The following is a 210,135-nucleotide window of genomic DNA, read 5'->3' as shown; positions in this document are numbered from 1 at the left end:
ACCAGCACATAAAACATACTGGCATCATAAAAACAAACAAACACGCTATTGAGTTCTCAAAGAACAGACACACAAACCCATCCCACCACACACGCACGCGCAGCGCTCAAGGAGAAGTGCTCCCACCCGAACCGGCCCACACCCGCCCTGACCAGGGAAAACCCCGTCTCAGCCGGTGCGTCCGCATCAGGCGAACGAGAAACTACTCTAAACCCTCACCGTCCTGGAAAGCAAACCCGAACCCGGGTGATACCCGCCACACCCACTCGCAAGCCGGTCATGGCACCAGAAACTATTCACACTCTCAAAAGAAAGAAAGGAATGGAGTGAAACCCCAGAGCAATCCCCACGCCACCCGCCAGGCGAACCCGCCCGGGCAACAGCACTGAACTCTACACACACCCACCCCACCACGCAAACCACAGACCCGACCCACCGCCGGGAGGCGGCAGCGAAGCCCACGTTCCGGACGTCCGCCCTCCCGTACACGCGGGAGGGCGGACGCGCCACCCGGTCACTGCGCAGTCAGGGCCGAGGCGGTCTCGAGGATCGCCGGAACACGGGTCTTCAGCTTGGGAGCGAACTCGTCGCCGGGCCTCTCACCCGCCTGCCAGCGGGTGTACATGTCCTCGAGGAAGACGGAGGCCTTCCACAGCGCGAGCACCTGGTACCAGTTCAGCCGGCTGACATCGAGTCCTGAGCGCTGTGCGTACCGCTCGACGAGCTCGTCCTTCGTGAAGTAGCCCTCGGCCTGCGTCGCGGGGCTGAGGTCCATGCCGGACGAGTCCGCGGAGCCTCGTTCCGAGTACATCACCGTCATGTAGCCCAGGTCCGCCAATGGGTCGCCCAGTGTGGCCATCTCCCAGTCGAGCACGGCGGAGATGCGGGGAGGCGCCTCGGGCGCGAACATGACATTGCCGAAGCGGTAATCACCGTGGACCAGGCCCGCACGCTGCGGAGTGGGCACGTTGTCTCCCAGCCATCGCGCGATCTCGGCCACCTGCGGCAGGTCGCGCTTCGTCACGAGCGGTGCGAGGCGGGAGAACGTCGCGATCTGACGCTCCAGATACCCCTCCGGCCGTCCGAACTCCGTGAGCCCCGCCCCGTCGAGATCGACGCCGTGGAGATCCGTCAGGGTGTCGACGAGCGCCTCCGAGGCGGCCCTGCGGCCTGCCGCTGTGTCGAAGACGGCAGGCGTCTCACGCACCACGATCTCACCCTCGAGGTAGTCCATGACGTAGAAGGGCACACCCAGCACGCTCTCGTCCTCGCAGACGGCGAGGATCTCCGGGACCGGCAGCCCGACCCGCGCAACGCCGCGCTGCACCCGGGCCTCACGGACCATGTCGTGCGTGGACTTGGCGATGGGAGGGCGAGGACCGCGCCTGAGGACGAAGCGGCGGCCGCCGCGTTCCATGAGGTAGGTGATGTTGGACTGCCCGTCACCGATCCGCGCCCAGGCCAGCTCACCACCTCCGAGGCCGATCCCGTCGAGGAACTCCGCCACGGGTTCCAGCACGAGGAGGGGCGGCATCGTGAGCTCCGCGGCTTCGGCCCGCGTCCTCACGACCTCCGTACCGTCAGGTTCCGTGCGCAGTGCGTCCACGCCGCTCCTCCTCCGCTCAGCAGACGAATGACCGAACGATCGCTCGGCACTGGGGACCAGTCTCCCCAGCCGCAGTGCGACAATCAAGTCCCGGCCGGGCCTGCCAGACCCTCCGGCGCCTCGACGACGACGATGACATTGCCCCCGGGGTCCCGCACATGGATCGACCGTGCTCCCTGCGCGCCTTCCGGCCCCCGGTCCGGCAGTGTGCCCGCCGCACGGAGCCTCTCCGCGTCCGCGTCCAGATCGTCGCTGAACAGCACGAGGAGCGGCTCTCCCGCACTCTGGTCCGCATGGGCTCGTGGGGGATCGGCATCCGCGGCCCGCCCGCTCGCCCCGCCGCCCGAGGCAGCCTCGCCACCCGGCGCCTCCCCGCCGGAGGGCACATCCCCGGGGGACAGCGCGGTTCCACCCGGCATCAGCCACACCCCGGCCTCGGCGACGCTTCCGGGCCCCACATGCACGGCCCGGAAGCCGGGGAAGATCTCCTCGTCGAACAGCACGCCGAATCCGAGCCCGCGCCCGTACCAGCCGATCGCAGCATCCTGGTCCGGCACCGTCACGACGGCCCTGCCCACCCTCACAGCGGTCTCCTCCGAACGAAGGCGTCTTCTGGCGCCCAGCGTATCCGGCGTGCCTGCGGAGGAGAAGGGGGGCGGCGCGCTCAGTCCGGCCGGCGGAGCGCGCGCTCCAGATCGTCCACGAGGTCCTCGACATCCTCGATCCCCACGGACAGGCGGACCAGATCGCGCGGCGGGGCCTCGGGAGCGCCCGCGACGGAGCCGTGGGTCATGGTCGCGGGGTGGCAGATGAGCGACTCCACACCGCCCAGGCTCACGGACAGGCCGAAGAGGTCCGTGCCCTCCGCAACGCTCCGCGCCGCGGCCTCACCTGCAGCGAGACCACCGCTCACCGGCCCCGGCCGCACTGCCGCGCCTGCTCCGGCAGCACCCCGCACCGGGCCGGACCCGCCCTTCACCCGGAAGGACACGATCCCGCCGAATCCGGACATCTGCCTCTTCGCGACCTCGTGTCCGGGGTGTCCCTCCAGCCCCGGGTAGAACACCTGCTCCACCTCCGGCCTGTGCTGGAGCCATTCCGCGATGACGGCGGCGTTCTCGCAGTGCTGTCGCAGGCGGATGCCCAGCGTCTTGAGCCCGCGCGCGGCGAGGAAGGAGTCCTGCGGGCCCGCGACCGCACCGCCGGCGAACTGCTGGAAGCCGACCGCCTCGGCCAGCGGCTGCCCCTCCCACTCCGCTTCGCCCACCACCACGGCACCGCCCAGCACATCCGAGTGGCCGCCGATGTACTTGGTCGTCGAGTGCACGACGGCATCGGCACCCAGCGTCAGCGGCGTCTGCAGCGCCGGTGAGGCGAAGGTGCTGTCCACGACGACGAGCGCACCGTGCGCATGCGCCGCCTCCGCCCAGGCGGCGATGTCGACCACCGTGAGGAGCGGATTGGTGGGCGTCTCGATCCACACCGCGCGCGCCTGCGGTGCCGCGATCGCGGCTTCGAACCCCGGCAGGTCGTCCGGGGCGACGAACTGCGTGGTCACTCCCCAGCGTGCATAGAGCTGCGTGAGCAGGCGGTGGGTGCCGCCATAGGTCTGTGCCACCGCCACGACCGTGTCCCCCGGCCGCAGGACGGACCGCAGCAGCGCGTCCTCCGCCGCGATCCCGGAGGCGAAGGCGAAGGCGCGGCTTCCGCGCTCCAGAGCCGCGAGCTGCGTCTCGAAGCCGCTGCGCGTGGGATTGCCGCCGCGCGAGTACTCGTATCCGGCCCGGAGCGTGTCCACGGTGGGCTGCGTGAACGTCGAGGTCTGGTAGATGGGAGGGATGACCGCGCCCGTGAGCGGGTCCGGGGCCTGCCCGGCGTGCACCGCCGAGGTCGCGAAGCCCCTTCGCAGCAGGCGGGGCCGGGTCTCCGCAGGGCCTCCGCGCGCCAGGGACGGCACCGCCCCCGAGGCCGTCAGGGCTGCCGCGGAGGGCAGGGGCTCTGCGCCCGAGGCCGTCCACTCGTCTGCAGACGTCTGTGCCTCTGTGATTGACCGGCTAGGGGAGAGTGCCGCGTACGTCCATGTCGCCTCGTGCGTGCTCATGCCGTCACCGCCTCGGCTTCGCGGACCGGCGCTTCCGGAGCGTACCCCCGCCCCGCACGCGCGGGGGAGGCCGGCACATCGGCGACTCCGGCCTCGGGCGCGGTCTGCGGTTCCCCCAGCCCTGCGGCGGCATGCCCCGCCTCTGCCAGCCCTGCGGCGGCGAACGCCTGGGCGAGGTCCGCCCAGAGATCCTCCGGATCCTCCCGCCCCACGGAGAGTCGGAGGGTGCTCTCCGTGATGCCGCCCGCGTCCCGCAGCTCCGGACAGAGCCGGCAGTGGGTCATCGAGGCCGGGTGGGAGATCATCGAGCGGGCATCGCCGATGTTGGCCGCCAGGCGGAACACCCGCAGCGCATCCACGAAGCGCTCCACCACGGACAGATCGCCGTCCAGCTCGAAGGACAGCACGGCCCCGGCGCCCCGCGGGAAGTCGCGGCGGGCGAGCGCGGCATCCGGTGAGCCGGGCACACTGGGATGGCGGACGACTCGCACACCGGGGTGGGCGTGGAGGCGCGCGGCGAGCGCCTCGGCCGTACGGCAGTGCCGCTCCACGCGGATGTCGAGGGTCTCGATCCCGTCGAGAGCCTGCTGCGCGCTCCACGGCGAGAGGCAGGGGCCTAGGTCGTGGAGGAACTTGGCGCGGATGAGGTGGAGGAGCGCGCCGTGCTCGCCGTACCGCTCCACGAGCGAGGCGTTCCCGAACCGCACGGTGGGTGCCGTGAGCTGCGGCCACTTCTCCGGTTCCGCACTGGGACTGAAGCGCCCGGTGTCCACGACGACTCCGGCGAGCGCGGTGCCGTTGCCCGTGAGGTACTTGGTGACGGAGTGGACGACGAGGTCCGCACCCAGCGCCCCCGGCCGCAGCAGATGGGGTGTGGCCAGGGTGTTGTCGACGATCAGCGGCACGCCGTGGAGGTGGGCGATCTCCGCGAGCGCGGGAATGTCGGGCAGGTCCGCATGCGGATTCCCGATCGACTCGACGAGGAACGCCCGGGTCCGCGAGTTCGCTGCCGCCGCCCACTGCGCGGGCTGGCGCGGGTCCACCCAGCTCACCCGGATCCCGGCCTCGGCGAGGGTGTCGTTCAGAAGGTCCGCGGTCCCGCCGTAGATGCGCGCGGAGGCGACCACTTGGCCGCCGGGAGCATCCGGCTCCGGGCGCGCCTGCGGGTGCTGCCCTGCGCGGCCGGCGAGGGCCAGGAGCGTGAGGGCGAGGGCGGCCTGGCCCGAGGCGGTGGCCACCGCGCCCACCCCCTCCTCCAGCGCGGCCAGGCGCCGCTCCAGCAGCGCCACCGTGGGACTGCCCGTGCGCGCATAGGTGAAGGCGGGCTCTCGCTGGGCGAAGGCCTCGCGCGCATCGCGCAGGGAGTCGAACTCATAGGCGGCCGAGAGGTGCAGCGGCGGCTGCACGGGCCGGGCGGGCACGGGAACTGCGGTGCCGGCGTGGATCTGCGCTGTGGCGATCGCCTGTGCTGGGCGGATGTGAGCAGTCATGTCTCCCCCTGGACGGGGCGCGGGCGGAGGACCGCCGGTGCGCCGAGCTTGCAGGCGGCGGTCCGTCCGTCTGCCGGATCGTCATCTGGGGCACCCATCGCTGGCGTTGGGGTTGCCGGCCGGTCAGCCAGAGCTGTGCGACCGGCTCTCGTGATCCTGATTGCAAACGTACGCGAGCGCCGCAGCGGGCTCAGCCGCGCGGACACAGTGGGACACAGGACGACGCTCAGCGTCATGGAGGTCGAGGACGCGAAGGGCGCGCGAGCGGATCCGGTCCCGAGCGGCTGCGCGCGAGGCCGGCCGGCTCCCGCCGCCCGGCAGGGTCCCCGGGTGTCAGACCCCCGACGGTTCTGCCGCTGCCGCCTTGAGCAGGGTGCGCAGGCCCTGGGCCCGGGCGTCGAACGCGGAGAGGCCGCCCTCAGCCGGCGTGAAGCGCACCGAGTACAGCACCGCCCAGAGCAGGCTGAGCAGCCATGCGGGCTCGACCTTCGGGTCGATGCTCCCGTCCTCCGCGCCCCGGTGCAGGGCCGCGACGATCTCGGCGTCCTCCGGCACGAGAGCGGCCTGCGCCGCCTCCGGGGCGTGCACGGCCTCGGGGTTCCCCTCGGCGCTGGCAGGCCGCCGAGGCGCGCTGAGCTGACGCACGCCGGCCGGCTCCCCCGCGCCCTGCGCCTCCCCCGTCGCGGACGTCTCTCCAGCCGCCCGCACAGCGGAGGCCGAGGCCGCCTCGGGAACGGCATCGCCCTGCGGCTCCCACAGCTCCGGGGTGACCATCCACCAGGCGAGGACGTCGAGCCGGTCGAGCGCCTCCGCGGACAGCCTGCGGAACGCGGCCAGCCCGGTGCCTTCGCCCATGCGCGCGGCCCGCACCGCCTCGCGCCACTGGGAGACGGTGAGCTCGTCCAGCGCGAGCCGCAGCGTCGCCCGGTCCGCGAAGTACCGGTGCAGCGTGCTCCGGGAGACCCCGGCGGCCTCGGCGATGTCCTTCATGGGCGCTTCGGGATGAGCCGCCAGCAGGTCGATGGCCGCGGTCATGATCGCAGTGCGCGTGCGCCGCGCGGTGGGGCTGAGGGCGGACTGCGGGGCCTGCGCCGGGTCCGCGGACGAAGGAGAGTCGGACATGCCCACACAGTATTGGACTCTTCCGCACTCATTCAAGACAGGCGTTGACAAATATGGGACATATATGTCCCAATAGTGGCTATGGCCGTCTCAGATGCAGTGCGCGATCCCGATCAGCCGCGCCTCAGCGCCGGTTCCCGTGACGGCAATGCCGCAAAAACGGACGCGGACGCCGCCTCGACGCGTGAGAGGCTCACGATCCTGTGGTCCTTCACCCGCCCGCAGGCTCCCCGGCTGCTGCTGGGCCTGCTGCTCGCGCTGGCCGTCTCCGCCATGGGCCTCGCCTCGCCGATGGTCACCAAATGGGTTCTCGACACACTGGACGCCGGCGGCTCCCTCCGCGCTCCCGTCCTGCTGCTCACCGTGCTCCTCGTGGTGGGCGCCGTCGTGGGCTGGTACCAGTGGACGCTCATGGGGCGCGTGGCCGAGGACATCGTCCGGGACGCGCGCCGCCGCATGATCATGCGCTACCTCGGCGCGCGCGTCTTCGCGCTCCTCTCGCGCGGGCCGGGCGAACTCGTCACCCGGGTCACCTCGGACACGGTGCTGCTGAATCAGGCGGCTTCCTCCGCGGTGATCGGACTCATCAACGGCTCGATCATGCTCGCGGGCTCACTCGTCCTCATGGCGGCGCTGGACCTCGTCCTCCTGGGCGCCACCCTGCTGGTGGTGGCGGTGATCTTCCTGCTCTTCGTGGTCCTCATGCCGCGCATCGCCGCCGTCGAGGAGAAGTCGCAGGCCGCGCTCTCCTCACTCGGCACCGAGCTCGAGGGCACCGTCCGGGCGATCAAGACCGTGAAGTCCTCCGGCGCGGAGACCCGACGCCTGCGCGCCCTCATGCACCACGTGGACGAGTCCCGGCACCAGGCGCTGCGGTCGGTGCGCATCCAGGCAGGGGCGTGGACGATCGCCGGCACCGGCCTCGACGCCGCAGTGATCCTGGTCCTGGCCTTCGGGGCGTTCCGGGTGAGTACGGGCGAGATCACCGTCTCGACCCTCGTGGCGTTCCTCCTGTACGTGTGGGGCCTCAGCGGACCCCTCATGGAGCTCACGCAGAACCTCAGCACGCTGCAGTCGGGGCTCGCCGCCGCAGGGCGCATCCGGCAGATCGAACAGATGCCGCAGGAGGCGCGGGTCACGTGGGAGGTCCGCCGCGGAGGCGGGGAGGACAGCGCCGCGCGAGGCCCCACCGGATCCGGGGGCGGCCTCGGCGACGGCGCTCCGGGCGCGGCCCCCGCCCTGGAGTTCTCGGAGATCACCGCCGGCTACGAGGGAGCCGCGGAGCCCGCAGTGCGGGACCTCGACCTGAGCATCCCTCGCAGCGGGCACATCGCGCTGGTGGGCGCCTCGGGAGCGGGGAAGACCACGGTCTTCAACCTCATGATGCGCTTCCTCGAGCCGGAGCACGGCAGCATCCGCCTGTTCGGGGAGGAGTACCGGGAGCTCAGCCCCACGCGGACGCGGGCGGCTTTCGCCTATGTGGAGCAGGAGACGCCGGTGGTGCCGGGCACCATCGGGGAGAACCTGCTGTTCACCAACCCCGAGGCGGACCGCGAGCGGGTGCGGGCGGTGACCGAGCAGCTGGGCCTGAGCGCGTTCATCGACGGCCTCCCGAACGGACTGGACACGCCGCTGACGGAGACCAGCACCTCGGGCGGGCAGCGGCAGCGCATAAGCCTGGCCAGGGCGCTCCTGGCCGATGCCCGGATCCTGCTGCTCGACGAGGCGACGGCCCAGGTGGACGGGCTCACCGAGGCCGCGGTGCAGGCGGCAATCGCCGGCGCCGCCGAGGAGCGTGCGGTGGTGACGATCGCGCACCGGCTCTCCACCGTGGCGGATGCGGACGAGATCCTCGTCATGGACGCCGGGAGGATCACCGCGCGCGGCACGCACACGCAGCTCCTGCGGGAGAGCGCGTACTACCGGAGCCTCGTGGCGGCGCTGCGGATGAGCACGGAGACTCCGGCGGGCTGAAGCGGCGGGCCGGTCCGAAGAGCACCTGGTGCGCCGCCTCGCTCGGCATGAGAATGGAGGCATGACCGCACATTCCGCGCAGCCCTCCTCCGAGCAGCCCGACGGCCGCTCCGCGAAGAAGCCGGCGAAGCAGCCCGCCACGGCCCCCACCGAGGCGGACCCCCTGGAGTACATCCGCTCGCTCGAGGCTCCCCGCCGCCGGGTCCACGGCGAGCTCCTGCTCGAGATCTACGGCCGCGCCACCGGCGAGCGCCCGGTCATGTGGGGCGAGTCGATGGTGGGCTACGGCAGCTACGACTACACGTACGCGAGCGGCTGGTCGGGCACGGCGTTCCGGTCGGGGTTCAGCCCGCGCAAGGCGAAGCTCTCGCTCTACGGACTGCCTCCCCACGAGGCGGCCCCGGAGCTGTGGGAGCGGCTGGGCAAGCACACCCGCGGGGCCGCCTGCACCTACGTGAACAAGCCCGAGGACATCGACCTCGATGTCCTCGAGCAGCTCATCCGCCTGGGCTGGGAGAGGGGCGGGCAGGGCTGCTGAACCTGCCGCCTCGCAGTCACCCCACCGCAGCCGGGACCTGCGGTGCCGTCCGGCCCGAGGCGAACCGCCCCAGCGCCCAGGCAAGCACGAGCGCCACCACGATGCCGTTGAGCGGGGCGATGCCGACGGCGTGCTCGTTCGAGAACCACGCCACCGCCGCACCGAGCGCGTACGGCACGAGCGCCTGCCAGCGCACCTTCTCCGTGAGCGTCTCCAGCGGGGGCTGCCCGTGCCGCCACCGCGCGATCCAGTCGCCCACGAGCACACCGCCCAGCGGCGGGACGAAGACGCCCAGCAGGCTGAGATAGCCGACGATGTGGCCCTCCACGCCGGTGAGCGCGAGGATCGTGCCGATCACCACGCCCCCGATGATGTAGGGCCCCTTGCGCCTGTCGCTCGCGATCTCGGCCCCGGCCACACCGAAGGCGTACGCGGCATCCGCGTTGGACTTCCACAGGTTGCCGAACAGGAAGAACAGCCCCCATCCGATCATCCCCATGCTGATGAGCAGCGTCGTGAAATCGCCCTCACCGAAGGCGAGCGCGGCCACCGCGCCGAAGAACACCATGAGCCCGTTGCCCACCACGAAGCCGATGCCGCAGGCCGCCACCGCATGCCGGCCGCTGCGGGCGAACCGCGTCCAGTTGGCCGCCTGCGTACCGGCTGAGGCGAAGGTCCCCACGATCGTCGTCACCGCGAGCGCCCAGCTCATCGAGGTCGCCGGCTCCATCGCGAAGATGCCGGAGAGGCCGCCCACCTCCGCAAACCCGCGGAACGTCAGCCAGAACGCGAGGATGAGGATGAGTGGAGTGGAGACGAGGGAGACCCAGTACATGCCCTCGTACCCGAACAGCGCGGTGAGCATCATGAGCCCGGACACCACGATCATGACGATCGCCGGAGCCCACCAGCCGGACCAGCCGAAGGCGAGCGCCGTCATCTGCCCGATGGTGCCCACCGCCACGCCGTACCAGCCCACCTGCGTGCCGCCCAGGAGCAGGGAGGCGAGCTTGGAGCCCACCGTGCCGAAGCTGTAGCGGGACATGACGACGGTGGTCAGCCCCGTGCGCGCGCCCAGGAACCCGATCGCCGCGACATAGACCCCCAGCACGAGCGACCCCACGAGGAGGACCACGAGGAACTCCGCGAAGTGGAACGCGGCGCCGACGGAAGCCCCTGCCATGAGCGTGGGCGCGAAGATCGTGAAGCCCACGAGCACCACGGTGATGGAGAAGGCCGAGCGCCGCGCAGACCTCGGGACCGGGGTGATGGGGTAGTCGGGATCGACAGGCGCCGCCGGACGCGCCTCTCCGCTCACCTGCGCGGAGAGCCCGGGTTCGCTCCCCTCCCCGCGCTTCACCGCGCGGCCTTCGCGGTCTCCCCGGCCTCCACGCCGATGTCCTCGCTCCACAGGTCCGGGCGCTCGGCGAGCATGCGGTCCATGAGTTCGATGCAGGCGGGGTCGTCGAGCACGTCGACCCGGACGCCGCGTTCGGCCAGCAGCGCCTCGGACATCTCGAAGCTCCTGTTCTCACCCACGACGATGCGCGGGATCTCGTACAGCAGCGCGGTGCCGGCGCACATGATGCAGGGGGAGAGCGTCGTGTAGAGGACGCTGCTCCGGTAGACGCCGGCGGGCAGGCGCCCGGCCTTCTCGATGGCGTCCGTCTCGCCGTGGAGGATCGCGCTGTCCTGCTGGAAGCGCTGGTTGTGGCCGGCGGCGAGCACATCTCCCTCGTGGACGAGCACGGCGCCGATCGGCACACCGCCCTCGTCCCAGCTCTTCCGGGCCTGCTCGATGGCGAGTGCCATGAAGCGGCGGTCGTCCTCGGGGGTGGGCGTCCAGGGCATCGCGGTGTTCCTTCCGTTCGGTTCCGCGTGGATGAGGCGGGCCGCGGCGAAGCGTGCGGCGAGGATGGGAGCTGCACCTCCCGTGTGGCCGCTGCGAGGAATCCGCATACGCAGCGCGCAGCTGGGCACGGACAAGAGTAGCGCCCTCTGCTGCGACGGCAGCGATTCGCCTCAGCCGTGCGCACGCGTATGCAGTTCCTGCAGCTCCGAGCGCTCCAGCGCGCAGTTACTGCATACCTGATCGGGGAAGCTGCGTGCATGTATGTGGTGACTGCGCGCCGAAGACGTCTGCGGCGAAGATACTGCATACGTTCAGAGCTGTGGACATCTGCACTGAGAACGTCGGGCGGCCAGCATGAGGGGCTGCCCGCGTGCAGCGCCGCGAGCTGCACGAGGCGAGCTCAGCAGCGCCTCTCACAGCGTCCCGTCCCGCAGCCAGCGCAGCCGTTCGCGCCTCACCTCCGTGAGCATGGCGAGGAAGGAGCCCATGTCCGTGCGGGCGTTCACCCTGTAGTACTGCCATCCGGCTTCCTGGAAGAGCTGCGCGCGGCTGATGTCATGGTCCCACTGCCAGGCATCCGTCCGGTGATGGTCGCCCTCGTAGTCGATCGCGATCCTGATGTCGCGGTAGGCCAGGTCCGGGTGCAGAGTGCGACCGCGCAGCGGAACCGCAGGGGAGACCTCCGGTTCGGGCAGGCCGAAGTCCACAATGCGTAGACGCGCCCGCGTCTCCTGCGGCGATCCCGTTCCGGCCCGTGCACGCGCTGCGGCTCGCAGCAGCTTCCCCTTCCCCCTGAACCTCACCCAGCCCACCGCCGAGGCCGCGATCCCGGCAGGATCGTCGAGTGCCCTTCCGTGCCAGGGACCGCAGACGGCGTCGATCACCTCCAGCAGCTCGTCCTCCGAGAGCCACCGCGCGATCTGCCGCAGACACTCCATCGGCTCGACCACGCGCGCCCCGTACTTCTCCACGACGGCGACCTCGCGTGGACGTCGGCTGAGGAAGCCCTCGGGGAGCCTGTACTGGCTGCGCGCATGGATCATGTGGATCTGCCCCTGACGCGCGGACCTGCCCCGCAGCAGCTGCGCACCGCCCACCGAAGAGGGCAGGGGCCAGCCGTGGAAGCGCGCCGCCGAGACATCGGAGAGCACCAGCTCCGGAGAACGGTGCTGCAGCGCCACCGCCTTGTTGCGCAGGTCGAACCAGTCCTCGTCGGCCCAGCGCGGACCGAACCCCAGCTCCGTGCGCCCCGGATGGACGTAGACGCCGCGCACGAACGGCCGGTTCCGCGCCGAGGCCCGCGTCGCGCTCGGCCGGAGCCCATCCGCACGTGACCCGGGCATGATGAAGGCGGGATACTCGACGACCCGGTCATCCGCTTCCACGCGTTCCATGCGCTCACCGTAGGAAGCTCAGGCAGCCTGCGACAGGGTCCGCCCGGACCTGTGGACGGCGGATCGCTCATCCCCAGGCCGGTGCGCGCACCTCGCGCCTACTGTGACGCCCCCGTGTGACCGCAAGTCGCACGCCCATCCGCCGCGCCCTCACGACCACCGCTCAGCACGTCGCAGGGCACCCTCCTGCCCCGCGTGCCGCGGTCTCCCCTGCACACGTCATCCGCACACACCACCCGCGTATGCAGTTCCCGCGTCCGCAACGGCCTCGTCATGCAGCCACCACATACGTGAGCGAAGAGGCTCAGCCCACGTATGTGGTGGCTGCACGTTTTACGCGTCTGAGACGACGAAACCACATACGTAAAGGGACCCACAGCGCAGAACAGAGCTCGCCTCAGCCTGAGGCGCGCAGTGCGCGTGCGACCTCCCGGCGCGTCGCCTGCTCCACCGGATCCGGGACGGGCAGGGAGGCGATGAGCCGCTTCGTGTAGTCGTGCTGCGGACTGCGCAGCACCTCCGCTCCCGGCCCCTGCTCCAGCAACTTCCCCTGGAACAGCACGCCCACCCGGTCGGAGAGCATGTCCACCACCGCGAGGTCGTGCGAGATGAACAGCGCGGCGAACCGGAACCTCTCCTGCAGCTCGCGGAACAGCTCCAGGACCGCAGCCTGCACGGAGACGTCGAGCGCCGAGGTGGGCTCATCCGCGATCAGCAGCTCCGGGTCCAGCGCGATGCCGCGGGCCAGCGAGCACCGCTGCCGCTGCCCGCCGGAGAGCTCATGCGGATAGCGCTGCGCGTATGCGGCCGGCAGCTGCACCGCGTCCAGCAGCTCCGCGACCCGCCTCCGCCGCTCCGCCTCGCCCATCTCCGGCCGGTGCACCGTGAACGGCTCGCCCACGCACTCCTCGATCGTGAGGTGCGGGTTGAACGAGGCCGCGGGGTCCTGGAACACGAAGCCGATCCGCTTCCGCAGCGGCCGGAACGCCTTCTCCCGGTACCCCACCATCTCGTGGCCGAACACCGTGAGCGAGCCCCCGGAGGCGCGATTGAGCCCCGCGATCGCCCGCCCGATCGTCGTCTTCCCCGAACCGGACTCCCCGACGAGGCCGAACACCTCTCCCGGCGCGATCTCGAAGTCCACCCCGCGGACCGCGTGGAAATCGGGCTTGCCGATCCCACCCGGGAACACGATCTGCAGTCCGCTCGCCCGCACGACGGGCGCGGATGCACCAGGCGAGCGTGGGCCCGGCACCGCCGCATCCGGCCCGGCACCGGCCTCGGGCGCATCCTCCGCCGAGGCCCGGGCCGCCGACCCCCGGGACTCCCCCGCCTCGCGTGCCCGTTCCGGAGCGGACCCGCGCGCACGGGCGGTCCTGGTGCGGACCTCGCCCGGCTCAGATGCACCGGCGCCGCCGTCCCCGCCCGGCCTCGACTCCTCCGCGAGCTCCGCGACCTCCGTCACCGAGAGTCGCGGGACGGCGGCGAGCAGCTCCTTCGTGTACTCCTCCCGCGGAGCGGCGAAGAGAGTCCTCACGTCCGCCGTCTCCACGAGGTCGCCCCGGTACATGACGGCGACCCGGTCCGCCAGGTCCGCGACGACGCCCATGTTGTGCGTGATGAGGACGATCGCGGTGTCCGTCTCGTCCCGCAGGTCGCGCAGGAGGTCGAGGATCTCCGCCTGCACCGTGACGTCGAGGGCCGTGGTGGGCTCATCGGCCACGATGACCTTCGCGCCCAGGGCGAGCGCCATCGCGATGACGACGCGCTGCTTCTGCCCGCCCGAGAACTGGTGCGGATAGTAGTCGTGCCGCCGCTCGGCATCAGGGATCCCCACCTGCTCCATCGCCGCGACCGCCTGGGCCCGCAGCTCGCGCCGCGAGGCCCGGGGGTGGTGGGCCCGCAGCCCCTCGGCGATCTGCCAGCCCACCGTGAAGACGGGATTGAGCGCGGTGGAGGGCTCCTGGAAGACCATCGAGGCCCGTGCGCCCCGCATCGCGCGCAGCTCCGCTGCCGAGGCCGTGAGCACGTCCGCGCCGTCCAGCACCACCGCACCGCCCACCGTCGCGGTCTCCGGGATCAGCCCCAGCACCGTCCGGGCGGTCACCGTCTTGCCGGATCCCGACTCCCCCACGATCGCGAGCACCTCACCGGGCCTCACCTGCAGGGAGAGGTCCCGCACCGCGTGCACATCGCCGCCGTCGGTGGCGAAGGAGACGTCGAGGCCGGAGATGTCCAGCACGGCGTCCCGACCGTCCTGCCCGTGCGTGCGCGCCTGCTCAGCCATGCGAGGCCTCCTTGCTCTTGCCGGCCCGGCGCCTGCGCCGCAGCCGCGGATCGGCCAGGTCGTTCATCGACTCGCCCACGAGCGTGATGCCCAGCACCGTGAGCACGATCGCCAGGCCCGGGAACATCGCCGTCCACCAGATGCCGCTCGTGACGTCGGCGAGCGCCTTGTTGAGGTCGAAGCCCCATTCCGCGGCCGAGGTGGGCTCGATGCCGAAGCCCAGGAACCCCAGTGCCGCGAGGGTGAGGATGGCCTCGGAGGCATTGAGCGTGAACACGAGCGGGATGTTGCGGGTGGCGTTGCGGTACACATGGCGAGCGATGATCTTCAGCGCCGGCTCGCCGAGCACCTGGGCGGCCTCCACGAACGGCTCGGACTTGAGCCGGACGGCCTCGGAGCGCACCACCCGGAAGTACTGCGGCACGAAGACCACCGTGATCGAGATGGCCGCGGCGAACACGCCGCCCACCACGTCCGACTGCCCGCCGGAGATGACGATCGTCATGACGATGGCCAGCAGCAGCGAGGGGAAGGCGTAGATCGCGTCCGCCGCGACCACGAGCACCCGGTCGAGCCAGCCGCCGAAGTACCCGGAGACCAGGCCCAGCGCCACTCCGATGAAGAGGCTCATGAGCACGGCGACCACGATCACCATGACCGCCGTCTGCGTCCCCCAGATCACACGGGAGAAGACGTCGAAGCCGCCCACCGTCGTCCCCCAGACGTGCGCGGCGCTGGGCGGCTGCTGGGCGCCGAAGCTCCCGCTCTCGTCTGCGAGCTGATTGTACCCGTAGGGGGCGATGAGCGGGGCGAGTGCCGCACAGAGCACCACCGCGCCCACGATCACGACGCCGGTCAGCAGCATCCCCCGCTGCAGGCCCACGGAGCGGCGGATGTCCCGCACCACGGGCAGGCGGGCGAAGAGGGAGCCGCGCCGCACCTCGGCCTCGGGCGCTGCGCTGCCGCCGGCCGCCGCACCGGCTCCGCCTGCACCCGTGCCGCCGGGACTGTTCGTCTGCGTGTCGGCCATGTCAGTACCTCACTCGCGGGTCGATGAGCACGGCGATGATGTCCACGACGAAATTGGTGACGGCCACGATGACGGCGAGCAGCACCACGATCCCCTGGACGGCCACGAAGTCGCGGGCCTTGAGGTACTCGGAGAGCTGATAGCCCAGCCCGTTCCACTCGAACGTCGTCTCCGTGAGGATCGCGCCCGCGAGCAGCATCGCCACCTGCATCCCCATGACGGTGATGATGGGGATGAGGGCCGGGCGCAGCGCATGCCGGGTGACGAGGCGGAACTCGCTCACGCCTCGGGAGCGGCCGGATTCGACGTACTGGGACTCGAGCGTGCCGATGAGGTTGGTGCGCACCAGCCGCAGGAACGTGCCGCCCGTCAGCAGGCCGAGGGCGATCGCAGGCAGCACCGCGTGGGCGATGACGTCGGAGAACACCGGCATGTTCCCGATCCGCAGCGCATCGACGGCGTAGATCCCGGTGGGGGCCACGACGCCGGACATCACGAGCTCCGTGGTCGAGGACCCCCGCCCGGACACGGGGAGCACGGGCCAGAACGCGCCGAAGATCAGTTTGAGGACGAGGCCGGCGAAGAACACGGGGGTGGCATAGCCGAGGATCGCGAGGATGCGCAGGACCGCGTCCGGCCACCGGTCGCGGAGCCGGGCCGCGAGCATGCCCAGCGGCACGCCGATGAGCAGCGCCACGAGGACCGCGTAGAACGCGAGCTCCAGCGTCGCGGCGCCGTGCTGCAGGAGGATGCGTGAGACGGGCCGTCCGTCGGAGATCGCGGTGCCGAAGTCGCCGCGCAGCAGTCCGCCCATGTACTCGAAGTACTGGACGAGGAGCGGCCTGTCGTAGCCGGCGGCCTCGATGCGCTCGGCGAGCTGGGCCTGTGTGAGGCGCCCGCCCAGGGCGGCCGTGATGGGATCGCCCGTGATGCGCATGAGGAAGAAGACGAGTGTGGTGAGGATCCACACGGTGGGGATGATGAGGAGGAACCGGATGCCGATGTAGCGCAGCAGTCCGGACCCGGGCGACCGCCGTGGGCCGGGAGCGCTCTCAGCGGCACCACCCGAGGCCTCGGGCAGAGCGACGGTGGCAGACATGGGGGCTTCTTTCGTGGGAGCGGCGCGCGGGCACGGGTCGCCGGCACCACGCCCGAGGCGGTGGCCGCCTCCCGGTCCGGGGGAACGGGGCCACCGCCTCGGGCGGGTGCGGGCGCGTCATCTGCCCGCTGCGGACGTCACTTGCTCAGCAGCGCCAGGCGGAACTGGAAGGACGGGTCGAGGGTCTCGTCGACCCCCTGCACATCCGTGCCCGTCACCGCGATCTGCTCGCCCTGGAGCAGGGGCACGGTGGGCAGGGACTGCGCGAGGTCGTTCTGGATCTCCTCGATGAGCGCGGCGCGCTCGGCCGGATCCTCGACGGAGACCTGTGCGGCGAGCTTCTCGTTGAGTTCCTCGTCGCGGAAGTGGTTGCCGAGGAAGCTCGCGGAGTCGTCCGTGTCATAGAAGAACGGCACGAGGTAGTTGTCCGCGTCCGAATAGTCCGGGAACCATCCCAGCTGGTAGGCCGGGTACACGTCCGCCACCCGGTCCTCGGAGTACTGGACCCACTCGGTGGACTGGAGGTCGACCGTGAAGAGGCCGGTGTCCTCGAGCTGCTGCTTGACGAGCGCGTACTCGTCGCCGGAGGACGGCCCGTAGTGGTCGGGGCTGTACTGCAGCTTGAGCTCCACCGGCGTCTCGACCTCCGCGTCCTCGAGGCGCTGGGCGGCGGCCTCGACATCGGGACCGCCCTCGGCCGTGAGGTACTCCTCGCCCACCGCCTGGTTGGCGCCGTCGAGCCCCTCGGGCACATGGGAGAGCAGCGGGGTGAACGTGCCCTTGTAGACCTGGTCCGCGAGCGCCTGGCGGTCGACGATGCCCGCGACGGCCTGCCGGACCGCGAGCGCCTTCTCCTCGTCCGCCTCGTCCGTGGCCGCCCCGTAGGGCATGGTGTCGAAGTTGAAGACGATGTAGCGGATCTCACCGCCGGGCCCGTGGTGGACCTCGACCGCGTCGTTGCCCTCGAGGTCCTCGATGTCCGTGGCCGAGAGCGAGCGGTAGGCCACGTCGATCTCGCCCTGCTCCACTGCGAGCTTCATGTTGTTCGCATCGGAGTAGTACGTCATGTTGACGGTGTCCGAGGCGGCCTGCCCGAGGCTGCCCTGGTAGCCCTCGAAGGCCTGGTAGGAGATGAGGTTGTTGAAGTCGTAGCTGTCGATCCGGAAGGGTCCGGCGAAGGCGTCGGCCTCGACGATGTCGGTGTCGTCGGTGAGAGCATCGGCGGCGAAGACGTCCTCGTCCACGATGGGGCCGGCCGGGCCGGCGAGCACCTGCGGGAAGGTCTGGTCCGTGGGCCGGTTGAGGTGGAAGACGACCGTGGTCTCGTCCGGGGTCTCGACCGAGTCGAGCGAGCCCAGCAGGGACGCCGGACCGTTGGGATCGGCGATGGCCTTCTGGCGGTCGAAGCTGAACTTCACATCCGAGGAGGTCAGCGGGTTGCCGTTGGCGAAGGTGAGGCCCTCCTTGAGCGTGACCTCGTAGGTGGTGTCCGAGGTGTACTCGGCCGATTCCGCGATGGAGGGCTCCACGTCAGCGGTGCCGGGGGTGTAGGACATGAGGAACGGGAACACCTGGGTCATGACGAAGAAGGAGCCGTTGTCATAGGCGCCGGCGGGGTCGATCTTCGTGACCTTGTCCGTGGTGCCCACGGTGAGGGCGCCTGCGCCGCCGCCCTCGCCGGTGTCTCCGGTCGTCGAGGTGGAGCATGCGGTCAGGGTGAGCGCGCCCGCCAGAGCGGCGGCCGCGAGTGTCTTTCGCTTCATGGGTCCTTCTCTGGAAGCGTGCCCCAGAGCGCTCCGCACAACGGTGTTCGGCGCGCGCACCTGCGGCACTGGGTGTCGGGATGTGAGACAGACCATACCTGATGTGGCCCTTGAAGGATCCTTCGAGAATCCTGAGAGCGGAGGTGCGCCCCGCCTTCCGCGCCCCTGCCCCGGGCGGGACGGGGCGCGGAAGGCGTTCGGGACCGGGAGGGCCTCAGCGCCCCCTCCGAGCCTCCTGCGCCTTCCGGAACTCGCGGCGGATCCTGCGCTGGTGGTCCTTGAGCGCCTCCAGCCTCGCCTTCTCCTCACGCATCTGCACCTTCGTGGGCTCGTGGTCGCGCATGCCCACCTGCAGCTCCTCCGGGATCTCCTCCAGCGTCCCGGCGCGGGCGCGCGTCCGATAGCGGAGGATCTCAAGCCGCACGATCCGGGAGAGGAAGTAGATGCCGATGAGGTTGGGCACGGCCATGAGGAAGAGCATGGCGTCGGAGAAGGCGATGACGGAGCTCAGCGAAGCCGAGGCGCCCAGCACGATCGCGAGCACCCAGGCGATCTGGAAGATCCGGTCCGCGCGCCGGCTCTCGCCCGTGAGGTAGCCGACGGCCCGCTGGCCGTAGTAGGCGTAGGCGAGGATGGTGGAGAAGCCGAAGAGGATGACGCAGACGGTCAGCAGGGTGCCGAACACAGGCGTGACGGAGGCGAACGCACTGGTGGCGAGCTGGACGCCGGCGGCATCGGAACCGTCGGTCTCCACCGTGTAGAGGCCGGAGGTGATGATCGCGAGCGCCGTGAGCATGCAGATGATCATGGAGTCCACGAGCGGCTCCCACAGCGCCGTATAGCCCTCGGTCGCAGGATCGGAGGTCTTCGACGCCGAATGCGCCATCCCCGCCGTGCCCACGCCGGCCACATTGGAGAACAGCGCGCGCTGGATGCCCACGATCGCCACGCCGACGATGCCTCCGGCCACGCCCTCGCCCGTGAAGACGCCCTGGAACATGAGCGCGAATGCGTGGGGCAGCTCAGTGATGTGCACGAGGATGACGGCGACGGCGCCTGCGAAGTAGAGCACGGCCATGAGCGGCGTGATCGCCGACGTCCAGTCCGCGATCTTCCTGATCCCGCCGAGCACCACGAATCCCGTGAGAACGGCGATGACGAGCCCCACCAGCCACAGCTTGTCCGCGAGCCAGCTGGACTCCCCGCCCGTCGCGCCGACGATCGCGGCGGTGACCTGATTGGCCTGGAACAGGTTGCCCGCACCGAACACGCCGATGAGCGTGGCCACCGCGTAGAACACGGCCAGGAACCTCCCCAGTCGCGGCCGGCCGATCTCCTTCAGCCCGTCCCGCAGGTAGTACATGGGGCCGCCCGCCACCCTGCCGTCGGCCTCGACCCTGCGGTACTTCACGCCCAGAGTCGCCTCGGCCATCTTCATGCTCATGCCGAAGAAGCCGAACGCGAAGATCCACAGCGCGGCACCCGGACCGCCGATGGTGATCGCAACCGCGACGCCGGCGATGTTGCCGAGGCCCACAGTGCCCGACAGCTCCGTGGCCAGCGCCTGGAAGGAGGACACCTCGCCGGGGTCGGTCTTGCGGGTCGCCCGGCCCCGGATGATGCGGAGGGAGTGCCTGATCCCCGTGATGGGCTGGAAGCGCAGGTAGACGGTGACGAAGACCGCCGCGGCCATGAGCCAGAGGACGATGAGGGGAAGTCCCGTGCCGCCGGGCAGCGGGAGCTCGTAGAAGACGAGGGCGGAAAGCCCGTCGGCGACGGGGCCGAAGTACGTGTCGATCGTCGCGTCCACGCCGCCGGCAAGGAGCTGATCGGCCGCTGGCGCGGCGAGGGGAGGGGAAGGAATCGGAGCGCTGTCCATGTTCGCTGTCCGTGTCTCCGGCGCGGGGGTGGGGATACCGCCGGAGGGTCGGTCCGGCATCGGCGCCTGCCTGGAACAGTAGCAATGCGCATTGCCCGGGACGGCCGTCCTGCAGGACATCGCGGCCCGATCCGGAGCGCTGACGCAGGGCATCCGGCAGACGACGAAGGGCCCGGTCAGCCGACCGGGCCCTTCGAGTTTCGTGTGCGCGAGGGGGGACTTGAACCCCCACGACCTTGCGATCACTGGCACCTGAAGCCAGCGCGTCTACCAATTCCGCCACTCGCGCGAACAACGAGACTGAACATTACCAGCGCCCGGAACGGAGCGCCAACCCGAAGGCAGTGACCTCCCGCACATGTGCGCCCGCAGCAGCCGCCTCCTCCGCACCCGGGTCCGGGAGGTTTCTACGGTGCGGGCACCCTGCAGGGTGCCGGGACCGTAGAAACCTCCCATATGCACCGGCCTTACGCGGCACATTCCGCACACCCACCCGGCGCTCAGCCGGTCCACCGGATCCTCCAGAGCGCTCCCATAATGGGGTCCTAGGCTCATCCGCGTTAGCATGGGGTGCTGACGTGTCGCTCTTCCCGCGGTAGTGCGCCCGACATCGGCCGGGGTCCGCTGGGCCCGGCCCGGATCCGCCACAGGCGCAGACGGGCAGGTCGCTGGTCGGAAGGACCCGCGAGGGGAGCGATCGGACCCTGCAGGGCGCTGAGGAGGCGTCTGCGCGAGCACCGGCGACCGCCGGCCTCGCGCAGCCTCCTCGTGCGCTGCGGCGTCCGAGCCGCCACATGGTCCGGATCGACGTACAGGAGAGCGACCGGCCCGGCCTCGGAGGCACTGTACTCAAGGGCGCCCGACGCGGGCCGTCCGCAAGGTGAAGGAAGGAGGCCGCGTGGGAGTCTTCGACCGCTTCGAGAAGGGCATCGACCGCGTCGTGAACGGCGCGTTCGCCAAGGCCTTCCGGTCACAGGTCGAGCCCGTCGAACTCGCCTCGGCCATCCGGCGCGAGGCCGACAACCGCGCAGCCGTGGTCTCGCGGGGCCGTACGCTCACGGCGAACGCCTATGCCGTGGAGCTGTCGAACGCGGACTTCGAGCGCCTCGATCCGGTCTCCGCCGAGCTCAGGCAGGACCTGCGCCAGGTGGTGGGCGAGCACGCGGTGGAGCAGGGCTACAGCTTCGTGGGCCCGGTCTCCGTGACCTTCGAGATCGCCGACGACCTCGACACGGGCATGTACCGCGTCCGCGCAGCCACCCGCCGCCCCGACGGCTCCCCCGCAGCCCAGCCCGCCAGCCGCGGCGGCTACGATCCCCCCTCGCGCTCCCATCCCGTGGTGCTCGAGGAGTATGCCGCCCACTCCGGCCCGCACACCGTCTCCAGCGGCTCCCAGTCGATCCAGCAGCCGCCGGCCGCGCCCCCCGTGCGTCCCAGCGCCCCGTCCCGCCCCGCGCCCGCTCCGAGCGTGTGGGTGGACGGCCGGGAGCACCGGCTGCAGCAGGGCACCACGGTCTTCGGCCGCTCCGCCAACAGCGCCGACGTCGTCATCGACGATCCGGGCATGTCCCGCCGGCACTTCGAGATCACGGTCTCCGGCTCACGGGCGACCGCGACCGACCTCGGCTCCACCAACGGCACCCTCGTGGACGGCCGACCCATCTCCTCGATCGCCCTGTCCGACGGCATGGTGCTGACCGCGGGAGACACCCCTGTCACCTACTCCGAGGCGGTCACCTTCAGTGAGTGAGTTCACCGTCACCGTGCTGCGGTTCGCCCTGTTCGGACTGCTCTGGCTCTTCGTCTTCCTCATCGCGGGAGTGCTGCGCCAGGACCTGTTCGGGCCCCGCGTCCCGCGGAACCGCAGCGCACGCCGGAAGGGCAGGGCCGCCGCCGAGGCGCCCGTCGCCGCGGCCGTGTCCGCAGGCTCCCAGCAGCCGCCGGGCGGGTACGCAGCCCCGTCCGGCGGTCACCGGCCGGCTCCCACGCTCGTGCTCACCTCCGGCGCACAGGCCGGGATGTCCCTCATGCTGGGCACAGGCCAGCTCACGATCGGCAGAGCCGAGGACTGCGGGCTCATCATCGACGACGACTACGCCTCCTCCCGCCACGCCCGGGTCTACCCGCAGGCCGGATCCTGGGTGCTCGAGGACACGAACTCGACCAACGGCACCTATGTGCACGGGTCCCGCATCACCGGCCCCGTCCGCCTCGACCCGGGCAGCCGATTCACGATCGGCAGCACGACAATGGAGCTGCGCGCGTGACCGCCCCGCAGCCCGCCTCCCGCACCGGCCCCAAGGCGCCCGCGTTCCGCTTCGCCGCGCGCTCGGACACGGGCCTGGTCCGCAAGAACAACCAGGATTCGGGCTATGCGGGCGCGCACTTCCTGCTGATCGCCGACGGCATGGGCGGCCACGCCGGCGGTGACGTCGCAAGCGCCATCACCGTCTCCCGGCTCACCTTCCTGGACGAACCGGACTTCACGGGCGACGACCTCGAGACCCTCCGCGATGCGGTGCTCGCCGCGAATGCCCAGATCATCCGCGCCGTGCAGGAGCGGCCCGAGCTCGCAGGCATGGGCACCACCGTCTCCGCGCTCCTCCAGACCGGGGACCGGCTCGCGCTCGCGCACATCGGCGACTCGCGCGCCTTCGTCATGCACAAGGGCGAACTCAAGCAGGTCACGCACGACCACACCTTCGTGCAGATGCTCGTGGACGAGGGCCGCATCACCCCCGAGGAGGCCGAGACCCACCCCCAGCGGAGCGTCGTCATGCGGGTGCTCGGCGATGTGGGCGCGGCCCCCGAGCTCGACATGTCCTTCCACGAGGCGATCCCCGGCGATCGCTGGATGCTCTGCTCCGACGGCCTCACCGGCTTCGCGAGCCTCGAGGACATCCACGAGGCGCTGGCCTCCATCGAGGACCCCGGCGAATGCTGCGAGAAGCTCATCGAGCTGGCCCTGGCAGGCGGCGGCGCGGACAACGTGACGGTGGTCGTGGGCGATGTCCTCGACCCCGAGGACGATGTGGACATCGACGACTTCGGCGAGGCCGTGGGCAGCATCCGCCTCAACCCCGCGTACGCGCTCATCGGGGGCGCCTCCGCTCACGAATCCGATGTCGACACCGGCCAGTACGACGTCATCCTCGACGAGAGCCACGACCTCCCCACGGCCGAGGTGCCGGTCGAGGACATCAGCACCCAGCCGCTCGAGGCGCACCAGGTCGCAGCGGGCACCACGGCAGGAGCCGCCGCACCCGCCGACGGCGAGCAGCGCACGCTCGAGCTCGACCCCTCCGCCCGGGCGGACGTCTACGCCGCCGAGGCCGCAGCCGGACAGCCCGCGGAGGCGGCGCCGGCGCGGGAGGACGCCGGTCCGGCGGCCTCCGAGGATCCGGCGGATGCGATCGGCCGCGATGCCGATGCCTCGGGCACTGCACCCGCCGCACAGTCCCGGGCGGAGCGCCGCGCCGCACGCCGGCGGCGCAGGAGCGCCGAGGACCTCGACGACGACCTCGCCGACTGGGGCGAGGAGACCGAGCGCCCCCGCCGGCGCATCGCAGGCCTCGTCATCGCGCTCGTCGTGGTGCTGGGCCTGATCGCGGCCGGCTTCCTCGGCTGGCGCTATGTCCAGTCGCAGTACTACGTCACCGAGTCCGAGGGCACCGTGGCCGTCTACCAGGGCCTGCCCCAGACGCTCGGGCCCATCGAGCTCTCGAGCCTCACCGAGGAGACGGAGGTCTCCGTCACGGAGCTGTCCACATTCTCCCAGCAGCGCCTCGAGGCGACGATCCCCGCCGATTCGCGCGAGGCCGCACTCGCGGTCGTGGAGACCCTCCGCGCGGAGGCGGAGCGGAACGCCCAGTCGATGGAGGGCCAGACCTCCGGCGAGGACGCCCAGGATCCCGCCCCCTCCCCCTCGCCCGCACAGGGCGGTGCGGTGCAGGGAGGCGTCACGGACGAGTCCTCGGCCGATTCCTCCCTCTCGCCGCTGGAAGACGGGGGTGCCACCCGATGACCCTGGCGCCTGAGCACGCATCGCAGACCGCACCCACCACCGCCCGCCGGCGCACCCGGGACCGGTTCACGGAGCTGTTCCTCATCCTCCTGGCCGTCGCGATCTCCGCCGGCGCCTATGTCCTCACCGGCATGGGCGCGGAGGGCGAGGTGCCCGCCAACGCCTACTCCTACGCCGCCTGGCTCGCCGCGCTGGGCCTCGCCCTCCACGCCGTCGTGTGGTGGCGGGCCTCCTATGCCGACCCCGTCCTCGTCCCCATCGCGGTGCTGCTCAACGGCGTGGGACTGGCGATGATCTACCGCATCGACCTCGCCAAGGACAACACCGCCGCGAACTCCCAGCTCATCTGGATGACGCTGGGCACGATCCTCGCCGGCCTCGTCCTCGTGCTCCTCCGCGACCACCGGCTGCTGCGCCGCTACACCTACACATGCGGGCTCGCTGCGATCGTCTTCCTGCTCCTGCCCCTCATCCCGGGCCTCGGCGCGGAGATCAACGGCGCCCGCATCTGGATCCGCCTGGGCGGCATGTCGTTCCAGCCCGGCGAGATCGCGAAGATCCTGCTCGCGCTCTTCTTCGCCGGCTACCTCGTGAGCTTCCGCGACCAGCTGGTGCTCGCGGGGCCGAAGATCCTCGGCATCCGCTTCCCGCGCCTGCGCGACATGGGCCCCATCTTCATCGCCTGGGTGGCGAGCGTGGGCATCCTCGTCTTCGAGCGCGATCTGGGCACCTCGCTGCTGTTCTTCGGCATGTTCGTCGCGATGCTCTACGTCGCCACCGCGAAGAAGACCTGGATCTTCCTGGGCCTGGGCCTGTTCGCGGTGGGCGCCTTCATCGCCTCTCAGATCTTCTCCCATGTGGGTCAGCGCGTCGACGGCTGGCTCAACGCGCTCACCCCTGAGGAGTACAACCGCACTCCGGGCGGGTCCTACCAGCTGGTCCAGGGTCTGTTCGGCATGGCCGACGGGGGCCTGCTGGGCAAGGGCCTCGGACAGGGCCGCCCGCAGGTGGTCCCCTATGCGGAATCGGACTTCATCATCGCCTCCCTCGGCGAGGAGCTGGGCCTGATCGGCGTCTTCGCCCTCCTCATGCTCTACGTGCTGCTCTTCGCCCGCGGCATGAAGATCGCCGAGCGCACGCGCGACGGCTTCGGCACGCTGTTCGCCGCGGGCATCACCTTCACGATCGGGCTCCAGTGCTTCATCGTGATCGGCGGCGTCACCCGCCTCATCCCGCTCACCGGCCTCACGACCCCGTTCATGGCCCACGGCGGCAGCTCGCTCGTCGCGAACTGGATCATCATCGGGCTCCTCCTGCGCATCTCCGATTCCGCCCGCCGGCCGCAGGAGGAGTTCCGCACGGGAGTGCTCAGCCTCGTGTCCGACGACCTCGACCGCGAAGAGGCCCCCGCGTCAGCCGGCGGTGATCACGGCTCCGCGGCCGGCGTCCCGGCGCGGCCCGCCCCCGTGGCCGGCGACGATGCGCCCACCGAGGCCCGCCCGCGCATCGGCGGGACCGATGCTGTGGGAACCGGCGCCGCGGGAACCGGCACCGGACACGCCGATGACGCACCCACGCAGGTCCGCCCCGCGCTGAGGGACATGCGGGACGACCACGACGACAGACGGAACGGAGGCACGCGATGAGGAAACCCCTTCGCCATGTGGCGCTCGTGGGCCTCGTGATGTTCGCCCTGCTGTTCGGCTCCACGAGCTATGTGCAGTTCTTCGCCGCGCCCTCGCTCAACGAGAACCCGCTCAACTCGCGCTCGTTCTACGCCGAGCTCACCCGCGAGCGCGGCCCCATCCTCGTCGACGGCACGCCCATCGCGTACTCGGTGCCCTCCGACGACAGCTACAGGTTCCAGCGCACGTACGGCGCCGAGGGGATGCCGGCGGAGCAGTACGCCGCGCTCACCGGCTACTTCTCGATCACCTCCGGCAGCAGCGGCCTCGAGCGCGCGCAGAACGGCATGCTCTCCGGCACGGACGACGCGCTCTTCTACGACCGCATCCGCTCGGCCCTCACCGGCGAGGAGCCCGTGGGCGCGGCCGTGGAGCTCACGATCGATCCCGAGGCGCAGCGGGCCGCATGGGAGGGCCTGGGCGGCCAGCACGGTGCCGTCGCCGCGGTCAACCCGCAGACCGGCGAGATCCTCGCGATGGTCTCGACCCCCGGCTGGGACCCCAACGCGCTGGCCTCGCATGATTCGGAGCAGGCGCAGACCGCCTATGACGATCTCATCGGGAACGAGGCGAACCCCGGGTTCAACCGCGCGATCGGCGGCAACCTCTATCCGCCCGGCTCCACCTTCAAGGTCATCACGGCCGCCGCGGCGCTCGAGTCCGGCGACTACACGAAGGACTCGGAGCTGAGCGCCCCGGACGAGCTCGATCTGCCGCAGACCAGCGCGACGATCCGCAACGCGGGCGGAGCCTCGTGCGGCAACGGGCAGACGGCCACGCTCGAGCACTCCCTCGTCGTCTCGTGCAACACCTCCTTCGCCCAGCTCGGCATGGACCTGGGCGCGGACGCCCTGGACGAGCAGGCGCGGAAGTTCGGCTTCGGCCAGGACCTCGACATCCCGCTGCGGGTCACGCCGTCCTCCTTCCCCGCCGAGGCCGATGCCCCGCAGACCGCCCAGTCCGCCCTCGGGCAGTTCGAGGTGCGGGCCACCCCGCTGCAGATGGCGATGGTCGCCTCGGGGGTCGCCAACGACGGCGTCGTCATGCAGCCGCAGCTCATCGACAACGTGCGCAACTCCCGCACGCTGGACACCATCCACGAGTCGAGCCCGCGCGAGTTCTCCCGCGCGCTCAGCTCCGAGAACGCGCAGCAGCTGCAGGAGATGATGGTCGAACAGGTCCGGAGCGGCACCGGCACGGTCGCGCAGATCCCCGGTGTGGACGTGGGTGCCAAGACCGGCACCGCCCAGCACGCCGAGGGCGCTGCCCCGCACGCGTGGTTCACGGCATTCGCCCCGGCCGACGACCCGCAGGTCGCCGTCGCCGTCGTGGTGGAGAACGGCGGCAACGCCGGCAGCGAAGCGTCAGGAGCCCGCGTCGCCGGGCCCATTGCGAAATCGGTCATGGAAGCGGTGATCAGCGAATGAGGCCCCAGCCCGGCACGGTCTTAGGCAACAGGTACGAGCTCACCTCACGCATCGCCGTGGGGGGCATGGGCGAGGTGTGGCGCGGCCGCGACAGCGTCATCGACCGCGAGGTGGCTGCCAAGATCCTCAAGGAGGAGTACCTCACGGATCAGGGCTTCCTCGCCCGCTTCCGCGCCGAGGCGCGCAGCATGGGCGCCGTCTCGGATCCCGGCATCGCCGCGGTGTACGACTACGGCGAGGAGACGGGCTCGCCGTACCTCGTCATGGAGTACGTGCCCGGCGAGCCGCTCTCCGCGCTCATCGACCGCAACCGCATGCTGCCGGAGCACGACGTTCTCGAACTCGCCGCGCAGACGGCGCAGGCCCTCGACGCCGCCCACCGCGCCGGCGTGGTCCACCGCGACATCAAGCCCGGCAACATCCTCATCACCCCGGACTTCCGAGCGAAGATCACGGACTTCGGGATCGCGCGCGTGGCCGACCAGGCGCCGCTGACCAAGACCGGCCAGGTCATGGGCACGGCGCAGTACCTCGCACCGGAGCAGGCCACCGGCAAGGGCTCCACGCCCAAGTCCGACCTCTACTCGCTCGGCATCATCATGTACGAGGCGCTGGCCGGTCAGCGCCCCTTCACGGGGGACTCGCAGGTCGCGATCGCGATCGCCCAGGTGAACAAGCCCGCGCCCGAGCTGCCGGAGACGGTCTCCGAGCCGGTGCGCAGGCTCGTGGACTCGCTGCTGCGGAAGAAGCCGGACGAGCGTCCGCCCTCCGGGGCTGCGCTCGCACAGGCCGCACGCTGCCTCATCGCAGGTGACATCGCCGGTGCGGAGACCGCGGTCCCGCAGATGACAGGACAGGCGGCCTCGGCCTCCGAGGCCGTGACCCGCGTCTTCAGCCAGCCGGAGACGGCGGCCACGCGCGTCATGGCGCCTCACCAGGCACAGGCCGCGCCCGAACCGTCCGGGGACACCCGGGCCCTGCCCGTCCAGCAGCAGGCCGGCGAGGAGCTCGCCGAGGACGAGAAGGACGCCGGCGCCATGAGCACCGGCATGAAGTGGACCATCGGCATCCTCATCGTGCTCGTGCTGGCAGGCCTGGCCTGGGTGCTCTTTATCTTCCTCGGAGGGGGCGGCGCCGAGGCGGAGCCGGAGGAGACCGGCACGCCCACCGCCCAGACCACGGAGGAGCCGCAGACGATCACGATCAGCCCCTCCGACTACATCGGGCTGTCCGAGGCCAGCGCCACGAGCAACCTGGAGCAGCTGGGCCTCGAGGTGCGCACCGTCAGCGTCGAGTCCGAGCGGACCGAGGGCACCGTGGCCGATGTGCGCGAGGGCAACAACGGGTACGAGTTCGCCGAGGGTGAGACCGTCACCCTGGAGATCTCGTCCGGTTCGGGCTCCGGAAGCGGCTCTGACGGCGGTTCCGGCAGCGGCTCAGGCGAGGGCTCCGGTTCCGGCAGCGGCGAGGGCTCGGGCAGCGGTTCGGGCTCCGGGAACAACGGCGGCGGTTCCGGCTCGGGTGGCAATAACGGAGGCGGCTCGGGCAATAACGGAGGCGGTCCCGGCAACAACGGCGGCGGTGGCTCCGGCGGCGGGAACGACGGTGAGGACTCCGGTTCCGGCGAAGAACCCGGCGGCGAGCAGGGCGAGGGCGGCGATTCGGGCGAAGGCTCCGGCACCGAGGGCCAGGGCGGCACCGGCTTCGGAGGCGGCGAATGACCGCACCCGTCCGGCGAGTGCCTCGGCGGGACCTCGTCCCGGACCGGCATGCATCTGAGCGCAGGCGCGCATCTGCCCGCCCCGACAGGGGCCGCCCCGCACCCGAGCGCACGACCGCTTCCGCCCCGCCCGCATCCAGGCGACAGCCCGCGCCCGCGAGCACCATCCCGCCGCCGCACACCGATTTCCACACGCACTCTGCACCGATGAGCGGTTCCGCCGCTCTGGGAGGTCCCCGATGAGCGACATCCGTCTGCTGTCCAACCGCTATGAGGTCAGGCGCCTCATCGGCCGGGGCGGGATGGCCGAGGTCCACGAGGGCGTCGACACGCGCCTGGGCCGTCGCGTCGCGATCAAGCTGCTCCGCTCGGACCTGGCGCGCGACCCCAGCTTCCACACCCGGCTGGAGCGCGAGGCGAAGTCCGCGGCGTCCCTCAACCACCCCGGCATCGTCGCCGTCTACGACTCCGGCGAGGAGCGGTACACGGAGACCGGCGGCAGCGAGATCACGGTGCCCTTCATCGTCATGGAGTACGTCGAGGGGCAGACGCTGCGCCAGGTGCTGTCCGAGCACGGACCGCTGAGCGTGACCGAAGCGCTCGACGTCGCCGCGGGCGTGCTCGCACCGCTCGAGTACAGCCACCGCCACGGGATCGTGCACCGCGACATCAAGCCCGCCAATGTGATGCTCACACCCGAGGGCGACATCAAGGTGATGGACTTCGGGATCGCCCGCGCGCTCGAGGACACGGGCTCGCTCACGCAGACGCAGTCGGTCGTGGGCACCGCCCAGTACCTGTCCCCCGAGCAGGCGCGCGGCGAGGTCGTCGATGCGCGCTCGGACCTCTACTCGACGGGCTGCCTGCTCTACGAGCTGCTCACGGGCCGTCCCCCGTTCGTGGGCGAATCGCAGCTCGCGGTCGCCTACCAGCATGTGGGCGAGCAGCCCGCGCCTCCGTCCTCGCTGGTGCCGAGCATCCCGCGCGATGTGGACCGCCTCGTGCTCCACGCGCTCACGAAGGACCGCGGCGAGCGGTACCAGGACGCGCACACCTTCCGCGAGGACTCGCTCGCCGCTCGCGACGGCCGGCCGCTGAGCCTCGACGGCGATGCCGATGCCACCCAGCTCATGGGCGCAGCGGCCGCCGCACCGTGGGGCGCCGAGCCCACCCAGGCCTTCGCCGCCGCTCCGCCGCCCACCGGCTCGCAGCCTGTCGTGGGGCCGCACACGGAGATGCTCGGCCAGATCGAGGACGAGCAGGAGGAGAAGAAGAAGTCCAAGACCTGGATCTGGGTGGGCGCCTCCCTCCTCGCGATCGTCCTCGCAGGCTTGGGCCTGTGGATCTACAACATGAACCGGGAGCCGGAGGTCGTCACCTTCGCCCTCGAGGACATGCGCGATGTGGAGGCCAACGAGGCCGAGGCGTATCTCGAGGACCTGGGGCTCGTGGTGGGCCGCGATGAGGCCCCCGATGACGAGATCGACGAGGGCAATGTGGTGAGCACGGACCCCGAGGCCGGCGCCCAGGTCTCCGAGGGCGACAGGATCACGATGCTCGTCTCCACCGGCCCGGACTCCGTCGAGGTGCCCGATGTCGAAGGGGACACGGAGTCCCTCGCCCGGCAGACGATCGGGGACGCGGGGCTCACGGCCGGGTCCAACATCGAAGAGGACTCGCCCGACGTCCCTGCGGGGCAGGTCATGGAGACGCGGCCCGCAGCCGGGACGAGCGTGGCTCGGGACTCGAATGTGGACCTCGTGATCTCCTCCGGCCGGATCGCCGTCCCTGACGTCACGGGAATGAGCGAGACCGAGGCATGCGAGACCCTCGAGAGCGACGACTACAAGCTCTCCTGCACCGTGCAGGACGTCGAGACCAACGACCAGCCGGCGGACCAGGTCTTCGAGCAGAACGCCAGCGCGGGCACCAGGGTGGACCAGCACTCCACCGTCACCATCCGCGTCGCGAGGGCCGCGCCCACGCAGGAGCCCACCGAGGGGCCCACGGACGACTTCACGGGCGGCCCGCTGCCCATCCCGAACCCCGGCGATGACGAGGACGCGGACAACCAGGACTGGGAACGCGACCGGGGCTGGGGAGGCGGCCTGCGCGACAGCTCCGTGGACGGGGAGGCCGCACACCGCCCGGCGGGCGGTGCCGCAGCGAGCAGCGCCCCACAGAGCTCGACCACGGCGAGCAGCGCCTCGGTGAGCAGTGCCGCGGCGGGTGCAGACGCGGGTCCGGCCGGAGACGCCTCTGCGAGGGATCGCAGCGCCTCGGCGGGGATCCTCGGAGACCTCCGCAGCTTCGCCGCCCGGCTCTGGGATGCCTCGGCCGGCGCCCTGCGCTGAGGCTGAGCCGGCTCACGCTGAGGCGGAGCTGCCCGCGGGCGGAGCTCGCCTGCACGTATGTGCCCGCTGCACGATCCGCACGTTCGACGCGTACGCCCCACATACATGGACAGCAGACATCTGCTGACGTATGTGGGGCGCGCGCGTTCTCTGCGCTCCGGGCGCGCTCTCCACATACGTGAGGGCGGCGACCCCGGGAGGCGGCAATTCCGGGAGGCGGGTCCGCTCAGTCGAGCGCGCCCTCGCCGGGGAAGCGGGGCATCCACTCCGGGTAAGAAGAGGGGACGGTGAGCCCGAACTCGGGAGCGCGCTTCTCGAGGAAGGACGTCACGCCCTCGGCGGCGTCGGCACCGCGGCCCAGTTCGTAGATCGCCCGCGAGTCGACCCTGTGCGCCTCCCAGGGACTGGCGGCGGTGAGCATGGACCACAGCATCTGGCGGCTCACGCCCAGCGACACCGCCGAGGTGCTGCTGACGATCTCCTGCGCCATGTCCAGCGCCGTCTGCCGCAGCTCCTCCGGCGGCACCACCTTGGAGACGAGCCCGCCGGCGAGCGCCTCCTGGGCGGAGAAGACCCTGCCGGTGTAGATCCATTCGAGGGCCTGCGAGATGCCCACGATGCGTGGGAGGAACCAGCTGGAGGCGGCCTCGGGGGCGATCCCCCGCCGGGCGAAGACGAAGCCGAACTTCGCCTCGGAGGACGCGATCCTGATGTCGGTGGGCAGGGACATCGTCGCGCCCACCCCCACGGCCGAGCCGTTGAACGCCGTGATGACGGGCTTGCGCATCCCGGCGAAGGTGAGGGCCACGCGGCCGCCGCGGTCGCGGTGGATCCCGTCGATCATCTCCCCGTCGGCCGATTCCCCGGCACGGACCGGGACCTCGTCAGCGGCGGCCCCGTCTCCGGCCGACTCATCGTCAGCGGCCTCGGCGTCGGCGGCCTTGCGCGCGTCGATGTCGAAGGTCGACTCGCCTCCGGAGAGATCGGCTCCGGGGCAGAAGAACCGTCCGGTGCCCGTGAGCACGACGGCGCGGACCTCGTCGTCCCCGTCTGCGGCACGGGCGGCGGCGATGAGCTCCTCGCACATCCGCGGGGTGAAGCCGTTGTTGTTCGCGGGGCTGTCGAGGGTGATGACCGCGACGCGGTCGGCGACCTCATAGCGCAGGGTCTGCAGATCCGCAGGCAGGTTCGGCATGGGGTGGTCCCTTTCGTCGGTGCTTCGAGCTTCTGTGGGTCTCACGTGTGCGTCCGGCCCTCTAGAGCAGGCCGGAGCCGTCCGCCGAGGCGTATCCCGGGTTCGAGGCGGCGAGCCGCAGGCGCGCCGCGGCCTTGAGCACGCCCACGATCTCCCGGACCTCCGTATGCGCGGGCCCGGTGTCGGGCAGTGCGCGGATGCGCTCGGCCAGTTCCGCCTCGTCCGCCGCACCCAGGTGCGCGAGTGCGCGGCCGTGCCACCGGTCCGCCTCCTCGCGCAGCGCGTCCTCGCGCTCGAGCAGACCGACGACGTTCCTCGCCACCCGCGCGGTGAAGCGGTCGGGCTCGCCCTCGCCCCGCACCAGATCCCGCTCCAGATAGCCGCCGAGGCCGGCCAGCAGCTGTGCGGCTGTGGGAGAGGTGAAGAGCGGGACGGGAGGGGCTGGGGCATTCTCGGCGGCGAGGTGTCGCGCGGGCGGACGAAGACCGGCGGACGAACCATCGCGGACGGCGGTCCCAGCACCGGGATGCGGCGCGGGCGGGACCCCGGGGTAGAGGAGCTCGAGCAGATCGTGCTCCTGTTCGGCTGTGCGGCGGCCGATGGCCAGCAGCTCCAGCTCGCGAGCATGGCCCGGCGCCGAGCGCTGCATCTGCCGCAGGCAGCCCACGCCCCACCACGCCGTCGCTACGGCCTCCCACCACAGCAGCTGCGCCTCGGTGGGCCGGAATCCGGTGACGGTCTCGTAGGCGTCGAGGAGCTCGTCCGCCTCGCCCACCCCGGCCACGCGCCCAGCCCCTCCGAACCTCCACGCGCGCATGCAGACGTAGCCGAGGTCCTCGAAGGGATCGCCCCGATGCACCAGCTCCCAGTCGAGCACGGAGGCGAGACCCTGCTCGTCGATCATGAGGTTGCCCAGGCGGAAGTCCCCGTGGACGAGTGTGCGGCGGGGCGCCGGCTCCGGTCTGCGGCGCGCCAGCTCCCGCAGTCCCAGGAGCAGCGCCGGTCGCGGAGTCCCCACGGCGGCGTAGGACTCCAGCAGCGCGGCGACGGGATCGGCGGTGTCGTCAAGCTCCAGGCCCTCCGTGTCCACCTGCGCGATCCGCCCCAGGACCGTGCCCAGCTGAGCTGCGAGGGCGGACCGGGCGGCGGCGTACCGCTCGTCCCGCAGGACCCGTCGTGCGATCGTCTCCCCCTCCGCGAAGGTGAGGAGGAGATAGGGCGCACCCAGGACGTCCGGATCACCGGAGGCGTCCAGCAGCCGCGGGCAGGGCACTCCTGCGGCATGCGCCGCGCGCAGGGCAGCGGCCTCTTGCTCGTTGCCCTCCGGATCCTGGCTGCTCGGGTGGTCCATGCGGAGGACGAACCGCGCCCACTCGCCCGGGGCGTCCGTGCGCACCTCCCACAGTCTGCGGCTGGCGCCGCCGGTGAGCGCCCGCATCTCCGTCACCTCGGCGGAGGGTGCCCCGAGGTCGCCCAGCCGCGTGCGGAGACGGGACCGGAGGGCCTCGCTCACCGGCCCTCCTGCGTCGCGTAGCGCTCGGAGCTCACGCCCTTGGGCGAGCGCTGCGACATGAAGCCGAACATGTAGCCGGCGATGCGGCGCATCTGGATCTCGTCCGAGCCCTCCGTGATGCGATAGCGGCGGTGGTGGCGGTAGATGTGCTCGAACGGCTTCCGGCGGGAGTAGCCCATGCCGCCGTGCACCTGCATCGCCTGGTCCGCGGCATCGCAGGCGAGGCGGTTGCCCTGGTAGTTGGCGATGGAGATGCGGTCGGAGACGGTGAAGGCCCCGTCCTGGTCCATGAGCCAGGCGGTCTCGCGGATGAAGGAGCGCAGCATGGACGCCCGCGCCTGCAGCTCCACGAGCGGGAACTGGATGCCCTGATTGACCGCGAGCGGCTTGCCGAAGGGCCTGCGCTCCCTGGCGTACGCGACGGATTCGTCGATGCAGAACTGGGCGGCGCCCAGGCTGGCGGCAGCCTGGCGGATCCGGTTCTCGTTGAAGAAGTGCTGGACGATCTGCAGCCCGCGGCCGTGCTCGCCGAACAGCTGGGACTCCGCGACCTCCACGTCGGTGAAGCGCACATGGGCGTGATCGGTGGGCATGTTGAAGGTCCATACGTATTCGAGGACCTCCACGCCCGGAGCGTCGAGGGGGACGAGGAAGGCCGTGATGCCCTCGGCATCGCCGGGTTCGCCGTGGGTGCGAGCGAAGACGATGTCCCGGTCCGCATGGTGCACGCCGGAGTTCCACATCTTCTCGCCGTTCAGCACCCAGCCCGTGTCCGTGCGCACGGCCGTCGTCTCCATATGGGTGGCGTCCGAGCCGTGGTCCGGTTCCGTGATGCCGAAGGCGAAGTGCGCCTCCCCCGCGCCGATCCGTTCCTTCCACTCCGCGATCTGCTCCTGGGAGCCGTAGTTCATCAGCAGCATGAGGCCCACGTTGTTGCCGACGATGCTGTGCTCGTTCTGCAGATCGCAGTGGAGCCCGAGGCCCTGGGAGGCGAAGTGGTCGCGGATGACGGCCATGTCCAGATTGCCCAGCCCCCTCCCGCCGAGGTGCGCGGGCAGCTGCGCGCGGTACCAGCCGGCGCGGTCCGCCCGCCGCCGGGCCTCCGCGAGGAGGGCCTCCCAGTCCGCGGATGGGATCCCGCCCCGCTCCCAGTCCGTGCGGGAGTGCTCGCGGCGGTGGTCGAAGAAGCGGATGTTGTCGTCCTGCTCCTCGAGCGGCCTGATCTCCCGGGCGATGAAGTCGTCGAGCTCCGCGAGCATGTCCTGGAGTGCGGCGGGTATGCGGAAGTCCATCATCGGCCTCTCTGTCGACGTCCCCCGCCGTATCCCCGGACCCCTCATGCCCGTCAGCGCCGACGGCAGAGAATGATCGATCGATCAGCGGTGGTGACTGCGACGTTACCCGCTCGCCCACAGGGCCGCAAGGGAATGCGGGGGCGCCGCCGGGCCTCCTCAGCCGCCCGCGGAGACGAGCGGCGTGCGGCCCCTGGCGGCCTCGGCTGCCTGCGGCATCCCCGCCCGGGCGAGGAAGTTGCCGACCATGAGGTAGCCGTCCTCCGTGAGCACGGACTCGGGGTGGAACTGGACGCCGGCGAGCGGAGCCGTGCGGTGCTGGATGCCCATCACGATGCCCTCGGCCGTCTGCGCCGTGATCTCGAAGACGTCCGTGTCGATGGTGTCGTCCACGATCGCGAGCGAGTGGTAGCGGGTGGCCGTGAGCGGATTGCGGCAGCCGGCGAACACGCTGGTGCCCCGGTGCTCCACGAGGGAGGTCTTGCCGTGCATGAGCTGCGGTGAGTGCCCCACTGTCGCCCCGAACACCTCACCGAGTGCCTGATGTCCCAGGCACACGCCGAACAGCGGCGTCGCGGTCCGTGCGGCCTCGCGGATGAGCGCCGGGCAGACACCCGATTCCGCGGGCGCGCCCGGTCCCGGGGACAGCAGCACGCCATCGAAGTCCGCGAGCATCGCGCACGCCGCCTCGGGCACGAGAGCGTCATTGCGGATCACGGTAGCCTCCGCCCCCAGCTCGCGCAGGTATCCCACGAGCGTGTAGACGAAGCTGTCGTAGTTGTCGATGACGAGGATCCGCGCGACCGCCTCCGCGTCTGCTGCCTGAGCCATCATCCGCCTTCCTCGACCGTCGCATCATTGAACGGCATGTACGGTGCGATCTCCGGGAACACGTACTCCATGAGGAGGTACACGGCCGCCGCGATCAGTATGAGCGCGAGGATGAGCTTGACGATCCACGGCCCGGGCAGCAGCCGCCAGATGAGTCCGTACATCACGCATCGCCTCCGACCCTGTCGTACGCGGGGAAGTCCTTGATCGAGTCCGGAGCCCCTTCGGCCGCGGGCTGCCAGTCGCTGAGCTCCGCATACGCGATGTAGCGCTCGCGCGCGGAGAACATCGGGTTGCAGGCCGTCAGCGTCATGATCCGGTCCTTGCCCTTGTACTCGGGCATGGTCGGGACCGCGGAGAGCACATCCGTGGCGTCCGGCAGCACGATCTCGAAGTTGCGGAACGTGTACGTGTAGAAGCCCTCGGCCGTCTGCACCACGATCTCGTCACCCGGCCGCAGCTGGTGGATCTGGTTGAGGGGCTTGCCGTAGGTGACGCGGTGGCCGGCCATCGAGAAGTTGCCGACCTCACCGGGCATCGCCGAAGTGGGATAGCGGCCCAGACCCATGCGGTTGAGCACCGGCTCCATGGAGACGCCCTCCGCGATGGTCCGGTAGTAGTCCTCGCCGAACCGCGGCACGTACATGATCCCGAACGCGGTGTTCTCCGCCACCGGCTCACCCACCACGGGAGTGTCCGGATCGTCCGGGAGCTCATTGGCGGGGTTGTCGCGCCATTCCGTGACGAGCTGGTCCGCGAGCACCTCGTTGTCCCTGTTCGCGGCGATGTCCGTCCACCACAGCTGCCACACGACGAACAGGATGAGCACGAGGCCGGCGGTGATGCACAGCTCGCCGAAGGTGCGGACGGTCGCGCGGACCGGCCCCAGCGGCTCGCGCTCCGGCTTCCCCCGTTCGCGTCGGGTGCGACGAGCCCCGCCTGCTGCCGCCGAGGCATGCTCGTGCTGTGCGGCTGTCTGCTGTGCGGGCGCAGCGTGCGGGGGCCACTGCTGTGCGGCCCCCGGCTGCACCTGCATCTGCTGCGTGGGCAGTCCCGCGGTGGGCGGCTGCCCCTGTGGCGGGAAGCCCTGCGCCCCCCGGCCGTGCACTCCGGGACCGGAGCCGTGCGCCTCGGGGGCGGTGCGCGGGTAGCCCGGCACCGCTGGTTCGGTCCGCGCCGCCCGCCGGATCATGGGCCTGCCGGAGGCGCCTCCGGCAGGCGCGCCGGGAGGGGCAGCGGAAGGTCCGCCTGCGGCCGGAGCGCCGCTGCCTGCCGAGCCCGCCGAGGCGATTCCCGGCTCGCTCGGGCCGGCGGGAGAGGAATCGGCGGCCGGGGGGTGCGCGCCGGGAGGATGCGCCTCGCCGCGCGCAGCGGCCTCGGCGCGCTCGCGCTCCCTGCGCTCACGCCGGGACATCGGCTGGTCCACTCATCCACCTCCGGTGCACGCCTGGCGGCGACCTGTCTCCTGCGACCGGCGTCACGGTCATCGCACCGGCTGATTCGGGTCCATGATAATCGCACGCCCTCCCGCACACTCCCGCGCCGGACCTGGACAGTCCCTGAGCGCATCCTGCCGGTGCACTCTCCTGCCCCGCCGCCGTGGCCGATGCGTGACCCACCGCCCGTTAGACTGAGGTCGATCATCAGCTTCAGCCCATCAGTGCGGCAGGCCCCGGCCGGCCGCCCAAGGAGAGACGTGGCCAAGTCGAACCGCACCAACCGGGTCCGCCGGACACAGCGCAGCGCCGCAGCACCGTCGTCCGCCCCTCGCGAGGACGAGGCCGTCCTCGACACCGCCGCCGAGGCCGGAGACAGCTCCGCGGAGACGGGCGCCGACTCCGCAGAAGCGCCGGCAGGCGCCGAGGACGCGACCGGCGCGCAGGCCTCGGACGCGGGCTCCTCCGGCAAGGACGCCGCAGGCGAGGACTCCGCGGACCGGGATGCCGCGGATGCCGCAGGTGAGACCGCCTCGAGCTCGGCCGGCGAGAAGAAGGGGTCCGCCGGGACCGCGAAGGCGGAGAAGTCCGCCTCCGGCTCCGCCGAGGGCGCGGAGCGCGCGGGCGACAGCGCGAAGAAGGCCGATTCCAAGAAGGCCGCGAAGTCCGGCAACCCCGCCAAGCGCTCGACCGCCCGGTCCTCGCGCCGCAAGACCTCGGCGTACACCTCGGCGCCGGGCGCGCAGACGGTCAAGCCCAACGGGCGCTGGTTCCTGCCCACGCTCATCGGGCTCCTCCTCCTCGGCCTCGCCTGGCTGGTCGTCTTCTACGTCTCCAACGGCACCTACCCCGTCGAGGCCTGGGGATACTGGAACCTGGGCGTGGGCTTCGCCTTCCTCGTGGCGGGTCTCATGATGTCCACACGATGGCGCTGACGGCGCGTCGCTGACGATGGCCGCCTCCTCCAACTTCCGCCTGCTGGCCGGCCATCCGCTCTGGATCCGCCTCCTCTCCCTGTACGGCGGCCTGGCGCTGTTCGGCTTCTCCGGCGGCCTCGTCATCGAGTCGCGGCTGGGCAACTTCCCCTGGGACGTCCTCCACGAGGGCGTGTCGCTGCAGCTCAACGCCGTCGGCGTACCGGTCTCCATCGGCGCCGTGGCGATCGCGGTCTCATTCCTCCTGCTGCTCGTGTGGATCCCGCTGCGGCAGATGCCGGGGCTGGGCACGGTGTCCAATGCGGTGCTCGTGGGCATCTTCATGGACCTCACGATGGCCGTCGTCCCGGACCTCGAGGCGATGTGGCTGCGCATCCTGGCACTCGTGCTGGGCATCGGACTCAACGGTGCGGCGACGGTGCTGTACATCATCCCCAACTTCGGGCCCGGCCCGCGCGACGGGCTCATGACCGGGCTCGTCCAGCTCACCGGCCGGCCGGTCTGGATCGTGCGCCTCGGCATCGAGATCGTCGTGCTCGCGGTGGGCTGGCTGCTGGGCGGCACCTTCGGCCTGGGCACCGTGGCCTATGCGGTGGGGATCGGCTACGTGACCCAGCTCTTCCTCGGCCTGGCGGAGAAGCGCCTGGGCCGCCCGGACGCGCTCACGGGCTCCGCGGACTGAGGCCGGCTGCCTGCCGCCGGGAGGCCGGCTGCCTGCCGCCGGGAGGCCGGCCGCCGGAGTCGAGGACGCCTTCGCCCCGCCGCCACTGTCATGTCCTGGATGCTGCCGCCTCGCCTGCGGTCCCGGCGGCAGAAGCCGGGACGCGAAGGAGAGATCCGGACCTTCACGTCCTCACCGACCCCGGAGCTCCCCTAGCGTCTCTGCGCACCGCTGAGCTCACCTCGCTGCGTCCTCCCTGTTCATGACCACCATCCGGGCCGTGGAAACCCGCTCCCCCACAGTCCACAGTGCCCCGTGGAAACGGTGTGAGAGCACCCACTTCGAAGACGGCAACAACGTCGTCACCTGCATAAACACAGGCCTGTAGTCTTATCCACCGTTGTGGACAGCCCTGTGGAGAAAGATCTGTGGACAACCTTCCGCGCAGCCGGGCGTGTCGGCTGAAACCGGTTCGGGCGGACAGTCTCAGCCGAGCATCGCGGCGGCGCGCAGGTGCGGCCAGGACGCCGCGAGCAGCATGACCGCCACGATCCCGGAAGCCGGCCAGAACCACATGCTGGCCGCACCCGCACGGACCCGCGGCAGGAGTGCGGCGCACCCGAGCGCGAAGCCCACGAGCAGGCCGCCCAGGTGGGACTCCCAGGACACTCCCGGCGTGACGAAGGAGAACACGAGGTTGAGGACGAGGAACGCGACGGCCCCGCCGAGGTTCCGGTCCAGCCGCCGGGTGGGTGCGAGCACGACGCCCAGCAGGCCGAAGAGGGCTCCCGAGGCCCCCACATGAAGAGTGATCCACGAGGGGTCGAAGGGCGAGGACAGCAGCAGGACCGCCGCGGAGCCGCCCAGCGCAGAGAGCGCATAGACGACGAGGAACCGCAGGGAGCCCAGAGCGCGCTCCAGGAAGCCTCCGAAGAAGAAGACCCCCACCATGTTGAACATCAGGTGGAAGGGCGAGGGGCTGTCATGCACGAGCACGACGGTGAGCGCCCGCCACGGCTCCGAGGCGGACACGGCCGGGGCGAAGCCCAGCCATGAGGCGAGGTGCACTCCGGGAACGAGCCCCACAAGCCAGCAGGCCGCCGTCACGACGACGATGGCGCATGCGGCCGGGGCACCCGCCCAGCGGCCGGGGCGACGCGCGGCGCGGCGGGGGTCGGAGCCTCCGCCCGGAGCAGCCGGAGGAGTGACGTGCGCACCGTCCCGAGGACCACCCGGCAGGCCTGCAGACGGCTCCGCCGGTGGAACGGGTGGGTCCGCTTCCTGGGAACCATCGGAGGAGAAGCGCTCAGAACCGGCAGGGTCCCCGGGATCATGGTGATCCCGGGGACCCTGAGGGTTCTGCGGAGGCAGACTCACGCCTCGACGATCTCCACGGACTCCATGACGACGGGCTCGGACGGACGGTCCATGGGACCGGTCTTCACGGACTCGATCTCGTCGACGACCTTGCGGGAGGCCTCGTCCACGACCTCGCCGAAGATGGTGTGCTTGCCGTTGAGCCAGCTGGTGGGGACGGTGGAGATGAAGAACTGCGAACCGTTGGTGCCGTGGCCGCCGCGCTTGCCGGCGTTCGCCATCGCGAGCAGGTAGGGGCGGTCGAACTGGAGCTCCGGGTGGATCTCGTCGTCGAAGGCATAGCCGGGCCCGCCGGTGCCGGTGCCCTGCGGGCAGCCGCCCTGGATCATGAAGTCCTTGATGATGCGGTGGAAGCCCACACCGTCGTAGAAGGGCTCGGTGATGGTGACGGTCTCGCCGGAGACGTTGTCCGTCGCAGTGTGGTCGCCCTTTGCGAGCCCCACGAAATTGGCGACGGTCTTGGGTGCGTGGTGTCCGAAGAGCTCCACGACGATATCGCCCTTGTTGGTGTGCAGGATGGCCTTGCCAGTTGAAACGGTCATGCGCACATTCTTCCATGCGGGACGGACATGCGCTCGTCGGCGGACGGTTCCCGCCCGCAGCCGGCGCGGTTCCTCCGCGCCGAGCGCGGCCGGTGCCGCCCCCCCAGCCGCGACCGGGACTGTGACTCCGCTGTGCGGAGCGGGTGCATGCTCTCGGATCGGAGAACTCGGTGACACCACTCACGCCGCGAACCCATAGGATGGGACGGACGGCAGCCGCCGCGCATGCCACGGACGCACACAACCGACGCTTTCGGAGGGTGAGATGTTCAAGAAGAAGTCCAAGCCCCAGACCGCCTTCATCGACGAGGTCGGTGAGAAGCTGCACCTCGTGGGCGATGCGGTGCGCGAAGGCTCCGCCCAGGCGATCGAGGCTTCGGGACCGTACCTCGAACGCGCCAACGAATGGCTGAATGAGGCCTCCGAGGCCGCCGCCCCCCGCCTCCGCGAGGCGAGCGCGCGCCTCCACGAGGTCGCGGAGTCCGTCCGCCCCCATGTCGAAGGCGCCGTGGACGATGTCCGCTCCCGGCTCAGCGAGGGCCGGAGCAGGCTCGAGGAGGGGTACCGCTCCGAGGTCGCGCCCAAGCTCGAGTCCGGCGCGGCCGAGGCCCGCGCACGCGCCCACTCCGTCGCGGAGAGGGCGGGCGAGTCCGTCTCGAAGGCCGCGGGTGTGCTGGCCGCGGCGGAGACCTCCAAGGGCTTCGACGATACGGTCGCCAGGCTCACCGGGGACAAGAAGGCAGTGAAGAAGGCGCGCAAGGCGCTGAAGAAGGCAGGCAAGGACGTGAAGGCGAAGACCTCCTCGAACGGAAAGTCGTCCGGCAAGTGGTTCTGGATCATCCTGGGCCTCGCGGGCCTCGGCGGGATCGTGTTCTACGCGGTCCGCCGCCTCGCTCCCGTCGAGGACCCCTGGTCGACCCCGCTGCCGGCCAACCGCCCGGCCGATGCCCGTCCCGTGGGCTCGACCCCGCGCTCCGAGCAGGCCGACGGCCCCGTGGCATCCGTGTCCTCCGAGGTTCCCGCTCCCGAGGATGCCGCAGTCGAGGACGAGGGCGACACCGAGGGCACCGAGGGCGCCGGCACCGACAGGTGACCGTCCGCCGCCGAGGCGGCTCTGCGGGAGGGGGGCTCCGCTCACGTGAGCGGAGCCCCCCTCCCGTCCGTCTCAGGGCGGCACCTCGCGGGCGTGTCATCGTCGTCATGCCGGGTCAGCTCCTCTCCTCGGGGTGGGCCGCCGCCGGTTCGGAGAGATCTCCCGACGGAAGCAGGCGCCGCCGCACTCACGTGGATATGACGGCGATCACGAGGTAGCTTCGGTGCAACGGCGGTGGGCATCGGCAGACTCCCACGCGACGGCGCCAGGAAGGACACAGCATGGCACCCGCGATCGCACACCTTGAGACCTATCGGAGCGTCGACTACCACACGGGCGGGGAGCCCTTCCGCATCGTCACGGAACTGCCGGTCACGGTCGAGGGCGCCGATGTGCCCGCCAAACGGGTCTTCGCGATGCAGTCCCCGGAGATCGAGCGCATCCGGCAGATCCTGTGCCACGAACCGCGCGGGCACGCGGACATGTACGGCGGCTTCGTGGTCGAGCCGGACGACGAGGGCGCACACCTGGGCGTGCTCTTCTGGCACAAGGACGGCTTCTCCACCGCATGCGGCCACGGCACCATCGCCCTGGGCACCTGGGCGATCGAGAGCGGACTCGTCGCCGCAGACCCCAGCGGCGTGACGGACGTCGTCATCGACGTGCCTTCCGGCCGGGTGACCGCGCGGGTGCACACGGATGCGCAGGAGCAGGTCACCGGCGTCGATTTCATCAATGTGCCCAGCTATGTGCTCGCCTCCGATGTGCCGGTGGAGACCTCGCGCGGCGAGCTGCGCGTGGACGTGACGTTCGGCGGGGCGATCTATGCGCAGCTCGATGCCGCGAGCGCGGGGCTCAGCGTGGAGCCGGGAGCCGTGGACGAGATCATCGCCCTGGGCCGCGAGATCAAATGGCTGCTCAACGACACCGAATACGCGAAGCACCCTCTCGATGACCGCCTCAGCGGCATCTACGGCACCATCGTCTTCGAACGGCTGTCCGATGCTCCTGCGGGCGCGGCACAGGACACCGAGGCCGGAGAAGCGAGCCGTGAGGCGGTTCCGGCGGGCGGAACTCACCCAGCCGCGCTGCGCCCGCACCAGCGCAATGCCGCCGTCTTCGCCGACGGCGAGCTGGACCGGTCCCCGTGCGGGTCCGGCACCTCGGCGCGGGTCGCGACGCTGACGGCCGCAGGCGTCCTGGGCGAGGGACAGGAGCTGCTGCACAGCTCGATCGTGGGCTCGCAGTTCACAGCCGTGGTCCTCGAACGCACCACTGTCGCCGGCAGGGACGCGGTGATCCCCCGGGTGACCGGGACAGCGCACCGGACGGGGGAGCATGTCTTCACCGTCGATCCGTGCGATGAGCTGGTGCCCGGCTTCGTCCTCCGCTGAGCCGAGCGGGTTCTGCACCCCGGCCCATGCTCCGCCGAGGTCGAAGAGGGCGCGGCCCACTCCTTCAGGTGTGCGGAACTGCCGCTGGGACTGACTGTCGGCATCGCATCACATCGACAGCTCGCTCGCCCAGACTGTGCAGGAGCTGACCACCGTCATGCCGACGAGCCCGTGTCAGCCGCGCCGTCAGACCCGTTCCCGCCCAGCCCCTCCGTCTGCAGCCAGATGAGCGCGGCGTGGAGGGAGGTCCGCGATTCCGCGTCCTCGAGCGAGACGCCCAGCCGCTCCTCCAGTCTGCGGACCCTGGCGTAGACCGCCGGCCGGCTCAGGTGCAGGGCACGGGCGACCGCGGTCTTGCTTCCGCCCTCCCGCAGCAGGACTTCGAGGAATCTCAGGGCCTCGGGATCTCCCGCGGCGCCGCCGCCGGAGCCTCCTGCCGCCGAGGCGCCGCCCTCGCCGGGAGCGCCACCACCCGCTCGGACCCGACCGGCCTGCGACTGCCCGGCCTGGCTCCGTCCGGACCGCGCACCGCGCATCGCCTCCCCTCCCCGTACGGAGCGGTCGGACAGCAGCGGGCCCAGCTCCGCCTCGGCGAAGGCCCGCAGCACCGGCGCCTCCCGCAGGCGTGCGAGCACACCGCGCAGCCGCACGTCCGCGAACCGGTGGAACGGGCGCCTGTGCACCTGCATCGTCGCGACGATCCCCGCCACCTGGATCGCACTCTCGAGCTCCGCCCCCGCCTCCGTGATCCGCGCCGAGGACCTCCCCACGCCCACATCGAGCAGCCGCCCCTCCGCGCCACGGCCGGCTGAAGCCCCCGCAGCTCGGAGCACGGCCGAGGCGCCTCCTGCATGCGCCTCGACCCTCGCCTCGGGACGCACCTGCGCCTCACCCAGCTGCCCGAACGAGGCGTTCACCCTGGTGAGAACCGCCGTGAGCACGGCATCGCAGTCCTGGTCCGAGGCCAGTCCCAGCACCGCCGCGAACACGCCGGACCGCAGTCCGCCGGACAGCAGCGGCACACCTGCCTGCCGTGCGGCGGCACCGAACTCCTCCCTGAGCGCACGCTCCCGCAGCTGCGCATCGCGCGGCTCGGCACCGCTGGGTTCGCCGAGGCGGATCGCGACGGGGACGTAGACCTCGCTCGGGCGCATCCCCAGCGACGCGGCGCGCGCAAGCGCCTGCTGCTCGCCCATGCCCGACCGGCCCATGAGCTCGTGCAGGAACTCCACCGTGGCCTGCTGCAGGAGGTCCCGCTCGCCCTGACTGGCCATGCGCGCCAGGGTGAGCGCCTGTCCCGCGCGCTCGAGCACCTGCGCCGCATCGGCATCCGCGGACGAGGCGAAGGGAGCCACGAGCCGCCCCCACCGCCTGCCCGGCACTCCGACCGGCACCTGCACACCCGCCGCGGCCCGCGCACCGGTTACGCCCTGCGCACCGCGCTCAGCATGCGACACCGGCGGCATCTGCCCCTCCGAGTCCGCCGAAGCTCCGACACGCGCGCTCGCACCCGCCTGCGCCGGGATGCGCGGCCAGTCGGCCAGCAGCGCATCGGCCGGCACCTCCCCGCTCTCGTAGGCGAGCACCCGGTGGACGGCGTCCTCGAGCACGACGGGGGTGTCCGCGAGCTCTGCGGTCACGGCGACGATGCGCTGTTCGTCCGCACCCTCGAGGCTCAGCTCGGTGAAGACCTCGTGCACGCGGCGGGCGAACTCGACCCGCGCCAGCTGCGCGCCGATGAGCATCCGGTGCGCAGCCTGCGTGATCCGCACGAACCGCACCCGTGCGGAGAGCACGACCACGGGCAGATCGATGCCGGAGGCGGCCTCGGCGACGATCCGTCGCGCCCGCGGATCGGGGTGACCGGAGACGTCGACGACCTCGATCACGAAGGCCGCGGCACCGGCCGCCTGCAGCCGCCGGAGGAAGGCGCGGGTGCGCTCGGGCGAAGAGCGGAACATCGCGCTGCTCGAGAGGATGACCTCGCCGCCCTCCAGGAGCGAGGCGACCTCCTCCGTCTCCGCGATGTGGACCCAGCTCACCGGCCGGTCCAGGAGCTCGGTGCCCGTGAGCACATCCGGCAGACCTCGGCGCAGTTCGTCGACGTCCAGCACCGAGCGCACCGTCACCGTGGAATCCACCATGCCTGAAGGTTACACACCGTCAAACACGCGCGGTGAACGCATACGGATCGTCACTTCCCCTGAGCCCCTGAGACGGTCATGCTGGTCCCGGTGGACAGTGCCGTGCACCCGGCTCGGACAGGGAAGTGACATTCTGCGGGCGCCCGGCACTGTCCGGCCCCGCCTCGACCGTGCGCAGGGGCACGGCAGCCCACCCACCCAGCGCGACGGCGCGACAGCACACCGCACCGGAGCCCGCAGGAACCCCACACCCCAGCCAGCCTTCCACGAAGGGAGCCCCGCATGACCACGCTCAGCCACTGGATCGACGGACAGGCGTTCGCCGCACCCGCCGGTTCGCGCACCGCGGACATCGTCAACCCCGCCACCGGCGTCGTCTCCGGCCAGGTGCCGCTGGCGAGCGCGGACCTCACCCGCGAGGCCGTCGCCTCGGCCGCGGCCGCCTTCCCCGGCTGGCGCGACACCTCGCTGTCCAGGCGCACCCAGATCGTCTTCCGCTTCCGCGAGCTGCTCAACGAGCGCAAGGAGGAACTGGCCGCGATCCTCACGGCCGAGCACGGCAAGGTCCTTCCCGACGCCCTCGGCGAGATCAGCCGCGGCCAGGAGGTCGTCGAGTTCGCCTGCGGCATGCCCCACCTCCTCAAGGGCGGTCACACGGAGAACGCCTCCACCGGCGTGGACGTGCACTCCGTCCGCCAGCCGCTGGGCGTCTCCGCGATCATCTCGCCCTTCAACTTCCCCGCGATGGTGCCCATGTGGTTCTTCCCCGTCGCGATCGCCGCGGGCAACACGGTGGTGCTCAAGCCCAGCGAGAAGGATCCCTCCGCGGCCAACTGGATGGCCGAGCTGTGGCGTGAGGCGGGCCTGCCCGAGGGCGTCTTCACGGTCGTCCACGGGGACAAGGAGGCCGTGGACGTGCTGCTGACGGACCCGCAGGTGGCCTCCGTCTCGTTCGTGGGCTCCACCCCCATCGCGAAGTACGTGTACGAGACGGCTGCGGCGCACGGCAAGCGCGTCCAGGCGCTCGGCGGGGCGAAGAACCACATGCTGGTGCTGCCGGACTCGGACCTCGACCTCGCGGCGGACTCCGCGGTCAACGCCGGCTACGGCGCCGCGGGCGAGCGCTGCATGGCGATCTCCGTGGTCGTCGCGGTGGACTCCATCGCGGACGAGCTCGTCGCGAAGATCGCCGAGCGCACGCGCACCCTCAAGGTCGGCGACGGCACCCGCGGCACGGACATGGGTCCGCTCATCACCGCCGCGCATCGGGACAAGGTGGCCGGCTACATCGACGCGGGCGTCGAGGCCGGCGCGGAGCTCGTGCTCGACGGCCGCGAGGTGAGCGTGGACGCGGACAGCGAGCGCGCCTTCCTCAACCCGACGCTGTTCGACCGCGTCACTCCCGACATGTCTGTCTATACGGACGAGGTCTTCGGCCCGGTGCTCTCCGTGGTGCGTGTGAGCAGCTACGACGAGGGCCTCGAGCTCATCAACGCCAACCCCTACGGCAACGGCACCGCGATCTTCACCAATGACGGAGGTGCGGCCCGCCGCTTCGAGAACGAGGTGCAGGTGGGCATGGTGGGAGTCAACGTCCCGATCCCCGTGCCGATGGCCTACTACAGCTTCGGCGGCTGGAAGAACTCGCTGTTCGGCGACACCCACGCCCACGGCACGGAGGGCGTGCACTTCTTCACCCGCGGCAAGGTCGTCACCAAGCGCTGGCTCGACCCGAGCCACGGCGGCCTCAACCTCGGCTTCCCCACAAACGCCTGAGCTCATCGCACCTCAGTCCGCCCGGCCGCGCCCGCTCAGCGGCGCCGGCCCCCGTCCACGCCCGAGGAGGCGCACAGTGACCGTCACACAGAACGAGACCCTGCCCGAGGCGGGATCTGCGGATCCGCAGGCCGCCGGCACCGCAGCTCCTGTCGCCGAGGCCTCTGCCGCCTCGGGCACGGCTCCCGGCTCCGCACAGGCCGGCTCCCAGCACGACCCGGTGAGCGAGGAGGCACTCACCAGGGGCCGCCGCGCCCATGAGCTCGACCGGAAGCACGTGTTCCACTCCTGGCAGGCGCAGGGGCCCTTCGACCCCATGACGATCACCCGGACGGCCGGCTCCCGGGTGTGGGACGGCGAGGGCCGCGAGCTGCTCGACTTCTCCAGCCAGCTCGTGAACACGAACATCGGCCACCAGCACCCCGCAGTCGTCCAGGCGATCCAGGAGCAGGCGGCGGACATCTGCACCATCGCGCCGCAGCACGTCAACGGCGCCCGCTCCGAGGCCGCCCGCCTCATCGCGGATCTCGCGCCGGAGGGCCTGGACCGGGTGTTCTTCACCAACGGCGGGGCCGATGCCAATGAGCACGCGATCCGCATGGCCCGCCTGCACACGGGCCGGCAGAAGGTGCTCTCCGCCTATCGCAGCTACCACGGCGGCACGCAGCTGGCGGTCAACGTCACGGGCGATCCGCGGCGCTTCCCCAACGACTCCTCCGGCGAGGGCGTCGTGCACTTCATGCCCGCCTATACGTACCGCTCGCACTTCGGCTCGGAGACCCCGGAGCAGGAGACCGAGCGGGCGCTGCGCCACCTCGAGGACATGATCACGCTGGAGGGCGCGGCGAACATCGCCGCCCTCGTGCTGGAGACGGTCCCGGGCACGGCGGGCATCTACGCGCCGCCCCCGGGCTACCTCGCAGGCGTCCGGGAGCTCACTCGGAAGCACGGGATCGTGTTCATCGCGGACGAGGTGATGGCCGGCTTCGGACGCACCGGGGCCTGGTTCGCGGTCGACAACTGGGACATCGCCCCGGACCTCATCACCTTCGCCAAGGGCGTGAACTCCGGATACGTCCCACTGGGCGGCGTCATCATCGCCGAGCCGATCTACGGGACCTTCGTCGACCGGCAGTACCCCGGCGGGCTCACCTACTCCGGCCATCCGCTGGCGTGTGCGGCGGCGGTCGCGACGATCACCGCGATGCGCGAGGAGGGCATGATCGAGAACGCCGCGCGCCTGGGCCGCGAGGTGATCGGCCCGCGCCTGGAAAAGATGAAGGAGCGCCACCCCTCGGTGGGCGATGTGCGCGGCCTCGGCTGCTTCTGGGCGATCGAACTGGTGCGGAACCGGGAGACGCGCGAGCCGCTGGCCCCCTACGGCGGCAGCTCGGAGGCGATGAACGCGGTGCTGGGCGCGATCAGGGCGGGCGGCGTGCTGCCCTTCGCCAATTTCAACCGCATCCACGTGGTCCCGCCGCTCAACATCGCCGATGCGGACCTGCGCGCCGGCCTCGACGTCATCGATGAGGCGCTGAGCCTCGCGGACGCGCACGTGGGGTGAGGGGCGCGGGTTGAGCGGCCCTGCCCATAGGGGCGGGGCCGCTCAGACGACGCTCAATGGAGTGATCGCGGCGATCTGCTCTCCCGCTAGGTCCTCCGCCTGATCCAACTCGTAGTGGCTCTGCAGATTGATCCAGAACTCCGCCGACGTCCCGAAGTACTTCGCAAGCCGCAGCGCAGTATCCGCGCTGATTCCCCGCTTGCCGTGCACGATCTCGTTGATCCGCCGCGGTGGCACTCCGATCGACACAGCGAGCTTGTTCTGAGTGATCCCGAAGCCCTCGATGAAGTCCTCCATGAGGACCTCTCCCGGGTGGATCGGGGCGATCTTGTCAGTGGTAGTCAACTATCTCCACCTCCTCCGGTCCGGCGTCCATCCATACAAAACAGATCCGCCGCTGGTCGTTGATCCTGATGCTGTGCTGACCGGCCCGATCGCCCTTCAGCGCCTCGAGGCGGTTACCGGGCGGGATACGGAGGTCGTCAAGGCTCTCCGCGGCCCCGACCTGACGAAGCTTGCGCAGTGCGACCCGATGGATCCTCGGATCGATCGACCGCACGCGATCACGACGCCACAGCCGCTCGGTGTCCTTGCTTCCGAACGATCTGATCACGAGACCAGCATATAACGGGCATCGTCATTAACACTAGACGTTAAATCGAGACTCAATGGAGTTCCGGCGCAGAACAACCTGTGCGGTGCTGAGGTGACCGATCCCCGTGTGCCGACAGCGGTAGCGTGGGAGGAGGTCGACCACGAGGAAGGGGTCCCCATGATGAACAGGAGACGACAGCCGGGCATGGGCGGCACTCGACGCGGAGGGTGGAGCTGGCGAGCTTTCACCGTCGGCGTCCTCACGGCCAACAGCGTGCCCCATCTGGCCACGGCAGCCCGAGGCCAACATATGCTCACCCCGCTCGGCGGGCAGGATTCCGGGCCCGGAAGGAACCTCGTCTGGGGTTCGATCAACCTCGCAGCTGGGGCATTCTCCGCGACGGCGGCGCTGCGCGGCACAAGTACGGCGAAGGAATCGATCGTCCCGTTCGCCGCCGGTGCCGCCGTATTCGCCGCCTGGGTCGCGGTCTACGAGAAGTGCCTCGCAGGCGAGAGCCCTCAGGCCTGAGGCGTGTCAGCCGTCATCGCGGCAGGCCCGCGTCAGCCCCGTCAGGCCACCTGAACCCGCTGATCGCCAGCCACGTACTCCAGCGCGAGGCCCCCACCAACAGCCTCGAGGCAGCGACGGACAGTGCCGACCTTCGCATTCTCGAGGTCGCCGGACTCGATCTTGGAGACCTGTCGCTGACCTACACCGATGCGCTCGGCAAGCTGAGCCTGAGTCAGCCCTGCCTGCTCACGCAGCTCACGCAGCCGGTACGCCCGAACCTCGGCGAGCATCCGTGCTTTGTGCGCGTCGATCTGCGCGCGCATCTCGGTGTCCATGGGATGATTGGCGAGGTATTCCTCAGATGTCAGTGCCATTGCCGTCACGCCTCCCTCAGCTCTTCGATCGTCGTCATCCAGCCCCGACTAGATGCGGCCCCGCTCATCCACCGGGCGATGACGGCAGTCACGCCAAGCCTCGGCCAGCTCCTCGCGCGAGCCGTCCGGATGCGCCTCGTGCCAGGCACGCGTGAATCGGTTGTACTCGAACTGCGGATCGATGTCCTTCGCCCCTCCCCCGCGCGTCGCGTGATAGTGGTCGAGCGCATCCTGCAGCGTCTGCTTGCCGTCCGTGTCCGCGAGGAAGGCGCGCATCTCGCCGTCGAACCGGAACGGGGAGCTCAACGCGAGCCAGAGGAGGCGCTCGTCCCACTCCCGGCACCCACCCCTTGATTTACCGAGTAGAACGGTCTAGAAAATAGACATGACACCGTCGCTCCCCGCGCCCGCGGAGGAGAGCCCTCCCGCCCTCCGGAGGCGCGGCCGCCCCCGCAAGGACCAGAGCGCTCCCGATGCCCCGCGGCAGAAGCTGCTGCGCGCGGGAGTCGCGATCCTCACCGAGAAGGGCCTGAGCGCCGTCGGGATCGACGAGGTGCTCACCGCCGCAGGCGTGCCGAAGGGCTCCTTCTACCACTACTTCCCCAGCAAGGAGGCCTTCGGCCTCGCCGCCGTGGACTCCTACGCCGAGTACTTCGCCGCCAAACTGGACCGCTGGTTCACCGATGCCTCCCTCAGCCCGCTCCAGCAGCTGCGCGCATTCATCGCGGACGCCACCGCAGGCATGGCGAAGCACGACTACCGGCGCGGCTGCCTCGTGGGCAATCTCGGGCAGGAGATGGGGGCGCTGCCCGGCTCCTTCCGCGCACGCATCGTCTCCGCACTCGAGGACTGGGAGGAGCGGACCGCAGGATGCCTGCGAGCCGCCGAGGCCGCAGGCCAGATCCGCGCGGGCGCAGACTGTCGGCAGCTCGCCCGCGTCTTCTGGATCGGCTGGGAGGGCGCGGTGCTGCGGGCCAAGCTCGACGGCGGCCCCGGAGCCCTCCTCGCCTTCGAGGACGGCTTCCTCACCATGATCGGCGCCGAGGCGCCGGAACCCGCACAGAACCCACCGGGATCATCGGGCCCATCGCAGACCACACAGAGCGCCACACCGGCGCTCCACAGCGGCGCTGACGCCGCAGAGAAGGAGGACAGAGCATGACCGAGAGCTTCAGGGCCCTGCTGATCAGCGAGGACGAGGGAGGACAGCGGGTCGAGGTCGCGGACGTCCCCGCTGACCGGCTGCCCGCCGGTGACGTGACGGTGCGCGTGGACTGCTCAACGCTCAACTACAAGGACGCCCTCGCCCTCACCGGCAGCGGCAAGGTCGTCCGCAGCTTCCCGATGGTCCCCGGCATCGACTTCGCCGGCACCGTGACGGAGTCCTCGAGCCCGGACTGGGCGCCGGGCGACCAGGTGGTTCTCAACGGCTGGGGCGTGGGCGAGCGCCACTGGGGCGGACTCGCCGGGCGCGCCCGCGTCGACGCGGGCTGGCTCGTGCCCCTGGAATCCGCCTTCACCCCGCAGCAGGCCATGAGCATCGGCACCGCCGGGTACACGGCGATGCTGTGCGTCATGGCCCTCGAACGCCACGGGGTCACGCCGGAGCAGGGCGAGGTCCTCGTCACCGGTGCCTCGGGAGGCGTGGGCAGCATCGCCGTCGCAGTGCTCTCGAAGCTCGGATACACGGTCGTCGCGGTCACGGGCCGGCCGGAGGAAGAGGAGTACCTCATCGGTCTCGGCGCTGCGCGGATCCTCCCCCGCTCCGATTTCGAGGGGCCCGGCAGGCCGCTGGCCAAGGAGCAGTGGGCCGGTGCCGTCGATGTGGCCGGCGGCCATGTGCTCGCCAACGTCTGCGCCTCCACCAAGTACCGGGGCACCGTGGCCGCCTGCGGTCTGGCCGCCGGGATGGACCTGCCCGCCACCGTCGCGCCCTTCATCCTCCACGGTGTCACGCTCGCCGGCATCGACAGCGTCATGTGCCCGCAGGAGGACCGCCGGGAGGCGTGGCGCCGGCTCGCCCGGGACCTCGACCCCGCCGTGCTCGAGCCGATGACCGAAGCCGTCTCCCTCGAGGACTGCCTGCCCACGGCGGAGAGGCTGCTCGCCGGGCAGGTGCGCGGTCGGGTGATCGTCCCGCTCATCGAGGCCTGAGGACACTCCTCCCGCCCGCGGCACGGCGCACCAGTCGGCCGCACACCGCACACTCCCGCCCCTCCGATCCCGCAGAGCGGACAGGCTCGCCTCGCACACCCCCACCCCCCTCAGATGGAGAAGACCCATGACCGAGCAGACCGCAGCCGCAGGAACCCCCGAGCCCCCGATCAGCCGCTTCCCCGTTCCCTCCCTCGACGAGCTCCCCGGGGACATCCGTGAGCGGATCCTCGCGGTGCAGGAGAAGTCCGGCTTCGTCCCCAATGTCTTCCTCGCCCTGGCCCACCGGCCGGACGAGTTCCGCGCGTTCTTCGCCTACCACGATGCGCTCATGGAGAAGGAGAGCGGCCTGACGAAGGCCGAGCGCGAGATGATCGTCGTCGCGACCTCGAGCGCGAACGAGTGCCAGTACTGCGTGGTGGCCCACGGGGCGATCCTGCGCATCCGGGCGAAGAACCCGCTCATCAGCGACCAGGTCGCGGCGAACTATCGCAAGGCCGACATCAGCGCCCGGCAGCGGGCGATGCTCGACTTCGCCATGCGGGTCTCCCAGTCCGCCCAGACCGTGGACGAGGCGGACTTCGAGGCCCTGCACGCCCACGGCTTCACGGACGAGGACATCTGGGACATCGCGGGAGTCGCCTCCTTCTTCGGGCTCTCCAACCGCATGGCGAACGTCATGGCGATGCGGCCCAACGCCGAGTTCTACGGCATGGGTCGCGGCTGAGCCCGCGCACACCGGACCGCCCCTCAGCCCCGAGGCGGGATTCCGCGCCTCGGGGCAGCCGGTGCGCGGCTCATATCGACCTCATCGAGTTCAGGGGCGCGGGCACGTACGGCAATCCGAACTACGCCGAAGGCAAGGCCGCCTACCTCGAGAAGCGGGACGCGGAGTTCGCGGACACCGGCACGGAGATGCTGCAGTGGTGAGCCATGCGCCCGCCCTGTCCGCCGGAAGACCGCTCCGGCAGCTCAGCCGCACATGGTCGAGTCCGCCGACCGCATCTCCCGTTCGGGCACCGGGGCGGAGTCGGCCTCGGCGGGCTGGGCCGAATCCCCGGTCCCGGCAGATTCTGCCGGGTCCCCGGCCGCATCGCCTGTCTCGGAGCCGGAAACCGGTTCGTCCGCGCCCAAGCGCGCAAACACCTCGCCGGCGGCCTCCGAGGGAACCACCCGATTGGGGTCGCGTGCGTCCTCCTGCCACGGCATCACCATGAATGTGATCTCACCGCTCTCCACACCGGCGGCCGAGCGGGCGAGTGAGGCCAGCGCCGTGAGGGACTCGAGCTCGGGATCCACGGTGAGCGACGACGTGACGGCGTCGAGGAAGCCGTACAGCCGGTCGGGCCGGGTGAGCACCTCCGCGCTCTTGGCCCGCTGCACGATGGCCGACATCACCTTCTGCTGATGGCCCATGCGTGCGATGTCGCTGCCATCGCCCACCGCATGCCGCGTCCGCGCGAGGGCGAGCGCGTCCTCACCGCTGACAGTCTGCTCACCTGCAGGAAGATCGAGATTGGCCTTGGGGTCCTGCAGCGCCTCGGGCAGGCAAACCGGAAGACCGCCCATCGCCTCGACCATCGCCTCGAAACCGTCGAAGTTCATCTCCACGAAGTGGTCGATATGCACGCCCGAGAGCGCTTCCACCACCGCCACGGAGCAGCTGGGGCCGTTGTTGAGGGCGGAATTCACGGCACCGTAGTGCGCGGGCGACTCCCCCGAGCCCGTATCGGGACAGGCGGGCATCTCCATCACCGTGTCGCGCGGGATCTGAATCGCGTCGATGCGGGACTCGTCCGCGGACAGGTGCGCGAGCACCATGGCATCGCTGCGGGCGCCCCCTGCGTCGCCGTAGGCGTCGCTGTCGAGATCACGCGTGTCGGAGCCAAGGATCAGCAGGTTCATGCCCGACTCCCCGCCCAGCGCGGGCGCTGCGTCCTCTGCCCGGATCGGTGCGGAGGACAGATTGCCCTGCAGCTTCCCGACCGCTGCGATCCCGGTCACCGTGAGCCCCACCGCGAGCACCGCGGCGGCTCCCACAGTCAGGCGGCGGCGCCGGTACTTCGCCTCCATGAGGCGCCGGTACCGTCGAGGGCGCAAGCGCTGGGCGCTGCTGCTGCCGTCGTCTCCGTGAAGACAGTCGGGCACTGCGCTCACCTCTCTCCGTCGCTTGCACAGGCACTGCGGCCGTCCATCCTACTCCTTCGGCTCAGCACCGCATCGGCACAGGGCCCGGGACGAACTCGCAGCGGACTTCCGGCGGAATGCGTGTCGCACCCCTTCCCTGAATCGCTTTTGTATGACAACGTGGACCCCGGGCGGTCTGCACAGGAGGTCTGCCGATCCGCGGAGCCCTCCCGGGAAGCGAAGGAGACACAGCATGAAGGTCCTCGTCATCGGCGCGAACGGCAATGTGGGCGGCGTCGCCGCAGCGGCCCTCGAGGAGCGCGGACACGAGGTGGTCCGCGCCTCCCGCTCCACGGAGCCGGGCGTGGACATCACGGACCCGGCCTCGACCAGCGCCCTGTTCGAGGCGGTGGGCGCGGTGGACGCCGTCCTCGTCGCCTCGGGGGCGGTGCCCTTCAGACCGGTCACGGAGCTCACGCACGAGGACTACCTCTCCGGCTTCCTGTCGAAGGCCCTGAGTCAGATCGACGTGGCCCGGGCGGCCCTCGACCATGTGGCCGACGGCGGGTCGATCACACTGACCACCGGGGTCCTCAGCCGTGAGCCCATCGCCACGGGTGCGGCGGCGGCCGCCGCGAACGGGGCCGTGGACGCCTATGTCATGGTCGCTGCGGCAGAGGCCCCGCGCGGCATCCGCGTCAACGCCGTCTCCCCCGACGTCCTCGCGAACTCCCCGCACTACCACCCCGCGTTCCCCGGCCACCGCCCGGTCACGGACGAGGAGGTCGGCACCGCCTATGTGCTCGCCGTCGAGGGCCTCGTCAACGGCCGGGTCCTCCCCGTCTGAGGCGGCCCCCGGCCCGCACGGGCACCGGCCGCTCGCGGCTCCGCGGCACTGCCGCCGGGTCGCCGCCGCCGAAGCAGGAGGGGCCGAGCCGTCCCATCGCCGGAGATCCGGCTCCGGCGCCCCACGGCCGGGGAGCTAGCATGAGCGCTGAGCGAGGCCTCGCTCAGCGCTCATGCGCTTCCCGCCTCCCGGCAGGGCCTCCGCCCCACGATGCAAGGAGACCGTCATCAGCGAGACGCAGGCAGCGAGCCCCCGCGCCGCGGCGGCGAACGGCGCCCCCACGGGGAACACGGAGCGCCGCCAGCGGGTCGTCGACGAGATCAAGCGGCGCATCGTCACCGGCGAGCTGCGCCCCGGGCAGCGCATCGTCGAGGCCGAGCTGACCTCGGCGCTGGGCGTGAGCCGGCCGACCGCCCGGGAGGCGCTCAACCAGCTCTCCCGCGACGGCTACCTCGTCCAGGAGGCGTATCGCGGCCACCGGATGGCCCACCTCGAGGCCGAGAGCCTGCTCGAGATCGCCCGCGTGCGCGTCGCACTCGACACCGAGGCGATCACCGAGATCGTCCGCGATCCGAGCGGCGAGGGGATGCGCCTCCTCGAACGCTCCTGGGAGGAGTTCGAGGAGGCCTCCCGCAGCGAGGACCCGCTCCTCGTCCACGAGGCGCACCTCCGCTTCCACCGCGGCATCTGGGAGGCGGCGGGCAACTACCTGCTCATGCGCATCTGGCCCGTCGTCGAGGCCCAGATGACCATCGTGCTCGCCTACGACCAGTTCGCCCGTCGCGATTCGGTCCGCGCCCATGCGGTCCACCAGGGGCTCATGCGCGCCATCCGCAGCGGCGAGGACGCGCAGATCCGCGAGGCCCTCGAGATCCACACGATCGACAGCGCCCGCGGCCTCGCCTTCCTCCTCGGCGCCGAGACGGGCCCCGGCGCGCACTGACCGCGTCGCCGCGCGCCCCCTCACACCTGCGTCCGCACCCGCACCCAGCTTCCCCCGCAGACGCCCGCCTTCCGCGAACGCCCCGTCATGGCGCCCACTTCTCTCGCAGACGCCCAGCTGTGGGCCTGAAGAAGTGGGCGTCTGCGTGGGAAGTGGGCGTCCTCGCGTCATCAGCAGATTCCCCTCGCGGCCCGTTGACCCCGCACCGGGCGGACACGTAGGCTCATCCTGACACTGGATTGTCATACAAACTATGGCATGTGCATGTGCGGACACGTGGATGCACGCGGACTGCCGGGATCCGACAGCCGCGACTGCCATGCACACTCGACGGAGAGGGACAGGGATGAGGACGGTCATCGTCGGCGGAGGGGTCGTGGGTCTCACGACCGCGTACGAGATCGCGCGCGCCGGCGGACAGCCCCTCGTGCTCGAGGCCGCACGCGCCGGTCAGGCGGCCTCCCACGGCAATGCGGCCAAGATCGCCCTCGCGGAATCGGCACCGGTGCCCGCGCCCGGCGTGCTCCTCCAGGGGATCCGCTGGATGCTGCGCCCCGACAGCCCGCTCGCGATCCACCCGCGCCTCGCACCGGACTATGTGAAGTTCCTCCTCGCGATGGCCCGCCACTGCAATGCCCGCGACTTCGAGGCGGGCCTCGACGTGCACCTGCGCATGGGCGCGGATGCGAACGACCTCCTCGACGACTACCGGGCGGACGGCATCGACTTCGAGATGCACGCCAACGGCGTCCTCCTCGCCTTCGAGACCCGCGAGCGCTTCGAGGAGCACTGCGCCTCACTGCCGCAGTTCGAGAGCTTCGGGCACGTGCCGGAGCGCCTGTACGGACACGGAGCGGTGCAGGAGCGCGAGCCCGCGCTGAAGGACTCGATCGGCTACGGCCTGTTCTTCCCCTCCGACCGCCAGCTGGAGCCGGACTCGCTGACCCGCGGGCTCGTCGCCCGCATCACCGAACTGGGCGGGGAGGTCCGCGAGGACACCGCGGTCTCCGGCTTCGTCCGCCGCGGCGACCGCGTGACCGCCGTGCTCACGGACTCCGGAGAGCGCATCGAGGCCGATGCCGTCGTCATCACCGCGGGCGCGGACGCGGGCAGGCTCACGGCACAGCTGGGTGTTCCCCTGCCCATCGTGACCGGCAAGGGCTACAGCATCGACTACACCCCGGCTCCCGTGCAGCTGCGCACCTCGCTGACCCTCGAGGACGCGCGGGTCGCCGTCACTCCCCTGGACGGCCGACTGCGCCTGGCCGGGACGATGGAGTTCGGCGCCCGCAACAACGAGGTCAACGACGTCCGCGTCTCCGCGATCCGCAGAGCCGCCGCTCAGGCCTTCTCCGGCTGGGAGTCCGCCGACCTCACGGGCGAGCAGGCTCCCTGGGCAGGCGTACGGCCCATGACTCCGGACGGCCTGCCCGTCATCGGGCTCCTGGGCGAGCTCTCGAACACCGTCGTCTCCTCCGGCCACTCGATGCTCGGACTCACCCTGGCACCGGCCTCGGCCCGGATCGCCTCCGACCTCGTCTTCGGCCACCGGCCGGAGCTGCCCGCCGATCTCCTGAACCGAATCAGCCCGCACCGCTACCCAGCAGGCCCCCGCCACCGGGCGCTCTGAGCAGCGCCGAGCCCCCACCGGTCAGGGCCCCGCGCCCGCCCGGCCACACCACCCTCCGCCCTCGCCGACGAGGGCGGGCCGCCCGGGACCCGCACCCGGCACACACGCACAGACCCGAAAGGAACATCCCATGACCGCACAGCTGAACGGCATCCTCGCCGCCGTCGTCACCCCCTTCACCCCCGAGGGCGAGGTGGACCGCGCCGGCATCGCAGCCCAGGTCGAGCACATCCTCGGCGGCGGCATCCACGGCCTGGTCCCCGGCGGCAGCACGGGGGAGTTCACCACGCTCACCCTCGATGAGCGCAAGGCCGCCAACCGGGCCTATGTCGAGGCCGCCGCTGGCCGCGCACCCGTCTACGCGGGTACGGGAGCACTCAGCACGACCGAGACGGTCGAGCTCAGCCGGGACGCCGAGGCCGCGGGCGCCGACGGCGTCATGATCGTCCCGCCCTTCTACGACGCCCCTGGCTTCGAGGAGCTCATCGCGCACTACGGCGCGGTCTCCGAGGCGATCGGCATCCCGATCATGTACTACAACATCCCGGATGCCACGGGCGTCGAGCTCACCGCCGAGCAGCTCGGCGAGCTCGGCCGCCGCACGGGGGTCACGTGCTACAAGGACACCGGCGGCGACAACGTGAAGTTCAACAAGGTCCTCGTCGAGCAGGCCGAGCACATCCAGGCGCTCAACGGCTGGGACACCCTCACCTTCCAGTCCATGGCCCTCGGCGCGACCGCCGGCGTCTGGGGTGCGGCCAGCATCCTCCCCCGCCAGTGCGCGGACCTGTACGAAGCGGTGGGGGTGCAGGGCGACCTCGCCCGAGGCCGCGAGCTGTGGAAGACCCTCGCCCCGGTCTGCGAGTTCCTCGAGTCCCACACCTACGCCGCGGCCATCAAGGCCGGCCTCCGGCTGGTGGGCGTGAACCCCGGCTCCATGCGCGGACCCTTCCGGGACCTCGGCGAGGAGCACCTCGACGAGTTCCGCACGCTGCTCGCCGCCGCCGGCGCCGAGGTCACGGCCTGAGCGGGAGCCTTCACAGAGAGAGGAGATCGTCCGTGGGACGACAGGTCATCCAGGCCGTCGACGTCCACGCCGCCGGTGAGCCCGGCCGCGTGCTGATCGGCAGCGCCATGAAGATCAAGGGCGCCACGATGGCCGACCGGCTGCGCTACTGCGTGGAGCATCTGGACGCGTTCCGCACCCTGGTCCTCCAGGAGCCGCGCGGCTATCCGGGCCTCTGCGCGCCCATCGTAGTGCCGCCCACGGAGTTCGACAGCGACTTCGGCATGATCGTCATGGAGCAGGGCGGCTTCCGCCCCATGTCCGGCTCCAATCTCATCTGCGCCGTCACCGCGATGATCGAGACGGGCTCCGTCGACGTCGTCGAACCCGTCACCCACCTGCGCGTGGACACCGCCGCCGGCACCGTGGCCGTCCGGGCCGAGGTGGTCGACGGTCGGGCGGTGAGCGTCGAGTTCGACAACGTGCCCGCATTCGCCCTCGCCCTCGACCACCCGCTCGAGGTGCCCGGCTACGGGACGGTCCCGGTGGACGTGGTGTTCGGCGGCCAGTTCTACGTGCAGACCCGCTGCGAGAACCTGGGGCTGGAGCTCAGGCCCCGGAACGCCAAGGACATCATCCGGGCGGCCTCGGCGATGACACGGGCCGCGCAGCTCTCCATCCCGGTCTCGCACCCCGTCATCCCGGACCTCGGGCTCATCTCGCTGCCGATGATCCACGGACCCGCGCAGACGGAGGGCACCCACGGCCGCAACGCCGTCGTCCTGCCCAACGGCGAGGTGGACCTGGCCGACCCGCGCACGTGGACGGGCACCCTCGACCGCTCGCCCTGCGGCACCGGCACGAGCGCGCGGGTCGCGGCCAAGGTCGCCCGCGGCGAACTCGATGTGGGCGACGAGTTCGTCCACGAGTCCATGCTCGGCACCACCTTCACCGCCACCGTGAAGGAGCGGACCACGGTGGGCGGACTGGATGCCGTGGTGCCCTCCATCCGGGGCCGAGGCTGGATCACCGGTTTCCACCAGCTCATCCTCGAATCCGACGACCCGTTCCCGGTCGGCTACACGATCGGCGACATCTGGGGCCGCGGCGTGGGCCTCTCGGAGGCGGTCGAGCGCCCGGAGGGCGAGGGCGCGCAGCACGACCGCCCCGGGGACTTCCCGGAGGGCGAGATCGGGATACCGCTCGACAGCACGGCCCGCGCCCACGACGCCCTCGATGCCAGCACCACGATCCCCCCATTCAAGGAGTTCTCATGACAGTCGCACTGCAGCACATCGGCGGCGAGCGCCGCGAGGGGCGCGGCGAGGAGGTCCACGTCATCCTCGACCCCTCGACCGGCGAGGAGGTCGCGCGCGGGACCGGCGCCTCGGCGGCGGATGTGGACGAGGCGGTGGCTGCGGCGCGGACCGCCTTCGGCGACTGGTCCCGCAGGACCCCGGGCGAGCGCTCCGAGGCCATGCACGCCTGGGCTCGCATCCTCGGCTCGCGCGCCGAGGAGCTCTCCGCCCTCGAATCCCGGCAGGGCGGCAAACCCATCCGCCTGGCGCGCGGCTTCGACATCCCCGGCGTCGTGGACAACGTGGCGTTCTTCGCGGGAGCCGCGCGGAACCTGGAGGGGAAGGCCAGCGCGGAGTACTCCGGCGACCACACCTCCTCGATCCGGCGCGAGCCCATCGGTGTGGTCGGCTCGATCGCACCGTGGAACTACCCGCTGCAGATGGCCGCCTGGAAGGTGCTGCCGGCGGTGGCGGCCGGGAACACGATCGTGCTCAAGCCCTCCGAACTCACGCCGCTGACCTCGCTCATCTTCGCGGAGACGGCCGAGGAGGCGGGCATCCCCGCGGGCGTGATCAACGTCGTCACCGGCTCGGGGCTCGCGGTGGGCGATCCGCTCATCAGCCACCCTGACGTGGACATGGTCTCCTTCACCGGTTCCACCGCGGTGGGCCGCCAGATCGGGGCGAAGGCCGCCGGCCAGGTGAAGAAGGTCCATCTGGAGCTGGGCGGGAAGGCGCCCTTCGTGGTGTTCGCGGACGCGGACGTCGAGGCCGCCGCCCGCGGCGCCGTCGCGGGTGCACTCATCAACACCGGCCAGGACTGCACGGCCGCGACCCGCGTCTACGCGCATGCGGACATCTTCGAGGTGCTCACCGCGCGGATCGCGGAGCTCATGGGACAGGTGACCATCGGCGCGGCCGCAGACGAGGCGACGGAGCTGGGCGCGCTCATCTCCCTCGCGCAGCGGGACCGCGTCGCGGGCATGGTGGACCGCGCGAGGGAGACCGGTGCGCAGGTGCTGTGCGGCGGCAGGGTCCCCGCCGAGGCCCCTGAGGGCACCGCCTTCTACGAGCCCACTCTGGTCATCGGTGCCGCACAGGACTCGGAGATCGTGCAGGACGAGGTGTTCGGGCCCGTGCTCGTGGCGCTGCCCTTCGAAACCGACGACGAGGCGATCCGGCTGGCCAATGACACGCCCTTCGGACTCGCAGCCTCGGCGTGGACCGGGTCCGTGTTCCGGGCGCAGCGGGCCTCCCGAGAGATCCAGGCCGGCTGCGTGTGGATCAACGACCACATCCCCATCATCTCGGAGATGCCGCACGGCGGGTACAAGGCCTCGGGCTTCGGCAAGGACATGTCGCAGTACTCGCTCGACGAGTACACCCAGGTGAAGCACGTGATCTCGGACATCACGGGCGCCGATCACAAGGAGTGGCACGACCTCATCTTCACAGCGGAGAGCTGAGGCTCCGCGCCTCGGGGCCAGTGTCTCCCCTGAGGTCCTCAGCGCCGTCGAGCGCCCCGATCATCATGATCGGGGCGCTCTTGTGCGTATGACAATCATACTTTTCACGCTCACGCATATCCGCGAGTTCTCGCCGTTGACACGGTGGATTGTATGACAGATCATGGTTCACGTGATCTTCGCCACTGCGCGGGATCGGATGGCGCCCGGAAGCGCTGCCCACCAAGCCCTTCGCTCATGACCTGATCACGAAGACGTGAGAGGACACAGACCATGAATCCACAGCATCACAGGCCCCGCAGACGGGCGACAGGCTCTCCGCGGCGGGAGGTGCTGCGATGAGCGGCGCGGACGGGGCCCGGCGGCCGGTGATGGAATCGCTCCTGGTGGGCGTCGACCACAGCGAGAGCGCGCGGCGCGCGGCGCGGTTCGCCCTCGAACGGGCCCACGCCCTCCGCGCGCGCCTCCGGATCGCCCACGTCATCAACTGGTCGCGCTACCACATCCAGTCCCTCGAGGAGACCTTCGAGCGGCCGGTGAGGCGCCGGGAGGAGATCGCCCGCGCCCAGGCCGAGGTGCTCGATCCGCTGCTCGCCTGGGCCGAGGAGGAGGGCCTGCTCGAGGGCGTCGAGGTGACGACCTCGGTCGAGCATGGGCGGCCCTCCGAGGTGCTCGCGGACATGGCAGCGAAGGAGGGCAGCGATCTCATCTTCGTGGGCCGCACGGGTGAGGCGAACCTGCGCACCGCGATCTTCGGCAGCACCGCGAGCCGGCTCGCCCAGCACGCTCCCGTCGCGGTGGTGGTCGTGCCATGAGCGCCTTCACGCATACGATCCCCGCAACCGGGGCCGTCCTCGCCGTCGGAGCGGAGGGGAGCCTCGACTCGTTCCTCGAGAACAGCTTCGGCCCCGTCGCCCGCGGGCTGGAATCGGTGGTCTTCTACTCCGTGCCCCTCTTCGGCACGCAGTTCCCGCTCATCGTCCTGTGGCTCGTGCTGCTGGGCCTCTTCTTCACCGTCTGGCTCAAGCTCCTCAGCGTCAGGGGCATGGCCCATGCGATCCAGCTGGTCCGCGGCCGGTACACGGACAAGGATGCTGCCGGTGAGATCTCGCATTTCCAGGCGCTCGCGACCGCCCTGGCCTCGACCGTGGGGCTGGGCAACATCGCCGGCGTCGCGGTCGCGATCTCGCTGGGCGGTCCGGGCGCGGCATTCTGGATGATCGTCGCGGGCTTCTTCGCGATGTCGACGAAGATGGCCGAGTGCATGCTGGCGGTGAAGTACCGGCACGTCCGCGAGGACGGGACCGTCTCGGGCGGCCCCATGTACTACCTGCGCCGCGGACTCGCCGACATCGGGCTGAAGAAGACCGGTCTGGTCCTGGCCGCGCTGTGGGCGTTCTTCATGATGATCGCGGCGATCGGCACCAACGCCTTCCAGTCGAACCAGGCGGTCGCGCAGATCGTCGAGGTGGCCGGGGGCGGCTCCGTCGGCGCGTGGCTCGACGACAACCGGTGGGTGCTCGGCCTCGCACTCGCACTCGCGACGGGGGCGGCGATCCTCGGCGGCGTCAAGGGGATCGCGAAGGTGACGGAGGTACTCGTGCCGTTCATGGCCGTCCTCTACGTCGCGAGCGCGCTCATCATCCTCGCTGTCAACCTCACCGCGATCCCCGCGGCCCTCGCGGAGATCGTCACGAGCGCATTCAACCCGCAGGGTGTGGCCGGAGGCGCGGTCGGCGCCCTCATCGTGGGCTTCCAGCGGGCAGCGTTCTCGAACTCCGCAGGCGTGGGCGACGCACCCATCGCCCATTCGGCCGTGAAGACCCGCAGACCCGCGACCGAGGGGTTCGTCGCCGCGCTCGAGCCCTTCGTGGACACCATCATCGTCTGCACCATGACTGCACTCGTCATCGTGACGACAGGGGTGTTCCGCGACGCGGACCCGGACGCGGTGGACGGCGTGACGCTGACCTCCCGCTCCTTCGCGACGGTGGCCGAGTGGTTCCCCTATCTGCTCGCGATCGCCGTGGTGCTCTTCGCCGTCTCCACGGTGCTGAGCAACTCCTACTACGGGATGAAGGCCTTCGGCTACCTGTTCGGCGACAACCGCATCGCGGAGAACGTCTACAAGGTCGTGTTCCTGTCCTTCACCGTGATCGGCGGGGCGGTCTCGCTGGGCCCCGTCATCGTGTTCACGGATTCCGTGTTCTTCCTGCCCGCCGTCTGCAACGGGATCGGCCTCTATCTGCTCGCCCGCGTCATCAGGCGCGAGTTCCGCGGCTACTGGCACAGCCTCCGCGCAGGCGAGTTCGAGACGGTGGAGGAGATGCATGCCGCACGCAACACCGCGAGGAGGACGACCGATGGTTCCTGAACCCGCACATCAGCGCGAGCACCCGAGGGCATCCCTCACCGGTGCCACCCTCGACGTCACGGGCGCCGATTAGGTCCGCTGACGCACGGCGCAGGCGGGTTCGGCGCCTCCGTCCAGCCTCGCCGGCCGCGTCCGCCCGGCCTCGCTCCTCCCCGCGCACACACGCGGGGTCCGCGGCGCGAGGCCCGGCCGGCCGAGCGCGCGCGAGCCGAGGCATCCCGCCGAGCGGACGGCTCGACCGGATGCCTCGGACGCACGCGCACCCTCAGCCGGGGAGCCGCGCGTCCTGGAGGTTCGGGACGACCATGACAGGGCCTGCCGCCTTGTACAGGACGCCCCGGGAGGTGGAGCCCAGCAGAGCGCTCATGAACGCCCCCCTGCCGCGCGTGCCCACGACGGTGAGCTGGGAGTCGCCCGTGGCCTGATTGAGGATGACCGAGGGCTCGCCCACCTCGACCGCCGCGCTCATCTCCACATCGGGGAAGTGCTGCTTCAGCCAGGTGATGTCCTCCTCGAGGGTATTCTGCAGCATCTCGCTCCGCTGCTTCGTGACCTTCGCGACGTCCGCGGAGAGCTCCGGATACCAGGCCATGTTGGTGCCCAGGGGCGGCAGGGCCATGAGGAGGCGGAGCGTCACCCCGCGCTGCGAGGCGGCCTGAGCCGCATGGAGGGCGGCCACCCGGCTGAGCTGGGAATCGTCCATGCCGACGGTGACGGGGGCCTGCAGACGCACGGGTGAGAAATCCGCGTGCTGCAGCGGCTCGTGGTGCCAGTAGTCCGTGGGCACCACGACCGTGGGGCAGAACGTGTGCGCCGGCAGGGCGGACGCCACCGATCCCAGGATCCGGCCCACGAAGCCGCCGCGGCCGCGTGCGCCGAGCACCGCCAGCTGCGCCTCCTTCGTGAGCTCGGCCAGCGCACCCACGGAATCGCCCTCGACCGCCCGGAACTGCACCTCGCCCGGATAGTCCTTGAGGAACTCCGCAGCCACGGTGAGGAGCTGCTCCGCCTCGTCCTTCTTGGCCTTGTCCTCCGGAGCGGTGGGCACGGCCGCGTAGGTCGAGTAGATGGCGGGCGGCACGCGATACACCGTGACGACGTTGAGGACCGTGCCGTGGCGCTGCGCCGCACGCGCCGCGTAGTGGAGCGCACGGGTGGCGTTCTCGGAACCGTCGTAGCCGACGACGACCCCCAGCTCGCGGGCGGCCGGATCGTAGGGGATCGTGTGCGCGTCTGTGTGAACGTCGGTGTTCATGATCCGTCCTCTCACGGGGACTCCCAGTTGAGACGACGATGGCGCCCCGTCCGAGTCCATCCTCGTCACCCCTGATTCTACCCCTCCCCTTCTACCCACAGTAGAAGAAGCGGAGGTCGGCCTCCCCGGGGCCCGCCGGTGCGGCCGGCAGGCTCACCTGTCCTCTCCGCGCATCTCCGAGGCCTGCGCCCAGACCCCGGTCCACGATGTCGAAGGCGTGCAGGAGACCTGAAGCGTGAGCGCAGAGGTCACCGTCCTCACAGGTGCAGATGCTGCCGCTGAGCTCGTACTCGAGGCCGTCCTCACGCGGGGAGGGCAGGAACTGGACGAGCGCCCGGAACTCGCGCCCGCCCTCCTCCCGCACCGTCCCGGTGAGCGTCGCCGTGCCCGCATCCCAGGTGAGGGCGCGGACATCGCCGCGCACGGCGTGCACGGCCCCGCGTTCGAGCGCGGAAGTCGCGAAGCGCTCCTCCATGGGGAACAGCACGAGGTCTGGCAGTGAGCCGGTGGGTGAGCGAACCACGATCTCTTCCATGCCCCGAGTCTTGCAGGAGGCACGGACACAATTCGCGATCACAGGGCACGGAGCGCACTCCTTCCGGCATGATCTGCCATTCAGGATTCGAATGCATCCCGGAGCGCCGACCGCGATGCCTCTTCTAGGCGAACAGCGCACGCATCTCCTCCGCCGAGAGCGCTCGGGAGAAGTCCGCGAGGGACTCGCGCGCACTCGCGCCGGCCTCGGGCGCACTCGCCGATGAGGCCTGCGCACCCGCCTCCGCACCGTCCTGCCGTGCAGCCGGCGCACCGTCTTCCGCATCGTCCTCTGCGCCCTCGCTCGAGCGAGGCTCCGCACCGCCGCCCAGCAGCGATTCCGCGAGCCGGGCCTTCCTGCGCTGCAGCTCCAGCACCTTCTCCTCGATCGTCCCGCGCGCCACCATCCGGTACACCACGACGGGACTCGTCTGCCCGATCCGGTGCGCACGGTCGACGGCCTGCGCCTCGGCGGCCGGGTTCCACCAGGGGTCCATGAGGTAGACGTAGTCCGCCTCCGTGAGCGTGAGCCCGAACCCGCCGGCCTTGAGGCTCAGCAGGAAGACACCGGCATCGCCGTTGCGGAAGCCCGCGACCACCTCGCCCCGGCGCCGCGTGGAGCCGTCCAGCCGCACATGGTCGATGCCGCGCTCCGTCAGCGCCTCGCCCACCCGGTCCAGGAAGGAGGTGAACTGGCTGAACACGAGCACTCTGTGCCTGTCCTCCAACACCTGCTCGAGTTCCTCGAGCAGCGTGTGCAGCTTCGAGGACTGCACCCCACCATGCTGCTCCCCGTCCACGATCGAGGGGTCCAGAGCGAGCATGCGCAGGAGCGTGAGCGAGCGGAACACGATGAAGCGCGTGCGCTCCATCCCCTGCCGCTCCAGGTCCTCCAGCATGCCGAGCACCTTCTTCCTCTCCCGCTGCAGCACGGCGTCGTAGAGCCGCCGGTGCTCCGGCAGGAGCTCCACCTCGCGGACCTGCTCCTGCCTGGCCGGCAGCTCCGCGGCCACGGACTCCTTGGTGCGGCGCAGCACGAACGGCCGGATCCGCTTCCGCACCCGCTCGAGGCGGTGCAGCGCCCCGCCCTTCTCCACGGGCAGCGTGTACTGCTGCCGGAAGGCGACGGGCGAGGGGAAGATGCCCGGCGCCGTCAGCGAGAGCAGCGCCCACAGATCGTCGAGGGAGTTCTCCACGGGCGTGCCCGTGAGTGCGAGCCTGAAAGGGGCCCTGATGTCCGCGAGCGCCCCGTACAGCTGCGTGCGGCGGTTCTTCGCGAACTGCGCCTCGTCGATGACGAGCCCGCACCACTCCTCCGCCGCGTACTCGGCCGCCCCCAGACGCAGCAGCGCGAAGGAGGTGACGACGACATCCGCACCCCGCACCCGATCCGCGAGGCGGCCCCGGTCGCCTCGCGCGCGAATGCGCCCCGAGGCGGCGGCACCGCCTCCCGCAGCGGCCGGCCGGGAGCTCCCGAGGGCGCGCACATCCAGATCAGGGGCGAACCTCGCCGCCTCCTGCGCCCAGACGTCCACCACGGAGGACGGTGCCACGACGAGGAACGGCGGTGCGGTGCCGCTTTCGGCAGCCGCCGCGCGCGCGGATCCCCCGCTGCCGCCGTGCGCCTCATCCCCGCTCGCGGATGCGCCTCGCTCCCGGGCGCGCACGATCATCGCCAGCGTCTGCAGGGTCTTGCCCAGGCCCATGTCATCGGCGAGGATGCCGCCCAGCCCATGATCGAAGAGCAGGCTCAGCCAGGCATAGCCCTCCTCCTGGTAACCGCGCAGCTCAGCCCGGAGGCCCGCCGGCGGCGCAGGTCGCGGCACGTCGTCCAGCCGCCCCAGCGCACCCACCGACCGCCGCCACGCGAGCGCCGCCTCGGAGCTGTCCGCGGCATCGGCGAACTCCTCCCACAGGTCCACCTGGTACCGCGAGATCCGGGGCGCCTCCGGGTCCCACTCCCCCAGCGCCCGGGCCTCGTCGAGGAGCCGTCTGAGCCCGTCGAACGCAGGATGGTCCAGGCTCAGGTACGACTTGTCCGGCAGGAGCAGGGTCTTCGCCCCCTGCGCCAGCGCCCGGAACAGCGAGGCGAAGGGGACGGTCCTCCCCGCGACGGTCACCTGGAAGGCCAGGTCGAACCAGTCCCGGGTCCCCGTCTCCTCGCTCGTCACCGCGACCCGGGGCGGCTCCGTGAGCTCCCGGTAGTCCTGCCGCCTGCCGCTCGTGCGCACGCGGAGGCAGTCCAGCCGCTCGAGCTCCGGCAGCACGCGCACCGTGAAGACCGCCGTGTCCGTCCCGCCGAGGTCCTGGCGATCGATCTCCCCGGCCCCGGGCCAGAGGTCGGAGACACGTGCGGCGACCGCGGCCTCGGCGACGGGGTCCCGGCTGGGGTCCGGCCCGGCCGTCACCGCGTACTCCCGCTCCGGCCCGCGGTACAGCCACGACCAGTGCAGGGCGACCTCGTCCTCCTCCCCGTAGACGGCGAGGAGGGAGAGCAGGGGCGGGGCCTCCTCGGGCAGGTCCACCGAACCGTCCTCGCTGGTGACGGTCACGGCGGACCGCAGGACGGGGAAGAACTCGCGCTCGAACTCCGCCCGCTCACCGGCCGCCACGACCAATGGCGCGCGCCGGGCCAGCAGCGCCCTCGCACCGGGCGCGGCCGCCCTCACCGCGGGTGCGAGCACGAGGCCGAGGGCTCCGCCGGACCTCGGGAGATCGCCCTCCAGCCCCGCGAAGCCGTGGTCGCCCACAGTGCCCGAGGCGGCCATCTCCTCCTCGTCGATCCGCAGCCGGGGCTCGAGGTGGAGGCGGCCGTGCGCGTCCCCGTGCAGGTCGATCCGCTTCTCCGCCGTGCCGCCCACCCGCACCGAGGTGAGCAGTCCGGTGCCGGTCAGCGCGACGCCCGCGGCCTGCAGCCGTTCGAGCAGGGGCCACAGCAGGGGCGAGGGATAGCGGTCCAGGCGGAGCATCCCGGCCTCGCCGGGGCTGAGGTTCCGCTCATCGCGGGACAGGCGGTGCAGCTGGTCGAGGAGTGCCCGGACGTGCCGCTGCGGTCCCGTTCCCGGGTGCGCGAAGGAGCGCCAGGTGAGCCCTCCCCGCCTCCAGGTGCCCGGCCGCGCACCGGCCTCGACGGGTCTCATCCCCACGAACCAGTCCGCGCCCTCGACCAGCTGCGTCCGCTCCAGGGGCACGGGTGCGGATTCGTAGAACCAGCCGCGCGAGTCCTCCGCGCAGAGCTCGAACGCGATCCCGAGCGGGGCCGGCTCCGAGCCCGCCGAAGGCTGCTGCGCCTGCGTCGTGCGCGCCCGCGCGACGGGAGCCAGGAGGCGCTTCCACTCAGGGTCGCGCGCGCTCTGTGCCATGTCCCCTCCCCCCTCCCTCCGCAGATCGTTCGCCGCGAACCGCACAGCCGTTCAGCACCGCACTCGTTCCCGCGCAGCGCACTCGCCGCCGCACGTCCCCTCCCACCCCGACGCTATACGAGGGCGCGGACACGACCCCTCGCCGCTCGCCCCCGGCAGGGCTAGCATGGCCGCATGAGCAACACGGAGGCGCGGCCGGCAGCGCAGGTGTGCGCGGACGGCGGCCTGCCCGGATCGCAGGCCGAGTGCGCCGGAGGCGCACCGGTCGAGCTCATCACGGCGCGCGAGGTGCCGCTGGGCGGGCCGCGTGCCATGACGGTGCACAGGACCCTTCCGCAGCGGCAGCGCTCGCTCATCGGCGCATGGTGCTTCGTCGACCACTACGGCCCCGACGATGTGAGCGCCACCGGCGGCATGGACGTCGCCCCGCACCCGCACACCGGTCTGCAGACCCTCAGCTGGCTCTTCGAGGGCGCCATCGCCCACATCGACTCGGGCGGCCACGCCGCACCGGTGCGGCCGGGCGAGCTCAACCTCATGACCGCGGGCGCGGGCATCTGCCACTCCGAGACCTCCACGACGGACACGCACGTCCTGCACGGCGTCCAGCTCTGGATCGCGCTGCCCGAGGAGGTCCGGCACCTCCCGGAGCGCAGGTTCGAGCACTTCGCGCCGGAACCGGTCCCCTTCGCCGGGGGCTCCGCGCTCGTCTTCGCGGGCTCCCTGCTGGGCGTCTCCTCGCCCGTGCAGATGCATTCGCCGCTCGTGGGCGCGGAGATCCGGCTGGAGCCCGGCGCCGTCCTCGATGCTCCCGTGGACCCCGCATTCGAGCACGGCCTGCTGGTGGACGCGGGCGAGGCGGTGACGCTGGAGGGCGTGCGCGTGCCGAGGCGCGCGGTGGGCTACACGGGCATCGGCGCGGCCGGTCTGCGGATCGCCAATAGCGGCGGCGATGCGGCCCGCCTCGTTCTGCTGGGCGGGGAGCCCTTCGGCGAGGAGATCGTCATGTGGTGGAACTTCGTGGGGCGCTCCACGGAGGAGATCGCCCGCTATCGCAGCGAGTGGGAGGGCGGCGGTGAGCGGTTCGGCCGGGTCGAGGGCTATGCGGGTCATGGCGGACCGGGCCGGAACAGCGAGGGGATGGGCCGCCTGCCCGCGCCCGCGCTGCCGCAGGTGACGATGAGGCCGCGCCGGAATCCTCCGCCGCACGCCCGGGCCGCCGAGGCCCAGGCATCCGCGGGCGGAGCCGCACGACCGCGTCAGCACGGCGGCTCTGCGGAGACGGACCGTCCCGCACCTGTGCACGACGGCACCGCAGGCAGCCCCGAACGGAACCGAGGAGAGGATCGGCCATGAGCACACGGACGACGGACAGAACCGGGGCCGAGGTGGTGGTCGGGCTCGACGAATCGACGGTGCCGCAGTCCTATTCCGCGGTTCTCGCCGATGGCTCGCCGGCAGGCAATGCGTTCTTCGTCGACGCCCCCGACGGCGCCCGCATCTTCCACCACACCGTGGTCCCCGAGGAGCTCGGCGGACGCGGGCTGGGCGGAATCCTCGTGACGGAGGCCCTTGCGGACAGCATCCGGAGGGACACCGCGGTGGTCCCCCTGTGCCCGTTCTTCGCCCGCCACCTGGAGAAGCACGGTGACGAATTCATCGCCGGCGGCGGGCGCTTCCGCGCAGCCGAGGAGGCCGACATCGCAGCGGTGCGGGCGGCGGAGGAGAGCTGAGGACAGGCGAACCGGAAGCCGCCCGCCGGCAGCGCGCAGCGGCGGAGCGCCTCCGCTGAGGCCGGAGGCGAGTGCCCGCCGAGGCACACCCCCGCGCCGGTCCGAGCCTCCGGACATCCGAACCTTCGGACATCCGCGCCGACGCTCGCCTTGCAGATCCGCCGCGCACATGCCCGCTCGTCTCACGAATTGACACGGCGAGGCGTGTCCTGCTTCACTTCCCCTCGGTACGTGAGCGCCGCCACAGTGGTGGCGCTCCTCATTTTCCTTGGAGCAGAAGTGACAGCATTCATCGATTGGCTCAACGGGGTCGTGTGGGCTCCCCCGCTCGTCTACCTGTGCCTGGGCGCGGGCGTGTTCTTCACGATCCGCACCCGGCTCATCCAGATCCGGCAGATCCCCGCGATCTTCAAGCAGATGTTCACCGGTCAGCGCTCCGAGGACGGCGTCTCGTCCTTCCAGGCGCTCACGATGTCCCTGGCCGGCCGTGTGGGCACGGGCAACATCGCCGGCACCGTCACGGCGATCGCCTTCGGCGGCCCCGGCGCCGTCATGTGGATGTGGATCTCCGCGCTCCTGGGCGCCTCGACGAGCTTCGTCGAGTCCACCCTCGGCCAGATCTACAAGGAGAAGGACAAGGACACCGGCGAGTACCGCGGCGGCCCGGCCTACTACATCGAGCGCGTCTACCGCCACACGAAGGCGAAGGGCCTGTTCAAGGTCTATGCGATGGCCTTCGCACTCGTCACGATCCTCTCGATGAGCTTCCTGCTGCCGGGCGTGCAGGCGCAGTCCATCGCGAGTGCGGCGCAGAACGCCTGGAACGTCCCGAGCTGGGCCACCGCGATCGCCGTGGTCATCGCGCTGGGCTTCATCGTGATCGGCGGCGTCAAGCGCATCGCGAACTTCGCGAGCGTCGTCGTGCCCTTCATGGCGGTCCTCTACATCCTGGGCGCGATCGTCATCGCCTTCGTCAACATCGATCAGATCTTCGACGTCGTCGGTCTGGTCGTCTCCTCCGCATTCACCACGCAGTCCGCCGTGGGCGCGATGGTCGGCGCAGCGGTCGAATGGGGCGTGAAGCGCGGCATCTACTCGAACGAGGCAGGCCAGGGAACCGGTCCCCACGCGGCGGCCGCGGCAGAGGTCTCCCACCCTGTGAAGCAGGGACTCGTGCAGGCCGGCTCGATCTACATCGACACCCTCTTCGTCTGCTCCGCGACCGCGTTCATGGTCCTGTCCACCGGCATGTACCGCGTGTTCCCCACCGGCGCGCAGTTCGATGCGGACGGCAACCCCACGGAGACGCTCGAGCGCGTGGGCGGCGGCGTGAGCGCTCAGCTCGAGGTGGGGGTGCCCTATGCGCAGGCCGGCTTCGATGCGGTGTTCCCCGGCTTCGGGGCGAGCTTCGTCGCGGTCTCGCTGGCATTCTTCGCCTTCACGACCATCGTCGCCTACTACTACATGGCCGAGACCAACCTCAAGTACGTGCTCCGCAACGTATCGAACCGCCGGGTCAGCGCTGTGTGCGTCCGCTTCCTCCAGCTGTTCGTCCTCGTCGCCGTGGCCTACGGCTCCGTGTCCACCGCGGGTGCGGCCTGGGCGCTGGGCGACATCGGCGTGGGCCTCATGGCATGGCTGAACATCGTCGCGATCCTCATCATCCAGCAGCCGGTGTTCAAAGCCCTGCGCGATTTCGAGCGGCAGAAGAAGGAAGGGCTCGATCCGCAGTTCGTGCCCGCGAGGACGGGCATCGTCGGTGCGCACTTCTGGGATCAGCGCGCCGAGGAGAAGGGACTGATCGCGGAGAAGTCCCCGGTCCGGTGACCGCGGCGCGCAGTCGGTGAAGCGCGCAGTCGGCACAGCGCAGAGGCGCGGCAGCTCCCACCGGAGCGCCGCGCCTCCGCACTTCCGCGCAGCACCTCTGCGCATCCTGCTCCGCGTATGTGCGAACTTCGCTCTCAGCGATTTGAAGACGCCATCTGCACATACGTGCGGCAAAGGCGCCTGCGTTCAGCGCACGGAGGCGACTTCTCGCAGTGCCTCCAGCTCCTCCGAAGTCCCCGCCGCCGAGGCCGCCTCATCCCAGCCCTGCTCGGCCCACGTCATGGTCGAGACGACCGAGCGCTGCCGCGAGGGGTTGTCCACCGAGGTCGCCGCCCCCACATACGGCTCGATGGTCTGCAGGAGCTTCTGCGGGGTGGCGAGCACCAGGTGGAAGCCGAACTCCACGAAGACGTCCAGGGCCATGCGCGTGTACCGCGTGTCCGCCTTGTCGAAGGCCTCGTCGAGCACGATGGTGCCGTAGCGGGAGACCGTCTCCTCCGGCTCCGCCAGCTGATAGCGCAGGGCCGCCGCGAGACAGAACACCACGAGCTTCTGCTGCTGGCCGCCGGAGAGCGCGGCGCCGGAGTCGTAGGCGGTGTGCGCGCGCCCGTTCTCGTCCACCTCCTCGGCCAGGAACGTCACGTGCAGGCGCGTGTCCAGGCACTGGTTCCGCCACACGCGGTCCACGTTCTCGTTCGAGGCGAACCGGCGCATGAGCTCGGCGAGGATCTCGAATGCCGTCTCCGCAGCCTCGAGATCGGCCGCGTCCTTCCCGCCGCCAGTGCTCGGGGAGGCCCCGTCCGCATCCCGACCACCCGCACTGGAGTCCCTGCCGTCCGCGCCATCCGCACCGGCGGCACCCCGGTCCCAGGTGCCCTCGGCGATGGTCCGCAGATCGGAGATGAACCGGTTGACGGTCTCGCTGCGCCGCACCCGCGGCCGGATCCGCAGGTACCGCCCCTCGTCGAACTTGGACCGGCCGAGCGAGTCGTTGACGCGGTCCACCCGGTCCTCGATCTCGCGCGGAGCGCCCAGGACATCGCTGAGCAGCTCGCCGATGAGGTCCCGCGAGCGCTCCTGCAGGATCCTCAGGAAGCGCGCCTCGTGATCGGGCAGGCCGTGGGTCTCGATGGATTCGAGGATCGCGATGTAGCCGGCCCGGTCCGCCGCATCGGCGGTGAGGTCGGCCGAGGCGCCGGGCCAGCGCTCCTTGAACTGCACCGCCAGCCGGGTCACGGTGCTCTCTGCCCGCGCGGCCGCGGCCTGCGCCCTGTCCTGCTCCTCCCGCAGGCGCGCCGCGACGGTCTGGCCGGCCTCGGCGAGCGCCGGCGTCTCCTCCTGGGCCGAGGCGAACCGCCTGGCCAGGACCGCTGCGACGTCCTCGGGCACCTCCGGGATGCGGCCCGCCGCGACACCGGCCTCCAGACGCTCGAGCTCGCCCGCGAGATCGTCCCGGCGATCCTGCTCCATCCGCATCAGGTGGCGGGCGTCCTCGGCCTCCCGGCGCGTGACATCGCGCAGGTGCCGGGCGTCCTCGACGGCCTCGACCGCGGCCTGGAGATCGCCGTCGTCGCCGGTGAGCTCGGCGAGCCTGCGCTCGTGCTCGGCGACGATCCGCTCGGCGGCCTCGTGGTCGACGGACGCCCAGGAGAGCTCGCGCAGGCCGGAGAGCAGTCCCGACCGCCGCTGGACGGCGTCCCGCTCGCGCGCCAGGCCGTCCACGACCTCGCGCGCGGCCTCGAGCTCCGCGGACACCTGCCGGCGCCGTTCGAGATAGGCCTCCAGCTTGGCCTCCCGGTCGCCGAGGACCCAGCTGCTGCGGTCGTCGATGGCCCGCCGGTCGTCCTTCTCGTACCGGGTGCGCGAGGCCTTGAGCTGACCGCCGCGGGTGACGGCGCGGGAGTGTCCGGCGAGCTCGTCCGGGCTCTCGACGCAAGCCACGTCGAAGCGCTCGGCGAGAGCGGCCCTCACCCAGCGGCCGAAGCGGTCGTCCTTCACCGCCACCCGGTGCACGAGCGAGAGCTCGCTGCGCGGCTGCCGCACGGCATGCGGCTGGCTGGAGACCTCCTCGAACACCAGCCGGGCGCGGATGCGCTGGGAGTCGACCCAGCGACGCACCGCGGGCAGATGTTCGGTGCGGACGAGCACGGTGAGCGCGAGCGGCCGCAGCACGCGCTCGATCGCTCCGGTCCACTCACGGTGCTCGGGCAGGACCTCGATGAGCTCCGCGGCGAAGGGCAGGGCGCTCTCGGGCAGATCGACGCCCGCGCAGATCTGCCGGCGCACCTCGAGCAGGGGTGCGGGCACGGTGGAGCCGCTGCGGCGCAGCTCCGCGATGTCCGCGTCGATCCCGGCGAGCTCCTTCCTCGCGGCGAAGAAGCGCTCGTGCTGCTCGTGCTGCTCGTGCGAGGGACCGCCCGAGGCGTCCGCCGCCTCCAGGGCCCGCGCGATCTCGGCCTGGAGCTGCGAGAACTCCGCCGCCGAGGCGGGGGCCTGTTCGATGCCGGCCTGTGCCAGCTGGCGCCGGAGCGAGTCCCACCGGTCGCGGGTGGCGAGCGCGGCCTCCTGCGCATCGCGGATGCGCAGCTGCAGCGCCTCGGCATCGGCGCCGCCCGCGGCCATGCTGCGGCGCTGGGCAGCCTCGAAGTCCTCCTCCGCGGTCCGGGCGGCCTCGGCGGCCTCCTCCGCGTCCGCGGCGAGCCCGGCGATCCGCTCGAGGGCCAGCGCGTGCTCGGCGCGCGTGAGCTCGAGCCTCCGCCGCTGGATGTAGGGCTGGACGGCCGCGGCGAGCACACGCGCCTTCTCCGCCGTCTCCTGCGCCTGCTCGAACTCCCGCGCGCCGGCGCGAAGCCCGGCCAGGTGGTCGCGCTGCATGCGCAGCTGGGAGACGTGGGCGTGGGCGTCGCTGAGCTCCCCGAACTGCTCCACCGCGGTCTGGGCCAGTTCGAAGGTGCCCGGTCGTTCGAGCATGTGCTCGCGGAACAGCTGGTCGAGGCTGTCGAGGCTCTTGGCGGACTGCGTCTTGTGCAGCAGCTGCAGCGCACTCTCGTGGCCGATGCCGAAGACGCTGCGCAGGCGAGCGTAGAACTTGCCGTGCGCACCGGCGGTCGTGACGACCGCGTCCGGATAGGCGGCCTTGATCCGGCGCGCCTCGATGCCCGAGCGCACGTAGTCCTGCAGGTCTGCGAGGTCGACGGCGGAGCGGTCGAGCAAGCAGAGGTCGGAGACGTCCGAGTTCGCGGTGCCCGTGCCGCGGAGGAAGAAGAGGCGGACGAGCGAGACCGGCTTGTGGCCGGGGTTCTCGTACCGCAGCACGATGCCTGACCAGGTGGCGCCTGGGCGCAGATAGCGGCTGACGACGCGATCCTCGGCGGCGTCCGCGGTCCGCGACCACGCACCGCGCACATAGGAGACGATGCTGCGCTGGTCCGCCCGCGCTCCTGCCGACTGCGCGGCGACATTGAACCGCAGCCACTTGTCCGGGGTGAGGACTGCGGCGATCGCATCCAGCAGCGAGGACTTGCCCGAGCCCGAGGGCCCCGTGATGAGGTGGCCGCGCCGCGCGATCGGCAGGCGGTGGATCTCCTTGTCGAAGGTGCCCCAGTTGGCCAGCTGCACCTCCGCCAGGCGCCACTGGTCGCCGGGGGCCGCCTCGGAGTACGCGGGGTTCTCCGGTGTGAGGTCAAACAGGGTCGCGGTGCTCACTTAGGCGTTCTCCTCTGTGTGCGCGGCTGGCTCGGGGACCGGGGCGGCGGCCGAGGCGGCCTCGGCAACCGTATCGGCTGCGGCCGTGCGGGGGACTGTCTCCCCGCCCGCACCGGCCTCGGCGGCGGTCTCCTCGGCGCGAGCGGCGGTGCGCTCCTCGGCGATCCGGCGGTAGACTTCGGTGAGCTCCCGCACGCGGTCCTCGTCCACGAGGAAGCGGATCATGGGCGAGATCTGGGCGCGGTCGTCGTCGACAGTGTGGAGGATGCGGAGCTTGTTGATCATGCGCGACCAAGAGCCGTTGAGGTTGCGCTTGAACGTCGCCTCGTCGCCGTCGCGGTAGACGCCGAGCAGATCGTAGACCTCGTCCTGCCCCACGATCACGCGGCTCTCCCCCGGGGCCGCGAGCATCAGCTGGCGCAGCACCAGGAGCATGGCGGTGTCGAGGAAGGTCAGCCGCTCGGAGCGCAGCGCGCTGGGAGCCTGGATCTCGTGGGTGTCGACCTTGCGGGTGAAGGCGAACTCGTCGACGGGATCGAGCACGAGGTCGAGGAACAGGTCATGGAGACGCGAGCGGATCTGGGTCTCATCGGCTGCCAGGGCGGCCCACAGACCGGGGCTCTGGGTTCCGGAGACGTAGGGGCCCTTGAGGAGCTCGAGCAGCACTCGGCGGGAGGCCTCGGACAGGGTCCCGGTGTCGCCGCGCCACAGGCCCATCGTCGCCTCCGCGGGCAGGGGCGTGCTCTGCGTGCGGTGCCCGTCCGCGGCGGCCCGGGTGTCGTTGATGCTCATACATCCACTTCCTTCGTGAAGACGTGCCGCTGGACGACCGCGCGCCGTGCGATGCCGTCCGTGCCGTGCCAGAAGAGCTCCTCCGCCTCGTCCAGGTCGATCTCACCCTGCGTGGCGGCGAGCGAGACGAGCCCGATGACGCTCGCCACGCCCTGGGTGGCGGGATGGCGGGCGAGGATCTCGCCGACGGTGGCCGGGGCGCCGCGGGCCTCGGCCAGGACCGCGTTGACGTTTTCGGAGAGCTCGTCGAAGTCGATCTCGCTCTCCCGGGCGACGGCCGCGAGCGCCGTGAAGTCCACCGTGACGGTCTCGGCCTCTCCCAGTGCCTGCCCGGTGTCGAAATCCGCGGGGTCGTGGAGGATCATCGCCCCCACGCTGCCCATGCGCACGGCGGAGAGCTCCATCTCCTCGCCCACGGGCGTGAAGGGCCTCACGTGCAGGCGCGCGGGGACCGCCTGGGCGAGCGCCTCCTGGAGGAGGCTCCGCATCGCCCGGTCCGTGACGTACTCGTGCGAGTGCACGTAGCGGCGCAGCCCCCGGGCGAACTCCGTGAGGACGCCCTGGACCACCCGGCTGCCGTCCTTCATGTCGCGCATGAGGCTGCGCAGCGCCTGCCGGGAGCGCAGGGGCAGATCGCCGGCGAAATCGCGGCTGAGGATCGCGGAGATGTCCTCCTCGAAGGCGGCCGACTGCTCGGGATCGCGGACGAAGGCGGAGAACGCGGAGAACGTGCGGCCCTCCTCGGAGTCCTCGATGAGGTCCATACCGCGGAACACCTCGTCGAGCGCGCTGCCGTGCGCGCCGTCGGACTCGAGGAGGCTGGTCCGCAGGCTGTGGTTGAGCTCCTCGAAGCGGGCGCGCACGCGGGCGAAGTCCGCCGGCATGCCCTGGGCTTGGTTGAGGACGTCCGTGACCCGCTCCTTCGCACGCTTCCGGTCGAGGACCCGGGCGCGGGGATCGCCCTTGCGGATGCGCGCGATCTCCGCATCGATGCGGCGCCGCTCGCTCTCGAGCGCGCGGAGACGGCGGCCGGCATCCGGGTCCGTGTCGATCGCGAGCTGGTGGAGGGAGGAGGCGATCGCCATGAGCCGGGACTCCGTGACGGTGGCCTGCGGGGTCTCGAGCTGCTCGAGGATGCGGAGGGCGTCGAAGCCGGCGGCGGAGAGCTCGTAGGTCTCGCCGCGCGCGTCGGTGGCCGGACGGCGGACGAGGATCCCGGCGTTCCGCCAGTCGTCGCAGTAGGCCTTGGCCGAGCGTCCGGACATGTCGAAGTGGTCGCGCAGCTCGAAGAGGTCCTCGTCGACGAGCTCGTGGAGGTCGACGGTGTCCAGCCGCGTGCCGGGCGCCCCGAGGTGCTCGCTCAGGATGGCCGCCATCACCGCGACGTGGTCTGCGCGCAGCATCCTCAGCGTCGCACTGGACTCGACGAGGCGCCGGAACGAGAGGGCGGAGGCGAGAGCGGACATGCGGACCATTGTGCCGCGAACCGGGGCCGGCGGTCGCACTGGGCGCCGGGGGCGTGCGGGAGGTCACGCCTCCCCTTCGTCTGGGAGTTTTCGACCGTGGGGGCACCCTGCACCCTGCCGCCGGCGTCAGAACCTCCCCGACCCCGCTACTCTCGACAGGTATGACCCTCTTCACCGGCCTCAGCGCCTTCCCGCTCACGCCCCTGCACGAGGACACCGTGGACGCACGCGCCTTCGCGGGGCTGGTCGGCAGGCTCGCCGCGGCCGGCGTCGACTCGATCACCGCGCTCGGCTCCACCGGCTCCTATGCCTACCTCACGCGGGAGGAGCGGGCGCAGACGGTCCGGCTCGCGGTGGAGCACGCCGGGGACACGCCGGTGTTCGCGGGGGTCGGGGCGCTGCGGACCTCCCAGGTGCTCAGGCACGTGGACGACGCCGAGGCCGCCGGCGCACAGGCGGTGCTGCTCGCCCCCATGACGTACCAGCCGCTCACGCACGGCGACGTCTTCGAGCTCTTCCGCACGGTCACGGAGCACACGGCGCTGCCGGTCATCGTCTACGACAATCCCGGGACCACGCACTTCACGTTCACTCCGGACCTCTACGGCCGGATCGCGCAGCTGCCGGGGATCGCCTCGGTGAAGATCCCCGGCGTGCCCGCGGACCCGGCGGAGGCCCGGGACCACGTGGCCGCGCTCCGGGCAGTGATGCCCGCGCACGTGACGATCGGCGTCTCCGGCGATGCCTTCGGCGCTGCGGGGCTCAGCGCCGGCTGCGATGCCTGGTACTCGGTGATCGGCGGGACCCTGCCGGAGCCGGTGCTCGCGCTCACCCGGGCCGCACAGCGCGGGGATGCCGCCGAGGCCGCAGCCGGCTCCCGGCGTCTGGCCCCGCTGTGGGAGCTCTTCGCCGAGCTGGGCGGCAGCCTGCGGGTCACCGCCGCGATCGCCGAACACCTGGGGCTGACGCCGCAGAAGTGCCTGCCGCTGCCGATCCAAGGGCTCACGGAGGAGCAGCGCGAGCGGGTCGCCGCGGTGGTGGAGGAGCTGGGCCTGGGCGGCGGTTCAGGTGGTGGCCCCGGTTCAGGCGGCGGTCCCGGCTGCGGCCTCGGTGGCTGAGCGGGCCGGCCTCTCCCTCTCCCATCCATCCGGGAGTGGCCTCTCCCCCTCATCCGGGAGGTTCTGACCGTGCAGGCACCCTGCACCCTGCCCGCACCGTCAGAACCTCCCCCAGCACCCAGCACCCAGCACCCAGCACCCAGCACCCAGCACCCAGCACCCAGCACCCAGCACCCAGCACCCAGCACCCAGCACCCAGACAGGAGGATCCCATGGCCGCACGCACGTCCCGGCCGCGCACTGCTAAGAAGGGAGGGGAGGGCTCCGCGCCGCGGATCGCACAGCTGGTCCTTCCCCCGCTGGACGAGGGCGATGCCGCGGAGCTCCGGGCCGGAGGCGCCTACGAGCTCCAGCGCTATGTCGGCGCGGACCTCGAGGAGAGAGACCTCACGGGGGCCTCGTTCACGGAGTGCGAGTTCGAGGAGGCCCAGGCCCATGAGGCGCAGCTGCGCGGCTCGCGCCTGCTCCAGGTCCGGGCGGAGCGGCTGAATGCGCCGGTCCTCGGTCTGAGCCGCACCACGCTCCGAGACGTGCACCTGAAGGATTCCCGCCTGGGTGCGGTGGAGATGTTCGATGCGTCCGTGCAGTCGGTCGAGGTCACCGGCAGCAAGCTGTCTTGGCTGAACCTGCGGGGTGCGCGGCTGAGCGATGTCCTGTTCGCCGACTGCGTCATCGAGGAGCTCGACCTCACTCAGGCCCAGGCACAGCGCGTGGCCTTCCGCGACTGCACTGTCGGCGCGCTCGTCCTCGACGGCGCCCGGCTGAGCGGGGTGGACCTGCGCGGTGCGGAGCTGGGCACCCTCTCCGGGATCGACAGCCTGCGCGGCACCCTCGTCTCCGCCGCGCAGGCCGCGCAGCTCACTCCGCTGCTCGCCGCGCACATGGGCATCACGATCATGGAGTGAGCGGGCCGGCCTCTCCCGCCTCCGGGAGGTTTCGACCGCGCAGGCACCCTGCAGCCTGCCCGCACCGTCAGAACCTCCCAGCTCTCACGCCCGCACCCGCACCGCGAGGAGCGCACACCCAATGACGGCTACGCCGCCGAGGAGGGTCGTCCACGTCAGCTGCTCGTGCAGAAGGAGAGCGGCCCAGCAGATGCTCATGACGGGCTGGGCGAGCTGGACCTGGCTCACCTGCGACATGGGTCCGACGGCGAGACCGCGGTACCAGGCGAAGAAGCCCAGGAACATGCTCACGAGACAGAGATAGGCGAAGGCACCCCATTCGAGCGCCGTGCCGCGCGGTGGGTGCAGCGCAATCGCAGCGGCGGTGAGTATGAGCGTGAGCGGTGAAGCGAGCACGAGGGCCCAGGAGATGGTCTGCCAGGAGCCCAGGCTGCGTGCGAGGACGCCGCCCTCGGCGTAGCCGATCGCACAGGCGAGGACGGCGGCGAACAGGAGCAGATCCGAGCGATGGAAGCCGCCGAGGCCGCCTCCCTGGACCGCTGCGAATGCCGCTGCGGCGAGAGCACCACACGAGGCAGCGATCCAGAAGGCCGCTCGCGGGCGCTCCCGCGTCCGGAGTGCGGCGATGACTGCCGTCGCCGCAGGCAGGAGCGCGATCACCACCGCTCCATGACCGGCCGGTGCGGTGGTGAGCGCATAGGAGGTGAGGAGGGGGAACCCCACGACGGCGCCGCCGGAGACCACCGCGACCTGACCCCACTGCCGGCCGCGCGGAAACGGCTGGCGGGTGAGCGCAAGGACGAGAGCCGCGAGGACCGCCGCGATGACGGCTCGGCCGGCGCCCGTGAACAGCGGCGACATGTGCCCTCCCTCGACCGCGAGGCGGGTGAGGGGAACCGTGAAGGAGAAGCCGGTCACGCCCAGGAGGCCCCACAGGAGGCCGCTGTGCGGGCGAACCCCAGGACCGACCACTCCGAGAGTGGAGGAAAGCGGTCTCGCCATTGATTGAGTAGCGCTATCATGTATCTTCATGAATCATGGTAGCAGTGACCGGATCGCGAACGAGCTTCGCCGGTGGATCGAAGAAGCCCCGCCGGGTACCCGACTGCCTTCGACGCGCTCGCTCGTCGCCCAGCACGGGGCGAGCCCCGTCACCGTCCAGAAGGCACTGCGTTCGCTCGCCGCGCAGGGGCTCGTGGAGTCACGTCCGGGGGCGGGGACCTTCGTCCGTCCGGTGCGGAGGGCGCGACCGCACGACTACGGCTGGCAGACCACGGCGCTGGGAGCAGCCGCGTCCGGCATTGCCGCGCAGAGGCCTCCGGAACAGGCCGATTCGGCTCCCCACGCCTCGGCGGCGTCGTCCGCATTGCGCAGCGCACCCGCCGAGGCGGTCGCACTGCACGCCGGCTATCCGGACAGGGAACTGCTGCCGGAGCGGCTGGTGCGCGCGGCTCTGGTGCGTGCCTCGCGCGGTGAAGCGGCAGTATCGCGGCCGCCGTCAGCGGGACTGCCCGAGCTGCGCGCATGGTTCGCCTCGGAGCTCGGGACAGCTGTGCCCTCGGGCCTCACGCCCCCGGCAGCGAGCGATGCCGTGGTTCTGCCGGGCAGTCAGAGCGGTCTCAGCGCGGTGTTCCGTGCACTGGCTGGTACGGGCGGACCCGTCCTCATCGAGTCGCCCACCTATTGGGGTGCGATCTTGGCGGCACAGCAGACCGGGGTGCGACTCATCCCCATCGCGGGAGGGCCGCACGGACCCGATCCGGAAGAGCTCGACCGCGCCCTCGCCCGGACCGGCGCGCGCGTCCTGTATGCCCAGCCGTCGTTCGCGAATCCCACCGGCGCACTGTGGTCGACCGACCTCGCCGAGAGGGTGCTGAAGATCGTGCGCAGACATCGGGCGTTCCTCGTCGAGGACGACTGGGCGCGCGATTTCGCCGTATCCGCCGAGACTTCGCCGCTGGCCGCTCGCGATGACGCCGGACATGTCGTATACCTGCGATCGCTGACGAAGAGCGTCTCCCCGGCAGTGAGGGTGGCGGGGCTGATCGCGCGTGGGCCGGCACGGGAGCGGATCGCCGCCGAGGCGGAGGCGCAGTCGATGTATGTGAGCGGGGTCCTGCAGGCCGCGGCGCTGGATGTCGTGACGCAGCCGGGGTGGCGCACGCACCTCGGCGGAGTGAGGCGCCAACTGGCGGAGAGGCGCGATCTGCTGGTGGGCGCGCTGCGCGAGCATGTTCCGTCCGCGCACCTCGCGCTCGTGCCGCACGGCGGGCTCAACCTCTGGCTGCAGCTGCCCGAGGCGGTGGATCTGCACCGGCTCATCCGCGACTGCGAGGAGCGCGGCGTGCTCCTGGCCGGGGGCGATGCATGGTTCCCACAGGAACCGGCCGGGCGCTTCCTACGGCTCAACTACGCGGGCCCGAACCCCGGAGCGTTCCCCGAGGCCGCCCGCGTCCTCGGCCGGGCGCTGGAGGACCAGCTGGGTTGAGCCGAAGCCGGCTTCTGCGCCCGCGAACCACAGGCCTTGCGTGGGCCCCATGAGACGGCTCAGCCCAGCGTCTGCATTTCACAGCACGTCCACCGGCCATCTTCACGGGACGATGTCGACCGTGGGATCGACCTTCACCACGACGACCAGCGGACGAGTGAGATTCACCAGCCGGTCTGATAGCGCGTCGATCTCTGCAATGCTTCGCACGTCCACGGCGTCAGCTCCCAGGCCGCGCGCGACGCCTGCGAGGTCCGGCCAGGCGATGAGCGAGTGGGCGGGGTCCGAACCGAAGTTCTTGAGCTTGTGCCACTCGAACCCGTAACCCGCATCGTCATAGAGCACCACGACGAGCGGCATCCGCTCGCGCACGGCGGTTGCCAGTTCCGTCGGGTTCATCATGAAGCCCCCGTCCCCGATCACACAGACTGTAGGGACCTCGGGACGTGCCACAGCCATGCCCAGCGCTCCAGCCAGTCCGAGTCCCACCGACCCGAACGCCCCCATCGTGATGAAGCTGCGGGGGTCCGAAGCTGCGATATGCGGCCATGCCGCGTGGACATAGCGGCCGATGTCACTGACCACATTGCGATCACGCGGGAGAACCTCATTCAGGCGGATGCTGGCTGTCCGGACATCGATGTGCTCCTCAGTGGACGCGTCCTTGAACTCTGCGGCGGCGTCCCGAGCGGCCAATCGCTTCTCCACCGTCCCGATCCAACCCTGCTGCGGCACGTGCTCCGCCTCATCCAGCAGAGCAAGGAGCGCGCGAGCCACACCGTCGGCATCGCCGGTCACCGCAGCATCAACCGGAATGTACGCGCCGAACGCCGCAGGATCGGCATCGATCTGCACGACTCTCCTCCCATCCGTGATCTCGCCGTGGAAGGTCGTATAGGCATTGAGCGAGGCGCCGAATGCGATGATGCAGTCGGCTTCACCGATCGTCTCCCCTCCGGCGGAATGGCTGAGGTTTCCGAAGATCCCGACATTGTGAGGGTGCCCCGCGAACAGATCTTTTGCAAGCACCGTCGTGGCAAGCGGCGCTCCGAGCCGTTCTGCGAGCGTTTCGAGCACTGTGCGTGCATTCGCTGCCACGGCCCCTCGTCCTGCGAGGATGAGCGGTTTGCGCACTCCGAGGATGAGGGCAAGGGCTTCTTCCACGGCATCCCCTCGTGCTTCTGCATCTGCAGGAGCAATGGGCACCGCTGTGGCCTGTTGCTCCCCGGCCTCCAACATCATCATGTGCTGGGGCAGGTTCATGACGATGGGCCGACGCTCCGCGACCACCCGCTGGAGTGCTCGGTTGAGCGTGCGGATCGTCTGCCCGGGCTCCAGCACTTCGACGTACCCGGCACCTGCAGCATTCACCATCGTCGGGATGTCGAGCTGCTGGAAGTGGGTGGGTTCCAACGGTGCGTCACCGGTGAGGACGAGCACCCGACTGCGATTCTTGACGGCTTCGACGAGCGAGGTGAATGTGTTGGCGATCCCGGGCCCGCATGTGACGGTCGCGACTCCGATTTCGCCCGTCGCCTGCGACCAGGCGTTTGCCATGCCCACCGCACTCGCCTCATGGGCCGCACCGACGAACCGGCCACCGCGTTCCAGATAGTCGCCGACGTAGACCATGTTCGTATCGCCCATCAAGCCGAAGAGAGGGTTCACTCCATGCTCGAGGAGGGCGTTGGCGAACGACTCGAAGATTCTCATATCCATCCTTTTCACGTGATGATTGAACGTGGTGAGGAGACGTCACGTCAGTCGCACTCTGCACCGACGGATCGCTTGCGTGAAGCGAGCAGTCGACGGAGCATTCTCAACAGCATCGGCGCGAACAGCAGAAGAAGCGTTGCGATCACCAGCGCTGCGCTGATCGGCCGGGTGAAGAACTGGAAAAGATCCCATTCCGTCTTGATGACGCTCTGCATGAAATTGCGTTCGACGATCGGGCCGAGCACCAGACCCAGCACCACAGGAGCCAGCGGTGCGCCCCATCTCTCCAGCGCAAAGCCCACCACACCGAAGCCCAGGATCAGCAGCACCTCGAAGTTGCTGCTGTTCACCGCATAAGAGCCCACGATGCACACGGCGATGATCACAGACGTCAAGATCTCGCGTGGTATCCGCAGCACGTTGTGGCTCAGTCGAATCAGCAGATAGCCCAGCGGCAGCAGCACGAGGATGGAGATGAGGAATACGAAGTAGATCGAGTACAGCGTCGAAACGTCGCCGGTGAACAGCTGAGGACCAGGGATGATCCCTTTGACGAGAAGCACGCCCAGCAGGATCGCCGTGATCGTGTCACCGGGTATTCCGAAGGCGAGGGTGGGAATGAACGCGGAACTCAACCCCGCATTGTTCGCACTGCTCGCACCGACGATCGGCCGGGTCAGATCATCGAGCTCCGCCGCATCGCCGACCGTGTTCGCACGCACTCTCCTTCGACCGCGCTTGGTGAAGGCATAGGCGATCCAGGCGGCGATGTCCGCCCCTGCACCAGGAAGCGCCCCCACGAACGAACCCACCGCACTCCCGGTTCCGAGCGCTCTCTTGTGCCGCCACAGCGCTGACACGGTCTCCCGTGCGAATCCCTTCCCCTGAAAGCCCGGGATCCGGTGCGTCCCGGTACCGCCGACGATTCCGCGGAGTATCTCCGCGACCCCGAACAGACCGATCATCGCGGGGATGAAGTTGATGCCCCTGAGAAGCTCGTCCTCACCGAACGTGAACCGGGGGACTCCCATGGAGATGTCAAGACCCACTGTGGAGAGGAGAAGTCCGAGCATCAGTGCGACAGCCCCTTTTACCTGGCTGCCGGAGGAGACGATGACCGACGCAGTCAGGCCCAGCACCGCCACCCAGAAGTACTCGTACGACGTGAAGTTCATCGCGAGCTTGCCGAGGAGCGGCGCCAGGACGATGAGCGCAAAGATTCCGGCGATGCCGCCAATCACTGACGACGTCAAGGACAGGCCCAACGCCAGTGGGCCCTTCCCTCTCTGCGTGAGTGCATAGGCGTCGTTCGTGTATGCGGCGCTGGAAGGGGTCCCCGGTATGCGCAGCAGCGCTCCGGGAACGTCTCCGGCGAAGATCGCCATGGCCGACATCGAGATGATGGAAGCAATCGCCGGAATCGGCTCGAGGAAGAAGGCGAAGGGCACCATGAGCGCCGTCGCCAGGGTCGCAGTGAGTCCCGGCAGCGAGCCGACGACGAGACCGAATGCTCCGGCGACGACGACCACCATAAGAGTGGCAGGATCCAGTACGGTCTGGACGGCGATGGAAAGATTCTCGATCACCAGCTGAACACCCCTTGGGGAAGCCGCACGAGAAGCATGTGGACAAAGAACAGCCACAAGCCACCTGCAGTCACGACTCCGGTGACCGCCGACCGCACCCACGAGCCACCGAACACCTTGGTGATCGCGAAGACGATGGCGGACATCGTGAGCAGGAAGCCGAAGAGCTCCACCGTCAGGGCGTAGATCGCGATCGCTCCGAGAACGAGCCCGATCCGCAACCACGCCGAGGACGTGATCGTATGCACTTCACCCTCGCCCAGCGCACTCTCCGGCGAAACGACGCCTTCGCCATCGGCTGCTGATCGCAGGCGGAAGCCCCTGAGGAGGAGCACCATTCCCGCCACCGCCATCACTGCGCCGGCGATTCCGGGGAACAGCCCCGGTCCCGGGGCGCCGTCGCCCAGCGTAGGCAGACCGATCGAATACATCAGGACCGCAATTCCGATGATCACCGCGCAGGCCCCCAGCCATCGGTCACCGTGGCGGTCACTGTTCGCCGAGTCCCCAGCACTCTGGGCACCGGAGCCCTCAACGCCTGGAGACCGAGAATCCGCGGTCTCACTCATGATGTGAGCCCCGCCTCTTCCAGGATCGTGCCCTTTGCCTCATCGTCCTCCCGCAGGAATGTGCTGAAGTCCTCGGTGGATCGGTAGTTGATCAGCAGCCCCGAACTGTCCATGAACTCGATGAAGTCATCACTTTCAACCACCTGGGCCACTGTGCAGTCCAGCTCCTGGACGACTTCCTCAGCCATGCCCTCGGGGCCCAGGAGTCCCCGCCACACCGTCATCTCGTAGTCGATTCCCACCGCTTCCTCTACGGTGGGCACATCCGGGAAGTTCGGGTCCCGCTCATCGGCCATGACGGCGAGTGCCCTGACATCCCCCGAGTCGTGCAGGGTGCGCCCCTCGGCGAGGCTCGCCGTCACGACGTCCACGCCTCCTGCGACCACCTCCTGCAGTGCCGGAGCGGCTCCGTCCGAGGGCACCCACCGGATCGCATCTGCCGGCAGATCTGCGCTCATGAGGAAACCGAGCAGCGCAGCATGCCAGATCCCTCCCTGGCCCACCCCGGACGCCACCAGGCCACCGGGATCGGACTCAACATCGTCGAGGAGGTCCTGCAGCGTGTCCCACTCCGCGTCCGCTGCGACGGTGATCCCTGCGGGGTCGGCATTCACTTGGGCGACCGGGCTGAGATCATCGGGAGTGATGTCGCTCAGTCCCAGCCAGTGGAGCATACCGAGGTCGGAGACCGCCATGACGAGAGTCTGTCCGTCCGGTGCTTGGCTCGCGACTCTCTGGTAGCCGATGGCTCCGCCTCCACCAGGTTGATTCAGGACGTTCACCTGCGTGCCGAGTCGCTCCGCCATACCCTCGGCGAGAATGCGCGACACGGAGTCCGTGCCACCGCCCGCGGCATAGGGGACGACCAGCTCGATCGGACCGATGGGAAAATCCGGTGCCACATCGCAGTCCCCCGCGGCACTCGTCCCGCTCTCGTCACTACCGGCGACAGCGCTGCATCCTGACATGCTGAGCACTCCGGCCACGGCAGCGGCAGCCGCGAGAGCCAATCGTGGCTGCCGTGCGACCCCTCGGGATCGACGGGTATTCATCGGCATTTCGATCGAGTGGAAAGTCATGGCTCTCTGCCCTTCAGAAGGAGCGGTCGTCCTTGACCGCTGATATCGGATTCGCTGACTTCGGCGCGGGAGGAGTCGCACCGGCATCACGATCATTCGAGCGAGACATCTGCCTGGTCATGCACATCGGTCGACAGAGTCGGGAGGATGATCGGCTTGATCTCTTCGAAGCGCTGCATCCTCTCCATCGCTTCGTTGGCCTGGTCGAGGTGGTAGCGGCCCGTGATCATGGCACCGAAATCGAAGCGTTCGCGGTGGATCCGCATGAATTCCAAAGCCCGCCAGTACTGTGCGGCCTCACCTGACCATGAGCCCAGTATCGTGAGGTGCCTTCGCGTGATCGTCACCGGTGTGATCGTCACCTCCTGCGGGCCCATCTGTCCGGTGACCACATAGCGGCCGCCGTCGCGGATGAGATCGAGGCCCTCTGCGAAGGCCGTGCGTGCACCGGAGAACTCCATGACGATGTCCGCACCCGCGCCCCCCGTGAGGTCTTGCACGATCTGCGCCCGCTCTTCTGCAGTCGGGTGCTCCCCGACGGAGATCGTCGATGTCGCGCCCCACCGGCGGGCCAGCGCCAGACGGGACTCCGGGTCTCCGATGACGATGATCTGATTCGCACCGGCCACACTCGCCATCGCAGTCGCGAACAGTCCGAGCGGCCCCGAACCCTGGATGACGACGTTCTCCCACGGCTCGATCGTCCCGAGCCGCTGAAACGAGGTGACGACAGATCGCAGCGCGCAGCTGGCCGCTGTCGCCCACTCCGTGTCCACCTCATCGGGTACGCGGATCCGCCCGGATGTGGGGAATACGTAGCAGTACTCGGCGAATCCGCCCGTGAGGTACGGTTCCCTCGCGCAGCTCGTGAACGCGTACATGATGCGTTCCCTGCACAGCCCCGGCTGCTTCGTGACGGTGCAGTGGAAGCAGCGACCGCATGCGGAGTGGGTGAAGACGATGCGGTCGCCCAGCGCGAGCTCCTGCCCCGCAGAATCCCGCTCAGCGTCCTCGCCGAAGCGCACGATGCGCCCCACCATCTCGTGTCCCGGGATGATCGGCAGCTCGATCGGCTGGCTCGCGGCTGCGGACCCGTCGGCCACATGGACGTCCGTCCCGCAGATGCCGGCAGCCTCGATCTTCACGATGAGAGCACCGGCAGGCGGTTCGGGTATGGGGACCTCCCGGATCTCCAGGGGCTTGCCGAACTCCGTCACCACTGCGGCGCGGCTGGTCGTCGGAATGTCCGGAGTCGCTGTCATGTCGTTCTCCTTATCGAGTACGTGTCTTGCGTGCGGTGGCGACTCAGCCCATGACGAAGGGGTCACGCGATTCCCCGGAGAGGTTGATCCACACACCCTTCGTCTCCGTGTACTCGCGGATCGCCTCCAGTCCGTTCTCCCGTCCCGTGCCGCTCATGCCGTAGCCCCCGAACGGCATGTTGTAGGTGAGCATGCGGTAGCAGTTGACCCAGACGCTTCCCGCTCTGATCGCATGAGCCACCCGGTGGGCGCGCTTGACGTCCGAGGTCCACACACCGGCCCCCAGCCCGAATCGGGTGTCATTCGCGATCGCGACTGCCTCCTCCTCCGTGTCGAAGGGGATGACGGTGAGGACGGGCCCGAAGATCTCTTCCCGGGCGATCTCGTGATCGCTGCTCGCGCCCGTGACGATCGTGGGTTCGTAGAAGTAGCCCCGAGCCAGGGCGGCGTCTTCCGGTCGCCGCCCTCCGCTCAGCACTGTCAGCCCATCAGCGCGCGCACGATCGACGAAGCCCTCCACCTTCGCCAGCTGCTCAGCGGTGGCGCACGGGCCCATCTCCGTCTCCGGCGCCGCCGGGTCTCCCAGCACGATGGTGCGAGCACGGGCGACGACCTTCTCCAGCAGAGCCTCGTGCACCGACCTGTGGACCAGCAGCCGGCTGCCGGCGATGCAAGTCTGTCCCGTGGCTGCGAAGATGCCCGCCAGCACACCGCTGGTCGCCGCTTCCAGATCTGCATCGCCGAAGACGATGTTGGGCGATTTGCCGCCCAGCTCGAGAGTCACCCTGGCGACGTGGTCCGCGGCGGATCTCATGACCTGCACGCCGGCTTCCGTCGACCCGGTGAACGCCACCTTCGCGACATCCGGGTGCGATGCGATACGCGCACCCACTTCTCGCCCGCCGGTCACCACGTTGAAGACGCCGGGAGGGAAACCCGCCTCCTCGAAGAGCCGGGCGAACTCGAGGGTGGAGACCGGGGTCTGCTCCGACGGCTTGACGACGACGGTGCATCCGGCAGCGAGCGCAGGGGCGACCTTGAAGCTCATGAGGAGGAGGGGACTATTCCACGGCAGGATCGCTCCCACCACTCCCACAGGCTCATGGCGGGTATAGGTGAAGAGATCCGGCTTGGTCGCCGGCGGCGTGGCACCTTCGAGCTTGTCCGCAAGGCCGCCGAAATAGTCATACCAGTCGGGCAGAGAGTCGAGCTGCCCAGACGTCTCACGCAGCAGCTTGCCATTGTCCCTCGACTCGATCCTCGCCAGCTCTGGGCCTCGCTCGCGGAGAAGGTCTGCGAGCCGACGCATGAGTCCTCCGCGCCGGGTCGCCGTCAGGGAACCCCACTGACCCGTCAACGCCGCCGAGGCCGCGGCAACGGCCGCATCGACGTCACCGGGGCGGCCGTCGGGAACCATCGCCCAGGCCTCTCCCGTGTACGGGTTGACGGTGGTGAGCCGCGCTCCGGTTTCGGTATCGCACCAGTCGCCGCCGATCAGCATCTGGTGGGATGGGAGTCCCCGGTCGGCTGGCATATCGGGTGACTGGTCGTCCGCCATGGCTTCTCCGTGATCGTGTGGGCGGGCCCGGATGGGCCTGTGTGCGCAACGTTAGGAATTTCACACTTGAGGGGCATTGGAAGAACCTCCAACATCACACTCACAACGTCGTACGTTCGTCCCATCTCGGAAGCACGGGGGGCCGATGAAGTGACGCACCCGATGATGCGGCTCTTCGGACTCATGGTGGGAGTGACAGGCGCCACAGGCCCGAAGGGCCGCACCATCTGCCGCGCTTGGCCTGGAGCTGCTCAGAATGAGCTTTGAATATCCCTCATATTTCGAATAATCATGCCCCTGGCAACATTCACCATTGCCGAAACACCGAAAGTGAGCGGGTTCCACTGGCGCGTCACCGGCGAGGATGAGCACCCACCCACTGGTGCATCTTCTCAGACACACCTCGAGGCTCAGCTGACGCTCGTGAGAATCGCGCGACCGGTGATGGATCCCGCAGCGAGCGCGCTGTACACCGATTCTGCTTCGGTCAGCGGTCTCCTCAGACTGATGTTGGAGTCGAGGTCGAACTGTTCGGACGCCGCCATATCGAGCAGAAGGGGCATGTCGGTCCGCGGACGGCCGCCATAGGAACCGATGATCCGCACCTGATGCCGGAGCAGATGGGTCAGTGGTATGGAGGCGGCAGCGTCTCCTGACCCGACACCGACCAGTACGGTTGTACCGCCGTCGGCGGTCATCATGAATGCCTGCTCGAGAGTGCGCGGCGTCCCGAGGGCCTCGAAAGCCACATCGACGCCCTTGCCCGAGGTGAGTTCGCGAACCCGCCCCACCGGGTCGCGGTCAGAGACGTCGATGACCTCCGAGGCGTCGAGGCGGCTGGCTGTTTCGAGTTTGTCAGGTCCGATGTCGATGGCAATGATTCGGCTTGCACCGAAGATCTTCGCAAGTTGAATGATGCCCAGGCCCACCCCTCCCGCTGCAACGACGGCAACGGTCTGGCCTGCTCTCAGATCGGCCGCGTGTCGCGCAGCACCATAGGCGGTGAGAAGAGAGCACCCGAGGATGCTGGCAGACTCCAGCGGCACGCTGTCCGGGACCCTGAAGACCGAGGTTGCAGGAATGACCGAGTATTCGGCGAGTCCTGCCGCTGAGAACATGGCAAGTTCCTCGCCGCCCGAACGACGCAGCCGTGTCGTTCCGTCGTAGAGCACCCCCCGTGCACGATTGAGGCCGAAGAATCGTTCGCACAGATTGTCGTCCCCCCTGGCGCACGGACCACACATTCCACACGGCATCACGAAGCTCGCGACCACTCGATCATCCACAGCGAGGTGGTCAACACCCTCGCCCAGCTCCACTACCTGCCCGGCGACCTCATGGCCGAGGACGCACGGATAGGGGAAGGCGTATTCGCCTCTCATCACATGCAGATCGGTATGGCAGGCCCCGCACGCAGCCACTCGAATCAGAACCTCGCCCCGGAGAGGCCTCGGAACGGGAATGCGCTCGACGCTCATCGTCTGGTCGGGGCCATCGACGACGATTGCAGTCATGGTGGAACACATCGTTCTCATCCCCCTCCGCCGCGCCCCGTGTCCGGCGATGTCAGCGCAGCTTCCGACCGCGGACCTGTGTTGTCTCTACGCACCTGGTCATTCGGTATAGCCGTTGTAGCGGTTGCTCAGATCGAGCCAGTCGGCGACCACCTCCTTCGACACGTTGACATCAGCGATGAACAGGCCTTCGGCCCCGTCCTCGAGCCACTCCCGTACCCGTTTGAGGTCATCCATTGTGCGAACCTTCACGCCGTCTCCGCCCACCGCTCTTGCGATGGCGGCGAAGTTCATCTCCGGGAATCGCATGGCCGTCATGTCCAACCCTGCTCCTCGGTCACCGTACTGGTGAACCTCCATCCCGTAGGCGTCGTCATTGATGACGACGACCAGACAGGACCGAGTCTCGCGAACCAGAGTGTCCAGCTCGTTGAGCTCCATCGCGAGACCCCCATCGCCCGTCACAAGGACAGGAAGACGATCTGGATTTCCCGCCGCGACGCCGATCACCGATCCGACGCCCAGACCGATGACCTGCAGCGCCACCCCGGGCAGGATCTTCCCCCGCGTGTCCGGACCGTCGAGATGCCTCGTCGCCCAGGTCATGAAATGGCCGGTGTCCTGGGTGATGGCGCGCTCTCGAGGCAGCATCTCGTTGAGGGCCATCATCACGGCACGGGGGTCGAGCCTGCCATCGGGACCGAAATCGGCTCCGCTGTAGTCATCGTCGCCGGTCAAAGGCCGGTCGATCACTGCCCGCCACCCCGGAAGACTCCCCTCTCCCAGTCCTTCGAGAATCGCGTACGCCGCATCGGCGGCATCTGCGCGGCAGAATCGTGTGACCTGTGGATTGGTCGGCCCCGACACAGTGTCCACCTGGATGATCGTGTGTGCTCCGCTTAGCAGCTGGTTGTATCGCATCTGGTAGAGGTTGAGACTGGCACCCGCCACGAGTACGACATCCGCCTCGCGGGCGAAGTCAGCCGCACGGGGTGAAGCGAAGCCTCCTACGATTCCCAGATCCCACTCCGAGTCGAACAGTCCGCTCGCCGCAACCGAGGTGGCGAACAATGCACCGATCCGATCACCGATCTCTCGCAGACTCGAGCCGGCCTCGGCAACGACTGCGCCCTGCCCGGCCAGGATGAGAGGACGCTGCGCGCTCCTCAGCGCGGCGACGATATCCTGTGCCTGTTCCGCGGTCACCTTCTGCGGGTCTTCAATCTCATGGTCCCGCAGCACTTCCTCCTGAGGAGGCAAGGGCAGACCGATATCATCGCCGGCGCCGGGTTCGACCACAGGACTGTCGACGAGATCGTATGGCAGAGCGACGATGACCGGAACCCTGTCCCGACGCGCAATGGCATATGCCCTGCGAGTGACTGCGCCGGCGTCTGAACGTGAGACCAGCAGCGTCGGGACGTGGAAACCGGCGGCAACAGTGTCCTGATCGAAGTCGATCGCCCTCGGCCCAGTGGTCGGAGCGGCTCCGACGACGATCACCATCGGGATTCGAGCGAAACGCGCCTCGGCGAGTGACGTCAGCATATTCGCGAAGCCCGCGCCGTATGTCGTGGACGCAGTGGGAATCCGGCCCGTCGACAGCTGATAGCCTTCGGCCGCCATCACGGTCGCCGCCTCATGACGGACGTTGACGACTCGGTGACCGTTTGCAGTGAGGGCGGCGACGAGATGGGCGTTGCCATTGCCCATCAGGCTGAAGACCACATCACTGTGGGCGGCGACCACAGCTGCAACTGCCTCCGAGACCGTCGCGGATTGCCTCATACCGTCTCGCTCCCCCTGTGCAGCGGCTTCTCCGCGCTTCTCCGTGATCCTGCGGGCGGGCCCGGACGGGCCTGTTTGCGCAACGTTAGGAATTTCACACTTGAGGGGCATTGGAAGAACCTCCAACATCACACTCACAACGTCGTGCATTCGCCCCTCCCACCCCGCACCCACGGGGACAGATGAAGGGATGCGCCTGAAGTCCAGATGCGGCATTCAGCTCTTGAGGAGCTTCATCGTCTGGTGCGAGTCGACCCGGAAGACCGCCGGCAGCGCGGTGAGCTTCTGCATCTGGAACTGCTCGTACTCTTCCACATCGCGCACCACGATCCGCAGGAAGTAGTCCGGATTCCCGAAGACCTTCCTCGCCTCGACCACCTCGTCGAAGGCCACGACAGCCCGCTCGAACTCCTCGATCGTCTGCGTGTCGGTGCTCCTGACCTCGACGGCCGCGGTGACCTCCAGACGACGCCCCAGCTTCTCGTGATCGATGACAGCACGGTAACCCGCGATCACGCCATCGGCCTCGAGCCGCCGCACCCGGCGCAGGCATGGCGCGGGAGTCAGGCCCACGCTCCGGGCCAGGTCGAGATTGCTCATGCGACCGTCGACCTGCAGCTGACCGATGATTGCGTGATCAAGCGTATCCGGTTCTCTCATATTGCAGATCATGCACTCCCTCAACGCAGATCGGCAACCATCGTTCGCAAGGCGCTTCCTATGATTGTGTTGTGCAAGAATCCATCATCAGCCCTGCCGCGCCAGTTGCCTCGAGCCGCACCCGGGAAGCCCTCGCGGGCGTCCGCATCGCATTGCCTGCCGGCATCGCGATGGCACCCCTGGGCATGGCGCTGGGCGTACTCATCTCACAGTCGGGCCTGCCGTGGTGGACGGCCCCGCTGTTCACCGCCGTGATCTTCGCCGGATCGCTGGAGTTCCTGCTGGTGGGCATGATCGTCGCGGCCGCACCGCTGGCCTCGGTGGCGATGACGACGCTGCTGGTGAACTTCCGCCACGTCTTCTACGCACTCTCGTTCCCGCTCCGGCAGATCCGCTCCCGCGGCCTCCGCATCCTGAGCACATACATCCTGTGCGACGAGGCCTGGGCACTGACCGCGCACCCCCAGGCCCGCACATGGACAGGCGCACGCATCCTCGGCATCCAATCGGTGTTCTATGTGAACTGGGTCGTCAGCGCGACCATCGGTGTGCTCGCCGGTTCCCTCATCCCGCCCAGCGTCATGGGGCTGGACTTCGCGATCACCGCGTTCTTCCTCGTCCTCGGCATCGATGCCTACCGCGTCCGCCGCTCCGTACCGATCCCACTGCTCGCCCTGACCTGTGCGCTGTTCTTCGCCGTATTCGCCGGCGATGCCATGATCCTCCCCGCGATGGGCGTCTTCGTGGCCGTGCTGCTCATCTCGTACGCATGGAAGGGATGGAGGGCCCGCCGTGGATGACGTCCAGTACCTCCTCGCCGTCACCCTGCTCGCCGCCGCGGTGACCTGGGGGCTGCGCGCCCTGCCGTTCGCGCTCCTCGCTCCGCTGCGCAGCAGCAGACTTCTGCCCTACCTCGCAGAGCGCATCCCGGTCGGAGTGATGGTGATCCTCACCGTCTACACCCTCCGGCACGTCGACCTCATCGACGCAAGCAGCGTCACCCCGGCCTTCATCGGAGTGCTCGTCACCATCGCCCTGCACCTCTGGAAGGCGAACATGCTCCTGAGCATCGCCGGTGGCACCGCCGGCTACGCACTCCTCGTCTCCACTCTGTTCAGCGCGCACTGATCCGGGTGCCGCGCCCATCTCCTGCACCAGTCCCGCTCCCGCGGAACGTGCAGAATGAGATGACCACATCCACCGCTGACCCAGGAGGCTTCCTGTGAAGGAAATCGTCTGTCACACAGAAGACGGCTTCCAGCTGGCCGCACAGACCTCGGGACCTGCTGACGGGAAGCCGCTGCTCCTGCTGCAGGGGCAGGCCAACTCACATGTGTGGTGGGATCCGGTGCGCGCGCACTTCGACCGACAGTTCCGCGTGGTCACCTTCGACTACCGGGGAACCGGCCGCAGCCGAGGCCCCATCGGGAAGTGGACGACTGCGGGCTTCGCTGACGACGCACGCAGCGTCCTCGACTGCCTCGGCATCCCCCGCACAGCGGTCTACGGCACCTCCATGGGCGGCAGGATCGCCCAGGTCCTCGCAGCGACCGCCGGCGAGCGCGTCACCGCCCTGGTGCTGGCCTGCACCACTCCAGGAGGACCGCATTCCGTCCCCCAGGCGCCCGAGGTCCAGCAGGAGCTCCGGGCGGCGGGGCCTGAGCAGCGTCACGAGATCCTCCGCGAGCTCTTCTTCTCCCCCTCCCATGTGCGCGGTCCCGAGGACAGCCTCGTCCTTGGCGACGACACCATGAGCGCGAGAGAGCAGGCAGCCCATCGCCGCACGAGTGCCGGCCACGACGCCTGGGACCTCCTACCTCAGACAACCGCACCCACACTGGTCCTCCATGGCGATGACGACAGGATGAATCCCACAGAGAACGCGACCCTCCTGGCCGAGCGGATCCCCGGAGCCCGTCTGGAGATCACCGCAGGCGGAAGACACGGCTTCTTCATCGAGTTCGCCGAGGCGGTGAACCCCCTCGTGAGCGCCCATATATCGGCGCACTCGCATATCGACTGAACAGTTCGCCCACCGCAGAGGCCTGCCTTCCCCGCCAGGGACGGAGAAGGCGTGCCTGCAGTACGACCCGCCGCGGCGTCAGCTTGGCGGCTGCCTCGTTCAGCCGGCGGTGATCGAGGGGAACCAGGTGGCGATCTCGGGGACGAACACCATGAGCACCACGAGCCCGGCCTCGATCCCCAGGTACGGCAGCGCACCGCGGATGATCGCACCGATGTCGAGTTCGGGCACGACGGACTTCATCGCGTAGAGGTTCAGCCCCACCGGTGGGGTGATGACCGCGGTCTCCAGGGCCACGACGAGAATCACCCCCACCCACAGCGGGTCATAGCCCATCGCCTCGAAGATCGGCAGCAGGATCGGCGTGACCACCAGCAGCAGGGAAGCGGCATCGATGAGACAGCCCAGCGCCATCACGAGGATGAGCAGACCGAAGACAACGAGCGGGTCAGGCACCGCGAGCCCACTGATGAACCCGGTGATCGCCTCGGCGGCGCGGACGACCACGAGCATCTGGGAGAACACGAAGGCAGCTCCCACGATGATGAGGAGTCCGGCGGAGATCTTGGTCGTGCCCACAAGGATCCACCTGATGTTCTCCCACGTGAGCGCCCGGTCGAAGACAGCCACGATGAAGATGGCACCCAGCGCACCGAGTGCCGCCGCCTCGGTCGCGGTTGCCAGTCCGGTGTAGATCGAGCCGAGCACGATGACGATGAGAAGGAGGGCAGGAGCGACATCGCGGACGGTCTTCCACCGTTCCGGCCAGGTGATGGCCTCGTCTGTTCGTGGAGCAACCTCAGGTTTGACGACTGCGAGGGTGACGACGAAAAGCGCCATGAGGACGGCCAGGAGCAGGCCGGGGACGAGCCCGCCGGCGAAGAGCGCGCCGATGCTCACTCCGGAGATCGCGGAGTAGAGGATGAACATGAGGCTGGGCGGGATGAGCATCGCCAGCGCCCCGGAGGCGACGACGGCGCCGGTCGCGAAGCTGGGCCGGTAGCCGCGAGCGAGCATCTCCGGCACCGCCATCCGCCCCACCACGGTCACGGCCGAGAGACTGAGTCCGGAGAGTGCGCCGAACACGGTCGAGGAGCCGACCGCGGTCACGCCGAGGCCGCCGGGGAGCTTGCCGAGCCAGGCGTGGGCGAAGCGGAAGATGGCCCGGCCCAGACCGCCCACGGCGAGGATCTCGCCCATGAGGATGTACATGGGGGCAGCGACGAGGGAGTAGCTCTCGAGCTGGGAGACGAAGGCGATGGGGACCTGCTCGAGCCCGCGCCAGCCCTCGAGCAGGAGCAGGCCGAGAAGGCCGGAGGTGCCCAGGGCGATGAAGACGGGCGTGCGCAGGTAGATGAGTGCGAAGAGGACCAGGACGGCCGTGATCACAGCGAGTGCGTCGAGCATGCTCAGGCCTCCCGGTTCTGCTCTGCAGTGGCGGCGGTGCCCGCTGTACCGCTGATTCCCGCCTCGCCCCTGCCCCTCGCCCGTTGGGTCATGAAGCGCAGGAGGGTGGTCAGCGCGGTCAGCAGCAGACCAAGGGTGAGAAGGGCGTAGCCCACCCAGATGGGGATGTTGAAGGTGCCGGCCGTGAGCAGGTTCGCCTGAGCGAAGTGGAGGGTCGTGCGTGCGGCGGCGATGCCGGCGACGAGGCAGAAGCCGAAGGTCGCTGTGAATGTGACCCAGTCGGCGATCGCCTTCCTGCGGGGGGAGAAGCTCCGGTAGAAGAGGTCCATGCCGATGTGCTCGTCACGGGCCTCGAGATCCGGGACGGCGAGGATGACGATGGCGATGAGGCCGACCATCGAGAGGGTGATGGACCATTCCAGGGGCCGGGCGAGGGCGTAGCGCATGACGACGTCGAAGCCCGTGATGAGCATGAGGACGATGACGACGCAGGCTGCGACCCAGCGGCAGGCGGAGGTCACACGGGTCAGCGCGGTGAAGGACCGCGAGACGGCGGATGCGCTCTCTGCGGAAGGCGTGGCAGGTGCGGGACCGGAAGGGGAGGTGGGCTCGGACGCGGTGATCATCATGCCTCCTTCACATAGGTGAGGGCGCGGTCGGCGAGCTCGTCATCGCCGACGGTGGACCTCCACCAGTCCACGACGGAGGCGGTGGCATCGCGGAACCGGTCGGTCTGCGCCTCATCGAGCCGGAGAATCTCGATGCGCGACTCCTCGATGATCGGGATCGATTCCTCTTCCTCGACCCTGAGCATCAGATCGATCCCGTTGGGGACATATTCGGCGGCCGCCTCATGGAGGGCTTCTCTGACCGGTCCGCTCGTGCCCTCGAGCCAGCGGACATTCGCGTAGGCATCCATGCTGTAGCCCCCGAAGTGCCCAGGCACTGCATACCCCAGGACGTCCTCGAGGCCGCGAGAGATCACGGTCCCCGGGTACGCGACCATACCGTCGATCGTGCCGCGTTCCAGCGCCTCATAGAGCTCGCCGGAGGACATCGAGACCGGGGCGGCCCCGAGGGCTTTCACCGTTGCGCCTTCGACATGGCCCGCGGCGCGGATGCGCAGACCCCGCAGATCCTCTGGCCGCTCCACCGGGCGGTCCACCGTGTACAGCCACTGCAGCGTGAACGGCACTGATCCGAGATTGACTATCCCCTTCGGTCTGAGCTGCGTGTTCACGAGCCGTGAGAACTCAGATTCCGGGGCAAGAGCTCGGCTCAGCTGCTCGAAGCCGTCATTGACGAAGGGCAGCTCCGCCGCACCCAGGATGGGGAAGCTCGTAGAGACATAGCTGGAGGTCTGAAAACCCACATCGGTGACCCCGCGCAGCATCCCCGGCACCAGCTGCTCAGCGTTGAGGAGCGCTCCGGAGCCGAAGAAGTCCACCGTCCTGTCGCCGATACCGGCGTCCACCACCGAGTTGAACAGCTCAAGATTGGGAAACACGTCGACGTAGCCCGGTGTGATGTATGTGGCGACGCGCAGCGATCCGTCAGGACGCAGCCCTTCTCTGTCGGCCCCTGGTGCACAGCCGCCGGCGAGCAGGAGCGGGACAGCGGACGCGAGCCCCAGGACCGTGCGCCGTGAGACTGCCGGGTGAGAGACCCGGCTCGATTGTGACAGCTCCGCACACCGAGGTCGGGAAATGTCTGGTGGATGCGTCATGTGATCGTCCTTGAACACAGCGGAGGGGGCCGGAGCCTTCGGATGCATGCCTCTCCGCACGAGGTCGGTTGATTCGCTCCGGTCCTGTCCGAGTCAATCGGAGACCCCATCCATCGACCACAGTGATTTCTCCAATGTGAGCCGATCGTCGTCGTGTGATCGTCCGATCCGGATAGCGCTTGGGCAAAGCTCCGAATGAGCATCGACCGCTTTGGAGGAATCTCCGACGCAACGGAGCTGGACTCAGCACAGACTGACGGCACGGTCAGGCACGGTTGCGAACAGGAGCGGGAATTGCAGCAGGACACGGAACAGACGACGGACGCACATCTGCGCACGCCAGCTGGAGGCCCTCTGGCAGGCGTGCGCGTCGTCGAGGTGGGCCAGGCTGTCTGCGCGCCCCTCTGCGCACGCCACCTCGCAGATCTGGGTGCGGATGTGATCAAGGTCGAAGCACACGACGGCGATCTCGCCCGCTCCTACGATTCAGTGGTGAACGGCGAATCCGCCTATTTCGCATGGGCGAACTACGGCAAACGCAGCATCGTCCTCGATCTTCGCGCCGAGGACGGCAGGGAAGCGCTGTCGAAGCTTCTCGTTCGCTCGGATGTCTTCATCCACAATCTCGGCCCCGGCTCAATGGAGCGCCTGGGGTTCGGCCGCGAGGCGGTCAAGGCCCTCAATCCGTCGATAGTCGACTGCTCGATCTCAGGCTTCGGATCGACGGGCCCCATGGCCGACCGCAAAGCGTTCGACCTCCTCGTCCAGGGAGAGGCCGGGCTGATGTCCGTCACCGGCGCTCAGGACGAGCCGGCCAAAGTGGGGATCTCGATCGTGGACATGTGCACTGCGGTCTACGCGCTGTCTGCCATCCAGGCGGCACTGTGGGAGCGGATCACGACCGGCCGCGGGCAGCATATCGAGATGTCACTCCTGGACTCCATCGCGGAGTGGATGATGGCGCCGGCGCTCCACCAGATGCACACGGGGAAGCCCCCGAGGAGGGAAGGAGCCCGGCACAACATGATGGTTCCGTACGGACGGTACCGCACCGGCGCAGAGACGAGCGTGAACTTCGCGATCCAGACCCAGCGCCACTGGCAGCTCCTCTGTGAGGAGGTTCTGCTTGCCCCGGAGCTCACAGCACACGCGGACTTTGCCACCAATGCGAACCGAGTCGCCAACCGCAGAGACCTGGAACCGATGATCGAAGAGCGCCTCACCGCACGTGGGCACGTCTCCGTGGTGGAAGATCTGCTCCGCACCGGGATCCCCTGCGGAGAGGTGAACGATCTGGCGGCGTTCGTCGATCATCCGCAGCTCGCGGAACGCTCACGCTGGAGATCCATCAGGGCAGGTGAGGGCACCACTCGCACGATCGTTCCACCATTCAGCCTCGGCGACCGCGCTCAGGACGAGAGAGCCGAACAGCTCGCCGTCCCGGCGCTGGGCGAGCACACGCAGAGTATCCTGGCCGCACTCGGGGTGCCCGGGTGAGGGCGGGCGGAGATGACCGTCCGGAACATCCGCGCAGAAGCACACGTGCTGTCCAGTGCTGATGCGGCACCCCTCGAAATGACTCGCGGAGGTCGGATCAGTGCTGCTGTCAGAACTCATCCAGACAGTGGGCCAAGGCCCAGTCGCCGTCAGACACCACGGCGCGGTCGACCCCGATCTGGACGAGGTGCTGCTGGATGACGGGGTCTCTTCACTCGGGCCGGGGAAGATCGTCCTGGCGGTTCTGCCGGGCCAGGAGCAAAGCCTCCTGGAGAGCGCGAAGGCACACGGCTGCCAGGCCGTGGTGGTCTCGGCCTCCGCCGCCGTCGACGATCCCGCAGACATCACGGTGCTCGAGACGAGCCTCGGCTGGACCCAGCTGTTCGTCCTGCTGCGCACCATGCTCCTGTCCTCCCATGACGAGGCCAGCAATGACGCGGGGCCCGGATCGGTCCACGGTCTCGCCGATGCCGTCGCGATCATGGTCGGGGGTTCTGTCGTCCTCTACGACCGCGCACACAGGGTCATCGCCTACTCGGTGCAGGGCCATGAGATCGACTCCGTCCGCCGGGACACGATCCTCGGGCGGCGGACCCCGGATCAGTGGATCAGGCGATTCACAGTCGACCGAACGGCCTATGAGACATACGCGAAACCAGGGTCCGTCGTCCGCATGGCGGACTATGCCGACCTTCACACCCGCCTGCGCATCGCCGTCCATGCCGGTGGTGAGACGATAGGAGAGATCTCCGTCGCAGAGGGGAGCGAACCGTTCGCCGCGCATGCGGAGGGAGCACTGCAGCGCGCAGCCGAATTGGCCGTACCGGTGATGCTCCGACACCACCGGTCTCAGAACGTGGAGCGGATCGCCCGCGAAAGCACCGTCAGAGCACTCCTCAGCGGCAGCCCGCTCCCCGCACAGAGAAGCCACGAGGTCCCCTTCGATTCGGGCAGCGGGATCGTCCCGGTGGGCTTCGCGCTCACCGTCCGAGATGCACATAGGATCGGTGCGGTCGAGGACGTCACGGGCGAACGATTCGTCCATTTCCTCACTCTCCATATGAGAAGTGCGGAACCCACGAGTCTCGTTGCAAAGATCGATGACACCTACTGGGCGCTGGTCCCCGGTGAGAGCACCTCCTCGGAGCATCTGCGGTCGATCACCCACACGGCGCTGGCACAGCTGTCACGTATGGGCGTGAGGGCACATGCCGCCATCGGAACTCTGAGCGATTCCAGAGAGGAACTGCCGTTCACCAGCAGGGTCGTCCTGGATCTGCTGGACCTCGGCGCTGACTCACATGGCCAGGTTCTGATGCCGGAGACCAACTGGGCCCAGCTGGTTCTTGCGGCAGCACAGCGAGGGATCCGAGAGAGCGGTGCCCTGCCGGACGGCCCGCTCACCACGATCAGGGACCACGATCGGAAGCACGAGACCGCCTTCATGGAAACGCTGACGGTCTTCCTCGAGGAGTTCGGTTCCGTCTCTGCTGCCGCGACGCGCCTGTACCTCCACCCCAACACACTGCGTCACCGCATGCAGCGGATCCGCGAGATATCCGGGCTGGACCTCAGCGATTCCGATCAGCGGCTGGCCGTGTCCCTCCACCTCGATGCTGCGGCGAAGCACCGACGACGCTGCGCCTCGGGCGAGAGCTGAGCTCCCTCCAGCTCACCGCCTGAACACAGCCGTCACGGTGGCGCACAGACGCTCGCCCTGAGACAGATCAACCGTTGCGAAGAGCACTCTCCGACCTGATCTGCGCACACGCACCTCGGCTTTCAGCTCCTCATCGGTGCCGGCCGCGGAGATGAAGTCGATGGTTCCGGAGACGAGTTCGCAGGCGGAGAAGTCGGCAGCCGTCGCCGCTGCCTGGACGGCGATGGCGAACAGCACACCTCCCTGCACGTTCCCCATGCGGTTGGCCACGGGGGCCGTCGGCCGATACACCAGGCCCGTCTCCGTCTTCTCCGCGCTCTGTTCCAGCAGTGTGCTCCCCCAGGCCTGTTCGGGCGCACCCGCAGCATGACCGCAGACGGCAGCGGCCACACTCTCCGCTTCCGAATCAAGCACCGCGGGTCCATGTGCCTCCTCCGCCGAGGACCCTCGCACGGTTGCAGCATCATCGTCCCAGGGCATGGGCTGATGCGGTCCGTCATACGGCAGCGCCGGGAAGGCGAAGACCCCGAGCGCATCCCCGAGCACCTCCCCGGTTCCGGAGATCAGACGACTGCGGGACACAGCTGTGCGGTCGACATGAGCTGAGGCATCTCCCGTCGCCGCCCGCACCTCGGCAGACGAACCGGGCATCAGCTGAATCGTCATCGAGATCGTGGGCATGGGCAGGCCGGGCCCCAGCTCTCTGCGAAGCGCTCCGCCGAGCGCGAGATCCGCGAGCATGGCCACTTCGAGCACACCAGGACCGCCGGCCATCATGGGCCGGTCCATGTCGAGGGCGAGTGCGAACGTCCCATGTTCTGTCTCATACGGATGGAGACCGGCGAGGTGTCCGAGCGGAGGTGCGCCGCTCACACGACTTGCACGGAGGTCCGCACGCACGGAACTGCAGGAATCGGCAGGTGTTCTGAGGATGCTCATACCCGAATGGTCTCAGCACGGAGATTCTCAGCCTTTGGAGGACCGCACGAAGCGGGGAGGCGCACAGTGAGGATTATGCCAATGCTCACGGACGACGGTGCTCCTAGTCTGAGAGCGCAGCAACGCAGATCCACCGATTCCCAGGAGAGCCAATGAGCGCGGACGACATCAGAGACGTCAAGGCCGTCATGTTCGACTTCTACGGCACCGTCGTAGACATGCAGGGCAGTCTGACCAAGGCCATCACCCCCTACCTCGAGAAGAAGGGCTACACGGAGAACCCGGCGGGCCGGGTCGTCACGTGGTGGCGGCGGACCCACTTCGAGAACTCGATGATCGACGCTCTCCTGCACCGCGATCACACGCCGTACAAGCAGATCGGCTTCGAAGCAGTCGACTACACGCTGGAACGCGCGGGCATCGAGCACACGGATGACGAGGTCCGTGCCCTCGTCCAGGAGATCACGCGGCTCGATCCGTTCCCGGAGGTGGTCGAGGCTCTGCGCAGCATGAAGGACCAGGGTCTCAAGCTGTACATCCTCTCCAACGGGGATCCGGACATGCTCGCCGCCGGGGTGCCGTTCTCCGGCACCGGCGACCTCTGGGACCGGGTGATGTCCGTGTCCGAGGCCGACTCCTTCAAGCCTCATCGCGACACCTATCAGACCGCCGTCTCACTGGTGGGCCTGGGCCGACAGGATGTGCTCTTCGTCGCCAACCACGCCTTCGACTGCATCGGAGCCAAGGCCGCCGGTCTCCGCTCCGCCTTCATCGACCGCCGCAAGCGGCCCTTCGGCAACAGCCGCTACGAGGCGGATGTGACCGTCTCGCACATGGGTGAGCTCGCGGATCTGCTGGCACGATCGGCACCCGCGACAGAATGACGCCGATGCTGCAGCCGGTGTGCAGAGACCGGCGCAGCGGCCAGTGCTCTCCGGGCGGGGAATCCGTCTCACGTCCGGAGAGCGTCTGTGCCCCTCCTGCGCTCACTCCGGCTTCCGGCTGTTCCGCGCTCGGCTCCTCGCCGTACCCTGGTAGGGCGGGGAATCCGGGGCACGACCCCGTGCTTCGGAGGGCGCTCAACCGTCGTCCACCTATGAGGAAGCCTCAGCCGTGACACAGACCGCGCAAGCAGAAGAGCCGCTCTCCGGTTCCTCTGGGCCGGCTTCGATCGAAGCTCGGTTCCGCACCGACCGGGCCGCGCTCGGCGCCTACGTCTCCGATGCGGGCATCTTCCGACGAGTCCCTGCTGCCGTCTTCGAGCCGGACTCCATACAGGACATCACGGACGCGCTGGCCTGTGCACGCAGCAGAGGCTGGCCGGTCACGGTTCGCGGAGGCGGCACCTCGGTGGCGGGCAATGCCATAGGCGAAGGCCTCATCATCGATGTCTCCCGTTCATTCGACAGAATCCTCGAGATCGATCCGGCAGCACGCACCGCCCGGATTCAGCCCGGCGTGATCTGCGATGATCTGCGGCGCGCAGCCCGTCCGCACGGGCTCACCTACGGCCCGGACCCGTCCACTCACAGCCGGTGCACCGTGGGCGGCATGATCGCCAACAACGCCTGCGGTTCACATTCCCTGGCCTGGGGAACTGCCGCGGAGAACACTGTCGAGCTCACGATCCTGCGCGCCGACGGCTCCCTTGTGACGCTTCGCCGCGGCGACACATCCGATCCGGACCTCACCGCGCAGCTCCGGCAGCTGCGGGACGGGTGGATACGGGAACTCCGGCTGGAGCTGGGGCAGTTCCCCCGCCAGGTCTCCGGCTACGGCCTCCACCACCTGCTGGAGGAGAACGGCTTCGACACAGCCAAGGCGTTCGCCGGCAGCGAGGGAACGCTCGGGATCATCGTCGAGGCCGTGGTCCGGCTTGTCCCCGCACCTGCCCATACGGCGCTTGCCGTGCTCGCCTTCGAAGACGTCTTCGCCGCAGCGGCAGCCGCGCCGCTCACTCGCCGGCCGCACGTGTCCACCAGCGAGGGAATGGGCGGCGATCTTCTCGCTGCTCTCCGCATGTCTCAGGGAGCCGAGGCCGGAGCACTTCTTCCGGGCACCGCACACTCAGTGCAGGGCGAGGCCGGACCGGCTGGAGGCTGGCTCTACTGCGAGACGACGGGAGACACGGCAGCACAGGCGCAGGAGCGGGCGTCCGAGCTGCTCGCCGAGTTCTCCGCCCGCACCGAGCATCCCGCAGTCGCAGGGGTCGTGGTCGACGGTCCGGAGGAGATGCGGGCACTGTGGAAGATCCGCGAATCGGCCGCCGGTCTCGTCACACGTCTGCCCGGAGGTGACGAGGCCTGGCCCAGCTGGGAGGACTCGGCGGTTCCCCCGGAGCACCTCGCCGACTACCTCCGCGATCTCTACGCCCTGCTGGATTCGCACGGTCTCAAGGGCATTCCCTTCGGACACTTCGGTGAGGGCTGCGTCCATATCCGCATCTCCTTCGATCTGAGTTCGGAGGAAGGCCTGGCAGTCTTCCGCGCCTTCATGGACGATGCAGCTGCAGCAGTCGCCCGCCATGGCGGCTCGCTCTCCGGGGAGCACGGCGACGGACGTGCGCGGTCCGCCCTGCTGCCGCACATGTACAGTCGGCGCGCCCTGGCCGCGTTCGCACGGGTGAAGGAGATCTTCGACCCCGAGTCGGTCCTCAACCCCGGTGTCCTCGTCGATCCCGAGCCTCTCGATCAGGGGGTGCGGCCGGGACCGGGACAGAGGAGGTTCGAGTTCCTGCCCATCCACGATCTCGCTCGGGACCGCGGATCGCTGGTGAACGCCGTCAACCGCTGCGTGGGCGTGGGGCTCTGCCGATCCGATGACGACGCGATGTGCCCCTCCTTCCAGGTCACCGGCGATGAGGTCCACTCCACCCGAGGCCGTGCGCGAGTGCTCTCGGAGATGTTCCGCGGCGAGCTCTACCCGGAGGGCACCGATTCCCAGGATGTCAGAGACGCTCTCGATCTGTGCCTGTCCTGCCATGCGTGCGCTTCGGAATGCCCAGTGAATGTGGACATGTCCACGTACAAAGCCGAATTCCTGCAGCAGCACTATTCGGGCAGGCGGCGCCCCATGTCGCACTTCTCCATGGGCTGGCTGCCGCTCACCAGCCATCTGCTGCACGCGGTGCCCGGAGCAGCGGCAGTGGTCAACGCCGCGCTCTCGTTCACACCGCTGGAGAAGCTCGCCATGCGGCTGGGCGGCGTGGACACCTCGCGGTCCATGATCACGTTCTCACCCGTCAGCTTCCAGAGGCTGATCAGGAGACGACGGTTCAGGCGCTCTCAGCAGGAGCACGCCTCACGGCATTCGGCGACTGAACAGGTGAGCCGAGCGCTGCGCATACAGCGAGCACGACACCTTCAGACCACTCGTGCGAACACCGCAGCGACCGTGATCCTCTGGCCCGATTCCTTCACCAACCATATGGACACTGCTGTTGCCACGGACGCGCACACTGTGCTCACGGCAATGGGCTGCGACGTGGTGGTGCCTTCCGGCTTCGTGTGCTGCGGACTGACATGGCACTCCACCGGCCAGCTCACGACTGCACAGAAGGTGCTCCGGCATTCACTGGACAGACTGGGCCCGTGGCTAGACGGTTCGACTCCGGTGGTGGTGCTCGAACCGTCCTGCGCCTCGATGCTCGCCGAGGAGGCCTCGCGTCTGCTCAGCGATGATCCACGGGCAGCAGCACTGTCCGGACAGATCCGCACACTGGGCGAGTTCGTGGACTCACATGCGCAGACGGTCGAAGAGCAGGCTGGCCGGGCACCTGACGAGCAGACTGCCGCCTGGCCGTTCGAGAGGATCAGCGGAGAAGCTCTGTCTCAGGTCCACTGCCACGAACGGTCCCGGCGTGCGCACGGAGGGACGGAATCCGTGCTCGCGCGGCTGGGTGTGGACGAATCCACCATTGAGACCGGATGCTGCGGCCTTGCCGGCAACTGGGGCTTCGAACCCGGGCATGCCGCGATGTCACGAGAACTGGGAGAGCGCGAACTCCTCCCCCGGATCCGCGGCCTCGACAAGGAGATCCCCGTCCTGGCAGACGGCTTCTCCTGCCGCACTCAGATCAGAGACGAGCTCACCCCCGCCGAACGTGGGGACAGAGAAGGGATGCACCTGGCACAGCTTCTCCGGCGTGCTCTTCCTTCTCACCCTCGATGACGCAGGCCTCACCCGTCAGCGGAATGCGCTCAGTCGCTCCCGCATCCGGCGGCTCGCCTCGTTGAGCCCCACGATCTCGACGGTCTTGCCGTGCTGTGCGTACTTCTCCGTCACGGAGTCCAGCGCGCCCACCGTCGAGTAGTCCCACACATGGGAGCGGTCCATGTCGATGACCACGCGCTCCGGGTCGCCCGCATAGTCGAACATCGTGTAGAGGTCGTTGGAGGAGGCGAAGAACAGCTCGCCGGTGACGGTGTACCGGGCAACCACCCCGGCCGCTCCCGCCTCGGCGGCATCCGCAGCCCCGACAGCCCCTCCCCCGGCGTCCGCAGCGCTGTCACCCGCAGCACCGGCCGGCAGCAGTTCGCGCTCGACCTGCACGAAATGGGCCACGCGGTTGGCGAACGCGACCATCGCCACGAGCACCCCCAGCACCACGCCCACTGCGAGGTTGTGGGTCCACACGGTGCCCACGACCGTCACGGTCATGACGGTGAGCTCGGACTTGGGCATCCTCCTCAGCGTCGCCGGGCTGATCGAATGCCAGTCGAAGGTCGCCCAGGACACGAAGATCATCACCGCCACGAGGGCGGCCATCGGGATGAGCGCGACGATGTCGCCCAGCACCACCACCAGGATCAGCAGGAACACGCCGGCGAGGAAGGTCGAGAGCCGCGTGCGCGCACCCGAGGCCCGGACGTTGATCATCGTCTGCCCGATCATGGCGCAGCCGCCCATCCCACCGAAGAATCCCGTGACCACGTTCGCCACGCCCTGTCCCCACGCCTCGCGGGTCTTGTTCGAGCGCGTATCCGTGATGTCGTCCACGAGCTTGGCCGTCATGAGCGATTCGAGCAGTCCCACGAGCGCCATGCCGAGCGCGTACGGGGCGATGACCTGGAACGTCTCGAAGGTCAGGGGCACATCGGGCAGGAACAGGACCGGCAGGGAGTCCGGCAGCTCGCCCTTGTCCCCCACCGTGGGCACCTGCCAGCCCGCCGCCGCGACGACCGCGGTGAGCACCACGATCGCCACGAGCGGAGCCGGCACCGCCGAAGTCAGCCTCGGCAGCAGGAACACGATGAGGAGGCCTGCCGCGGTGAGCGGGTAGACGAGCCACGGCACGCCGAGGAGCTCGGGCACCTGCGAGGAGAAGATGAGGATCGCGAGCGCGTTGACGAAGCCCACCATCACCTGGCGCGGGATGAAGCGCATGAGGCGGGCCGCCCCCAGCAGCGCGAGCACCACCTGGAAGATCCCGGCGAGGATGACGGCGGCGATGAGGTGCTGGAGCCCGTGCGAGGCCATGAGCGGAGCGATGACGAGCGCCACGGCACCCGTGGCCGCGGAGATCATCGCGGGCCGCCCGCCCAGCACGGCCGTCGTCACGGCCATCGTGAAGGAGGCGAAGAGGCCCACCCGCGGGTCCACCCCGGCGATGACGGAGAACGCGATCGCCTCGGGGATGAGGGCGAGCGCGACCACGAGACCGCCGAGCACCTCGGTCCTGAGCCAGCCGGGCCGTCGCAGGGTCGCGCGCACGCTCTGCCGCTCCTCGGGCGAGAACTGGTCGGGGGAGGTCTCGGACACGGCTGCTCCTGGGTCTCGGTGCGGGGAGTCTCTTGCGGGGAGGTCTTGGTGCGGGGAGGCGACCGCGCTCCAACATTGACGCGGCGTGAAGGTTCAGCGGCAACCTTATCCTCACGTTAAGGTTGGGGCCAAACGAGGAGCGCCGCACCGAAGGGCGCGACGCGCAGGACAGCGGCCGGAGAGCCGCAGCACACCACCGCGGGGGGATCCGGTCCATGCACATCGGAGAGATGGCCGAGCGCTCGGGCCTGTCGTCACGCACGCTGCGCCATTACGAGAGCATCGGCCTCATTCCGCCCACCGGCCGCACCGAGGGCGGCTACCGCCTGTACACGGAGGAGGACCTGCGCCGCCTCATGACGATCCGCCGGATGAAGGCACTCAGCTTCTCCACGGCGGAGATGGGCGAGCTGCTGGCGCTGCTCGACGTCATCGAGGCGGAGACGGGCGCGGACACCGGGGCCGAGACGGGCCCTGAGGCGAGGGCTGACGCTGAGGCAGCGGTAATTGCCGATGCGACCGCAGAGACCGGAACAGGTGTCAGGACCCACACCTCCCTCACCGAGGAGCAGGCGCGCGCACGGCTCCTGGCGATGCAGTCCGAGGCACGCGCCCGGCGCGAGAAGCTCGCCCGGCAGGTGGAGCGCGCCGATGAGTTCCTCGGCATCCTCCGCGATCGCCTCGCATGAGGCGCCCGCGACGCCGCTCGCCGTGGGCCCGCGGCACCTCGGAGCGCGGCGCCTCGGACCACAGGGATCGCCGCCACAGCGCTCCCCACCACAGCGCATCCTTCCTGTCCCGCGACTCCCTCGAACGGCACCAGGTGTGGTGGTATCTCATCGCGGTGCCGACCGGCGCGGCCCTCGGGCTCATGCTCCCGGGACCTGCTTCCCGCCTCGGCGATGCCGTCTGGCCGGTGCTCGCGGTGCTGCTGTTCGCCACGTTCGCCCAGGTCAGCGTCCGGGACATCCCGCGGGCCCTGCGCGACCGCCGGTTCCTCACCGCCGCGCTCCTCGCGAACTTCGCCCTCGTCCCGCTGCTCGTCGCGGGCCTCGTGCGAGTGGTGCCGCAGGACGAGCCGCTGGTGCTCGGACTCCTGCTCGTGCTCCTCGTGCCCTGCACGGACTGGTTCCTCACCTTCACCCACCTGGGCGGCGGTGATGCGGCGCGCGCCTCGGCCCTCACTCCCCTCACGCTGGGCCTGCAGCTCCTGCTACTGCCGGTATACCTCAGCCTGTTCACCGGCTTCGACATGAGCGGCGTCTTCGGCCCCGCCGCGCTGGCGCCGGCGCTGTGGGTGCTGGGGCTGCCGCTCGCAGCCGCCCTCGCCGCCGAGGCCGCCTCGCCGCGCCTGCCCTCCCTCGGCCGGCTGCGGGAGGGTTCGGGCGTCCTGCCGGTTCCCCTGCTGGCGCTCGTGCTGCTGATCGTCGCGGCCTCGCACATCACGCAGGTGTCGCGGAGCCTCGCGGTGCTGCCCTGGGTGCTCCTGGTGTCGCTGCTCTACCTCGCAGGGGCACTCGCGATCGCCGTGCTCGTCGCCCGTGCGATGCGCCTGCCCACGGCTCAGGGGAGGACGCTCGCCTTCTCCCTCTCCACGCGGAACTCCTTCATCGTCCTGCCGTTCGCACTCTCGCTGCCCGCGGGCTGGGAGGTGACGGCCGCCGTCATCGTCACGCAGTCGCTCCTCGAGCTGTGCGCCATGATTGCGTGCGTGAGGATCGTGCCACGCACGCTGTTCCGGGAGCTGAGCGTATGAATGGGCCTCCGACGTCTGGCACCTTCTGACGCCGGAGGCACCCAGCCACCTGCCTCGGGCGTCAGGAAGTCCCAGACGGCCCGGACCCCTCACGCCCTCATTCGAAGTACCGCCGGATGTTGTGCACCAGCATCGTCTCGATCTGCTCGTCCGTGACGCCCCTCTGCCGGAGCGCAGGCAGCACGTCCTCACTGATGTGGCGGAAGTTCCACTGCGGGGAGACCTGCTCCTTCGCCTCCGGGTCGAACCAGTCGATGAAGCAGGAGGCGTCGTGGGCGAGGACCATGGACTCCGCATAGCCGGCCTCGGCGAGCTTCGCGACCGTGTCCACGCGCTCCTCGAACGGCAGGAGCACATTGAGGCCGAACCTGTCCATCCCCAGCAGGGAGCCCGCATCCGCGAGCTCCTTGAGGTAGTCGAGGTCCGTGGAGTCGCCGGAATGGCCGATCACCACCTTCGTGAGGTCCGCGCCCTCCTCCCGCAGCACCTGCTGCGCCACGAGGCCCGAGCGTGTATGGGGGTTCGTGTGGACGGTGATGGGCGCCCCGGTGCGCACGTGTGCCTGGGCCACGGCCCGCATGACGCGTTCCACCCCGGGGGTGAGGCCCTGCTGCTCGATGGCGCACTTGAGGAAGGCCGCGCGGACGCCGGTGTCGGCGATCCCCTCCGTGAGATCGCGGACGAAGAGCTCCGTGAGCGGCTCGGGCTGGTCGAAGAGGAGTCCGGGGCCCGAGTAGTGGAACTGGAAGGGGACCTCGTTGTAGGTGTAGAGGCCCGTCGCCGCGACGATCGTGAGGTCCACCTGCTCGGCGATCCGCTGGATGCGGGGGATGTATCTGCCCAGGCCGATGACGGTGGGGTCGAGGATCGTGTCGATGCCGAGCGCCTGCAGCTCGCCGAGGTCTTCGACCGCCTTGGCGACCATCGCGTCCTCGTCCCAGTCGTCCTGGTAGTTGATCCGGTATTCCTCACCGAGGACGAAGACGTGCTCGTGCGCGAGCGTCCTCCCCAGTTCCGCACTGTCCACCGGACCCGTGACCGTCTGCACCTCTGCCATCGCGATACCTCCTGCCGTGCAGCCACATCGTCGTGACCTCCCGCGGCGCTGCGGGTGTCCTCACCGTAGCGCAGCGGCGGCGGCGGAGGCGGCCGGCGGCACCTCGGCGGCTGCCTGCGAGTGTGTAGGAGCGGCACTTCCGCCTCGCAGAATCCGCCTCCACCGTGACGAATCGTGACACCGGCGATGTGCTCGCGAGGCGTCAGGTCCCAGGATCGTGCACTGTAGGAGTGCCATCCAGAGCGACTGAGAGATCTGGCTCGTCGACGTCGCAGCAACCGCCGCAGGAGCATGCGCAGCGCATGCACCCACCGGAACCGGTGCTAACGCCAGAGCCGATGGAGTGATGTGATGATTTCCCTTCGCCGTGTCTCGACCCGCTTTCCCACCCGGGGCGGGAGCACAGTGCTCGCCGTGGACGATGTGAGCCTGGAGGTGCCGCGCGGCAGCATCCAGGGGATCATCGGCTTCTCCGGAGCCGGGAAATCCACCCTGCTGCGCAACATCAATCTTCTGGAGCGCCCCACCTCCGGCGAGGTCTGGGTGGGCGGCACCGAACTGACCTCGCTCAGCGAGGAGGAGCTGCGGAAGGCCCGCCACCAGATCGGCATGATCTTCCAGGGCTTCAACCTCGTCAACAATCTCACGGTGAGCCAGAACGTCGAGCTCTCGCTCAAGTTCGCAGGCGTCCGCGACCGGGCCGAACGCCGCCGGCGTGCCGCGGAGTCCCTCACCATCGTGGACCTCGACGAGAAGGCCGGTTCCCATCCCGCGCAGCTCTCCGGCGGCCAGAAGCAGCGCGTCGCGATCGCCCGCGCTCTCGCCACACGACCCGATGTCCTGCTGTGCGATGAGCCCACCTCCGCACTCGACCCGTTCACCACCGCGAACGTGCTCCAGTACCTCGCCGACATCAACCGCGAACTCGGCATCACGGTGGTCGTCGTCACGCACGAGATGGAGGTCGTCAAGGCCCTCGCGGACCACGTGGCGGTGATGGAGGACGGGCGGGTGGTCGAGTCCTTCTCCGCCGCAGAACTCCGCCACGAGTCCTTCACCCCCACCACCGCGATCGGCCGCTACCTGGTCAGCGACGGCATCCGGATCGACCGAGGGAACAGGACGGAGACCGCCGAGGCCGCAGCCGCCTCCCCGGCAGTCGCCGCGGTCCCAGCGCCGGCGGCGGATCCCGAGCCCGCCTCGGCGAGCGCGCGCTCCGAGGCCCCGGCACCGGCCGAGGTCCCCTCCCCCGGGCCCCGCGCCCACGAGTCCCGCACCCAGGAGCCGGCAGTCACAGGGGGAGCGCTCTGATGGACCGCATCCTCGAACTCCGCGGCGAGCTGCTCCTGGCCCTCGGCGAGACCTTCCTCATGATCGGCGTGGCGATCCCGCTCGCCGTCCTGCTGGGCACTCCCCTGGGCATCTGGCTGTTCACGCACGCGCCCGGCGGCATCTCCCCCTCGCCCAGGGCACATGCGGTGGTGAGCGGCCTCGTGAACATGCTCCGCTCCTTCCCCTTCCTCATCCTGCTCATCGCGATCATCCCGATCACCCGCTTCATCGTGGGCACCACGGTGGGCACGGCCGCCGCGATCGTGCCGCTCACGATCAACGCCATCCCGTACTTCGCACGCCTCGTGGAGCAGAACATCTCGCAGCTGGGGACCGGTGCCGTGGAGGCCTCACGGGCGATGGGCGCCACGCAGGGCCAGATCATCCGCAACGTCCTGCTCGTGGACGCGCGTCCGGGCATCATCGGCTCGATCACCATCACGACCGTCAGCTTCATCTCGTACTCGGCGATGGTGGGCCTCGTGGGCGGGGGCGGGATCGGGGACTTCGCGATCCGCTACGGCTACTACCGCTATGAGACCGCCGTCATGCTCGCCGCCGTGGTCCTCATGGTCCTGCTCGTCACGCTCGTCCAGTGGGGCGGGAACCGGCTGGTCAGGCTCACGGACAAGCGGCTCTGAGCCGGCCTCGGCCCCACCCCTCGCACAGCATTCCCGTCCCGATCCCAGGAGAGACCTCATGTCCCATTCCCGCCCCGCCCCGCCCGCGCTCCCCCGGCGCGGCGGCCTGCTCGCCGCCGTCGCCGTCCTGAGCACCCTGTCGCTCACCGGCTGCGGGCTGGTCCAGGCCGCCGGGAACGACGACACCATCAGCCTCATCGTCACGGAGTCCGCGCCCTACCAGGAGCCCACGGAGATCGCGAAGGAGCTGCTCGCCGAGGAGGGCTGGACGCTCGAGACGACCTATGTCACGGACATCGTCCAGCCCAATCAGGTGGTGAGCCAGGGCGAGTACGACGCCAACTTCTTCCAGCACCAGGCCTACCTGCACCAGTTCAACCAGGACAACGGCACGGACGTGGTGCCCGCGTTCTCCGTCTACTACGCGCCCAGCGGCATCTTCTCCCTGCGCCATGACAGCATCGAGGACCTGCCCGACGGTGCGACCATCTCGCTGCCCGTGGACACCGCCAACAACGGCCGCGGGCTCAAGCTGCTGGCCGAGGCCGGAGCCCTGGAGATCGACGAATCCGTGCCCGTCACCGAGCTCTCGCAGGCGGACATCACGGACAATCCGCGCGATTTCCAGTTCGTCGAGATCGACCAGCAGTCCACCGCGCAGACCCTGCCCGATGTCGACGCCGGTCTCGCCTTCTCGCGCCTGGTCGCGGAAGCCGGGCACAGCGTGGAGGAGACCGCGCTCATCCTCGAGGAGGACGAGGAGACCCGCGTGCCCTACACCAACGTCCTCGCAGTCACGCCGGAGAACCTCGATTCGGAGAAGACCCGCGCGCTGCAGGAGGCCTACCAGTCCCCCGAGGTCGAGCAGTGGTACGCGGACTACCTCGACGGCGCGCTGGACTACGTGGACGCGATCACCGTGGACACCGCGCAGCAGGAATGGGAGGAGTACACCTCATGACCGCACGCCCCCTCATCCTCTCGGCCTTCCTCATGAACACGACCAGCCACATCATCGGCGGTGCCTGGCGCAGGGAGGAGGCCCAGCAGCACCGGTTCAACGAGCTGCGGCTGTGGACCGATCTCGTGCAGGACCTCGAGGCGGCCGGGTTCGACCTCGCGTTCTTCGCGGATGTGGTGGGCGTCTATGGCGACCACGAGGGCGGCTGGGCCTCGCACCTGCGCCGCGGCCTGCAGATCCCCTCGAACGACCCCCTCGTGCTCCTCTCCGCGCTGGCGGCGGTGACGGATCGGATCGGCCTGGCCCTGACCTCGGCGGTCATCCAGGCGCACCCCTTCACGTTCGCCCGGCAGCTGTCCACCCTCGACCACCTCTCCGGCGGCCGCGTGGGCTGGAACGTCGTCACCTCCGCCCTCGACAACGCCCACCGCAACTACGGCGGGGCGGGCCTGGCCGCGCACGGCGACCGCTACGACCTGGCCGAGGAGTACCTCGACCTCTCCTACAAGCTGTGGGAGGGCTCCTGGGAGGACGGGGCTCTGCTCGCGGACAAGACGGCGGAGCACTCCAGGGGTGTGGGTCTGCACGCAGACCCGGAGAAGGTCGCGAAGATCCACCACACCTCCGCGAACTACTCGGTGGAGGGCCCGCACCTCTCCTCCCCCTCGCCGCAGCGCACGCCGTTCCTGTTCCAGGCCGGGTCCTCCCCGCGGGGCCGCGATGTCGCGGCCAGGCACGCCGAGGCGACGTTCTCCATGGCCCCGCGCCGGGACATCGCCGCCGAGCACGCCGCGGACATCCGCCGCCGTGCCGTGGAGCACGGACGCGCGCCGGAGGACGTGAAGTTCATCCAGGGCCTCTCCTTCGTCATCGGCTCCACGGAGGCCGAGGCGCTGGCACTGGCCGCGGACCTCGACGCCTCGATCGACGACGATGCGCTCATCGCGCACACCGGCGGCAGCATGGGCGTGGACCTGGGCTACCTGCCGCTGGACACGCCCATCGGGGAGCTCAGCACGGAGGGCGCTCAGGGACACCTGGCCGAGCTGCGCAAGATGGCCCCGAACGGGAACACGACGCTGCGGGACATGGCCCGCTTCCGCGCCCGCGCCACACGGGTGGTGGGCACGCCGGAGCAGATCGCGGACGAACTCGCAGCCTGGCAGGAGGCCGGCATCGACGGGATCAACGTCATGAACTCGACGCTGCCGGGCAGCTACCGCGAGTTCATCGAGCACGTGCTGCCGGAGCTGCGCAGGCGCGGGCTGGCCCGGACCCCGGAGGAGAAGGACTCCGCCGCCGAGGCGCCGGCCACCCTCCGCGGTGCGCTCACCGGGCAGGACCGCCTGCCGGACACCCACCCGGCCGCCGCCTACCGCGGCGCCTTCCGCGAGTTCAGCGCCGCCGCGACGGAGATCCCGCGCGAGCAGCTGCGGGGCTGAGCGCCCCTGCCCCACCACCCCGTGCCCACCACCCCCTCCCCATCGGGTGAGCGGTTTCTGTCGGATTCAGGTTCTCGATCCGACCGAAACCGCTCACTCAGCGCCGGATGGCGGGGGATGGCGGGGGCAGGGTGGCGGTCACCGCACTGCCGTCTCCACGGGGACGTCGAAGCGGTAGAGGAGCGGCACGCCGTTCGTCAGACCCACGAAGACCGGCCGCCCCACGGGGGTGCGGCCCCGCCTCCAGGCCTCCGCCTCGGCTTCCTCGTCGAGCTTCACGAGACGCTCCCCGCGCTGGTAGAGCGCCTGCACGCGCTTCGCCTCGATCCGATCGGCGGCTTCGATCTCGATCCTCAGCATCGGCATGCCGTCACAGTAGGACGGAGCACCCTGGGAGTTCCCGGCGGCTCATTCTGTGCGTTCCCTGTGAGCCGCGCCCCGTGCTTGTCCTCGCTTCGCACACCCCTCCCCCACGGCCGTTCGCATTCCGGTCACAGTTTGACATCACTCAAATATGCGAACATGCTTGCACTATGCATGCCGAGTCGCCGGCGAACTGGGCCGAACAGGTGAGAGAGGTGGGTCTGCGGGCCACCCCTGGCCGCATCGCGGCCCTGCAGTTCCTGCAGGATCACCCCCACAGCACCGCCGCCGAGGTGCACTCCGGCATCTGCGACGACCTCCCCTCGGTCTCCATGCAGTCGGTGCACAACGTCGTGAACGACCTCAGCGCCCGCGGCGTCCTCCGCCGCATCGACCTGCCCGGTTCCGGCGGCGCGCGCTACGAGACGCGCACCGCGGACAACCACCACCACATGCAGTGCGTGGTGTGCGGGCGGATCGAGGACGTCGAATGCGCCGTCGGGCACGCGCCCTGCCTCACGCCCGCCGAGCCCCACGGCATGCACACGGTGCTCTCCGCGGACGTCGTGTTCCGCGCCGTCTGCCATGCCTGCGCGGACGCGGAGCACGTCAGCGATCCCAGTCCGGAGGGTCGGGCGAACCACAGCGACTCACGCCGCGCCGAGCCCGCTCTGTCCTGAGCTGCGCCTTGGCCCCGGCCTGCTCCGCAGGCCCCATGATTCCCCCTCAGCAGACCAAACCCCTAAAGGAGGAACCCATGTCCGACCAGAGCTCCGGCTGCCCCGTCGTCCACACGGGCGGACAGGCACCCCAGCACGGCCAGGCCCCGCAGGCCGCCCAGGCCGAGCAGAGCGGTGCAGAAGGCCGCCGTCTCGTCCGCCCCACGGAGGGCACCGCCAACCAGCAGTGGTGGCCCAAGCGGCTCAACCTGCGCGTCCTCGCCCACAACCCGCAGGAGATCCGCCCCACGGATGCGGACTTCGACTACGCGCAGGCCTTCGACAGCCTCGACCTCGTGCAGGTGAAGAAGGACATCGAGGAGGTGCTCACCACCTCGCAGGACTGGTGGCCCGCCGACTTCGGCAACTACGGTCCCCTCATCATCCGCATGGCCTGGCACTCGGCCGGCACCTACCGCGCCATGGACGGCCGCGGCGGCGGCGGCACCGGTCAGCAGCGGTTCGCCCCGCTCAACAGCTGGCCGGACAATGCGAATCTCGACAAGGCCCGCCGCGTGCTCTGGCCCGTCAAGAAGAAGTACGGCCAGAGCCTCTCCTGGGCCGACCTCATGATCCTCGCCGGCAACGTCGCGCTCGAGTCGATGGGCTTCGAGACCCTCGGCTTCGGCGGCGGACGCGAGGACGTCTGGGAGCCCGAGGAGGTCTTCTGGGGCGCGGAGGCCGACTGGCTGGGCACGGACGCCCGCTACAGCGGGACCAACCAGACCACGCGCGAGCTGCAGAAGCCCTTCGGTGCGACCACGATGGGCCTCATCTACGTCAACCCGGAGGGGCCCGAGGGCAACCCCGATCCGGCCGCTGCCGCCCACGACATCCGCGAGACCTTCGCCCGCATGAGCATGGACGACGAGGAGACCCTCGCGCTCATCGCCGGCGGTCACACCTTCGGCAAGACCCACGGCGCGGCTCCCGACAACGAGGAGAACGTGGGGCTCGAGCCCGAGGGCGCTCCCATCGAGCAGCAGGGCCTGGGCTGGAAGAACCACAACGGCTCCGGCAAGGGCGACGATCAGATCACCTCGGGCATCGAGGTCACCTGGACCTACCACCCCACCCGCTGGGACAACGAGTTCTTCCACATCCTCTTCGCCTACGAGTGGGAGCCGGTCAAGGGCGAGGGCGGCCACTGGCACTGGCGGCCCAAGGACAACGGCGGCGCGGACATGGTGCCGATGGCGCACTCGGCCGGACGCCGCGAGCCCCGCATGCTCACGACGGACATCTCGCTGCGCGTGGATCCGGCGTACGAGAAGATCGCCCGCCGCTTCAAGGACGACCACAAGGCATTCAGCGATGCCTTCGCCCGCGCCTGGTTCAAGCTCACCCACCGCGACCTCGGCCCCAAGGCCCGCTATGTGGGCCCCGAGGTTCCGGCACAGGACTTCTCCTGGCAGGATCCGCTGCCGGCGCGCGAGGGCGAGCTCATCGGCACTGCCGATGTAGCCGCGCTCAAGCAGGCCGTCCTCGACTCCGGTCTCACGGTCTCGCAGCTGGTGAAGACGGCATGGGCCTCGGCCTCGAGCTTCCGCGGCACCGATAAGCGCGGTGGCGCCAACGGCGCCCGCATCCGCCTCGAGCCCCAGCGCAGCTGGGAGGTCAACGAGCCCTCGCAGCTGGCGGTCGTCCTCGACAGGCTCGAGGCGATCCAGGCCGAGTTCAACGAGCAGAACGCCCCCACTCACGTGTCGCTGGCCGATCTCATCGTGCTCGCGGGCAACGCCGCGGTGGAGCAGGCCGCCGCCGAGGCCGGCATCCGGGTGGAGGTCCCCTTCACCCCGGGCCGCGTGGACGCCTCGCAGGAGCAGACGGACGTCCACTCGATGGGCTTCCTGGAGCCCGAGGCCGACGGCTTCCGCAGCTACCAGCGCGCAGGCCTGGACGTGCCCGCCGAACACCTCCTCGTGGACCGGGCGGAGCTGCTGGAGCTCACCGCGCCGCAGATGACCGCGCTCGTCGGCGGTCTGCGGGTGCTGGGCGCGAACTACCAGGACGCCGCGCACGGTGTGCTCACGGACCGTCCCGGCGTCCTCAGCAACGACTTCTTCGTCAACCTGCTGGAGCTGGGCAACGACTGGGTCCCCGCCAACGAGGACTCGACGCTGTTCCAGTGCCGCGACGCCTCCACCGGCGAGGAGAAGTGGACCGGCACCCGTGCCGACCTCGTGTTCGCCTCGAACTCGGAGCTGCGCGCACTGGCCGAGGTCTACGCCTCCGATGACGCTCGCGAGAAGTTCGTGCGCGATTTCGTCGCCGCCTGGGCGCAGGTGAGCGAGGCCGACCGCTTCGACCTGCACCACTGAGCGGTCCGCGGACGCCGGTGAGGGCTGAGGCCGGGATCACCGCGATCCCGGTCGATGCCCTCAGGTCCGCGGAGCCCGTGCCGCGGGGGACGTGCTGACAGACACCTGCCAGCACTCCCCCCGGCACGGGCTCCGTGCTTTCTGCGTCACACCTGTGCCCTCCCCGGTTTCCTGCGCAGACGGGGCGCAGGCAGAAAATCGAGTTCGCCCTCAACTCTGGTCTCGCTGACGATCTGTCAGTAGTCTGCTGAGTATGCACAGCGACGTGCATCGCGTTCCCCGAGCGGCATCCGCGGGGGAGCGGTCGCTCAGCCCTCACAGAGGAGGACGAATGACACACACGCGAGGATTCGCCCGGACCGGTCCGGTGCTCGCCATGACCGCCGCCGTGGTTCTCACGGCGAGCGCCTGCGCAGGCTCCGCAGGCGAGAGCGACGGCGGGGGAGGGGAGGGCTTCGAGTACGGCGCCTCCCAGGAGGAGGTCGACGCGGTGCTCGCGGACCTCGAGCCGGCGACGATCACCTACCAGGCCGGGGCACAGTCCCCCGAATCCGTGTCCGCCCAGTCGGCCAACGCCTTCAAGGAGTACATCGAGGAGCGCTCCGGCGGGAAGCTCACGGTGGACGTGGTCTGGGGCCAGGCGATCGCCGGCTATGCGGAGATCGACGACGCGCTGGCGGACGGCCGCGTGGACGTCTCCTATTCGCTGCCCATCTACAAACCCGCCGAATACCCCGCATTCGACGCCCTGGCGACGGCCAACGGCGGCATGCCGAACTCGCTGCTGCTGGGCGAGCTGATCGGCAATGCGGCGGTGGTGGACCTGGCCTGGGGCTCCGAGGAGCTGCTCGCGGAGTACGAGGAGAAGGGCCTCTCCCCACTCATGCCCATGATCAGCACGGGCACCTACCACTCGATCTGCACGGACTCCGGCACGGCGCCGGACGACTGGCAGGGCCGCCAGATCCGAGTGGCGAGTGTGGCGCACCAGACCCAGGTCCAGAACCTGGGCGGATCCCCCGTCTCCATGGAGTACGTGGAGGTCTTCGAAGCGCTGCAGCGCGGCACCGTCGACTGCACGTTCGCCCAGCTGCTGCCCTCCGAGGAGTCCGGCCTGTTCGAGGTGGCGCAGAACGTCACTCACACCACCGGTGAGAACAGTCTGTCCGGCCGCTCGGCCGGCGCCAATGTCGCAGGCCGCGGCTATCAGGAGCTGCCGCTGGCGTACCAGCAGATCATCTTCGACTCCTCGGCGAGCGGTTTCGCCACGAGCACCAAGGTGATCGTGGACGGCAATGCGGCGGGCGTGGCGATGCTCAACGAGAACGGGGGAGAGCTCACGGAGATGGACCCGGGCTCGGATGCGCGGATCGGTGAGACCAATGCCGAGCTCATCGCCGGGGTCGAGGAGTCCGGAGTCATCGGCACCGGGGTGCAGGACCGCGTGCAGACGGCCGTGGACAAGTGGACGGGGATCGCCGAGGAGCTGGGCTACGAGGACGGCGGCGGATTCGCCGACATCGACGAGTGGTACACCCCTGGCGACGTCGATTTCCAGCCGATCGCGGACCGGCTGTTCGACGAGGCCATGCTCGACCACCGTCCCAGCTGAGCCCGACGCCGATCCCGGCCCACCAGGAGGAGAAGAAGGCCCCTCACCGCGTTCCCGCAGGTGAGGGGCCTTCTTCACGAGTTGCTGTCTCAAAACACTCGAGTGGAGGTAAGGGGACTCGAACCCCTAACCCTCTGCTTGCAAAGCAGATGCGCTACCAATTGCGCCATACCCCCGGAAGTGACATCCATGCTACACCGGGTCGGTGAGCCGTGACCACTGCTTCTGCCTCTCCCGATTCCTGCTCCGTGCAACACCGAGAACCCCCAGTGCAACCGTCGCAGCTCCCAGCAGAGCCATCCACTTCTTCACGGCACTCCCATCGGCAGGATGCGTGGGCCTAAGAGGACTTGAACCTCTGACCTCTTCGTTATCAGCGAAGCGCTCTAACCGCCTGAGCTATAGGCCCCTTGGTTCATGCCGAACCGAGAGACAACTATACCGACGTCCTCTGCCGTTGCCAAACCGCGCGAACGTAATGTGCGGCACACTCAGCCGAGACGGCCCGCGGACTGCGATCCCCCTCCCGAAGCGGCCGCCGGACGGCGCTGAGCCCCCGCCGGCGGCAGCGGGGGCTCAGCGTAAGCGCACAGCGGCGAGGCGCCGGTGCGGTCCTATTCGTCCGTGAGGGTGAGGTGGAAGCCGCCCACGATCGAGGCGCCGATGTTGTAGAGGAACGCGAACAGCGTCGAGAGCGCGGTCATGAGGACGATGTTCACGAGGGCCAGCACGAACGCCGTCGCCATGACGCGGCCCAGACTGATGAGGCCCACGAGGGATTCGGCGCTCTCGGCCCCGGCGATCTCCTCCATCGTCGTCTCGACCGTGCCGATCACGCCGGTGGCCTGGAGCACCAGCCACAGCACGAGCGTCGCCACCAGCATCGCGATGGCGATCGCCAGCGAGAGCAGGAAGGACATCTTCATGACCGACCACGGATCGATGTTCGCCGCGGTCAGGCGGACCGTCCGCGGGCCCTTCTTCGAGGACCTGCCCTTCATCTTCACGCCGCCGGAGGAGGCCTTCACCCCGCCGGGCAGCATCCTCTCGGAAGCGGCCGCCTGCTGACCGCCGCCGGAGCCCGTCTTCGGCGCAGCAGGCGCCGCGGGACCCGAACCGAACTGCGAGGAGTCCACGGCCGGCTGCACCTGCGTCTCACCGCCCGAGGCCGTGAGCCGCATGCCCTTGGACGCGGAGCTGACCTTGGTCGCGGGGCCGGAGCCGGAGACGCCCTGACCGGAGGAGCCCGCACCGGGCACCTCGGGAGCGCTCGCAGGTCCGGAACCGACAGGACCGGACCCGCCCGCGGCAGGCCCCTCACCGGCACCGGAGCTCGGACCGGCCGGGCTCGCACCCGCAGAGCCCTGACCCGCAGCACCCTGGCCCGGCCCCGCCTGTGGGGGAGCGGCCTCGGGCACGGCGGGGACCGCCTGCTCGGCGGCGGGAGCCTCGGGAGCGCCGGCCTCCGGAGCGCCCGGCTCCTCGGCATCGGAGCCCCCGCTCGCGGTGAGACGGGTGCGCCCGCTGGACGTTCTCAGGATCTTCCCGGGCTTCTGCTCGTTTTCACTCACTGCTGCTCTTCACCTTCGGTCTCGACATCCGGCTCCGCCACCGGCGCTTCCGCCTCCGCCGCCGCCCGCGACTCTGCGGCCTCGACCTCCGCCTCGGTCGCCGGTGCATCCTCAGCCTCGGCTTCCACAGCTTCCTCCGGACCCCGCGTCACAGCGATGATGCGGTCCTTCTTGCCGGGCTTCGCGAAGACTACGCCCATGGTGTTGCGCCCCTTGGCGGGGACTTCGTCAATGCTCGACCGGACCACCTTACCGCGCTCCATGACCACCAACACCTCCTCGCCGTCCGAGACGATGAGGCCGCCCACGAGGTCCCCGCGCTCCTCCGTGACCTTCGCGACCTTGATGCCCATGCCGCCGCGGCCCTGCAGGCGATACTCCTCGATGGGCGTGCGCTTGGCGTAGCCGCCCTCCGTCATCACGAACACGTAGGTGCCTGGGGTGACGGTGTCCATCGTGAGCAGCTCGTCGTCCTCGCGGAACCGCATGCCGGTCACGCCGCTCGTGGCGCGCCCGGTGGCCCTGATCTCCTCGTCCGCGGCGGAGAAGCGGATCGACATGCCCTTGCGGGAGATGAGGAGCAGGTGGTCGTCGGAGTTCACCAGCCGCGCGGAGACGAGCTCGTCCACCCGGCCCTCGCCGTTCTCCCGCAGGTTGACCGCGATGACGCCGCCGGTGCGGTTGGAGTCGTACTCGGCCAGACGCGTCTTCTTCACGATGCCGGAGGTGGTGGCGAGCGCGAGGTACTCGGCATCGTCGTAGTCGCGGATCGAGAGCACCTGGGCGATCGTCTCGTCCGGCTGCAGCGCCAGGAGGTTCGCGACGTGCTGTCCCTTCGAGTCGCGCGAACCCTCCGGCAGCTCATAGGCCTTCGCCCGGTAGACCCGCCCTGTGTTCGTGAAGAACAGCAGCCAGTTGTGGGTGGAGGTGACGAAGAACTGCTCGACGACGTCGTCCCCGCGCAGCTGGGCCCCCTTGATGCCCTTCCCGCCGCGGTGCTGTGCACGGTAGAGCGCGGACTGCGTGCGCTTGACGTAGCCCCCGCGGGTGATCGTCACGACGACCTCCTCCTCGGGGATGAGGTCCTCCATGCTCACATCGCCGTCGAACCCGGCGAGGATCCGCGTGCGGCGGTCGTCGCCGTAGCGGTCGACGACCTCGTCCAGCTCCGTGGAGACGATCTCGCGCTGCCGCTCGGGCCGGTCGAGGATGTCCTTGTAGTCCTTGATCTGCTCCTCGATCCGAGCAGCCTCCTCCTCGATCTTGAGGCGTTCGAGCGCCGCGAGCCTGCGCAGCTGCAGGTCGAGGATCGCATTCGCCTGGACCTCGTCCACGTCGAGCAGCTCCATGAGGCCCGTGCGGGCCTCGTCCGAGTTGGGGGAGCGGCGGATGAGCGCGATGACGGCGTCGAGCGCGCTCAGCGCCTTGAGGTAGCCGCGCAGGATGTGCGCCCGCTCCTCGGCCTTGCGCAGGCGGAAGCGGGTGCGCCGCACGATCACGTCGATCTGGTGCTTGACCCACAGGCGCAGGAACGCGTCGATGGACAGGGTGCGCGGCACGTTGTCCACGAGCGCGAGCATGTTCGCGGAGAAGTTCTCCTGCAGCTGGGTGTGCTTGTAGAGGTTGTTGAGCACCACCTTCGCCACCGCATCGCGCTTGAGCACGATCACGAGGCGCTGACCCGTGCGGCCTGAGGACTCGTCGCGGAGGTCGGCGATGCCCGCGACCTTGCCGTCGCGCACATAGCTCGCGATCTTCGCCGCGAGCGTGTCCGGGTTGACCATGTACGGCAGCTCGGTGACGACGAGGCAGGTCCGGCCGTGGATCTCCTCGACCTCCACGACGGCCCGCTGGGTGATGGAGCCGCGCCCGGTCCGGTACGCCTCCTCGATGCCCTTGCGGCCCAGCACGGTGGCGCCGCCGGGGAAGTCGGGCCCCTTGACGAGGCCGAGGATCGCCTCGAGCGCCTCCTCGTGGGTGGCCTCGGGGTGGGAGAGCAGCCACTGCGCGCCGGCGGCGACCTCGCGCAGGTTGTGCGGCGGGATGTTCGTCGCCATGCCGACCGCGATGCCCGAGGAGCCGTTGACCAGCAGGTTCGGGAAGCGCGCCGGGAGGGTCACCGGCTCCTGATTGCGGCCGTCGTAGTTGTCCTGGAAGTCGACGGTCTCCTCTTCGATGTCCCGGACCATCTCCAGGGCCATCGGCGCCATCTTGCACTCGGTGTAGCGGGGAGCGGCCGCACCGTCGTCGCCGGGCGAGCCGAAATTGCCCTGGCCGGCCACGAGCGGATACCGCATGACCCACTGCTGCACGAGCCGGACGAGGGCGTCGTAGATCGCGGAGTCGCCGTGCGGGTGGTAATGGCCCATGACATCGCCCACCACGCGCGCGCACTTGGAGAAGCTGCGATCGGGGCGGTAGCCGCCGTCGTACATCGCGTACAGGATCCGGCGGTGCACGGGCTTGAGGCCGTCGCGCACGTCCGGCAGCGCGCGGCCCACGATCACGCTCATCGCGTAGTCGAGGTAGGAGCGCTGCATCTCCTGGTTGAGGTCGACCTGGTCGATGCGGTCGGTCGTGATCACCGCGTCCGCGGTGATCTCCGCGTCCGCGGGTTCCTGCTCCGGTACGGGGTTCTGCTCGTCTGCCACGTGGAAGTGCTCTCTCTGCTCGAGGTGGGTCGTGAGGAGGGGCCGCTCCCGAGGCCGGCTCCGGCGCGTGCCGGAGCCGGGCCGGGGGTCCGCTCACCTCACTGCTGAAGCCTGTCTGCGGGACCTGTCCGGGGACGCCGCTCAGATGTCCAGGAAGCGGACGTCCTTCGCGTTCTCCTGGATGAACCTGCGCCGCGAGTCCACGTCATCGCCCATGAGGACGGTGAAGATCTCGTCCGCCTGCGCCGCATCGTCCAGGCTCACCTGCTTGAGCAGGCGCTGATCCGGATCCATCGTGGTCTCCCACAGCTCCTGGTAGTTCATCTCGCCGAGGCCCTTGTAGCGCTGGATCGCGAGCTCCTTGGGCAGGCGGCGGCCGGCCGCCCGGCCGGTCTCCAGGAGACCGTCCCGCTCACGGTCGGTGTAGGCGAACTCGTGCGGTGCATTGGACCATTTGATGCGGTACAGCGGGGGAGTGGCGAGGAAGACGTGCCCGCGCTCCACGAGCGGCTTCATGTAGCGGAAGATGAAGGTCAGCAGCAGCGTCGTGATGTGCTGGCCGTCGACGTCCGCATCCGCCATGAGCACGATCTTGTGGTAGCGGAGCTTGTCGATGTCGAATTCCTCGCCGATCCCCGTGCCGAAGGCCGTGATCATCGACTGCACCTCGGCATTGCCGAGGGCGCGGTCGAGGCGGGCCTTCTCCACGTTGAGGATCTTGCCGCGCAGCGGGAGGATCGCCTGGTGGATGGCATCGCGGCCCTGCACGGCGGAGCCGCCGGCGGAATCGCCCTCGACGAGGAACACCTCGGAGCGCACGGGGTCCTTGGACTGGCAGTCCTTGAGCTTGCCGGGCATCCCGGAGGACTCGAGCAGTCCCTTGCGGCGCGTCGCCTCACGCGCCTTGCGGGCGGCCATCCGGGCCTGCGAAGCCTGGATGGACTTGCGGATGATCTCCTTGGCCTGCACGGGGTTGGACTCCAGCCAGTGGCCGAACTCATCGCGCACCACGCGCTGGACGAAGGTCTTGGCCTCGGAGTTGCCCAGCTTGGTCTTGGTCTGGCCCTCGAACTGCGGCTCGCCCAGCTTCACGGAGATGACGGCCGTGAGGCCCTCGCGGACGTCGTCGCCGGTGAGATTCACGTCCTTCTCGCGCAGCAGCTTCTGCTCGCGCGCGTACGCGTTGATGAGCGAGGTCAGCGCGGTGCGGAAGCCCTCCTCGTGGGTGCCGCCCTCGTGCGTGGAGATGGTGTTCGCGAAGGTGTGCACGGACTCGGAGTACGAGGTGGTCCACTGCATCGCGACCTCGAGCGCGATCTGCTGCTGCGCGTCCTCCGTCTCGAAGGCGATGATCTGATCGTTGACCAGATCGGCCTTCTTCATGCTGTTGAGGTGGGCCACGTAGTCGAGCAGGCCGTGCTCGTAGCAGTAGGAGACGGACTTGACCTTGGCTTCGGCGACGTTCTCCTCGCCGTCGAGGACGTCCTCGTCGATCTGCACCTCGTCCGGGTCGATCTCGACCCTCCGCCGGTCCTCCAGCGAGATGCGCAGCCCCTTGTTCAGGAACGCCATCTGCTGGAACCGGCTGCGCAGCACCTCGAAGGAGAACTCCGTGGTCTCGAAGATGTCGGGATCCGGCCAGAAGGTGATGACGGTGCCGGTGTGATCGGTGGCCTCGCCCTTCACGACCTCGCCCGTGGGCACGCCGATCCGGTAGTCCTGGCGCCACACGAAGCCGTCGCGGTGCACCTCCGCGTCCAGCCGCGAGGACAGCGCGTTGACGACGGAGGAGCCCACACCGTGCAGACCGCCGGACACGGCATAGCCGCCGCCGCCGAACTTGCCGCCGGCGTGCAGGATCGTGAGCACCACCTGCAGCGTCGGGATGCCCTCGGTGGGGTGCATCGCGACGGGGATGCCGCGGCCGTTGTCCGTGACCCGCACCCCGCCGTCCTCGAGGATCGCGACCTCGATGTGGTCGCAGTAGCCGGCCATCGCCTCGTCGACGGAGTTGTCGACGATCTCCTGCACCAGGTGGTGGAGGCCCCGCTCCGAGGTCGACCCGATGTACATGCCGGGCCTCTTCCTCACCGCCTCGAGACCCTCCAGGACTGTGATGTCACCGGCATCGTAGTGCGGTGTCTCCTCGGCTGCCATTGATCTCCTCTGGACGCGCGTGTGTGCACACGCTCATGCATGCGGACGGTTTGCACACAATCCTACCGCGAATCGGCCTCCCGGTGACGGAGACGCGCACCTCAGATGCCTGCGGAGCGGCACGTGGAGGCCTCGAATCCCCTTTTCCGGAGCAGCGGCCGAGGGTGGGCTCGTCTCCGGGGGTCCTGAAGCCGCAGAGGCGATTGTGTGAGTTCGCGTCCGAGCGGGACGGGCGGGTGGGACCGCCGGCTCACGTCCCGCGCAGCAGCCGCCGCTGGATCTTGCCGGTCGTCGTCATCGGCAGGACGTCGTGGAACTCGATCCGCCGGGGATACTGGTAGTAGGCGAGAGAGCTCTTCACGTGCGCGGCGAGCTCCCGGCGGAGGGCGTCCGTGGGCCGCACGCCCTCCCTCAGCACCACATGGGCCACGACCGCCTGCCCGCGCAGCTCGTCCGGCTCGCCCACGACTGCGGCGAGCGCCACATCCGGATGGCCCAGCAGGCTCTCCTCGACCTCGCCCGGCCCGATCCGGTAGCCCGCCGACGAGATGACGTCGTCCGCGCGCCCCTGGAAGGTGAGATCGCCGACGGCATCCACCGTCCCGAGGTCACCTGTCAGAAGCCAGTCGCCCGCGTACTTCTCCGCGGTCCTCTCCGGCTGTCCCCAGTAGCCCAGGAACTCACCGGGATTGGGGGTGAGCACCGCGATCTCGCCCACCTCGCCGGCGGCGGCCGGCTGCCCGTCCGGTCCGAGGACCGTGACGGTGAAGCCGGGAACGGCCCGCCCCATCGATCCCGGGGCCGGATGCCGTCTCTGCCGGTGCTGCCCGACCGTCATATTCATCTCGGTCTGCCCGTAGAACTCGTTGACCTCCACCCCGAAGACCTCGCGCGCCCACTGCTGCACGTGCTCGCCCAGCGGCTCACCGCCCGAGGCGAGCGTCCGGACCCGGGACGCGGCGGGAACCGTGCCCTGCGCCCTCATCTGCTTGAGGGCGGTGGGAGGCATGAAGCTGTTGCGCACCCCCACCTCGTCGAACATGCGGACCGCGAGCTCCGGACTGACGCGGGCATCGCTGCCCACGACGGGGACGCCGCACGCGAGGCTGGGGAAGAGCACGTCCAGCAGCCCCCCGATCCACGCCCATTCGGCGGGGGTCCAGATGAGATCGCCGGGCTGGGGGAAGCCGTCGTGCGTCATCCGCACCCCGGGCATGTGCCCCACGAGCACGCGGTGGGCGTGCAGAGCGCCCTTGGGACTGCCGGTCGTGCCCGAGGTGTAGATGAGGAGGGCGGGATCGTCAGCGGCGGTGTCGCCGAGGATGTGGTCCCCGGTCTCCTCCGCGAGGACGGCCGACAGCGTGGTGGTCGACTGCGCGCACGCCTCCTCCGTGCTCACCACGTGCTCGAGCGAGTCGAGGCCGGCCTCGCTGCGCGCGAGGTCCGCCGGTCGTCCGAACAGCGCGCGTGCGCCCGAGTCCTCGACGCGGAAGCGCACGGCCTCGGGCCCGAACTTGGTGGTGAGCGGCACCGCGACGAGTCCCGCATAGTAGATCGCGCTGTGGACGGCGGCGAGCTCCCAGCACTGCGGCAGCAGCACCGCCACACGGTCTCCGCGCTCGAGCCCGTTCTCCAGCAGCCAGCGGGCGATCCGCCTCGCCCGCTGCCGCAGCTCGCCGAAGGTCACATCGAGCTCCCGGCTGCCTCCCCGTTCGAGGATCGCGAGCGCCTCGGCCGGGTGCGCATCCAGCGAGTCCGCGGCGATGTTGAACCGTTCCGGCACCTGCCATGCGAAGTCCTCCGCGTCGAGGTCCTGCCACCATCCGGGCCGCGTGCTCATCCCGTCTCCTCTCCTCTTCCCGATCACGTGTCGCCCACCTGGTCCGCGCCCGGACGGTCCGCACCCCGCCTCGTCCGGCCCCGCCTCGTCCGGCCGGACCGCGCCCGCGTGTCCCCTCGCCCTCACCCGCTCGAGCACCCGGCCGACATCGGCCTCCGGGATCCCCTCGGACCGCCGCTCCGGATCGAGCTCATCGCGCATGTCCGGCTCGCCCACCCTCCGGGCGAAGACGCCGGAGCGGACGAGGGCCGCGAGCAGCTCTCTGTCCTCGCCGGCCCCGCAGGCGTCCGCAGCGGCCGCCACGGCGTCCAGCTCCTCATCCGTGAAACCGACGCCGAGGCGGGCTCGGATGTGCTCGTCGGTCACCATGACTCCTCCGCGAGGAAGTGCGCGCTCGACCGCAGCGCCATCGCCGCCTGCGTCGCGGCAGGATTGAATCCGCTGGAGGTGGGCCAGGCCGAGGAGTCGAAGACGTGCAGGTTCGGGACGTCATGGCTGCGGCCCCAGGGATCGACGACCGAAGTGTCCGGGTCCTCGCCCATCCGGGCGGTCCCCATGAGATGCCAGCCGCTCGCCCGCACGAGCGGATCGGCCAGCACGGTGCGCACGCCCGCGGCGCGCAGCGCCTCCGCGGCCCGCTCGATGTGGAAGGCGAGGAGACGCTTCGAGTTCCCGTCCTGCCGGTACTCGACGCGCACGCCCGGTGTCCCCGCACGATCGCGCCGGCGGGGATCGAGGACCACGCGGTTCGCCGGATCGGGCAGGTCCTCGGACACTATCGACCACATCGCGGACCGCCCCAGCCGCTCCCTCATCGTCGTGGAGAAGTCCCGCCCCCATCTGCGGGGGTCAGCGGTCCACGGATAGGAGAAGAGATGGGATTCGGGGCCGCCGGCCGGCTGCAGGCCCCATTTGGCGCCCCTGACGAATCCTCTCCGCCGGTCCGTCTCGTAGAAGTGGGTGCTCTGCAGCTGCGTCCCCAGCGGCGACACGGCACCGTCGACCTCCTCGTCGAACACTCCCGCCACCGCCGCCAGCGGATGGAGCATGAGGTTCCGTCCGACGAGGCCGCTCGAGTTCGCCGCCCCTGCGTCCCGCCCTGCACCCGCATCCGAGGCGAGGAGGAGGCGAGATGTGCCGATCCCGTTCGCGCACAGGATCACGTGCTCGGCGCGCATCGTCCGCAGCCGGCCGTCCGCAGCGCAGTACTCGACCCCTGCGACGCGCCCGCCCTCGAACAGCAGGCGCCGCACCTGCGCACCTGTCGTCAGCCCGACTCCGGCGCGCAGCGCTCCCGGCCAGTGGGTCACATCCGTCGAGGCCTTCACCGTCCGCCGCAGACCTGTGTTCGTCGCTCCCAGCGCCTCGCCCGCCGCCGGGGCGGAGTGCGGCAGGCGGGCAGCGTTCTCCCGGGGGAAGACCGCCGAGGCGCCCGGCCACCAGTCCCAGCCCAGCGAGTCGAGGCCGTGGGCGACCCTCCTGCCGAAATCGCGCAGGGGCAGCGGAGGATGCGGAGGCGGATCGGCCGGCGGGTATGCAGGGTCCCCTGCGAGCCCGCTCACCCCCAGCTGCCTCTCGGCCTCGGCGTAGTGCGGTGCCAGCTCCTCGTATCCGAAGGGCCAGTCCTCGCCGACGCCGTCGAGCGAGCGCACGCGGAAGTCACTCGGCAGCATCCGGTGCCACTTCGCGAGGTAGAGGACGGTGCTGCCTCCCACCCCGTTCCACATGAGCGGCTCGACAGGGGAGGCCGAGGCGTCGATCGGGTAGTCACCGGCCGATCCCCGTTCGCCGGGCACGCGGGTCCAGCGGCGATGCGTCTCCGGATCGAACTCGAGCGGGTGCACCGGCTTCCCGTAGTCCGGCCAGCTGCCCTGTTCGAGGCAGTGCACGTCGAAGCCGTGGCCGGCGAGCGCCGTCGCAGTCATCGCCCCGGACAGCCCGGCCCCGATGATGAGCACATCGGTCCGGCTCATCGGAGCGATTCCGCCCTCGGCGCCTCCGCCGGCGCGGACCGCAGGGTGAGGGAGTGCACCCAGGCGTAGAGCAGCCCCGCGGTCACGGTGGTGAAGGGCCAGATCACGTAGAGGAGGATGCCGGTGGCCACGGGCATCCCGCCGAAGACCGCCTCCGAGTGCCTGGTGGCGGCCATCGCGGTCATGAGGACGAACAGCACTCCGGTGTAGGCGAGGAGGGGGACGCGCACGGCGCGGAGGACGCCGGGGTCGCCCGCGCATCCGAGCAGCATGATGACGCCCACCAGCACGGGTGTCGGATAGATGATCAGGGCCGGCAGATCGGCGAGCATCCCCACCAGCATGACGGCGCAGATGAGGGAGAGGGCACCCACCAGGCGGCCCACCGTCCTCCCTGCGGCTGCGATGCCTCCTGCGCTCTGCGAGACAGTGCTCGGCGGGACGGCGGCAGGCGGAACAGCGGCGGACCCGCCATCCGAGGAGCCTCCCAGGTCCCCGCTCTCGAACTCACGGAAGAGCTGTGCCGACCTTTCCCCGGGCGTCAGCAGGGAGACTCCGACGAACACCAGCACGGAGAGCATGAGGGAGATCCCTCCGACGTGCATGTGCGGTGCCACCGTGAGGACTCCGCCGGCTTCGAGCACGACGACCAGCAGGTTGGAGCCGAGCGCGACGATCACGGCGGATGCGGCCGCGGTCCCCGTCGCCCTGCGCCAGTGGACCCCGATCCCGATGGGCCCGAGGATCGCGGCGGCGAACGCCGCCCAGCCGATCGCGCCCAGGATGAAGATCGCCTGGGACAGGTAGAAGACCAGGAGGACGGCGAGGACGGTGATGACCGCCGACATGATCCGGCTCCACAGCAGCTCCCGGCGCACGGGGAAGCCCAGGGAGGAGGACAGATCCCGCACGACCGCCGCAGCCCCGATCGTGATGAAGCTCGAGGCGCTCGACATGACAGCTGCGAGCAGGGCCGTGAGCGCGAGGCCCGCGACGACGGGGCTCGTGAACTGGGAGAGGAAGTCCGTCGTGGTGTTGTCGATGGTCTCCGGAGCCGCGGCGTCCCCGCTGATGACCATGGCCTTGAGCGAGAGTCCGATCCCGAGGCTGAAGAGTGTGGTGACCCCGTATGCGACGCCCGAGACCGCAGCTCCCCAGCGCAGCTCCCTCCTGTCCTTCAGCATGAGGAACTTGGTGATGAGCTGCGGCTGTCCCGCCGCTCCGAAGACCAGCAGGACCATATAGCCGAAGATGAACGCCTCCGGCTGCGGCCCGGTGAGCGAGAGGTACGCGGGGTCCGCCGCGGAGGTGGTCAGCAGGACGGCGGACCACCCGCCGGCGGCGAAGAGCGCGAAGAAGAAGATCGCCACCGACATCACGATCATGAGGAGGCCCTGGATCAGATCCGTCCAGACCGCGGCCAGCATGCCGCCGGCCACCGTGTAGACGGCGACGACGCCGGCCCCGATCCACGCGCCGGTCTGCACGGATGTGCCGAGGAGCAGCGAGGCGATGATCCCCATCGCGGAGATCTGCGAGGTCATGTACGCGACGGCGCCGACGGCCATCGCCGCTGACATGGCGATGTGGGCGGGCCGGCTCCGGTACCGGGCCCTGACCAGATCGGGGACGGAGTACGCGCTGTGCCTGCCCGCGGCGCGATGCAGCCGGCTGCCGAGGAGGAACCAGGCGAGGGCGAACCCGAGCGGCACCAGGAAGGCGGCGCCGAGGAGCGCGGAGGTGCCGATGTCGTAGACGGCGCCGGTGTTGCCGACCATGCCCCAGCCGCTCTGGATGGAGGAGAAGCTCGCGATCGCCATGACGAAGAATCCCAGGGACTGTCCCGCGACCAGGAACTCCTTGGACGACTTCATCCGCCTGTTCGCCCAGAAGCCGATGGCGAACATGAGCAGGAAGTAGACGGCGATGATGACGATGACGGATACGGACTCCATTGTCCTGCCTTCTCACGATAGGGCCGTGCGATCAGACCAGCAGGCTATCGACGCCGGCAGCACCGGACAATGTGAGATCACACGTTTGCACGGCTGCACCGATGTGACTCCTCCCATGGCCGCTTCTGCGGGTCGCCGGGGCTCAGTCGTCTCCGTCCACCAGATCGCGGAGGCGGAGGGCGAGATGGACCTGCAGCGATGCCTCGCCCACTCGCCAGTCACTGCCGAGCAGTTGGTCGATGCGCGCCAGACGCTGGTACAGGGTGTTGACGTGGATCATGAGCGCCTCGGCGAGAGCGCCCGTCTGCCCGCCCGTGTCGAAGTGCGCGCGCACCGTGTCGAGCAGTCTGCTCCCGCGGACGGCGTCGTACTCCATGAGCGGACCGAGCGTCTCGGCGACGAAATCGTCGATCTGCGCCCGACCGACCTCGCTGAACAGGAGCGCGTACAGGCCGATGTCCTCCGGCGCGGCTCCGTGGGACCACCGGCCGGTCATCGCGAGGACCTTCGCGCAGGTGCGGGAGCGGGAGATCGCGCGCGCCGCCTCGTGCAGGGACGCGTGCGGGCCGTCCCCGCCCACCGCCGCGGACACCCGGAACCTCTGATCCAGTGCGCGGGCGATCCCGTCCGCAGTCTCCGAAGCGCTCTCGCCGCTGACGAGGAGGACGGTCTCGCCCGCCTGCACCCGGGCCAGGCCCCCGCGCTCGTTCGCGAGCTGAACCGCGGCATCCAGCCGGTCCGCCGCACCCGGACGACTCCCCTCCACCGCGACCACGGCGACGTACGGGGGCGGGGAGAGCACGATCCCGGCGGATTCCGCCCGGCTCCGCACCCAGTCCGCATCGGCGCGCGCGGAGATGAGCTCCGAGATGAGTTCGCCCATGACCCGCTTCCGCGCCTCCTCGTCCGCACGCGTGTGGAGGATCATGAGCGCCGTCACCATGGCGGCGCGCTCGAATGAGCGGACATCGGTCGGTGCGAGCTCCGGCCCCTGGTACAGCACGTATCCCAGCCTGCGGGAACCTGCTCGGACCGCCGCGAGGCGGCGCACCTCGGCTTCGCCCTCATCCGCCGGCAGCTGGGCGGAACCGCGCTCGTCGAGATCCGCACACACCTCCAGCTCGTCCTGCCCGGGGAGGCGGACCCCCTCCCCGGCAGGGGTCAGCAGGCCGCCCTCGCCGGAGAGAACGACGACGACGCCTCCCAGGAAGTCGCCCGCGGCTGCCGCGAGCTCGCCGAGCGGCACGCCGGCCGCCATCAGACCCATCAGCCGCTCGTGGAACTCGGAGGCGCGCTCGAGCGCCCTGTTCTGCTCGGCGAACTCCTCGCTCGCCGTCCTCCACCGGGCGAGCACCTGCTGGGTCTGCTCGTGCATCTCGGCATTGTCGAGCGCGATGGCGGCGTGGTCGGCCAGCGAGGCCAGGAGCGCCACCTCCCGGTGGGAGTACGCACGGCTCTCCCGATCCGCTGCGAACAGCACCCCGATGACGCGTCTGCCGACGGTGAGGGGCACGCCCAGGAGCGACCGCAGGCTCTCCGCGCGAACGATCTCGCCGATCTTCGGTGCGAACCGCTCATCGGAGCGGTAGTCCTCGGTCCACTGCGGCATGCCCGTGCTCGCCACGAGCCCGGCGAGGCCCTCGCCGTAGTCCACGCGGATGCCGAGGAACCCCTGGGTCTGGATGCCTGAGGACACGCGCATGTGTGCCGTCCGGCGCTCGTCGTCCAGCAGCATCAGATATGCGACGTCGCTGAAGAGCAGCTGGCGGGCGCGCTGCACGATCGCGCCGAGCACATCGTCCACGTGATGGAGGGACGACAGCTCGCCTGCGGTCTCGAGGAGCGCCTCGAGCTCGCTCGTGCGCTGCTGGGAGCCGCTGTCGGCCGAGCTCATGGCCGCATCCGTGCGCCGCCCGCCGGAGTCCGGACCGCCGAGCTCACACCCGCCTGAGCGCCTGGGCGAGGTCTGCGAGCAGGTCCTCGGCGGTCTCGATGCCCACCGACAGGCGCACGACCTCCTCGGGCACCGCGAGCTCCGTCCCGCGCACGGAGGCGTGCGTCATGGCGTCCGGGTAGTTCACCAGCGACTCGACTCCGCCCAGCGACTCCGCGAGCGTGAAGAGCTCCAGGCTCTCCGCGAAGCGCCGCGCCTGCTCACCCGTGGGCAGTGCGAGCGACACCATGCCGCCGAAGCCGCGCATCTGCCTCGCGGCGACCGCATGGCCGGGGTGGCTCTCGAGGCCCGGGTAGTAGACGGCGGCGACCCCGTCCTGCTCGCCCAGGAACCCCGCGACGAGCCCCGCGTTCCGGCTGTGCCGCTCCATGCGGATGCCGAGCGTCTTGAGCCCGCGGCTCGTGAGCCAGGCGTCGTGCGGACCGCTGACGGCGCCGGCGGCGAACTGCTGGAACTTCACCTGCTCGTGCAGCTCCTCGTCGTTCAGCACGACGGCCCCGCCCACCACATCGGAGTGTCCGCCCAGGTACTTCGTCGTCGAGTGGACCACCACATCCGCACCGAGGGCCAGCGGCTGCTGCAGCGCGGGGGAGGCGAAGGTGTTGTCCACCACGACCGTGGACCCCGCGGCATGGCCGATCTCCGCGAGCGCGGCGATGTCGCTGATGCGCATGAGCGGGTTGGAGGGCGTCTCGATCCACAGCATCGCGGCCGGCTCCGCTGCGAGCGCCGCGCGCACGGCCTCGGTGTCCGTGATGTCCACGATCCGCAGCTTCACGCCCCAGGGAGCGAGCACGCGCGAGACCAGCCGGTAGGTGCCGCCGTAGACGTCATCGCCCATGAGGACGGTGTCGCCGGGGCGGAGGGCGGCCCGCAGGAGGGCGTCCTCGGCGGCGAGGCCCGAGGCGAAGGACAGCCCGAACCTCCCGCCCTCCAGGGCGGCGAGCTGCTCCTGCAGGGCATCCCGGGTGGGATTGCCGCTGCGACCGTACTCATAGCCGTTCCGCAGGCCGCCGATCCCGTCCTGGGCATACGTCGAGGACAGGTGCAGGGGAGGGATGACCGCGCCCGTCGTGGGGTCGTGGTCCTGCCCCGCGCGGATCGCGAGGGTGTCGAAGCCCGTGGGGTTCTCGTTCACTGTGCGTCTCCTCCGTGTGCGTCGGTGCCTTCGTCCCCAGCGAGGTGTCCGCGCTCATGCATCCACGCATCGTCGAAGACCTTCCCCAGATAGCCGCGGCCCGTGTCCGGCAGCAGGACCACGACGACGGCCTCGGCGGGCAGCGCGCGAGCGGTCCTCAGCGCGCCGACGACGGCCATCCCGCTCGATCCGCCCACCAGCAGTCCTTCCTCGCGGGCGAGCCTGCGGGTCATGGCGAATGCCTCGGCGTCCGAGACCGTCTCGAACGCGTCCGGGATGTCCCGGTCGTACGCGTCCGGATAGAAGTCCATGCCTACGCCCTCGATGTCGTAGGCGCCGTGCTCGCCGTCCTCACCCGCCGAGTAGAGGGAGCCCTCCGGATCCGCGACCACCACCTGCACCGCTCCGCCCGAGACCTCCTTGAGATACCGGCCGGCACCGCTCATGGTCCCGCCCGTGCCCGCACCCGCGACGAAGTGCGTGACGCGGCCGTCCGTGTCCCGCCAGATCTCCGGGCCCGTCGTCTCGTAGTGGCTGCGCGGGCCGTGCGGGTTCGAGAACTGATCCGGCACGAACGCCCCGGGGATCTCAGCCGCCAGGCGGGCGGCCACGGAGAAGTAGGAATCCGGGTGGTCGGCGGGCACGGCTGCCGGGGTGACGACCACCTCGGCCCCGTAGGCCCGCAGCACCGCCTGCCGGTCCGCGGCGACCTTGTCCGAGCACACGAAGATGCACCGGTACCCGCGCTGCTGTGCCGCGAGCGCCAGGCCGATCCCCGTGTTGCCGCTGGTGGGCTCCACGATGATGCCGCCCGGACGCAGCTGGCCGGCGGCCTCGGCGGCATCCAGGATGTTCACGGCGATCCGGTCCTTGACGGAGCCGCCGGGATTGAAGAACTCGACCTTGGCGAGCACCGTCGCGGCGATCCCCTCCGTCACCCGGTTCAGCCGGACGAGCGGGGTGTTGCCGATCAGGTCGGTCACACTGTTCGCAAAGCGCATGTGTCTCCTCGTTGGGGTGCGCATCCGAGTCTATGCCGGATCATGCCCGCAGGGCCCACACGAGGAGGCCCACAGGAGCGAGGGAGAGCAGCCAGAACACCGCGAGCCAGACGAAGGCGGGGATCGGCGTCCGCTGTGCGAGCGCCTGCGCGTCCGAACCGTGGCCCCTGCCTGTGGCGTGCAGGCGCGAGACATTGGCGATCGCACGCACGCCGCCGGCCCACAGGAACATGCCCGTCGCCAGCACCGCACCCGTGACGAGGACGTCCGTGCCGCGCATCAGCAGGAGCACTCCCGCGGCCAGCGTCGCCAGTGTGACCGCCCAGGTCAGCACGCCCCGCATGAACAGCAGTGCGGCGAGCATCGCCGCGAGCATGACGCCGAGCGCGGCGCCCGCCCAGCCGGCGGCAGCTGCACAGGCTACGGCCGCCCCCACCAGCGAGGGTGTCGGATAGCCCCAGAAGCTGGTCCACGCGACGGTGTCCGCATGGCCGGTGGAGGTCGTGAGCCCCGAGTGGTCGCGGTTCACCCGGATGCGCATGCCCGTGCGCCCGCGGACCATGCCCGCGAAGGCGTGCCCCAGCTCGTGCACCACCGTCACCCACACCCCCGCGATCCGCCACACCGGATGGGGGATCACGAGGGCTGCGGCGAGGACCGCTGCGACGATGAGGGTCCGCGCGTCCGGATGCGGAGCGGCCTGGGACACCGCCGACCAGAGCGTGGGGAGGAGAGCATCGGGCATCGTCCCAGTGTGCCCGGCTCAGCTGAGACGCGCCTTCGCGTCTCCTCGCCGCACCGCAGAACTCGCGACACAGCCCGTGCCTCGCCTATCGGTGACTTCACCCCTCGCCGCACCGGTGCCCTACAGCTGCCAGCCCGCGCCTCACCCAGCCGTAACGCTACCCCTCGCCGCACCGCAGAACTCGCCGCACGGCCCGCGCCTCGCCTATCGGCGACTTCACCCCCAGGTATCCCGGGGGCCCCGGCCTTTGACGCTTCGGCGGCCGCGGGTGAATCGGCGCTGCTCCGGACCCCGGATCTCGATGTCCTCGACCACGCGTCTGCCCATCTCGCGCTCGAGCTTGTCCAGCAGGCCCTCGCGGAGGATCTTCAGCTGTGTGGCCCACGTGGTCGAGCTCGTCCGCACCACGAGCACCGGCGGCTCGAACTTCTCCACGGTGCAGTGGGCGGCGACGTCCCCGCCCACCAGCTCCTCCCACCGCTCCGTCAGCTGGGCGACGTCCAGGCTCGACGTCCACCCGCGCTTCTGCACGAGTCGCGAGAACATGCCGGCCAGCGGCCGCGGGTCCCGGGGATCGGCACCCGCGGCCGTGTACGCGACCTCGCCCAGGCCTCGGGCGCGAGCGGCGCCGAGGCCTGGGCCCGCGTCCTCCCGTCTGGGCCCCGCCCACCGGCTGCCCGGCCGAGGTTCGTGATCGGCCATCCGCCTGACGCGATCGAGTGCCTCCAGCGCCGCCGAGGACAGGGGCGCGCGCGTCCTGTCGGCCGCACCCATCTCTCCCGAAACCTCTGTGCTGCCGGGATCACTCACAGCGGCCTCGCGATCCCGGTGAGATCGACGACCGCACCGGTGAGCTCCTCGGGCACCTCAGATCCCACCGCAGCCGTGATGAGCACCTGCTCCGCCTGAGCGACCGTCTGGGCCAACCGTGCGCGCCTGCCCGAGTCCAGCTCGGCGAACACATCGTCGAGGACGAGGATCGGCTGGTCGTCCGGGTCTCCTGAGTCCTCACGCAGCAGATCCCAGCCGGCGAGCTGCAGCGCGAGCGCGAGCGACCAGCTCTCCCCGTGGGAGGCATAGCCCTTCGCGGGCGCACCCCCGATCCCCAGCAGCACGTCGTCGCGCTGCGGGCCCACGAGGGTGAGCCCACGGTCGATCTCCTTCCGGCGCCGCGAGGCCAGTGCCTCCAGGACCACCTCGGTGGTGCGTTCCCGCGCGTCCTCGCCTGAGAAGTCCACGGAGCCGTAGTCGATGCGCGAGGAGTACTCGGCTGCGGCGGAGCGCCTCGACTCCCGCGCATCGGCGGCGAGCTGGGAGAAATGGCCGGCGATGTGCTTCTCGAGGTCCCCCAGCAGACGGCGGCGGCCCGTGACCAGAGCTGCGGCGGCCTCGGCGAAGGCCCTGTCCCAGATGTCGAGGGTGCCCTCCAGCCCGGGATCGGGCCTCTGCCTGAGGTTCTTGAGCAGTGCGTTGCGCTGACGCAGCGCCCGGTCCGCATCCGCGAGCACCCCGGCATAGCGCGGGCTGCGGGCCACGAGGAGGGAGTCGAGCCAGTCCCGGCGCTCACCGGGATCGCCCTTGACGAGCCCGAGATCCTCAGGAGCGAAGACGACGCAGGGAACGAGGCCCAGGATCTCCCGCACCCGCACACCGGTCCGGTTGATCCGGGCGCGGTTGGCCCCCTTCGCCCGGATCGTCACCTCCGCGGTCACATGCCTCCGGCCGCGGTGGGCCCGCGCGGAGACCACCGCCTCCTCGCAGCCCGCACGGACGAGCGGCAGATCCTGGGAGACCCTGTGGGAGCGCAGCCGCGAGAGGTACCCGATGCTCTCGACCAGGTTCGTCTTGCCCCATCCGTTGGGGGCGACGAAGGCGGTGACGCCCGGTTCGAGGTCGAGGTCCAGGGCGTCGTAGGAGCGGAAGTCGCGCAGCGCGAGTCTGCTCACCCACACGTGGCTCGGCCCTCCTCCCGTTCGACGGCCGGCCGAGGCGGCCGGGTCAGCACGACATCAGAAGCGGATGATGGGCATGAGCAGGTAGCGGTACGAGTCGTCGTGCTCGCCCGTGGGCTCCTCCTGGCCGGTGATGACGACGGACTTCTTGGGTTCGGTCATCGAGAAGCGCACGTACTGGTGGCCCATCTGCGCCAGCCCCTCCGAGATGAAGACGGGGTTGAAGCCCGTCGTGATGTCGCCGCCCGTGATCTCAGCGGGCAGGGACTCGGAGGCCTGGGCGTCGTCGCCGGCACCGGCCCGGAGGGTGAGCGCACCCTCGGCGAACTCGAAGCGGATGGGGGTGTTGCGCTCGGCCACGAGCGCCACGCGGCGCACCGCCTCGCGCAGCGCGGCCGTCTCGATCACGGCGGTGATGGGCGCATCCTTGGGGAACAGCGAGCGGACCTTCGGGTAATCGCCCTCGACGAGCAGCGAGGTCGTCTCCCTGCCGTTGGAGCTGAACGCGAGCATCTCCTTGCCGCCGGTCTCCGAGAGCGAGATGCGGATGTCCCCGCCCATCGACTTCGCCGCGTCCGCGAGGGTCCTGCCGCGGATGAGGGCGGCGCGGGAGATGTCGGGGCTCGCAGGGTTCCAGGTGAATTCGCGGACGGCCAGCCGGTAGCGGTCCGTCGCGAGCAGGGACACCTTGTCGCCCTCGATCTCGACGCGGACGGAGGTGAGGATCGGAACGGTGTCGTCCTTGCTCGTCGCGATCGCCACCTGGCCCACGGCGTGCTGGAACGCGGAGGAGGCGAGCGTGCCGGTGGGCTCGGGCACCACGGGCAGCGCGGGGTACTCGTCCACCGGCATCGTCATGAGGGAGAACCGGGAGGAGCCGCAGGAGAGGTCCACCTTGCCCCCGTTCAGCTCGAGGGTGACGGGCTGATTGGGCAGAGCCTTGGCGATGTCGGCGAGCAGACGGCCGGAGACCAGGAACGTGCCGGGCGCCTCGACCTCGGCGGCGATCTCGGTGCGGGAGGAGACCTCGTAGTCGAAGACGGAGAGCCTCACCGTGCCATCGGACTCCGCGGCGATGAGCACACCGGTGAGCACGGGAACGGAGGGACGCTGCGGGAGAGCCTTCGTGGTCCAGGTGACCGCTTCGGCGAGGACATCGCGCTCGACTCGGAACTTCACTTGTTCGGCTGCTGCGTTCACGACTCTCCTGGGCGTAGTGGGCCGATGGGCAGGAAAGAACTCTACCGCACGGAAGGAACCCGATGCATGGTCTGCGGACCCCTTATCGGCGTGTTCCGTTGACTTGGTCTGCCATTCGTGCCAGACCGACGATCGGCCGTCCGGACCTCCTCGCGCAGCGCTGCGCGAGGAGGTCTCTCGGAAAGTCCCACTCGCTCCCACCCCGTGTCCTGGCGTTCGAATACGCGGACATGCCGATGTGCATGGATGCACAGCCGGATTATTGCGCTTCTCGCACCTCGTGCATCAATCCGTCGCAGTGCGCGGTCACTCTTTCGCGGGCGCCTTCGTATTCATAGTTCATAGAAGTAGCCACTGTGGAAGCTGTGGACAGAGGCCTGCTTCCCAGCATTCCCTAGGCATGCGCAGTCCGCGACCCCGTGCACGAAGTGTGCATCCGCATGCTGCCGCCGGTGGACGCCTGTGCATGCGGGGGAGCTATGCCCACAGGCGTGCACAGGCCGATGCGGTTCCGTCCCCCATTCCATCCACCTCCTCTCCCGGGTTGCCCACAGGTTTGTCCACAGCTGTGAATTGTTCAGTTCAGAGTCGATGCTGCTGTTTGATGCGGTTCGTGAGTTCGGTGACCTGGGTGTAGAGCGTCCGCCGCTCGGCCATCTGCGTTCGAATCTTCTTGTTCGCGTGCATGACGGTGGTGTGGTCGCGTCCGCCGAACTCCTGGCCGATCTTGGGCAGCGACAGCTCCGTGAGCTCGCGGCAGAGGTACATCGCGATCTGCCGGGCGGTGGTCAGCGTCCGCGAGCGGCTCGTGCCCTGGAGATCCTCGAGCGACAGGTCGAAGTACGCCGCGGTCTGCCCCATGATGTCGGCGGCCGTGATCTCCGGGGTGTCGTCCTGCGTGATGAAGTCCTTGAGCACGGTCTCGGCCAGGCCCACGTCGATGACCTGGTCGTTGAGGTTCGCGAAGGCCGTCACGCGGATGAGAGCGCCCTCGAGCTCGCGGATGTTCGAGGAGACGCGGCTCGCGATGTACTCGAGGACTTCATTGGGGACGTCGAGCTTCTCGGAGAACGCCTTGTTCCGCAGGATCGCGAAGCGCGTCTCGAGGTCCGGCGGCTGGACGTCCGTGAGGAGGCCCCACTCGAACCGGGAGCGCAGGCGCTCTTCGAAGCCCTTGAGCATCTTGGGCGGCTGGTCGGACGTGATGACGACCTGCTTGTCCTCGTTGTGCAGCGCGTTGAACGTGTGGAAGAACTCCTCGACCGTCGCGTCCTTGCCCTGGAGGAACTGGATGTCGTCGATCATGAGGATGTCGACCTCGCGGTACCTCCGCTGGAACGCGGGCCGCAGGGTGTTCGACGTCGTCTGCGAGCCCACCGTGTTGATGAAGTCGTTGACGAATTCCTCGCTGGAGACGTAGCGGACGCTGATCTTGGGGTAGAGCTGCTGGGAGTAGTGCCCGATCGCGTGGAGCAGGTGCGTCTTGCCCAGTCCCGAGTCTCCGTAGATGAAGAGCGGGTTGTAGGCCTTGGCCGGGGACTCCGCGACTGCGAAGGCGGCCGCGTGCGCGAAGCGGTTCGACGCACCGACGACGAACGCATCGAACGTGTACTTGGGATTGAGCAGGCTCGTGGACGACTCCCCGTCGGGGCCGTGCGGTGCGGGCGTCCCGGTGTGGGAGAAGGCCGGAGCCGGCCGGCCGGAACGGGACCTGTCGGCGTCCTGTCCTCGCATCCCCGGGGCGTCCCCGGTCGGAGGTGCAGCAGGCCCTCCCCGTCCCGCGGCGGCCTGCTGCGCCGCGGCCTGCAGGGCAGTGGTGTCCGCAGGGGTGAAGCGTCCGGCTGCGGCACCGCGGTCGTGCTCGAGCGCGGTGCTGTGCTCTGCGCTGCGGTGGACGCCCTCGGCTGCCTCCTCGTATGTGTGAGCGGGGCTGCTGCCGCGTCCGACCTGTGCTGCGAGGTCCGCATAGGTGCTGTCCTGCCGGCCGCCGGCCTGCTGAGGACCGTCCTCGGGAGCATGGTCCTCCGGACCTGCGATGTGGGTCCGACTCATCCCGGTGGAGTCCTCGTGGACGTCCGAGGCCGGCGCATGCGCGGCGGCGCTGTGCTGAGCCCCGGAGGGGACGGTCTCGGCCTCCGGCTGGATGTGGGCGGTCCCCACTGCGATCGCGAAGCTGACGCTGTGACCCACGATCCTCGTGATCTCGCGGGTGAGGGGCTCGCGCAGATTGTTCTCGAGGTTGCGTCGGTGGAGTTCGGACGGCACCGCGAGCACCACGATGGAGTCCCCGATCATCCCCTTGGGCACGGCTCCGGCGAGGAAGCCCTTGTGATGCGCGGAGATGTCCGGGTCGTTGAGCAGGTTCGTGAGGACCGTCGTCCAGATCTGCCCTAGGTCGTCGTGCGCGGTGTCCACCGTGGTCTGTCCTCCCGAAGCCTGTCCGTCCACACCACCTGTGCGTGCGCGCCGCCCACAGGTGTGGACAGCGCAGTGGATGGCGTCCACACAGTTTTCCACAGAATGTGCAGACTGACGAAGCCGTCCCCGGATTCATCCACATCTGTGGGCAACCGTGTGGAAATCACATGTGTGTTCTTTGTGGACGGACTTGTTCACGCCATGTGTGCATAACCTTCCGGATGCGCTGTGGACGCCTGTGGGCCAGCTCCGCCAGGCCGCGGTCCGCAGGCTCATCGGACCGCCCGTGACGGCGCGGTTCCACCGCCGCCGGTCCGCTGTCCGCGGAGGAGTCCGCTGCTGTGCGCGGCGCCTCGTGCGGGCGGGTGGGGCCTCCGGTTTGACCGGTGACAGTGCCCGCCCCTACGATTGAGTGTCCTGTGTTGTGGGCCAGTACTCCGGTGTGTGCGAACTTCCCCGTGTTTCCCTCGACGCAGGCATGGAGTGCCGAGGCCGTCTCGGCGTCGCTCCCACCTGAACAGCGGAACCGCGCCCGCTGGCGCTCCGCGCCCGCGAAGACCGTAGGAGTAAGAAGTGAGCAAGCACACCTTCCAGCCGAACAACCGCAAGCGCGCCAAGACGCACGGCTTCCGCCTGCGCATGCGCACCCGCGCCGGCCGCGCGATCCTCGCATCGCGCCGCCGCAAGGGCCGTCGCGCCCTCTCCGCCTGAGCGGCGGACCACAGAGGCCTGAGTCCTCGTGCTGCCTCGTGAGAACCGTCTGCGCGATCCCCATGAGTTCCGGACCGCATTCCGGACCGGAGCGAAGGGGACCAGCGGACATGTGATCGCTCACCTGGCGCACACCCGCGAATCCCACGCCCCGCGCGTGGGATTCGTCGTATCCAAGGCGGTCGGCAATGCGGTGACCCGGAACCGGGTCAAGCGGCGGGGACGGGCCTGGGCCGCAGGCCGGCTGGCCGACCTGGAGCCCGGGCAGCTGCTCGTGCTCCGTGCGCTGCCGGCTGCTGCCGAGGCCGACTGGCCTCAGCTGACGCGTTCTCTCGAGAAGGCGCTGCGGCAGGCGCGCAGGCGGCAGGAGGCACGTGCGCAGGGATGAGGACACCGAGTCCTCCCTGCCCGCGTGGCCGGAAGGACGCTGGCCGAAGGTCCTGCACGGGGTGCGGATCCTTCCCCGGATGCCGTTCGTCTGGTTCATGCGGGCCTACCGGATGCTCATCTCGCCTCTGTACGGCGATGTGTGCCGGTACTATCCGAGCTGCTCCAAGTACGCTCTCGACTCGTTCGAGGTGAGGGGCGCGGTCATCGGCTCAGCGATGACCGTGTGGCGCCTGCTGCGCTGCAACCCTCTGTCCTCCGGCGGAGTCGATCATGTGAGAGGTTCCGTCCTGGAGGCCAGGAGCCGGACCATCTGGGCCGCTGCCGGGCCCACGGCGCCCTCCGCGAAAGCGGGCGGTGCGCCGGACAATGGCAGAATGGACAAGCGGTAGCGACAAGAGATGGTCCTGCGGGCGAGGGGCTCCCAGGCCGAGGAGAGTGAATGGGCTTCTTCGACACGATTCTGTACCCCATCCAGTGGGTGGTGGCCTGGATCCTTGCTCTGTTCCATCACCTGTTCACCATGCTGGGCATGTCCGCCGACGGCGGATGGACGTGGGTGCTCTCGATCGTGGGCCTCACCGTGGTGGTGCGCGCAGCCGTCATCCCGCTCTTCGTGCGTCAGATCAAATCGCAGCGCAAGATGCAGATGATCCAGCCCGAGATCCAGCGCCTGCAGAAGAAGTACAAGGGGAAGAAGGACCAGTTCTCCCGCCAGGCGATGGTCGAGGAGCAGCAGGCGCTGTTCAAGAAGCACGGCACCAGCCCCTTCGCCTCGTGCCTGCCCCTGCTCGTGCAGATGCCGATCTTCCTCAGCCTGTTCCGCGTGATCATGAACGTCCCGCAGGTGGCCGAGGGCCACATGGACGCGGTGGGCGGCATGACCCGCGATCTCGCGGTGTCGATGGACCATGCAGTGGTCCTCGGCATCCCGCTCTCGGCCTCGTTCCTCGATCCCGGCGAGGGCGTCAACGTGCTGTGGGTGCGGATCCTCACCGCCATCCTCATCGTCATCATGGCCGGGATGATGTTCCTCACCCAGCGCCACATGATGACGAAGAACATGTCGGAAGCTGCGATGAACAACCCGTTCATGCAGCAGCAGAAGATGATGCTCTACCTCATGCCCGTGGTCTTCGGCATCGGCGGCGTCTACTTCCCGCTCGGCGTGCTCATCTACTGGCTCATCTCGAACGGCTGGACGATGGGGCAGCAGACCGTGATCATCCGCAATATGCCCACACCGGGCTCGCAGGCGGAGAGGGAGCTCATGGAGCGCCGTGCGCGCAAGGGCAAGAGCCCCCTGCCGGGTTCCGATCCCATCGAGATGAAGTCGCAGGGTTCGGAGGACACGAGCACCGAGGGCGGCACGCAGGGCGGTCAGCGCTCTCAGCCGGTCAGCGCCAAGCGCCAGAAGCAGAAGCGCAAGAAGCGCAGGAAGTGACCTCGGCTGTGCAGGCTGCAGCCACCGCCACGAAGGGACGATCATGAGCGACGCCACCACGACACCGGAGTCTCCGGACCTCACCTCTGCTCCGGTGGAGAGCCACACCCAGGCCGCGACCGATGGGCAGGAGTCCGAGGCGAGGGGCAGCGCGGCAGGTGAGGCCAAGCGCAGCCGCACCGAGCTGCTCGAAGAGGAGGGGGACATCGCCGCGGACTATCTCGAGGAGCTGCTCGACATCGCCGATCTCGACGGTGACATCGACATCGACGTGGTCGACGGACGCGCGCAGGTCGCGATTGTCAACGAGGACGGCGGAGAGAACCTGCGCAGGCTCGTGGGACAGGACGGACAGGTCCTCACTGCCCTGCAGGAGCTCACACGCCTCACGGTGCAGGCCCAGACCGGTCAGCGGTCGTGGCTCATGCTCGATGTGGACGGGTACCGGGACCGCCGGAAGGACGATCTCAGGGCCAGGGCGAAGCAGGCGGTCGACACCGTTCTGGAGACGGGGGAGTCCGTGGCGCTGAGTCCCATGAACAGCTTCGAGCGCAAGGTCGTCCACGATGTCGTCGCGAACGCCGGACTGCGTTCGGAGTCCGATGGTGAGGGCGACCGCCGCCACGTCGTCGTCTCTCCGGCATGAGCGGCGCCGAGAGGATGGGCGCAGGCGCTGAGGAGCACCCCGTGGGCTCCGTGAGCGAGGCTGCGGCCAGTGGAGGGCCAGTGTCGCCGGGTGCGCTCGAGGAGGTCCCGGAGTTCGCTCGCAGCCTGTACGGCGACCGCCTGCCGCTCGCGGAGCGGTACGCCCATCACCTGGCGACGACGGGCGTCGAATGGGGTCTGATCGGGCCCCGCGAGGTGCCGCGCATCTGGACCCGCCACATCCTCAACTGCGCGGTCCTCGCCGAACTCCTCGATGAGGGCGATGAGGTGGGCGACATCGGCTCCGGCGCCGGTCTGCCCGGTCTCGCTCTGGCACTCGCGCGACCGGATGTGAGGTTCGTGCTCGTCGAGATCATGGAGCGGCGTGTGGAGTGGCTGCGCATGGTCGTGGCGGATCTGGGCCTTGAGAACGTCCGCATCGTCCGTGCACGCGTCGAGGAGCTCGTCGACGAGGAGATGTTCACCGTCGTCACCGCGCGGGCCGTCAAGAGCCTGTCGACGCTCATCGAATGGACCCGGCCGGTGATCGGTCCCGGTGGTCGCATCCTTGCGATCAAGGGAGCGAAAGGGGCGGAGGAAGCGGAGAAGGCCGCGAAGCTGATCAGGAAGCGGAAGCTCGCAGGTCCCGTCTTCCACACCCTCGGCGGCGATCATCTCGAGGTTCCCACGACGGTCGTGGAGCTTCGCCGATCGTGACAACGATGTGGCATCCGTTCATAAGGGCCACATACATTCGATTACAGTTCCGTTGCCTGGGTGCTGGCGTCCTCCGTTTCACGTGAAACGGAGGACGCCAGCACCCAGGCAACGGTGCGTGCGGACGCGAGTAGAATGAGCGGGTACCCCACATCGAACGAACGCGGAGTGATCCACATGCCAGTGATGGACGAGTCGACTCCGCTCGGCGCGCAGATCGCACGAGACAATCGGCGAGCTGAGCGGCTTGCGTCGACCACCTTCCCGAAACCGTCCGAAACCAGAATTCTGACGGTTGCCAATCAGAAGGGCGGTGTCGGGAAGACCACCACCACAGTGAACGTGGCAGCCTCGCTGGCCTATCACGGGCTCGAGGTTCTGGTGGTGGACATCGACCCTCAGGGGAACGCGAGCACCGCGCTGAGCGTGGAGCATTCCACGGGAGTGGAGGGCATCTACGAGGTCCTCATCGACGACTACGACATCTCGCAGGTTGTCGTGGACGCGCCTGAGTACGAGACGATGAAGTGCGTGCCCGCGACGATCGACCTCGCGGGGGCGGAGATCGAGCTGGTGTCCAAGGTGGCGCGGGAGATGCGACTGCAGCGTGCGCTTGACAAGTACCTGCGTGAGCGCGAGGAGGCAGGGGAGAGGGTCGACTATGTGCTGATCGACTGCCCTCCCAGCCTCGGTCTGCTCACGGTCAATGCCTTCGTCGCCGCACGGGAAGTGCTCATTCCGATCCAGTGCGAGTACTACGCGCTGGAGGGGGTGAGTCAGCTCCTGAAGAACATCCAGCTGATCCAGCAGCACCTGAACCCGGAGCTGTGGATCTCGACGGTGCTTCTCACGATGTATGACGCTCGGACCAGGCTGAGTGCCCAGGTGGCGGAGGAAGTGCGCGCGCATTTCGACCAGCAGGTGCTCAAAACCGTGATTCCCCGCTCGGTGCGCATCTCCGAGGCGCCGAGCTACGGCAAGACGGTCATCACGTATGAGCCGAATTCCTCCGGTGCGCTCTCGTACCGCGAGGCTGCGGAGGAGATCTCAGAAAGAGGAGCGGTCAATGGCTGAGAAGCGGAGGGGGCTGGGACGCGGCCTCGGTTCCCTGATCCCCAATCCGGAGAGCGGGCGGCCCTCCGATGTGTTCTTCTCCCGAGGTGAGCGTGGTGAGGAGGCTGAGAGTGCAGGCAGCCCTCAGACACGGTCCGCCGATCCCGCTGAGGCGATGAGGCGCGCACAGGCGAGCCGCAAGACGACGGGGACGCGCCGGGCACAGGCCTCCAAGCAGGATTCGGCGTCCGCACACGGAGAGGGATCTCAGTCCGCCGGTCTGCGAAATGCAGAGCGCGATGCCTCGGACGACGGGGCTGCGCCGGCTGCGGAAGCGGCTGGCACGGCAAGCGGCAGGAAGACCGAAGTCACCTCCAGCCGGAGCACGCGGAACACCAAGAAGAGCACCGGAAAGGCAACAGGCTCAGCTCGCAGTGCGGACGGAGCAGCGGGCAAAGGCGGGAGGGCCTCTTCTGGCCGCTCCACTGCCGCGAAGGCCGACGGCGGTGGGGAAAGCGCTGCGGAGGTGGGTGCGAACGAGACCACTGCAGGTTCCGCGCCGGCGCGAAGCGGTGCCGCGAGTGCAGCGGTGCTCGCAGCGGCTGACAGCGCCTCGACAGCTTCTCGTGCAGCCGCCGATCCCGCTGACGGAAGAACGGTGGAAGAGAACTCCGAGAGTGATCGTGTTTCACGTGAAACCGATTCGGCGGAGGAGCTCGTCCCTGTCCCCGGCACTACGTTCGGCGAGCTGCCCATCGAGCTGATCCGTCCCAATCCTCGTCAGCCGCGTGAGGTGTTCGATGAGGATGCACTTGAGGAGCTGGTCACCAGCATCCGTGAGATCGGGGTGCTGCAGCCGGTCGTGGTGCGGCGCCGGGGCGACGACCCATCGAAGTATGAGCTCATCATGGGTGAGCGTCGGTTCCGTGCGTCGCAGGAGGCTGGACGGACGACGATCCCCGCAATCGTGCGCGCGACGACGGACGATGATCTGCTGCGGGATGCTCTGCTGGAGAACCTTCACCGTGTCGATCTCAACCCACTTGAGGAGGCTGCCGCCTACGCTCAGCTGCTCGAGGACTTCGCATGCACGCAGGAGGAGCTGTCCGCGCGCATCGGTCGTTCGCGACCTCAGATCTCCAACACGATCAGGCTGCTCCGACTGCCGCCCATGGTTCAGCGTCGGGTGGCCGCCGGCGTGCTGTCGAGCGGTCACGCCCGCGCGATTCTGGGTCTCAGCGATCCCGCGAACATGGAGGTTCTCGCCCAGCGGGTCGTCGCGGAAGGGCTTTCTGTCCGTGCGACTGAGGAAGCCGTCGTCCTCCTCAACAGGGGAGAGAAGCCGGCTGCGTCTCGCGCGGTGAAGGAGAAGGATCCTGCCCTGGATGAACTTGCCCGGAACATCGGCGATCGACTGGAGACCCGAGTGAATGTGACCATGGGCAAGCGGAAGGGAAAGCTGTCCGTCGAGTTCGCGAACCAGGAAGACCTGCAGCGGATTCTCGCTCTGCTGGGTATTTCTCAGTAGGACTCTCGGGGGCCCGTCGCCGGGGAGCAGCCGGCGGGGGCGCTCTCGGATGCGGGCCGGTGCGTGATGATGAATCACGTGCCAGCCCGTTGCTGTGTCGCGCCCGGCTCGAAGGCGGTGCGGAATCTCCGTGTGAAGGCCTTCTTTGTTCCTTGTGCGCGCTTCTGTTTCACGTGAAACAGGAGAGAGCACGGGACTCCGCTGTGTGTGTGGCGTCTCAGTGACGACTTCGCGCAGTGGAGGCCAGCGTCGAAAAGTCCACCATTGGCGCGGTTGAGCAGCGGCTCGACAAGTTCTCAAGCGTTGGGATACACAGAGCGGGGGAGTGCCGTGCAGTCGCAACGACCGCGGTCCACCCCGGCAGACGGAGCAGCTCCCACCGGTAGCGGCGGTGCGTTCGGGGACGTGCGTACGCGGAGCGTCGTGCGGACTGCGGTGGGTACGGTCTGTGCGCGGGGTGGAAAGGTTCCCGACTCGGGTCGCAGAGTGCCGTGGCATGCGGGGACGGACCTCAGATCCGAGAGGGAGGGGCTGCGCGCAATGAGCTGAGAGTGAGGAGGTGAGGTCTGTGGAGGAGTGCTGGATGCTGGATATGTCTGAATGACCGCTGCCGGATATGGGTGAGCTGAAGCCAGAGGCCTGCTCCTGATGGAGGGTGTCGCGCATTCCGGTCGGCTGCTGTGGTGAGAGAAGAGGAACAGACGCACAGTGCCCGCGGCTCTCAATGGAACCGCGCCCTCCACGGCCGCGTCCGTTTCCGGCTCCCGTCTGCCTGATCTGGATGAACGGGGTCGGTGCAGTGTGCACCGGCTCGGGGAGGGTGACGAAGGACAGATACGGTGTGAGTGCACATGATGAGAGCGGATCGCAGTCAGTCGTGATTCGCCCGAGACGGATCAGCCGAGGACGGGTTCCCGGAGAGCGCTCCGCGTACGGGCTCCCGAAGTGCGCTGGAAACGTGTGGCGTCGCAGTGACTGAGGGCATGCTCGTTTCACGTGAAACGTGCCCAGTGAGTGGCAGCAGAGCATCAGGGCCGTGATCGGCGCCCGCTGTCCTGCTCAGCCCACCAGTTCGCCGGCCCGCTTCAGGGCTGAGCCCACTCAGCAGATGACCTATCGTCTTCACGCGCGAAGGCGATCCGCCCATCGTGGGGGCCTCACGCGCCTCGACGAGGATGCGGGTGATCACTGTGGTCCCGAGTGCGAAGGAGACCCTGCCCAGCGGCAATGCAAGGGACCAGACTGCACCCGGGTGTACGGCAGACAGAGTGAACAGGCCCATCCCATGACCAGGGCGGGGCCGCTCATACTGATGAGTCTCGTCCAGTGAGCATCGGCATACCTGCCGGCGAGGATGACTCCGCAGAATGCTGCGGCTCCGAACACTGCCAGCAGGAGAGGCACATGAGCCTCGGCGAGGCCGGCAGGTCCGGTCGCGATGACGGCGAGGTAGGTGAAGGAGCAGGAGGTGGCTGCATTGACGAGAACCGCCGTCGCCATCGCCGGTTGCAGGGGCCTGCGGCGCAGAGCGCGCAGTTCCCGCTTCAATGACCGGTCGAGGGATGTCTGGGACCCGTCGCCGGGCCTCGTCGGCATGGCGATGAGGACGGCGAACAGGGTAGGCAGACAGACAGCAGCGATGATCGCCAGCGTGGCTCTCCAGCTGAGCGCACCACCGATGAATGCACCTGCAGGGACCCCGGCGATCAGTGCCATCGTCGTTCCCGCGAGGATGATGGACAGAGCACGGGCATGACGGTGGGGAGCGACGATGCGGGTGACCGTGGAGAGTGTGACGGCGAGGAAATCGGCGTGGGCCAGCGCCGCGAGCACATGGCTCGCGAGGAGCACGCCGAGATCATCGGTGAGCGCGCCGACGATGTGCACTGCAGTGAACACCGCGAGGAAGTCCGTGAGCGTTCATCGAGGTGAGAGGATGCGGCTGATCACCGCCATAGTGGTCGCGCCGATGATCATGCTGGCAACAAACGCGGGTGTGAGCAGGCTGACGTGCCCGAGTGGGACGCCCAGGTCGTGGGAGATACCGGGGAGCAGGCAGGCCAGAACGAATTCGGACGTTCCCTGAGCGAACATCGCCAGGGCGAGAAGGCGCAGCAGAGCGGGCTTGAGCGGCTTTCCGAAGGGCAGGAGAGAATGGACGGCGAAGGCCGACACCGCCGGGGTGCCTCAGATGCGCGAGGGCTCAGCATGAACTGCTCTCGACAGGAGTGCGAGACTGCGACTGCGAGAGCGCTGATGGCTGTGGGGCTACGAGGTGCAGGCAGCCCCACTGTGTCCGATTCGGAGGAAATCACGCTGCCAGGGCAGCAGAGTCCGTCGACTCCGCAGAAGAGGGCGCCGCCGCCGGGAGGGCGAGAAGGTGCACGCGTGTTTCACATGAAACGGGGCCCACGAGAGCATTGTCAGCGCGGGCGGCCGCCGCGGTCGATGAGATCGCGCAGTGCTGTGAGATCGACAGTCCCTGTCTCCGGGTCGTTGACCTCTGTGAGGTAGAGCCGTTGCAGAGCGACAGAGACGGACTCGGCGAGGGCGTCCCTCACAACAGCCGAATGCAGACGTGCGCGGTCCTCAGCGTTCGTGATGTAGCCGGCGACCACGTGTGCGGTGGGGGTCCGGTATCTCTGCAGAGAGCGCCATGTGCGCGGATGGGTTCCGCAGTCCAGGAACTCGGTGCGGGAGGCGATCTCGCGACTGATGAGCTGGGAGAGCCGTGCGCCGATGGGCGACTGCTCCCCGCTGACCGAGCCGAAGTGGAAGGTCGCGACGCCGCTGGCGGCGGGATTCGGATGGAGATCCTGCGAGATGGTGATGAGGGCCGATCCCTGCGCATCGATGAGATGCTCCGCCTCACGGCTCTGCGCATCGAGCACGAAGGGGGACGCGCCCACAGCCGCAAGGCGTCCTGCGATCCTCCGCGCGATGTCCGCGGAGTACGCGAGCATGGAGTCGCGGTGAGCGGACTGGAGCGCAGGCTCATCGGGCATGGGGAGCTGGGGAGCCGCATCGATGATGAATGTGCGGCCTGAGAGCGATGGCCCCGTCGAGTGGAGGCGGGCGGTCTCGCGGAGTGCGAAGAGGTCGCCGTTGGTCTGTCCGCGCGTCACCGCATCGAGTCCGCGCAGGGTGCGCGGGCCGGCGACGCCGTCGACCTCGAGTCCGAGGTTCTTCTGCAGCTCTCTGACGGCCGCCTCGGTGGTCTCCGCGAAGACCCAGTCGACCCGCCACAGATACAGCCCGAGACGGCCGAGGCGGCGCTGGAGCTCCGCGACGTCGTCACCCGCGAAGGGACGGACCGGATCGAAGCGCAGCACACGGTCGCCGAGACGATGCCGTGCGAGCTCGACCTGCTCCCAGGTCTGCTCCCCGAGCACGCCGTCGGCATAGAGCCCGCGGTCCTGCTGGAAGGAGCGCAGTGCGTACTCGAACCGATGGTCGAACACGGGGCTGTCAGCATCGCCGACCGCATAGCCCAGCCGTCCCAGCTGTGCTTTGACCGCAGGGAGCACGGGATCCTCATCGCCGAGGCGGTAGGTGGCGATATGGCTTGTCATCTGTCTCGTCTCTTCGGGAATGGATACATCGGGAGAAGCTGCGCAGGTGCTGAGCCGAAGCCTTCTCCCGCGCGAGCTCACAGCGGGCCCTCCATGCACCTCAGGCGCCCGTTGATGCTACAACGGGCGCCTGAGAATTGCCGAAGTCCTGCAGGGGACTCTGCGGGTCGGGACGACCCCACCGAGTCGGCCGTGGCCGCATGCACGAGCCGAGACCGACCGGAGGCGGGCGCCTCAGAGGGCGGGTTCGATCTCCTGGAGCAGCGCCGGCTTGGGACGCGCGCCGATGATCTGCTTGACGACCTCGCCGTTCTTGAAGAGGTACATCGCAGGGATCGAGGTGATGCCGTAGGAGCCGGCGGTCTGCATGTTCTCGTCGGTGTTGACCTTGACGACCTTGAGGCGATCGCTGAGCTCCTCGCCGATCTCGTCGACGATGGGCGAGACCATGCGGCAGGGACCGCACCACGGTGCCCAGAAGTCGACCAGGACCGGCTTATCGGATTCGAGGACCTCGGCGGAGAAGGTCGCGTCCGTGACTTCGAGTGACATTGTGCTCTCCTAGCTGTGCTGACGCCGCGGCCGCCCGGGTGGGAGCTGCGGAACTGGATGGTGGGGAACGGTGCTCAGACGGCTGCGCCCGCGGCCACGGTCTCCGCGGCCTGCGCGGACGCGGAGCCGGCCTTCGGCGCCTCGGCGGCTGCCTGGTCGCGGTCTGCGAGATAGTGCTCCGCATCGAGGGCTGCGGAGCAGCCGGAGCCGGCCGATGTGATCGCCTGACGGTAGACGGGATCGATGACATCCCCGGCCGCGAAGACGCCCTCGAAGCTCGTGCGCGAGCTGCGGCCCTCCACGGACAGGTAGCCGTCCTCGCGCAGCTCCAGGGTCTCGGCGAAGAGGGAGGTGCGGGGATCCGAGCCGATCGCCACGAACATGCCCGTCACCGGCAGCTCGCTCCGCTCGCCCGTGGCGGTGTTCCGCAGGGTCAGGCCGGTGAGCGAGCTCTCGCCGTGGATCTCGTCGACCGCGGAGTCGAAGAGGAACTCGATCTTGGGGTCGGCCTTCGCGCGGTCCTGCATGGCCTGGGAGGCGCGCAGCTCCTGCCGGCGGTGCACGACGGTGACCTTGGAGGCGAACCGGCTGAGGAAGGTGGCCTCCTCCAATGCGGAGTCGCCGCCGCCGATCACTGCGATCTCCTGCCCCTTGAAGAAGAAGCCGTCGCAGGTGGCGCACCAGCTGATGCCGTGCCCGGAGAGCTTCTTCTCATTGGGCAGACCCAGCTCGCGGTAGGCGGAGCCGGTGGCGAGGATGAGGGCCTCGGCGGTGTACCGCGCACCCATCGCGGTGACGAGCGTGTGGCCGCCGGCTGCGAAGTCGATCGAGGCGACATCGTCGTACACGACGGAGGCGCCGAAGCGCTCTGCCTGCTTCCGCATGCTGTCCATGAGCTCGGGGCCCTGGACGCCGTCCGGGAAGCCGGGAAAGTTCTCCACGTCCGTGGTGTTCATGAGCTCGCCGCCGGCGGTCACGGAGCCCGCGATCACGACGGGTTCGAGGTTCGCTCGAGCTGCGTAGATGGCCGCGGTGTAGCCCGCCGGGCCGGAGCCGACGATCACGAGGCGGTGGTTGGTCATTTCCCTCCTAGGTCTCAGCAGGCCAACACGGCGCTGAAGGCGAATATTCCTCTGCGGGGGCACGCGGCGCGTGCCCGGGCCGGTGCGGACCCGATGGCCGGCCTGCCCGGCGGCCGCTCGCCGCGGTGGGCCGCTGCGACGGGCAGGATCGGGTCCGGCGGTCATCAGGCGATCTTGACCTGGACGAGCTGTCCGCGGTAGCCCTCACCCGCGGGTGCGAGTTCCGTGTACCAGACGAACACGTACTGCGCGGTCTCCGGCTCCTCGAGCTCGACCGTGGCCGTCCCGCCGTCCAGGGAGGTCTCCGCGACGGTGCGGGCCTCCTCCGGATCGTCCGAATCGCCCACCCGGATCTCGACCTGCGAACCCTGGTCCGGGGAGTCGAGGGTGACGGAGGACACGAGGGACTCCTCCTCGAGCTCGAAGGCGAGTCCCAGTCCGGATTTGAGGCCGCCGAACTCCGCGCTGTTGTAGCGGTCGGTCTGCCACTGGCTGTCATCGTCGCTGAGGACGTTGTCCGTCATATCGGGGTTCTCCGAACCGTCGCCCTCGGGATCGAGGTCCGAGACGGAGGAGACGACCGGTGCGGGCCCTTCGGCCTCGGGCTCCTGGGTCTCCTCGTCAGGGGCCGGGCTCGGTTCCGCGGTGGGGGCGGGGACGGGTGCCGGGCTCTTGTCCCGGTTCATCCCCTGGAATGCGATGAAGCCGAAGACCAGCGCCGCGACGAGCAGGAGGATCCCGATGATCGTCCAGATCGCCGCCGTCCGCCTGCGGCGTCCGTTCCCGCTCGCTCCGGTGCCGCCCGCTGCGCTGATCGCCGATGCGCTGCCTGCCGCAGCTGCGCTGTTCGCCGATGCCGCGCCGCCTGCGGCGGCTGTCGACGCCCCGCGCGTCGGGGCGCCGTCCGCCGAAGACCCGCTCGCCGCCCTCGCGGAAGCTGTGCTCTTCGCTCCTGAGCCCTTCGCTCCTGCGGGCCGCGTGTCTGCGGGCCGCGTGTCCGTCGAGGACCGCGCCGCGATGCTGGTCGCCTTCGTCCGGGAAGCCTCCTTCGCCGGCGCCGGATCCTGCGGCTGCGTGCGGACGGAGCCGGTCCCGCCCTGCGCCGGCTGCTGCGGTCGCGGCCGGCCGGCCGCTCCGCTGCCGCCCGATGTTCCTGCGCCTTCCGCTCCTGCAGAAGGGGCCTCGGAACCTGTCGCTCCGGAGGCGGAGGAATCGGAGGAGGAGACAGCCGCCTCTGCGGGGCCCTGCGGGGCCACCGCGGCGGCAGTGGCCTTCCGGTGGCGCTCCCTGCGCTGTTCGGCCTCGAGCGCCCGCCGCCGCGCCTCCTCGTTCAGCCGGCGCTCGCGCTCGCGCTCGCGTTCGAAGGCCTCGTGCTGCTGCGCGAGCTCCTCCTCGCGGGTGGTGAACATGCCGCCGAGGAACCATGAGCCGTCCGCGTACTCCTCACCCGCGCCGTCGCCCGGTACGCCGTCCGCACCCGCCTCACCGTCGAGGTCCGCCTCCGTCACGACGGGCATCTGCTGGGTCTCGAGGTTCTCGGTGAAGAGCTCCTCGCGGTTCATGATGGGCGCGGTGACGTTGCGGTCCTGTTCCTGAACGGCGAGGTTCGAGTACTCCGCGATGGTGTCCTCGGGCCGCCACTCGTCCGAGTCCGAGGCCGTGATCTGCTCTCCCGAGAGGGGGAAGACGCTGGCCTCCCGCATCTGCATCTGCTCGTCGAGCTTGGTCCGCACGCCGTCCGCGCGTCCTGCCGAATATCCCGAGGTTCCCGGTCGCGACATGCCGATGCGTGCGAACGCGGCCTGGATCTGATCCGGCGAGGCGCGCCGCTTGGGCGGTGCGGCGGGCGGCTCCGGACGCGCGGGTGCGGAGGTGGGGCGCGCGCCGGAGGAGTGCATCCCGGTGCCCGCCTTCGCCGCGCCCGTGTTCGCGGTGGGCTTGGCCCCGACGGCACCGGCTCCTGCCGAGGTGCTTGCCCGGCCCGGTTCCTGGGGCGCGTCAGGCACGCCGGCTCCGGTCGAGGCCCCTGCGGCGATCCCTGCGGTCGGCAGACCGCCGCCTGCCGCCGGGGAGCCGTTCCCCGGCGAGCTCACCTCCGTGCTCTTCCCCTCGCCGCCGGAGCCCTGCGCATCCGCATCGGCACCGGAAGCAGCTCCGGCACCGGCCGTGCGCTCCCGAGCGGCAGCGCCCTCCGGACCGGAGCCGGTCGGGGTCCCCCCGCTGGCGTCTCCGCTTCCGCCCACGGTGCCGTCCGAGCCTGCACCGGCGTCCTCGGCCCCAGGTGCGGTCTCGGGGTCGAAGAGCTGTTCATCGGGCAGCGGTGAACCCTCGAGCTGGGCGAGGCTGCCGCGCCTCCATTCGCGGAGGTAGCGGATGATCTCGCCGGGGGAGCGGGGGCCGGGGTCCGTGCGTGAGGTCACGCCGGTGACGAAGCTCGAGAGGTCCTGCGGCAGGTCCGAGCGGAGCTTCTCGACGTCGACCACGCGCGTGTTCTTGCGCGGTGCCGCGCGCAGACCCGCTCGGGACTCGGGTTTGGGCCACATGCCGGAGAGGCAGGCGTAGAGGATGTCCACGACGGCGAGGGCGTCCTCGCGCAGCGCAGCGGAATCGCTCCGGGGTTCGAGTCCCAGAGCGAGCTCGGAGAGGGCGGCGTCGATCGCGATGCCGTGGACCACGACATCCCCCTCGCGCGTGATGCCCACGGACTCCGGGCCCAGGCAGCGGTGATGGAGGCCGCGGCGCGCGGCGTGGACGAGTACCTCGGAGACCTCACCTGCGATCGCCCGGGTCGGGGCAGGATCGATGGGACCCGAGGCGAGGATCTCCGCGAGCGAGGTCGCCGCGGTGCGCGAGCACACGACATAGATGACCTCGGTGCCGTCCTCGGTAGCGCCCTCGCCCACATCGAGGACATCGGGAACGCGCGGATCGCTGATGAGCGCCAGCCTGCGCCCCGTGTCCATGAGATCGCCGGCGAACTCGGGGTTCGCGGCGTAGAGGATGACGGGATCGTCCAGGATGGCGTCGAGGGCCAGGCACACCACACCGGCTTCCGGACGATCGGCCAGCCAGGGGCGCTCGATGGCGGAGACGACGTACCTGTCTGCGATGACCGCTCCGCGCTCGATCCTCAACTGGTGTCCCTCCTGGTAGCTCTCTGCTCCGTCAGGCGAGAAGAGCCCGTGCGGGATCACACCGCGCACGCAGGCACCCGGAGCAGCCCGGCCAGTCTATAGCGGGGCCCTTGGGGGAAGCTCCGAGACACTGTCACGAAAACACCACGGCTGGGTTTCAGTAGTGCAACAGCCGGCGAGCCGAGCCCGCCTCACCTCCTGAGCCGGCTCCTGAGCGTGTCGGTGATCTGGTGCAGCTCCCTGACCCGGAGGAGCCAGCACAGACCGGCGTAGACCACGAGCATGCCGCCGGCGAGGAGCACGCAGGTGACGAATGCGCGCGGCAGGGAGGAGTACGCCTCCTGCCCGAGGGCGTGCAGCACGAGGAACCCCGAGCACCCGGAGACGACGCCCGCGAGCAGGAACTTCGCATGGGCGATGAGGACGGGACCCAGCCCGAGGGTGCCCAGCCGCCGGCGCAGCAGCACGGCCGACAGCACAGTGGAGACGAGGTATCCGGTGCTCATGGCCAGACCGATGCCCGCCACGATCCACGTCGTCGGCAGGAGCGCTCCGGCGCACAGCACTCCCGCCACCGTGACGAGCGTGGCCGGGACCTGCACCCAGAAGGGCGTCTTCGCGTCCTCGTAGGCGTAGAACACCCGCTGCAGGAGGTAGTTGGCGCTGAAGGGGACCAGGCCGGCCAGCATCGTCACGACGACCGGTGCCAGCGCCTGCGCGTTCGCCATGGAACCGCCGCCGGTGATCACCATGGCCGCGGGCACGGAGAGCACCATGAGTCCGGACATCGCGAAGACGTTGACGAAGCCCACCAGGCGCAGGCCGAGGCCCAGGGAGGTGCGGACGGAGTCCGCGTCCCGGTCCGCCGCGTAGGTGCTCAGCTGCGTGAACAGTGCGGTGGCGAGGGAGACCGCGACGATCGAGTGCGGAAGCATGAAGATGAGGTACGAGGTGGTGTAGGCCGCGTTCGAGGCGCTGGCCTCCGTGCCGTCCGAGGTGGCGGTCGAGGCCACGCGCGAGGTGACGACGAAGGCGAGCTGGCCGATGAGCATCATGGCGAAGGCCCAGCCGGCCACGTGCCCGGCGCGGCCCAGCCCCACCCCGCGGAAGCCGAAGCGCGGGCGCCACATGTAGCCGATCCTCGCCAGGGGCCAGAGGAGGATGAGCGCCTGGCCCATCACGCCCAGGGTCGCGGAGGCGGCGAGGACGGCGATCATCGTGCCGTCCCAGGAGACGATCGGGTGCTCGCCGTTGTCGCCGCGGCCGAACAGCGCGATGAAGGTGGCCAGACCTGCGATGGAGATGACGTTGTTGAGCGCCGGCGCCCACATGTACGGACCGAAGTTCGACTTCGCGTTGAGCACCTGGCCGAGCATGGTGTAGAGGCCGTAGAAGAAGATCTGCGGCAGGCACCAGAAGGCGAAGGCGACCGCGAGCGCCCGCTGGTCATCGCTCCACCTCGGGGAGGAGTAGAGCTGGACGAGCAGGGGGGCGCACAGGGTGGCGAGGAGGGTGATGGCCGCGAGCGCCGTGATCGCGAGCGTGAGCAGTCGGTCGATGAAGTCCTTGCCCCCGTCCGGGCGCTTGGCCGCCCGCACGATCTGCGGGACCAGCACCGCATTGATCACACCGCCGGAGAGCAGCATGTAGAGGGTGTTCGGAATCTTGTTCGCCACATCGAACGCGTCCGCCGTGCCCCCCACGGCGACGCCGATCGCCACGATGAGCAGAGCGGCCTTGACGAAGCCGAGGATGCGGGAGACGAGCGTGCCCGCTGCCATGAGAGCGGAGGACTTGGCGAGGGAGCTCAGCCGGGAGTCGGCCACGTGATTCCTAACATCGGGGGCAGGGGGAGGGCGCTGGGAGCACCGGCGGCTCAATCCTACGGATGTCCGGGCGCTCCCGGGTTCAGCCGACCCGCGCTCAGTCGTCCTGTGCGCGGGCGACCGCGGCGTCGAGCTGGCTCTTCGGGATCGTGGGCCGGCCGCGGCGGATCGTCCTCACGAGGCCGAAGACGAGCACGAGGGCCAGCGCCGAGCCCACCGCGATGGTGGCCGTGTTCTCCCAGTCCGCGCGCACCCGCACCAGCAGGTCCGTCGACTGGGGCATGCGCGTGCCGTCCATGCCGAGCACCCGGACCTGGGCGCGGACGTCCGCGTTCGCGAGACCGCGGACTGGCACGTCGACGCTCCTGGACTCTCCGGGGCCGAGCTCCAGCGGCTCGGACTCCTCCGTGCTCAGCTGCGGCGTGGACGCCTCCACCCGCAGGCGGATGCGCGCCGTGCGGTTCGTCGAGTTCTCCACGTGCACGGGGATGTGCGCCTGCTCCCCGGTGACCAGCAGCACGGAGGAGCCCGGCTCCGGACGCACCCCGCCCGCGAGGGCGGACACCCAGCCCTGGGCACGGGAGGAGCAGTCCGCAGTCTCCTCCGCCGCGGCGCCCGCACCCTCGGTCTGTGCGCGGATCCCCTCGGTGCGGCGGGTGGCCGCGCAGCTGAGCAGAGAGCGCGCCATGTCGCGCCGCGCGCTCCCTGCCTCGACGAACACCGCCGCGGCCTCGCTCCCGCTCCCGTGCGCCTCGCCCAGCTCGGAGAGCAGATCCGCCGCCTGCTGCCCGCCTGCGGCCTCCTCGGGTTCCTCGAGGGAGCCGCGGGCCACGGGCTCGGTGTCACCGAGGTCGGTCAGGGTCTCCGATGACAGCCAGGGTGCGGCGGAGAGCTGTTCGGCGAGTTCCGGCAGCGCGCTGCCGGCCCCCTCGCGGGGGAGGGTGAGGAGCAGATGCCGGGAGTCGAAGGGGCGTTCGGCCGTGATCGCCGCGGAGACCGCGAGCGTCTGCCCGGGGGCCCGAGGGGCGCCGCTCGCCTGTTCGGCCGCAGCACGGCTGAGGCCGGAGTCCGCAATGAGCGTGTCGAGCACGCGGTCGTCCCCGTCCTCACCCGCGGAGGAGCCGCCCACCCGGAGCTGAGGATCGCCGTCAGTGCCCATCGTGGAGTGGGCCGAGGAGGTGTAGGTGGTGATCGAGGGGCGCTGGTCGTCGGCGAGGACGATCGTGCCGGCGCCGCGGTCCGCGAGTGCGGCGAGGTCCTCGTCCCGCACGGTGCCTGCGGCCGGCCACACGATGTCGGTGCGCACGCTGTCCGCGAGCGGCCCGGTGAACCCGCGCTCGGCATCGGCACGTCCCAGGAGTCCGGTCAGCCCCTCGGCGCGGAGGGAAGCGGGATCATCGGGATTCTCGGGTTCCGCGGAGTCCTCTGCCGCTGCGGCGGCCAGGCGCAGCGCCGTCATGTCCGCATCCGCCCAGGGCAGGGGGACCACCTCGCGGTCCGCGGCGAGCCGGGTGAACTCCGCGTACCACTCGGCGAGGCGGGGCAGGCGCTCGGCGGCCGCCTCGGGGTCCGCGGTGCTGCCGTCCGGGGCTTCCGCGTCCGCGCCCTCCTGCTCCGTGCCGTTCCCGCCTTCGGAGCCCTCCTGCTCCGTGCCGTCCTCCTCCTGCGGCCCGAGGGTGCCCTCCGGGGGCGCGCTCGAATCCGGTGAGATGGCCTCCCCGGGAGCCGTGGCGTCCTCGGTGCCCGATGTGCCCCCGGCGGCCTCCGCGCCGGGGTCCTGGCCTGCGGAGGCGGGGTCCGAGGCGTTCTCCCCGGCGCTGCCGCCTTCGGCCGAGCCCCCTTCCGCCTCCTCGCCGGTGCTCTCCCCGTTCGCGGCACCGGAGGCCGCCGCGGGGTCCGCGGGCTCCTCGGCCGGCAGCTCCAGTGCCGCGCGGACGGAGGCGAGCAGGCGGGGATCGACGGCGAGAGCCGCGTCGTCCAGCGTGTTCGCGGCGGTGAGCGTGCGGTCGAGCGCACCGGCATGGGCGCCGTGGGCGCTCGGGTCCGCGGCGCGTTCGAGGACCTCGGGTTCGACGAGGGGCCCGCCGTCCGCGGCCGGCGCATCGAGGGTGACCGGCAGGAGCGCGGAGAGCACTGTGGGATCCACCCCCGGATCGGGGTGCCACACGGTGAAGGCCGGAGCCGAGAGCTGGACGGCGGTGGGCTGTGCGGAGGGGCTTCCGGCGGGGTTCTCCTCCGGACTGTCCGTCGCCTCGTCCTGTGCGCCGGATGCTCCGTCCTGCGCGGCCGGAGCGGATGCGGTGGTGCCCGCGAGCGAGACGACGAGCCCGAGGGCGCCCCAGGCCTCGACGGGGGAGCCCGCCGGACGCAGGGTCTCGGCCGGCACGGTGAAGGAGAACTCGGCGCTCTCCCCCGGCGCCAGGGAGGCGGGGAGATCGGGGACCTCGAGCGCGGTGTCCGCGTCCTCGTCCCCCTCCGCCGAGGCGTCGCCGTCCGGAGCTCCGCCGTCACTCGTCTCGTCCTCGGACGTGGCGAGGAGGAGCGCGGACGGCTGTGCATCCACCCAGTCGGAGATCTCCGTGCGCGAAGCCAGCCGCGAGGACGAACGGGAGAGCGCGAGCACGCTGGGGGAGAGGGTGTCGCTGCTGCCGTTGACGATCCTGCCGGTCACCTCGAGTGCACCGTCCGCCTCCACCCAGGGGGAGACGGAGTCGACGGCGATCCGGGCGACGGCCGGGGCCTCGGCGGCATCGGAGGTACCGGAGGGGCCGGGCTGAGAGGCTGCCTGGGCTGCGTCGGCTTCGGGGAGCGCCGGCGGGGTGCTGTGGACAGCGGCGGCACCCGGCGCAGAGAGGGTGAGGGAACCCGCCGCCAGCACGAGTGCGGCCAGCCCCGCGCGCAGGCGGGCGGCGAGGCCTGTCCTGCGGCGCGGTGCGCGCGGCGGTGCGGGGGCTGTCACAGCGGGGCTCAGCGGAATTCGGACGGCAGGGACGGGATGAGCGAACGGGCGGCGGCGGCGATGCGCCGTTCGTTGGCGAAGGACAGGGTCTCGCCCAGCCGGTCGAGGGGGAACCACGCGGCGTCCACGGCCTCCTGGTCGGGATCGTTCTCCACGGTGATGGTGCCGCCGGTGGCGCGCAGGAGGAAGTGGTGGACGACCTTGTGGATGCGGTTGCCGGAGACGGAGAACCAGTAGTCCACGCTGCCCAGCGGAGCGATCACGCTGCCGGACACTCCGGTCTCCTCCTCGATCTCGCGGCGGGCGGCCTCGGCGGCGGTCTCATCGCCTTCGAGGTGGCCCTTGGGCAGGCACCACTCCAGGCGGCCCGCGCGATTGATCCGTGCGATGATCGCGACCCTGAGATCGTGCGAGTCGAAGTCGACGACGATGCCCCCTGCGGAGGTCTCCTCCGTGGTGGAGGTGCGCACGGGGAAGGGCCCCGGCTTGGGCATGGGTCGCGACATGTCTCCACTCTATCCAAGCGGTCTCGGAGTTCCCCGGATGTGCGCACTCCCCGGATGTGCATGCGATGCAGGGTGAGGTTCGGTGCCGGTTTCCCACCCTTTGCGCCGCTGTTCGCTCCGTTGTGCGGGGGTCCTCGGGGCTTCCCACCCCTTATGCCGCTGTCCGCTCCGGCATACGGGTGTGTGTGGCGGCATTTGGGGTGGGGGAATGTGCGGGAACGGGTCATCGCCTGCCGTAGCGCTTGTGCGCAGCCTGCTTGGAGATGTCGAGGGCACTGGCGAGGCGGTTGACCCTCACACGGTGTGAGGGTCGAGTGTGGCCGCAGGAGGTGGTCGTCGTGGAGCGAAGGACCGAGGACCGGCAGACGGCGGAGCGAGTGGCTGAGGACGCAGGTCGGCACGAGCAGGTCGGGGAGCAGGACGAGGTGGCCCAGCGTCGCGGACGGCTGGAGTCGGCGCTGAGCGCGGGCAGCGCCTCGGCACGTCTGCGGGCGGCACTGCAGGCAGGCACCGCGCCGGAGCCCGGTGACGCGGAGGTGCTGGTGCGCCGCTGCGGGGAGGAGCCGGACTTCTTCGTCCGGGACATGCTCACGTGGTCGCTCACCCGCCATCCCGTCGAGGCCGTGGTGCCGCTGCTCCTCGCAGAGCTGGGCTCCGCCGTGGCCCAGGCCCGGAGCCAGGCGCTGCACACCCTGTCGAAGATCGGCGATCCGCGGGCATGGCGGGCGCTCACGGCGGCGCTGCTCACGGATGCCGATGACGAGGTGGCCCGCGCGGCATGGCGGACTGCGGTCGCTCTCGCGCCGGCGTCCGAGCGGCCGCAGCTCGCCGAGGTGCTGGCCGGCCAGCTCGGCCGCGGCGACCAGGACGTGCAGCGGAGCCTGAGCCGTGCGCTCGTGGAGCTGGGCGGGGCCGCGGAGGCGGCGGTGCGCAGGGCGGCGGAGACCGGTGCGGTGCGCGGATCGGCGGGGGTGGTCCCCCAGGCACAGGACAGGGACCGTGTGCGCACCCATGCGCTCGCCACCGAGGCGCTGCGCAGGGATCCCGAGCTCGACTTCGCCGCCGCGGTCGAGGAGGCCAAGCGCGTCTCCGTCATGGGCGTGCGGACGAGTGCGGCCGGGATGGAGGACGGGGACCCGGAATGAGGGCTTCTCCGGACTGCCGCAGCCGCGCGATCATGAGGGTGGGCGCGCAGGGATCGGCGGTGTCCGGGCCCGGGGAGGAGAGCGTCGGATGAGAATTGGTGAGGTGTCCGCGCGGACGGGCGTGAGCGTGCGCATGCTGCGCCACTACGACTCACTGGGCCTCGTGTGCCCGGAGGCGCGGACCGAGTCGGGGTACCGGGAGTACTCGCCTGCCGATCTGCGCCGGATCCTGCACGTCGAGGCCCTGCGCGCACTCGGTCTGAGCCTGGCCGAGGTCGCAGATGCGCTCGATGACCCCTCCTGTGCCCCGCGTGCGGTGCTGGCAGACCTCATGCGGCGCACCCGTGAGCGCATCGCGGCGGAGGAGGAGCTCCTGACCCGGTTGCACGGCATCGCCGCGACGGGCCCCGTCGGCTGGGACGACGTCCTCGACACCATCGGCCTGCTCACCGCCCTGCAGTCGAACCGCCCTCTGGACCGTCACCGCGCCGCGCTGGCCGCCGGTGCGGGAGCGTCGGCCGGTGGCGGTGCTGGTGCAGGTGTCAGTGCTGGTGGCGATGCCAGTGGTGATCATGGGGTCGGAACCGCTGGTGAGGATGTTCCCGACGCCGCCGCGGAGAGAGACGCCGGCACCTCCGATGAGGGGTCCGGAGACGCCATCGCAGCCAGCACTGCAGGCGGGGCCGCAGACGGCACAGCCGCATGCGCCGGTGCCGCTGGAGGCCCGGCGCTGTCCGGGCAGCAGCTCGTGCGCGCCCTCCTGCACGAGGAGGAGACGAATGTGGCCGGTGCCCTGCGGTGGGCGCTCCGGCGGACCGGGCACGACGCCTCAGAGCTGCGGGCCGCGCTCGGATCCGCGCGGCCGGAGGTGCGGCGCAGGGCCGTGGAAGCGCTCGCAGACATGGAGGGGGAGGCGGCCGGGGACGCGCTCCTCTGCGCGCTGGACGCCGAGGACGGGGCGATCCGCACCTCGGCGGCTCTGGCGCTCGCCGCCCGGGGCCGTGCCGAGGGCGTGCCCGGGCTCCTCTCCGCCGTGATCGGAGGCGACCGCGATGTCGAGGCCGCCGAGGCGCTCGGCCGGCTCTCACGCCTCTCCGCGAAGACCGGCGCGCACACGGTGACTCAGCTGTGCGAGGCCCTCGCACGACTCGACCGCAGTGGCTCGGAGTCAGCGGCGCGGCTGCGCGTGGTGCAGGCGCTGGGCGAGCTTCCGCAGCAGGCGGTCACCGGACTCCTCGAGGGCATCGCGGCAGGTCCCGAGCCCGCCGAGGCCCGGATCGCGCACTACCTGCTCTCGATGCACGATCCCCGCACATAGCTCCGCCCCTGTGGATTCCGCGACTTCCCACCCCTCGTGCCGCTGGCCGTCCCGACGTTTATGGGCGTGTGGCGGCACAAGGGGTGGGAAACATGTCGAGGGCGGAAGGCGCGGGGCGGGAAGCACGGGGGCGGGTAAAGTTGGGCGCGCTCGCGGGCGGTGTGACAGGCCCGGGAGCGGACGCACGTACGAGGCAGACAGAAGCGAGGTGGCTGCGTGTTCGCAGCAGAGGCGCACGTGACGATGGCGGATGCGCTGGACGGGCTGTCCGGCATCCTCGATCCGCTGGGCGAGATGTTCGCCTCCGCGGGCTTCGAGCTCGCCCTCGTGGGCGGTTCCGTCCGTGACGCCCTGCTCGGCCGGGACATGCCGGATCTCGACTTCACCACGGATGCCCGCCCGGACGACATCCTCTCCCTCATCAAGCCGTGGGCGGATGCGCACTGGGACATCGGGAAGAAGTTCGGCACGATCGGCCTGCGCAAGCGCGGATACCTCATCGAGATCACGACCTACCGCGCCGAGCAGTACGATCCGGACTCGCGCAAGCCGGTCGTGGCCTTCGGCGATTCCCTCGATGAGGACCTCGTGCGCCGGGACTTCACGATCGGAGCGATGGCCGTCCGCTTGCCCGGCCGCGTGTTCGTCGATCCGCACGGCGGTCTGGCCGATCTCGAGGCGGGGGTCATCCGCACCCCCGGCACGCCCGAGTCCTCCTTCTCCGATGATCCCCTGCGCATGATGCGCGCGGCGCGGTTCTCCTCGCAGCTCGGCTTCGAGGTGGCTGAGGAGGTGCGTGCGGCGATGACGGCGATGTTCGGCCGCATCGAGATCATCTCCGCCGAACGGGTGCGGGAGGAGCTCACCAAGCTGGTCTGCGGCATCCGCCCGCGGAGGGGGATCGAGCTGCTCGTGGACACCGGCATCGCCGATGTCGTGCTGCCGGAGTTCGCGGCCCTGCGCGATCAGCAGGACGAGCACCAGCGGCACAAGGACGTCTACGAGCACTCCCTGACGGTGCTGGACCAGGCCGTCGAGCTCGAGGCCGTGTACGCCCGCCGCGAAGCCGAGGCGACCGAGGCGGCGGCTGCGGAGGATGCGGCCGGGCAGGCCTCGGCCGAGGCGGGCGAGGACCGGCCTGCCGCCGCTGTCGAGCAGACCCCGGCCGCGCCCTCCTTCCCGCTGACGTCGCCGGACTTCGTGGTGCGGTTCGCCGCCCTCATGCACGATGTCGGCAAGCCGCGGACGCGGAGGTTCGAGCCGAACGGGGCGGTGACCTTCTACCACCACGATGTGGTCGGGGCGAAGCTGACCGCCAAGCGGATGAAGGCCCTCACCTTCGACAAGGACACGACGAAGAAGGTCGCGCGCCTCGTGGAGCTGCATCTGCGGTTCTACGGCTACGGGGATGCGGGCTGGACGGATTCGGCGGTGCGCCGGTACGTCACGGACGCCGGTGATCTGCTCTCGCGCCTGCACATCCTCACGCGCTCGGATGTGACCACCCGCAATCAGCGCAAGGCCAAGCGCCTGGCCAGGAACTACGACGATCTCGAGCGTCGGATCGCGGAACTGGAGGAGAAGGAGCGCCTCGACTCGATCCGGCCGGAGCTCGACGGGGAGCAGATCATGGCGCTGCTGGGGATCGCGCCGGGACCTGCGGTCGGGAAGGCATACAGGTTCCTCCTCGAGCTGCGGATGGAGGAGGGGGTGCTGGGTGCGGAGGAGGCCGAGCGCCGCCTCCGCGACTGGTACGCGCAGCAGGCCTGAGCCCCGCACCTCGCCCCTGCGCGTGCGCGGGAGCAATCGGCTCTCGCCCGCCATCTCGACATGGACGTGCGCGTCCTCTGCGCGGGGGGGGGGGGCAGTGTGAATTCCCAGCTGAGCGGGCCGCACTCCCCGCCTTCGCTCAGGCCCGCGCAACGTACGTGAAACCTCCTGCTGATAGGTTTGTGGGCGGATTTCCGCGCGGGAAGCGCGATGCACGGGCCTCTGATTCGAAGGAGAACATTCATGGCCAGCACTGGGACCTCGACGGATTCCGCCGTCACGGAGCAGTTCCGCGCCGCCCGCGATGTGCTGCTGCGCAACCGCCTGGACGTGGAGAGGGCGCGGGAGGAATTCAGCTGGCCGCGCTTCGAGGAGTTCAACTTCGCACTCGACTGGTTCGACCGGATCGCACTGGGCAACGATGCTCCCGCTCTCTGGATCGTGGAGGCCGAGGGCACGGAGGGCAGATGGTCCTACGATGAGCTCCGCCGCCGCTCCAACCAGGTCGCGAACCTGCTGCGGTCCGCCGGTGTGGAGCGAGGCAGCCGTGTCATGGTCATGCTCGGCAATCAGGTGGAGCTGTGGGAGACGATGCTCGCCGGCATCAAGCTCGGCGCCGTCCTCCTGCCCACCACGACGCAGCTGGGGCCCCTCGACCTCGAGGACCGCGCCGTGCGCGGTGAGGCGGATGTCGTGGTGGCCTCGGCCGCCGATGCCGCGAAGTTCGACGAGGTGAGCCGCCCCGTGTCCCGCATCGTCGTGGGCGGGGGAGCGCCCGAGGCCGGGGCTGGCACCGCAGCGGCCCCCGGCACGGCGCGCACCGCCTCGGGCGCGGAGGTCTCCGTGGTGGACTACGCCCATGCCTCCGCGGAATCTGAGGACTTCGCCCCGGACGGGCCCACGAAGGCCGATGACCTGCTGCTCCTCTACTTCACCTCGGGCACCACCTCGAAGGCGAAGATGGTCGCGCACACGCACGTGTCCTACCCCGTGGGCCACATGTCCACGATGTACTGGATGGGTCTGGAGCCGGGCGATGTGCACCTCAACATCGCCTCGCCGGGCTGGGCGAAGCACGCGTGGTCGAACATCTTCACGCCCTGGATCGCGGAGGCGTGCGTGTTCCTCTACAACTACGCGCGGTTCGATGCGAAGGCGCTCATGGACACGATGGACCGCGTGGGCGTGGCGAGCTTCTGCGCGCCGCCCACCGTGTGGCGCATGCTCATCCAGGCCGACCTCGGGCGCCTGCAGAACCCGCCGGCCAAGGCGCTGGGCGCGGGCGAGCCGCTCAACCCGGAGGTCATCGCGATCGTGGAGCGGGAATGGGGCGTGACGATCCGCGACGGCTTCGGGCAGACGGAGACGACCCTGCAGATCGGCAATCCCCCTGGCCTGAAGGGGAAGCCCGGCGCGATGGGCGTGGCGATGCCCGGCTACGAGCCCGTGCTCATCGACCCCGCCACCGGCGAGGAGACCGTCGAGGGCGAGATCTGCCTCAGGGTCGATCCGCGCCCCGTGGGGCTGACGCTGGGCTACTGGGGGGACGAGGCGCGCACCGCCGATGCCTTCGCGCACGGCGTCTACCACACCGGGGATGTCGCGACCCGCGACGAGGACGGCGTCTTCACCTATGTGGGCCGCGCCGATGACGTCTTCAAGGCCAGTGACTACCGGCTCTCGCCGTTCGAGCTCGAGAGCGTGCTCATCGAACACGAGGCCGTCGCCGAGGCCGCGGTCGTCCCCTCGCCGGACCCCGTGCGGCTGGCCGTGCCCAAGGCCTATGTGGTGCTGCGCGGGGGCTTCGAGCCCACTGCCGAGACGGCCGAGGACATCCTCCGCTTCTGCCGTGAGAACCTGGCGCCGTACAAGCGCATCCGCCGCCTCGAGTTCACGGACCTGCCCAAGACCATCTCCGGCAAGATCCGCCGGGTGGAGCTGCGCGCCCGCGAACGCGAGCTGCACGAGGGCGAGCCGATGCCGGCCTCCAAGGCGGCCTCGGGCGAGGCAGTTCCCGTCGCCGAGGCGCAGGAGTGGGCCGATACGGACTTCCCCTCGCTGCGGGGCTGAGGCGGGCTGCTGAGGCGGCACCGAGCGGATGCACAGGATCCGCTCGGTGCCGCCTTCAGAGCGCTCACAAACTGAAGTGCGAGAATTGCCCGGTCTCCTGCGGGTCCAGTGGGCGCCGCCTGCGCGAGTGCGGGGCGAGGTGCCGGGCGCGGGAGCGTGATCAGTGGGGCGGTGCGCCCCTCATACGTCCGATGCGGAGGATTCCGTGGCCCCACCCAGCACACCCAGACACTCAGGATCGCGCGGTCGCCATCACAGCGGCGCGTCCGGAAAGGCGTCCGCCTCGGCGGGTGCGGGGAAGGCGAAGAAGGGCAAGGGGTCCGCGCAGGGGGCTGCGGCCTCGGGCGGCTTCTTCGCAGGCCTCGGGCGTGCCGTCGACTATCCGCGCCGCGGGAAGACCGGCTGGCGCCGCTGGGCGCCCGGCTTCCGGCACTGGGCGGTGGCGGTGCTGCTGTTCGTGGCGCTGGGACTCGGTGCGTTCGGCATCGGCTACGCCGTCACGGATGTCCCGGAGCCCAATGCGGAGGCCGCGGGCCAGACCTCGACCGTCTACTACAGCGACGGTGAGACGGAGATCGGCTCGTTCAAGGTCGAGGACCGCCGGAGCGTGAAGATCGACGGCATCTCCGAATACATGCAGCAGGCCGCGGTCGCTGCGGAGGACCAGTCTTTCTACGAGAACCGTGGAATCTCGTTCAGGGGCCTCAGCCGCGCTGTGTGGGGTGTCGCGACGGACGACTACGCCGGCGGCGGTTCCACGATCACGCAGCAGTACGTGAAGAACTTCTACCTGACGAACGAGCAGACGCTCGACCGCAAGGTGAGGGAGATGTTCATCGCGCTGAAGATCGATCAGGAGCAGACCAAGGACGAGGTGCTCGCGAACTACCTCAACACGATCTTCCTGGGCAGGCAGAGCTACGGCATCGAGGTGGCGAGCCGGAACTACTTCGACAAGCCCGCGAGCGATCTGGACCTCGAGGAGAGCGCGCTGCTCGCCGCCATGATCCAGCGCCCGGGTGCCGCCGATCCCGCGGAGAACCCGGAGGAGTACGAGGATCGCTTCCGATACGTGCTCGCGAACATGGCGGACATGGGCTACATCTCGCAGGAGGAGGCGGATTCCGCGCAGCTGCCCGAGGTGCGGGAGCCGCAGGCGAGCAACCAGTACAAGGGCCAGAACGGCTATCTCCTCTCCCATGTGCGCGATGAGCTCAAGGGCCCGGGCGGGCTCACGGATGAGCAGATCGACCGCGGCGGCTACGACATCGTCACGACCTTCGACGAGAAGAAGATGCAGGCGGCGGCGGATGCCGTGGACCGTCTGCCGGAGCGCAACGAGAACCAGCACGTGGGGCTGACCTCCATCGACCCCAAGACCGGCGGCATCGTCGCGATGTACGGGGGCGAGGACTACCTGGAGCGGTCGCTGAACTCCGCAACACAGGAGCGGTCCCAGGCGGGTTCGACGTTCAAGGCATTCACGCTCGTGGCGGGCCTGGAGAACGGCTACCGGCTGAACGACTACTTCACGGGGCAGAGCGGGACGACGTTCCGGCCCGAGGGCGGCGGCTCCTGGGCGCCGCGGAACTTCGGCGGGGCCTCCTACGGCACCGTGAGCCTGCTCAGGGCGACGCAGTCCTCGATCAACTCCGCCTATGCCCAGCTCAACATCGAGGTGGGTCCGGAGAAGACGGTCGACGTCGCCACCCGTGCGGGGCTGCCGGAGAATCCGCCGGACAACCCGATTCCCGGCTACGGTCTCGAGACCAATGCGGCGAATGTGCTGGGCACGGCTTCCCCCACCACGGAGGAGCTCGCCAACGCGTTCTCGACGTTCGCCTCCAACGGCATCCGTCACACCCCCCATGCGGTGGAGACGGTGACGGATCCCGATGACGTCGTGGTGTATGAGCCGGACACCGAAGGTGAGCGCGAGTTCGACGAGAACGTCATGGCGGAGACCTCCTATGCGCTGCGCAATGTGGTGACGGGCGGTTCCGCGAGCTATGCGAACAACCTGGGCCGGCCGGCCGCGGGCAAGACGGGCACCTCGCAGCAGTCGCAGTCGGCGTGGTTCGCCGGGTACACGCCCAATCTCGCGACGGCGGTGTCGATCTTCGGCGCCGATGAGAACGGCAGCCCCATGGACATCGGCGTGTACGGCGGGCGCGGCTCCATCACGGGCGGCTCCTTCCCCACCCAGGCGTGGACGCACTACATGATCGACGCGATGGAGGACATGCCGGTGGAGGACTTCCCCGCTCGCGGTGAGCTGCCGCAGGTGGAGAAGCCGAACAACGACTCCGGCGTGCCGCAGCAGGCACCGCCGCGGAGGCCCGCACCGGATCGCGACCGCGGGTCGTCCGATGGTGAGGACTCCGGCCGCAGCGAGGAGGAGAGCCGTCCCGAGGAGTCGCAGCCGCCGGAGGACGACGGCTCCGACGAAGACGAGAACGACGGTGGTATGCCGCCTCCGGATCGGGGCGACGACGGTGACGAAGGCGGCAACGGCGGCGGTGGTGACGACGACGGTTCCGGCGGAGGGGGCGACGGCGGTTCCGGTGGCGGTGGTGACGACGGCGGCTCCGGCGGTGGCGGCGGCGGGAACGGCGGCGGTGGCGGCGGGAACGGTGACGGCGGCTCCGGCGGCGAAGGCCAGGGTGGTCGCAACGTCCCCGGTCTCTGAGCCTGTGCCGAGGCGGATGAGCATCTGCTGGTGACGGAAGGGGCGGGGTCTGAGCACTGTGCTCAGACCCCGCCCCTCGGCGTCACTCCTGCTGGAACACGAGGACGGCAGATCACGGAGTGCCCCGGGATCCGCGTCCTCCTCGTTTCCTCCGGCGAACGGCGACTGCGATGATCGCGCCGCTGATCAGCACCGCTGCCAGACCCGTGCCTATCAGCACAGCCCGCCAGGGGAAGGGAACGATCGAACCCGCCGCTTCGTAGGTGCCGTCCGGGGTGGTCAGAAGGTCCCACGTTGCTGTCCTCCCGGTCACATCGGCACCCCGGGCCTCTGAGATCCTTCCGGGATAGGTGAGGGTGAATGAGACATCGGCGTCCGCTCTGCTCAGCTCGGCAGCGTTGTCCGCATATCCGCTGAGCAGCGTCATCCGAAGCGTGCCGTCATCGGTCGTGGTGATCTTCTCGACAGCAGCTCCGCCGAAGTAGGAATAGACGGGCGTCTGGAGCCGGAGAGGGTCCTGCATGAGTGCGGTGAGGGGGATCGCAGACATCTCCACTGCAACTCCGCAGTGTGTGCCGCTGATGGTGTCCACCTGAATGTCGAACTGGTCGTACGTTTCGCCGTATGCCTCGAAATCACCGGTCACATCGGATTCGAGGTCGTCGATGCAGAAGCTCTCGCGGAGAGCGTCCTCATGGTAGTCGACGGTGGGCGCCAGCTCTTCGACGTTCACTGCGATGACGGTCTGTGCGGTGACCTGCTGATCCTCGTCAACGACGACGGCAGTTCTGTAGATATAAGCGCTGTCGAGGGGCATCTCAAGGGGATCGACCGCGCCGCGCTGGAAGAGCTGTGAGTACGCGAACCATCCGCCTCCGGCCAGGACCAGCGCGAGTGCGGAGGCGGCGGCGATGAGCGCCGTGCGGCGCCTGCGCCGGGGTCTGCCTGAGTGAGAGGCCCCCTGCGGTGCCCGGTCCGTCGGCCCCGCGCTGACAGAGGGTGCAAGGGCCTGCTGCACCGCAGGGTCCGGGCTTTGGGCGAGCCATGCGCGCAGGTCTGGGTACAGGGCGGGATTGTGCGCCAGAGCGGGAAGGAGGTCGGGGCGGGTTGCGGCGATCCGGTTCATGAGCGCCGGCGGGATCGAGGGATTCGCCGCCAGCTCCGGGGTGAAGTACCGGGGGTCGTCCGGCGCAGCGTCATTCGGGCGCATAGGTCTCTCTGTTCTCGGCACAGCTCACTGGATGACCTGGACGACGGTCTCGCTCGTGCTGCCGGTGAGCTCATCGGTGACGGTGAACGTGTAATCGCCCGGCTCCGCCACGGTTGCGCTGTACTCGGCCCAGCTGTCCGTGCATTCGGCGCTGCGCACCGCGTACCTGAAGTCCCCGGGGCCCGTGATGGAGGCGAGGATCTGGCAGGAGCTGTCAGTGATCGCCACACCGTCGTGGTCGATCGCGGTCCACTCGCCCACCAGCTCGACCTCTCCGTAGTCACTGAGCTGGAAGAGCGCGGGGCCCACCCGCTCGCCTTCCCAGCCGCTCTCGACCGCGATCGTGAACTCCGCGACGCCGGTGCGGTCGTGGTCGAACGGTCCCGGGGACGAGGCACCAGCGGCTTCCTGCGTGGCGAACGCGGCCTGCGGCTGGGGAGCGGCCGACGGTTGGGCGGGCGGCGATTCCGGTGCGGGCGCGGAGGTTTCGGGAGGGGGAGTCGTCTCAGCGGCCTCGGGTGCGGAACCGAATCCGCATCCCGCGAGCAGTGCGAGCGATGCCGCGGCGAGGGAGATTCCCGGACGGCGGTGCAGGGGCATGGGGATCTCCTTGGGACGAGGTCCGGCGTGGAGCTCAGCGTCGGCTTGGTGCTTGTGGTCCGCCGCGGTGCCGAAGCCGGGTGCGGTGTTCCGGGAGGCATCCGAGACGCTTCGAGCGGTGTACTGGCTGCATGATGCACCACATCGCGGAGGCTGCGGAGCTCCCTTGCACTGTCGTCACGGTCTGTGGTACATGCTGCCGCCAGCGCCTGCTTCGGGTGCGAGGGGGCCTGCCATGCCGTGAGGCCGGCACCGGACTGTGCCGTGTGGCGGGGGATCTGCCTGCCGAGGTCTTCTCCGTTGCCTTCCGCGCGATTCGATAACGAACCTGAGACCCGAGACCTGAGGAACGGAAAGATCTGTGAAGATACATGCACACCGAGAGACCTGGGTCTGCGGGGATCCCTTCCCGCAGGGAGCACGGTCATGAGTGACGTGTGAAGCGCCGCACCGGCCAGGCGCTCTGATGGGAGGGGAAGGGCATGACGGACGCGGGCGGAGTGCAGGCGCGACGCGAAGGTGTGGCGGTGGCCGGGGGCTCCGGCACGGCGCAGGACACCCCCGAGCGCTTCGCCGCGGATCTCCGAGCACTGCGCGCCGCTGCCGGTCAGCCCACTCTCATGGCCCTGTCCGGGCGTACGGAGGGAAAGGCCTCGAAGACCACGCTCTCCGATGCGCTGCGGGGCAGGAAGAAGCCTTCGGAGCACACCGTCCGCTGTCTGGTGGCAGCGCTGGGCGGCGACGAGGACGAATGGGTGACGCGCTGGTGGGCGCTCTACGGCCAGGAGAGTGCCGCGGAGGCGGACTCGTCCGCTCCACCGGAGCCTGCCTCGGGCACGGAGGCGGTGCCTGCACAGGGCGGCTCATCGGGTGGCTCGGCACCTGCGGGAGGCGGACCCTCTCCCGCCTCCGGCCGCGGTTCCGGTGCGGTGATCCCACGGTGGCTCGCAGCTGTGATCGCCGGCGGAGCCGCCCTCGTGACCGCGGGCGCCACCAGCCTGCTGTGGGCGAACGTCATCGCGCCGGGCTATGACGACTTCTCACCGCGCTCGTCCGTGGTCAAGGACTATGTGGACTTCGCCGACGGCGTGGATCCCATGCGGACGGTGTGCCGGGAGGACGCGATCATCGCCTCCGCGGAGAACCGGATGGACGGGGAGTTCCTCGTGGAGATGATGTACTCCAGCCAGTGCATGGCCGTGTGGGGCCGTGTGACCCGCTACGACGGCAAGGCCATCGGGAACAGCCTCGAGATGTACGTCTACCCGGCCATCGACATGGGCAGCCCGCGGTCGCAGCAGAGGCAGTCGCTGAACGTGAACTCGCTGTACACGCCGCTCGTGATCGAACCGGATGTGGAGGCACGCGTGTGCGGAATCGCGGAGGCCACGGTGGAGGGCGAGGTCATCGAACTCGGTCCCGCGCTGTGCATCTGAGGCCTGCGGGCCCGTACGGATGCGCTCAAGTGCGGCGTGCGCGGTGCACAGCTGAGTGCGCGTTCCGGTGCACATGCGCGGATCCGGCGGAAGCACGAATGACTCAGCGGCGGTGGGAGAAGCGGAAGACGAGGGCGATGGCCGCAGCGGCGATGATTGCGGCGGCGACGGCGGGCAGGGACTTCTTCCACAGCGGCACCGTGCCCGGTTCCGCGTAGACGAGGATCTCGTCCTCGCCGCAGTTCAGCAGGTCGTAGGTGACCGAATGGCCGTCGATGGAGGCTGCGCCCTGGGCCGAGACGATCTCGCCGGGGAAGGTGACGGTCAGAGTGAACGCATCCATCTGCTCGCGCATGGCGGCGAGGGCCGGTCCCAGCTCCTCGATGCGGGTGACCGCCCGGGCAGGGTTCCGGATCCGCAGCTTGTAGTTGCCCTCCTCCGCCTCCAGCTTGGGCGCGAGGTAGGTGAAGATGCTTCCCCCGCCCTGCGCGCCGAGGGCGGAGACCTGTACGTTCTCGAACTCGACAGTGACGCCGGCGCCGCCCGTCCCGGCCTCGTGGGCCGTGACGGAGACGCCCTCTGGAGCGAGCTCGTCGTACTCCGCGATGTCGCGTTCCAGGCCCTGGCTCAGGCCCTCTGCTCCGTAGGCCTCCTCCAGCGCGACCGCAGGCACCTGCAGTTCGATGCTCCCGCTGGCCGTGAGGTGCCGGCTGATCTGGAACTCAGCAGAGGCAGCGGTGCATCCGCCCAGTCCGAGGAGGAGGACGAGGAACAGGATGGGGAGCAGCACGGTGCCGCCGCGCAGCCGGTGGAGCGTGTGACGGGTGCCTGTGCAGTGGGCGTGCGTATGGCAGGTGCCTGTGTGGAGAGTGTCTGCGCGGCGGGTGCCTGAGGCGGGAGGGACGAGGGCATTCACGTGATCCTCCTGCGGGTGAAGGGCGGGTGCGGAGCGGGCGCGTTCGGTGCGAGCGCGCTGTGCCCGGTGAGAGCGCAGTGCGCCGGAGGGGCGCTCCGCGATCCCGCCGGGCACGGTGTTCCGTTCATCTTAGGAGCATCTCAGGGGGAGGGCGGTGACGGAGCAGCCGGCGTTCCGCGGTGTTCCGCGCCTGTCCGGCTTTTCCGCTTCCTCCGGAATGCCTGATTTCCCGCGGATCGGCGGGCGTTCGCATGCTTCTCTGACTGGCATGAGCTGCCGCACCATCCTGCTGATCTCCGACGACCCGATCCTCACGCTCGGCCTGCACTCGCTGCTGGGTCGTGAGGGCCTTGTGGTCACCTCTGCAGATGTGGATGCCGTCATGGACTCCGCGCGTGACCATCACTGGCGGCCGGACCTCGTGCTGCTCCGCTCCGTGGGCGCGGACTCGCATCACGATCGCCACCGGGTGCTGTCCGCGCTGCCGCGGATCCTGGGCGAGACCGCGCGACCGCCCGTCGCATGCATCGGGACGGGGGACGAGGACGATGTGCTCCGTCTGCGCATGGCGGAGGCCGGAGCCTTCGCCCTCGTCTCGCAGCACGAGCTCGCGGTGGAGTGGGAATCCCTCGTCGCGCAGAGCGCCAGCCGGTGGAGGGACAGTCGCTTCCTCCTCCCGCCCGCGGAACAGATACGCAGGCACCTGGGCTTCACCGCCTCGGGCGCATTGGCGGACTTCCTCCGTGCCGCCGAGGAGGTGGCGCCTGGGCTGGCCGCCGGGCTCTGTCCCGCTGCGGAAGGCGATGCACCCGGGCACTGCGAGGGGAAGCCCGTTCCCAGCCGGACGCAGATCCGCAAGCTGCGCGCAGTCGCCGCCCAGACGGGCGGCCTGCCCAGGCCGGATGCCAGCCGATACTCGACCGCCATCCGGCAGGCACCGGCTCTGCCGGAGTGGCCGCTGGTCCGGAGCACGCTTCTCTCCTGCTGGGGCCGGGCCCCCTCTCAGAGGCGGGTGTCCCAAGGTCAGGCTTTTCCGATGTCTGCGGCACCACAGAGGTGAACGCGGCACAGCAGCAGGCAGCGCGGTGCCGCAGAGACGAACGGCGGGTATGAAGGCAGCGAGTGCTCCTGCTCCCCGGACGAGGGTCATGATTGTCTCCTCACCGCGGGCTGTGCATGGGGATCGAAAGCGGACGGAAACGGTGCACGGCGGCAAGAGAGGAGGCCTCAACTCACCCAGGCGCGCAGTGACGGGGGACGTCCTCGAACGAGTGCGCGGTGTCGGCTCGCGTGCGCATTCGGGGCTCCCGGTCAGGAGGGCGGCGGGGGTGGCGGCGGTGGGCTCGGGGACGGCCTCGGCGGCGGTGGGGGTGGGGCTGGTGCGGCACTGGGCGATGAGGGCGGGGCTGGCGTGGTCCCGGGTGGCGGGGGCGGCGCGGCAGCGCGTGGAGGCGGGACTGGCCCCGCACCGGGTGGGGGTGGGAGCGGTTGCGGAGCCGGTTGCCGCAGCGGTCCCGATCCGGGGTGCATATGCGGTGCGGCAGGGGGTGCCGCGTCGGTCGCGGAGGGTGCGAAGGCAGACGGTTCCGGTGCGAAGACGGGGGCGCCGGCTGCCGACCGTGCACGCCTCCGACGGGCGCGGTTCCACAGGAGGACGGCCACGGCCGCGAGCGCCAGCAGGGCAAGCGGCAGCAGGACCAGGAGCCAGGGGAACGGAGGGACGAGCGAGCCCGTGGCGCTGGGTTCGCTCGTCGAGTCCATGAGGTCCCAGGTCGCTGTCCGGCCCTTGATCTCGGCTCCCGGAGCGCTCGTGACCGGGCCGGGGAAGGTGACGGTGAGGGTGGTCTCGCGGACGATTCCGTCAGCGGTGTCGTAGTCCGTTTCCCACCGGGCCGGGGAGTAGAGATCCAGGAATGCGGAGTCCTCACCGCGCAGCATGACCCCTTCGACGTGGGCCGAACCTGCAGGAGTGAGGGCATAGAGATTGTCGCTGCCGGTGAGGGATTGGATCGGCACGGGAGGGGTCAGGGCCGTCAGACCGCAGTACTCGCCGTCCACGATCTCGAGTTCGGTGCCGGGGTACGAGGCGTATGTGTCATTGCGCAGGGAATCGAGATCTGCCTGGGCGAGGCAGTTGTACTCGCGGTACTGCTCCGGTGAGGAGCCCTCTGCCTGGGCCATGGAAGTCACGTGGGAGGCGTAGGTGCTGCGCACCTGCACGGTGCGGTCCTTCGCGACGGTGATCTCGACGTGCGATTCGATGTCCGCGTCGAAGGTCCGGGAGCCCGAGACCGCATTGCCGGGAGTGGTCGGCACGAGAAGGGCGGCCATCAGCAGCACGGCGAGCAGCGCAGCGGAGGCCCGTGCGGGGACATGGGGTGAACGATTCATACGGCCTCCTGGTGATCCTGCTGAGAGCGTAGTCATCTGTGCAGTGCAGCGTGCGGCTCTGCGCTGCACCCCGGAAGGTCCGTACTGTGAGCGCATCTGCGCGAGCGGAGGGGGCGAGCCGACGGGCTTCCGCCGGATTTCGCGGCCTCGGGCTGAGCTGTGAAGGCGGCCCGTGCAGCGCCGGCCTGGTGCGGCCCGTGCCGGTCTGGAGCCGCCCTGCGCTGTGCCGGCCGGGCGCGAGCCAGCGCCGAAACCGGTGTGCATCTGAGTGAAGGGATGGGGCATGCGAACGTCGGAGGCGCGAATTCGTCTGGGTGGAGCCGTGCTGGCCCTTCTGCTCACAGCCGTGAGCGGCTGTGCCGGAACAGGCGCTCTGGGCCTGGGCACCTGGAGTGGACCGACATGCGATGAGGAGGATCTGCAGCGGTATACGGAGGAATGGGCGCAGGGGCTGTCCGGCTACGGATACGAGTACTACGGCGTCGATCTTCTGCCCGATGACTTCGGGACCGATACCGAGATCATCGACGTCGACCTCGAGAACCTCGAGGACGCTTTCGGTGAAGGTGCCGGGATGGTGGAGGGCGGCGCGATTGTGATGACCCCTGACGAGACGTCGGAGGATTATGCGGGTGGTCGCAATCTCACGCACACGGTCACTGCAGCCATCTCCCCCATGACGGAGATCAAGGAGGCGCAGCAGGGCAGCTATGAGAACTACGAGTCAACGATGCGCGACAGGTGGGGAAGCGAGCTCACCTCTGTGGAGGAGCTCGACGCTCAGGGCTGGACCTGGGGTGCACAGGCGTCCATGGCCGCAGAGGGCGTGGACAACACGGAACTGCACCTCGTGGCGGTGGGCGACGGTGTGCTTTTCATGGTGCAGGTGATGGACGTGAACATCGACTTCGGCTGGGGAGACGAGAGCGAGCAGGAGCCTGCCGATCCCATCGAACTCGCCGAGGTGCAGCCGATGGCGGATGAGCTCCTCCAGGCGTTCTGCGGCTGAGAGCGGCCGTCAGGCTGCACACGAACCTCCTTCCAGGAAGCGGGAGGCACCCACTGCCGGTTCCGCGAATGCGGGGCCGGCAGTGGGCGTTGTGGGGCTGGCTGGACAGAATCGCAGCGCTCTGTCGAACAGTTTCGCAGGTGCCTGCTGCACAGTTTCGCAGGTACGGGGGCCGAGGCCCAGGGCTGCGTCCGTGTCGTCCTCTACGCTGGCCCTATGCCGAACACACGCGAGGTTCCCGGACCGGGAGAGGCTCCGGAATCGGACTGGGGCTCGGAAGCGGACCGGCAGTCCGCGCCGGACTCGAGTTCCCAGCCGGAACGGAGTTCCGCGCCGGGCTGTGGTCCCGGCACGGCTGCCGGTGCGGAACAGCGCCGCCCTTCCGCCCCCGCTCGCCTCGCCGCCCCCCTGCTGGGGACCGAGGGCGCCGCACGGTTCGCCCGCCCTGACGCCCGCGTCCTCGTCGCGGGCTCCTGGATGGTGCTCGCAGTGCTGGGACTGAGCGTGGCCGTCGGCATCCTCCTGCAGGCGCCGTGCATGTCCGGCGGCTACGAGCTGCCCCGCGCCTCCTTCCGCATGTGCTCCTCGCCCGTGGCACTCTCCCTTCTGGGCGAGACCGCACCGGATGCGCCCGGCGCGATCACCTCGGGCCTGCCGGGCTTCTCCCTGCTGACCTACTGGTTCACGGTCGCCGCCTCCGGCCTCCTGGGCGCAGCCCCGGCGGAGGGCATGGCGATCCTCCTCGTGCTCAACACCGCCGCATTCGCGGCGATGGGGACGGGCATGCTCGTCCTCGCCCGGAAGCTCGGCCTGGGCGGTCGGGGTCCGGCCTGGGCCGCGGTGGGCTTCCTCTCGCCCGTCATCGTCTTCGGCATCGGAGCGTCGCTGGAGCCTGTGGGCGTGGCCTGCGCAGTCTGGGCCTGCGTCCTGCTGCTGGGAGGACGGACCACCGGCTCCCTCCTGGGCGCCGGGTCCCTCCTCGCCGTCGCCGCGGCAGCGGGGCCGCTGGGCCTCGTGGTGCTCCTCGGAGTCCTCCTGGGCGCCTCGCGCGACCGAGCTCAGGCCGCCCTCGTGCTCGCGGGATTCGCCCTGCTCACCGGCCTGATGCTGCTGGCGGACGGTCGGCTGCCCGGGCGCCTGGCCGTGTGGTTCTCGGACGCCGTGGACCGGGGCTCCCTGGCCTCAATCGCACTCGTCCGCGGCTGGAGCGACGAGGCCGCGCTCACCACCGGTCTGCTGGTCGTCTGGGGCTTCGGCCTCGTGGCGCTCGCCGCCCTCTTCGTCTCACGGTCGATGCACCGCCCCGTCCGGACCGCGCCCGAGGCGGCCTCCCCCGGAGCTGCTCCCACCGGGAGAGCTGGATCCGAGGCGTCTCCCGCCGGGGCGACCGTGTTCGGGGCGGGGGGCGCCTCGGGCGCCGCTCCCGCTGCGGCCTCCTCGAGTCCCGCTCCCTCGAGCCCTGTCTCCTTCGACCTCGCGACACTGCGGGAGATGGAGGCCTCGGACGAGCGGATCCACCTGCGGCGCACCGCACTCACCCTCACGGCCATGCTGAGCTTCTCCGTCATCGTGGCTCCGGGCTCGTCCACCTCGCTGTCGCTGTGGCTCGTGCCCTTCGCCGCGCTCATGGTCCCGCACCTGTGGGTGCACGCCGTCTGGTTCTTCGCCGAGCTCGGGTTCGCGATCGCCGCACACCTGTCCGAGGCCGCCGCGCTCGACGCTCAGACCGGCCTCGCGGACTCCTGGGCGGCGGTCTTCACGCTGCTGCGCTTCCTGGCGCTGGCCCTCATCACCGCCTATGCCCTGGACGATCTCGTGAGGAGGCCGCCTGACCTCGCGCGGGCAGGGGCCGGTGACGCAGAAGGGTCCGGGAGCACACGAGGGACCGGAGGCGCGAGAGCGCGTGCCTGATGTACACTGTTGCGGTTGCCCTCTGCCCGCGCCGCGGGTGAGGGGAGCCGCGCATAACCCTCCTGTCATGGAACGACCATGACCGCTGAGACCAGAGGAGGTGGGTGACACATGCGTAAGTACGAGCTCATGCTCATCCTTGATCCGGAACTCGAAGAGCGCTCCGTGGGCGCCGACATCGAGAAGCTGCTGAAGGTCGTGCCCGCCGAGGGCGGAACCGTCGACAACGTCGACGTGTGGGGCCGTCGCCGGTTCGCATATGAGATCCAGAAGAAGACCGAGGGCTACTACGCCGTCATCGATCTCACCGCGAAGCCGGAGACCGTCAAGGAGCTCGATCGCCAGCTCGGACTCAACGAGTCCGTCCTGCGCACGAAGATCCTCCGGCCCGACGCCAAGTGACCGCGTGAGCGGCGGGATCCCGCCGCTCACCTGATCAGAACAACGAAGAAGCCCGAGAAAGCTGGAGCTTAAGGAGTCGACATGGCAGGCGAGACAGTCATCACGGTCGTCGGGAACGTCACCGCGGACCCCGAGCTGAGGTTCACCGCCAACGGCGCAGCCGTTGCGAACTTCACCGTCGCCTCCACACCGCGCACATTCGATCGCCAGGCGAACGAGTTCCGCGATGGTGAGACCCTCTTCCTCCGCTGCAGCGCCTGGCGCGAAATGGCCGAGAACGTCGCGGAGTCCGTCTCCCGCGGCACCCGCGTCATCGTGCAGGGACGCCTGCGCGCCCGCACCTTCGACACGAAGGAGGGCGAGCGTCGCACGGTGTTCGAACTCGATGCCGATGAGGTCGGCCCCAGCCTCCGCTTCGCCTCGGCGAACGTCACGCGCAATGAGCGCGGCGGCGGTGGCGGGAACCGCGGCGGCCAGCAGGGCGGCTTCGGAGGAGGCCAGCCACAGGGTGGATTCGGCGGCGGCCAGCAGGGCGGCTTTGGCGGCCCGCAGGGCGGCGCCCCCGCTCAGCAGGGCGGGAGCTGGGGTGCGAACCCGCAGCAGAGCCGTCCGCCCCAGGACGATCCCTGGGCGGCGTCCAACCCGCAGGGCGGCGGAGGCTGGGGCAACCCGGCCGATGACGAGCCCCCGTTCTGATCAGCGTCTGACGGCGATCGCAGGCTGATCGCACAGCATCTTCCTTCACAGTTCTAGGAGCACACCATGGCAAAGCCGGATCCCCGGAAGCCCATCAAGAAGAAGGCGAACCCGCTCAAGCGCGGAGAAGCCGCAACCATCACCTACAAGGACACCGCGACGCTGCGCAAGTTCATCTCGGACCGCGGCAAGATCCGCGCCCGCCGCGTCACCGGTGTCACCGTGCAGGAGCAGCGCATCATCGCGAAGGCCGTGAAGAACGCCCGCGAGATGGCTCTGCTTCCCTACACCAGCACCAGCCGCTGATAGGAGGAGAGAACAATGGCCACCAGGAAGCTCATCCTCAATCAGGAAGTCGACCGTCTCGGCGCCGCCGGTGACGTCGTCGAGGTCAAGGCCGGCTACGCCCGCAACCTGCTCATCCCCCGCGGCTGGGCTCGTCCGTGGAGCGCCGGTGCGGAGAAGGACGTCCAGGCTCTGCGCAAGGCCCGTCAGGCCCGCCAGCTCGCCGACCGCGACGAGGCCATCGCCCTCAAGGAGAAGCTCGAGGCGAGCACCGCTCGCATCGAGATGAAGGCCGGCAAGGGCGGCCGTCTCTTCGGTGCGGTCACCCCGGCCCTCGTGGCCGAGGCCCTCACGGCCGTCGTGGGCCACGAGTTCGACCGCCGTCAGGTGGCGCTCACGGGCCACGTGAAGTCGGCTGGCACCTACACGGCGACCGTGCGCGTGCACGACGAGATCACCGCGAACGCCAAGTTCGCCGTGATCGGCAAGGCCTGATCCTCAGGCTGCAACAGCCTGGTCCCCAGGTTGAAACGGTCTGATGTCAGGCTGTCAGGGGCCTCCCGGAGCGTCATGCTCCGGGAGGCCCCTTCTGTGTGCCAGCGTCATCGCGCCGGCACCGCGTCCGTTGCGGCACTGCCTCCGCTGTCGTCTGCCGTGCGAACGCGATTCGCTCCGAAATGCGTTCACACGGCAGACCACAACGGAGGGGGTCGCATGCTCCGCCCGGATCGGACGCAGGCCGGACCCGGACGCGGGTGATGCACTCGACCTTCATGCCCAAGCAGTCGATACGCTGAGTACCGTCGGTTTGTTAGATAGGATCTCGTCCGTTGGTTAGGTAGGACCCCGTCCATTGGTTAAACAGGATCCTGTCCGCCTGTTATCTTGGGAAGCATGGAGTACTCTCGGCGGATCATCGACGATGCCTTGGACGCGCTGTTCCCGCATCTCGCAGCGATCGCGCTCGAAGGTGCCAAAGGCGTGGGAAAGACCGCGACGGGAACACAGCGGGCCGCCACAGTGCTGAACTTCGCGGACACAGCCCAGAGACAGAGCGTGGAGGCGAATTACGATCTGGTCACTGAGCTCCCACCACCGGTGCTCATTGACGAATGGCAGCTGGAGCCCTCCGTCTGGGATCGCGTGCGAGCGGCGGTGGACGAGGGCTGCGGCGGCAGCAGCTTCCTCTTGGCCGGCAGCGCGGGTGTGTCGCCCGGAGTGCGCATACATTCCGGGGCCGGGAGGATCGTGAGCTTGCGCATGCGCCCGCTCAGCCTTGCCGAACGCGGTGTCTGTTCGCCGAGTGTGTCCCTGCAGGCACTTCTGACGGGCGAGTCCGGAACCCTCACCGGCGCCAGCGCTCTGAAGGTGCCCGATTACGTCGACGAGATTCTCAGATCGGGGTTCCCGGGCATACGCGGGCTTCCCGAACAGGCGCGCGAAGTTCAGCTTGAGAGCTATGTCGCGCGGATCGTCCAGCGCGAGCTGCCTGAGAACGGCGTCGAGGTGCGACGCCCCGATACCCTGCGCCGGTGGCTGGCAGCATACGGAGCAGCCGTGTCCACGACCTCCTCGTATACGACGATCCTCGATGCAGCCACCGCGGGCGAAGCCGATAAGCCCGCGCGGCAGACGGTCTCCCTCTACCGCGATCATCTTGCCCGGCTCTTCATCCTCGATCCGGTGGAGGCCTGGATTCCAACGTTCTCCCCGCTGACTCGTCTCACCCAGACTCCTAAGCACCACCTCGTGGATCCAGCACTCGCGGCAGCACTCGCGGGCGCGACGCGGCAGAGCCTGCTGATGGGCAGAGGGGAGAGGATCTCGCCCAGAGCAGACACCGGGACATGGCTGGGTGCCCTCTTCGAGTCGCTCGTCACGCAGTCTGTGCGGGTCTATGCAGAAGCTGTGCGCGCACGCGTGGGCCACTTGAGGACCAAGAGCAATGAGCGGGAGGTGGACCTCATCATCGAGGGGCGGGACGGTCGCGTCGTTGCGATCGAGGTGAAGCTCGCCGCCACCGTCGACGACAGGGATGTGCGGCACCTCAACTGGCTGCGGGAGGTGCTGGGCGACCGAGTCGCAGATCGGGTGGTCATCACGACCGGCCCCTACGCCTACCGCCGGAAAGACGGTGTGGCGGTCGTTCCGCTGGGGCTGCTGGGACCGTGACGAGGACGTGAAGCGACTTAGCGTCGTTCGCGTCCTGGATTCTGCCGCCGTGGGGCCGATGAGGCGGCAGAATTCAGGACGTGAGTGATGCGCCTCGGCGTTCATGTCCCGGCCGAGCACGCGGTAGCTTTGGAGGGTGACGAACACACCCGACGATCCGCATGCTCAGGGCCCTGACACCGGGGTCCCTGACACAGGCGCCCCGGCCGCGGGCAGCCCGCCCTCGGGGAGCTCAGCCGCCGCGGACCCTGCCGCCGCGAATCCTGCCGCCGCGGACACCGTTCCGGCAGGCCCGGCCCCCGGGAGCCCTGCCCTCGCCGGCACCGAGGCGGACGACCTCGCCCGCGCCCGCGCCCTGCGGAAGATGCGCACGCTGGCCACCGGCCTCCTCGGACTCGCCGCACTCGTCTTCCTCCTCGTGCACCTGCTCACGGACCTCACGGGCGTCTGGGGCTTCGTCGCCCGCGCCTCGGAGGCCGCGATGATCGGCGCGATCGCGGACTGGTTCGCCGTGACCGCTCTGTTCCGCCACCCGCTGGGCCTGCCCATCCCGCACACCGCGATCATCCCGCGCAAGAAGGACACCCTCGGGGCGAGCCTCTCCCAGTTCGTGGCGGCGAACTTCCTGCAGTCGTCCACCGTCTCGAACAAGATCCTCCGCGCGCAGGTGACGCGGCGCGCGGGGGAGTGGCTGTCCGAGGAGGAGAACCAGACCCGGGTCGTCCGCCGGGCGGGGCAGGGCCTCGAGTACGTGCTCGCGCGCGTGGGCGATGACGACATCAGGGCGCTGACCCGCGATGTCCTCGTCCCCAAGCTCGTCTCCACGCGCAAGGCGCCGGCGCTCGGCATGCTGCTCCGCGAGGTCGTGGACGACGGCTCCCACCACCGCCTCGTCGATCTCATCGTGGGGGAGGCGCACTCCTGGCTCGAGTCCAACCCCCAGGTCATCGACGAGATCGTCCAGCAGCGGTCGCCCGACTGGGCCCCCCGCTTCCTCAGCGATGTGGTCGCGGGCAGGCTCCGGCGCGAGGTGCTCACCTGGATCGCGGAGGTCCGCGACGACCGCTACCACCGCGCCCGCCAGGCGCTGGACTCCTGGCTCGTCCAGATCGCGAACGACCTCCGTGAGCCCACCTCGCTGTCGCAGCGCGCGGAGAACGTCATCGACGAGCTCCTCACCCAGCCGGGGGTCGTCGACGCCGTGCTGGAGGTCTGGGGCTCGTTCAAGCGCCTGCTCCGCGTGGCCGTCGTGGATGAGACGGGCGAGGTGCAGACCCGCGTGCGCGGACTGCTCGCCGAGGCGGCCCACCGGATGAGGACGGACGAGGAGTTCGCGGCGCAGATGGATGCGCGCATCGCGACGACCGCCGGTGACCTCGTCGAGTCCTTCGGCGGCGAGATCGCCTCCGTCATCTCCGACACCATCGCCGGCTGGGACGCGAAGGAGGCCTCCGACCGCATCGAGCTCTACGTGGGCCGCGATCTCCAGTACATCCGCATCAACGGGACCGTGATCGGCGCGCTCGTCGGGACCGTCATCCACGCCTTCACCCTGCTCCTGCCGTGAGCGGGCCCGAGGCGCGGGACCGGGGAACCGGACTCGAGGCGGCAGGGCTCGAGGCTGCCCGGCAGGACCGGGCCCGGGCAGAGTCGCCGGCGACCGCTGAGCAGGGTTCGCGTGCGCTGGCAGCCGCCCAGGCACCGCAGGCATCGGAGACACTGCAGGCGCCGGAGGCACCGGAATCCGCGGCGGCGCTGCACCTGCTCACGGCAGCGGTGCGGCCGGACCGTCCCGACCGCGCCCGGTTCCGGGAGGCCGCGCTGCTGCTCGGCGTCCCCGAGCACGACCTGGGTCGTCTCACGGAGCAGCTCGCCCACACGCGCGAGGAGGTCGCGGGTCTCAGGGACCGCAGCAGAGAGCTGCGTGCGGTGGCAGACAGCGCACGGGTGCTCGCCGATGCCACCTCCGTCGACGAGACGCTCGCCTATCTCGTGGACGCCGCGCACGGGATCGTCGAGGCGGACATCGCCTACCTGTCCGAGTACTTCCCGGGCACGAGGGAACTCAGGGTCCGGGCGAGCCGCGGGGTCACGCAGCCGGACTTCGCACGGCTCCCGGTGCCGACGGGCATCGGCCTCGCCTCCCGGATCGCGCGGAGCAAGCGGCCGCAGGCGGTGGTCGACTACTTCACGGAGCCCGGTCTCGTGCGGTCGGCGGAGATGGACGATGTGGTGGGCCGGGAGGGCGTGGTCTCCCTCCTCGGCGTGCCGCTGCTGGGCGGACCGGCCTCCCGGGAGCCGCACCTCCCGCAGCACACGGCGGCGGTCCCTGACGGGTCCGGCGTCCTCGGAGTGCTCTTCGTGGGCACGCGCCGACGCCATGAGTACTCGCCCGAGGAGATCGCCGTCCTCTCTGCACTGGCCGATCACGCCGCCATCGCCCTGCTCAGATCCGTGCGCCTGAGCGATCTGCGGCGCCACGGCGACGCGGCCGCGGCTGAGGCCTCCGCCTGGGAGCACCACTTCCGGGAGCAGCGGCGCATGCTCGACGCCGTGGACGGGCTCTTCGAGGCCGTCCTGGGAGGGGCCGAGGTCCATGAGGTGCTCGGTGCGCTGGCGGAGAGCACGGACCGCAGGCTCGTCCTGCACGATGAATCGGGGAGGGTGCTCGCGGACAGCTGCGCGTCCGGACCCGCGTCGGCCCAGTCCGCTGCGGCGGCGCTCCCGCCGGCTGCCGCGGCGAAGCGTTCGGCGGGAGTCCGCGCGGAGCACACCGGTGCGGCCGGCGCGGAGCTTCCCGCCGAGGCGGGCACGGAGCGCTCTGCTGCGGCCGGTACGGGGGACGGACCTCCTGGGCTGGTCCTCACCCCGGACTCGGCGGACACCGAGGCTGTTGTGACTGTCGAGGTCCGACGACTCGGACGTCTGCGGCTGCGGGTGCTGCGTGCGGGCGGCTCGGGTGGCGCGCGCGGCACGGACAGCGCGGGTGACTCGGACGGGGTGGGCGGCACGGACGCCGCAGGAGGCGCGCCTGGTCCGGACGCCGCAGGTGGCGCAGACAGCCCGGACAGCCCGGCCGGAGATGGTCTGAGCGCGGACGGGCTCGATGCGGAGACCCTCGTGCACGGTGCGCAGATCTGCGGGTTCGCCTGGCTGCTGGAATCGGCCGGCCGGCTGGAGGAGGACCGGCGGCGAGACCGCCTCCTGTCCCAGCTGCTGAGCGGGACGCACGAGGCCGCGGCGGAGGCCGAGGCCGGACTCGCCCGGGCCGGCATGCCCGCGGGCCAGGTCACGGACGTCTTCCTCCTGCGCGGAGACGCCGGCGATCTGCGTCGGATCGGCACCGCTTTCGCAGCCGCCGGATTCGCAGGAGGCGCGGCACCGGGGACGGGACGCCGTCCGTCCCGGAGCACGGGCACGGCTCCTGCCTCAGGCGGCACTGTTTCCGGTGCGAATCGGCAGGAACGTGGCACCGGTGGCTTCTTCCAGGGCATGTACGGCGGCGAGCTCTGCATCCTCACCTCCGCGGAGACCGCGGGCCGGGCGGTGGTGGTGCTCGCGCGCCAGCTCACCGCCACTCCCGGGGTGAGCGCCGTGCACACGCGGACGGCCGAACACCGCACTCCCCATTCCGGGCGCAGCGGCCTCGTCCGCGCCCATCGCCGGTGCACCGAGCTTCTGGGGGTCGTGGACGCCCTGGACTGGACGGGGGAGCTCGTGGAGCTGAGCGAGCTGCAGCCCTATGCCCGGCTCTTCGGAGCCGACCGCGCATCCCTGGAGGCGTTCGCCGATGCGGTGCTGGGGCCGGTCCTCGATGCCGATGCGCAGGCTGAGCGCGGGAGCGGCGGGCATCGCGCTGCGGGCGTCCGAGGAGGCGGGCCGGCACCCGGCGGCCTCCTGGCCCTGCTCGAGGCCTATTTCCGCAGTGGAAGGAACCTGCGCGCCACCGCCGAGGCCACGCGCTTCCACGTCAACACCGTGGCGCAGCGGCTCCAGCGGGTCGACGGCCTGCTGGGCCCGGAGTGGCGGAACGCGGACAGGCTCTTCCTCGTGGAAGCCGCGGTGCGCCTGGCGGCGATGGACCGCCGCCTGCACAGGGGCCGCGGGCGAGCCGCGCTGTCTGCTGACAGGTGAGGTCCACATCGGAGGAGCCATTCCATGTGGGATGCACACATGGTGGACGCGCATGCGGGGTTCTACTCTGGCGGGGATGCGAGGCTTCGCTCACAGCTGAGCCCGTGCGGGGCCGACGCCGCACGGACCGCCTCCGCAGAACCCCAGACCTACCCACGAAGAGGTGCAGCATGACCACGTCCCGCTGGTCCGGAACCAAGGACCTGACCCCCGCCCAGCGCCGTGAGGGGCTGCTCGAGCGGACCGGCCTGGAGGTGGAGGACCTCGCCGCGCTGGAGCCCGCCCGGGGACTCAGCGTGGACGCGGCCGACCTCCTCGTGGAGAACGTCATCGGCGTGCTGGGCGTGCCGGTGGGGATGGCGACGAACTTCACCGTCGACGGCGAGGACGTCTTCGTCCCCATGGCCACCGAGGAGCCCTCGGTGGTCGCCGCCGCGAGCAATGCGGCCCGCTGGGCGCGCGAGTCCGGAGGCTTCCGCACCTCCTCCACGGGCCCGGTGATGATGGCCCAGGTGCAGGTGGTGGATGTGGCCGACCCCCAGGCGGCCCGGTCCCGTCTGCTGGAGCGCCGGGAGGAGCTCATCGCAGCGGCGAACGAGGTGGATCCTGTGCTCGTGGGCCTCGGCGGCGGCTGCCTCGACCTCGTCCCCCGCATCGTCGACACCGCGCACGGCGTCCACGTGGTCGTCCACCTCGTGGTGGACGTGCGCGATGCGATGGGGGCCAACGCCGTGAACTCGATGGCCGAGCGCACCTCGGACCTCATCGCGGGGATCGCCGGCGGGACCGCACGGCTGCGCATCCTCACGAACCTCGCGGACCGGCGGCTCGTCCGCGCGCGGGCTGTCTTCGCCCCGGACTCGCTGGGCGGGCCCGAGGTCGTCGCGCACATGCTCGAGGGAGCCGCCTTCGCGGACGCGGACCCCTACCGCGCGGCCACCCACAACAAGGGGATCATGAACGGCATCACCGCCGTGGTCCTCGCCACCGGCAACGACACCCGCGCCGTGGAGGCCGGCTGCCACGCCTACGCCTCCGCGCGGGGCTCCTACACCTCGCTCAGCCGCTACGAGCGGGACGCGGACGGCAATCTGCAGGTGACTCTCGAGGTGCCCATGCCCGTGGGCCTCGTGGGCGGGGCCACCCGCTCCCACCCCGTCGCGCAGGCGAACGTCAAGGTCATCGGCCCGGAGTCGGCCGATCGCCTCGCCCGCGTCATCGCCGCCGTGGGGCTCGCCCAGAACGTCGCCGCGGTCCGGGCGCTCGCGACCGAGGGCATCCAGCGCGGACACATGAGCCTCCACGCGCGCACCGTCGCGGTCGCGGCGGGCGCACGTGCGGAGGAGGTCTCACAGGTGGCGGCCGCGCTCGTGACCTCGGGGGTCGTCCGCAGCGACCGGGCAGAGGAGATCCTCGCCGAGCTCCGGAGCTCCGGCTCCGCACCGGGGGCGGCTCCCACCCCGCTCAGCGGCACGGGGAGCTGAGCGCCGTGGCTGAGATCCTCGCCCTCACCGGTCCCCTCGACGCGCGCACAGCGCCCGGCGTCCCTGCACATCGCGACGGTGCCGGGGCCCGGGCGAGCCTCGCCGCCGAGGCGGGTGCGGCTCATGCCGGCTCCTCCCCTCTCCCCGCAGCCGAGGCCGGCGCCGCGGGGCGCTCGGGGCACCGTGTCACGGTCCACGAGGTGGGCCCGCGTGACGGCCTGCAGGCCGAGCCCGGCGTGCTGAGCACCGCGCTGAAGGTCGAGTTCTGCACGGCGCTGCTGGCCGCCGGCGTCACCTCGCTGGAGGTCGCCTCCTTCGTGCACCCGCGCCTCGTGCCGCAGATGGCCGATGCGGCCGAAGTGGCCGGTGCCCTCGCGGCCTCGTACGGCACCTCCAGCGCCTCGGCCGGCGGCTTCCGGGACGGGACGCGCCTGCTGAGCCTCGTCCCCAATCTCAGGGGGCTGGATCGGGCGCTGGAGGCGGGCGCGCGGTCCGTCGGGGTCTTCGCGAGCGCCACCGAGTCCTTCGCGCAGGCGAACATGGGCACGACGATGCAGGGCAGCGTCGACCTCGCCCGCGAGACCGCCCGGGCCGCGGCCGAGCAGGGCATGGGCGTGCGCGGATACCTGTCGATGTGCTTCGGCGATCCCTGGGAGGGCGCCGTCGCACGGGAGCAGGTGGTGCGCGCCTGCGAGCAGCTGCTGGAGGCGGGGTGCGCGCAGGTGGTCGTCTCGGACACCATCGGGGTTGCCCACGCCGGGCAGATCGAGGATGTGCTGGACGCGCTGGCGGAGTCCGGGGTGGCACCGGACCGAGTGGCCCTGCACCTCCACGACACGTACGGCCAGGCGCTGGCGAACGTCCGCACGGCCCTGGAGCTGGGCATCAGGGAGTTCGACGCCTCCGCGAGCGGCCTGGGACGCTGCCCCTTCGCACCGGGCGCCACGGGGAACCTCGCCACCGAGGACCTCCTGTGGATGCTCCACGGCCTGGGCTGGGAGACCGGGATCGACCTGCCCGCTCTGGCGGCGGCCTCGGACGCGGTCGACCGCGCGCTGGGCCGTCCGAGCGCCTCCTCCGTCAAGCGCGCGCTGAGGAACGGCGCCGCCGCCGACTGAGGCGGGGGCGCCCGCGGAGGCCCAGAGCGGTCCCGCGCGGAAGGCTTCCTCCGAACTGCGGTGAGATCCGCGTCATAGGGTTGTCCGATTCGGCTCGGAGGCCCGGATACTTGGGGGAGTCCGCCGTGCGCGGACGCCCTGGGACATGCAGCGGCCGGCCTCGCGGAGGTCCGGCACCACACGGAGGTCCGCCGCCTGCGGACGTCCGTCACTCACGACAGAAAGGCGGGGGCACAGTGTCGCGTGCACCTGAGAAGACAGCAGATGCGGGGGAGGGCCACGGCACCGCCGGCCAGTACCTCAGCGTCTGGGGGGACACCGTCAGGGGGCGGCGCCTCCTGATCGGCGTGATCACCGGCGTGGTCTGCGGACTGGCGGGCCTCTACGGCGGGCAGGCGCTGTTCGCCGCCCTCGGGCTCACCCCGGACATGGCGGAGGTCTGGTCCCTCATCACCGGGATCGCAGGCTGTGTGGTCGCCGGCGTCATCACGGCGCGGATCACCTCGCCCGCTCGCGTCGTCAGCGATGACGCACACGACTCGGCGATGCTCGCCGCCACCATCCGGGAGCTCGGAGCCGAGGGGCGGGGCCTCGGAAGGCTGGAGGACGCCTCGGCGCTGTCCCGCTCCGAGATCGAGGCCGCCGGGCTCACGGGCGAGTTCCGCGAGGCGGAGGCCGCCGCCGAGGCCGCTGTCGCCTCGGGCGCGGATGCTCCCTTCGCGGAGGGCGCGGCCCCAACCGCGGGCGAGGAGGGCGCGCGCTGATGGAAGCACTGCTCATGGACCTGCCCATCGCCGTGCTGATGGGCGTCATCGGGGCGATCGTGTTCACGCTCATCGGCGTGGTCTCCGGGACGGACGAGACGGCGACGATCGCGCCGCTCACCCTCGTCGTCATCCTCATCGGGGTGCCGCCGGCCGGCGTCTTCACGTTCTTCCTCGCTGCGGCGATCTCCAAGCACATGACGCACGCGATCCCGACGATGCTCCTGGGGATCCCCGGCGACACCCTCGCGGTGCCCATCCTCGAGGACGCGGCGCGGATGCGGGCCCTGGGCCTGCCCCACCTCGCGCTGCGCAAGGCGGTGTCCGGCGCGGTGATCTCCGCGTTCATCGCGGTTCCGGCTGCTGTGCTGTTCGCCTGGATCCTCTCGCCCTTCGGCGATCTCATCACCTCCTTCGCCCCGTGGATCTTCCTCGTCGCGGCCGCCGGCATCGCCTACTCCTCCCGTGCCAAGCTGGGCGGCGTCGTGGCTCTCGTGCCGTTCGTCGCGTTCATCCTGGGCCTGCAGGCCTGGACGGGATCCTTCGACGTCTCGCTCTCGATCAGCTACTTCCTGGGCATCGCGATCGGCCCCATGATCGTGGACCTCGTCATGGTCCTCGTGCCGCAGAACCGCGCCGCGATGCGCAGGTCCGAGCCCTCACGGGTCTTCCTCGCCCCCGATGTCCGGCCCGCCGCGGGCGGGGGCGGGGCTGCCGTGCCCGAGGCGGATGCAGGGGCGGGCGCCGGATCCGGCGCTGCGGCCCCGTCGGCCAGTGCCGGGGCTGATGCTTCCGGTTCGGCCCCGGCCTCGGGCAACACGGCTCCGGCCTCGGACTCCGGTGCGAAGCCCGTGGGCCGCACGTTCCCCAACCCCCTGCGCGTGCTCGACCGGACGCAGATCACGGCGACGGCGGCCACCTCGGTGGTCTCGAGCGCCACCTTCGTCTTCTCGCCCGTGGCCGTCACGGTGCTCATGGGCGAGATCGTGGGCGCGCGCATCAAGCAGGGCTACCAGCGCCTCACGAGCGTCATCACGGCGAAGAACGGCACGACGGAGTCGACGTACATCGCCGAGACCCTCATCCCGCTCATCGCCTTCGGCCTGCCGCTGAGCCCCGTGGCAGCCGGTCCCGCCGCACCCCTGTTCAACGCGCCGCCGGTCTTCGAGACCGATCCGGAGGCGGGCATCATCAACAACGTGTCCACCTTCATGAGCACGCCGCAGTTCCTCGTCTACGGCCTGCTCGCGGCGGTCTGCGCCACGCTCATCGCCTACCCCTTCGCGATGCGCTACGCCCATGCGGCCGCGAAGTTCGTGGTCACGCGGGTGAGCCACGAGGCGATCATCGCGGCCTTCGTGGGACTCGTGGTGGTCGTGAGCCTGTGGGAGGGCGGGCTCATGGGCCTGGTGGTCGTCACGGCGGTGGGCCTCGTGGGCGGCATGCTCATCCGCGTCGTCAAGGTGCACGCGGGCGTGCTGTTCATGGGCTACTACGTGGCCGTGCTCTCCGTGCCGGGCATCCTCGCGGCCCTGGGCTGAGGCTTGCTCGCTGCCCGCGGCGGCTGGTGCACAGCCGGCGTGCGGAACCGATGGTGCGTGTGCCGTGGAGCGTCGGAACAGCACCTAATCTCCGCGTTCGCAGGCTGCCTCCGGGTCTCAGCACTGAATCGTCGGACCAGCACGCTGCAGCGTGTGGAACCGACGGTGCGCGTGCCGTCTCGCCGCGATGGGAGTGTCCCTCGGCGTGCAAGAGGCCCTGCATGAAGTCGTGCATGAGGCCCTGCATGAGGCCCCGGGCGTCATTCTCCGGTATGACGCCCGGGGCCTCCGCCGTCCACGCTGTGCCGACGGACACCGCAGAGACCATTCCCCAGGCCGATGCCCGCACACCCCGGTCCGCGGTTGAGTGGAGGGCATGAACACGCATCCCCGCTCCGCACCCGGCACAGCGCCGCACATGTCCCCCGCCGCCGTCCCCACTCAGGTCTACGGGGCCGCCGGCGCCACCGCGAGCGCAGACGCGGTCGCTCCCGCACTCGCCGCGACGGGCCTCGTGAAGTCCTACGGAGCCACGCACGCGCTCGCCGGCGTCGACCTCATCGTCCCGCAGGGCGATTCCGTCGCGATCATGGGCCCCTCGGGCTCCGGCAAGTCCACGCTCCTCCACGTGCTCGCGGGCATGATCCTCCCGGATTCGGGGACGGTCACGCTGGGGGTCGGTGCCTCTGCCGGCGCCGAGGTGACCTCGCTCTCCGCGGGCGAACGCACCCGTCTGCGCCGCGAGTCCTTCGGCTTCGTCTTCCAGCAGGGCCTGCTCCTGCCCGAGCTCACGGCGGAGGAGAACGTGGCCGTCGCCGCGATGCTCAAGGGAGCCTCGCGCGCGCAGGCCACCGCCCGCGCCCGGGAGTGGCTGTCCAGCCTGGGGCTCGCCGAGCACGCGGGCAAGCGGATCGGCCAGCTCTCCGGCGGTCAGGCGCAGCGCGTGGCGATCGCGCGGGCGCAGATCACCGAGCCCGCCGTCATCTTCGCGGACGAACCCACCGGCGCCCTCGATTCCCGCACCTCCGCCGAGGTGCTGCACATCCTCCTCGACACCACCGTGGGCCGCGGCCGCACCCTCATCATGGTCACCCACGACGAGAAGGTCGCCGCGACCTGCCGCCGCACCGTGCGGCTGGCCGACGGCCGGATCGTCGCAGACTCGGCGACGGTGCCCGCCGGCCCCGCGCACACCGGGGGTGCGCGATGAGCACCGCCTCCCGCCTCCTGCCCGTGCTCCTCAGGCCCAAGACGCTGTTCTCCGCGCAGGGCATGCTCATGATCGCGGCCTTCGCTGCGTGCTCCGCCCTGTTCCTCACGGTCGCCGGAGGCCTCTGGGCGTTCATGCACTGGGACGTCTCCGCCGACGAGTCCGGCGTCCTCGGCTTCTACAAGATCCTCGCGGGCATCGCGACCGCGCTCCTCGTGGTCCCCGCCGTGACCCTGGGCCAGGCGACGGCCAACCTCGCCGCCCGCAGCGACACGGAACGGCTCTCGAGCCTCTCCCTGCTGGGCGCCTCGAGCCCGACCATCACCCTCCTCGCGATCGCGCAGCCGGTGGCGGGCGCGCTCATCGGCACGGCCGCGGGCGTGGCCGGCCACTTCCTGCTCCTGGTCCCCGTGAGCGCGATCCCGTTCCAGGGCTCCGGCCTCGGCTACGCGAACATGGTCATGCCCTGGTGGATCATCGCGCTCGCCGGGCTGGGCCTCGTGGTCGTGAGCGAGGCCTCGGCGCTCGTGGGCCTGCGGAAGCTCGTCATCTCCCCGCTGGGCGTGCGCACGCGGGCCCTGGAGCGGAGGTTCCCCTGGGGGCGGATCATCACGGGCGCTGCGGCACTGCTGGTGGTGGGCGTGCTCCTCTCGCTCACCAAGGGCGGGCAGACGATGGCGATGATCGTCGTCTCGCTGCTCGCGATGCTCATCATGGGCCTCGTCGTCATCGACATCCTGGGCGTGCTGCTGGTGCGGCTCATCGCACACATCGGCAGCAGGCGCGCGGGGACGGCGGCCGGGCTCATCGCCGCCCGTTCCGTCCAGGACGACCCCAAGCAGTACTGGCGCCGGGTGTCCGGGCTCGCGATGACGGCGTTCATCGCGGTGTTCGCGGGCACCGGCGTGGCGATCGTCAACGCGGTGCCCGACGATCCCCATATGCCGGTCGCCCAGCTCCACCTGCCCGGCGACATGCGCACCGGCGTCCTGCTCACCCTCGGCATCGCGATCCTCTTCGTCGCGATCTCGGCCGCGCTCAACCAGACCGCGGACGTCTACGACAGGGCGCCGACCTTCCGCGAGCTCCACGCGGCCGGGATGGACGAGGGCACGGTGGCGGCGATGACCGTGCGGGCGACCATGATGCCCGTCATCTGGGTCTCCCTCCTGGCCGCCGGACTGGGCCTCGTGCTCGTGCTGCCTCTGGCGGGCATGGCGATGGTGATGTCGCCGCTCACCTTCCTCACGCTGCTCGCCTCCGTGGCGGTGGGCGTGCTCGTGGTGCGGGCGGGCCTCCAGCTCAGCCGCCCCGCCATCCGCAGGGTGACGCTCGCGGAGGTGGCGGGCGTCTGAGCGGGGCCGCGCGCCTCTCGTATCGCCCCTCACCCGCCGTTGCGAAAGCTCGGGGTGGTCGCGGAACTGCGCGACCAACCCGAGCTATCCTGACACGCCCTTCCCGCGTGTCGGGATCCCTCAGACCGGCCGCGCAGTTGCGGCGCTGTCCTGAGCTTTCGTGACGGCGGTCGGCACGTGACGGCGATCGGCGCGTGATGTGCAGGCAGGTCCGGGCAGGCCCGCCCGCACCCGCCCGCACGTCCCTCACACCCGGTTCACCTCGCGGCGGCGCCAGCCGAGCAGCCCGAGGACCACCCCGGCGACGCCGATGCCCGTCAGCCACAGCACGGGTGCCCAGTCGACATCGGCCGCCGGGAACTGCGCGAGATGGCCGAACAGGTCGAGGTCCTGAACGGCCTCGGGCAGGTCCAGCAGGGAGCCGAAGGTAGCCATGACTCCCGCGAAGCCCACGATCACCCAGCCCACGCCGCCGGCGATCCGCGGCAGCCAGCCGAACAGTGCCGTGACGATGCCCACCGTGGCGAGCACCGCGGGAGCCTGGAGGAGACCCGCGAAGAAGAGGTCCCAGAAGTGCGACCAGCCGTCCTCCTCGAGGGAGAGCCCGGCGCCCAGGCCCATCGCCGCACCCACGAGGGCGAGGATGAGCACGAGACCGGCGATGAGCACGGTGAGGTGCGCGCCCAGCCAGGCGGTCCGGCTCATGGGCGCCGAGAGTCCGAACTCCGCCCGCCCCCGGTTCTCCTCCCCGCGCAGCTGCTGGAGCGCGCTCACCCCGGCCGCGGCGGCGAACACCGCCATGAACAGTGCCATGAACGCCAGGTAGCCCAGCATGAGGTCCCCGCCCCTGAAGATCTGCTCCATCTCCGGCGGGAGGCTGCCGGCGGCATCGACCATCGACTGCGCATAGGCGCCGAACATCAGTGCCGTCAGCACCAGCGCGATGCCCCAGCCGCGCAGGCCCCCGCGCAGAGTGCGGGCGGCCATGCCGAGCGGGGTGCCGAGCGCGGGGCGGGCCTCGGCGCGACTCAGCCGGGTGGGCACGAGGCTCGCACCCACATCGCGCTGCGTGGACAGCCAGTAGCCCAGCGCGGTGAAGACCACCGCGCCGCCGGCCAGGGGCAGCAGCGGCCACCAGAGATTGTCCACATAGGGTGCGGTCTGCTGAGCCCAGCCCAGCGGTGAGGCCCAGGAGAGCGCGGTGCCTCCCACCTCGGGGGCGTCCCCGCCCATGCGGACGAGGTATGCCGCCGCCAGCAGCCCGCCGGCCATCGCCGAGGCGCCCCGCGAGGACTCGCTCAGCTGCACGGCCGTTGCTGCGGCACCCGCGAAGAAGAGCCCGGTGCAGGCGCTCGTGGCGGCGACGAGGAGTGAGCCCTCCATGTCGAAGCCGGCCGTGACCGCACCGACCCAGACGAGTGCGGCGGCCAGAAGCACTGCACCGGTGACGAGGAGCAGTGCGGCGGTGAGGGTCGCGTGGCGGCCCAGCACGTTGGCACGGACGAGTTCCGCACGGCCCGTCTGCTCCTCCGCGCGGGTGTGGCGGACCACCGTGAAGACCGTCATGAGCGCCATGAGGATGTGGACGAAGAGCGCATAGCCGGAAGCGAAGAAGCGCTCGTGGGTGGGAGCGTCCATGCCAAAGCCGGGTCCCACCATCATGCGGCCGATGGGGTCCGCATAGAGCGGGGCGAGGCTGTTCAGGGCCTCCTGGTCCTCGGCGATGAGCTGGATGGCATGCGCGAAGTAGAAGCCCATGAGGCCCACGCCCAGCACCCACACGCTCGTGCGGATGCGGTCGCGGCGGAGCATGAACCGCAGCAGGGTGCCGGTGCCGGTCAGGGGCGACTGGCGGCGGCTGCGCTCCGTGCGCGCGGGGCGTGCGGTGCGGCCGGGGCCGGCCTCGGCGGGGGTGTCCTGCGGGGGCACCGTCAGGGTGCTGCTGTGCGATGTCGCAGTCATGATGACTCCTCTCTCGGCAGTCCGGTCCTCAGTGCCTGCCCGTGCCCGAGGTGCGGGCGGGAGCCGCTGTGGCTTCCGCAGGCGCTGCCTCGGCGGGCGCGGGGGGCTGTCCGGGGGCGGCCTCGGCGGTGGATGCGCGCTGGGGGCTGCGGGGTGCGTCCTGCGGCGGCAGGTCCTCGCCGTAGTGGCGCATGAGCAGCTGCTCGAGGGTGGGCGGGTGCGCGGTGAGCGAGCGGATGCCCAGCGGCGCGAGGCGGAGCATGACCTCCTGGACGCGGTCGCCGTCGACCTCGAACACGCTGCGGCCGTCCTCCGTGCGGAAGCTGTGGACCCCCGGCTGCTGTGCGAGCGCCTCGGCGGGGGCGGCGGTCTCGACCTCGACGGTGGTCCGGGTCATGTGGCGGAGCTCGGACAGCGAGCCGGACTCCACGATGGCGCCTGCGCGGATGATCGAGATGCGGTCGGACAGCGCCTCGACCTGGGCGAGGATGTGGCTGGAGAGCAGCACGGACTTCCCGTCTGCCCGCGCCTCGCGGATGACGTCCTGGAAGACGACCTCCATGAGCGGGTCGAGGCCGGCGGTGGGCTCGTCGAGGAGCAGGAGGTCCACGTCCGCGGCGAGTGCGGCGATGAGCGCGACCTTCTGCCGGTTGCCCTTGGAGTAGGTGCGGGCCTTCTTGCGCGGGTCGAGGTCGAAGCGCTCGACGAGCTCGTTGCGGCGGCGGGCGCTGTAGCTGCCGCGCAGGCGCAGGAACATGTCGATGACCTCGCCGCCGGTGAGGTTGGGCCAGATCTCGACGTCGCCGGGCACATAGGCGAGCCGGCGGTGGAGCTCGACCGCGTCCTTCCACGGATCGCGGCGGAACATGCGGACGGTGCCGGAGTCCGGGCGGAGCAGCCCGAGCAGGACGCGCATGGTCGTGGATTTGCCGGCGCCGTTGGGGCCGAGGAAGCCGTGGACCTCGCCGGGGGCGATGCTGAGATCGAGGTGGTCGAGCGCCCGGACGGAGCCGAAGCTCTTCACGAGGCCCTCTGCGGAGATGACGGGGTGTGTGCCGGTCATGGTTCCGTTCCTTTCTGGGGATGACGGTCGGAGGGTGAGTCCGGGGTATCGGACGTGCGGTGGGGGTGTGCTGTGGTGCCGAGGTGCGTTGTGTTGCCGGCGTGCGTCGGTCTCGGGTGAGCGCCGGGCGGGCCGGTGGCGGTGTGGCCAGGCGGACTGGTTGTGTGGCCGTGGGGCGAGCTGGCAGCCTCGCCGGGCCGGTCGGACTTCTGCCGGGCGGTCTCGTAGTGCTCCTGAGCCTCGGCATCCATGAGGTTCTGGTAGACATCCGCGTTGAGCACGGGCTGGGTGTAGATCTCCAGCACGCCTGCCATGTAGGGGGCGAGATCCTCCGGCGGGCCCTCGATGGGGTCGAGGTCCAGGTGGCGCTTCATCTGCCGATGCAGCATGAGGGGGCCGAAAGCCTGGAGCATCATGATGACTGCGCGCCGGCGTGGGTCGGCACTGGGGTGAACCAGGCCGACCTTCTCCGCTTCCGCGGTGTAGTTCAGCGAGTCCTCCACGAGCTGATCGAAGAGCAGGTCCGTCGCTTCGCCTCCGGCGGCGAAGGCACGGAAAAGGTAGAGGACGACATGGCGGCTGGTGCGCATCAGCTCCAGCACATAGCTGCGGGGCAGGCTGCCCTTGTGGACGGCCTGGGACTTCATGGCGTAGACCTCGTCCGCCACGTGGCGGTCGCAGGCCTGGCGCAGCCCCGCCTTGGAGCCGAAGTGGTGGATCACCAGGGGCGTGGAGACTCCGGCGGCGTGGGCGATCTGCTTGAGCGTGACGTGATCGAAGCCGTGCTGGCCGTAGAGGTCGATCGCCGCGTCGCGGATGCGGTCTGCGCTGGTGGGGGCCTCGGCGGATTCGGGGGCTTCTGGGTTCCTGCCGTCCGGGCGGGTGGTGCTCGGTGCCTCGACGCCGGGTGCCTGTGGGACGGGGGCGTGTGGGCTGGGTGGCTGTGTGCGGGTCGTCTGGGCGTTGGGTGCGTGTGCGCTGAGTGCCTGTGCGCCGGGCATGTGCACCCCGGGCGATGTGGCGCTGCGACGCAGCCGATCCTGATCCCGGTAGCGATAGACCATCGTGCTCACCTCCCTGCGTGTCGGAGCCGTGCGAGGTCTGTCGACCCCGGACCGGCTGAATGGCTGTTAAACCAGGTGAGAAGACGGTAGACCCGGTATCGGCGCGGCCACAAGAGGGCTGAACGGGGAGGGTGATCTGTACAGCGCGCGGGTGCGCTGCGCGGCGGTGGTGCAGTGTGCTCCCTCCGGGGTCGCGCCCGACCTCCGGGATCGGGCCCTGCCTCCGCTTCACCGCGCTGTTTCTCCGCGATGACGCGCTCCAGCGTGTCGTTGCGGAGGAAGGCGGGAGCGGTCCGGGCAAAAGGGGCGCCGTCCTGGACGGGTGAGGAGCGATCACGGCGGCCGCGAGCATCCTCCCGTTAGCAGAGCGGCGCCCTGGATGGGTGCGGAGCGATCCTGGCTGGTCCGGACGTCCTCGGGCGGAGGTGTGTGGCGCGGGATGCGGCAGGGAAGCAAGCGCCGCTGCCGCGTGACGTCGGATCGCTCAGGTGTGCGAGGTGCCCGAGGTGCGTGTGGTGTCTGCGGTGCGTGCGGCGTCCGAGGTGGGCGAGGTGCCTGAGCGAATCGACGTGCGTGCCCGGTGCCGGCGGACGGCCGCCCGGTTGGCACAGCGCACAGAGCAATACCGCTGCCGTCCGTTGCGGGTGAGGTCGACGACGACTGCCGTGCAGGGGTCGCCGGGATGCTGGCCGGCGGCGCATCTGCGGAGGCGGTGCATGCCGCGGGTGGTGAGGTGCAGGGCGGTGCCCACGCTGATGACGGCGGAGAGCACGTGGGGGAGCGAGCGGGCGTCGTCGTCGCGGTAGTGGAGGTGCCATCCCTCGTCGTGGTGGTCGGTGAGGCGGGGGTAGGCGGTGGCTGCGGCCATGTGGGCGTTGAGGAGGAGGGCGCGGGTCTGGGGGTCCGGGGCGTCCACGACGGTGAGCCAGTCGTCGATGACGCGGCGGACCGCCTGCACGTCCCCGGGCTCCTCCGGGAAGTCCACCGTCATGCCGAAGTCGCGTGTGCGCTGGACGATCCCGGCCCTGTTCCCGGGCCAGTTGTTCGTCAGGGAGCCGGCGAGGGCGACGGCATACTCGCCGTAAGGGTTGAGATGCATAAGACCATTACAGCACCGTAGGGGTATGAGGAGAAAAGGAAAGGCAGTTCGCAGGGCCACTGCCGCACAGGGTGGTCGGCCCGAAAGCGCCGCGCCCGAGGTCGCCTCGCCCACGCTGTCCCAGGCCGTGGTCGCCCTGCCCGAGCCCACCGCGGGCGATGCTGATTCCCCCGCGCCCGCCTCGGCCCGCGCACACGAGCACGGCTGGCGGGTGGAGTCGCGGCATGCCACCTCGGAGGGGTGGGTCCTCTACGTGCGCTGCGGTGAGTGCGGGGTGCGGCGGGTGGACCTTGCCAAACATCCCGGCGCGGTGCCGGCGGCGCTGAGCGTGGAGGTGGGTGCTGAGGAAATGCGGCACCGCCATGCTTGACCCTCACGCGGCGTGAGGCCGGAGAGTTCTTCTCGTGGGCGATGATGAATGGATGAGCACACACGCTGACGACGGCCTCACCGTGGGGCGGACCGCCGAGCTCGTGGGGGTGAGCGTGAGAACGCTGCACCACTGGGACGAGATCGGGCTGGTCAGCCCGGAGACGCGGACGTGGTCCGACTACAGGATCTACACCGCCGAGGATGTGGCCCGGATCCAGCGCGTGCTGCTCTACCGAGAGCTCGGCATGCCGCTGGCGAAGATCCAGCAGGTGCTCGACGACCCGGAGGTGGACGTCGCGGCGCACCTCGAGAGCCAGCATGCGCAGCTGCTCGACCGCATCGCCCGCCTGCAGGAGATGGTCTCCGCAGTGGAGCAGATGATGGAGGCAGAGAACATGGGCAAGAGGCTCACGGCAGAGCAGCAGGCGGAGATCCTGGGCTCGGACTGGGACCCCAAGTGGGAGGAAGAGGCCAAGGAGAAGTGGTCCGACACCCCCGAGTGGGCGCAGGGTGAGCGAGTCAAGGAGCAGATGTCCGCCGAGGACTGGAAGCGTGTGAAGGAGGAGGTCGACGCCTTCGAGGCGGAGTTGGGTGAGGCTCACCGTGCTGGTGTGCAGCCCGGGTCCGCGGAGGGTAACCGGCTGGCGGAGGCGCATCGCGCGTCCATCGGCAGGTGGTTCGACATCACGCATTCGAAGCACGTGCTCATCGCTCGCAGCTACGTGGACGACCCGCGCTTCGCTGAGCACTACGACAAGCAGGGCGCGGGCGTGAGCGCCTGGCTCAAGGCGCTGATCGACGAGAACGCCCGAGGCCACGGCGTGGATCCGGAGACGGCTGAGTGGGAGTGAGGGGTGAAGGCGTGGGTTGAGAGGGGGCCGGCCCCTGCGGGGATTCGTCCGCAGGGGCCGGTTCCTTCGTTTTTGGCTACGTGTTCGGGGTGCTTTCACGAACGCTGAAGGGCGATGAAGCAACGGAGGTGGTGTGCTGTTCCTCGACGAGGCTCCAGAGAGGACAAGTGCACTCCGAATGTCGGCGATACGGTCATCACCCGGCGCAACGACTGGTGCCTGCGCACCGGCAACGGCCGCGACTGGGTCCGCAACGGCGAGTCCTGGACGATCACGGGACTGCGGGAGGACGGGTCGGCCGCGATCCGCAAGGCCGAGAGACGCTTCGGTTCCTCCATCGTCCTGCCTGCCGTGTACCTGGCCGAGCACGTTGATCTCGGCTAGCCGAGGTACCCCAAACACACTCACCTGTGATCATGCACGTGTGCGCGATCTGAGTCTACTCCGCCGCTGCTCGACACCACGGCACCCCGGCCAGTGCTGCTGCTGTCGATATCCTTGAGTCATGCGCGAGGGGTCAGGGTTTACAAGCCAACAGTGGCTCAACGGGTTACTGCCCGAGGTCAACTCCGCGCGGAGCGTGCTCGCATCCGCTGATCGACTGCTGCGGCAAGACGGAGCCCTCGAACGTGACCTCGATGCTGTCCTTGCGACTTACTCGATAGGTGTCGAACGACTGATGAAGCTCGCGCTTGGCACCGCCGCCGTCTCCAAAGGTGAAGGTTGGCCGAAGAAGATGGGCTTCACACGTGACGGCTGGGGTCATGCCTTAGACGAGATGGATGAGCGGCTACGTTCCGAGCTTCGCGAGGCAATCGAGTCTGGCGACTGGGAGCGGAAACAGTTGCTGCGCAGTTGGATTTGCACCCTCGACAATGACCCTGTCTGGGCAGCGGTGGTTCGCACGCTGAGGAACTACGCAGACACGGGCCGATACCACCATCTTGACCAAGTTTCCGGCAAAGAGGTCAGCTCGCGATCATCGAGAGCAATGTGGGACGAGGCAGAGCGGGCGGCCATCAATAGCTCGCCTCCTCTCTCTGCCCATCACCAGCGAACGATAGAGGGTGCGGACTTCGCGCCATTCGAAGGAGAGTTGCGTGCTGAAGTTGCTGACTCAATCAAACGCTGGGTTTCTATCGTTTGCTTGTTCGGCTTCCACGGCGTACTCGGCGAAGACTGGCGTGTGATCGGGGCCTCTGCGCTTCCCGATGACGCGTTGCCGATCCGGGCGCTGCCGAGCTGTGAGGCTCAAGCGTGACGGTCCACACGAGAGACTTCAGATGACGACTGTGCTGCCAGGTCAGTTCGAGGAAGATGAGCCCGATATCGTCGAAGGGCAGCTATTTCGGGTCCTATCCAATGTCGATGGCTCAGTCTTACTTGAGTTGCGGAACGGCAACACGGCCCGCGCCAACGGTCCGGGCTTAGCCGATCTAGAGCCCGGAGACGTCTTCCTGCTTGCCGACGGTCGAGTCGAGCGGCTTGCTGCTGAATCATGGCCAGCTGGCGATCGCACCGGAACCGTTGTATGGGCTGGGAACACCGATATCGTCGTGAAGTCAGCTGGCTCCACCTATAACTTCCGACAGCGAGCCGACGATCCCTTCGAGAAGGGGCAAACGGTCCGACTTGGACCAGACGGCCAACCAGTCGCCGTAATTGCAGACGATCCCATCGACGACCTCAGCCTTCTCCGCGACGACGATTTCGACCCGGAGTCCCTTGTTGTCCGCAAGGAAGATAACACCACGTCCCTTGAGGATTTCGGCGGCAGCATATTGCTCGTCCGCCGTGCTCTCGATCTCGCGACCGTGGCTCTTTCGCCCGACGACCCATTGCGGAAAATAGGAGTCAATCCCATCAAGGGCATGCTTTTCAGCGGCCCCTCCGGCACAGGGAAAACGTTTCTTGCTCGGGGTCTTGCCGCTCAGCTCGATGCTTCTTTCTACAACGTCGGCGGGCCCGTGATTGTAGACAAATTTGTTGGCCAAACTGAGCGGCGACTCCGCGAGATCTTCGAGCATGCACAAGCTAACGGCCCCGCGATTCTTTTCTTTGATGAGATCGATAGCTTGTACACACAACGGGGTGAGCAGAATCACGAGGCAACCAACCGGCTTGTTGGGCAGTTCCTGTCTCTTCTCGACGGCTTTGTGGCATACGACCGAGTGCTCATTATTGCGACGACAAACCTTCCCGGAGCACTCGATGACGCGCTCTTGCGGCCTGGACGGTTGGGGCACAAGCTCGTCTTCTCCTTGCCGTCTGCGGAAGACCGAGTTCAGATCCTCTCGGCATCGAGTCGAAAGGTGCTTTTCGGAGAGAGGCCAGACCTGTCAGCGCTCGCGCAACTCACGCAAGGCTGGACAGCGGCCGACCTCGCTGCTATCTGGACCGAGGCCGGTCTCGCTGCGACTCTCGACCATAGGAAATCCATCGCCTGGGAAGACATCCTCATTGGCGTTGAGGCGGTTGACCGAGACCGCAAGACCCACCTGAAGGCAGAATGATGGCTATCTGGAATCGCAAGCGAAATGAACCCCGCGACCGCCACCGTGAGTTCATCTATCTGGACGAAGTGAGTGTCGTCAGCCTTCTTGCTGGCCTCCAAGGTGAGATTAAGGAGGCGGTCACCGATACGCTCTCACGCACGGAAGACCATAGTTTGGGGGGAACCATAGGTGCGGCGAAGGCCGGTGCCAGCGTGGAATCACGCCTTGGGGCGTCGCGGACCTCTACCAACGAAGTTGTCCGGCGTGCAGTCATTCAAAGCACGTTCCGGGATCTCTGGCGACGCGACGTCGGAGTTCTCCTGCACAACATCTCGGGGATCAAGCGTAGGTCGCGTAAGCCGATCCACTCATACCGTGATCTTGAAAACGCCCTCCCAAGATTGAAGAAGGCAAAGCTGGCCGTCCCGTTGAGTGAGATCCATCGTGGCGACATCGTGGAGATGGACGTCAAGATTGAAGCCGATCAGTTCTTCAAGATCATCACGATGGGTACTACGATCCTTGATCTCATGAACGGTCGAGAGCACCTGTTTGGCATATCGGATGCGGACGTTCGTGAGGTCGCTCCGATGATAAAGGTGCTCAGGGAACTCCTCGTTGGGCTCGTCCCTATGCGGGGGCTAGCCACAAGCCACAGCGTCATCGAGGTTGCCGGTGAGCGGGTCGTAATCGCAACAGAGCTTCTCGGCAACGAAGTACGAGGAGGTGCAAGGCCACTCGAACTGGTTGGCTTTGCTGAGTCCGACTCCTTCTGGCGCGACCTCCGCCGGACGTTGTTCTCGGGGTCCACCTTCACCGTTTACGCCCGGGCAGAAGGACCGGTGCTTTCGTCACCTTGGTCTCCGATCAAGATCGCGGACCTTCTAGAATCTCTAGCACCTGATCTTCGTGACCAGGTAGTGCTACCACTACAACAGCTTGACCTTGGCAACACCCAATCGGTCGAAACTCCCGAGACAAGGGCCACCGCTCAATTTCAACTTGATAACTTCGCGGTTGCGCTCCAAGCTGCCTCGGGGACAACCCCAGATTCCACCGCGGTCAATGAGGCTGTCGCAACCGCCATTCCGGCACTGGCTTCCGCGACGACGATTGAGGAGCGGCGTCGTGCCTTTGAGCCCGTCGCTCAGGCTGTAGCGGGCGAGGACGCCGACCGGGACCTGCTGTTGAGAATCAGATCTGACTGGATTGATCGACTCCCCGCCCCCGTCCAGAACCACTCTCCGGTTCCTCGTCAGCAACCTGACTCTGAGGTGTCACCGGTTCAGCTCGAAGTCGGGTTTGTTGCGCTGTACTGGTGACCTGCCGACCACTCGAACACACCATCTTTTCCTTCACCCGCACCATGGTCCACGACCATTAAGCGAGGACGAGGAACAGCGTGCGACTCGTAGAATCTCGGGAGCTACTCCGCGTTTTGCTACAAGCTACGGCCAGGGCCATTGTGTCGCGGATCGGCTAGGTGGGGGTCGCGGCCGAACGGATCACGGAATTGCCGTGTCCGCTCCACCTCACGTCTCTTCGATTCTTCGGCGGCGACTCGTCGCGCACCGAGACGCGCCACGGCCTGGTCGAGGGGCAGCGCACGTAGTATCTCAATCTCCTGACGTGTGGTGATGGCTCGTACTGTGGCATCGCGGGCCTCTCGGTTCGGGTTGAGGGCGCGCATCCCGTACTGGTGAGCGCGCGCGTTCTCAGGCCCATACTCGCTCGCCAAGAGTGCCAGCCGTTCTTTGCGGTGACGCTCAACCGTTGCGGCTCGTCCGGTGCGCGCGGTTTCGACAGCTTTGTCGGCGTCGCGCACTCGGGGATCGGTCTCTGTTCGCCGTTCTGCGACCTGCACAGCCCATTCGTGTAGTGCGCTGGGAGTTTGTGGCGGTTCGGCCTCCCACGCATCGCGGACGCGATGCCGTATGACCTGTGTTTGTTCGCTGGCGGCGCGATGCTCGTCGCGTGCTTTGCGTCGCCCGAACCGCCCGACAGCCGCGAGGCGCGTGTTCGCTGGGGGCTGATGCAAATTCAGGTGACAGTCTTGGTTTCCTGGTTCAGGCCGCCAGAGCTACAGCCTGGCTCTGCAGCACTTCTTCGAACACGACGGGTGTCAGTCGGCCGAGGCTCTTCTGCTTCCTCCTACGGTGATAGGTGCCTTCGATCCAGGACACGATCCGCGCCCGCAGCTGTTGCCGCGTCCGCCATGGCCCGGTATCGAGGACGTTGTTCTGCAGCAAGGAGAAGAACGACTCCATCGCCGCGTTATCCCCGGCAGCCCCGATTCTGCCCATCGATCCTTGTAGTCCGTGATACTCCAGAGCACGCAGGAACTTCTTCGACCTGAACTGCCCTCCGCGATCCGAAT

167 protein-coding genes, 3 tRNA genes, 1 pseudogene and 2 riboswitches are annotated in these 210,135 nt (G+C 69.7%); of the genes and pseudogenes, 85 read left to right on the top strand and 86 right to left on the bottom strand.

All coding sequences use genetic code 11. From position 1 onward, the window contains the following. Window positions 1-514: 514 nt before the first annotated feature. The 5 genes from K318_RS0113165 to K318_RS23885 form a co-directional block, all read right to left on the bottom strand. Window positions 515-1,606 (bottom strand): phosphotransferase family protein, encoded by a 1,092-nt coding sequence (locus K318_RS0113165; protein WP_051297987.1) that lies wholly within the window; start codon window positions 1,604-1,606, stop codon window positions 515-517. An 83-nt stretch (window positions 1,607-1,689) separates the two neighbouring features. Then, window positions 1,690-2,190: a VOC family protein gene (locus tag K318_RS21880; protein ID WP_035281926.1), complete on the bottom strand. Its 501-nt coding sequence runs from the start codon at window positions 2,188-2,190 to the stop codon at window positions 1,690-1,692. 80 nt (window positions 2,191-2,270) lie between these two features. Continuing rightward, window positions 2,271-3,707 carry an aminotransferase class I/II-fold pyridoxal phosphate-dependent enzyme gene (locus tag K318_RS21875; RefSeq protein ID WP_084500197.1) on the bottom strand — a complete coding sequence of 479 codons (1,437 nt, stop codon included), beginning with the start codon at window positions 3,705-3,707 and terminating at the stop codon, window positions 2,271-2,273. Continuing rightward, window positions 3,704-5,197, bottom strand: coding sequence for an O-acetylhomoserine aminocarboxypropyltransferase/cysteine synthase family protein (locus K318_RS21870; protein WP_084500195.1), 1,494 nt, complete (start codon window positions 5,195-5,197; stop codon window positions 3,704-3,706). The genes K318_RS21875 and K318_RS21870 overlap by 4 nt, the downstream gene beginning before the upstream one ends. 39 nt (window positions 5,198-5,236) lie before the next feature. Continuing rightward, window positions 5,237-5,353: riboswitch (SAM riboswitch) on the bottom strand. Window positions 5,354-5,530: 177 nt separating this feature from the next. Then, complete coding sequence (locus K318_RS23885; RefSeq protein WP_051297986.1) at window positions 5,531-6,319, bottom strand: TetR/AcrR family transcriptional regulator; 789 nt, start codon at window positions 6,317-6,319, stop codon at window positions 5,531-5,533. Between the two features lie 81 nt (window positions 6,320-6,400). On the opposite strand from K318_RS23885, the gene K318_RS0113140 reads away from it, so the two are divergent. Continuing rightward, on the top strand, window positions 6,401-8,293 hold the full coding sequence (locus tag K318_RS0113140; protein ID WP_211233332.1) for an ABC transporter ATP-binding protein: 1,893 nt from the start codon (window positions 6,401-6,403) through the stop codon (window positions 8,291-8,293). A gap of 61 nt (window positions 8,294-8,354) precedes the next feature. Next, a complete protein-coding gene (locus K318_RS21860; protein ID WP_084500194.1) occupies window positions 8,355-8,831 on the top strand; it encodes a DUF1801 domain-containing protein in 477 nt (158 codons plus the stop codon). Window positions 8,832-8,847: 16 nt separating this feature from the next. Here K318_RS21860 and codB read toward each other — a convergent pair whose 3' ends face one another. From codB to K318_RS0113090, 9 genes are all read right to left on the bottom strand, one after another. Beyond that, entirely contained in the window at window positions 8,848-10,191 is a 1,344-nt protein-coding gene (gene codB, locus K318_RS0113130; RefSeq protein WP_029089816.1) for a cytosine permease, read from the bottom strand. After that, on the bottom strand, window positions 10,188-10,682 hold the full coding sequence (locus tag K318_RS0113125) for a nucleoside deaminase (protein ID WP_029089815.1): 495 nt from the start codon (window positions 10,680-10,682) through the stop codon (window positions 10,188-10,190). The genes codB and K318_RS0113125 overlap by 4 nt, the downstream gene beginning before the upstream one ends. A 414-nt stretch (window positions 10,683-11,096) precedes the next feature. Next, complete coding sequence (locus tag K318_RS23880; protein ID WP_029089814.1) at window positions 11,097-12,077, bottom strand: hypothetical protein; 981 nt, start codon at window positions 12,075-12,077, stop codon at window positions 11,097-11,099. Between the two features lie 397 nt (window positions 12,078-12,474). Then, the gene (locus tag K318_RS0113115) at window positions 12,475-14,364 is read right to left on the bottom strand and encodes a dipeptide ABC transporter ATP-binding protein (RefSeq protein ID WP_029089813.1); all 1,890 of its coding nucleotides are present in this window, start codon (window positions 14,362-14,364) and stop codon (window positions 12,475-12,477) included. Next, entirely contained in the window at window positions 14,357-15,394 is a 1,038-nt protein-coding gene (locus K318_RS21850; RefSeq protein ID WP_084500192.1) for an ABC transporter permease, read from the bottom strand. The genes K318_RS0113115 and K318_RS21850 overlap by 8 nt, the downstream gene beginning before the upstream one ends. 1 nt (window position 15,395) lies before the next feature. Then, complete coding sequence (locus K318_RS0113105; protein WP_029089812.1) at window positions 15,396-16,493, bottom strand: ABC transporter permease; 1,098 nt, start codon at window positions 16,491-16,493, stop codon at window positions 15,396-15,398. 137 nt (window positions 16,494-16,630) lie between these two features. Continuing rightward, window positions 16,631-18,256 carry an ABC transporter substrate-binding protein gene (locus K318_RS0113100; protein ID WP_029089811.1) on the bottom strand — a complete coding sequence of 542 codons (1,626 nt, stop codon included), beginning with the start codon at window positions 18,254-18,256 and terminating at the stop codon, window positions 16,631-16,633. Between the two features lie 214 nt (window positions 18,257-18,470). Beyond that, the gene (locus K318_RS0113095) at window positions 18,471-20,135 is read right to left on the bottom strand and encodes an alanine/glycine:cation symporter family protein (protein WP_051297985.1); all 1,665 of its coding nucleotides are present in this window, start codon (window positions 20,133-20,135) and stop codon (window positions 18,471-18,473) included. A gap of 205 nt (window positions 20,136-20,340) precedes the next feature. Next, window positions 20,341-20,424 (bottom strand) — tRNA-Leu (locus K318_RS0113090). A 609-nt stretch (window positions 20,425-21,033) separates the two neighbouring features. On the opposite strand from K318_RS0113090, the gene K318_RS0113085 reads away from it, so the two are divergent. The 7 genes from K318_RS0113085 to pknB all read left to right on the top strand — a co-directional run bounded on the left by K318_RS0113085 (window position 21,034) and on the right by pknB (window position 31,345). Beyond that, window positions 21,034-21,885 carry a DUF3662 and FHA domain-containing protein gene (locus K318_RS0113085; RefSeq protein WP_029089809.1) on the top strand — a complete coding sequence of 284 codons (852 nt, stop codon included), beginning with the start codon at window positions 21,034-21,036 and terminating at the stop codon, window positions 21,883-21,885. Next, window positions 21,878-22,402: an FHA domain-containing protein FhaB/FipA gene (locus K318_RS0113080; RefSeq protein ID WP_029089808.1), complete on the top strand. Its 525-nt coding sequence runs from the start codon at window positions 21,878-21,880 to the stop codon at window positions 22,400-22,402. The genes K318_RS0113085 and K318_RS0113080 overlap by 8 nt, the downstream gene beginning before the upstream one ends. Then, a complete protein-coding gene (locus K318_RS25270) occupies window positions 22,399-24,159 on the top strand; it encodes a PP2C family protein-serine/threonine phosphatase (protein ID WP_051297984.1) in 1,761 nt (586 codons plus the stop codon). The genes K318_RS0113080 and K318_RS25270 overlap by 4 nt, the downstream gene beginning before the upstream one ends. Beyond that, window positions 24,156-25,805, top strand: a complete 1,650-nt coding sequence (locus K318_RS21840) for an FtsW/RodA/SpoVE family cell cycle protein (RefSeq protein ID WP_084500191.1) — start codon at window positions 24,156-24,158, stop codon at window positions 25,803-25,805. The genes K318_RS25270 and K318_RS21840 overlap by 4 nt, the downstream gene beginning before the upstream one ends. Then, entirely contained in the window at window positions 25,802-27,271 is a 1,470-nt protein-coding gene (locus K318_RS0113065) for a peptidoglycan D,D-transpeptidase FtsI family protein (RefSeq protein WP_029089807.1), read from the top strand. Before K318_RS21840 ends, K318_RS0113065 begins: the two co-directional genes overlap by 4 nt. Then, window positions 27,268-28,992: a protein kinase domain-containing protein gene (locus K318_RS21835; protein ID WP_035281924.1), complete on the top strand. Its 1,725-nt coding sequence runs from the start codon at window positions 27,268-27,270 to the stop codon at window positions 28,990-28,992. The genes K318_RS0113065 and K318_RS21835 overlap by 4 nt, the downstream gene beginning before the upstream one ends. Before the next feature lie 238 nt (window positions 28,993-29,230). Beyond that, entirely contained in the window at window positions 29,231-31,345 is a 2,115-nt protein-coding gene (gene pknB, locus K318_RS21830) for a Stk1 family PASTA domain-containing Ser/Thr kinase (RefSeq protein WP_084500190.1), read from the top strand. A gap of 226 nt (window positions 31,346-31,571) precedes the next feature. Here the strand turns inward: pknB and K318_RS0113050 are convergent, their stop codons facing one another. From K318_RS0113050 to K318_RS24410, 6 genes are all read right to left on the bottom strand, one after another. After that, window positions 31,572-32,540: an enoyl-CoA hydratase-related protein gene (locus tag K318_RS0113050; protein WP_029089806.1), complete on the bottom strand. Its 969-nt coding sequence runs from the start codon at window positions 32,538-32,540 to the stop codon at window positions 31,572-31,574. A 61-nt stretch (window positions 32,541-32,601) separates the two neighbouring features. Further along, a complete protein-coding gene (locus K318_RS21825; protein WP_035281922.1) occupies window positions 32,602-34,053 on the bottom strand; it encodes a phosphotransferase in 1,452 nt (483 codons plus the stop codon). Continuing rightward, entirely contained in the window at window positions 34,050-35,348 is a 1,299-nt protein-coding gene (locus K318_RS0113040; protein WP_245579906.1) for an acyl-CoA dehydrogenase family protein, read from the bottom strand. Before K318_RS0113040 ends, K318_RS21825 begins: the two co-directional genes overlap by 4 nt. 156 nt (window positions 35,349-35,504) lie before the next feature. After that, window positions 35,505-36,176: an anthranilate synthase component II gene (locus K318_RS0113035; RefSeq protein WP_035281996.1), complete on the bottom strand. Its 672-nt coding sequence runs from the start codon at window positions 36,174-36,176 to the stop codon at window positions 35,505-35,507. Continuing rightward, a complete protein-coding gene (locus K318_RS25060; RefSeq protein ID WP_029089803.1) occupies window positions 36,176-36,340 on the bottom strand; it encodes a hypothetical protein in 165 nt (54 codons plus the stop codon). Before K318_RS25060 ends, K318_RS0113035 begins: the two co-directional genes overlap by 1 nt. Beyond that, on the bottom strand, window positions 36,340-37,602 hold the full coding sequence (locus K318_RS24410) for a class E sortase (protein WP_245579905.1): 1,263 nt from the start codon (window positions 37,600-37,602) through the stop codon (window positions 36,340-36,342). Before K318_RS24410 ends, K318_RS25060 begins: the two co-directional genes overlap by 1 nt. Window positions 37,603-37,872: 270 nt before the next feature. Here K318_RS24410 and K318_RS24405 point away from each other — a divergent pair, with 270 nt between their 5' ends. Together K318_RS24405 and yczE are read left to right on the top strand one after the other, a co-directional pair. Beyond that, on the top strand, window positions 37,873-38,547 hold the full coding sequence (locus K318_RS24405; RefSeq protein WP_029089801.1) for a cell division protein CrgA: 675 nt from the start codon (window positions 37,873-37,875) through the stop codon (window positions 38,545-38,547). Window positions 38,548-38,563: 16 nt separating this feature from the next. After that, complete coding sequence (gene yczE / locus K318_RS21820) at window positions 38,564-39,229, top strand: membrane protein YczE (RefSeq protein WP_035281920.1); 666 nt, start codon at window positions 38,564-38,566, stop codon at window positions 39,227-39,229. A 465-nt stretch (window positions 39,230-39,694) separates the two neighbouring features. Here the strand turns inward: yczE and K318_RS0113005 are convergent, their stop codons facing one another. Continuing rightward, window positions 39,695-40,315 (bottom strand): rhomboid family intramembrane serine protease, encoded by a 621-nt coding sequence (locus tag K318_RS0113005; protein WP_245579904.1) that lies wholly within the window; start codon window positions 40,313-40,315, stop codon window positions 39,695-39,697. A gap of 266 nt (window positions 40,316-40,581) precedes the next feature. After that, window positions 40,582-41,127: a peptidylprolyl isomerase gene (locus tag K318_RS0113000; protein WP_029089799.1), complete on the bottom strand. Its 546-nt coding sequence runs from the start codon at window positions 41,125-41,127 to the stop codon at window positions 40,582-40,584. Window positions 41,128-41,392: 265 nt separating this feature from the next. Here K318_RS0113000 and K318_RS21815 point away from each other — a divergent pair, with 265 nt between their 5' ends. Together K318_RS21815 and K318_RS0112990 are read left to right on the top strand one after the other, a co-directional pair. Further along, the gene (locus K318_RS21815) at window positions 41,393-42,220 is read left to right on the top strand and encodes a hypothetical protein (RefSeq protein WP_051297983.1); all 828 of its coding nucleotides are present in this window, start codon (window positions 41,393-41,395) and stop codon (window positions 42,218-42,220) included. Between the two features lie 281 nt (window positions 42,221-42,501). Continuing rightward, entirely contained in the window at window positions 42,502-43,614 is a 1,113-nt protein-coding gene (locus K318_RS0112990; protein ID WP_035281918.1) for a proline racemase family protein, read from the top strand. A gap of 155 nt (window positions 43,615-43,769) precedes the next feature. Here K318_RS0112990 and K318_RS21810 read toward each other — a convergent pair whose 3' ends face one another. Further along, entirely contained in the window at window positions 43,770-45,758 is a 1,989-nt protein-coding gene (locus K318_RS21810; RefSeq protein ID WP_051297982.1) for a PucR family transcriptional regulator ligand-binding domain-containing protein, read from the bottom strand. A 282-nt stretch (window positions 45,759-46,040) separates the two neighbouring features. Between K318_RS21810 and K318_RS0112980 the strand changes: the two genes are divergently transcribed. Continuing rightward, window positions 46,041-47,534, top strand: a complete 1,494-nt coding sequence (locus tag K318_RS0112980; RefSeq protein WP_029089797.1) for a CoA-acylating methylmalonate-semialdehyde dehydrogenase — start codon at window positions 46,041-46,043, stop codon at window positions 47,532-47,534. A 220-nt stretch (window positions 47,535-47,754) separates the two neighbouring features. Continuing rightward, on the top strand, window positions 47,755-49,098 hold the full coding sequence (locus K318_RS0112975) for an aspartate aminotransferase family protein (RefSeq protein WP_029089796.1): 1,344 nt from the start codon (window positions 47,755-47,757) through the stop codon (window positions 49,096-49,098). Between the two features lie 42 nt (window positions 49,099-49,140). On the opposite strand, the gene K318_RS0112970 is transcribed toward K318_RS0112975, so the two are convergent. Both K318_RS0112970 and K318_RS0112965 read right to left on the bottom strand, forming a co-directional pair. Further along, complete coding sequence (locus K318_RS0112970) at window positions 49,141-49,443, bottom strand: HigA family addiction module antitoxin (RefSeq protein WP_029089795.1); 303 nt, start codon at window positions 49,441-49,443, stop codon at window positions 49,141-49,143. Next, the gene (locus tag K318_RS0112965) at window positions 49,430-49,711 is read right to left on the bottom strand and encodes a type II toxin-antitoxin system RelE/ParE family toxin (protein WP_029089794.1); all 282 of its coding nucleotides are present in this window, start codon (window positions 49,709-49,711) and stop codon (window positions 49,430-49,432) included. Before K318_RS0112965 ends, K318_RS0112970 begins: the two co-directional genes overlap by 14 nt. Before the next feature lie 108 nt (window positions 49,712-49,819). On the opposite strand from K318_RS0112965, the gene K318_RS24795 reads away from it, so the two are divergent. Beyond that, window positions 49,820-50,221 (top strand): hypothetical protein, encoded by a 402-nt coding sequence (locus K318_RS24795; RefSeq protein ID WP_169721471.1) that lies wholly within the window; start codon window positions 49,820-49,822, stop codon window positions 50,219-50,221. 41 nt (window positions 50,222-50,262) lie between these two features. Here the strand turns inward: K318_RS24795 and K318_RS0112955 are convergent, their stop codons facing one another. Beyond that, window positions 50,263-50,577 carry a helix-turn-helix domain-containing protein gene (locus K318_RS0112955; protein WP_029089792.1) on the bottom strand — a complete coding sequence of 105 codons (315 nt, stop codon included), beginning with the start codon at window positions 50,575-50,577 and terminating at the stop codon, window positions 50,263-50,265. Between the two features lie 48 nt (window positions 50,578-50,625). After that, window positions 50,626-50,883 (bottom strand): hypothetical protein, encoded by a 258-nt coding sequence (locus tag K318_RS21805; protein ID WP_211233331.1) that lies wholly within the window; start codon window positions 50,881-50,883, stop codon window positions 50,626-50,628. 79 nt (window positions 50,884-50,962) lie between these two features. On the opposite strand from K318_RS21805, the gene acuR reads away from it, so the two are divergent. From acuR to K318_RS0112935, 3 genes are all read left to right on the top strand, one after another. Continuing rightward, the gene (gene acuR, locus K318_RS21800) at window positions 50,963-51,739 is read left to right on the top strand and encodes an acrylate utilization transcriptional regulator AcuR (RefSeq protein WP_084500188.1); all 777 of its coding nucleotides are present in this window, start codon (window positions 50,963-50,965) and stop codon (window positions 51,737-51,739) included. Further along, a complete protein-coding gene (acuI, locus tag K318_RS0112940) occupies window positions 51,736-52,731 on the top strand; it encodes an acrylyl-CoA reductase (NADPH) (RefSeq protein WP_029089791.1) in 996 nt (331 codons plus the stop codon). The genes acuR and acuI overlap by 4 nt, the downstream gene beginning before the upstream one ends. Window positions 52,732-52,858: 127 nt before the next feature. Continuing rightward, the gene (locus tag K318_RS0112935; RefSeq protein WP_035281912.1) at window positions 52,859-53,458 is read left to right on the top strand and encodes a peroxidase-related enzyme; all 600 of its coding nucleotides are present in this window, start codon (window positions 52,859-52,861) and stop codon (window positions 53,456-53,458) included. 245 nt (window positions 53,459-53,703) lie between these two features. On the opposite strand, the gene K318_RS21795 is transcribed toward K318_RS0112935, so the two are convergent. Next, window positions 53,704-54,804 carry an LCP family protein gene (locus K318_RS21795; RefSeq protein ID WP_051297981.1) on the bottom strand — a complete coding sequence of 367 codons (1,101 nt, stop codon included), beginning with the start codon at window positions 54,802-54,804 and terminating at the stop codon, window positions 53,704-53,706. A gap of 307 nt (window positions 54,805-55,111) precedes the next feature. Here K318_RS21795 and K318_RS0112925 point away from each other — a divergent pair, with 307 nt between their 5' ends. From K318_RS0112925 to K318_RS21785, 8 genes are all read left to right on the top strand, one after another. Next, window positions 55,112-55,705: a short chain dehydrogenase gene (locus tag K318_RS0112925; RefSeq protein WP_029089789.1), complete on the top strand. Its 594-nt coding sequence runs from the start codon at window positions 55,112-55,114 to the stop codon at window positions 55,703-55,705. A 172-nt stretch (window positions 55,706-55,877) separates the two neighbouring features. Beyond that, window positions 55,878-56,648, top strand: a complete 771-nt coding sequence (locus K318_RS0112920; RefSeq protein ID WP_051297980.1) for a GntR family transcriptional regulator — start codon at window positions 55,878-55,880, stop codon at window positions 56,646-56,648. A gap of 346 nt (window positions 56,649-56,994) precedes the next feature. Beyond that, window positions 56,995-58,278, top strand: a complete 1,284-nt coding sequence (locus tag K318_RS0112915; protein WP_029089787.1) for an FAD-dependent oxidoreductase — start codon at window positions 56,995-56,997, stop codon at window positions 58,276-58,278. 130 nt (window positions 58,279-58,408) lie between these two features. Further along, window positions 58,409-59,305 (top strand): dihydrodipicolinate synthase family protein, encoded by an 897-nt coding sequence (locus K318_RS0112910; protein ID WP_029089786.1) that lies wholly within the window; start codon window positions 58,409-58,411, stop codon window positions 59,303-59,305. Between the two features lie 32 nt (window positions 59,306-59,337). After that, window positions 59,338-60,561, top strand: coding sequence for a proline racemase family protein (locus K318_RS21790; RefSeq protein WP_084500187.1), 1,224 nt, complete (start codon window positions 59,338-59,340; stop codon window positions 60,559-60,561). After that, a complete protein-coding gene (locus K318_RS0112900; RefSeq protein ID WP_035281910.1) occupies window positions 60,558-62,048 on the top strand; it encodes a gamma-aminobutyraldehyde dehydrogenase in 1,491 nt (496 codons plus the stop codon). Before K318_RS21790 ends, K318_RS0112900 begins: the two co-directional genes overlap by 4 nt. Window positions 62,049-62,386: 338 nt before the next feature. Then, window positions 62,387-62,863 carry a universal stress protein gene (locus K318_RS0112895; protein ID WP_051297979.1) on the top strand — a complete coding sequence of 159 codons (477 nt, stop codon included), beginning with the start codon at window positions 62,387-62,389 and terminating at the stop codon, window positions 62,861-62,863. Then, the gene (locus tag K318_RS21785; protein ID WP_051297978.1) at window positions 62,860-64,422 is read left to right on the top strand and encodes an alanine/glycine:cation symporter family protein; all 1,563 of its coding nucleotides are present in this window, start codon (window positions 62,860-62,862) and stop codon (window positions 64,420-64,422) included. Before K318_RS0112895 ends, K318_RS21785 begins: the two co-directional genes overlap by 4 nt. A gap of 265 nt (window positions 64,423-64,687) precedes the next feature. Here K318_RS21785 and K318_RS0112885 read toward each other — a convergent pair whose 3' ends face one another. The 3 genes from K318_RS0112885 to K318_RS21780 all read right to left on the bottom strand — a co-directional run bounded on the left by K318_RS0112885 (window position 64,688) and on the right by K318_RS21780 (window position 69,573). Then, a complete protein-coding gene (locus K318_RS0112885; RefSeq protein ID WP_029089783.1) occupies window positions 64,688-65,677 on the bottom strand; it encodes a universal stress protein in 990 nt (329 codons plus the stop codon). A gap of 91 nt (window positions 65,678-65,768) precedes the next feature. After that, window positions 65,769-66,212: a hypothetical protein gene (locus K318_RS0112880; protein ID WP_029089782.1), complete on the bottom strand. Its 444-nt coding sequence runs from the start codon at window positions 66,210-66,212 to the stop codon at window positions 65,769-65,771. Between the two features lie 124 nt (window positions 66,213-66,336). Next, the gene (locus K318_RS21780; RefSeq protein WP_156914006.1) at window positions 66,337-69,573 is read right to left on the bottom strand and encodes a DEAD/DEAH box helicase; all 3,237 of its coding nucleotides are present in this window, start codon (window positions 69,571-69,573) and stop codon (window positions 66,337-66,339) included. A gap of 174 nt (window positions 69,574-69,747) precedes the next feature. Here K318_RS21780 and K318_RS21775 point away from each other — a divergent pair, with 174 nt between their 5' ends. From K318_RS21775 to K318_RS0112860, 3 genes are all read left to right on the top strand, one after another. Further along, complete coding sequence (locus tag K318_RS21775; protein ID WP_084500185.1) at window positions 69,748-70,929, top strand: pirin family protein; 1,182 nt, start codon at window positions 69,748-69,750, stop codon at window positions 70,927-70,929. After that, window positions 70,926-71,306, top strand: a complete 381-nt coding sequence (locus tag K318_RS0112865) for an N-acetyltransferase (RefSeq protein ID WP_029089781.1) — start codon at window positions 70,926-70,928, stop codon at window positions 71,304-71,306. The genes K318_RS21775 and K318_RS0112865 overlap by 4 nt, the downstream gene beginning before the upstream one ends. A gap of 279 nt (window positions 71,307-71,585) precedes the next feature. After that, window positions 71,586-73,133: an alanine/glycine:cation symporter family protein gene (locus K318_RS0112860; RefSeq protein WP_035281908.1), complete on the top strand. Its 1,548-nt coding sequence runs from the start codon at window positions 71,586-71,588 to the stop codon at window positions 73,131-73,133. Window positions 73,134-73,319: 186 nt separating this feature from the next. Here K318_RS0112860 and K318_RS21770 read toward each other — a convergent pair whose 3' ends face one another. From K318_RS21770 to K318_RS0112845, 3 genes are read right to left on the bottom strand one after another with little or no spacing between them, the layout of a single operon-like run. After that, window positions 73,320-76,838, bottom strand: a complete 3,519-nt coding sequence (locus tag K318_RS21770) for an ATP-binding protein (protein ID WP_084500184.1) — start codon at window positions 76,836-76,838, stop codon at window positions 73,320-73,322. After that, entirely contained in the window at window positions 76,839-77,630 is a 792-nt protein-coding gene (locus K318_RS21765) for a DUF4194 domain-containing protein (RefSeq protein ID WP_084500183.1), read from the bottom strand. Beyond that, window positions 77,627-79,096 (bottom strand): DUF3375 domain-containing protein, encoded by a 1,470-nt coding sequence (locus K318_RS0112845; protein ID WP_029089779.1) that lies wholly within the window; start codon window positions 79,094-79,096, stop codon window positions 77,627-77,629. The genes K318_RS21765 and K318_RS0112845 overlap by 4 nt, the downstream gene beginning before the upstream one ends. Before the next feature lie 161 nt (window positions 79,097-79,257). On the opposite strand from K318_RS0112845, the gene K318_RS21760 reads away from it, so the two are divergent. After that, window positions 79,258-80,214 (top strand): dihydrodipicolinate synthase family protein, encoded by a 957-nt coding sequence (locus K318_RS21760; protein WP_084500181.1) that lies wholly within the window; start codon window positions 79,258-79,260, stop codon window positions 80,212-80,214. Between the two features lie 212 nt (window positions 80,215-80,426). Beyond that, window positions 80,427-81,119 carry a pentapeptide repeat-containing protein gene (locus tag K318_RS0112835; RefSeq protein ID WP_029089778.1) on the top strand — a complete coding sequence of 231 codons (693 nt, stop codon included), beginning with the start codon at window positions 80,427-80,429 and terminating at the stop codon, window positions 81,117-81,119. A gap of 84 nt (window positions 81,120-81,203) precedes the next feature. Here the strand turns inward: K318_RS0112835 and K318_RS0112830 are convergent, their stop codons facing one another. Continuing rightward, the gene (locus K318_RS0112830) at window positions 81,204-82,121 is read right to left on the bottom strand and encodes a DMT family transporter (protein ID WP_051297976.1); all 918 of its coding nucleotides are present in this window, start codon (window positions 82,119-82,121) and stop codon (window positions 81,204-81,206) included. A gap of 28 nt (window positions 82,122-82,149) precedes the next feature. On the opposite strand from K318_RS0112830, the gene K318_RS0112825 reads away from it, so the two are divergent. Then, the gene (locus tag K318_RS0112825) at window positions 82,150-83,607 is read left to right on the top strand and encodes an aminotransferase-like domain-containing protein (protein ID WP_029089776.1); all 1,458 of its coding nucleotides are present in this window, start codon (window positions 82,150-82,152) and stop codon (window positions 83,605-83,607) included. Between the two features lie 102 nt (window positions 83,608-83,709). On the opposite strand, the gene K318_RS0112820 is transcribed toward K318_RS0112825, so the two are convergent. The 9 genes from K318_RS0112820 to K318_RS0112780 all read right to left on the bottom strand — a co-directional run bounded on the left by K318_RS0112820 (window position 83,710) and on the right by K318_RS0112780 (window position 95,339). Further along, the gene (locus tag K318_RS0112820; RefSeq protein WP_029089775.1) at window positions 83,710-85,320 is read right to left on the bottom strand and encodes a thiamine pyrophosphate-binding protein; all 1,611 of its coding nucleotides are present in this window, start codon (window positions 85,318-85,320) and stop codon (window positions 83,710-83,712) included. A gap of 47 nt (window positions 85,321-85,367) precedes the next feature. Further along, on the bottom strand, window positions 85,368-86,909 hold the full coding sequence (locus K318_RS0112815) for a tripartite tricarboxylate transporter permease (protein ID WP_029089774.1): 1,542 nt from the start codon (window positions 86,907-86,909) through the stop codon (window positions 85,368-85,370). Further along, complete coding sequence (locus K318_RS0112810) at window positions 86,906-87,364, bottom strand: tripartite tricarboxylate transporter TctB family protein (RefSeq protein ID WP_029089773.1); 459 nt, start codon at window positions 87,362-87,364, stop codon at window positions 86,906-86,908. Before K318_RS0112810 ends, K318_RS0112815 begins: the two co-directional genes overlap by 4 nt. Before the next feature lie 110 nt (window positions 87,365-87,474). Then, complete coding sequence (locus K318_RS0112805; RefSeq protein ID WP_281170703.1) at window positions 87,475-88,446, bottom strand: tripartite tricarboxylate transporter substrate binding protein; 972 nt, start codon at window positions 88,444-88,446, stop codon at window positions 87,475-87,477. Between the two features lie 203 nt (window positions 88,447-88,649). Further along, on the bottom strand, window positions 88,650-89,819 hold the full coding sequence (locus K318_RS21755; RefSeq protein ID WP_051297974.1) for a zinc-binding dehydrogenase: 1,170 nt from the start codon (window positions 89,817-89,819) through the stop codon (window positions 88,650-88,652). A 43-nt stretch (window positions 89,820-89,862) separates the two neighbouring features. Beyond that, complete coding sequence (locus K318_RS0112795; protein WP_051297973.1) at window positions 89,863-91,377, bottom strand: aldehyde dehydrogenase; 1,515 nt, start codon at window positions 91,375-91,377, stop codon at window positions 89,863-89,865. Between the two features lie 410 nt (window positions 91,378-91,787). Further along, window positions 91,788-92,891 carry a zinc-binding dehydrogenase gene (locus K318_RS0112790; RefSeq protein WP_029089770.1) on the bottom strand — a complete coding sequence of 368 codons (1,104 nt, stop codon included), beginning with the start codon at window positions 92,889-92,891 and terminating at the stop codon, window positions 91,788-91,790. A gap of 99 nt (window positions 92,892-92,990) precedes the next feature. Next, a complete protein-coding gene (locus K318_RS21750) occupies window positions 92,991-94,679 on the bottom strand; it encodes a thiamine pyrophosphate-binding protein (protein ID WP_035281906.1) in 1,689 nt (562 codons plus the stop codon). Window positions 94,680-94,895: 216 nt separating this feature from the next. Next, a complete protein-coding gene (locus tag K318_RS0112780) occupies window positions 94,896-95,339 on the bottom strand; it encodes an Lrp/AsnC family transcriptional regulator (RefSeq protein ID WP_035281904.1) in 444 nt (147 codons plus the stop codon). Between the two features lie 71 nt (window positions 95,340-95,410). On the opposite strand from K318_RS0112780, the gene K318_RS0112775 reads away from it, so the two are divergent. The 3 genes from K318_RS0112775 (at window position 95,411) to K318_RS0112765 (ending at window position 97,362) form a co-directional block, all read left to right on the top strand. After that, entirely contained in the window at window positions 95,411-96,139 is a 729-nt protein-coding gene (locus K318_RS0112775; protein ID WP_211233330.1) for an AzlC family ABC transporter permease, read from the top strand. Beyond that, window positions 96,132-96,467, top strand: a complete 336-nt coding sequence (locus K318_RS0112770) for a branched-chain amino acid transporter permease (protein ID WP_029089767.1) — start codon at window positions 96,132-96,134, stop codon at window positions 96,465-96,467. Before K318_RS0112775 ends, K318_RS0112770 begins: the two co-directional genes overlap by 8 nt. Before the next feature lie 94 nt (window positions 96,468-96,561). Next, on the top strand, window positions 96,562-97,362 hold the full coding sequence (locus K318_RS0112765; RefSeq protein WP_029089766.1) for an alpha/beta fold hydrolase: 801 nt from the start codon (window positions 96,562-96,564) through the stop codon (window positions 97,360-97,362). A 99-nt stretch (window positions 97,363-97,461) separates the two neighbouring features. Here the strand turns inward: K318_RS0112765 and K318_RS0112760 are convergent, their stop codons facing one another. Genes K318_RS0112760 through K318_RS0112750 form a run of 3 tightly spaced genes read right to left on the bottom strand, consistent with a single transcriptional unit; the run spans window position 97,462 to window position 100,513 of the window. Beyond that, window positions 97,462-98,769: a TRAP transporter large permease gene (locus K318_RS0112760; RefSeq protein WP_029089765.1), complete on the bottom strand. Its 1,308-nt coding sequence runs from the start codon at window positions 98,767-98,769 to the stop codon at window positions 97,462-97,464. Between the two features lie 2 nt (window positions 98,770-98,771). Continuing rightward, a complete protein-coding gene (locus K318_RS21745; RefSeq protein ID WP_084500174.1) occupies window positions 98,772-99,395 on the bottom strand; it encodes a TRAP transporter small permease in 624 nt (207 codons plus the stop codon). Continuing rightward, window positions 99,395-100,513 (bottom strand): TRAP transporter substrate-binding protein, encoded by a 1,119-nt coding sequence (locus tag K318_RS0112750; RefSeq protein ID WP_245579903.1) that lies wholly within the window; start codon window positions 100,511-100,513, stop codon window positions 99,395-99,397. Before K318_RS0112750 ends, K318_RS21745 begins: the two co-directional genes overlap by 1 nt. Window positions 100,514-100,789: 276 nt before the next feature. Between K318_RS0112750 and K318_RS0112745 the strand changes: the two genes are divergently transcribed. Beyond that, window positions 100,790-101,992, top strand: a complete 1,203-nt coding sequence (locus tag K318_RS0112745) for a CaiB/BaiF CoA transferase family protein (protein ID WP_211233329.1) — start codon at window positions 100,790-100,792, stop codon at window positions 101,990-101,992. A 100-nt stretch (window positions 101,993-102,092) separates the two neighbouring features. After that, the gene (locus tag K318_RS0112740) at window positions 102,093-103,652 is read left to right on the top strand and encodes a PucR family transcriptional regulator (RefSeq protein ID WP_029089762.1); all 1,560 of its coding nucleotides are present in this window, start codon (window positions 102,093-102,095) and stop codon (window positions 103,650-103,652) included. Between the two features lie 12 nt (window positions 103,653-103,664). On the opposite strand, the gene K318_RS0112735 is transcribed toward K318_RS0112740, so the two are convergent. Beyond that, window positions 103,665-104,525 (bottom strand): PaaI family thioesterase, encoded by an 861-nt coding sequence (locus K318_RS0112735; RefSeq protein ID WP_035281902.1) that lies wholly within the window; start codon window positions 104,523-104,525, stop codon window positions 103,665-103,667. 218 nt (window positions 104,526-104,743) lie between these two features. Between K318_RS0112735 and K318_RS0112730 the strand changes: the two genes are divergently transcribed. Together K318_RS0112730 and K318_RS21740 are read left to right on the top strand one after the other, a co-directional pair. Then, on the top strand, window positions 104,744-105,475 hold the full coding sequence (locus tag K318_RS0112730; protein WP_029089760.1) for a haloacid dehalogenase type II: 732 nt from the start codon (window positions 104,744-104,746) through the stop codon (window positions 105,473-105,475). 229 nt (window positions 105,476-105,704) lie between these two features. After that, window positions 105,705-108,761: an FAD-binding and (Fe-S)-binding domain-containing protein gene (locus tag K318_RS21740; protein WP_245579902.1), complete on the top strand. Its 3,057-nt coding sequence runs from the start codon at window positions 105,705-105,707 to the stop codon at window positions 108,759-108,761. A 15-nt stretch (window positions 108,762-108,776) separates the two neighbouring features. Here the strand turns inward: K318_RS21740 and K318_RS0112720 are convergent, their stop codons facing one another. Next, the gene (locus tag K318_RS0112720; protein ID WP_029089759.1) at window positions 108,777-110,351 is read right to left on the bottom strand and encodes a SulP family inorganic anion transporter; all 1,575 of its coding nucleotides are present in this window, start codon (window positions 110,349-110,351) and stop codon (window positions 108,777-108,779) included. A gap of 215 nt (window positions 110,352-110,566) precedes the next feature. Between K318_RS0112720 and K318_RS0112715 the strand changes: the two genes are divergently transcribed. Beyond that, window positions 110,567-111,040 carry a MerR family transcriptional regulator gene (locus K318_RS0112715; RefSeq protein WP_029089758.1) on the top strand — a complete coding sequence of 158 codons (474 nt, stop codon included), beginning with the start codon at window positions 110,567-110,569 and terminating at the stop codon, window positions 111,038-111,040. Next, complete coding sequence (locus K318_RS0112710) at window positions 111,037-112,107, top strand: hypothetical protein (RefSeq protein ID WP_084500172.1); 1,071 nt, start codon at window positions 111,037-111,039, stop codon at window positions 112,105-112,107. The genes K318_RS0112715 and K318_RS0112710 overlap by 4 nt, the downstream gene beginning before the upstream one ends. A 97-nt stretch (window positions 112,108-112,204) precedes the next feature. Here the strand turns inward: K318_RS0112710 and K318_RS0112705 are convergent, their stop codons facing one another. Continuing rightward, a complete protein-coding gene (locus K318_RS0112705; RefSeq protein WP_029089756.1) occupies window positions 112,205-113,164 on the bottom strand; it encodes a phosphotriesterase family protein in 960 nt (319 codons plus the stop codon). 230 nt (window positions 113,165-113,394) lie between these two features. Next, window positions 113,395-113,509, top strand: a riboswitch (SAM riboswitch). 6 nt (window positions 113,510-113,515) lie between these two features. Here K318_RS0112705 and K318_RS21735 point away from each other — a divergent pair. The 4 genes from K318_RS21735 to K318_RS0112685 are packed head-to-tail and all read left to right on the top strand — an operon-like array spanning window position 113,516 to window position 117,540. Next, on the top strand, window positions 113,516-114,475 hold the full coding sequence (locus K318_RS21735; protein WP_084500170.1) for a methionine ABC transporter ATP-binding protein: 960 nt from the start codon (window positions 113,516-113,518) through the stop codon (window positions 114,473-114,475). After that, entirely contained in the window at window positions 114,475-115,137 is a 663-nt protein-coding gene (locus K318_RS0112695; protein ID WP_084500169.1) for a methionine ABC transporter permease, read from the top strand. Before K318_RS21735 ends, K318_RS0112695 begins: the two co-directional genes overlap by 1 nt. A 58-nt stretch (window positions 115,138-115,195) precedes the next feature. Next, window positions 115,196-116,098, top strand: a complete 903-nt coding sequence (locus K318_RS0112690) for a MetQ/NlpA family ABC transporter substrate-binding protein (protein ID WP_029089754.1) — start codon at window positions 115,196-115,198, stop codon at window positions 116,096-116,098. Then, window positions 116,095-117,540 (top strand): NtaA/DmoA family FMN-dependent monooxygenase, encoded by a 1,446-nt coding sequence (locus K318_RS0112685; protein ID WP_029089753.1) that lies wholly within the window; start codon window positions 116,095-116,097, stop codon window positions 117,538-117,540. Before K318_RS0112690 ends, K318_RS0112685 begins: the two co-directional genes overlap by 4 nt. A 138-nt stretch (window positions 117,541-117,678) precedes the next feature. Here K318_RS0112685 and K318_RS0112680 read toward each other — a convergent pair whose 3' ends face one another. Continuing rightward, window positions 117,679-117,906, bottom strand: coding sequence for a hypothetical protein (locus tag K318_RS0112680; protein ID WP_029089752.1), 228 nt, complete (start codon window positions 117,904-117,906; stop codon window positions 117,679-117,681). A gap of 167 nt (window positions 117,907-118,073) precedes the next feature. Here K318_RS0112680 and K318_RS21730 point away from each other — a divergent pair, with 167 nt between their 5' ends. From K318_RS21730 to dctP, 3 genes are all read left to right on the top strand, one after another. After that, on the top strand, window positions 118,074-118,583 hold the full coding sequence (locus tag K318_RS21730) for a Fur family transcriptional regulator (protein WP_051297972.1): 510 nt from the start codon (window positions 118,074-118,076) through the stop codon (window positions 118,581-118,583). A gap of 35 nt (window positions 118,584-118,618) precedes the next feature. Continuing rightward, the gene (gene katG / locus K318_RS0112670; RefSeq protein WP_425393451.1) at window positions 118,619-120,943 is read left to right on the top strand and encodes a catalase/peroxidase HPI; all 2,325 of its coding nucleotides are present in this window, start codon (window positions 118,619-118,621) and stop codon (window positions 120,941-120,943) included. A gap of 331 nt (window positions 120,944-121,274) precedes the next feature. Beyond that, window positions 121,275-122,555, top strand: a complete 1,281-nt coding sequence (gene dctP, locus K318_RS0112665) for a TRAP transporter substrate-binding protein DctP (protein WP_029089750.1) — start codon at window positions 121,275-121,277, stop codon at window positions 122,553-122,555. A 103-nt stretch (window positions 122,556-122,658) separates the two neighbouring features. On the opposite strand, the gene K318_RS0112660 is transcribed toward dctP, so the two are convergent. The 16 genes from K318_RS0112660 to dnaA form a co-directional block, all read right to left on the bottom strand. Further along, window positions 122,659-122,731: transfer RNA gene (locus K318_RS0112660), tRNA-Ala, on the bottom strand. Between the two features lie 159 nt (window positions 122,732-122,890). Then, window positions 122,891-122,964: transfer RNA gene (locus K318_RS0112655), tRNA-Ile, on the bottom strand. Between the two features lie 205 nt (window positions 122,965-123,169). Next, window positions 123,170-124,126, bottom strand: coding sequence for a DUF3566 domain-containing protein (locus K318_RS25625; RefSeq protein ID WP_245579901.1), 957 nt, complete (start codon window positions 124,124-124,126; stop codon window positions 123,170-123,172). Further along, entirely contained in the window at window positions 124,123-126,777 is a 2,655-nt protein-coding gene (gene gyrA, locus K318_RS0112645) for a DNA gyrase subunit A (RefSeq protein ID WP_029089748.1), read from the bottom strand. The genes K318_RS25625 and gyrA overlap by 4 nt, the downstream gene beginning before the upstream one ends. 141 nt (window positions 126,778-126,918) lie before the next feature. Continuing rightward, window positions 126,919-128,934: a DNA topoisomerase (ATP-hydrolyzing) subunit B gene (gene gyrB / locus K318_RS0112640; protein ID WP_029089747.1), complete on the bottom strand. Its 2,016-nt coding sequence runs from the start codon at window positions 128,932-128,934 to the stop codon at window positions 126,919-126,921. Between the two features lie 250 nt (window positions 128,935-129,184). After that, window positions 129,185-131,140, bottom strand: coding sequence for an AMP-binding protein (locus tag K318_RS0112635; protein ID WP_211233328.1), 1,956 nt, complete (start codon window positions 131,138-131,140; stop codon window positions 129,185-129,187). Next, entirely contained in the window at window positions 131,137-132,747 is a 1,611-nt protein-coding gene (locus tag K318_RS0112630; RefSeq protein ID WP_035281899.1) for a GMC oxidoreductase, read from the bottom strand. Before K318_RS0112630 ends, K318_RS0112635 begins: the two co-directional genes overlap by 4 nt. After that, window positions 132,744-134,702 carry a sodium:solute symporter family protein gene (locus K318_RS21725; RefSeq protein WP_084500167.1) on the bottom strand — a complete coding sequence of 653 codons (1,959 nt, stop codon included), beginning with the start codon at window positions 134,700-134,702 and terminating at the stop codon, window positions 132,744-132,746. Before K318_RS21725 ends, K318_RS0112630 begins: the two co-directional genes overlap by 4 nt. A gap of 142 nt (window positions 134,703-134,844) precedes the next feature. Then, window positions 134,845-136,596 (bottom strand): helix-turn-helix domain-containing protein, encoded by a 1,752-nt coding sequence (locus K318_RS21720; protein ID WP_051297971.1) that lies wholly within the window; start codon window positions 136,594-136,596, stop codon window positions 134,845-134,847. A 43-nt stretch (window positions 136,597-136,639) separates the two neighbouring features. After that, entirely contained in the window at window positions 136,640-137,794 is a 1,155-nt protein-coding gene (locus K318_RS0112615) for a cystathionine gamma-synthase (RefSeq protein WP_029089744.1), read from the bottom strand. Then, window positions 137,791-138,795: a PLP-dependent cysteine synthase family protein gene (locus K318_RS21715; RefSeq protein ID WP_035281897.1), complete on the bottom strand. Its 1,005-nt coding sequence runs from the start codon at window positions 138,793-138,795 to the stop codon at window positions 137,791-137,793. The genes K318_RS0112615 and K318_RS21715 overlap by 4 nt, the downstream gene beginning before the upstream one ends. 40 nt (window positions 138,796-138,835) lie before the next feature. Next, window positions 138,836-139,540 (bottom strand): M50 family metallopeptidase, encoded by a 705-nt coding sequence (locus tag K318_RS21710; RefSeq protein ID WP_051297970.1) that lies wholly within the window; start codon window positions 139,538-139,540, stop codon window positions 138,836-138,838. A 216-nt stretch (window positions 139,541-139,756) separates the two neighbouring features. Next, window positions 139,757-140,314 (bottom strand): DciA family protein, encoded by a 558-nt coding sequence (locus K318_RS0112600; RefSeq protein WP_029089743.1) that lies wholly within the window; start codon window positions 140,312-140,314, stop codon window positions 139,757-139,759. Between the two features lie 32 nt (window positions 140,315-140,346). Continuing rightward, entirely contained in the window at window positions 140,347-141,492 is a 1,146-nt protein-coding gene (gene recF / locus K318_RS0112595; protein WP_029089742.1) for a DNA replication/repair protein RecF, read from the bottom strand. Window positions 141,493-141,549: 57 nt separating this feature from the next. Next, window positions 141,550-142,692 (bottom strand): DNA polymerase III subunit beta, encoded by a 1,143-nt coding sequence (gene dnaN, locus K318_RS0112590; RefSeq protein ID WP_245579900.1) that lies wholly within the window; start codon window positions 142,690-142,692, stop codon window positions 141,550-141,552. Window positions 142,693-143,274: 582 nt separating this feature from the next. Beyond that, complete coding sequence (dnaA, locus tag K318_RS0112585; RefSeq protein WP_051297969.1) at window positions 143,275-145,107, bottom strand: chromosomal replication initiator protein DnaA; 1,833 nt, start codon at window positions 145,105-145,107, stop codon at window positions 143,275-143,277. 576 nt (window positions 145,108-145,683) lie between these two features. Here dnaA and rpmH point away from each other — a divergent pair. The 8 genes from rpmH to K318_RS25910 all read left to right on the top strand — a co-directional run bounded on the left by rpmH (window position 145,684) and on the right by K318_RS25910 (window position 151,595). Beyond that, window positions 145,684-145,821, top strand: a complete 138-nt coding sequence (gene rpmH, locus K318_RS0112580) for a 50S ribosomal protein L34 (protein ID WP_029089739.1) — start codon at window positions 145,684-145,686, stop codon at window positions 145,819-145,821. A gap of 28 nt (window positions 145,822-145,849) precedes the next feature. Continuing rightward, the gene (rnpA, locus tag K318_RS0112575; RefSeq protein WP_029089738.1) at window positions 145,850-146,209 is read left to right on the top strand and encodes a ribonuclease P protein component; all 360 of its coding nucleotides are present in this window, start codon (window positions 145,850-145,852) and stop codon (window positions 146,207-146,209) included. Further along, window positions 146,196-146,600, top strand: a complete 405-nt coding sequence (yidD, locus tag K318_RS0112570) for a membrane protein insertion efficiency factor YidD (RefSeq protein ID WP_029089737.1) — start codon at window positions 146,196-146,198, stop codon at window positions 146,598-146,600. The genes rnpA and yidD overlap by 14 nt, the downstream gene beginning before the upstream one ends. A gap of 50 nt (window positions 146,601-146,650) precedes the next feature. Further along, window positions 146,651-147,652 (top strand): membrane protein insertase YidC, encoded by a 1,002-nt coding sequence (gene yidC / locus K318_RS0112565; protein ID WP_029089736.1) that lies wholly within the window; start codon window positions 146,651-146,653, stop codon window positions 147,650-147,652. Window positions 147,653-147,695: 43 nt separating this feature from the next. Then, window positions 147,696-148,298, top strand: a complete 603-nt coding sequence (locus K318_RS0112560; RefSeq protein ID WP_029089735.1) for a Jag family protein — start codon at window positions 147,696-147,698, stop codon at window positions 148,296-148,298. After that, a complete protein-coding gene (gene rsmG, locus K318_RS0112555) occupies window positions 148,295-149,014 on the top strand; it encodes a 16S rRNA (guanine(527)-N(7))-methyltransferase RsmG (protein WP_245579899.1) in 720 nt (239 codons plus the stop codon). Before K318_RS0112560 ends, rsmG begins: the two co-directional genes overlap by 4 nt. Before the next feature lie 177 nt (window positions 149,015-149,191). Beyond that, window positions 149,192-150,088, top strand: a complete 897-nt coding sequence (locus tag K318_RS0112550; RefSeq protein WP_029089733.1) for a ParA family protein — start codon at window positions 149,192-149,194, stop codon at window positions 150,086-150,088. A 637-nt stretch (window positions 150,089-150,725) separates the two neighbouring features. Beyond that, entirely contained in the window at window positions 150,726-151,595 is an 870-nt protein-coding gene (locus K318_RS25910; RefSeq protein WP_156914000.1) for a ParB/RepB/Spo0J family partition protein, read from the top strand. 1,185 nt (window positions 151,596-152,780) lie between these two features. Here K318_RS25910 and K318_RS21700 read toward each other — a convergent pair. From K318_RS21700 to K318_RS0112505, 9 genes are all read right to left on the bottom strand, one after another. Continuing rightward, window positions 152,781-153,494 carry an MFS transporter gene (locus K318_RS21700; protein ID WP_051297968.1) on the bottom strand — a complete coding sequence of 238 codons (714 nt, stop codon included), beginning with the start codon at window positions 153,492-153,494 and terminating at the stop codon, window positions 152,781-152,783. Window positions 153,495-153,515: 21 nt separating this feature from the next. Then, window positions 153,516-153,770 (bottom strand): hypothetical protein, encoded by a 255-nt coding sequence (locus K318_RS23860; protein ID WP_051297967.1) that lies wholly within the window; start codon window positions 153,768-153,770, stop codon window positions 153,516-153,518. A gap of 248 nt (window positions 153,771-154,018) precedes the next feature. Further along, entirely contained in the window at window positions 154,019-155,167 is a 1,149-nt protein-coding gene (locus tag K318_RS0112535; RefSeq protein ID WP_029089732.1) for a peptidoglycan-binding protein, read from the bottom strand. A gap of 234 nt (window positions 155,168-155,401) precedes the next feature. Continuing rightward, the gene (gene trxA, locus K318_RS0112530; protein ID WP_029089731.1) at window positions 155,402-155,719 is read right to left on the bottom strand and encodes a thioredoxin; all 318 of its coding nucleotides are present in this window, start codon (window positions 155,717-155,719) and stop codon (window positions 155,402-155,404) included. Window positions 155,720-155,793: 74 nt separating this feature from the next. Further along, window positions 155,794-156,801 (bottom strand): thioredoxin-disulfide reductase, encoded by a 1,008-nt coding sequence (trxB, locus tag K318_RS0112525; RefSeq protein ID WP_029089730.1) that lies wholly within the window; start codon window positions 156,799-156,801, stop codon window positions 155,794-155,796. 164 nt (window positions 156,802-156,965) lie between these two features. Continuing rightward, window positions 156,966-159,935: a hypothetical protein gene (locus tag K318_RS23855; protein WP_029089729.1), complete on the bottom strand. Its 2,970-nt coding sequence runs from the start codon at window positions 159,933-159,935 to the stop codon at window positions 156,966-156,968. Between the two features lie 191 nt (window positions 159,936-160,126). Beyond that, window positions 160,127-161,761 (bottom strand): murein biosynthesis integral membrane protein MurJ, encoded by a 1,635-nt coding sequence (gene murJ / locus K318_RS0112515; protein WP_029089728.1) that lies wholly within the window; start codon window positions 161,759-161,761, stop codon window positions 160,127-160,129. Window positions 161,762-161,858: 97 nt separating this feature from the next. Continuing rightward, window positions 161,859-164,720: a DUF6049 family protein gene (locus K318_RS0112510; RefSeq protein WP_029089727.1), complete on the bottom strand. Its 2,862-nt coding sequence runs from the start codon at window positions 164,718-164,720 to the stop codon at window positions 161,859-161,861. A gap of 8 nt (window positions 164,721-164,728) precedes the next feature. Further along, a complete protein-coding gene (locus tag K318_RS0112505) occupies window positions 164,729-165,226 on the bottom strand; it encodes an NUDIX hydrolase (protein ID WP_029089726.1) in 498 nt (165 codons plus the stop codon). Window positions 165,227-165,564: 338 nt separating this feature from the next. Here K318_RS0112505 and K318_RS21690 point away from each other — a divergent pair, with 338 nt between their 5' ends. The 5 genes from K318_RS21690 to K318_RS21685 all read left to right on the top strand — a co-directional run bounded on the left by K318_RS21690 (window position 165,565) and on the right by K318_RS21685 (window position 174,218). Continuing rightward, a complete protein-coding gene (locus tag K318_RS21690; protein ID WP_245579898.1) occupies window positions 165,565-166,371 on the top strand; it encodes a HEAT repeat domain-containing protein in 807 nt (268 codons plus the stop codon). 88 nt (window positions 166,372-166,459) lie between these two features. Next, window positions 166,460-167,689, top strand: a complete 1,230-nt coding sequence (locus tag K318_RS0112495; protein WP_029089725.1) for a MerR family transcriptional regulator — start codon at window positions 166,460-166,462, stop codon at window positions 167,687-167,689. Window positions 167,690-167,932: 243 nt separating this feature from the next. Then, window positions 167,933-169,459, top strand: coding sequence for a tRNA nucleotidyltransferase/poly(A) polymerase-related protein (locus K318_RS0112490; protein WP_035281948.1), 1,527 nt, complete (start codon window positions 167,933-167,935; stop codon window positions 169,457-169,459). A gap of 243 nt (window positions 169,460-169,702) precedes the next feature. Then, window positions 169,703-171,529, top strand: coding sequence for an AMP-binding protein (locus K318_RS0112485; RefSeq protein WP_029089723.1), 1,827 nt, complete (start codon window positions 169,703-169,705; stop codon window positions 171,527-171,529). 205 nt (window positions 171,530-171,734) lie between these two features. After that, on the top strand, window positions 171,735-174,218 hold the full coding sequence (locus K318_RS21685) for a transglycosylase domain-containing protein (RefSeq protein ID WP_051297965.1): 2,484 nt from the start codon (window positions 171,735-171,737) through the stop codon (window positions 174,216-174,218). Between the two features lie 112 nt (window positions 174,219-174,330). Here K318_RS21685 and K318_RS24785 read toward each other — a convergent pair whose 3' ends face one another. The 3 genes and pseudogenes from K318_RS24785 to K318_RS21680 form a co-directional block, all read right to left on the bottom strand. Continuing rightward, entirely contained in the window at window positions 174,331-175,035 is a 705-nt protein-coding gene (locus K318_RS24785) for a hypothetical protein (protein ID WP_156913998.1), read from the bottom strand. Between the two features lie 195 nt (window positions 175,036-175,230). Then, a pseudogene (locus K318_RS25920) lies at window positions 175,231-175,428 on the bottom strand (variant leucine-rich repeat-containing protein); the annotation flags it as partial. Window positions 175,429-175,452: 24 nt separating this feature from the next. Further along, window positions 175,453-176,028: a hypothetical protein gene (locus K318_RS21680; RefSeq protein ID WP_035281892.1), complete on the bottom strand. Its 576-nt coding sequence runs from the start codon at window positions 176,026-176,028 to the stop codon at window positions 175,453-175,455. A gap of 482 nt (window positions 176,029-176,510) precedes the next feature. Here K318_RS21680 and K318_RS0112465 point away from each other — a divergent pair, with 482 nt between their 5' ends. Beyond that, a complete protein-coding gene (locus K318_RS0112465; protein WP_029089721.1) occupies window positions 176,511-177,464 on the top strand; it encodes a DUF2690 domain-containing protein in 954 nt (317 codons plus the stop codon). A gap of 103 nt (window positions 177,465-177,567) precedes the next feature. On the opposite strand, the gene K318_RS0112460 is transcribed toward K318_RS0112465, so the two are convergent. Then, window positions 177,568-178,380: an LppM family (lipo)protein gene (locus K318_RS0112460; RefSeq protein ID WP_156913996.1), complete on the bottom strand. Its 813-nt coding sequence runs from the start codon at window positions 178,378-178,380 to the stop codon at window positions 177,568-177,570. A gap of 268 nt (window positions 178,381-178,648) precedes the next feature. Here K318_RS0112460 and K318_RS0112455 point away from each other — a divergent pair, with 268 nt between their 5' ends. Further along, window positions 178,649-179,440 carry a PleD family two-component system response regulator gene (locus K318_RS0112455; RefSeq protein WP_029089719.1) on the top strand — a complete coding sequence of 264 codons (792 nt, stop codon included), beginning with the start codon at window positions 178,649-178,651 and terminating at the stop codon, window positions 179,438-179,440. 251 nt (window positions 179,441-179,691) lie between these two features. On the opposite strand, the gene K318_RS23850 is transcribed toward K318_RS0112455, so the two are convergent. Beyond that, window positions 179,692-180,771, bottom strand: coding sequence for an LppM family (lipo)protein (locus K318_RS23850; protein WP_029089718.1), 1,080 nt, complete (start codon window positions 180,769-180,771; stop codon window positions 179,692-179,694). Window positions 180,772-181,093: 322 nt separating this feature from the next. On the opposite strand from K318_RS23850, the gene K318_RS0112445 reads away from it, so the two are divergent. The 15 genes from K318_RS0112445 to K318_RS21635 all read left to right on the top strand — a co-directional run bounded on the left by K318_RS0112445 (window position 181,094) and on the right by K318_RS21635 (window position 198,852). Next, window positions 181,094-181,780: a hypothetical protein gene (locus K318_RS0112445; protein WP_029089717.1), complete on the top strand. Its 687-nt coding sequence runs from the start codon at window positions 181,094-181,096 to the stop codon at window positions 181,778-181,780. A gap of 216 nt (window positions 181,781-181,996) precedes the next feature. After that, complete coding sequence (locus K318_RS0112440; RefSeq protein ID WP_029089716.1) at window positions 181,997-183,691, top strand: hypothetical protein; 1,695 nt, start codon at window positions 181,997-181,999, stop codon at window positions 183,689-183,691. Between the two features lie 111 nt (window positions 183,692-183,802). Beyond that, window positions 183,803-184,093 carry a 30S ribosomal protein S6 gene (gene rpsF / locus K318_RS0112435; RefSeq protein ID WP_029089715.1) on the top strand — a complete coding sequence of 97 codons (291 nt, stop codon included), beginning with the start codon at window positions 183,803-183,805 and terminating at the stop codon, window positions 184,091-184,093. Between the two features lie 81 nt (window positions 184,094-184,174). Further along, the gene (locus K318_RS0112430; RefSeq protein ID WP_029089714.1) at window positions 184,175-184,789 is read left to right on the top strand and encodes a single-stranded DNA-binding protein; all 615 of its coding nucleotides are present in this window, start codon (window positions 184,175-184,177) and stop codon (window positions 184,787-184,789) included. Window positions 184,790-184,855: 66 nt separating this feature from the next. Next, the gene (gene rpsR, locus K318_RS0112425) at window positions 184,856-185,095 is read left to right on the top strand and encodes a 30S ribosomal protein S18 (protein WP_029089713.1); all 240 of its coding nucleotides are present in this window, start codon (window positions 184,856-184,858) and stop codon (window positions 185,093-185,095) included. Between the two features lie 15 nt (window positions 185,096-185,110). Next, on the top strand, window positions 185,111-185,569 hold the full coding sequence (gene rplI / locus K318_RS0112420) for a 50S ribosomal protein L9 (protein WP_029089712.1): 459 nt from the start codon (window positions 185,111-185,113) through the stop codon (window positions 185,567-185,569). 399 nt (window positions 185,570-185,968) lie between these two features. Further along, window positions 185,969-187,246: an ATP-binding protein gene (locus K318_RS0112415; protein ID WP_029089711.1), complete on the top strand. Its 1,278-nt coding sequence runs from the start codon at window positions 185,969-185,971 to the stop codon at window positions 187,244-187,246. 136 nt (window positions 187,247-187,382) lie between these two features. Beyond that, window positions 187,383-188,813, top strand: a complete 1,431-nt coding sequence (locus K318_RS21660) for a DUF445 domain-containing protein (RefSeq protein ID WP_084500165.1) — start codon at window positions 187,383-187,385, stop codon at window positions 188,811-188,813. Continuing rightward, entirely contained in the window at window positions 188,810-191,380 is a 2,571-nt protein-coding gene (locus K318_RS0112405; protein ID WP_029089710.1) for a helix-turn-helix domain-containing protein, read from the top strand. Before K318_RS21660 ends, K318_RS0112405 begins: the two co-directional genes overlap by 4 nt. After that, a complete protein-coding gene (locus tag K318_RS21655) occupies window positions 191,377-192,864 on the top strand; it encodes a hydroxymethylglutaryl-CoA reductase, degradative (protein ID WP_342664212.1) in 1,488 nt (495 codons plus the stop codon). The genes K318_RS0112405 and K318_RS21655 overlap by 4 nt, the downstream gene beginning before the upstream one ends. 5 nt (window positions 192,865-192,869) lie before the next feature. After that, window positions 192,870-193,982, top strand: a complete 1,113-nt coding sequence (locus tag K318_RS21650) for a hydroxymethylglutaryl-CoA lyase (protein ID WP_245579897.1) — start codon at window positions 192,870-192,872, stop codon at window positions 193,980-193,982. 236 nt (window positions 193,983-194,218) lie between these two features. After that, the gene (locus tag K318_RS21645; RefSeq protein ID WP_051297963.1) at window positions 194,219-194,746 is read left to right on the top strand and encodes a hypothetical protein; all 528 of its coding nucleotides are present in this window, start codon (window positions 194,219-194,221) and stop codon (window positions 194,744-194,746) included. Beyond that, window positions 194,746-196,287, top strand: a complete 1,542-nt coding sequence (locus K318_RS0112385) for a tripartite tricarboxylate transporter permease (protein ID WP_029089709.1) — start codon at window positions 194,746-194,748, stop codon at window positions 196,285-196,287. Before K318_RS21645 ends, K318_RS0112385 begins: the two co-directional genes overlap by 1 nt. A gap of 376 nt (window positions 196,288-196,663) precedes the next feature. Next, complete coding sequence (locus tag K318_RS21640) at window positions 196,664-197,497, top strand: ABC transporter ATP-binding protein (protein ID WP_245579896.1); 834 nt, start codon at window positions 196,664-196,666, stop codon at window positions 197,495-197,497. Then, complete coding sequence (locus K318_RS21635; RefSeq protein WP_035281886.1) at window positions 197,494-198,852, top strand: hypothetical protein; 1,359 nt, start codon at window positions 197,494-197,496, stop codon at window positions 198,850-198,852. The genes K318_RS21640 and K318_RS21635 overlap by 4 nt, the downstream gene beginning before the upstream one ends. 246 nt (window positions 198,853-199,098) lie before the next feature. Here K318_RS21635 and K318_RS21630 read toward each other — a convergent pair whose 3' ends face one another. The 4 genes from K318_RS21630 to K318_RS21615 all read right to left on the bottom strand — a co-directional run bounded on the left by K318_RS21630 (window position 199,099) and on the right by K318_RS21615 (window position 204,040). Next, complete coding sequence (locus K318_RS21630; protein WP_051297962.1) at window positions 199,099-200,814, bottom strand: ABC transporter permease; 1,716 nt, start codon at window positions 200,812-200,814, stop codon at window positions 199,099-199,101. A 28-nt stretch (window positions 200,815-200,842) separates the two neighbouring features. After that, on the bottom strand, window positions 200,843-201,877 hold the full coding sequence (locus K318_RS21625) for an ABC transporter ATP-binding protein (protein WP_084500163.1): 1,035 nt from the start codon (window positions 201,875-201,877) through the stop codon (window positions 200,843-200,845). After that, window positions 201,874-202,941, bottom strand: a complete 1,068-nt coding sequence (locus K318_RS23845) for a TetR/AcrR family transcriptional regulator (RefSeq protein WP_051297961.1) — start codon at window positions 202,939-202,941, stop codon at window positions 201,874-201,876. The genes K318_RS21625 and K318_RS23845 overlap by 4 nt, the downstream gene beginning before the upstream one ends. A 484-nt stretch (window positions 202,942-203,425) precedes the next feature. Continuing rightward, window positions 203,426-204,040, bottom strand: a complete 615-nt coding sequence (locus tag K318_RS21615) for a CGNR zinc finger domain-containing protein (protein ID WP_035281884.1) — start codon at window positions 204,038-204,040, stop codon at window positions 203,426-203,428. 25 nt (window positions 204,041-204,065) lie between these two features. Here K318_RS21615 and K318_RS0112350 point away from each other — a divergent pair, with 25 nt between their 5' ends. The 6 genes from K318_RS0112350 (at window position 204,066) to K318_RS24775 (ending at window position 209,080) form a co-directional block, all read left to right on the top strand. After that, complete coding sequence (locus K318_RS0112350; protein ID WP_245579895.1) at window positions 204,066-204,410, top strand: hypothetical protein; 345 nt, start codon at window positions 204,066-204,068, stop codon at window positions 204,408-204,410. Window positions 204,411-204,462: 52 nt separating this feature from the next. Next, window positions 204,463-205,263 carry a MerR family transcriptional regulator gene (locus K318_RS0112345; protein WP_029089707.1) on the top strand — a complete coding sequence of 267 codons (801 nt, stop codon included), beginning with the start codon at window positions 204,463-204,465 and terminating at the stop codon, window positions 205,261-205,263. Between the two features lie 114 nt (window positions 205,264-205,377). Then, the gene (locus tag K318_RS0112340; protein WP_029089706.1) at window positions 205,378-205,647 is read left to right on the top strand and encodes a hypothetical protein; all 270 of its coding nucleotides are present in this window, start codon (window positions 205,378-205,380) and stop codon (window positions 205,645-205,647) included. Between the two features lie 121 nt (window positions 205,648-205,768). Continuing rightward, on the top strand, window positions 205,769-206,524 hold the full coding sequence (locus K318_RS24780) for a hypothetical protein (protein ID WP_156913992.1): 756 nt from the start codon (window positions 205,769-205,771) through the stop codon (window positions 206,522-206,524). A gap of 22 nt (window positions 206,525-206,546) precedes the next feature. Continuing rightward, window positions 206,547-207,776, top strand: a complete 1,230-nt coding sequence (locus tag K318_RS24390; protein ID WP_169721468.1) for an ATP-binding protein — start codon at window positions 206,547-206,549, stop codon at window positions 207,774-207,776. Beyond that, on the top strand, window positions 207,776-209,080 hold the full coding sequence (locus tag K318_RS24775) for a DUF6414 family protein (RefSeq protein WP_156913990.1): 1,305 nt from the start codon (window positions 207,776-207,778) through the stop codon (window positions 209,078-209,080). The genes K318_RS24390 and K318_RS24775 overlap by 1 nt, the downstream gene beginning before the upstream one ends. Window positions 209,081-209,824: 744 nt before the next feature. On the opposite strand, the gene K318_RS0112325 is transcribed toward K318_RS24775, so the two are convergent. Then, window positions 209,825-210,135 (bottom strand): integrase core domain-containing protein (locus K318_RS0112325; protein ID WP_029089704.1); only part of this gene is annotated, 311 nt, incomplete at its 5' end.

It is taken from the genome of Brevibacterium album DSM 18261, assembly GCF_000426445.1.
In the GTDB taxonomy this organism is placed as follows: Bacteria; Actinomycetota; Actinomycetes; order Actinomycetales; family Brevibacteriaceae; genus Brevibacterium; species Brevibacterium album.
This window is presented reverse-complemented; position numbering and strand designations above follow the sequence as displayed.

Excerpts from the sequence above, each read along its gene's own strand:
- K318_RS21875 (WP_084500197.1), bottom strand. The coding sequence starts at position 3,707 with ATGAGCACGCACGAGGCGACATGGACGTACGCGGCACTCTCCCCTAGC.
- K318_RS21870 (WP_084500195.1), bottom strand. The coding sequence starts at position 5,197 with ATGACTGCTCACATCCGCCCAGCACAGGCGATCGCCACAGCGCAGATC.
- K318_RS23885 (WP_051297986.1), bottom strand. The coding sequence starts at position 6,319 with ATGTCCGACTCTCCTTCGTCCGCGGACCCGGCGCAGGCCCCGCAGTCC.
- K318_RS0113140 (WP_211233332.1), top strand. The coding sequence starts at position 6,401 with ATGGCCGTCTCAGATGCAGTGCGCGATCCCGATCAGCCGCGCCTCAGC.
- K318_RS21860 (WP_084500194.1), top strand. The coding sequence starts at position 8,355 with ATGACCGCACATTCCGCGCAGCCCTCCTCCGAGCAGCCCGACGGCCGC.
- K318_RS0113125 (WP_029089815.1), bottom strand. The coding sequence starts at position 10,682 with ATGCCCTGGACGCCCACCCCCGAGGACGACCGCCGCTTCATGGCACTC.
- K318_RS23880 (WP_029089814.1), bottom strand. The coding sequence starts at position 12,077 with ATGGAACGCGTGGAAGCGGATGACCGGGTCGTCGAGTATCCCGCCTTC.
- K318_RS0113115 (WP_029089813.1), bottom strand. The coding sequence starts at position 14,364 with ATGGCTGAGCAGGCGCGCACGCACGGGCAGGACGGTCGGGACGCCGTG.
- K318_RS21850 (WP_084500192.1), bottom strand. The coding sequence starts at position 15,394 with ATGGCCGACACGCAGACGAACAGTCCCGGCGGCACGGGTGCAGGCGGA.
- K318_RS0113105 (WP_029089812.1), bottom strand. The coding sequence starts at position 16,493 with ATGTCTGCCACCGTCGCTCTGCCCGAGGCCTCGGGTGGTGCCGCTGAG.
- K318_RS0113100 (WP_029089811.1), bottom strand. The coding sequence starts at position 18,256 with ATGAAGCGAAAGACACTCGCGGCCGCCGCTCTGGCGGGCGCGCTCACC.
- K318_RS0113095 (WP_051297985.1), bottom strand. The coding sequence starts at position 20,135 with ATGGACAGCGCTCCGATTCCTTCCCCTCCCCTCGCCGCGCCAGCGGCC.
- K318_RS21840 (WP_084500191.1), top strand. The coding sequence starts at position 24,156 with ATGACCCTGGCGCCTGAGCACGCATCGCAGACCGCACCCACCACCGCC.
- K318_RS0113065 (WP_029089807.1), top strand. The coding sequence starts at position 25,802 with ATGAGGAAACCCCTTCGCCATGTGGCGCTCGTGGGCCTCGTGATGTTC.
- K318_RS21835 (WP_035281924.1), top strand. The coding sequence starts at position 27,268 with ATGAGGCCCCAGCCCGGCACGGTCTTAGGCAACAGGTACGAGCTCACC.
- pknB (WP_084500190.1), top strand. The coding sequence starts at position 29,231 with ATGAGCGACATCCGTCTGCTGTCCAACCGCTATGAGGTCAGGCGCCTC.
- K318_RS0113050 (WP_029089806.1), bottom strand. The coding sequence starts at position 32,540 with ATGCCGAACCTGCCTGCGGATCTGCAGACCCTGCGCTATGAGGTCGCC.
- K318_RS0113040 (WP_245579906.1), bottom strand. The coding sequence starts at position 35,348 with ATGATGGACTTCCGCATACCCGCCGCACTCCAGGACATGCTCGCGGAG.
- K318_RS0113035 (WP_035281996.1), bottom strand. The coding sequence starts at position 36,176 with ATGGCTCAGGCAGCAGACGCGGAGGCGGTCGCGCGGATCCTCGTCATC.
- K318_RS25060 (WP_029089803.1), bottom strand. The coding sequence starts at position 36,340 with ATGTACGGACTCATCTGGCGGCTGCTGCCCGGGCCGTGGATCGTCAAG.
- yczE (WP_035281920.1), top strand. The coding sequence starts at position 38,564 with ATGGCCGCCTCCTCCAACTTCCGCCTGCTGGCCGGCCATCCGCTCTGG.
- K318_RS0113000 (WP_029089799.1), bottom strand. The coding sequence starts at position 41,127 with ATGACCGTTTCAACTGGCAAGGCCATCCTGCACACCAACAAGGGCGAT.
- K318_RS21815 (WP_051297983.1), top strand. The coding sequence starts at position 41,393 with ATGTTCAAGAAGAAGTCCAAGCCCCAGACCGCCTTCATCGACGAGGTC.
- K318_RS0112990 (WP_035281918.1), top strand. The coding sequence starts at position 42,502 with ATGGCACCCGCGATCGCACACCTTGAGACCTATCGGAGCGTCGACTAC.
- K318_RS21810 (WP_051297982.1), bottom strand. The coding sequence starts at position 45,758 with ATGGTGGATTCCACGGTGACGGTGCGCTCGGTGCTGGACGTCGACGAA.
- K318_RS0112980 (WP_029089797.1), top strand. The coding sequence starts at position 46,041 with ATGACCACGCTCAGCCACTGGATCGACGGACAGGCGTTCGCCGCACCC.
- K318_RS0112955 (WP_029089792.1), bottom strand. The coding sequence starts at position 50,577 with ATGGCACTGACATCTGAGGAATACCTCGCCAATCATCCCATGGACACC.
- acuR (WP_084500188.1), top strand. The coding sequence starts at position 50,963 with ATGACACCGTCGCTCCCCGCGCCCGCGGAGGAGAGCCCTCCCGCCCTC.
- acuI (WP_029089791.1), top strand. The coding sequence starts at position 51,736 with ATGACCGAGAGCTTCAGGGCCCTGCTGATCAGCGAGGACGAGGGAGGA.
- K318_RS0112935 (WP_035281912.1), top strand. The coding sequence starts at position 52,859 with ATGACCGAGCAGACCGCAGCCGCAGGAACCCCCGAGCCCCCGATCAGC.
- K318_RS21795 (WP_051297981.1), bottom strand. The coding sequence starts at position 54,804 with ATGGAGGCGAAGTACCGGCGCCGCCGCCTGACTGTGGGAGCCGCCGCG.
- K318_RS0112925 (WP_029089789.1), top strand. The coding sequence starts at position 55,112 with ATGAAGGTCCTCGTCATCGGCGCGAACGGCAATGTGGGCGGCGTCGCC.
- K318_RS0112920 (WP_051297980.1), top strand. The coding sequence starts at position 55,878 with ATGCGCTTCCCGCCTCCCGGCAGGGCCTCCGCCCCACGATGCAAGGAG.
- K318_RS0112915 (WP_029089787.1), top strand. The coding sequence starts at position 56,995 with ATGAGGACGGTCATCGTCGGCGGAGGGGTCGTGGGTCTCACGACCGCG.
- K318_RS0112910 (WP_029089786.1), top strand. The coding sequence starts at position 58,409 with ATGACCGCACAGCTGAACGGCATCCTCGCCGCCGTCGTCACCCCCTTC.
- K318_RS0112900 (WP_035281910.1), top strand. The coding sequence starts at position 60,558 with ATGACAGTCGCACTGCAGCACATCGGCGGCGAGCGCCGCGAGGGGCGC.
- K318_RS0112895 (WP_051297979.1), top strand. The coding sequence starts at position 62,387 with ATGAGCGGCGCGGACGGGGCCCGGCGGCCGGTGATGGAATCGCTCCTG.
- K318_RS21785 (WP_051297978.1), top strand. The coding sequence starts at position 62,860 with ATGAGCGCCTTCACGCATACGATCCCCGCAACCGGGGCCGTCCTCGCC.
- K318_RS0112885 (WP_029089783.1), bottom strand. The coding sequence starts at position 65,677 with ATGAACACCGACGTTCACACAGACGCGCACACGATCCCCTACGATCCG.
- K318_RS0112880 (WP_029089782.1), bottom strand. The coding sequence starts at position 66,212 with ATGGAAGAGATCGTGGTTCGCTCACCCACCGGCTCACTGCCAGACCTC.
- K318_RS21780 (WP_156914006.1), bottom strand. The coding sequence starts at position 69,573 with ATGGCACAGAGCGCGCGCGACCCTGAGTGGAAGCGCCTCCTGGCTCCC.
- K318_RS21775 (WP_084500185.1), top strand. The coding sequence starts at position 69,748 with ATGAGCAACACGGAGGCGCGGCCGGCAGCGCAGGTGTGCGCGGACGGC.
- K318_RS0112865 (WP_029089781.1), top strand. The coding sequence starts at position 70,926 with ATGAGCACACGGACGACGGACAGAACCGGGGCCGAGGTGGTGGTCGGG.
- K318_RS21765 (WP_084500183.1), bottom strand. The coding sequence starts at position 77,630 with ATGAGCATCAACGACACCCGGGCCGCCGCGGACGGGCACCGCACGCAG.
- K318_RS0112845 (WP_029089779.1), bottom strand. The coding sequence starts at position 79,096 with ATGTCCGCTCTCGCCTCCGCCCTCTCGTTCCGGCGCCTCGTCGAGTCC.
- K318_RS21760 (WP_084500181.1), top strand. The coding sequence starts at position 79,258 with ATGACCCTCTTCACCGGCCTCAGCGCCTTCCCGCTCACGCCCCTGCAC.
- K318_RS0112835 (WP_029089778.1), top strand. The coding sequence starts at position 80,427 with ATGGCCGCACGCACGTCCCGGCCGCGCACTGCTAAGAAGGGAGGGGAG.
- K318_RS0112830 (WP_051297976.1), bottom strand. The coding sequence starts at position 82,121 with ATGGCGAGACCGCTTTCCTCCACTCTCGGAGTGGTCGGTCCTGGGGTT.
- K318_RS0112825 (WP_029089776.1), top strand. The coding sequence starts at position 82,150 with ATGAATCATGGTAGCAGTGACCGGATCGCGAACGAGCTTCGCCGGTGG.
- K318_RS0112820 (WP_029089775.1), bottom strand. The coding sequence starts at position 85,320 with ATGAGAATCTTCGAGTCGTTCGCCAACGCCCTCCTCGAGCATGGAGTG.
- K318_RS0112805 (WP_281170703.1), bottom strand. The coding sequence starts at position 88,446 with ATGTCAGGATGCAGCGCTGTCGCCGGTAGTGACGAGAGCGGGACGAGT.
- K318_RS21755 (WP_051297974.1), bottom strand. The coding sequence starts at position 89,819 with ATGACAGCGACTCCGGACATTCCGACGACCAGCCGCGCCGCAGTGGTG.
- K318_RS0112795 (WP_051297973.1), bottom strand. The coding sequence starts at position 91,377 with ATGGCGGACGACCAGTCACCCGATATGCCAGCCGACCGGGGACTCCCA.
- K318_RS0112790 (WP_029089770.1), bottom strand. The coding sequence starts at position 92,891 with ATGACTGCAATCGTCGTCGATGGCCCCGACCAGACGATGAGCGTCGAG.
- K318_RS21750 (WP_035281906.1), bottom strand. The coding sequence starts at position 94,679 with ATGAGGCAATCCGCGACGGTCTCGGAGGCAGTTGCAGCTGTGGTCGCC.
- K318_RS0112780 (WP_035281904.1), bottom strand. The coding sequence starts at position 95,339 with ATGAGAGAACCGGATACGCTTGATCACGCAATCATCGGTCAGCTGCAG.
- K318_RS0112760 (WP_029089765.1), bottom strand. The coding sequence starts at position 98,769 with ATGCTCGACGCACTCGCTGTGATCACGGCCGTCCTGGTCCTCTTCGCA.
- K318_RS21745 (WP_084500174.1), bottom strand. The coding sequence starts at position 99,395 with ATGATCACCGCGTCCGAGCCCACCTCCCCTTCCGGTCCCGCACCTGCC.
- K318_RS0112730 (WP_029089760.1), top strand. The coding sequence starts at position 104,744 with ATGAGCGCGGACGACATCAGAGACGTCAAGGCCGTCATGTTCGACTTC.
- K318_RS0112715 (WP_029089758.1), top strand. The coding sequence starts at position 110,567 with ATGCACATCGGAGAGATGGCCGAGCGCTCGGGCCTGTCGTCACGCACG.
- K318_RS0112710 (WP_084500172.1), top strand. The coding sequence starts at position 111,037 with ATGAGGCGCCCGCGACGCCGCTCGCCGTGGGCCCGCGGCACCTCGGAG.
- K318_RS0112705 (WP_029089756.1), bottom strand. The coding sequence starts at position 113,164 with ATGGCAGAGGTGCAGACGGTCACGGGTCCGGTGGACAGTGCGGAACTG.
- K318_RS21735 (WP_084500170.1), top strand. The coding sequence starts at position 113,516 with ATGATTTCCCTTCGCCGTGTCTCGACCCGCTTTCCCACCCGGGGCGGG.
- K318_RS0112695 (WP_084500169.1), top strand. The coding sequence starts at position 114,475 with ATGGACCGCATCCTCGAACTCCGCGGCGAGCTGCTCCTGGCCCTCGGC.
- K318_RS0112690 (WP_029089754.1), top strand. The coding sequence starts at position 115,196 with ATGTCCCATTCCCGCCCCGCCCCGCCCGCGCTCCCCCGGCGCGGCGGC.
- K318_RS0112685 (WP_029089753.1), top strand. The coding sequence starts at position 116,095 with ATGACCGCACGCCCCCTCATCCTCTCGGCCTTCCTCATGAACACGACC.
- K318_RS0112680 (WP_029089752.1), bottom strand. The coding sequence starts at position 117,906 with ATGCCGATGCTGAGGATCGAGATCGAAGCCGCCGATCGGATCGAGGCG.
- K318_RS21730 (WP_051297972.1), top strand. The coding sequence starts at position 118,074 with ATGCATGCCGAGTCGCCGGCGAACTGGGCCGAACAGGTGAGAGAGGTG.
- katG (WP_425393451.1), top strand. The coding sequence starts at position 118,619 with ATGATTCCCCCTCAGCAGACCAAACCCCTAAAGGAGGAACCCATGTCC.
- dctP (WP_029089750.1), top strand. The coding sequence starts at position 121,275 with ATGACACACACGCGAGGATTCGCCCGGACCGGTCCGGTGCTCGCCATG.
- gyrB (WP_029089747.1), bottom strand. The coding sequence starts at position 128,934 with ATGGCAGCCGAGGAGACACCGCACTACGATGCCGGTGACATCACAGTC.
- K318_RS0112630 (WP_035281899.1), bottom strand. The coding sequence starts at position 132,747 with ATGAGCCGGACCGATGTGCTCATCATCGGGGCCGGGCTGTCCGGGGCG.
- K318_RS21725 (WP_084500167.1), bottom strand. The coding sequence starts at position 134,702 with ATGGAGTCCGTATCCGTCATCGTCATCATCGCCGTCTACTTCCTGCTC.
- K318_RS21720 (WP_051297971.1), bottom strand. The coding sequence starts at position 136,596 with ATGAGCTCGGCCGACAGCGGCTCCCAGCAGCGCACGAGCGAGCTCGAG.
- K318_RS21715 (WP_035281897.1), bottom strand. The coding sequence starts at position 138,795 with ATGCGCTTTGCGAACAGTGTGACCGACCTGATCGGCAACACCCCGCTC.
- K318_RS21710 (WP_051297970.1), bottom strand. The coding sequence starts at position 139,540 with ATGCCCGATGCTCTCCTCCCCACGCTCTGGTCGGCGGTGTCCCAGGCC.
- K318_RS0112600 (WP_029089743.1), bottom strand. The coding sequence starts at position 140,314 with ATGGGTGCGGCCGACAGGACGCGCGCGCCCCTGTCCTCGGCGGCGCTG.
- yidC (WP_029089736.1), top strand. The coding sequence starts at position 146,651 with ATGGGCTTCTTCGACACGATTCTGTACCCCATCCAGTGGGTGGTGGCC.
- K318_RS0112560 (WP_029089735.1), top strand. The coding sequence starts at position 147,696 with ATGAGCGACGCCACCACGACACCGGAGTCTCCGGACCTCACCTCTGCT.
- rsmG (WP_245579899.1), top strand. The coding sequence starts at position 148,295 with ATGAGCGGCGCCGAGAGGATGGGCGCAGGCGCTGAGGAGCACCCCGTG.
- K318_RS0112550 (WP_029089733.1), top strand. The coding sequence starts at position 149,192 with ATGCCAGTGATGGACGAGTCGACTCCGCTCGGCGCGCAGATCGCACGA.
- K318_RS0112535 (WP_029089732.1), bottom strand. The coding sequence starts at position 155,167 with ATGACAAGCCATATCGCCACCTACCGCCTCGGCGATGAGGATCCCGTG.
- trxA (WP_029089731.1), bottom strand. The coding sequence starts at position 155,719 with ATGTCACTCGAAGTCACGGACGCGACCTTCTCCGCCGAGGTCCTCGAA.
- trxB (WP_029089730.1), bottom strand. The coding sequence starts at position 156,801 with ATGACCAACCACCGCCTCGTGATCGTCGGCTCCGGCCCGGCGGGCTAC.
- K318_RS0112505 (WP_029089726.1), bottom strand. The coding sequence starts at position 165,226 with ATGTCGCGACCCATGCCCAAGCCGGGGCCCTTCCCCGTGCGCACCTCC.
- K318_RS0112495 (WP_029089725.1), top strand. The coding sequence starts at position 166,460 with ATGAGAATTGGTGAGGTGTCCGCGCGGACGGGCGTGAGCGTGCGCATG.
- K318_RS0112490 (WP_035281948.1), top strand. The coding sequence starts at position 167,933 with ATGGCGGATGCGCTGGACGGGCTGTCCGGCATCCTCGATCCGCTGGGC.
- K318_RS0112485 (WP_029089723.1), top strand. The coding sequence starts at position 169,703 with ATGGCCAGCACTGGGACCTCGACGGATTCCGCCGTCACGGAGCAGTTC.
- K318_RS24785 (WP_156913998.1), bottom strand. The coding sequence starts at position 175,035 with ATGCCCCTCGACAGCGCTTATATCTACAGAACTGCCGTCGTCGTTGAC.
- K318_RS21680 (WP_035281892.1), bottom strand. The coding sequence starts at position 176,028 with ATGCCCCTGCACCGCCGTCCGGGAATCTCCCTCGCCGCGGCATCGCTC.
- K318_RS0112465 (WP_029089721.1), top strand. The coding sequence starts at position 176,511 with ATGACGGACGCGGGCGGAGTGCAGGCGCGACGCGAAGGTGTGGCGGTG.
- K318_RS0112455 (WP_029089719.1), top strand. The coding sequence starts at position 178,649 with ATGAGCTGCCGCACCATCCTGCTGATCTCCGACGACCCGATCCTCACG.
- K318_RS23850 (WP_029089718.1), bottom strand. The coding sequence starts at position 180,771 with ATGAATCGTTCACCCCATGTCCCCGCACGGGCCTCCGCTGCGCTGCTC.
- K318_RS0112440 (WP_029089716.1), top strand. The coding sequence starts at position 181,997 with ATGCCGAACACACGCGAGGTTCCCGGACCGGGAGAGGCTCCGGAATCG.
- rpsF (WP_029089715.1), top strand. The coding sequence starts at position 183,803 with ATGCGTAAGTACGAGCTCATGCTCATCCTTGATCCGGAACTCGAAGAG.
- K318_RS0112430 (WP_029089714.1), top strand. The coding sequence starts at position 184,175 with ATGGCAGGCGAGACAGTCATCACGGTCGTCGGGAACGTCACCGCGGAC.
- rpsR (WP_029089713.1), top strand. The coding sequence starts at position 184,856 with ATGGCAAAGCCGGATCCCCGGAAGCCCATCAAGAAGAAGGCGAACCCG.
- rplI (WP_029089712.1), top strand. The coding sequence starts at position 185,111 with ATGGCCACCAGGAAGCTCATCCTCAATCAGGAAGTCGACCGTCTCGGC.
- K318_RS0112415 (WP_029089711.1), top strand. The coding sequence starts at position 185,969 with ATGGAGTACTCTCGGCGGATCATCGACGATGCCTTGGACGCGCTGTTC.
- K318_RS0112385 (WP_029089709.1), top strand. The coding sequence starts at position 194,746 with ATGGAAGCACTGCTCATGGACCTGCCCATCGCCGTGCTGATGGGCGTC.
- K318_RS21640 (WP_245579896.1), top strand. The coding sequence starts at position 196,664 with ATGAACACGCATCCCCGCTCCGCACCCGGCACAGCGCCGCACATGTCC.
- K318_RS21635 (WP_035281886.1), top strand. The coding sequence starts at position 197,494 with ATGAGCACCGCCTCCCGCCTCCTGCCCGTGCTCCTCAGGCCCAAGACG.
- K318_RS21630 (WP_051297962.1), bottom strand. The coding sequence starts at position 200,814 with ATGACTGCGACATCGCACAGCAGCACCCTGACGGTGCCCCCGCAGGAC.
- K318_RS21625 (WP_084500163.1), bottom strand. The coding sequence starts at position 201,877 with ATGACCGGCACACACCCCGTCATCTCCGCAGAGGGCCTCGTGAAGAGC.
- K318_RS23845 (WP_051297961.1), bottom strand. The coding sequence starts at position 202,941 with ATGGTCTATCGCTACCGGGATCAGGATCGGCTGCGTCGCAGCGCCACA.
- K318_RS21615 (WP_035281884.1), bottom strand. The coding sequence starts at position 204,040 with ATGCATCTCAACCCTTACGGCGAGTATGCCGTCGCCCTCGCCGGCTCC.
- K318_RS0112350 (WP_245579895.1), top strand. The coding sequence starts at position 204,066 with ATGAGGAGAAAAGGAAAGGCAGTTCGCAGGGCCACTGCCGCACAGGGT.
- K318_RS0112345 (WP_029089707.1), top strand. The coding sequence starts at position 204,463 with ATGAGCACACACGCTGACGACGGCCTCACCGTGGGGCGGACCGCCGAG.
- K318_RS0112340 (WP_029089706.1), top strand. The coding sequence starts at position 205,378 with ATGAAGCAACGGAGGTGGTGTGCTGTTCCTCGACGAGGCTCCAGAGAG.
- K318_RS24780 (WP_156913992.1), top strand. The coding sequence starts at position 205,769 with ATGCGCGAGGGGTCAGGGTTTACAAGCCAACAGTGGCTCAACGGGTTA.
- K318_RS24390 (WP_169721468.1), top strand. The coding sequence starts at position 206,547 with ATGACGACTGTGCTGCCAGGTCAGTTCGAGGAAGATGAGCCCGATATC.
- K318_RS24775 (WP_156913990.1), top strand. The coding sequence starts at position 207,776 with ATGGCTATCTGGAATCGCAAGCGAAATGAACCCCGCGACCGCCACCGT.